The sequence below is a fragment of the Terrisporobacter mayombei genome (assembly GCF_020748465.1).
Classification (GTDB): Bacteria; Bacillota; Clostridia; order Peptostreptococcales; family Peptostreptococcaceae; genus Terrisporobacter; species Terrisporobacter mayombei.
Genome location: NZ_JAHZMP010000003.1, coordinates 115,343 through 346,028, shown reverse-complemented (window position 1 = coordinate 346,028; position 230,686 = coordinate 115,343). Strand labels below are relative to the sequence as shown.

At 28.6% G+C, this 230,686-nt stretch carries 226 protein-coding genes, 1 other RNA gene and 4 pseudogenes (2 of these 231 cut by a window edge); 195 read left to right on the top strand and 36 right to left on the bottom strand.

All coding sequences use genetic code 11. The features are described from left to right. The 10 genes and pseudogenes from K0039_RS12340 to pyk all read left to right on the top strand — a co-directional run. A protein-coding gene (locus K0039_RS12340) for an NAD(P)/FAD-dependent oxidoreductase (RefSeq protein WP_228105376.1) crosses the window boundary here: on the top strand, positions 1 to 269 show its 3' end. 1,204 nt of this gene lie to the left of the window's left edge; only the last 269 of its 1,473 coding nucleotides appear in the window; its start codon lies beyond the left edge, outside the window; the stop codon is at positions 267 to 269. Then, positions 256 to 1,527: an NAD(P)/FAD-dependent oxidoreductase gene (locus K0039_RS12335; RefSeq protein WP_334302538.1), complete on the top strand. Its 1,272-nt coding sequence runs from the start codon at positions 256 to 258 to the stop codon at positions 1,525 to 1,527. Before K0039_RS12340 ends, K0039_RS12335 begins: the two co-directional genes overlap by 14 nt. A gap of 2 nt (positions 1,528 to 1,529) precedes the next feature. Further along, a complete protein-coding gene (locus tag K0039_RS12330) occupies positions 1,530 to 1,928 on the top strand; it encodes a DUF1667 domain-containing protein (protein ID WP_228105374.1) in 399 nt (132 codons plus the stop codon). Between the two features lie 379 nt (positions 1,929 to 2,307). Continuing rightward, the gene (locus K0039_RS12325; RefSeq protein ID WP_228105373.1) at positions 2,308 to 3,339 is read left to right on the top strand and encodes a sugar-binding transcriptional regulator; all 1,032 of its coding nucleotides are present in this window, start codon (positions 2,308 to 2,310) and stop codon (positions 3,337 to 3,339) included. Between the two features lie 52 nt (positions 3,340 to 3,391). Then, a complete protein-coding gene (gene gap / locus K0039_RS12320) occupies positions 3,392 to 4,399 on the top strand; it encodes a type I glyceraldehyde-3-phosphate dehydrogenase (RefSeq protein ID WP_228105372.1) in 1,008 nt (335 codons plus the stop codon). Positions 4,400 to 4,624: 225 nt separating this feature from the next. After that, positions 4,625 to 5,827, top strand: a complete 1,203-nt coding sequence (locus tag K0039_RS12315) for a phosphoglycerate kinase (RefSeq protein ID WP_228105371.1) — start codon at positions 4,625 to 4,627, stop codon at positions 5,825 to 5,827. 22 nt (positions 5,828 to 5,849) lie between these two features. Next, positions 5,850 to 6,605 carry a triose-phosphate isomerase gene (tpiA, locus tag K0039_RS12310; RefSeq protein ID WP_228105370.1) on the top strand — a complete coding sequence of 252 codons (756 nt, stop codon included), beginning with the start codon at positions 5,850 to 5,852 and terminating at the stop codon, positions 6,603 to 6,605. A gap of 3 nt (positions 6,606 to 6,608) precedes the next feature. Further along, positions 6,609 to 8,138: a 2,3-bisphosphoglycerate-independent phosphoglycerate mutase gene (gene gpmI, locus K0039_RS12305; RefSeq protein WP_228105369.1), complete on the top strand. Its 1,530-nt coding sequence runs from the start codon at positions 6,609 to 6,611 to the stop codon at positions 8,136 to 8,138. Between the two features lie 258 nt (positions 8,139 to 8,396). Continuing rightward, a complete protein-coding gene (gene eno / locus K0039_RS12300) occupies positions 8,397 to 9,689 on the top strand; it encodes a phosphopyruvate hydratase (protein ID WP_228105368.1) in 1,293 nt (430 codons plus the stop codon). A gap of 152 nt (positions 9,690 to 9,841) precedes the next feature. Then, positions 9,842 to 11,263, top strand: a pseudogene (pyk, locus tag K0039_RS12295) (pyruvate kinase); the annotation flags it as partial. 56 nt (positions 11,264 to 11,319) lie between these two features. On the opposite strand, the gene K0039_RS12290 reads toward pyk, so the two are convergent. Together K0039_RS12290 and K0039_RS12285 are read right to left on the bottom strand one after the other, a co-directional pair. Further along, complete coding sequence (locus K0039_RS12290) at positions 11,320 to 11,739, bottom strand: YjdF family protein (protein WP_228105367.1); 420 nt, start codon at positions 11,737 to 11,739, stop codon at positions 11,320 to 11,322. 170 nt (positions 11,740 to 11,909) lie between these two features. Next, entirely contained in the window at positions 11,910 to 12,632 is a 723-nt protein-coding gene (locus tag K0039_RS12285; RefSeq protein WP_228105366.1) for an HAD family hydrolase, read from the bottom strand. A gap of 210 nt (positions 12,633 to 12,842) precedes the next feature. Here K0039_RS12285 and msrA point away from each other — a divergent pair, with 210 nt between their 5' ends. The 4 genes from msrA (at position 12,843) to K0039_RS12265 (ending at position 15,391) form a co-directional block, all read left to right on the top strand. Continuing rightward, positions 12,843 to 13,766: a peptide-methionine (S)-S-oxide reductase MsrA gene (gene msrA, locus K0039_RS12280; RefSeq protein WP_228105365.1), complete on the top strand. Its 924-nt coding sequence runs from the start codon at positions 12,843 to 12,845 to the stop codon at positions 13,764 to 13,766. A gap of 30 nt (positions 13,767 to 13,796) precedes the next feature. After that, positions 13,797 to 14,474 (top strand): DUF975 family protein, encoded by a 678-nt coding sequence (locus tag K0039_RS12275; protein ID WP_228105364.1) that lies wholly within the window; start codon positions 13,797 to 13,799, stop codon positions 14,472 to 14,474. Between the two features lie 166 nt (positions 14,475 to 14,640). Beyond that, entirely contained in the window at positions 14,641 to 14,874 is a 234-nt protein-coding gene (secG, locus tag K0039_RS12270; protein WP_018591737.1) for a preprotein translocase subunit SecG, read from the top strand. A gap of 145 nt (positions 14,875 to 15,019) precedes the next feature. Next, complete coding sequence (locus tag K0039_RS12265; RefSeq protein WP_228105363.1) at positions 15,020 to 15,391, top strand: PH domain-containing protein; 372 nt, start codon at positions 15,020 to 15,022, stop codon at positions 15,389 to 15,391. Positions 15,392 to 15,465: 74 nt separating this feature from the next. Here the strand turns inward: K0039_RS12265 and K0039_RS12260 are convergent, their stop codons facing one another. Next, positions 15,466 to 16,404 carry an AEC family transporter gene (locus K0039_RS12260; RefSeq protein ID WP_228105362.1) on the bottom strand — a complete coding sequence of 313 codons (939 nt, stop codon included), beginning with the start codon at positions 16,402 to 16,404 and terminating at the stop codon, positions 15,466 to 15,468. A gap of 220 nt (positions 16,405 to 16,624) precedes the next feature. Here K0039_RS12260 and rnr point away from each other — a divergent pair, with 220 nt between their 5' ends. From rnr to K0039_RS12190, 14 genes are all read left to right on the top strand, one after another. After that, positions 16,625 to 18,784, top strand: a complete 2,160-nt coding sequence (gene rnr / locus K0039_RS12255) for a ribonuclease R (protein ID WP_228105361.1) — start codon at positions 16,625 to 16,627, stop codon at positions 18,782 to 18,784. 151 nt (positions 18,785 to 18,935) lie between these two features. Continuing rightward, positions 18,936 to 19,886 (top strand): biotin synthase BioB, encoded by a 951-nt coding sequence (gene bioB / locus K0039_RS12250; RefSeq protein WP_331476750.1) that lies wholly within the window; start codon positions 18,936 to 18,938, stop codon positions 19,884 to 19,886. Positions 19,887 to 19,928: 42 nt separating this feature from the next. Beyond that, the gene (gene bioD / locus K0039_RS12245; protein WP_228105359.1) at positions 19,929 to 20,603 is read left to right on the top strand and encodes a dethiobiotin synthase; all 675 of its coding nucleotides are present in this window, start codon (positions 19,929 to 19,931) and stop codon (positions 20,601 to 20,603) included. Positions 20,604 to 20,616: 13 nt separating this feature from the next. Further along, a complete protein-coding gene (gene bioA / locus K0039_RS12240) occupies positions 20,617 to 21,987 on the top strand; it encodes an adenosylmethionine--8-amino-7-oxononanoate transaminase (protein WP_228105358.1) in 1,371 nt (456 codons plus the stop codon). Next, positions 21,980 to 22,495, top strand: coding sequence for a hypothetical protein (locus tag K0039_RS12235; protein WP_228105357.1), 516 nt, complete (start codon positions 21,980 to 21,982; stop codon positions 22,493 to 22,495). Before bioA ends, K0039_RS12235 begins: the two co-directional genes overlap by 8 nt. A 4-nt stretch (positions 22,496 to 22,499) precedes the next feature. Then, positions 22,500 to 23,279, top strand: a complete 780-nt coding sequence (locus tag K0039_RS12230) for a 6-carboxyhexanoate--CoA ligase (RefSeq protein ID WP_228105356.1) — start codon at positions 22,500 to 22,502, stop codon at positions 23,277 to 23,279. A gap of 13 nt (positions 23,280 to 23,292) precedes the next feature. Continuing rightward, on the top strand, positions 23,293 to 24,453 hold the full coding sequence (bioF, locus tag K0039_RS12225; RefSeq protein ID WP_228105355.1) for an 8-amino-7-oxononanoate synthase: 1,161 nt from the start codon (positions 23,293 to 23,295) through the stop codon (positions 24,451 to 24,453). 148 nt (positions 24,454 to 24,601) lie between these two features. Next, positions 24,602 to 24,997: a hypothetical protein gene (locus K0039_RS12220; RefSeq protein WP_228105354.1), complete on the top strand. Its 396-nt coding sequence runs from the start codon at positions 24,602 to 24,604 to the stop codon at positions 24,995 to 24,997. A 143-nt stretch (positions 24,998 to 25,140) separates the two neighbouring features. After that, on the top strand, positions 25,141 to 26,514 hold the full coding sequence (locus tag K0039_RS12215) for a hypothetical protein (RefSeq protein WP_228105353.1): 1,374 nt from the start codon (positions 25,141 to 25,143) through the stop codon (positions 26,512 to 26,514). Then, on the top strand, positions 26,501 to 27,007 hold the full coding sequence (locus tag K0039_RS12210; RefSeq protein ID WP_228105352.1) for a hypothetical protein: 507 nt from the start codon (positions 26,501 to 26,503) through the stop codon (positions 27,005 to 27,007). The genes K0039_RS12215 and K0039_RS12210 overlap by 14 nt, the downstream gene beginning before the upstream one ends. Positions 27,008 to 27,152: 145 nt before the next feature. Next, positions 27,153 to 27,848, top strand: coding sequence for a M15 family metallopeptidase (locus K0039_RS12205; protein ID WP_228105351.1), 696 nt, complete (start codon positions 27,153 to 27,155; stop codon positions 27,846 to 27,848). A gap of 24 nt (positions 27,849 to 27,872) precedes the next feature. Beyond that, a complete protein-coding gene (locus tag K0039_RS12200; RefSeq protein WP_228105350.1) occupies positions 27,873 to 28,562 on the top strand; it encodes a response regulator transcription factor in 690 nt (229 codons plus the stop codon). Then, the gene (locus K0039_RS12195) at positions 28,552 to 29,688 is read left to right on the top strand and encodes a sensor histidine kinase (RefSeq protein WP_228105349.1); all 1,137 of its coding nucleotides are present in this window, start codon (positions 28,552 to 28,554) and stop codon (positions 29,686 to 29,688) included. Before K0039_RS12200 ends, K0039_RS12195 begins: the two co-directional genes overlap by 11 nt. A 117-nt stretch (positions 29,689 to 29,805) precedes the next feature. Then, positions 29,806 to 31,302: a protein adenylyltransferase SelO gene (locus K0039_RS12190; protein ID WP_228105348.1), complete on the top strand. Its 1,497-nt coding sequence runs from the start codon at positions 29,806 to 29,808 to the stop codon at positions 31,300 to 31,302. A 66-nt stretch (positions 31,303 to 31,368) separates the two neighbouring features. On the opposite strand, the gene K0039_RS12185 is transcribed toward K0039_RS12190, so the two are convergent. Further along, positions 31,369 to 33,585: an SH3 domain-containing protein gene (locus tag K0039_RS12185; protein ID WP_228105347.1), complete on the bottom strand. Its 2,217-nt coding sequence runs from the start codon at positions 33,583 to 33,585 to the stop codon at positions 31,369 to 31,371. Between the two features lie 301 nt (positions 33,586 to 33,886). Here K0039_RS12185 and K0039_RS12180 point away from each other — a divergent pair, with 301 nt between their 5' ends. The 4 genes from K0039_RS12180 to K0039_RS12165 all read left to right on the top strand — a co-directional run bounded on the left by K0039_RS12180 (position 33,887) and on the right by K0039_RS12165 (position 38,482). Continuing rightward, complete coding sequence (locus K0039_RS12180; RefSeq protein ID WP_228105346.1) at positions 33,887 to 34,654, top strand: ABC transporter ATP-binding protein; 768 nt, start codon at positions 33,887 to 33,889, stop codon at positions 34,652 to 34,654. Beyond that, entirely contained in the window at positions 34,644 to 36,665 is a 2,022-nt protein-coding gene (locus tag K0039_RS12175; protein ID WP_228105345.1) for an FtsX-like permease family protein, read from the top strand. Before K0039_RS12180 ends, K0039_RS12175 begins: the two co-directional genes overlap by 11 nt. Positions 36,666 to 36,800: 135 nt before the next feature. Then, positions 36,801 to 37,472 carry a response regulator transcription factor gene (locus K0039_RS12170; protein ID WP_228105344.1) on the top strand — a complete coding sequence of 224 codons (672 nt, stop codon included), beginning with the start codon at positions 36,801 to 36,803 and terminating at the stop codon, positions 37,470 to 37,472. A gap of 206 nt (positions 37,473 to 37,678) precedes the next feature. After that, positions 37,679 to 38,482, top strand: coding sequence for a sensor histidine kinase (locus K0039_RS12165; protein WP_331476749.1), 804 nt, complete (start codon positions 37,679 to 37,681; stop codon positions 38,480 to 38,482). 69 nt (positions 38,483 to 38,551) lie between these two features. Here K0039_RS12165 and ytaF read toward each other — a convergent pair whose 3' ends face one another. After that, positions 38,552 to 39,202: a sporulation membrane protein YtaF gene (gene ytaF / locus K0039_RS12160; RefSeq protein WP_228105342.1), complete on the bottom strand. Its 651-nt coding sequence runs from the start codon at positions 39,200 to 39,202 to the stop codon at positions 38,552 to 38,554. A 166-nt stretch (positions 39,203 to 39,368) separates the two neighbouring features. Here ytaF and K0039_RS12155 point away from each other — a divergent pair, with 166 nt between their 5' ends. The 4 genes from K0039_RS12155 (at position 39,369) to ssrA (ending at position 42,095) form a co-directional block, all read left to right on the top strand. Then, entirely contained in the window at positions 39,369 to 40,265 is an 897-nt protein-coding gene (locus tag K0039_RS12155; RefSeq protein WP_228105341.1) for a potassium channel family protein, read from the top strand. Positions 40,266 to 40,309: 44 nt separating this feature from the next. Next, positions 40,310 to 40,963, top strand: coding sequence for a DUF998 domain-containing protein (locus K0039_RS12150; RefSeq protein ID WP_228105340.1), 654 nt, complete (start codon positions 40,310 to 40,312; stop codon positions 40,961 to 40,963). A gap of 88 nt (positions 40,964 to 41,051) precedes the next feature. Continuing rightward, positions 41,052 to 41,513 carry an SsrA-binding protein SmpB gene (gene smpB, locus K0039_RS12145; protein ID WP_074919497.1) on the top strand — a complete coding sequence of 154 codons (462 nt, stop codon included), beginning with the start codon at positions 41,052 to 41,054 and terminating at the stop codon, positions 41,511 to 41,513. 232 nt (positions 41,514 to 41,745) lie between these two features. Beyond that, positions 41,746 to 42,095: a transfer-messenger RNA gene (gene ssrA, locus K0039_RS12140) on the top strand. Between the two features lie 340 nt (positions 42,096 to 42,435). Here the strand turns inward: ssrA and K0039_RS12135 are convergent. Continuing rightward, entirely contained in the window at positions 42,436 to 43,251 is an 816-nt protein-coding gene (locus K0039_RS12135; protein WP_228105339.1) for a MerR family transcriptional regulator, read from the bottom strand. Positions 43,252 to 43,365: 114 nt separating this feature from the next. Here K0039_RS12135 and K0039_RS12130 point away from each other — a divergent pair, with 114 nt between their 5' ends. Continuing rightward, on the top strand, positions 43,366 to 43,944 hold the full coding sequence (locus tag K0039_RS12130; RefSeq protein WP_228105338.1) for a pentapeptide repeat-containing protein: 579 nt from the start codon (positions 43,366 to 43,368) through the stop codon (positions 43,942 to 43,944). A 29-nt stretch (positions 43,945 to 43,973) separates the two neighbouring features. Further along, positions 43,974 to 44,609, top strand: coding sequence for a CatA-like O-acetyltransferase (locus K0039_RS12125; protein ID WP_228105337.1), 636 nt, complete (start codon positions 43,974 to 43,976; stop codon positions 44,607 to 44,609). 423 nt (positions 44,610 to 45,032) lie between these two features. Here the strand turns inward: K0039_RS12125 and K0039_RS12120 are convergent, their stop codons facing one another. Both K0039_RS12120 and K0039_RS12115 read right to left on the bottom strand, forming a co-directional pair. After that, on the bottom strand, positions 45,033 to 46,208 hold the full coding sequence (locus K0039_RS12120; protein WP_228105336.1) for a tyrosine-type recombinase/integrase: 1,176 nt from the start codon (positions 46,206 to 46,208) through the stop codon (positions 45,033 to 45,035). 8 nt (positions 46,209 to 46,216) lie between these two features. Further along, the gene (locus K0039_RS12115) at positions 46,217 to 46,810 is read right to left on the bottom strand and encodes a helix-turn-helix transcriptional regulator (protein WP_228105335.1); all 594 of its coding nucleotides are present in this window, start codon (positions 46,808 to 46,810) and stop codon (positions 46,217 to 46,219) included. Between the two features lie 138 nt (positions 46,811 to 46,948). On the opposite strand from K0039_RS12115, the gene K0039_RS12110 reads away from it, so the two are divergent. The 19 genes from K0039_RS12110 to K0039_RS12020 all read left to right on the top strand — a co-directional run bounded on the left by K0039_RS12110 (position 46,949) and on the right by K0039_RS12020 (position 67,181). Beyond that, a complete protein-coding gene (locus K0039_RS12110) occupies positions 46,949 to 47,143 on the top strand; it encodes a helix-turn-helix domain-containing protein (protein ID WP_228105334.1) in 195 nt (64 codons plus the stop codon). 123 nt (positions 47,144 to 47,266) lie between these two features. Then, the gene (locus K0039_RS12105) at positions 47,267 to 47,458 is read left to right on the top strand and encodes a helix-turn-helix domain-containing protein (protein WP_228105333.1); all 192 of its coding nucleotides are present in this window, start codon (positions 47,267 to 47,269) and stop codon (positions 47,456 to 47,458) included. A gap of 114 nt (positions 47,459 to 47,572) precedes the next feature. Further along, the gene (locus K0039_RS12100; protein ID WP_228105332.1) at positions 47,573 to 48,214 is read left to right on the top strand and encodes an LvrA C-terminal domain-related protein; all 642 of its coding nucleotides are present in this window, start codon (positions 47,573 to 47,575) and stop codon (positions 48,212 to 48,214) included. Positions 48,215 to 48,231: 17 nt separating this feature from the next. Continuing rightward, positions 48,232 to 49,581, top strand: a complete 1,350-nt coding sequence (locus tag K0039_RS12095; protein ID WP_228105331.1) for a DnaB-like helicase N-terminal domain-containing protein — start codon at positions 48,232 to 48,234, stop codon at positions 49,579 to 49,581. A 13-nt stretch (positions 49,582 to 49,594) separates the two neighbouring features. Continuing rightward, complete coding sequence (locus K0039_RS12090) at positions 49,595 to 49,807, top strand: hypothetical protein (protein WP_228105330.1); 213 nt, start codon at positions 49,595 to 49,597, stop codon at positions 49,805 to 49,807. Between the two features lie 71 nt (positions 49,808 to 49,878). Continuing rightward, entirely contained in the window at positions 49,879 to 50,097 is a 219-nt protein-coding gene (locus tag K0039_RS12085; RefSeq protein ID WP_228105329.1) for a hypothetical protein, read from the top strand. Positions 50,098 to 50,105: 8 nt separating this feature from the next. Next, positions 50,106 to 50,372, top strand: coding sequence for a hypothetical protein (locus K0039_RS12080; protein WP_228105328.1), 267 nt, complete (start codon positions 50,106 to 50,108; stop codon positions 50,370 to 50,372). 22 nt (positions 50,373 to 50,394) lie between these two features. Then, positions 50,395 to 50,616 (top strand): hypothetical protein, encoded by a 222-nt coding sequence (locus K0039_RS12075; RefSeq protein WP_228105327.1) that lies wholly within the window; start codon positions 50,395 to 50,397, stop codon positions 50,614 to 50,616. A 112-nt stretch (positions 50,617 to 50,728) separates the two neighbouring features. Then, positions 50,729 to 51,352, top strand: coding sequence for a hypothetical protein (locus K0039_RS12070; protein WP_228105326.1), 624 nt, complete (start codon positions 50,729 to 50,731; stop codon positions 51,350 to 51,352). 94 nt (positions 51,353 to 51,446) lie between these two features. After that, positions 51,447 to 52,157: a sigma-70 family RNA polymerase sigma factor gene (locus K0039_RS12065; protein ID WP_228105325.1), complete on the top strand. Its 711-nt coding sequence runs from the start codon at positions 51,447 to 51,449 to the stop codon at positions 52,155 to 52,157. A gap of 1 nt (position 52,158) precedes the next feature. Then, positions 52,159 to 52,536, top strand: a complete 378-nt coding sequence (locus K0039_RS12060; protein ID WP_228105324.1) for a DUF1492 domain-containing protein — start codon at positions 52,159 to 52,161, stop codon at positions 52,534 to 52,536. 279 nt (positions 52,537 to 52,815) lie between these two features. After that, on the top strand, positions 52,816 to 53,334 hold the full coding sequence (locus tag K0039_RS12055; RefSeq protein ID WP_228105323.1) for a hypothetical protein: 519 nt from the start codon (positions 52,816 to 52,818) through the stop codon (positions 53,332 to 53,334). A 798-nt stretch (positions 53,335 to 54,132) separates the two neighbouring features. Beyond that, complete coding sequence (locus K0039_RS12050; RefSeq protein WP_228105322.1) at positions 54,133 to 55,050, top strand: Abi family protein; 918 nt, start codon at positions 54,133 to 54,135, stop codon at positions 55,048 to 55,050. A 636-nt stretch (positions 55,051 to 55,686) separates the two neighbouring features. Then, complete coding sequence (locus K0039_RS23885; protein WP_369123852.1) at positions 55,687 to 55,776, top strand: polymorphic toxin type 8 domain-containing protein; 90 nt, start codon at positions 55,687 to 55,689, stop codon at positions 55,774 to 55,776. Positions 55,777 to 56,232: 456 nt separating this feature from the next. Continuing rightward, positions 56,233 to 56,562, top strand: a complete 330-nt coding sequence (locus tag K0039_RS12040) for a DUF2750 domain-containing protein (protein WP_228105320.1) — start codon at positions 56,233 to 56,235, stop codon at positions 56,560 to 56,562. A gap of 771 nt (positions 56,563 to 57,333) precedes the next feature. Next, entirely contained in the window at positions 57,334 to 64,383 is a 7,050-nt protein-coding gene (locus K0039_RS12035; RefSeq protein ID WP_228105319.1) for a DNRLRE domain-containing protein, read from the top strand. Positions 64,384 to 64,431: 48 nt separating this feature from the next. Next, positions 64,432 to 64,851 (top strand): hypothetical protein, encoded by a 420-nt coding sequence (locus tag K0039_RS12030; RefSeq protein WP_228105318.1) that lies wholly within the window; start codon positions 64,432 to 64,434, stop codon positions 64,849 to 64,851. A gap of 194 nt (positions 64,852 to 65,045) precedes the next feature. After that, on the top strand, positions 65,046 to 66,761 hold the full coding sequence (locus K0039_RS12025) for a polymorphic toxin-type HINT domain-containing protein (protein ID WP_228105317.1): 1,716 nt from the start codon (positions 65,046 to 65,048) through the stop codon (positions 66,759 to 66,761). A 15-nt stretch (positions 66,762 to 66,776) separates the two neighbouring features. Continuing rightward, on the top strand, positions 66,777 to 67,181 hold the full coding sequence (locus K0039_RS12020; protein ID WP_228105316.1) for a DUF6258 family protein: 405 nt from the start codon (positions 66,777 to 66,779) through the stop codon (positions 67,179 to 67,181). A gap of 305 nt (positions 67,182 to 67,486) precedes the next feature. Here the strand turns inward: K0039_RS12020 and K0039_RS12015 are convergent, their stop codons facing one another. Together K0039_RS12015 and K0039_RS24425 are read right to left on the bottom strand one after the other, a co-directional pair. Next, positions 67,487 to 67,609: a CatA-like O-acetyltransferase gene (locus tag K0039_RS12015; protein ID WP_228105315.1), complete on the bottom strand. Its 123-nt coding sequence runs from the start codon at positions 67,607 to 67,609 to the stop codon at positions 67,487 to 67,489. 9 nt (positions 67,610 to 67,618) lie between these two features. Then, positions 67,619 to 67,804, bottom strand: a complete 186-nt coding sequence (locus tag K0039_RS24425; RefSeq protein WP_228105617.1) for a CatA-like O-acetyltransferase — start codon at positions 67,802 to 67,804, stop codon at positions 67,619 to 67,621. Positions 67,805 to 67,911: 107 nt separating this feature from the next. On the opposite strand from K0039_RS24425, the gene K0039_RS12005 reads away from it, so the two are divergent. From K0039_RS12005 to K0039_RS11990, 4 genes are read left to right on the top strand one after another with little or no spacing between them, the layout of a single operon-like run. Further along, positions 67,912 to 68,262 (top strand): GIY-YIG nuclease family protein, encoded by a 351-nt coding sequence (locus K0039_RS12005; protein WP_228105314.1) that lies wholly within the window; start codon positions 67,912 to 67,914, stop codon positions 68,260 to 68,262. A 2-nt stretch (positions 68,263 to 68,264) separates the two neighbouring features. After that, complete coding sequence (locus K0039_RS12000; protein WP_228105313.1) at positions 68,265 to 68,711, top strand: DUF6530 family protein; 447 nt, start codon at positions 68,265 to 68,267, stop codon at positions 68,709 to 68,711. Positions 68,712 to 68,730: 19 nt separating this feature from the next. Beyond that, complete coding sequence (locus K0039_RS11995) at positions 68,731 to 70,377, top strand: AAA family ATPase (protein WP_228105312.1); 1,647 nt, start codon at positions 68,731 to 68,733, stop codon at positions 70,375 to 70,377. Between the two features lie 5 nt (positions 70,378 to 70,382). After that, a complete protein-coding gene (locus K0039_RS11990; RefSeq protein WP_228105311.1) occupies positions 70,383 to 72,482 on the top strand; it encodes a vWA domain-containing protein in 2,100 nt (699 codons plus the stop codon). Positions 72,483 to 72,675: 193 nt separating this feature from the next. On the opposite strand, the gene K0039_RS11985 is transcribed toward K0039_RS11990, so the two are convergent. After that, positions 72,676 to 73,866, bottom strand: a complete 1,191-nt coding sequence (locus tag K0039_RS11985) for a coenzyme F420-0:L-glutamate ligase (RefSeq protein ID WP_228105310.1) — start codon at positions 73,864 to 73,866, stop codon at positions 72,676 to 72,678. Positions 73,867 to 73,984: 118 nt separating this feature from the next. On the opposite strand from K0039_RS11985, the gene K0039_RS11980 reads away from it, so the two are divergent. The 9 genes from K0039_RS11980 to K0039_RS11940 all read left to right on the top strand — a co-directional run bounded on the left by K0039_RS11980 (position 73,985) and on the right by K0039_RS11940 (position 82,961). Beyond that, positions 73,985 to 74,893, top strand: a complete 909-nt coding sequence (locus K0039_RS11980) for a LysR family transcriptional regulator (RefSeq protein ID WP_228105309.1) — start codon at positions 73,985 to 73,987, stop codon at positions 74,891 to 74,893. A gap of 212 nt (positions 74,894 to 75,105) precedes the next feature. Next, positions 75,106 to 75,882, top strand: coding sequence for a 4,5-DOPA-extradiol-dioxygenase (gene ygiD / locus K0039_RS11975; RefSeq protein WP_228105308.1), 777 nt, complete (start codon positions 75,106 to 75,108; stop codon positions 75,880 to 75,882). A gap of 141 nt (positions 75,883 to 76,023) precedes the next feature. Continuing rightward, the gene (locus K0039_RS11970) at positions 76,024 to 77,130 is read left to right on the top strand and encodes a glycoside hydrolase family 10-like protein (RefSeq protein WP_228105307.1); all 1,107 of its coding nucleotides are present in this window, start codon (positions 76,024 to 76,026) and stop codon (positions 77,128 to 77,130) included. A 197-nt stretch (positions 77,131 to 77,327) separates the two neighbouring features. Continuing rightward, positions 77,328 to 77,477, top strand: coding sequence for a hypothetical protein (locus K0039_RS11965; protein WP_228105306.1), 150 nt, complete (start codon positions 77,328 to 77,330; stop codon positions 77,475 to 77,477). Positions 77,478 to 77,490: 13 nt separating this feature from the next. Beyond that, complete coding sequence (locus tag K0039_RS11960; protein WP_228105305.1) at positions 77,491 to 77,943, top strand: GNAT family N-acetyltransferase; 453 nt, start codon at positions 77,491 to 77,493, stop codon at positions 77,941 to 77,943. A 649-nt stretch (positions 77,944 to 78,592) separates the two neighbouring features. After that, positions 78,593 to 79,132, top strand: coding sequence for a hypothetical protein (locus tag K0039_RS11955; protein WP_228105304.1), 540 nt, complete (start codon positions 78,593 to 78,595; stop codon positions 79,130 to 79,132). 379 nt (positions 79,133 to 79,511) lie between these two features. Continuing rightward, positions 79,512 to 79,712 (top strand): hypothetical protein, encoded by a 201-nt coding sequence (locus K0039_RS11950; protein WP_228105303.1) that lies wholly within the window; start codon positions 79,512 to 79,514, stop codon positions 79,710 to 79,712. A gap of 629 nt (positions 79,713 to 80,341) precedes the next feature. Next, positions 80,342 to 81,238: a 4Fe-4S binding protein gene (locus K0039_RS11945; protein WP_228105302.1), complete on the top strand. Its 897-nt coding sequence runs from the start codon at positions 80,342 to 80,344 to the stop codon at positions 81,236 to 81,238. A gap of 517 nt (positions 81,239 to 81,755) precedes the next feature. Beyond that, positions 81,756 to 82,961, top strand: coding sequence for a COG4705 family protein (locus K0039_RS11940; RefSeq protein ID WP_228105301.1), 1,206 nt, complete (start codon positions 81,756 to 81,758; stop codon positions 82,959 to 82,961). A 64-nt stretch (positions 82,962 to 83,025) separates the two neighbouring features. Here K0039_RS11940 and K0039_RS11935 read toward each other — a convergent pair whose 3' ends face one another. After that, positions 83,026 to 83,658, bottom strand: a complete 633-nt coding sequence (locus K0039_RS11935; protein ID WP_228105300.1) for a GNAT family N-acetyltransferase — start codon at positions 83,656 to 83,658, stop codon at positions 83,026 to 83,028. A 636-nt stretch (positions 83,659 to 84,294) separates the two neighbouring features. On the opposite strand from K0039_RS11935, the gene K0039_RS11930 reads away from it, so the two are divergent. The 8 genes from K0039_RS11930 to K0039_RS11895 all read left to right on the top strand — a co-directional run bounded on the left by K0039_RS11930 (position 84,295) and on the right by K0039_RS11895 (position 94,989). Then, positions 84,295 to 84,537, top strand: a complete 243-nt coding sequence (locus K0039_RS11930; protein ID WP_228105299.1) for a hypothetical protein — start codon at positions 84,295 to 84,297, stop codon at positions 84,535 to 84,537. Then, a complete protein-coding gene (locus tag K0039_RS11925; RefSeq protein ID WP_228105298.1) occupies positions 84,530 to 85,780 on the top strand; it encodes a chloride channel protein in 1,251 nt (416 codons plus the stop codon). Before K0039_RS11930 ends, K0039_RS11925 begins: the two co-directional genes overlap by 8 nt. A 200-nt stretch (positions 85,781 to 85,980) precedes the next feature. Further along, positions 85,981 to 88,491, top strand: a complete 2,511-nt coding sequence (locus tag K0039_RS11920) for a GH39 family glycosyl hydrolase (protein WP_228105297.1) — start codon at positions 85,981 to 85,983, stop codon at positions 88,489 to 88,491. 207 nt (positions 88,492 to 88,698) lie between these two features. Next, on the top strand, positions 88,699 to 90,948 hold the full coding sequence (locus K0039_RS11915; RefSeq protein WP_228105296.1) for a beta-glucosidase: 2,250 nt from the start codon (positions 88,699 to 88,701) through the stop codon (positions 90,946 to 90,948). A gap of 78 nt (positions 90,949 to 91,026) precedes the next feature. Beyond that, the gene (locus K0039_RS11910) at positions 91,027 to 92,133 is read left to right on the top strand and encodes an alpha/beta hydrolase (RefSeq protein WP_228105295.1); all 1,107 of its coding nucleotides are present in this window, start codon (positions 91,027 to 91,029) and stop codon (positions 92,131 to 92,133) included. Positions 92,134 to 92,144: 11 nt separating this feature from the next. Continuing rightward, positions 92,145 to 92,987 carry a phosphatase PAP2 family protein gene (locus K0039_RS21995; RefSeq protein WP_228105294.1) on the top strand — a complete coding sequence of 281 codons (843 nt, stop codon included), beginning with the start codon at positions 92,145 to 92,147 and terminating at the stop codon, positions 92,985 to 92,987. A 227-nt stretch (positions 92,988 to 93,214) separates the two neighbouring features. Then, a complete protein-coding gene (locus K0039_RS11900; RefSeq protein WP_228105293.1) occupies positions 93,215 to 94,027 on the top strand; it encodes an alpha/beta fold hydrolase in 813 nt (270 codons plus the stop codon). A gap of 434 nt (positions 94,028 to 94,461) precedes the next feature. Beyond that, positions 94,462 to 94,989, top strand: coding sequence for a hypothetical protein (locus K0039_RS11895; RefSeq protein WP_228105292.1), 528 nt, complete (start codon positions 94,462 to 94,464; stop codon positions 94,987 to 94,989). A 161-nt stretch (positions 94,990 to 95,150) separates the two neighbouring features. Here the strand turns inward: K0039_RS11895 and K0039_RS11890 are convergent, their stop codons facing one another. Next, a complete protein-coding gene (locus K0039_RS11890; protein WP_228105291.1) occupies positions 95,151 to 95,825 on the bottom strand; it encodes a beta/alpha barrel domain-containing protein in 675 nt (224 codons plus the stop codon). A gap of 534 nt (positions 95,826 to 96,359) precedes the next feature. Here K0039_RS11890 and K0039_RS11885 point away from each other — a divergent pair. Both K0039_RS11885 and K0039_RS11880 read left to right on the top strand, forming a co-directional pair. Further along, positions 96,360 to 96,629, top strand: coding sequence for a CD3324 family protein (locus K0039_RS11885; RefSeq protein ID WP_228105290.1), 270 nt, complete (start codon positions 96,360 to 96,362; stop codon positions 96,627 to 96,629). Positions 96,630 to 96,772: 143 nt separating this feature from the next. Then, positions 96,773 to 97,204 (top strand): N-acetyltransferase, encoded by a 432-nt coding sequence (locus K0039_RS11880; protein WP_228105289.1) that lies wholly within the window; start codon positions 96,773 to 96,775, stop codon positions 97,202 to 97,204. Positions 97,205 to 97,390: 186 nt separating this feature from the next. Here K0039_RS11880 and K0039_RS23880 read toward each other — a convergent pair. Both K0039_RS23880 and K0039_RS11875 read right to left on the bottom strand, forming a co-directional pair. Then, positions 97,391 to 97,687: pseudogene (locus K0039_RS23880) on the bottom strand (DUF6143 family protein); the annotation flags it as partial. A gap of 144 nt (positions 97,688 to 97,831) precedes the next feature. Next, positions 97,832 to 98,188 carry a hypothetical protein gene (locus K0039_RS11875; protein ID WP_228105288.1) on the bottom strand — a complete coding sequence of 119 codons (357 nt, stop codon included), beginning with the start codon at positions 98,186 to 98,188 and terminating at the stop codon, positions 97,832 to 97,834. 267 nt (positions 98,189 to 98,455) lie between these two features. Between K0039_RS11875 and K0039_RS11870 the strand changes: the two genes are divergently transcribed. Further along, positions 98,456 to 99,385 (top strand): DUF362 domain-containing protein, encoded by a 930-nt coding sequence (locus K0039_RS11870; protein ID WP_228105287.1) that lies wholly within the window; start codon positions 98,456 to 98,458, stop codon positions 99,383 to 99,385. 281 nt (positions 99,386 to 99,666) lie between these two features. Here K0039_RS11870 and K0039_RS11865 read toward each other — a convergent pair whose 3' ends face one another. Further along, positions 99,667 to 100,011, bottom strand: a complete 345-nt coding sequence (locus K0039_RS11865; RefSeq protein WP_228105286.1) for a hypothetical protein — start codon at positions 100,009 to 100,011, stop codon at positions 99,667 to 99,669. A gap of 178 nt (positions 100,012 to 100,189) precedes the next feature. Here K0039_RS11865 and K0039_RS11860 point away from each other — a divergent pair, with 178 nt between their 5' ends. The 27 genes from K0039_RS11860 (at position 100,190) to K0039_RS11730 (ending at position 126,975) form a co-directional block, all read left to right on the top strand. Further along, positions 100,190 to 100,573, top strand: coding sequence for a VOC family protein (locus K0039_RS11860; RefSeq protein WP_228105285.1), 384 nt, complete (start codon positions 100,190 to 100,192; stop codon positions 100,571 to 100,573). Between the two features lie 25 nt (positions 100,574 to 100,598). Continuing rightward, on the top strand, positions 100,599 to 101,057 hold the full coding sequence (locus K0039_RS11855; protein WP_228105284.1) for a YdeI/OmpD-associated family protein: 459 nt from the start codon (positions 100,599 to 100,601) through the stop codon (positions 101,055 to 101,057). Between the two features lie 248 nt (positions 101,058 to 101,305). After that, positions 101,306 to 101,968 carry a hypothetical protein gene (locus K0039_RS11850; protein ID WP_228105283.1) on the top strand — a complete coding sequence of 221 codons (663 nt, stop codon included), beginning with the start codon at positions 101,306 to 101,308 and terminating at the stop codon, positions 101,966 to 101,968. Positions 101,969 to 102,320: 352 nt separating this feature from the next. After that, positions 102,321 to 104,159, top strand: a complete 1,839-nt coding sequence (gene asnB, locus K0039_RS11845; RefSeq protein ID WP_228105282.1) for an asparagine synthase (glutamine-hydrolyzing) — start codon at positions 102,321 to 102,323, stop codon at positions 104,157 to 104,159. Positions 104,160 to 104,525: 366 nt separating this feature from the next. Beyond that, entirely contained in the window at positions 104,526 to 106,373 is a 1,848-nt protein-coding gene (locus K0039_RS11840; protein WP_228105281.1) for a sensor histidine kinase, read from the top strand. 140 nt (positions 106,374 to 106,513) lie between these two features. Further along, entirely contained in the window at positions 106,514 to 107,944 is a 1,431-nt protein-coding gene (locus K0039_RS11835) for an MFS transporter (RefSeq protein ID WP_228105280.1), read from the top strand. Positions 107,945 to 108,081: 137 nt separating this feature from the next. Beyond that, entirely contained in the window at positions 108,082 to 108,438 is a 357-nt protein-coding gene (locus K0039_RS11830; RefSeq protein ID WP_228105279.1) for an ArsR/SmtB family transcription factor, read from the top strand. Between the two features lie 342 nt (positions 108,439 to 108,780). After that, entirely contained in the window at positions 108,781 to 109,002 is a 222-nt protein-coding gene (locus tag K0039_RS24420) for a cation transporter (RefSeq protein ID WP_228105278.1), read from the top strand. Positions 109,003 to 109,095: 93 nt separating this feature from the next. Next, the gene (locus K0039_RS11820; RefSeq protein ID WP_228105277.1) at positions 109,096 to 110,940 is read left to right on the top strand and encodes a heavy metal translocating P-type ATPase; all 1,845 of its coding nucleotides are present in this window, start codon (positions 109,096 to 109,098) and stop codon (positions 110,938 to 110,940) included. Positions 110,941 to 111,186: 246 nt separating this feature from the next. Then, positions 111,187 to 113,169 carry a hypothetical protein gene (locus tag K0039_RS11815; protein ID WP_228105276.1) on the top strand — a complete coding sequence of 661 codons (1,983 nt, stop codon included), beginning with the start codon at positions 111,187 to 111,189 and terminating at the stop codon, positions 113,167 to 113,169. 182 nt (positions 113,170 to 113,351) lie between these two features. Further along, complete coding sequence (locus K0039_RS11810; RefSeq protein WP_228105275.1) at positions 113,352 to 113,552, top strand: gamma-glutamylcyclotransferase family protein; 201 nt, start codon at positions 113,352 to 113,354, stop codon at positions 113,550 to 113,552. Between the two features lie 167 nt (positions 113,553 to 113,719). Continuing rightward, complete coding sequence (locus K0039_RS11805) at positions 113,720 to 114,151, top strand: MarR family winged helix-turn-helix transcriptional regulator (RefSeq protein WP_228105274.1); 432 nt, start codon at positions 113,720 to 113,722, stop codon at positions 114,149 to 114,151. 112 nt (positions 114,152 to 114,263) lie between these two features. After that, entirely contained in the window at positions 114,264 to 114,740 is a 477-nt protein-coding gene (locus K0039_RS11800) for a glutathione peroxidase (RefSeq protein WP_228105273.1), read from the top strand. 15 nt (positions 114,741 to 114,755) lie between these two features. Then, positions 114,756 to 115,628 carry an NAD(P)/FAD-dependent oxidoreductase gene (locus tag K0039_RS11795; protein ID WP_228105272.1) on the top strand — a complete coding sequence of 291 codons (873 nt, stop codon included), beginning with the start codon at positions 114,756 to 114,758 and terminating at the stop codon, positions 115,626 to 115,628. 19 nt (positions 115,629 to 115,647) lie between these two features. Then, entirely contained in the window at positions 115,648 to 115,962 is a 315-nt protein-coding gene (trxA, locus tag K0039_RS11790) for a thioredoxin (RefSeq protein ID WP_228105271.1), read from the top strand. Positions 115,963 to 116,149: 187 nt separating this feature from the next. Then, positions 116,150 to 116,497, top strand: a complete 348-nt coding sequence (locus K0039_RS11785) for a hypothetical protein (RefSeq protein ID WP_228105270.1) — start codon at positions 116,150 to 116,152, stop codon at positions 116,495 to 116,497. Positions 116,498 to 116,816: 319 nt separating this feature from the next. Continuing rightward, positions 116,817 to 117,827 (top strand): hypothetical protein, encoded by a 1,011-nt coding sequence (locus tag K0039_RS11780; RefSeq protein WP_228105269.1) that lies wholly within the window; start codon positions 116,817 to 116,819, stop codon positions 117,825 to 117,827. Between the two features lie 12 nt (positions 117,828 to 117,839). Further along, positions 117,840 to 118,727, top strand: a complete 888-nt coding sequence (locus K0039_RS11775) for an ABC transporter ATP-binding protein (RefSeq protein WP_228105268.1) — start codon at positions 117,840 to 117,842, stop codon at positions 118,725 to 118,727. A gap of 2 nt (positions 118,728 to 118,729) precedes the next feature. Next, positions 118,730 to 119,488 carry a hypothetical protein gene (locus tag K0039_RS11770; RefSeq protein ID WP_228105267.1) on the top strand — a complete coding sequence of 253 codons (759 nt, stop codon included), beginning with the start codon at positions 118,730 to 118,732 and terminating at the stop codon, positions 119,486 to 119,488. A 73-nt stretch (positions 119,489 to 119,561) separates the two neighbouring features. Further along, positions 119,562 to 120,281 carry a response regulator transcription factor gene (locus tag K0039_RS11765; RefSeq protein ID WP_228105266.1) on the top strand — a complete coding sequence of 240 codons (720 nt, stop codon included), beginning with the start codon at positions 119,562 to 119,564 and terminating at the stop codon, positions 120,279 to 120,281. A 2-nt stretch (positions 120,282 to 120,283) separates the two neighbouring features. Continuing rightward, positions 120,284 to 121,681, top strand: a complete 1,398-nt coding sequence (locus K0039_RS11760; protein ID WP_228105265.1) for a HAMP domain-containing sensor histidine kinase — start codon at positions 120,284 to 120,286, stop codon at positions 121,679 to 121,681. 200 nt (positions 121,682 to 121,881) lie between these two features. After that, positions 121,882 to 122,703 (top strand): MetQ/NlpA family ABC transporter substrate-binding protein, encoded by an 822-nt coding sequence (locus tag K0039_RS11755; protein ID WP_228105264.1) that lies wholly within the window; start codon positions 121,882 to 121,884, stop codon positions 122,701 to 122,703. A 72-nt stretch (positions 122,704 to 122,775) separates the two neighbouring features. Next, complete coding sequence (locus tag K0039_RS11750; protein WP_228105263.1) at positions 122,776 to 123,738, top strand: methionine ABC transporter ATP-binding protein; 963 nt, start codon at positions 122,776 to 122,778, stop codon at positions 123,736 to 123,738. A gap of 12 nt (positions 123,739 to 123,750) precedes the next feature. Next, positions 123,751 to 124,431 (top strand): methionine ABC transporter permease, encoded by a 681-nt coding sequence (locus K0039_RS11745; RefSeq protein ID WP_228105262.1) that lies wholly within the window; start codon positions 123,751 to 123,753, stop codon positions 124,429 to 124,431. A gap of 4 nt (positions 124,432 to 124,435) precedes the next feature. Continuing rightward, the gene (locus K0039_RS11740; protein WP_228105261.1) at positions 124,436 to 125,479 is read left to right on the top strand and encodes a uroporphyrinogen decarboxylase family protein; all 1,044 of its coding nucleotides are present in this window, start codon (positions 124,436 to 124,438) and stop codon (positions 125,477 to 125,479) included. 151 nt (positions 125,480 to 125,630) lie between these two features. Continuing rightward, complete coding sequence (locus K0039_RS11735) at positions 125,631 to 126,668, top strand: helveticin J family class III bacteriocin (protein ID WP_228105260.1); 1,038 nt, start codon at positions 125,631 to 125,633, stop codon at positions 126,666 to 126,668. A gap of 106 nt (positions 126,669 to 126,774) precedes the next feature. Then, positions 126,775 to 126,975: a hypothetical protein gene (locus K0039_RS11730; RefSeq protein WP_228105259.1), complete on the top strand. Its 201-nt coding sequence runs from the start codon at positions 126,775 to 126,777 to the stop codon at positions 126,973 to 126,975. Between the two features lie 139 nt (positions 126,976 to 127,114). Here the strand turns inward: K0039_RS11730 and K0039_RS11725 are convergent, their stop codons facing one another. Together K0039_RS11725 and K0039_RS11720 are read right to left on the bottom strand one after the other, a co-directional pair. After that, positions 127,115 to 127,624 carry a hypothetical protein gene (locus K0039_RS11725; RefSeq protein WP_228105258.1) on the bottom strand — a complete coding sequence of 170 codons (510 nt, stop codon included), beginning with the start codon at positions 127,622 to 127,624 and terminating at the stop codon, positions 127,115 to 127,117. Positions 127,625 to 127,860: 236 nt separating this feature from the next. Next, positions 127,861 to 128,043, bottom strand: coding sequence for a PucR family transcriptional regulator ligand-binding domain-containing protein (locus tag K0039_RS11720; RefSeq protein WP_228105257.1), 183 nt, complete (start codon positions 128,041 to 128,043; stop codon positions 127,861 to 127,863). A gap of 219 nt (positions 128,044 to 128,262) precedes the next feature. Here K0039_RS11720 and K0039_RS11715 point away from each other — a divergent pair, with 219 nt between their 5' ends. Then, entirely contained in the window at positions 128,263 to 128,568 is a 306-nt protein-coding gene (locus tag K0039_RS11715; RefSeq protein WP_228105256.1) for a DUF1540 domain-containing protein, read from the top strand. Between the two features lie 107 nt (positions 128,569 to 128,675). Here K0039_RS11715 and K0039_RS11710 read toward each other — a convergent pair whose 3' ends face one another. Further along, the gene (locus K0039_RS11710) at positions 128,676 to 129,356 is read right to left on the bottom strand and encodes a Crp/Fnr family transcriptional regulator (protein WP_228105255.1); all 681 of its coding nucleotides are present in this window, start codon (positions 129,354 to 129,356) and stop codon (positions 128,676 to 128,678) included. A gap of 287 nt (positions 129,357 to 129,643) precedes the next feature. On the opposite strand from K0039_RS11710, the gene K0039_RS11705 reads away from it, so the two are divergent. From K0039_RS11705 to K0039_RS11625, 17 genes are all read left to right on the top strand, one after another. Then, on the top strand, positions 129,644 to 130,423 hold the full coding sequence (locus tag K0039_RS11705; RefSeq protein WP_228105254.1) for a class I SAM-dependent methyltransferase: 780 nt from the start codon (positions 129,644 to 129,646) through the stop codon (positions 130,421 to 130,423). Between the two features lie 11 nt (positions 130,424 to 130,434). Beyond that, positions 130,435 to 130,959: an FmdE family protein gene (locus tag K0039_RS11700; protein WP_228105253.1), complete on the top strand. Its 525-nt coding sequence runs from the start codon at positions 130,435 to 130,437 to the stop codon at positions 130,957 to 130,959. Positions 130,960 to 131,003: 44 nt separating this feature from the next. After that, positions 131,004 to 132,101 (top strand): iron ABC transporter substrate-binding protein, encoded by a 1,098-nt coding sequence (locus K0039_RS11695; RefSeq protein ID WP_228105252.1) that lies wholly within the window; start codon positions 131,004 to 131,006, stop codon positions 132,099 to 132,101. A 4-nt stretch (positions 132,102 to 132,105) separates the two neighbouring features. Next, positions 132,106 to 133,176, top strand: coding sequence for a FecCD family ABC transporter permease (locus K0039_RS11690; protein WP_228105251.1), 1,071 nt, complete (start codon positions 132,106 to 132,108; stop codon positions 133,174 to 133,176). Then, a complete protein-coding gene (locus tag K0039_RS11685) occupies positions 133,176 to 133,931 on the top strand; it encodes an ABC transporter ATP-binding protein (protein WP_228105250.1) in 756 nt (251 codons plus the stop codon). Before K0039_RS11690 ends, K0039_RS11685 begins: the two co-directional genes overlap by 1 nt. A gap of 790 nt (positions 133,932 to 134,721) precedes the next feature. Then, entirely contained in the window at positions 134,722 to 135,105 is a 384-nt protein-coding gene (gene acpS / locus K0039_RS11680; protein ID WP_228105249.1) for a holo-ACP synthase, read from the top strand. 181 nt (positions 135,106 to 135,286) lie between these two features. Further along, positions 135,287 to 136,264, top strand: coding sequence for a beta-ketoacyl-ACP synthase III (locus K0039_RS11675; RefSeq protein WP_228105248.1), 978 nt, complete (start codon positions 135,287 to 135,289; stop codon positions 136,262 to 136,264). Positions 136,265 to 136,406: 142 nt separating this feature from the next. Beyond that, the gene (locus K0039_RS11670; RefSeq protein WP_074919422.1) at positions 136,407 to 136,628 is read left to right on the top strand and encodes an acyl carrier protein; all 222 of its coding nucleotides are present in this window, start codon (positions 136,407 to 136,409) and stop codon (positions 136,626 to 136,628) included. A 24-nt stretch (positions 136,629 to 136,652) separates the two neighbouring features. Then, complete coding sequence (fabK, locus tag K0039_RS11665) at positions 136,653 to 137,591, top strand: enoyl-[acyl-carrier-protein] reductase FabK (protein WP_228105246.1); 939 nt, start codon at positions 136,653 to 136,655, stop codon at positions 137,589 to 137,591. Continuing rightward, positions 137,581 to 138,531, top strand: a complete 951-nt coding sequence (fabD, locus tag K0039_RS11660; protein ID WP_228105245.1) for an ACP S-malonyltransferase — start codon at positions 137,581 to 137,583, stop codon at positions 138,529 to 138,531. The genes fabK and fabD overlap by 11 nt, the downstream gene beginning before the upstream one ends. Before the next feature lie 25 nt (positions 138,532 to 138,556). After that, positions 138,557 to 139,297, top strand: a complete 741-nt coding sequence (fabG, locus tag K0039_RS11655) for a 3-oxoacyl-[acyl-carrier-protein] reductase (protein WP_228105244.1) — start codon at positions 138,557 to 138,559, stop codon at positions 139,295 to 139,297. A 9-nt stretch (positions 139,298 to 139,306) separates the two neighbouring features. Then, positions 139,307 to 140,542, top strand: a complete 1,236-nt coding sequence (fabF, locus tag K0039_RS11650; protein ID WP_228105243.1) for a beta-ketoacyl-ACP synthase II — start codon at positions 139,307 to 139,309, stop codon at positions 140,540 to 140,542. Between the two features lie 13 nt (positions 140,543 to 140,555). Further along, positions 140,556 to 141,056 (top strand): acetyl-CoA carboxylase biotin carboxyl carrier protein, encoded by a 501-nt coding sequence (gene accB, locus K0039_RS11645; protein ID WP_228105242.1) that lies wholly within the window; start codon positions 140,556 to 140,558, stop codon positions 141,054 to 141,056. Then, positions 141,057 to 141,479: a 3-hydroxyacyl-ACP dehydratase FabZ gene (fabZ, locus tag K0039_RS11640; RefSeq protein WP_228105241.1), complete on the top strand. Its 423-nt coding sequence runs from the start codon at positions 141,057 to 141,059 to the stop codon at positions 141,477 to 141,479. Positions 141,480 to 141,487: 8 nt separating this feature from the next. Continuing rightward, positions 141,488 to 142,840, top strand: a complete 1,353-nt coding sequence (locus tag K0039_RS11635) for an acetyl-CoA carboxylase biotin carboxylase subunit (RefSeq protein ID WP_228105240.1) — start codon at positions 141,488 to 141,490, stop codon at positions 142,838 to 142,840. Then, entirely contained in the window at positions 142,833 to 143,705 is an 873-nt protein-coding gene (accD, locus tag K0039_RS11630; RefSeq protein ID WP_228105239.1) for an acetyl-CoA carboxylase, carboxyltransferase subunit beta, read from the top strand. The genes K0039_RS11635 and accD overlap by 8 nt, the downstream gene beginning before the upstream one ends. After that, positions 143,695 to 144,522, top strand: a complete 828-nt coding sequence (locus K0039_RS11625; RefSeq protein ID WP_228105238.1) for an acetyl-CoA carboxylase carboxyltransferase subunit alpha — start codon at positions 143,695 to 143,697, stop codon at positions 144,520 to 144,522. Before accD ends, K0039_RS11625 begins: the two co-directional genes overlap by 11 nt. Before the next feature lie 119 nt (positions 144,523 to 144,641). Here K0039_RS11625 and K0039_RS11620 read toward each other — a convergent pair whose 3' ends face one another. Further along, entirely contained in the window at positions 144,642 to 145,697 is a 1,056-nt protein-coding gene (locus tag K0039_RS11620; protein ID WP_228105237.1) for an NAD(P)H-dependent flavin oxidoreductase, read from the bottom strand. A 172-nt stretch (positions 145,698 to 145,869) separates the two neighbouring features. On the opposite strand from K0039_RS11620, the gene K0039_RS11615 reads away from it, so the two are divergent. From K0039_RS11615 to glyA, 9 genes are all read left to right on the top strand, one after another. Then, positions 145,870 to 146,292 (top strand): DUF1284 domain-containing protein, encoded by a 423-nt coding sequence (locus K0039_RS11615; RefSeq protein WP_228105236.1) that lies wholly within the window; start codon positions 145,870 to 145,872, stop codon positions 146,290 to 146,292. 220 nt (positions 146,293 to 146,512) lie between these two features. Then, positions 146,513 to 146,812: a hypothetical protein gene (locus K0039_RS11610; RefSeq protein WP_228105235.1), complete on the top strand. Its 300-nt coding sequence runs from the start codon at positions 146,513 to 146,515 to the stop codon at positions 146,810 to 146,812. Between the two features lie 147 nt (positions 146,813 to 146,959). Next, the gene (locus K0039_RS11605) at positions 146,960 to 148,099 is read left to right on the top strand and encodes a DUF362 domain-containing protein (protein ID WP_228105234.1); all 1,140 of its coding nucleotides are present in this window, start codon (positions 146,960 to 146,962) and stop codon (positions 148,097 to 148,099) included. Between the two features lie 179 nt (positions 148,100 to 148,278). Further along, a complete protein-coding gene (locus K0039_RS11600; protein WP_228105233.1) occupies positions 148,279 to 149,406 on the top strand; it encodes a DUF5808 domain-containing protein in 1,128 nt (375 codons plus the stop codon). Between the two features lie 144 nt (positions 149,407 to 149,550). Continuing rightward, on the top strand, positions 149,551 to 149,673 hold the full coding sequence (locus K0039_RS21990; protein ID WP_265589471.1) for a hypothetical protein: 123 nt from the start codon (positions 149,551 to 149,553) through the stop codon (positions 149,671 to 149,673). Between the two features lie 296 nt (positions 149,674 to 149,969). Next, entirely contained in the window at positions 149,970 to 151,418 is a 1,449-nt protein-coding gene (locus tag K0039_RS11595) for a PTS transporter subunit EIIC (RefSeq protein WP_228105232.1), read from the top strand. Positions 151,419 to 151,445: 27 nt separating this feature from the next. Next, the gene (locus K0039_RS11590; RefSeq protein WP_228105231.1) at positions 151,446 to 152,855 is read left to right on the top strand and encodes a glycoside hydrolase family 1 protein; all 1,410 of its coding nucleotides are present in this window, start codon (positions 151,446 to 151,448) and stop codon (positions 152,853 to 152,855) included. 38 nt (positions 152,856 to 152,893) lie between these two features. Next, positions 152,894 to 153,376 (top strand): PTS sugar transporter subunit IIA, encoded by a 483-nt coding sequence (locus K0039_RS11585; RefSeq protein WP_228105230.1) that lies wholly within the window; start codon positions 152,894 to 152,896, stop codon positions 153,374 to 153,376. Between the two features lie 477 nt (positions 153,377 to 153,853). Then, complete coding sequence (glyA, locus tag K0039_RS11580; RefSeq protein ID WP_228105229.1) at positions 153,854 to 155,095, top strand: serine hydroxymethyltransferase; 1,242 nt, start codon at positions 153,854 to 153,856, stop codon at positions 155,093 to 155,095. An 80-nt stretch (positions 155,096 to 155,175) separates the two neighbouring features. Here the strand turns inward: glyA and K0039_RS11575 are convergent, their stop codons facing one another. Continuing rightward, positions 155,176 to 155,862: a lysoplasmalogenase gene (locus K0039_RS11575; protein WP_228105228.1), complete on the bottom strand. Its 687-nt coding sequence runs from the start codon at positions 155,860 to 155,862 to the stop codon at positions 155,176 to 155,178. A 66-nt stretch (positions 155,863 to 155,928) separates the two neighbouring features. After that, positions 155,929 to 156,546 carry a GNAT family N-acetyltransferase gene (locus K0039_RS11570; RefSeq protein ID WP_228105227.1) on the bottom strand — a complete coding sequence of 206 codons (618 nt, stop codon included), beginning with the start codon at positions 156,544 to 156,546 and terminating at the stop codon, positions 155,929 to 155,931. A gap of 231 nt (positions 156,547 to 156,777) precedes the next feature. Here K0039_RS11570 and K0039_RS11565 point away from each other — a divergent pair, with 231 nt between their 5' ends. Genes K0039_RS11565 through K0039_RS11555 form a run of 3 tightly spaced genes read left to right on the top strand, consistent with a single transcriptional unit; the run spans position 156,778 to position 160,139 of the window. Further along, a complete protein-coding gene (locus K0039_RS11565) occupies positions 156,778 to 157,593 on the top strand; it encodes a hypothetical protein (protein WP_228105226.1) in 816 nt (271 codons plus the stop codon). Between the two features lie 12 nt (positions 157,594 to 157,605). Then, positions 157,606 to 158,733, top strand: coding sequence for an ATP-binding protein (locus K0039_RS11560; protein ID WP_228105225.1), 1,128 nt, complete (start codon positions 157,606 to 157,608; stop codon positions 158,731 to 158,733). Positions 158,734 to 158,735: 2 nt separating this feature from the next. Then, on the top strand, positions 158,736 to 160,139 hold the full coding sequence (locus K0039_RS11555; protein WP_228105224.1) for a vWA domain-containing protein: 1,404 nt from the start codon (positions 158,736 to 158,738) through the stop codon (positions 160,137 to 160,139). 64 nt (positions 160,140 to 160,203) lie between these two features. On the opposite strand, the gene K0039_RS11550 is transcribed toward K0039_RS11555, so the two are convergent. Continuing rightward, the gene (locus K0039_RS11550; RefSeq protein ID WP_228105223.1) at positions 160,204 to 161,418 is read right to left on the bottom strand and encodes an MFS transporter; all 1,215 of its coding nucleotides are present in this window, start codon (positions 161,416 to 161,418) and stop codon (positions 160,204 to 160,206) included. 140 nt (positions 161,419 to 161,558) lie between these two features. Here K0039_RS11550 and K0039_RS11545 point away from each other — a divergent pair, with 140 nt between their 5' ends. The 6 genes from K0039_RS11545 to K0039_RS11520 all read left to right on the top strand — a co-directional run bounded on the left by K0039_RS11545 (position 161,559) and on the right by K0039_RS11520 (position 165,385). Then, positions 161,559 to 162,209, top strand: coding sequence for an ABC transporter permease (locus tag K0039_RS11545; RefSeq protein ID WP_309164847.1), 651 nt, complete (start codon positions 161,559 to 161,561; stop codon positions 162,207 to 162,209). Between the two features lie 30 nt (positions 162,210 to 162,239). After that, positions 162,240 to 163,157: a glycine betaine ABC transporter substrate-binding protein gene (locus tag K0039_RS11540; RefSeq protein ID WP_228105222.1), complete on the top strand. Its 918-nt coding sequence runs from the start codon at positions 162,240 to 162,242 to the stop codon at positions 163,155 to 163,157. A gap of 13 nt (positions 163,158 to 163,170) precedes the next feature. Next, entirely contained in the window at positions 163,171 to 163,902 is a 732-nt protein-coding gene (locus K0039_RS11535; RefSeq protein WP_228105221.1) for an ATP-binding cassette domain-containing protein, read from the top strand. A 166-nt stretch (positions 163,903 to 164,068) separates the two neighbouring features. Beyond that, positions 164,069 to 164,269 (top strand): helix-turn-helix transcriptional regulator, encoded by a 201-nt coding sequence (locus K0039_RS11530; protein ID WP_228105220.1) that lies wholly within the window; start codon positions 164,069 to 164,071, stop codon positions 164,267 to 164,269. A gap of 29 nt (positions 164,270 to 164,298) precedes the next feature. Then, positions 164,299 to 164,730, top strand: a complete 432-nt coding sequence (locus K0039_RS11525) for a hypothetical protein (RefSeq protein ID WP_228105219.1) — start codon at positions 164,299 to 164,301, stop codon at positions 164,728 to 164,730. A gap of 220 nt (positions 164,731 to 164,950) precedes the next feature. Then, on the top strand, positions 164,951 to 165,385 hold the full coding sequence (locus tag K0039_RS11520) for a globin domain-containing protein (protein ID WP_228105218.1): 435 nt from the start codon (positions 164,951 to 164,953) through the stop codon (positions 165,383 to 165,385). 57 nt (positions 165,386 to 165,442) lie between these two features. Here K0039_RS11520 and K0039_RS11515 read toward each other — a convergent pair whose 3' ends face one another. Continuing rightward, on the bottom strand, positions 165,443 to 165,838 hold the full coding sequence (locus tag K0039_RS11515; protein ID WP_228105217.1) for an RrF2 family transcriptional regulator: 396 nt from the start codon (positions 165,836 to 165,838) through the stop codon (positions 165,443 to 165,445). A 206-nt stretch (positions 165,839 to 166,044) separates the two neighbouring features. Between K0039_RS11515 and K0039_RS11510 the strand changes: the two genes are divergently transcribed. The 7 genes from K0039_RS11510 (at position 166,045) to K0039_RS11480 (ending at position 171,888) form a co-directional block, all read left to right on the top strand. Continuing rightward, entirely contained in the window at positions 166,045 to 166,452 is a 408-nt protein-coding gene (locus K0039_RS11510; protein WP_228105216.1) for a secondary thiamine-phosphate synthase enzyme YjbQ, read from the top strand. 128 nt (positions 166,453 to 166,580) lie between these two features. Further along, positions 166,581 to 167,132: an NADH peroxidase gene (locus K0039_RS11505; protein WP_228105215.1), complete on the top strand. Its 552-nt coding sequence runs from the start codon at positions 166,581 to 166,583 to the stop codon at positions 167,130 to 167,132. A 234-nt stretch (positions 167,133 to 167,366) separates the two neighbouring features. Beyond that, positions 167,367 to 167,822, top strand: coding sequence for a LytTR family DNA-binding domain-containing protein (locus tag K0039_RS11500; protein ID WP_228105214.1), 456 nt, complete (start codon positions 167,367 to 167,369; stop codon positions 167,820 to 167,822). 1 nt (position 167,823) lies between these two features. Further along, the gene (locus K0039_RS11495) at positions 167,824 to 168,528 is read left to right on the top strand and encodes a LiaF transmembrane domain-containing protein (protein WP_228105213.1); all 705 of its coding nucleotides are present in this window, start codon (positions 167,824 to 167,826) and stop codon (positions 168,526 to 168,528) included. A gap of 140 nt (positions 168,529 to 168,668) precedes the next feature. Further along, positions 168,669 to 170,042: an MATE family efflux transporter gene (locus K0039_RS11490; RefSeq protein WP_228105212.1), complete on the top strand. Its 1,374-nt coding sequence runs from the start codon at positions 168,669 to 168,671 to the stop codon at positions 170,040 to 170,042. Positions 170,043 to 170,154: 112 nt separating this feature from the next. Beyond that, positions 170,155 to 170,802: a PAQR family membrane homeostasis protein TrhA gene (trhA, locus tag K0039_RS11485; RefSeq protein WP_074919393.1), complete on the top strand. Its 648-nt coding sequence runs from the start codon at positions 170,155 to 170,157 to the stop codon at positions 170,800 to 170,802. 153 nt (positions 170,803 to 170,955) lie between these two features. Further along, a complete protein-coding gene (locus K0039_RS11480) occupies positions 170,956 to 171,888 on the top strand; it encodes a hypothetical protein (RefSeq protein WP_228105211.1) in 933 nt (310 codons plus the stop codon). 59 nt (positions 171,889 to 171,947) lie between these two features. Here K0039_RS11480 and K0039_RS11475 read toward each other — a convergent pair whose 3' ends face one another. Both K0039_RS11475 and K0039_RS11470 read right to left on the bottom strand, forming a co-directional pair. Continuing rightward, positions 171,948 to 172,364, bottom strand: coding sequence for a DUF2871 domain-containing protein (locus tag K0039_RS11475; RefSeq protein WP_228105210.1), 417 nt, complete (start codon positions 172,362 to 172,364; stop codon positions 171,948 to 171,950). Positions 172,365 to 172,505: 141 nt separating this feature from the next. After that, positions 172,506 to 173,738: an aminotransferase class I/II-fold pyridoxal phosphate-dependent enzyme gene (locus K0039_RS11470; RefSeq protein WP_228105209.1), complete on the bottom strand. Its 1,233-nt coding sequence runs from the start codon at positions 173,736 to 173,738 to the stop codon at positions 172,506 to 172,508. Between the two features lie 218 nt (positions 173,739 to 173,956). Here K0039_RS11470 and K0039_RS11465 point away from each other — a divergent pair, with 218 nt between their 5' ends. After that, positions 173,957 to 175,372 carry an FN3 associated domain-containing protein gene (locus K0039_RS11465; RefSeq protein ID WP_228105208.1) on the top strand — a complete coding sequence of 472 codons (1,416 nt, stop codon included), beginning with the start codon at positions 173,957 to 173,959 and terminating at the stop codon, positions 175,370 to 175,372. 92 nt (positions 175,373 to 175,464) lie between these two features. Here the strand turns inward: K0039_RS11465 and K0039_RS11460 are convergent, their stop codons facing one another. Next, positions 175,465 to 175,926, bottom strand: a complete 462-nt coding sequence (locus K0039_RS11460; RefSeq protein WP_228105207.1) for an NADH-quinone oxidoreductase subunit NuoE family protein — start codon at positions 175,924 to 175,926, stop codon at positions 175,465 to 175,467. Positions 175,927 to 176,126: 200 nt separating this feature from the next. Here K0039_RS11460 and K0039_RS11455 point away from each other — a divergent pair, with 200 nt between their 5' ends. From K0039_RS11455 to K0039_RS11445, 3 genes are all read left to right on the top strand, one after another. Beyond that, the gene (locus K0039_RS11455) at positions 176,127 to 176,687 is read left to right on the top strand and encodes a CDP-alcohol phosphatidyltransferase family protein (protein ID WP_228105206.1); all 561 of its coding nucleotides are present in this window, start codon (positions 176,127 to 176,129) and stop codon (positions 176,685 to 176,687) included. Between the two features lie 71 nt (positions 176,688 to 176,758). Further along, on the top strand, positions 176,759 to 177,238 hold the full coding sequence (locus tag K0039_RS11450; RefSeq protein WP_228105205.1) for a permease: 480 nt from the start codon (positions 176,759 to 176,761) through the stop codon (positions 177,236 to 177,238). A 134-nt stretch (positions 177,239 to 177,372) separates the two neighbouring features. Then, a complete protein-coding gene (locus tag K0039_RS11445) occupies positions 177,373 to 177,789 on the top strand; it encodes a permease (RefSeq protein WP_331476748.1) in 417 nt (138 codons plus the stop codon). A gap of 73 nt (positions 177,790 to 177,862) precedes the next feature. Here K0039_RS11445 and K0039_RS11440 read toward each other — a convergent pair whose 3' ends face one another. Next, positions 177,863 to 179,638 carry a MutS-related protein gene (locus K0039_RS11440; RefSeq protein WP_228105203.1) on the bottom strand — a complete coding sequence of 592 codons (1,776 nt, stop codon included), beginning with the start codon at positions 179,636 to 179,638 and terminating at the stop codon, positions 177,863 to 177,865. 218 nt (positions 179,639 to 179,856) lie between these two features. Between K0039_RS11440 and K0039_RS11435 the strand changes: the two genes are divergently transcribed. Beyond that, complete coding sequence (locus K0039_RS11435) at positions 179,857 to 180,588, top strand: MerR family transcriptional regulator (protein WP_228105202.1); 732 nt, start codon at positions 179,857 to 179,859, stop codon at positions 180,586 to 180,588. Between the two features lie 74 nt (positions 180,589 to 180,662). Here K0039_RS11435 and K0039_RS11430 read toward each other — a convergent pair whose 3' ends face one another. Then, a complete protein-coding gene (locus tag K0039_RS11430; protein WP_228105201.1) occupies positions 180,663 to 181,184 on the bottom strand; it encodes a cob(I)yrinic acid a,c-diamide adenosyltransferase in 522 nt (173 codons plus the stop codon). 198 nt (positions 181,185 to 181,382) lie between these two features. Between K0039_RS11430 and K0039_RS11425 the strand changes: the two genes are divergently transcribed. From K0039_RS11425 to K0039_RS11360, 14 genes and pseudogenes are all read left to right on the top strand, one after another. Next, positions 181,383 to 182,207 carry an Mrp/NBP35 family ATP-binding protein gene (locus K0039_RS11425; RefSeq protein ID WP_228105200.1) on the top strand — a complete coding sequence of 275 codons (825 nt, stop codon included), beginning with the start codon at positions 181,383 to 181,385 and terminating at the stop codon, positions 182,205 to 182,207. A 280-nt stretch (positions 182,208 to 182,487) separates the two neighbouring features. Beyond that, on the top strand, positions 182,488 to 182,943 hold the full coding sequence (gene bcp / locus K0039_RS11420; protein ID WP_228105199.1) for a thioredoxin-dependent thiol peroxidase: 456 nt from the start codon (positions 182,488 to 182,490) through the stop codon (positions 182,941 to 182,943). A gap of 580 nt (positions 182,944 to 183,523) precedes the next feature. After that, a complete protein-coding gene (locus K0039_RS11415) occupies positions 183,524 to 184,360 on the top strand; it encodes a PRD domain-containing protein (protein WP_228105198.1) in 837 nt (278 codons plus the stop codon). 156 nt (positions 184,361 to 184,516) lie between these two features. Then, positions 184,517 to 186,082 carry a PTS transporter subunit EIIC gene (locus K0039_RS11410; protein ID WP_228105197.1) on the top strand — a complete coding sequence of 522 codons (1,566 nt, stop codon included), beginning with the start codon at positions 184,517 to 184,519 and terminating at the stop codon, positions 186,080 to 186,082. Positions 186,083 to 186,125: 43 nt separating this feature from the next. Further along, on the top strand, positions 186,126 to 187,301 hold the full coding sequence (locus K0039_RS11405) for a MalY/PatB family protein (RefSeq protein WP_228105196.1): 1,176 nt from the start codon (positions 186,126 to 186,128) through the stop codon (positions 187,299 to 187,301). A gap of 13 nt (positions 187,302 to 187,314) precedes the next feature. Then, positions 187,315 to 187,908, top strand: coding sequence for a KpsF/GutQ family sugar-phosphate isomerase (locus K0039_RS11400; RefSeq protein WP_228105195.1), 594 nt, complete (start codon positions 187,315 to 187,317; stop codon positions 187,906 to 187,908). Positions 187,909 to 187,935: 27 nt separating this feature from the next. Continuing rightward, entirely contained in the window at positions 187,936 to 188,415 is a 480-nt protein-coding gene (locus K0039_RS11395) for a PTS sugar transporter subunit IIA (protein ID WP_228105194.1), read from the top strand. 197 nt (positions 188,416 to 188,612) lie between these two features. After that, complete coding sequence (locus K0039_RS11390; RefSeq protein WP_228105193.1) at positions 188,613 to 189,428, top strand: transketolase; 816 nt, start codon at positions 188,613 to 188,615, stop codon at positions 189,426 to 189,428. Positions 189,429 to 189,434: 6 nt separating this feature from the next. Continuing rightward, complete coding sequence (locus K0039_RS11385) at positions 189,435 to 190,361, top strand: transketolase family protein (RefSeq protein WP_228105192.1); 927 nt, start codon at positions 189,435 to 189,437, stop codon at positions 190,359 to 190,361. Between the two features lie 46 nt (positions 190,362 to 190,407). Then, positions 190,408 to 191,940, top strand: coding sequence for a phosphohexomutase domain-containing protein (locus tag K0039_RS11380; RefSeq protein ID WP_438948076.1), 1,533 nt, complete (start codon positions 190,408 to 190,410; stop codon positions 191,938 to 191,940). A 301-nt stretch (positions 191,941 to 192,241) separates the two neighbouring features. Beyond that, positions 192,242 to 193,138, top strand: a complete 897-nt coding sequence (locus tag K0039_RS11375) for an FUSC family protein (RefSeq protein ID WP_228105190.1) — start codon at positions 192,242 to 192,244, stop codon at positions 193,136 to 193,138. 126 nt (positions 193,139 to 193,264) lie between these two features. Further along, positions 193,265 to 194,350: a putative NPN-dependent ornithine cyclodeaminase gene (locus K0039_RS11370; RefSeq protein WP_228105189.1), complete on the top strand. Its 1,086-nt coding sequence runs from the start codon at positions 193,265 to 193,267 to the stop codon at positions 194,348 to 194,350. Positions 194,351 to 194,493: 143 nt separating this feature from the next. Continuing rightward, a pseudogene (locus K0039_RS22810) lies at positions 194,494 to 195,659 on the top strand (PFL family protein); the annotation flags it as partial. A 268-nt stretch (positions 195,660 to 195,927) separates the two neighbouring features. After that, positions 195,928 to 199,110: a ligand-binding sensor domain-containing protein gene (locus tag K0039_RS11360; protein WP_228105188.1), complete on the top strand. Its 3,183-nt coding sequence runs from the start codon at positions 195,928 to 195,930 to the stop codon at positions 199,108 to 199,110. A 9-nt stretch (positions 199,111 to 199,119) separates the two neighbouring features. Here the strand turns inward: K0039_RS11360 and K0039_RS11355 are convergent, their stop codons facing one another. After that, a complete protein-coding gene (locus tag K0039_RS11355) occupies positions 199,120 to 199,575 on the bottom strand; it encodes a threonine/serine exporter family protein (RefSeq protein ID WP_228105187.1) in 456 nt (151 codons plus the stop codon). Continuing rightward, positions 199,575 to 200,363 carry a threonine/serine exporter family protein gene (locus K0039_RS11350; RefSeq protein WP_228105186.1) on the bottom strand — a complete coding sequence of 263 codons (789 nt, stop codon included), beginning with the start codon at positions 200,361 to 200,363 and terminating at the stop codon, positions 199,575 to 199,577. Before K0039_RS11350 ends, K0039_RS11355 begins: the two co-directional genes overlap by 1 nt. 181 nt (positions 200,364 to 200,544) lie before the next feature. On the opposite strand from K0039_RS11350, the gene K0039_RS11345 reads away from it, so the two are divergent. Beyond that, complete coding sequence (locus K0039_RS11345; RefSeq protein ID WP_228105185.1) at positions 200,545 to 201,114, top strand: hypothetical protein; 570 nt, start codon at positions 200,545 to 200,547, stop codon at positions 201,112 to 201,114. A 37-nt stretch (positions 201,115 to 201,151) separates the two neighbouring features. Here K0039_RS11345 and K0039_RS24415 read toward each other — a convergent pair. Beyond that, positions 201,152 to 201,415, bottom strand: a pseudogene (locus tag K0039_RS24415) (glycoside hydrolase family 113); the annotation flags it as partial. A 143-nt stretch (positions 201,416 to 201,558) separates the two neighbouring features. Between K0039_RS24415 and K0039_RS11340 the strand changes: the two are divergent. Continuing rightward, on the top strand, positions 201,559 to 202,629 hold the full coding sequence (locus K0039_RS11340) for a YkvI family membrane protein (protein ID WP_228105184.1): 1,071 nt from the start codon (positions 201,559 to 201,561) through the stop codon (positions 202,627 to 202,629). Between the two features lie 45 nt (positions 202,630 to 202,674). On the opposite strand, the gene K0039_RS11335 is transcribed toward K0039_RS11340, so the two are convergent. After that, the gene (locus K0039_RS11335) at positions 202,675 to 203,586 is read right to left on the bottom strand and encodes a LysR family transcriptional regulator (RefSeq protein WP_228105183.1); all 912 of its coding nucleotides are present in this window, start codon (positions 203,584 to 203,586) and stop codon (positions 202,675 to 202,677) included. Between the two features lie 187 nt (positions 203,587 to 203,773). On the opposite strand from K0039_RS11335, the gene K0039_RS11330 reads away from it, so the two are divergent. Together K0039_RS11330 and K0039_RS11325 are read left to right on the top strand one after the other, a co-directional pair. Beyond that, complete coding sequence (locus K0039_RS11330) at positions 203,774 to 205,408, top strand: FAD-dependent oxidoreductase (protein ID WP_228105182.1); 1,635 nt, start codon at positions 203,774 to 203,776, stop codon at positions 205,406 to 205,408. Positions 205,409 to 205,443: 35 nt separating this feature from the next. Then, complete coding sequence (locus K0039_RS11325; protein WP_228105181.1) at positions 205,444 to 206,397, top strand: ferredoxin-like domain-containing protein; 954 nt, start codon at positions 205,444 to 205,446, stop codon at positions 206,395 to 206,397. 276 nt (positions 206,398 to 206,673) lie between these two features. On the opposite strand, the gene K0039_RS11320 is transcribed toward K0039_RS11325, so the two are convergent. Continuing rightward, the gene (locus tag K0039_RS11320; RefSeq protein ID WP_228105180.1) at positions 206,674 to 207,552 is read right to left on the bottom strand and encodes a LysR family transcriptional regulator; all 879 of its coding nucleotides are present in this window, start codon (positions 207,550 to 207,552) and stop codon (positions 206,674 to 206,676) included. A 157-nt stretch (positions 207,553 to 207,709) separates the two neighbouring features. On the opposite strand from K0039_RS11320, the gene K0039_RS11315 reads away from it, so the two are divergent. From K0039_RS11315 to K0039_RS11255, 13 genes are all read left to right on the top strand, one after another. Continuing rightward, positions 207,710 to 209,086: an aspartate-alanine antiporter-like transporter gene (locus K0039_RS11315; protein ID WP_228105179.1), complete on the top strand. Its 1,377-nt coding sequence runs from the start codon at positions 207,710 to 207,712 to the stop codon at positions 209,084 to 209,086. A gap of 34 nt (positions 209,087 to 209,120) precedes the next feature. Continuing rightward, positions 209,121 to 210,632: a succinyl-CoA:acetate CoA-transferase ScpC gene (scpC, locus tag K0039_RS11310; RefSeq protein WP_228105178.1), complete on the top strand. Its 1,512-nt coding sequence runs from the start codon at positions 209,121 to 209,123 to the stop codon at positions 210,630 to 210,632. A gap of 132 nt (positions 210,633 to 210,764) precedes the next feature. Beyond that, entirely contained in the window at positions 210,765 to 212,429 is a 1,665-nt protein-coding gene (locus tag K0039_RS11305; protein ID WP_228105177.1) for an acyl-CoA mutase large subunit family protein, read from the top strand. A gap of 42 nt (positions 212,430 to 212,471) precedes the next feature. Beyond that, positions 212,472 to 212,882 carry a cobalamin B12-binding domain-containing protein gene (locus tag K0039_RS11300; protein WP_228105176.1) on the top strand — a complete coding sequence of 137 codons (411 nt, stop codon included), beginning with the start codon at positions 212,472 to 212,474 and terminating at the stop codon, positions 212,880 to 212,882. An 11-nt stretch (positions 212,883 to 212,893) separates the two neighbouring features. Further along, a complete protein-coding gene (gene meaB, locus K0039_RS11295; protein ID WP_228105175.1) occupies positions 212,894 to 213,829 on the top strand; it encodes a methylmalonyl Co-A mutase-associated GTPase MeaB in 936 nt (311 codons plus the stop codon). A 13-nt stretch (positions 213,830 to 213,842) separates the two neighbouring features. Next, a complete protein-coding gene (gene mce / locus K0039_RS11290; protein ID WP_074919355.1) occupies positions 213,843 to 214,253 on the top strand; it encodes a methylmalonyl-CoA epimerase in 411 nt (136 codons plus the stop codon). A gap of 17 nt (positions 214,254 to 214,270) precedes the next feature. Beyond that, entirely contained in the window at positions 214,271 to 215,818 is a 1,548-nt protein-coding gene (mmdA, locus tag K0039_RS11285; protein ID WP_228105174.1) for a methylmalonyl-CoA decarboxylase subunit alpha, read from the top strand. Positions 215,819 to 215,832: 14 nt separating this feature from the next. Beyond that, complete coding sequence (locus tag K0039_RS11280; protein WP_228105173.1) at positions 215,833 to 216,207, top strand: OadG family protein; 375 nt, start codon at positions 215,833 to 215,835, stop codon at positions 216,205 to 216,207. Between the two features lie 17 nt (positions 216,208 to 216,224). Beyond that, positions 216,225 to 216,608, top strand: coding sequence for a biotin/lipoyl-containing protein (locus K0039_RS11275; protein ID WP_265589470.1), 384 nt, complete (start codon positions 216,225 to 216,227; stop codon positions 216,606 to 216,608). Positions 216,609 to 216,672: 64 nt separating this feature from the next. Beyond that, positions 216,673 to 217,839, top strand: coding sequence for a sodium ion-translocating decarboxylase subunit beta (locus K0039_RS11270; protein WP_265589477.1), 1,167 nt, complete (start codon positions 216,673 to 216,675; stop codon positions 217,837 to 217,839). A 194-nt stretch (positions 217,840 to 218,033) separates the two neighbouring features. Next, the gene (locus K0039_RS11265; RefSeq protein WP_228105171.1) at positions 218,034 to 218,807 is read left to right on the top strand and encodes an ABC transporter ATP-binding protein; all 774 of its coding nucleotides are present in this window, start codon (positions 218,034 to 218,036) and stop codon (positions 218,805 to 218,807) included. A gap of 9 nt (positions 218,808 to 218,816) precedes the next feature. Next, a complete protein-coding gene (locus K0039_RS11260) occupies positions 218,817 to 220,442 on the top strand; it encodes an ABC transporter permease (RefSeq protein WP_228105170.1) in 1,626 nt (541 codons plus the stop codon). Between the two features lie 117 nt (positions 220,443 to 220,559). Further along, the gene (locus tag K0039_RS11255; protein WP_228105169.1) at positions 220,560 to 221,687 is read left to right on the top strand and encodes a DUF3810 domain-containing protein; all 1,128 of its coding nucleotides are present in this window, start codon (positions 220,560 to 220,562) and stop codon (positions 221,685 to 221,687) included. 70 nt (positions 221,688 to 221,757) lie between these two features. Here the strand turns inward: K0039_RS11255 and K0039_RS11250 are convergent, their stop codons facing one another. Further along, positions 221,758 to 222,729 (bottom strand): AraC family transcriptional regulator, encoded by a 972-nt coding sequence (locus K0039_RS11250; RefSeq protein ID WP_228105168.1) that lies wholly within the window; start codon positions 222,727 to 222,729, stop codon positions 221,758 to 221,760. 222 nt (positions 222,730 to 222,951) lie between these two features. Between K0039_RS11250 and K0039_RS11245 the strand changes: the two genes are divergently transcribed. From K0039_RS11245 to K0039_RS11225, 5 genes are read left to right on the top strand one after another with little or no spacing between them, the layout of a single operon-like run. After that, positions 222,952 to 223,986 (top strand): TIM barrel protein, encoded by a 1,035-nt coding sequence (locus K0039_RS11245; protein WP_228105167.1) that lies wholly within the window; start codon positions 222,952 to 222,954, stop codon positions 223,984 to 223,986. 5 nt (positions 223,987 to 223,991) lie between these two features. After that, positions 223,992 to 225,137: a carbohydrate kinase family protein gene (locus tag K0039_RS11240; RefSeq protein WP_228105166.1), complete on the top strand. Its 1,146-nt coding sequence runs from the start codon at positions 223,992 to 223,994 to the stop codon at positions 225,135 to 225,137. A 2-nt stretch (positions 225,138 to 225,139) separates the two neighbouring features. Then, positions 225,140 to 226,000, top strand: coding sequence for a class II fructose-bisphosphate aldolase (locus K0039_RS11235; RefSeq protein WP_228105165.1), 861 nt, complete (start codon positions 225,140 to 225,142; stop codon positions 225,998 to 226,000). Between the two features lie 13 nt (positions 226,001 to 226,013). Further along, positions 226,014 to 227,159, top strand: a complete 1,146-nt coding sequence (locus K0039_RS11230; protein WP_228105164.1) for a Gfo/Idh/MocA family protein — start codon at positions 226,014 to 226,016, stop codon at positions 227,157 to 227,159. A gap of 25 nt (positions 227,160 to 227,184) precedes the next feature. Beyond that, positions 227,185 to 228,174 (top strand): sugar phosphate isomerase/epimerase family protein, encoded by a 990-nt coding sequence (locus K0039_RS11225; RefSeq protein WP_228105163.1) that lies wholly within the window; start codon positions 227,185 to 227,187, stop codon positions 228,172 to 228,174. Between the two features lie 65 nt (positions 228,175 to 228,239). On the opposite strand, the gene K0039_RS11220 is transcribed toward K0039_RS11225, so the two are convergent. Then, positions 228,240 to 228,497 (bottom strand): hypothetical protein, encoded by a 258-nt coding sequence (locus K0039_RS11220; RefSeq protein ID WP_228105162.1) that lies wholly within the window; start codon positions 228,495 to 228,497, stop codon positions 228,240 to 228,242. Between the two features lie 185 nt (positions 228,498 to 228,682). Here K0039_RS11220 and K0039_RS11215 point away from each other — a divergent pair, with 185 nt between their 5' ends. From K0039_RS11215 to K0039_RS11205, 3 genes are all read left to right on the top strand, one after another. Next, positions 228,683 to 229,357 (top strand): response regulator transcription factor, encoded by a 675-nt coding sequence (locus tag K0039_RS11215; RefSeq protein ID WP_228105161.1) that lies wholly within the window; start codon positions 228,683 to 228,685, stop codon positions 229,355 to 229,357. After that, a complete protein-coding gene (locus K0039_RS11210) occupies positions 229,354 to 230,364 on the top strand; it encodes a sensor histidine kinase (protein WP_228105160.1) in 1,011 nt (336 codons plus the stop codon). Before K0039_RS11215 ends, K0039_RS11210 begins: the two co-directional genes overlap by 4 nt. Before the next feature lie 102 nt (positions 230,365 to 230,466). After that, on the top strand, positions 230,467 to 230,686 hold the start of the coding sequence (locus tag K0039_RS11205; protein WP_228105159.1) for an ABC transporter ATP-binding protein. The gene runs 536 nt beyond the window's last position; 220 of the gene's 756 nt are visible here — the first part of the coding sequence; the start codon lies at positions 230,467 to 230,469; the stop codon falls past the right edge of the window.

Genomic DNA, 230,686 nt, shown 5'->3' with positions numbered 1-230,686 from the left:
CTATAATCTGTAGATGTGAAAATATTACAGAAGGAGAAATAGTTGACGCTATAAATAGACCTTGTGGAGCAAGAACTGTAGATGGTGTAAAAAGAAGAGTTAGACCTGGTATGGGAAGATGTCAAGGAGGATTCTGTGGACCAAAGGTTGTGGAAATTATAGCAAGAGAATTAAATATTGCACCAGAAGAAGTTCTAAAAGACTATGAAAATTCAAAGATGTTAGTTGGAAAAGTAAAGGAAGTAAGAGGTGAGACTGTTGAAATATAATGTGGTAGTAATTGGAGGCGGTCCTGCAGGACTTGGAGCAGCTGTTGAAGCAAAGAAAAACGGAGCAGAAAAAGTATTAATAGTAGAAAGAGATAGAGAGCTTGGTGGGATATTAAATCAATGTATCCATAATGGATTTGGATTACATGAGTTTAAAGAAGAATTAACAGGGCCAGAGTACGCAGACCGATTTATTCAAATGGTAGCAGAAAATAATATAGATTATGTGTTGAATACAATGGTTCTTAGTATAGATGATGATGGAGAAAACAAAGTAGTAAGAACTTTAGGAGAAAACGGTTTAGAAGAAATAAAATCAGATGCGGTAGTCCTTGCTATGGGATGTAGAGAAAGAACTAGAGGAGCAATAGATATTCCAGGATATAGACCAGCAGGAGTTTACAATGCAGGAGCAGCCCAAAGATATATGAACATGGAAGGCTATATGGTAGGTAAAAAAGTAGTTATCTACGGTTCAGGAGATATAGGGTTAATAATGGCAAGACGTATGACCTTGGAAGGTGCTGAAGTTAAATGTGTTGTGGAAATAAATCCTCATTCTAGTGGACTGACTAGAAATATAGTTCAATGTTTAGATGATTTTAGTATTCCTTTAAAACTACAAACATGTATAAACTACATACATGGAAAAGACAGAGTAGAAGGTGTAACTTTAGCTAAACTAGATGAAAACAGAGACGTTGTACAAGGAAGCGAAGAATTTATAGAATGTGACACTTTACTTATTTCTGTAGGATTAATCCCTGAAAATGAGCTTTCTACCAATGTGGGAGTAGAACTAGACAGAAAAACTAGTGGGCCAATTGTGGATAGTAGCATGTCTACTAATATAGAAGGAATTTTCGCCTGTGGAAATGTAGTTCATGTTCATGACTTGGTGGACTTTGTTACAAAGGAAAGTAGAATAGCAGGAAGAGAAGCTGCTTTATATGTAAAAAACAAGAATGAAAGATTAAGCAAATTAGATCATAAAAAAATAAACACTGTGGCAGGAGATGGAATATCTTATATTGTGCCACAAAGTTTAAACCTAGACTCAAAAGAAGATATAAATTTATTTATGAGAGTAAGAAATATTTGCAATAATAAGAAGCTAGTTGTTAGAAGTGGAGATAAAGTTATATTAGAAAAGAAAAGACCTCATATGATACCGTCAGAAATGGAAACTTTAAAAATAGACAAAGAAAAGCTATCTAATATAAAAGAAGATATAAGTATTTACGTGGAGGAGGTTTAATTATGAAAAGAGAAATAACTTGTATTGTATGTCCTAAGGGGTGTCAAATGATAGTTAATAATATAGATGGACAATATATAGTAGAAGGAAATAGTTGCATTAGAGGGGCAAAATATGGCGTGGATGAAGTTACCAACCCCAAAAGAATGATAACTTCTACAGTAAGACTAGAAGAAGCCTATTTAAATATGCTTCCAATAAAAACATCTTCATCTGTACAAAAAAATTTAGTTTTTGAAATAATGAACATATTATCAACAATAAAAATCACTGCTCCGGTAAAAGTTGGAGATATAATTGTAAAGAATGTATTAAATACAGGGGTAGATATAGTAAGCACTAAAACAATAGATAATATATGTGAGCCTTATGAAAAAGAAGAATTAAGAAAGATTTTATAGAAAAACTGAAAAATTATTAATATAAGCCTATGGATTTCAGATAAAAATAATAAAAATTTCTGAAATTTATAGGCTATTTTTATTTTATTTTTATAAAAATTTTATTGTTAATAAATAAACTTAGATATAATAAAAAAATTGTAAAAAAGCAAAATACACATATTTATAAAAAAGGATAAAATGCTTTTTAAAAGGACAAAATAAATTACATGAATCAAAGTGTTTCTTTGTCAAAAATTAAAATAAATTTACTTCAAAAAATACAAAAAATCACTTGAAAAATGGTTTTCATTAGAGTACAATAAAAATATCTTGTGGGACACAAAATAAGTATAAGGGACATAAAAAGTCCCGATTATTAAATCAAGAGGATGTAATAATGAAAAATTTATTAAAAATTCAGCAAAAGTTAATTCCTGAAGTTATTGACATCATGACAAAGAGATATTTAATTTTAAGAGAAATATCTTTAAGCGAACCAATAGGAAGACGAGCTTTAGCAACAAATCTCCAAAGTGGAGAGAGAATCATAAGATCAGAAACAGAACTTTTAAAAAAACAAGGTCTTATAGATGTAAATTTAAAAGGTATGACTATTACCGAAGAAGGTAAAGAAATATTAAGTGCTCTAAAAGAGAGTATGAATGATGTAATAGGACTTAATTCTCTTCAAGAAGAGCTAAGACAGGTTCTAGGAATCAAAAAAGTCTTGCTAATACCTGGTAGCTATGAAAAAAATAACAGTTTACTAAAGGATATTGGGAAACAAGCTTCAAAATATTTTTTAAGTGTACTTAAAGATGATGACATAGTTTCAATTGCTGGTGGAAGTACAATGCTTGAATTTGCTAAATCAATTAAATGTGATAAAAAATTTAGCTCTACAGTAGTAGTTCCAGCAAGAGGTAGTGTTGGTCTCGATGTTGAGACACAATCAAACAATGTAGTAGCAGAGGTAAGTAAGAATATACATTCAACTTACAAATTACTAAACATACCAGATGAGCTTGGTGAAGAGTCAATAAAAACTCTTACACAAGAACCAGAAATAAATAAAACGTTGAAATTAATACAAAATTCCAATGTGCTTGTATTTAGTATTGGTAGAGCTGATGAAATGGTAAAAAGAAGAAAATTATCAGATGAAAAAGCAAAAGAGATAATGGACAAAGAAGCTATAGGTGAAGCCTTTGGCCATTACTTTAATAAAAAAGGTGAAATTGTTTATAAGTTAAATACAGTTGGGATTGATATGGAATCTTTCAAAAATAAAAGAGAAACTATAGCTGTATTTGCGGGGAGAAAAAAAGCAGAAGCTTTTATTCCAATTTCCAAACTAAACAAGAATATAGTTCTTGTTACAGATGAAGATAGTGCAAGAAGAATTCTTGAACTTACTGTAAATAACTAGTTTGACTAGTAAAAAATATAATGAAAATTACACCACGTAGGAGGTATATGAAATGGTTAAAGTAGCAATCAATGGATTTGGTAGAATAGGTAGATTAGCATTAAGAAAATTAATGGAGCAAACAGAAGAGTTTGAAGTAGTTGCAATAAACGACTTAACAGACGCTAAAACGTTAGCTCATTTATTCAAATATGATACAGCTCAAGGTAGATTCAACGGTGAAATAGTTGTTGAAGACGGTGCTTTCGTAGTAAACGGACACAAAATAAAAGTTACAGCTGAAAGAAATCCAGCTGACTTACCATGGGCAGAACTTGGAGTAGATATAGTATTAGAGTGTACTGGATTCTTTACTTCTCAAGAAAAAGCTGGTCTTCATTTAGAAGCAGGAGCTAAAAAAGTTGTTGTATCTGCACCAGCAACTGGTGATGTTAAAACTGTAGTTTTCAACACTAACCAAGATATATTAGATGGATCTGAAACAGTTATATCAGGAGCTTCTTGTACAACTAACTGTTTAGCACCAATGGCTAAAACTTTAAATGACAAATTCGGTATAGAAAAAGGTCTTATGACTACTATACATGCATATACAAATGACCAAAATACTTTAGATGGCCCTCATCCAAAGGGTGACTTAAGAAGAGCTAGAGCTGCAGCAGGAAACATAGTTCCTAACACTACAGGAGCTGCAAAAGCTATAGGTTTAGTTATACCAGAATTAAAAGGTAAATTAGACGGAGCTGCTCAAAGGGTTCCAGTTGTAACTGGTTCATTAACTGAATTAGTTTGTACATTAAAGAAAAACGTAACAGTTGAAGAAATAAATGCTGCAATGAAAGAAGCTGCTAACGAGTCATTCGGATACACTGAAGAATACTTAGTATCTTCTGATATAATAGGAATAAGCTACGGTTCATTATTCGATGCAACTCAAACAAGAGTTGTGGAAGTTGACGGAAAACAATTAGTTAAGACTGTTTCTTGGTATGACAACGAAATGTCTTACACTTCTCAATTAATAAGAACATTAGGATACTTTGCTAAATTAGCTAAATAGTATGACATAAAGTCCGGGTTTGTAGTTTTATGCTACGGGCTCCGGACTTTTTTTAACAGTGAATAGTATAAAAAATAAAGAATAAATTTTAACATGTAAAATGATATACCGAATAGGGGAATAGTATAACATAATATATGCGAAAATACATATATAGTATATACAAATCAGTGGGGAAAGATATATAATAGATACGGAGTAATAATAACGAAAGGAGATTGTATTATGTCAATGTTAAACAAAAAAACAATCGAAGATATAAATGTAAACGGAAAAAAAGTATTAGTAAGATGTGATTTCAATGTTCCATTACAAGACGGAAAAATAACTGATGAAAATAGATTAAATGGAGCTCTTCCAACTATAAAATACTTAATAGAAAATGGAGCTAAGGTTATACTTTGCTCACACATGGGAAAACCAAAAGGAGAACCTAAACCAGAATTATCTTTGGCGCCGGTAGCTGCTAGATTATCTGAAATGTTAGGGAAAGAAGTAGTATTTGCTGCAGATGACAATGTTGTTGGGGAAAACGCAAGGGCGGCTGTAGAAAAAATGGAAAATGGTGATGTAGTATTATTACAAAACACTAGATATAGAAAAGAAGAAACTAAAAACGAAGAAAACTTCTCTAAAGAATTAGCTTCATTAGCAGAAATATTCGTAAATGATGCTTTCGGTACTGCTCATAGAGCTCACTGTTCAACAGTAGGTGCTGGAGAATTCTTAGAGGAAAGAGCTTGTGGATACTTAATCCAAAAAGAATTAAAATTCTTAGGGGAAGCAGTAGCAAATCCAGTAAGACCTTTCACAGCTATACTTGGAGGGTCAAAAGTATCTGATAAAATAGCAGTTATAAATCAATTATTAGACAAAGTTGATAACATAATAATTGGTGGAGGAATGGCTTACACATTCTTAAAAGCTCAAGGATACGAAATAGGAACTTCTTTATGTGAAGAAGATAAAGTAGATTACGCAAAAGAAATGCTAGAAAAAGCTAAAGAAAAAGGCGTTAACTTCCTATTACCAGTTGACTCAAGAGCAGCTGCTAAATTTGCTGCAGATGCAGAAGTTGTTGTAACAGAAGATCAAAACATACCTGTAGGTCACATGGGACTTGATATAGGACCTAAATCAGAAGCTAAATTTGTAGACGTTGTAAATAACTCTAAAACAATAGTATGGAATGGACCAATGGGAGTATTCGAATTTGAAGCTTTCGCAAAAGGTACTTTAGCAATAGCAAAAGCTATGGCTAACTTAGAAGATGCTACTACTGTAATAGGTGGTGGAGATAGTGCTGCTGCTGTTAACCAATTAGGATTCGGAGAAAAAATGACTCACGTTTCAACTGGTGGTGGAGCATCATTAGAGTTCTTAGAAGGAAAAGAATTACCAGGAATAGTTGCTTTAGATAACAAATAATATTGAAAGTGGAGGAATAACCATGAGAAAACCTATTATTGCAGGAAATTGGAAAATGAATAAAACAATAGCAGAAGCTGTTGAATTTGTTAATGATATAAAGGGTAAATTAAATGATGAAAGTGTAGATGCTGTAATATGTGCTCCTTTCACTATGTTAAAAGACTTAAAAGAAGCTACAAAAGGTACTAATGTAAAAATTGGTGCTCAAAACATGCACTTTGCAGACAATGGAGCATTCACAGGAGAAGTATCTCCAGCAATGCTTAAAGAATTAGATATGGATTATGTTGTAATAGGTCACTCAGAAAGAAGAGAATACTTCAACGAAACTGATGAAACTTGTAATAAAAAAGTACTAAAAGCTTTAGAAGTTGGAATAGATCCAATACTTTGCTGTGGAGAAACATTAGAAGAAAGAGAAACTGACAAAACTAAAGACGTTGTTAAAACTCAAGTAGTTGCAGGTCTTACTAATGTTAAAGCAGAAGATTTAGCTAAAGTTGTTGTAGCTTACGAGCCAATCTGGGCTATAGGAACTGGAAAAACTGCTACTGCAGAGCAAGCTAACGATGTTATAGTTTATATAAGGGAAGTAATAGCTTCTTTATATGGAGAATTAGCTAATGAAGTCAGAATACAATATGGTGGAAGTGTTAAACCAGGAAATGTAGTAGAAATAATGGGACAAAGCGACATAGACGGTGCATTAGTTGGTGGAGCTTCTTTACAACCAGCTGATTATATGGCGCTTGTTAATTATCAAGGAGTGAAATAGTTAATGAAAAAACCAGTAGCTTTAATCATCATGGATGGATTTGGACACACTACTAAAGTAGAGGGTAGTGCTGTAGACAAAGCTAATACACCTAATATAAAAAAATTAGTAGACGAATATCCAAATACATTAATAAATGCTAGTGGTCTTGATGTTGGACTTCCAAATGGACAAATGGGTAACTCAGAAGTTGGGCATACTAACATTGGTGCAGGAAGAATAGTATATCAAGATTTAACTAGAATAACAAAAGCAATAGAAGGTGGCGATTTCTTCAAAAATGAAGTATTAAGCCAAGCTATGGAAAATGGAAAAGAAAAAGCACTTCACATTATGGGATTATTATCTGATGGTGGAGTACATTCACATATAGATCATCTAAAAGCTTTATTAAAAATGGCAGATGATAAAGGTGTAAAAAAAGTCTATGTTCATGCATTTACTGACGGTAGAGACACAGATCCTCAAAGTGCTATACATTATGTAAGAGAAATAGAAGATTACATGGATGAGATAGAATGCGGTGAGTTTGCTACTGTAAACGGTAGATACTACGCAATGGACAGAGATAAGAGATGGGAAAGAGTTGAAAAAGCATATAATGCTATGACTTTAGGAGAAGGAGAAACTGCTTCTTCTGCAAGTGAAGCTGTTGCAAACTCTTACAAAGCAGGAAATAATGATGAATTCATATTACCAACTGTTATAACTAAAAATAATGAACCAGTTGGAAAAATAAGTGACGGAGATTCTGTTATATTCTTCAACTTTAGACCTGATAGAGCTAGAGAAATAACTAGAGCTATAGTAAGTGATGAATTTAGCGGATTTGAAAAATCTCCTATAAAATGTTTCTTCGTATGCTTAACAGAATACGATGTAACTATACCAAATGTTCACATAGCATTTTGTCCAGCACCATTAAGTAATACTTTAGGTGAGTACTTAGCTAAAAATAAAAAGACTCAACTTAGAGCTGCTGAAACAGAAAAATATGCTCATGTTACATTCTTCTTCAACGGTGGTGTAGAACAACCAAATGAAGGTGAAGATAGATTATTAATACCTTCTCCAAAGGTTGCAACTTATGATTTACAACCAGAAATGTCTGCATCAGAATTAGTTGAAAAAGTTATGGCAAAAATAGATGAAGATAAATACGACTTTATAGTAGTTAACTTCGCAAATGCTGATATGGTTGGTCATACAGGAATTATGGAAGCAGCTATTAAAGCTGTGGAAGCTGTGGATGATTGTGTTGGTAAATTAGTGGATAAGTTGAACTCAGTAGGTGGTAATTCAATAATAACTGCAGACCATGGTAATGCTGAAGTTATGATAGACTTAGAAACTAAAAAAGTTATAACAGCACACTCAACTAACCCTGTTCCATTTATAGTAACAGGTGAAGAATTTAAAAATGTAAAATTATTAAGTGGTGGTAGACTATCAGATATAGCTCCAACTATCCTTGATATGATGCATTTAGAGAAGCCAGAAGAAATGACTGGTCATTCATTAATAAGTAAATAATTTTCAAAGATTAGGTGTGTATCACCTAATCTTGAGAATTTATATAATAATAAATTAACCTAATTTGTTAAAAAATAAAAAGATTATAAAGAAGTTGTTAATTTAGGAAAAAATTATATTTATAATAAAAATTTAGAAAAATAATAAAGAAATTTATAAGCTTACCCATCAATAAGTATAATAAATTTTAAATTATACACTTTAAATTTTAAATTATAAGTTAGCAAATAAATTATTTAAATTGAAGGGAGAAATACCATGTCAGTAATAGAATCAGTATATGCAAGAGAAGTCCTAGACTCAAGAGGAAACCCAACTGTAGAAGTTGAAGTAGTTTTAGAATCAGGTGCAGAAGGTAGAGCTATAGTTCCATCTGGAGCATCTACAGGAGCTTTCGAAGCTGTTGAATTAAGAGACGGTGACAAAGGAAGATACTTAGGAAAAGGAACTCAAAACGCTGTTGATAACGTGAACAATATAATAGCTGAAGAATTAGAAGGAATGGAATCTACTGATCAACCAGGTGTTGATGCATTATTAATAGAATTAGATGGAACTCACAACAAAGGTAAATTAGGAGCTAATGCAATACTTGGAGTTTCTATGGCTGTTGCTAGAGCATCTGCTGAAGAATTAGGATTACCATTATTCCAATATATAGGTGGAGTTAATGCTAAGCAATTACCAGTTCCAATGATGAACATAATAAACGGTGGAGAACATGCTGATAACAATGTTGACGTTCAAGAATTCATGATATTACCAGTTGGTGCTCCAACATTCAAAGAAGGTTTAAGAATGGGTGCAGAAGTATTCCATTCACTAAAGAAAGTTCTTGGAGAAAAAGGATTGGCTTGTGGTGTAGGTGACGAAGGTGGATTCGCTCCAAACTTAGGATCAAACAGAGAAGCATTAGAATTAATAGTTGATGCTATAGCTAAAGCTGGATACGAGCCAGGAAAAGACGTTATGTTAGGATTAGACGTTGCTGCTACAGAAATGTACAACAAAGAAACTAAAAAATATGTTTTAGCTGGAGAAGGAAAAGAATTAACAGCTGAGCAAATGGTTGAATTATACGAAGATTGGTCAAACAACTTCCCAATAATAACTATAGAAGACGGTCTTGATGAAGAAGATTGGGATGGATGGAAAGTTCTTACTGAAAGATTAGGAAACAAATTACAATTAGTAGGAGACGACTTATTCGTTACTAACACAGAAAGATTAGAAAGAGGTATAGAAGCTGGTGTTGCTAACTCTATATTAGTTAAAGTTAACCAAATAGGAACAATAACTGAAACTTTAGATGCTATAGAAATGGCTAAGAGAGCTGGATATACTGCAGTAATATCTCATAGATCAGGAGAAACTGAAGATACTACTATAGCTGATTTAGCTGTAGCTGTAAATGCAGGACAAATAAAAACTGGTGCTCCATCAAGAACTGATAGAGTTGCTAAGTACAACCAATTATTAAGAATAGAAGAAATGGTTGGAGACTGCGCTAGATACTGTGGATTAAACTCTTTCTACAACTTAAAGAAATAGGCTATAAAATAAAGAGATTAATATAAATAAAAATCCTAGCCATTTGCAGTACAAATTACTGTATGGCTGGGATTTTTTTAACCTAATATAATAAAAAAACTGCACATTGTATACAAATTATGTGTATAACAGAATATATATGGAGAGGGACTATGATGAATAACATAAAAAGAACTAAAATCGTTTGTACATTAGGACCAGCTAGTGAAACTGAAGAAATATTAAGAAACCTTATAAATAACGGATTAAATGTATGTAGAATGAACTTTTCTCATGGTTCTCATGAAGAGCATAAAGTGAGAATGGATTTAGTTAAAAAAGTTAGAGAAGAGTTAGGACAACCTACTGCCATACTTTTAGATACTAAAGGACCAGAAATAAGAACAGGAAACTTTGAATTACCAGAAGTTCTTCTTGAAGAAGGACAAACTTTCACAATAACAATGAAAGATGTTATGGGTAACAAAGAAATGTGTACAGTAAGTTACAAAGGATTAGTTCAGGATGTTAAACCAGGAGACACTATATTAATAGATGATGGTCTAGTAGGACTTACTGTTAAAGAAATAAAAGGTGACGATATAGTTTGTGAAGTACAAAACTCAGGAATAGTTAAAAACCACAAAGGTGTTAATGTACCAGGAGTTAAAGTAAATTTACCAGCTATAACTGAAAAGGATAGAAGTGATATAGAGTTTGGTATAGAACAAGGAATAGATTTTATAGCAGCATCTTTCGTAAGAAAAGTTTCTGATGTTCTTGCAATAAGAGAAATATTAGAAGAAAACAATGCAACTGATATAAAAATAATATCTAAAATAGAAAACCAAGAAGGCGTTGATAATCTAGATGAAATAATAGCTATATCTGATGGAATAATGGTAGCTAGAGGAGATTTAGGTGTTGAAATACCAACAGAAGAAATACCCGTTGTTCAAAAATTAATGATCAAAAAATGTAATGATGCTGGAAAACCAGTTATAACTGCAACTCAAATGCTTGATTCTATGATAAGAAATCCAAGACCAACTAGAGCAGAAGTTACAGACGTTGCCAATGCTATCTACGATGGAACTGATGCAATCATGTTGTCAGGAGAAACTGCTGCAGGTAAATATCCAGTAGAAGCAGTAAAAACAATGGCTCAAATAGCTAAAAGGACAGAAGAAACTGTAAACTACGATAAATCTCTAATAAATAAATCTAATAGAGCTAAAAATGTTACAGATGCCATAAGTTATGCAACTTGTACAACAGCTGTTGACCTAAATGCAAAAGCAATACTTAGTTCAACATCTTCAGGTCATACAGCAAGGATGGTATCTAAATTTAGACCAAACTGCCCAATAATAGCTACAACTAGCAATGATAGAGTACTAAGACAATTATCATTGACATGGGGAGTATTACCACTTAAGAGAAGCAAATCAAAAAGTACAGATGAGGTTATTACAAACTCAATAGAAGCTGGAAAAGTTGCAAATTACTTAAATAGTGAAGATTTAGTAGTTGTAACTGCTGGTGTTACATGTGGTGTAAGTGGAACAACTAATTTAATAAAAGTAGAAACAGTTTAATTATATACAAAAAGAGCCTTAGATATTTCTAAGGCTCTTTTGTCATTATAAAACTAATGACCTTTATGTTTTTCTTTTTTCTTTTTTTGTTTCAAAGAAAATATTAATTCTTTTTCTTGCTCTTTTCTTAATTTTTCTTGTTTTTTCTTTTCTGTTTTATGGTACTCATGTTGTAACTTAATAGTATTTTGTGCCTTAGTACCTATAGTTTCTTTACACTGATCTTTTTTTATCTTTCTCTGCATTCTTTTGTAGCTTACTTCTTTTTGATTTGAAACTTTTTCTAAAGCTGTTTTTCCAAAGGGCATAGAAAAATAGTTTTTTAGTATAAATTCATATAGTTGAACCTCTGTAGGCTCTGGACCAAATACTATCTTTGCTACTTCGTAGTTTTTTCCACTCTCGCTTTCAAATACACCAATCCAAAATGGATTTTCAAATAATAGAGTGAAACTTCCACTAACTTTGTCCATAATTTATTCCTCCTGTTTGTTTATTACAAGAGAATGGACAACCCCAGGAGGGCAGGTTACTTCTATTTATACTAATAGGTCCGGACTACCAACCGGAACTGTGTTTTTATCTCTTACTTATATTATATCAATATTAAAAAATATGAGTACCTTAATAAATATGTGAACTGCTAATCGTTTAAAATTTTATTAATAATATCGAAGATATCAGTAGTTAAATAAGCAGTGAAATCTGGTTTGACATTCCAATCCCTTGGAGTGTTTCCACTGTAGCTAGCTGAAATACAGATTACTTTAGTGTTATATCCTTGTGATTTATAGAATTCTTCTGCATTTTTGCCAAAAATAGTATCTTCTTGATGATTGCCAATATATACCAAAGTACTGTCGCCTAATGGAATATCTAGCTTTTCAACACATTTTAAAAATCCCATTGGATTTGGTTTTTGCTCAGTATTTGATATATCTTCGTATCCTATAATACTATGAAAGTATTTTTCAACATTATAATATTTTAAGGTATTATAAATATTTTTAGAACAATTTTGTGAGCAGATACCCTGCTTAATATTAGATAATTTCTTTACAACCTGATCCATTTTATCAAACATATCAGGTAGTGTAGTGTCTTTTAATTGATAAGGGCTCCACAATTTGCCTGCATCATCTATTTGCTCGTCTGTTAATCCATAAGCAAACTTATATAATTCTCTCCAATTTTTATATTTATAATTTGCTTCTTCATAATTTTCAACAGATGTTAGAGCTTTTGGAAGATTATTATTCAAATCAGGTATGAAGTTTTTTAAAACCTCTTTAGTTACTTCTATATTCTTTTTTACAGAATTCACTAGGGTTCCATCGTAATCCCATAGTATGGCTGAAATTTTCATAGTTAATACTCCTATTTTACTTATATTTTATTAATTAAAATGAATATGAATTTGCTAATAACTAAAATAATTGTAAATGAAGTAATTGATAAGTGCATCATAATTTTTACTTATCTATAAATATTTATAAATGAAAATTTGTAGATTATAGCAAACTATTTAGGGAATAAAAATAATAAAGATAAAATCCATATGGAAAGGAGAATTATTATGAAGAAGTTAGCAACATTTGCAGGAGGATGTTTTTGGTGTATGGTAAAACCTTTTGATGAATACGAAGGTGTAGAATCTGTAATTTCAGGTTATACTGGTGGATATACAGAAAATCCAACTTATGAAGATGTATGTACTGATTTAACAGGACATATTGAAGCTATACAAATTACATTTGATGATGAAATAATAAGTTATAAAGAACTATTAGATATATATTGGAGTGTTATAGATCCTACTCAAGTGGGAGGACAATTTGCTGATAGGGGACATCATTATAAGACAGTGATTTTTTATCATGATGAAAATCAAAGAGAAGAAGCAGAAAAATCCAAAGAGGAATTAGGACAAAGTGGATTATACAATAAGCCAATAGCAACAGAAATTAGAAAAGCAGAAACTTTTTATCCAGCAGAAGATTATCATCAATATTATTACAAGAAAAATCCACAACATTATAATAGATACTACAAAGGTTCAGGAAGGGCAAAACATATTAAAAAAATGTGGGCAAAGAAAAATCTTACACCACTTCAATATGAAGTAACTCAAAATTCTGCCACAGAACCACCTTTTGACAATGAATATTATGATAATTTTGAAGAAGGAATTTATGTGGATATAATAAGTGGAGAGCCTTTATTTGCATCAAAGGATAAGTTTGAATCAGGTTGTGGATGGCCTAGTTTTGCAAAACCACTGGGAAAAGGAATACTAAGTTTTTATGAAGATTATTCTCACAACATGGAAAGAGTAGAAGTAAAGGGAGATAAAAGTGAATCTCATATGGGACACGTATTTGAAGACGGTCCAGAAGAAATGGGAGGACTTAGATTTTGCATTAATTCTGCATCTTTAAGGTTTATTCCAAAAGAAAAAATGAAAGAAGAAGGATATGAAGAATATTTAAGATATTTATAGATAAAACTATCATAGTAGGAGGGTTGCACTATGATGAGTAGAAAACAAATAAAAGAAATTTCTAGATTACAACTAAATAGAAATGGAAATTGGCTAATTCCAGTAATACTTACAGGAAGTATACTTCTATTATCTGGATTTACACAAAATAATATGTTAATAGAAAATAGCTTTCTTTTATCATTAACATCAGGATTAGTAATAAGTTTATTAAATATATTTCTATCAAAATGCTGTTTACAGATTGCTAGAAGTGAAGAACAGGATAGTATAGGATGGGCAAATATTTTAGTTACAACTTCAACATTTGTAAAATGTATTTTATATTCAATATTAATCTCTGTAATAGGGATAGCCATCACTTATTTATTAATATTAATAGGAGGGCTATTTATAGAAACTATTTCTATAGTGGGTATAATAATTTGTATTTCTTCAATGTTTTTGGGAGTAATAATATCAATATATTCTGCATTTTCAATTTTTATAATACTTGATAAAGGATCAAATATATTTGAAGCATGGTCTCTTAGCTACAATCTCATAAGAGGACATTTTTGGGACATTATACTTATTGGTCTTAGTTTTATATTGTGGTATATATTTGGCATTTTAACTTTTGGGATAGGTATGTTTTGGGTTACACCTTATGTAATGGTAACTTATATTAATTATTATCTATATTTAAGTAATGAGAAATATAATTAAAATTTAAGAAACTGTTTCAGTAAAATTGGAATAGTTTTTATTTAAGGTAATAAATAGAAGTCAAGGATATATGTATAAAAGATAGGTCAATTCGTTGTAAAATACACCACATTATGATAAACTAAAGGTTGAATATTTATTAATATCATAAATAGGAGGTTACATTATGATAAATAATGTATTAATGGGGATACAACTTGTTTTAGCCGTATTCTTAATGTTAGTTATCATGCCGCAAGAAGGTAAAGATAACTTTAAATCAGATTTTAGCGGTTCAGAAGAAGGCTCACAAGCTTACTTCAAACCAAAAGGAAAGCAAGCATTTCTTTTAAAATCAACTAAGATAGTATCAATACTATTTTTTATAAACGCAATAGCATTACTAGTAGTAAACAAATAATATTAAATAAATGGCCAAATTTAATATTCAAAAAGTTAAAGATTAAATTTAATTTTTAAATTAAGAAGATGATTATGCGAAAGTATAATCATTTTTTTTGTTATAATATAAATATAATATAAAATTATAACAAGTGAGGTAAAAAATGGGTGAAATAGATAATATTTTAGAATGGGTCTTTATTTCAAAATGTAAAATACCAGAAGATATAGTAGATGTATTGGCGCCAGGGGAAGTGGCAGTTATAGCTTATAGAACTTTAAGGGACAGTGCAACTTTCACAGACAAGAGAATAATAATAAGAGATGTTCAAGGGCTAACAGGTAAAAAAGTGGAGATTTATTCCATACCATATTCATCAATAAACATGTGGTCAACGGAGACTGCAGGAATGTTATTTGATTTAAGCGCAGAAGTAGAACTTTGGACTAGGGCAGGTCATATAAAAATCACACTGCAAAAAGGTGTTGATGTGAGAGAATTTGATAGACTTATTGCTCACTGCGTTTTAAGATAGAGAAATTTTAAGCTGATAAGTTAATTTCAATTTATCAGCTTTTTTAGTAAGTAAAGTCATATACTTATACTGAATTAAATTAAGGCCATCTCTTTTAAAATAAAAATCCAGCAAAAAACTGTTACTATAGAAAATGCAGAAGTAAATACAACTATCTGGCTAGCCAAGTCGCTGTCACCATCCATTTGTATTGCCATTTGAAAACTAGATATGGCAGTGGGTGAAGCAAACATAATCATAAGAGATAAAAGGGCTACTCCCCTAAATCCACAGTAATAGGAAATTGTAATAAATATAAGTGGAGTAATAATTAACTTTCCTGTAACAACTATGATTGTTTCTCTTAAATATTTTCTTATATTAGAGAAAGAAAAAGACGCACCGAGTAATGTTAAAGACAAAGGTGTTGCCATTCTTGAAATATCTTTAATAGTACTTACAATAAATACAGGGAGTTTAATATTAAGAATTAACAATAGTAAACCTAAGCAAGCACCTATAATAAGAGGATTTGTAACTATACCATGAATGATTTTTTTTACATTAATATTTCCACCACGAAAAGTTTCCAAACAAACTACAGCTAAGAAGTTAAAAAGAGGAACTACAATTCCTATTAGAAGGGCAGTTGTTCCTACTTCTCCTTCTCCAACTAAGGAAGTAGCAACAGGTATTCCAAATAGTACAAAGTTACTACGGAATATACCCTGAATCATAACACCTCTTTTGCTGTTATCTTTTTCAACTATGGGTATAAATAAAAATAAAACTCCAAACAAAACTATAATAGACATGGTAGCGAAGATCATTAATTTGGGATCAAAAACACTACCTAAATCTGTTGTATAAATATTATAAAATAATAAAGTTGGTAAAAATACTTTAAAGGTAGCATTGTTCATGACTTTAACTGAATTATTATCAAGAATTTTTATATATTTAAGAAAATAACCAAGGGCCATTACTAAACACAATGGTGCTACTACATTAAAGGATAAAATTAGATTTTCCATACATGTCACTCCCTTTTCTAGAATAATAAAAGTATAGAGAAACAGTGGTAAAAAAGCAAATATTACAAAAATTAGACAAACTAGAAAATTTTAGTTAAAATGAGTAGACGGCAATTTTTCACATAGTTATTTTAATTAAAAAAACATAATAAATTTAATATGGAATTAATAATAGAAATATAATAAAAATGGATATAATAATTATAATAGGAGGGATTATATGACTGATAAATTAAGAGAATCATTACTAGGGCTAATTAATGATAACCATTACAATCCTCTAAAAAAGGAAGAATTAGCGCTAATTTTTAATATACACTCAGCAGAAATGCCGATGTTCTATAACTTTTTAGATGAATTGGAAGAAGACGGATACATAGTCAGAACAAAAAAAGGAAGAGTCATGTCTCCAAATCAAATGGGATTATTTGTGGGAAAATTCGTTTCTCACAGAAAGGGATTCGGATTTGTTGAATCTGATGAAGAATATACACAAGATTTATTTATTCCAAAAGACGATATAAATGGAGCACTTCACAATGATAGAGTTATGGCAGAAGTTGTAACACCTGCCACAGAAGACAGAAGAGCTGAAGGGAAAGTTATTAAAATAATAAAAAGAGAAGTAACTAGAGTCGTTGGTTTATTCCAAGAAAACAAAAGCTTTGGTTTTGTTGTGCCTGATGACAAGAAATTTAACCAAGATATATTTATACCAAAGAGATTTTTCTCTGGGGCTAAAAACGACGACAAAGTAGTTTGTGAAATAACAATTTGGCCACAAGAAAACAGAAAACCAGAAGGTAAAATAATAGAAGTACTTGGTCAAAAAGGTGAAAGAGGAGTAGAAATTGACTCAATAATTAGAGCTCATGGACTTCCAGAAGAATTCCCTAAAAAAGTCATAGATGAAGCTAATCATGTTGCAGAACAAGATTTAGGCGATGAAATAGCAAGAAGAGTTGATTTAAGAGATCTTAACATATTCACAATAGATGGTGAAGATGCTAAGGACTTGGATGATGCCATTTCCATAGAAATATTGCCAAATGGTAACTATAAACTGGGAGTACATATTGCCGATGTTACTCACTATGTAAAAGAAAAGAATAAGTTAGACAAAGAAGCTTTAAAAAGAGCAACATCTGTTTACTTAGTAGATAAAGTAATACCAATGTTACCAAAACAGTTATCAAACGGCGTTTGTTCACTAAATCCATTTGAAGATAAGTTAACTTTATCTTGTTTTATGGAAATTGATAGTCATGGTAAAGTTGTTAATTCTGAAATTGCAGAAACTGTTATTAACTCAAAGGCTAGAATGACTTACACAGAAGTGTCAGACATATTAGAAAAAGATGATGAAAAATTAAAGAAAACATTCGCTGCTCAAGTTGATGATTTTATAAAAGCTGAGAAATTAGCTAGAATATTAATGGAAAGAAGAAGAATAAGAGGAGCAATAGACTTTGACTTCCCAGAAGCTAAAATAATATTAAATGGTGATGGTGAAGTTGTTGATATAAAACACTATGAAAGAAGAATATCAAACAAAATGATAGAAGAGTTCATGCTTATAGCTAATGAAACTGTAGCAGAGCATTTCTATTGGTTACAGCTACCTTTTGTTTATAGAATACATGAGACTCCATCAGCAGAAAAAATGGAAGATCTAAAGAAATTCATCGCTACATTTGGATACACTATAAAAGGCGATTTGGAAAATGTTCATCCAAAAGAAATCCAAGGAATAGTGGAAAAAATAAAAGGTACCAAAGAAGAAGAATCTATAAGTACAATAGCTCTACGTTCTATGAAACAAGCTAAATATTCACCACAATGTATAGGTCACTTTGGATTGGCAGCAAAATACTACTGTCACTTTACTTCTCCAATAAGAAGATATCCAGACTTACAAATTCATAGAATAATAAAAGAGCAATTAAATAACAAAATTAACAACAAGAGACAAGAACAATTAGCTCATATAGTTGAATATGCATCTACTCAATCATCAGAAAGAGAAAGAGCAGCAGAACTTGCTGAAAGAGATGTGCACGATTTCTACAAAGCATGTTATATGGCAGACAAAGTTGGTCAAGAATTCGACGGTGTTGTATCAAGTGTAACTTCATTTGGTATGTTTATAGAATTAGAAAATACAGTTGAAGGTCTTATAAGACTGGCTAATCTAAGAGATGATTATTATATTTATGACCAAGAAACTTACACAATCATGGGTGAGAGAACTCACAAAACATTTAAAATCGGTGATACTGTAAGAATAAAAGTTGACAATGTAAATGTGGACTTTAGAGAAATAGATTTTGCATTGGTAAATAAGTTGGAAGATAGTCATGTGGAAGAAGATTTGAAATAAGAAAAATAATAGATTGATGAAGAGAGGATATTTGCCCTCTCTTTTTTATACAACAAAGGTTAACCTAAAAAAAATAAAGGTTGACCTAAAAAAGATAATGACATATTATTATCATATGAAAATATTTAAACCAATTTTAAGGAGAATGAAGATGATATATAAATTAAAAGAAAAAATAAAAAATGGATACTTAATAAATAAAGAAGAAGCTAAAAGCTTATTAACATATGATTTAAAAACATTGGCAGCTTGTGCAGATGAGTTGAGAAAATATTTTTTAGGTAATAAGTTTGATCTATGCTCTATAGTAAACGGAAAAAGTGGTAAATGTAGTGAAGATTGCAAGTTCTGTGCTCAATCATCATTCCATAAAACTAACACAGAGGTTTACCCATTACTTGATACACAGGATTTAATAAAAGATGCGAAATATCACAAAGACAAACAAGTAAGAAGATATTCTATAGTAACATCAGGAAGAAAACTAAGTGATAAAGAAATTGATAAAGTTTGTGAATCATTTGAAGAGATAATAGATAAAGTTGGAGTAGAAACATGTGCATCTCATGGATTACTAGGGGAAGAAGCTTTAACAAAGCTTGTAAAATCAGGTGTGAGAAGATATCACAATAACTTAGAAACATCTAGAAATTACTTTGATAAAATCTGTACAACACACACATACGACGAAAAAATTGAGACTATAAAAGCTGCACAAAAAGCAGGGCTAATAGTATGTAGTGGTGGGATAATGGGTTTAGGTGAAAGCGAAGAAGATAGAATCGATATGGCTTTTGAACTTAGAGAATTAAATGTAAAATCCATACCACTTAATCTGCTAAATTACATAGAAGGAACTGCCATAGAAAGAAAAAATCCTATAACAGAAGAAGATTTCTTAAAAATGGTTGCCATATATAGATTTATAAATCCAACAGCTGAAATAAGGTTGGCAGGAGGAAGAAATCTGCTAAGTGAATATGGTAAAAAGGCATTCTATGGAGGTGCCAATGCCACTATAACAGGAGATATGTTAACTACTTGTGGTAATCAAATAGACGATGATGTAAAAATGATAACTGAATTAGGATATGAAATATAAATAGTTTTATAAAATACTTTTAAGTTAAATTGGAGGCACACTATGAGAAAAGGAATATTCATAATTGGAACAGATACAGATGCAGGAAAAACTTTTGTAACAGCAGGTTTAACATATGCACTAAAACAAAATAAAAAAGATGTTATACCTTATAAACCTGTACAAAGTGGAGGTAATGGAGATACTAGGTTCTACAAAGAAATAGCGGACTTAGATTACAGTATAGAAGAGATGAACACATATACACTGAAAGAGGCTGTATCCCCTCATTTAGCTTGCAAATTAGAGAATAAGAAAATAAATAAAGAGCTTATATTAAATCATTATAAAAAACTTATAAACAGTCATGACTATGTAATTGTGGAAGGAGCCGGAGGAATAGTAGTTCCTCTTGTGGATAAGGAATATTATATATACGACTTAATTAAAGATTTGAATTTAGAAGTTGTAATAGTTGCTAGAGCTGGTGTTGGAACTATAAATCATACAGTACTTACTAATGAATTTTTAAAAACGCAGGGCATAAAAGCTAAAGGAATAATAATAAATCAATACAATAATAAGTTCTATGAAGATGACAATATAAAACAAATAAAAGAACTTACTAATTTAGAAATAATTCATAAATTCAACAAGTTAGAAGATTTTTCAAAGGAATCAATAGAAGAAGAATATAAAAAAATAGATGAAAATAAATTGATTGAATTAATATTTTAAGGGGAGTACTAATATGAAAAATTTCCAAGAAAAAGATTTAAAGTATATATGGCATCCATGTTCACAAATGAAGGACTATGAAAAATTTCCACCAATAGTAATAAAAAATGGTAAAGGTGTATTTTTAGAAGATATGAACGGGGGAAAATATTTAGATGCAGTGTCTTCATGGTGGGTTAACTTATTTGGACATGCTAACGAACGAATAAATAAAGCTTTATATAATCAGTCAAATTCATTAGAGCATGTTATATTTGCAAACTTTACTCACAGACCAGCGATAGAACTTAGTGAGAGAATAATAAATTTAACACCAGATAGATTACAAAAAGTTTTCTTTGGTGATAATGGTTCATCAGCAATAGAAATAGCTTTAAAATTGAGTTTTCAATATCATCAACAAATTGGTAAAACAAGAAAAACTAAATTTGTAAATATATCAGATGCATATCATGGTGAAACAATAGGTGCTTTATCAATAAGTGATGTTGATTTATATAACCAAATTTACAAACCAATATTACTTGAAACAACAACAGTTAAAGGTCCGGATTGTTTTAGATGTGAGTTTAATAAAAATAGAGAAACTTGTGATGGTGAATGTTTCGTTCATATGGAAAATAATATAGCAGAAATTCACCAAGAAGTAAGTGCAATAGTTATAGAGCCAATGGTGCAATGTGCAGCAGGAATGAAAATATACTCACCAAAATATTTAGTAAAACTAAGAGAGCTATGTGATAAATACGATATAAATTTAATTGCAGACGAAATAGCAGTAGGATTTGGGAGAACTGGCAAGATGTTTGCTTGTGAGCATGCCAATATATCTCCTGACATAATGTGTTTATCAAAAGGATTAACAGCAGGATATATGCCACTATCACTAGTTCTTATGAGTAACAAAATTTATGATGCATTTTATGATGAAGATAATACAATGAAGGCGTTTTTACACAGTCACAGTTATTCAGGTAACCCTTTAGGATGTAGCGTGGGAGTGGAAACTTTAAATATATTTGAAGAAGATGATGTTATAAACGCTAACAAAGAAAAAAGTGAATATCTAAGAGAGAAAGTTGAAAGTGTGCTAAAAGATATTCCTTATGTGGGAGAATATCGTCAAATAGGAATGATTGGTGCTATTGAATTAGTGAAAGATAAAAAAACTAAGGAGCCATTCGAAAGTAAAAAAAGAGTAGGTTACAATATTTATCAAATAGCTCTGAAAAAGGGTGTTTTACTTAGAGCATTAGGAAATATAGTTTATTTCATGCCGCCTTTCGTAATAAGTGAAGAAGAAATAGATTTCATGGTAGAAACAGCTAGAGATAGTATAAATGAGTACTTTAATGATGAAAAAGGAATATCAATAAATGAATAGTAAAACGAAAGAATTAACATTAATATCCTTGCTAGCAGTGATAATTGCCATATCAGGAAGTTTTAAAATACCAGGTATTATAACAGGAACAGAATTTCAACTATCAGCCCCAATAGCCATAGGCATATGTGCAGCATTTGGGTTCAAAAGGTATATAGCAGCAGGGGTTATAGCCAGTACTATAAACTTAATCATGGGTACACATACGATTTTAAATGTAATTGTTGCTATGGCTTTCAGAATCGTGGGTGGAGGTATAATAGGCATCTTAGGACCGAGTTTATTAGTGGTATCTATTGCAGGCTCCATAGGAACCATAGCAGGTAGGGTAGTAATGTCAAACATAGTTGGAACGCCATTTAAAGTATTAATAGTGGCAGCAGTTCCAGGAATGATATATACACTAATATCTTCATACTTAATTTATAGATTAATAGAAAATATAATGAAAAAAACTCCTTATAAAAGTTTTATAAAAACTAAAGAAAAAATAATAAAAGTAGGGTGAAAAAATGGCACTACACAGCATAAAAATGAGATCGTCTAAAGACAACAAACATATATCGGGAGCTGAAAATATAATAGACGAAGAAAATTTAGAAATAGCAGTGAGTCAACTTATAAAAAGAGCGTTAACACATTCTAAAGGTAAGGCTGAAAATATAAATATAAAAATTGAAAAACTTGATGAAGATAAAATAACTTATTTAGAGCCACTGAAAGTAACTACAGTTGAAGTGGAAAATCATATTGAAGGATTTGAATGTGTGAAGCACTTACTAAATAAATTAGGAATAGATGATAGAAAATCAGATAAAGTACTGAAAATATTTAAGGAAGCCCCTAATATGAGAGGCTCAATTTTGTTGGATATTAACACCCTTGAAAGATTAGAACCAGATAAAGAAAGAGGAATTAGAGTTACTTATATGGATTTTGAAAACTTTAATACAAATAGATTAACAAAAGAGTCTGGACATAATACTCATTTTATAGAGGCATTGGCACTTGCTACGAAAGTTATAAATTGTCCATGTATAATAGGAGAAATCTGTTACTCAGATGATCCAAATTATACAGCAGGATATATATCATCTAAAAAATATGGATATGTTAGATTTCCTCACTTGAAACAGCTTGGAGATGAAAGTGGTGGCAGGATATTTTTATATGATTCATCATTAGACAATGTAAAAGATTGCCTAGAGTATATAGAAAAATCTAAAACCATAATAAGAAATAACATATCTCAGCAGGGATACATGACATATGAAGAATCTTTGAATCTATAGGGAGCAATCTTATATGAATGATATAAAAGAAAAATTACAGACAATAAAAGAAAAAAATTTATATAGAGAAATGAGATATTTGAGCAAACCACAAGATAAGTACACTGTGATTGACAAAAGACAAGTGTTATTAATGTCTTCTAATAATTACTTAGGTCTTGCCAATAATGAAGAAGTAAAAAAATCAGCTATCGATGGTATAAATGAATTTGGGTTAGGTTCTGGTGGATCAAGACTTACTACGGGAAGCTATGATTTACACAAAAAACTAGAAGAAAAAATAGCTAAGTTTAAAAATTGTGAAGCAGCTCTTATATTTAACACTGGATATATGGCTAATGTTGGTGTTATTTCATCTATATGCGATGAAAATTATTATATATTCAGTGATGAGTTAAATCATGCCAGCATAATAGATGGTTGTAAGCTATCAAAAGGAAAAACAATAGTGTACAAACATAATGACATGAAGGATTTATATAATAAAATATCTACCATAAATCCAGCTAAAGGGATTATAGTAACGGACAGTGTATTTAGTATGGATGGAGATATAGCAAATATACATGACATTGTGAAAATAGCAAAAGAGTTTAATCTTCTTACTGTAGTTGATGATGCTCATGCCACTGGTGTAGTAGATAAAAATGGCAGAGGGAGTAGTGAGTATTTTAATTGCAAAGTAGATATAACTATAGGGACTTTAAGTAAAGCTGTAGCAAGTGAAGGTGGATTTGTATGTGCAGATGAATATATAATCGACTATCTTAAAAACAAAGCTAGAAGTTTTATATCCTCAACAGCACTATCACCAGGGATAATAAATGGAGCTATTAAAAGTTTTGAATTAATAGAAAGTACAGATAGAGTGAAAAAACTAAATAATAATATAAAATACATAAATAAAAAATTAAATGAAATAGGCATAGAAGCAGATGAAAATGGAGATTCACCAATAATACCAATATTTATAGGTGATGAAGATTTGGCTATGGATATTAGTAAAAGTTTATTGGAGAAGGGCATTTATATACCTGCAATCAGATATCCAACAGTACCCCTTAATAAATCCATACTTAGAATGACTATAATGTCTACCCATAATAAAGAAGATTTAGATCTAGTAATAAATGAACTAAAACAAATTTTAATTGAAAACAAAGTAATAAAATAAGCTAAGGTTTTATAATCTTAGTTTATTTTATTATAAAAACTAAGTTAAAATTATACTATTTAACTTTTATGTAACATATTATGTAGTGATTTAATATACAATTATCTTAAGATATTTCAAAATTTAAAATAATTGGAGTGTTGTTGTTATGCTTAAAGTTATTAATTCTATTGAAAGTAATATTGAAAATAGTGATGGAAGAAGTGCAAGCAGGTGTAATAAAACAGCAGGAGCAGAAAAGGTCTATGAAAGAAAAGAGTATATTATTTTAAAAGTTAAAAAAGGCTACATAGTATATAACACAAAAAAAGTATTTGAAAATGGTCATACCCATCTTCAAAGTTTTGAAATGTCCAAGACGATTATTGACAATAGCATAAGAAAGAAAAGACCAAAAACTAATAATATTTATTTAATAGAAAGTCATATTAGAGTTACTAATGACAGTAAATATAAGAAAACATTAGAAGAGTTAATAGAAGCTAAAAAAGATAAAACTAAAGATAACAAATATCATAATAGAAGTTATTGTAATGCTTGTTAAATAACAAAGAACCATCTATATAAAATTATAGATGGTTTTTTTACATATATGTTAAATTTAAAATAAATATAGATAATATGGAAATATATTCTATCTTACCTTATTATGGTAATAGGGCTTTTGATGAATAGAGGAGGGAGCATATGAGGGAAAGATACATAGAAATAGTAAATGGTATAACAGATTATTATAAAGGATCAGTAAATTTATTAGCTAAAGAAGAAAAAAGTAAGGTAATTACAATTACCTTAGCAAATTTTGGACTTATAAGAGTAGTTTTAAGAAATATAAATAAGGAAAAAATTTATTCTGATTCAGAAAATTATGAGCCTATAGAAAATGGTCCAGTTCAAATTAGGAAAATAGAAAATGGGTATTTAGTTGCATCAATAGGTGAGCGCAATAATGAACAAGTAGTTTTTACATATGAGTGTGATGAGGTAGATTTTGAGTTAGATTCTTACAATTATAGCAATGTAAAGATAAATAAAAAGTATATTAAGGACGATTATAGAGTTAAGCTAGGAAATAAAATAGCCCATAATTTATTGATGAAGCATGCTACTTTAGGTGATGAATTTTTAAATGAAAAAGAAAAAAATATTTTGCCTGTGGCAATGTGGATAGCTATTTTAGACTCAAGTCAAAATTTTATAAAATTACCTGATTGCAATAAAATTTTTGATTTGTTTATACAATATAATGGAAGATATGAAAAAGAAGAGTTTTTACAAAAAGCCATACAAATAGAAAAAGATTATGAACACATAAATGAAGTAAGAGAAGTATGCAAGATAATGAAGGATTGCCTCGATGAATTACAAACATGTAAAGATAGAGGCATTTATTTTAAAATGGAAGAAAAGTTGATTGATTATTTATGTTATTGGAATTATTTAGATCCAGAATATGAAGTATACGTTAATTTTACCAATTATATGAAAGATGCTTGTGGAAACTTTGAAATTAATGATTCAAAAGAAAATACAGAAATAAAAAATTATATAAAAAATAAAGTAGGAAGTAAACTTGTTAAAGCTGGATTTGAAGAAGAATATCCTTTTTATAGAATAAAAACAGAGGATAAAGTCTATGTGCTAGAGTTTGAGGTTATTGATAATCAAAAAGTAAATATAAAAATGCTTCAAGAAATTGTGGATGAAAGTGATAAATTAATGGAATTGTTGGAAAAGATGGATTACAAATATTTAAAGCCAGAAGACATAAACGGATGGGATGAGGAGATTTGTAAAAGTAAAAAGGATATAGATGAAGAATTAGAAACAATACTAGATTGTTTATTAGTTGATAAAACTCTATCTAAACAAAATGGTAAATTGGGAATAATAGGCGGAATAATTGTTGCTATAATTTCCTATTTATTATGGAAGCCATCTATTTTAATCTGTGGAGTAATTGGGATTGTTACGTGTATAATTTTAGTTAATATTGAGAAATATGCAAGAATATTTATGACACTTTGGAATGAGGGGGACGAAGAAAATGAAAATGAGTAAAAAAGATTATGTAAAACCAAATAAGATATTTTTTGATCCAGATTGGGAATTATCTAAAGTGTATGAAATGCAAGAAGAATTTTTTGAAAAAGGTGAGTTTGCTCTTGGTTGTCTAGTTATGGCAAATAATAAACTTTTTAAAAGAGGGCTTTTAGATTTGCCAGGATATATAATATACACTTTTGATGGATATTATGAAGAAAATATTGAAGAATTTGAAGAACTTGCAAATGAAGTTTATGATCTAGGTGGAACAAAACAAGAAGATAAAGCTTTAAAAAAAATAGCTTATTTATTGGAAGAAATGATGGATAATGCTTTTGGCATAAGATTACCTCTAGAGATGACAGGTGGAAGAGAAGTTTTCTTCTCATCGATAATGTTTAATAGAAAGTACTTACTAGGTAAAAAATTAATAGGACGCGTATACCCAATACATATCTTAAGAGGTAGAAAACCAGATGCAATGTTAATACCACATTGGTATTGGTAGAAAATATAGTAATTTACTATAAAAGAATAATCATTATGATTATTCTTTTTTTATTTGAATGTAAATCTTAATAAAAGTTAAGAATTACTTATAAATTCCTTAATGTTTCTTTTTTATTATGTAATAGAAAAGGAGATGATATATTATGAAATTAAAAAATAAAATAGTAGGAATTGTAGTTGTTTTAGCTACCATTATATTTGTAGGAGGGGTTAAACCTTTAGTAGGATTATCAAATCACAAAGATGCTTATATAAGTAAAACAAGTGCAAATACAAATACAAAGAGCAGTAAATATCTTATGTTAGTAAACAAAAAAAATCCATTGGCACTTGATTATGAGCCTGAAAATTTAGTTAAACCTAATGTGGAATTTTTAAGTAGTACTAGTGAAAAATCTAGACAAATGGATGAAACAGCGGCAAAAGCTTTAGAAGAATTATTCCAAGGAGCTAAAGAAGAAAATATAATACTTTTAGGATCTTCAGCTTACAGATCTTACAGAAGTCAAGTTAGAGTACTTCAGGATGAAATTAGCTCAAATGGAGTAGACTATGCTAACCAATATGTGGCTAAACCAGGGAAAAGTGAGCATCAAAGTGGATTAGCAATAGATGTAACAAATGAAGCTAGATGCTTTGATAAAACTAGCCCAGAAGCTAAGTGGTTAGAAAATAATGCTTACAGATTTGGATTTATATTACGTTACCTAGAGGGAAAAGAAGATATTACAGGATATAATTATGAGCCATGGCATATTAGATATGTGGGCAAAGATGTAGCAAAAGATATTTATGAAAGGAATATAACTTTAGAGGAGTATTTAAATGATATGGTATAATAAGGTAAACGTAAGGAGGGAGTTATGGCTAGCAAAATTCTTGTAGTAGATGATGAAAAAGAAATTAGAAATTTAATTGAAATATATTTAAAAAATGAAGGTTATACTGTTATAAAAGCAAGCAATGGAGAGGAAGCCCTTGAAATATTGAAAAAAGAGGAAGTTCAGTTGATAGTACTTGATATAATGATGCCAAAGATGGATGGTATGGAAGTATGCAGAAGAGTTCGAGAACATTTAAATATTCCTATTCTTATGCTTAGCGCAAAATCTGAAGATATGGACAAGATTGCAGGCATTATGACTGGAGCAGACGATTATTTAACAAAACCTTTTAATCCATTGGAATTATCAGTTAGAGTGAAAGCACTTCTTAGAAGAGCTTATTATTTCAACAATATGAACAAAGAAGAAGATATTATAAATATTGAAACTTTGACTATAGATAAAAATAATAGGACAGTTAAAGTTGGAAACACTGAAATACCTTTTACAGCTAGGGAGTTTGATATTTTATATTTACTAGGTAGTAATAGGGGAAGAGTTTATAGTTCAGAAGAGATATTTACTAAGGTATGGAAAGAAGATTACTTTGGCTCGAACAACACGGTTATGGTTCACATGAGTAGAATAAGAGAAAAGTTGGAAAAATATATAGAAGGAAATAAAATAATTCAAACTGTATGGGGAGTTGGTTATAAAATTGAAAAATAAAAGAAGAATTTTTAAATATATAATAATCAGCGCTTTAGAATTTGTAATAAGTGTAATATTGAGCTTAGCTGTTTTTTGGACGTTATATAAAGTAACTTATAATTTATATGTTAATTATCGAACTCCAATATTAAATGTAGTAATTAGAGCTTTGTTTAATTTGAACGATAATTTTTTTGCAGGAAATATCTACGGTATTATAGGAATTTTAATTTTTCTTTCAATATATTCTCTTATTACTTATAAGAAGTATAAAAATGTGTCCTTGTTAGTGGATAATGTGGAAGAAATGTCAAAAGGAAATTTGGACAAGAAGATAGAAGTAAAATCAAGGGGAGATATTGATCAAGTAGCAGAGAATATTAATAGTATAGTTGAGCAGTTGAAAGATATAACTGTGGAAGAAAGAAAAGCTCAACAAACTAAGACAGATTTGATTACAAATGTGTCTCACGATTTAAGAACACCTTTAACTTCCGTTATAGGATATTTAAATCTTATTGAAGAAGGAAGATACAAAGATGAAGTGGAGCTTATGTACTATGTGGATATAGCTTACGAAAAGTCTTTAAACTTGAACGTATTGATTAACGATTTATTTGAACTTACTAAAATGCAGAACAGAGTTGTTAATTTTAATAAGGCTGAGCTGAATTTAGTAGAGCTAATAGGACAGTTAATTTCTCAGTTTGAAATACAATTTAGACAAGAAAATATGAGTTGTAGAATAGACTTTTCTGTGGACAAACTTATAATAAATGCCGACCCAATTAAGCTGGTTAGAGCATTTGAAAATCTTATTACAAATGCCATGAGATATGGAAGCGATGGATATTATGTGGATATAAAAGTATTTACAGAAGGTAAAATGGCAGTAGTTCAGGTTATAAATTATGGAGAGACTATTCCAGTAGTTGATTTGCCTCATATATTTGATAGATTTTATAGAGTAGAAAAATCAAGAAATACATTCCAAGGTGGCTCAGGTTTAGGACTTGCTATTACAAAAAATATTATAGAAGCACATGATGGAAGTATCTGCGCTATTAGTAATAACGAAAGTACTATTTTTGAAGTTAAAATACCATATATAGATGAAGATAAACTCTCTAAGTTAACAGAATAATCTGTGGTTTGGAGAGTTTTTTATTTTATTTAGGGTATAAATAATTTATAGCAAATTACACAATCTAAAGAGAAGTTAGATTTTACATAGTAAATATAAATAAAAAGAGGTGGAAAAATGGCACAGGAAAATCAAAGTAAGAATATGGGCTGGAATTTTGATAATAGTTATAAAAATTTACCTCAATCTTTTTATAGTGATATAAATTTAAATCCAGTGAGAAAACCAGAACTAGTTATTTTTAACGAACCTTTGGCAAAAGCTTTGGAATTAAATGCAGATTCATTGAAAAGTGAAGAAGGTTTACAAGTTCTAACCGGCAATAAAAAAGTTGAAGGCGGTGCATATATTGCACAGGCTTATAGCGGTCACCAGTTTGGTAATTTTACAATGTTAGGTGATGGAAGGGCAGTATTAATTGGTGAACAAAAATTACAAAACCCAAACTCAGTAACAGGTTTTGATGTTAATAGATATGATATTCAGCTAAAGGGAAGTGGAAGAACTCCTTATTCTCGTGGTGGTGATGGAAGAGCAGTACTTGGTCCTATGCTTCGTGAATATATAATTAGTGAAGCAATGTATAACTTAGGAATACCAACCACTCGCAGTTTAGCAGTGATAAAAACAGGAGAAAAAATTTATAGGGAATATGTGAAAGAAGGAGCTATACTCACTAGAGTTGCCTCAAGCCATATTAGATTTGGAACTTTTGAATATGCTTCCAATTACTTGGGAAAAGAAGAAGTGAAAAAACTAGCTGACTATGCCATAGAGAGACATTATCCTTATGTGAGAAGTGATGAAAATAAATATTTAAGTTTTTTAAAAGAAGTAATAAAAGCTCATGCAAATTTAACTGCTAAATGGTTATGTGTTGGATTTATTCATGGAGTAATGAATACGGATAATATGACTATTAGCGGAGAAACAATTGATTATGGACCTTGTGCTTTTATAGATGTTTATAATCCAAATACTGTATTTAGCTCTATTGATTTTCATGGAAGATATGCTTATAAAAATCAGCCTAATATGGCATCTTGGAATATTTGTAGATTTGCAGAAACTCTTATTCCTTTAATAAATGAAGATGCAGATGCTGCCATAGATTTGGCACAAAAGGCCATATTTGAGTTTTCTGATTTACATTTCGAATATTGGTTCTCCCAAATGAGAAATAAGCTAGGTCTATTCAATGAAGAAGTTATGGATAAGGCTATAATAGAAGATTTATTAAATATGATGGAAAAATATAAAGAAGATTACACAAATACTTTTCTATCATTAACTTATAGAAAAAACATGAATAGAGGGATGTTCCTTACAGCTGAATTTACAAACTGGTATAAAAATTGGCAAGAAAGACTGGAAAGACAAGAAGAGTCTATTGAGGAAGCTTATGAGCTTATGAAAGAGTCAAATCCAGTAGTTATACCAAGAAATCACAGAGTAGAAGAAGCATTGGATGCAGCAGATAATGGAGACTTCACAGTAATGGAAGATTTACTTTCTGTTATTAGTAATCCTTATGAATATAAAGTAGAGTGTGAAAAATATTTTGATTTGCCACAACCTTCAGATTTACCTTATAGAACTTATTGTGGAACATAAGAATAACCCTATATAAGTGAACTCATATTTGCGCACTTATATAGGGTATTTATATATTTAATGTAATTATATTTTTATATAACTTCCGACCACATATCCAGTATAGCTCTTGTACTTAACTTTATACCATCCAGATGATAGCTTATCAACAATCTCAATAGTAGTGTTTTTAGGAATAGTAGTTATAATGCTAGAAGAAGTAGATGTACTTTTTCTAAGGTTAAGGTTAGCAGAAGTAACACCTTTATTTGAAGAAGATGTATTAGAATTACTGCCATTTAATTTAACATAATCTTTAGAAACATATCCCGTATTGCCTTTGTATTTAACCTTATACCAACCAGAAGTAGATTTAGATTTATCAACAATCTCAATAGTAGTGTTTTTAGGAATAGTAGCTATAATACTAGAAGAAGTAGAAGCACTCTTTCTAAAGTTAACATTAGCAGAAGTAACCCCTTTGTCAGAAGAAGGCGTACTAGGAGTTTCATTACTACCACTACCGCTATTTAATTTAACATAATCTTTAGAAACATATCCCGTATTACCTTTATATTTAACCTTATACCAACCAGAAGTAGATTTATCAACAATCTCAATAGTAGTATTCTTAGGAATAGTAACTATGATACTAGAAGAAGTAGAAGTACTTTTTCTAAAGTTAACATTGGCAGAAGTGACCCCTTTATCAGTAGAAGGAGTACTAGTGTCATTATCGCTGCCACTACCATTTAATTTAACATAATCTTTAGAAACATATCCCGTATTACCTTTATATTTAATCTTATACCAACCAGAAGTAGATTTATCAACAATCTCAACAGTAGTATTTTTAGGAATAGTAGTTATAATACTAGAAGAAGTAGAAGCACTTTTTCTAAAGTTAACATTGGCAGAAGTAATCCCTTTTTCAGAAGAAGAAGTATTATCGTCGCTGCCACTACTATTTAATTTAACATAATCTTTAGAAACATATCCCATATTACCTTTGTATTTAACTTTATACCAACCAGAAGTAGATTTATCAATAATCTCAATCTTAGTATTTTTAGGAATAGTAGCTATAATACTAGAAGAAGTAGAAGCACTCTTTCTAAAGTTTACATTTTCAGTAGTAACACCTTGCTCTCCAGAAGGTGTATTTGGCTCCTCATTACTTGAACCACCGCTAAAAGTTTTTAAGCAAGTGTAATTCATATCAACATAACCACTTATGCCAGGTACAGAACCTTTTTCTGAGTATTGCCACATGGAATATGGCTTTCCAAAAGTATTAGTGGAAGAATATTGAGCCACCCATAAATTATTAGAATTAATAAGATCATTAGTGAAGTATGAACTACTGAAATCTTTATTAGTATATATACCTGAAGTATATCCTTTGGATTCAACTTTATTAAGAAATGAATTAGCCATTCTTGTAGCCAAGTCCTTTGTTACTTTTACGCCATTGTTATTTGCATATCTAACACTATCATACTCAAAATCGAAGAAGACAGGGTATGTAATGCTACTTTTATAAGGTGATATAGCATTTAAGCAGGCTTGAGCCTCAATAGCAGCATTTTCAGGACTAGTGGCATAACTAAACCAATATACACCTATTTTAAGTCCAACACTTTTTGCACCTTCAATGTAAGTTTTGAATTTTGGGTCTATAGTAGATGTTCCATATCCAGCTCTTATAATAACGTAGTCAACACCAGAATTTTTTACACTTCTCCAATCTATATTTCCGTTCCATTTACTTACATCTATACCTTTTTCAATTGGATTTAATTTTAAATAAGATGCTTGCACATATCCTTGTTTACCCTTGAAATCAACTTTGTACCAATCACTGCTTTTACCTAGTATCTCAACAGTTTCATTAATTTTTAATGTACCAATTACACCATTTGAAGTAGATGGGCCACTTCTTACACTTAAAGTACTTGCTGTTACACTTCCACTACCTATAGCCTTTGAGTTAGATAAAGTTGCCTTTTGAGGAGAAAGAGCAACTCTATTAGACATAAAAGCTCTAGAATTGCTTTCCCCCATACTACCCATACTATAAGTTTTGTTTTCCTCAGGGTCCGGTTGATATTTAGGTGATTCTTTGGAGTCCTTGTTTTGAGAATTTGTACCTACTTTTATTTCGAAATCATTATCTGATAAAATAGTAACGTCGCTATCTGACTTTGATTTAATTGAATCTGCATTTGCTATGACCATTAGATTTTGAGAAGTTATAGCAATACCTAAAGACACAGCCAAAAAAGATTTATCTTTTTTGTTCATATTATTCCTCCTGCCAATTAGAATAAATTGTATTAAATAGAAAATATATATAAATTATACAATAAATGTATATAGTTTTGTCTAAATAATTCAATAACTAACTTTTTATTTTTGGTTCTATTTTATTTTACGGACGTTTAAGGTATTATTTTAGCGAATGGCTATAATTTCGCAATTGTATACATTGTATTTTCAACATTACAAAAACGTAATGATAATGAAATATACATACATATTTAAAAATTTAAAAGGTGTATATAATAAAAGACATGAAAGATAAATTGAGGAGGATTAATTAAGGATGAAAAATATATTAAGTGTTGAAAAAATAGAAAAATACTATGGAAATAAAGATAATGTTACAAAAGCCATAGATAATATTAGTTTTAAAGTTGGTGAGGGAGAATTTGTTGGTATAATGGGGCCTAGTGGAAGTGGAAAAACAACGCTTCTTAACTGTATTTCAACAATAGATACTGTTACAACTGGAAGCATAATAATAAATGATAAAGATATTACAAGATTAAAGTCTAAAAACTTAGATAAATTTAGACAAAATGAGCTGGGATTCATATTCCAAGATTTTAACTTACTAGATACATTAACTGCTTATGAAAATATAGCATTAGCATTAACAATAAAGGGTGAAAAAGCTTCTGAAGTAGATGGAAAAATAAAAGAAGTAGCAAAATATCTAGAAATTGAAACAGTATTAAATAAATACCCTTACCAAATGTCTGGTGGACAAAAACAAAGGGTAGCATCAGCAAGAGCCATAGTTACAGATCCATCATTAATACTTGCCGATGAGCCAACGGGAGCGCTTGATTCAAAATCTGCAAGATTATTACTAGAAAGAATGGAGAGCCTTAACCAAGAGTTAAATGCAACCATATTAATGGTTACTCATGATGCTTTTACAGCAAGTTACGCTCACAGAATTTTATTTATAAAGGACGGAAAAATCTTCACAGAATTAGTAAGAGGTAAAGATTCTAGAAAAGAGTTCTTTAATAGAATAATGGAAGTTATTACTCTAATAGGAGGGGATGACAACAATGTATTCTAAGATAGCATTTAAAAATGTTAGAAAAAGTTTTAAAGATTATACCATATACTTTTTAACTTTAACATTAGCAGTTTGTATATTCTATAGTTTTAACTCTATTGAATCACAAAAAGCCATGATGGAAGTGAATTCTTCAAGTGCAACATATGTAGAGGCTCTTTCCAGCATAATATCTTATGTATCAGTATTTGTAGCATTTATTTTAGGAAGTTTAATTCTTTATGCTAACAACTTTTTAATTAAAAAGAGAAATAAAGAGCTGGGAATTTATATGACTCTTGGTATGTCAAAAAATAAGATTTCTAGAATTTTAATTTTAGAAACAGTAATTGTAGGTATATTTTCACTTATAAGTGGATTGATTATAGGTCTTATAGCATCACAAGGATTATCAGTACTTGTTGCAAAATTATTTGACTTTAAAATGTCTGGATATACTTTTATAATTTCTACTCAAGCCATAATCAAAACAATTATGTACTTTGGAATAATGTTTATACTTGTTATGATATTTAACTCTTTTGTAATTTCAAAATATAAAATAATTGATTTATTAACAGTGGGAAGAAAAACACAAGAAATAAAATTTAAAAATCCATTTGTATATTTAATTGCATTTATTTTATGTGTTATTTCTTTAGGAGTTGCGTATAAACTAGTTTTAGATGTGGGATTAAATATAACAGACTCTAGATTCTCTATGTCTATAGGACTTGGAGTAGTAGGAACAGTGTTATTCTTCTTCTCTTTGACAGGATTTATCTTATATGTGGTTAAAAAGAACAAGAAGGTTTATTTCAAAGGTCTAAATATATTTGTTGTAAAACAAATAAACAGTAAAGTTAATACAAACTTTGTTTCAATGTCAGTAATTTGTCTAATGTTATTTTTAACAATAGGTGTATTATCAACTGGATTTAGTTTTAAAAATGCTTTAGAAGCAGGAGTTGAAGAGTCTACTCCATTTGATGCAAGTGCATATATGTATGTGAATAAAGGTGACAAAGTGAGAGATATAAAAAAATCTCTTGATTATATGGGAGTTAAATTTGGAGAAAATGACAAAGTAGTTTACTACAATGAATATAATTCTGGGAAGAAATTTTCAGATATTATACCATTAAATGATAATGTTAAAAAATCGGTAAGTGATAATGTTAAAGAAATGGACTTCGAAATATCATATATAAAAATTTCAGAATACAATAAAATTAGAGGCTTAAATAATGAAGAGCCAATAAATTTAAAGGAAGATGAAATATTAATAACATCAAATTTCTCAAAACTATTACCATCAATAGAAGAATATATGACGAATAATAGTACGGCTAAGATTGACGGTAAAACATACACTATAAAAAATGAAGAAGTAATAAAGCATAATTTAAAAACAGATTTCATGCCAAATAATATGCTTACACTTGTAGTTAGTGATAATCTTTGCAATGAGAAAAATTTATCTTCAAGTAGTGTAAATATTAATTTTGATAAAAATAATAAGGCAAAAAGTGAACAGAATTTTATTAAAACACTTGATAAATATCAAGATTCAAATACAGACTATGATAAAGTAGGATTTGTAATGGGAAATACAAGAGATTCAATTTATGAAGGAAATAAAGGGATTACAACTACTATATTATTTATAGGAATTTATATAGGAATAGTATTCCTAATAAGTAGTATGGCAATTCTTGCACTTCAGCAATTAAGTGAAGCAAGTGATAGTATAGAAAGATATGTAGCATTAAAGAGATTGGGAGCAAGTAGAAAAAGTATAAATAAAACAATATTTACACAAACTCTAGTTTACTTTAGCATACCTGTTATATTGGCTTTAGTTCACTCAGTTGTAGGCATAAAAGTTGTGAATGACTTTATATCAATGTTTAATCAACCAGACATAGGAGGATCATCTCTCGTTACAGCAGGAATATTCTTGTTTATATATGTGATTTACTTCTATATAACTTATAGTGGATACAAAAATATAGTAAAAAATAACATATAAATCTTAAAAAAAATCTATTTGAAGTAAAAAATCTACTTCGAATAGATTTTTTGGTATAATTATACAGATACTAATTAATAAGTAATTTATATATTTGTATAAAATAAGCATATAAAACAAGGAGGGATAAAACCTATGGAAAAAATAATAATTATTGAAGATGAAGAGATAATTAGAGAAGAACTGAAAAATTTCTTAGGAAGATATGGATATGAAGTAGTAGCACCCACATCTTTTGACAATGTAGTGGAATTTATTATACAGGAAGATGCCAACTTAGTTTTACTAGATATAAATCTACCAGTTTTCGATGGATATTACATATGCAGAGAAGTGAGAAGAGAATCAGATGTACCAATAATAATCGTAACAAGTAGAGACAGCGATATGGACGAGCTTATGAGTATGAACTTGGGCGCAGACGATTTTGTTACAAAGCCTTATAATACACAAATACTACTGGCAAGAATAGCAGCACTACTAAAAAGAAGTGGAACAACTATAGCTAATAGTAGTATTTTAACTTATGAAAATTTTCAACTAAATTTATCAAATGCAACTATTACCTACAATGATAAAGAAATTGAGCTAACTAAAAATGAAGTAAAAATACTTTCATATTTAATAAACCACAAGGGAGAAATAGTATCCAGAGAATTACTAATGGAGTACTTATGGAGTACAGATTATTTTGTGGATGATAGTACTTTAACTGTGAATATAACAAGACTTCGTAAAAAACTAGAAGAAATAGGTATAGAAAATGTAATAGAAACAAGAAGAGGATTGGGGTACATAATGCCATGAAAATGATTGATTACATAAAAGATAAAGGTCTTTTTTTATCTATAAACTTGATGTTTTTTATAATAATTTCATCATTTATGCGTTTTGCTAAGGCTGCTCCAGTTATAATTTTTCTTTTATTTTGCATATGGTTTTTCCCATTGTTAAGTTATATGTTGATTGAGTATATAAAATATAAAAAATACTTTAATAATGTGGAAAATATTTTGGAGAATTTAGATAGAAAGTATTTATTGCCTGAAGTTATAGATGACGCAAACTTTATGGTAGGAGAAGAAATAAATGATATTTTAAAGGTATTAAGTAGAGATATGCACGAGAATGTTAAGTACTACAAAAACATTCAAAAAGAATACAGAGAATACATAGAAATGTGGGTTCATGAAATTAAAACACCAATAGCATCTTCAAAACTATTAATAGAAAACAATAATAATGAAATAACAAGAAAAATTAATATACAAATGGATAGAATAGAAAACTTTGTGGAGCAAGTGCTATATTACTCAAGAAGTGATGAAGTAGGCAAGGACTATATTATAAAGAAAATAGAATTATATCAAGTTGTAAAAAAAGTTATTAAGAAAAATCAAAGGGATTTTATAAGCAAAAGAATAAGCTTGCAGATAGACGATATTGATGAAATTATTTATTCTGATACAAAATGGGTTGAATTTATATTAAATCAAATAGTAGGAAATGCTATTAAGTATTCCAAAGGAAAAGAAGACAAAATAACAATTAAAGCTAAAAAAATTGGAAATGCAGTAGTGTTAACAGTGCAAGACAATGGTGTAGGCATTTCTGAACAAGATATAAATCGAGTGTTTGAAAAAGGATTTACAGGAGAAAATGGTAGGAAGTTTGGAAAAAGTACAGGTATAGGTCTGTACTTATGTAAAAAACTATGTGTAAAGCTTGGGCTAGGTTTACAAATAGACTCTGATATAAATGAAGGAACAAAGGTAAGCATAATTTTCCCAAGAACAGAAAACATAGCAGAAAGTTAGAGAAGATGTATCTTTTAGGATACATCTCTTTTTTTATCTATAACTTTTAAAATAAAGCAAAGTTAATTTTTATTTTAATTTCAAAAAAGCTAGCAAAATAAGAGTTACTCCGCTTAACCATGAAAGATTAAGTTCACTTTTCTGTGCAACTTTATTACCTATTGCGCAGCCCAATAATACAGCAACCATATTTATTACAAGTGAAAATAATATAATTTCAACATAATTTGTTACCATAAGCCCTGTACTAAAACCAGCTGCCAGACCATCAAGAGAAAGAGCCACTGCCAAAGAGAAAGATTCCTTAGGAGAAAGTTCATAAGAATGATCTACATCTGCTTCTGTGCCATCTAAGCAAACTCTAAGAAAAAAATTAAAATCAAATAGTTTAAACGATAAATCGCGACTTAGAGTGCCACTTTTAATTAGGATGGCTTTCAAAGTACTATCAAATAATTTAGCCATGCCTAACATTAATAACACTGCAACACAGATACTAGTGGTAAAAACGCTAGGAATATACTTACTTATTACACTACCCATAAAAAGAGCAATAGCTAAGATAGTAGAGCAGACTAAGTTAATTGTCATAGCTGATTTAAAGGGAATTTTTATTTTACTTGTTCCATAAGCAAAACTAGCCACAAATGCGTCTATTGAAAGGGCAGAAACAAGTAAAAGTGCATCTAGTGTGGATAAGGAATTTAGTGCATGAAACATAGATGACCCCCTGTTTTTACATATTAAAAAATTACATAGTAATCCTCGACCAAAGCAAACTTTTACTTTGTATTAACAATATATTGTAAAAGGATAACTTATGTTACAATCTAAGATAGAAAATAAAAATGAAAATTAGTATCACAGATGGTTAATGGAGGAAGAAATGGTCAGAATAGCTTTTTTACTTAGTACTTTATTGGCAATAATAGTTGTAACATATAAAAGAATAAGTCAAAAACAGTTTCAAAGTGGAAAGAAACTAATTAAAGATATAAATAATCAATATAAACAGTTATTTAAAGAAAGAACCTCATCGTTTAAGATAGGACAATCAATAATAATACTGCTGCCACAAGGATTTTTAGTATTTGCCATAGTAATAGGAGTTTTTAGATTACTACCTGAAGATATGGGCAATAGCTACAACATTATTTTAAAAAGCTTATCTATAATCATGGCTTTTGTATTTATGTATTTTGTTGTAGGATACTTGCTATTATCTATTTCAAGAGTATACAAATATCTATATAAAATTGAAGATAAAAACACAAAAACAGATTTATTAATAAGCTATTTCATAATAAGTATGTATATGACAATTTTAATAATATTTCCCGAGCAATTTGGCGAAAACTATAAAATAGGATTGATAGGAGTAGGAATAAGTTATTTATTAACACTAAAAGTTTTGCTAAACATAATAAGAAGTCCTAAAATTTTAAAATATTATGAGCATCACACAGAAGAGGATTATATGGACGAGAATGAACGCCATAGAAATATTACCACAATTTCAGGAATAATTTTGATTATGGTGATTTTAAGTTTGGGATTGGCTGTATGTTTTGTTAGCAACAGCAGTGTTGGAGCTTATAGTAACAACCCAAGTTATTTTGATTTATTTTATTACACAGTAGTTACTTTTGCCACAATAGGTTATGGAGATATAAGCCCTGTCTCAACTGGAGCGAAACTAATGGCAGTAATTATTTCAATAACAAGTATATTATGTCTTACAATATTTTTATCTTCAGTAATGTCTTATAAAAACGAAGAATAGATTTTATATAAGTGAATGTTATTTATGAAAAAGGGGGATTTTTCATGGAAGATAATAAAAGTTTGAGTATTAGGGAGAAAATAGAAAAATATATTGTGCCGTTGGGTATGATTGGTGTCGTATTTTATATGGTTCATACTATTTTGGGGAATATATTATGGCCAGAATACAACCCTATAAGCATGGATATTAGCTCCTTAACTGCAGATGGTGCTCCAAATCAAGATCTACTTAGAATTTTCACAACTATTTATGGAGTGTGCATGATTTTATTTATCATTGGAATGATTGTTAAGTCAAATAGGAAATATCACTTGGCAACACGTACAGGATATGTGATTCTTTTGGGTATGGAAGTAATATCTTTGTTTGGATACGCAGCCTTTCCGCTTGTGGGAGACAAAAGAGTAATGAACTTCCAAAATATAATGCATTTGGCAGTTACTGTTGCTGTAGTTGCAACTACCATAACATCAGCATTTACTTTAGCTTATGGTTATCTTACACAAGAGAAAATAAAAGAACTGGGTAATTTTATTTTAATAATGGCAATAATAATAACGTTATGTGGAATAATGAACCCAATTTCCATAAAAATAGGACTGAGTATACTAGGACTAACAGAAAGATTAGTTATCTATTCATTGCAAATATTAATCTTTGTCTTATCTTTTTATTACACAAAATGTGATAAATAGAAAGAATTAGCAATAATATTGAGATTTTTTTCATCATATGATATACTAGTGCTTATTAAAATGAAATAATAATAAAGAAGGTGAGAGTATGGCAGTAGGAGAAAAAACATTAGCTACAAACAAAAAAGCTAGACATGAATATTTCATAGAAGACACTTATGAATGTGGAATAGAATTAAAGGGAACAGAAGTTAAATCAATTAGAGCAGGAAAAGTTAACTTAAAAGAAGGCTTCGCATCTGTAGACAACTCTGAAGTTTTCCTAAAACAAGTTCATATAAGTCCATACGACCAAGGGAACTCTTTTTACAAAGCAGACCCTCTTAGAGTTAGAAAATTATTACTTCATAAATATGAAATCAGAAAGCTAATAGGGGCTACTACTATAAAAGGTTATTCTTTAGTTCCTCTGAGAATGTATCTGAAAAATGGTAAGGTAAAACTTGAGCTAGGTTTAGCAAAAGGTAAAAAACTTTACGACAAACGTCAAGACCTTGCTAAGAAAGATGCACAAAGAAGAATAGAAAGAGAGATGACTGGTAAATACTAAGAAAATCAGTAAATTAATTCTAGTTGATTTTTATCTTAAAAAGATATATATTATATATACAGCACAGCTAGTTAATAGCAGATGCTACTAAAGGGGGTAACAAAAATGTTACTACCTTGTAGAAATTGTAAATAAGGGCATCACAATTTTGTGTACCACTTTATATAAAATTAAATATTGAATTGGTGAAAAGTTTGCAAATTGAGCAGTCTCAATGACTTTAAACTCCTATGGGGGTGTAAAGGTTTCGACGTGGGTTCGGAACTTGGGGCAGCGTGTCGTGTTACTCTGGGTCACGTAAAAACTGGGGAACTTAAAACAAACGCAAACGATAATTACGCTTTAGCAGCTTAATGCTGCTTGTCCCGCCTGAGCCCTCCTGCCGGCTAGGCCTGGACATCATTTATGCAGGGAACTACTATTAGGGTGTCTCGACTATTAGTGGATTAATTGGGATTGGCCAAAGCTAGAGTTTGTCACTGGACGCTAGCTGAGGTGAGATACTAAAACAGCTGACTACACACGTAGACGCAACGAGGAAAAAGCTTACGGACAGGGGTTCGACTCCCCTCATCTCCACCAATACATAAACGTGGAAACGCAGAACAATTGGAATTACTAGACTTTATCGTTTGGTAGTTCCTTTTATTTTGTCTTTTAGCACACATTTAGCACACAATCAGAAAAATAGGCTAAATAAATAAGATAAATGATTATAATGTTTAGAATAAATAGTAGTGAACCATATCATAAGTAAATGAGGTTTTTAGTCCTAACCATTTAAGTTATTTGGTTAGGACTATTTTAAAATATGTTATATCTATTTAAGCGATGAGACAAAATATTTTTTTGTATCATAAATATGATATTTCTTACCAATGTATTTTATTTGAATCTATTGTGTAGAGGAATTACGAGGGTATCAAATATCTTCTACCATAACTTCAATTTTTACACAGTAGAGTTTTTCATCTTTAGTAGCAAATTCATTTAGAGGATATTCCTCAAAGGCATCACTACAAATACGTAAATTATTCTCTTTAATATATTCAAATAATTTTTCGTAAAAATCAGTGGATTCTCCATAAGCACATCTACCATAGAATACTACATATTTACCTTCAGGCTTATATGAGCTTTGCTCATCTCTCATTTTAAAATAGTAGTGGTTTACTAATAAAGATCTATCAGATTCAAAGCTTTCTATATTAATAATAGCACCACTTGGATAACCTATTACATCAATTCCATTTTCAGTAGCGAAATTATAAAATGAAATAATAGAATCATTTATAGGGTCATTTGTAGGATTATTAGTAACTATAGGGCTTAGAAAGATAGGCTCTTTTTTTTTATATTCAATATTTATACTGTTTTCTTTATATTTAACAGCATCCTTTGTAATATCAACATATAATTGCATGATTTCAATAATCCGAGTAAGTTTTTTTATTTCCGTCAAAATATGTTCCCTTTGTGCGCCAAACAAAGAAAATAGTTGCTCAGGAGTACGGATATCTATATATTTCTTAATTTCGTCTATACTAATGCCAATTTTTCTAAGAGAAATGATTAAATATGATGTAGTAAGCTGATTCCTAGTATAATAACGATAACCATTTTCGCCACGATGTTCTGGAGAGAACAATCCAACTTGATCATAGTATCTCAAGGTTTGACTCTTAATACCAGTGAGATTGGAAAATTCTTTTATTGTCATATAATATTTATCTTTCATAATAACCTCCAAACTTTAAACAAGTTATTGACCTTAAAGTCACTGTAATGTTTATAATATCACTAAAGAAAAATTTTTACAAAATTACTTATTATATTAGTTAGGAGAATTATTATGGATTATTTTGAAGATGAGAAATTTAAAGGTTTGAGGTTTAGAAGTGAAATTATAAGTAATAGAGAATATGTTAATTGTGAATTTTATGATTGCAATTTTGTGGATGTGGAAATTAATAAATGTATATTTAAAGAATGTACATTTTATAATTGTAGGATGAATAATGTTATATTTAAATTTTCCACTATGAAGAATGCAATACTACATGAATCGGAATTTATAGGTATAAACTGGAATACTTTAATGGGTGATTCTTTTAGCGCAGGACCAATAAATAAGGTTAGAGAATGTTTCTTTAAATATAATAACTTTATATCAATGAGGTTAAATAGTTTTAACTTTTCTGGCTCAAAATTTAAAGAAAGTCTTTTTGAAGAGTGTGATTTAATAGATTCAAATTTTAAAGATGTAAGTTTTGAATCCACACAATTTACAAAATGTAATATGGCAAGAGCAGATTTTAGAGGGTCATATGGATATATTATTGATATTCAAAGTAACAAATTGAAGAAGGCAAAGTTTTCATTTCCAGAGGTAACAAATTTGTTAAACTCAATAGATATAGTGATAGATTAATTATAAATTTTAATTTGGAGGGATATGATATGAAATCATACAAAATAATAGATATGAAAGAATTTGATAGGTCAGACTATTTTCAATACTTTATGAGTGTAGGCAATACTATTGAATTTACGATAAAAATAGATGTAACAACTGCTGTGCAAAAATGTAAGCAAGAATTAATTAGTTTTCATGCGTACACACTATTTAAAATCTATAAAGCAATGAACTCAATTCAAAATTTTAGATATGATATTCTTGATGGAAATGTTATTGAATGGGAAAAAATTATTCCAACATTCACTAGTTTTAGCGAAAAAACTAAACTATTTTTTACATTGTGTGAAGAACCGATGGAAGGTTATCTTGAATTTGATAAGCAATATAAAGATTTAACTACAAAATATGCTGATTCAAACGAAATTGTTCCGCAAAAGGATTTACCACTAAATGTATTCAATGTTTCTTGCATACCTTGGATGCATTTTGAACACTTTTCTTCTAATTCAAAAACACAGGAAAATAAGATTACCAAGATGATTACTTTTGGAAAATATGAAGAAATCAATTCAAAACTAGTGATGCCAATTACAATACAAATCTCACATGCAATTGCAGACGGTTATCATGTATCGCTATTTTTTAAAAACTTACAGGATGAAATAAATCAAAAATAGTGTTTCTATTTTATGAGATATATATTATTTTATTAAATAATTATACCGATACGGAGAACCATATCACAAGCTAATATAGTTTGGGCATTATTAAAAATATAGAAAAAATAGTGTGTTTAAAACAATATGTTTATTATTCCTAAAATATTAATAATTTAATTATTAAAAATTATCATCATTTAATTTATATTTTTCTGAGGAATGCATAATTGCATTTCTAGATTTAAAATACGTGATATATAAGTTTAGAAACAGATGTATGTATTTTTTATAAATTGCCACAGTTAACTTTAAAATTAAAGTCATACATGTATTTGAATTACTAAGGTTAATGTTAGTAATTTCTTTTATCTTGTCTATAAGGACATAATTGAAGAATGACAATATTAATTAAATAAAAAAGAGCTATATTTTATATAGCTCTTATGCAAATATACTGTTTATTTTATCAACAGCTTCAAGCTTCTGCTCTTTCATCACATGGGTGTAAATATTCATAGTAGTTTCTATATCAGAATGACCCATTAAATGCTGGACTGTTTTAGGTGGTATACCAGCTTCAAATAATCTAGTTGCATAAGTATGTCTTAATGCATGGAATTTAATAGGCTCAATGCCTATAGATGTTAGTATTGTCTTTAAGTTCCGTCCTGGTCGTTTATCTTCTATTGGTCTACCTAATTTATTACAAAACACATAATTTTTATTATTGTATTCTTCTTGTAATAATAGTATAAGCTCATTTTGTTCATTTTTATGAGTTCGAAGCTTTTTAATTATATTTTGAGGTACTGGTATAGTTCTCAATGAATTTTTAGTTTTAGGAGTAGTTTCTTGAACTTCATACCTTACTATTTTATCATCTTCATATATAGCTGCTTTCTGTAAACTTCTATTAACATGAAGCTCATTATTTTTAAAATCTATATCAGACCATTTTAAACCTAATATTTCGCCAATCCTTAAACCAGTTCCAAGAGCAACTATGTATAATAATTCAAGCTCATGTCCTTTAATAGCTTCCAGGAACTTTTCTTGTTCTTCTTTAGTAAATACTTTAACCTCTTTATTATCTTCCTTCTTAGGCAGAGTAACAAGTTTACACCAGTTCTTTTGTATATATCCTTGCCTTTCAGCTTCATTTAAACAAGTTTTTAAATTAGTATTAATTTGCCTAATTGTTGTAGGAGTAATCCCATTATCTAATAACTTTTTATAGTGCCTTTGTAGGTGTGTTGTTCTTAGATCATTAAGCTTTATATTTCCAAAGTCAGTATTTTCTATATAGTTTTTATAAATTCCATGATACCTTTGAAAGCTTTTAGGCTTTAAATCTTGTTTCCTATAGTCAAATAACCATGAATAGAACCAATCTGAAACAGTTAATTTATCCTCATTTAGCACACCCATAAGCATTTGTTTTTTATACTCTTGAAGTTTATTTTTAACATCTTGTTGAGTTTTACCAGTAAATTGTTTACGTACTAGTTTTCCTTTGTCGTCAGTTCCTATGGTGATAGAAGCCCTCCAGCCTATTTGTATTCCATTTCTCATATTCTTAACAATAGAGCCTTCGCCGTTACTTCTTCTTTTGGCCATATCATCACCTACTTATTATTTTTATCATAATATTTAAGTCTATCAACAGAGCTTTGTATTCCATGAGTTATTTCATTAAAGAATAATTCAGCTTCTTCTAAAGTATTAAATATCTTTGTATATCCGTCTTTATGGTCAAATAATTTAATTTTTGTGACTCCATTATCATCTAGCAAAGATAATTCAATTTGTAATGCAATTAAAATATGTTCAAAAGGGCTAACTGTATTTTTGTGTTTAATCCAGTTCTTGTTATTATATTCAGCTTCCAATCGTTTCATTTCTTGTTCATATTCTGGAGTGACCTCGTATTCTTTGTATTGTCTATCCGTTTCGATTAAATTTAATTCATTATCTATATATTCCTTTAAATCATCCATATTCTCACATACATGAATAGAGTCGCCTTCGCCTCCCAAAAGCCTTTCTAGTGATACATTTAAAGCAATGGCTATTTTGTTTAACATATCTATGTTTGGAGTTCTTTTATTGTTTTCATAATTATAAATGGCGTTTTTAGATAAATTTGACTTTATGGCTAGTTCAGTTTGAGTTAAACCTTTTTCTTTCCTATATTTTTTTATGCTTTCCCCTATGTTCATATAATCACCTCTTACAATAAATTATAACCTAATTCCTACAAATGTAAAACTTTTTTGTGGAAATATAAAAATAACTATTGATTTCACACAAATGTATGACTATAATTAAATCATACAAACGTGGGAAGAGGTGATGGAATGAACTTGAAAATTGAAAGGATTAAAAGGAAATGGAACCAATCAGAATTAGCAGAAAGGTCAAATGTTGGATTGAATACCATAGTAAAAATTGAAAAAGGCAACGTTGATAATGTGAGCGTGTCAATATTAAAGAAACTTTCAAAAGCTTTAGGTGTGCCCGTAGCAGAATTATTTTTCAGTGAAGAAGAATAGAAGGGGGAAATAGCATGAGTATAAAAATGACTGGGGAACAGTTGAAGCTATTAAGTAGCATTTTTCCAAATATGACTATTCTTGAATTTTTAAATCTAATTAACAGATAAGGAGATGAATATTATGAGTGAATACAATAAAAAAACAATGACGGTGAAGGAGCTATCGGAATATTTAGGAATCGGGTATGTAAAAGCCTATGAGTTAACAAGGTCTAAAGATTTCCCTATGTTTAAAGTTGGTAAAAAAATTCTTGTCATTACTAGTAAGGTTGATGAATGGATAGAAAATACAGCTATAGGTAAAACGTTTTAAGAAGGTGATACTTTGCATCAAGGTTACATAAAGCTCCATAGAAAAATAAAAGATAGTCCATTATGGCAATCATGTAAGCCGGAAAGAAAAGTGATACTTATAACAATATTGTTAATGGCTAATCACAAAGAAAAGACAATTATACTAGATTCTACAAGGGAAAAGATAACACTCTTACCTGGTCAATTTGTGACATCAAGGAGTAAGTTAGCAAAGGAATGTGGAAAAGGTATATCAGAACAAATGGTAAGAAGTGCCTTGGTTGATTTTCAAAAACATAATTTTTTAACCAAAGAATCAACAAGCGAATCAACCAAGGGGTACACACTTATAACCATTAAAAACTGGGAATTGTATCAAATAGACAGTGCGAATCAACCAAGTAAGCAACCTAAAAAACAACCAAGCATCAACCAAGCACCAACCACGAACAAGAATGATAAGAATGTAAAGAATAATATATATACATCACAATGTGATGAATTATGGAAACTTTATCCTAATAAAAAAGGAAAAAAAGATGCTTATAAGAAATTACCAAAACTTCTAGAAGAATATTTATTAGAAGAATTAAAAAGAAGTGTAGAAAGATATTCGAAAGAAGTAGAAGGTAAAAATAAACAGTACATACAGCATGGAAGTACATTCTTTAATGGTGGATATGTGGATTATTTAGATGAAAATTTCAAAGAAACATCACATGATTCAGTAAAAGAAAAACCTAAACTAGATCAATATGGTTATGAGATTATTTAAAAATAGGAGGTATCAAAATGGAAAGTAACAAAAAGATACCTCCACACAACGTGGAGGCAGAGCAAACAGTGTTAGGAGCTATACTGTTAAATCCAAGCCTTATAAGTATAGCTTCTAAGAGAATTGATGTAGATACCTTTTACAAAGAAGTACATCAAAAGATATTTAAAAATATGTTAAGTATTCATATACAAGGTAAACCTATTGATTTAATTATATTGATAGAGGAACTCAAAGGCAATGATGAATTGGAAGAGGTAGGAGGGGTTGAATATATTACAAGTTTGCAGACTATAGTTCCTAACTATTCTAATATAGGTTATTATTTAGATTTGCTTATAGATAAAAACAACAGAAGGGTAGCTATAGGCCTTTTGAATATATTAAACGACAAATTATACAATGATAAAATAGAAACCGTCAAAACTGACATAGAATCGATTAAAAGTATATTTAGCAACAATAAGAGTATTGAACAATTATATATAGAAGCTTCAGATATAAAAAGAGGTAAGAATAATAATTTCTATATACCAACTGGTTTTAGTCCTTTGGATAATATGCTAGGTGGTGGATTTAGAGGAACATCATTAAATATATTAACTGGAGTACCTGGAAGTGGTAAGAGTACAATAATAAATCAAATACTAGCCGGAGTTATATTGGAAGGAAATAAAGCTTTTTTATATAGTGGTGAGCTACCAGAGGAAGATTTAATGTTTTGGTTTAATAGAACAGTAGCAAATGACTATCACATAGAAGAAAAAACAAGTAAAAAGGGAAAGAAATACATAGATATAACTGATTATAGCTGGAATTTAATAAGCAAATGGCTAAAAGGTAAGTTTAAAATATATGGAAGTAATTCAAAGGCAAATAAAGAAAATATATTAAGTGTTATTGAATACCTATCTATAAACCAAGATGTTAAATTCTTTGTTTTGGATAACCTAATGACTTTTGATATAGGGGAAAGTGATAAACAGTATCAACAACAGAAGCAACTATGTTTATCATTAAAGCAATTGGCTAAAAAGTACAAGTTAGTAATATTATTAGTTGCACATCCTAAAAAACCAGCTAAGGGAGAAAAGCCAAATATGTATGATATATCTGGAGCAAGTGAAATAGTTGGTTCAGCTGATACAGTTTTACGGATAGAGAGAAATAAGAATGATGGAGATGAAGAAACAAAGATTATAGTATTAAAAAATAGATGGGGAGGTATAACCAATAGAGCCTTCAATATATACTTTAATGAATATAGAAAAAGATTTTATACAAATCAAGAAGAGTTGACCGTGGATTATGGTTATGATCTAAACAAAAAGTTTACTCAAGTAGCTTGTAACGAATTGCCATTTTAAAGGGGTGATATAGATGTATGAGGAATACCCAAAAGAAGTAATTGACAAAATTAAAGAGCTGGGATTATACGGAAAGGATTTAAGGGAGATAATGCTTATTTCTGTAAATGCTTGTACTGAAATGATAAGGGATGCTGGAGTAGCACCAACTAAATTTAAAAGGGATATTGAAGCACTACAAACAAACCAGATACATTTAATCTATAAGATGGATAAATTGAAATAATATTCTAGGGAGGTAATAAGAGACTATAATTCTTTACAAATCAAAATACAGCACACGGAGACAAAAGACTTATGAAAAATGATGTAATAGAGGTTACGAAGGCTTATTATCAATATTTACTAGAAAGATTAGATAATGCAGAAAAGTATTTTAATGGACTATCTAAAGAAGAAAAAAGGGACATATATAAAACAAAAGAATACATGGCACTAGAGCAAATTATAAAGGAACTATCAGAAATAGAATCTATTGTAAGTAATTATAGTATTTTGGATGGTGTTGAGTTATAGGTGCAAAAATGACAGTAAGAAAAGTTATAGCCTTAATAAAAAGGCATGAGAATGTAAAGGTAATAGTAAATTCTAGAGTTAAAATATCAGATGATTATAAAAGAACAGTACACGATCTAGAAGATATATTAATAAATGATGAAGATATTGTAGAAGTAAAATTAAATGACAAAGTAATTGAGATTTCAGTAAAAGAATTGAAATTTGACTCTGGACCAATGGCAACAGTACTTTATAAAAGTAATTGTGTAATAGTTTTTACATATGGAGATTAACAACTATAGGGGGAATCTAATAATGAAAATACTAGAATCTAGGAATATGACAGTTGGTGAAGCTACAGTAAAGGTATATAAAACTTTGGAGTCACTTGGTTATGAATTTGATTTAGAGGAGCAAAAGGAATTGAAGGAATATGTTTTAGAGCATATAGACAGAGATGGAGGTTCTGGAATAGTTAAAAATATATTTACATTTGTTTTTGATAATTATAATGACTTAAAGAACTTAATAAATTAACTAGAAAAGTAGTTACTGGAATTAAGCTTCTAGTAACTACTTTAATTACTAAATATAGTGGCAAATAAAATAATAAAAAAGAAAATCACAACACTATAAAGGAGTATTTCAAATGTTTTGCAAAATAAGAAAAGGTAAATGGGGATATAGTATTTATGCTTGTGATAGAAAGAGGGTAAATGGGAAAGTAGTGTCAAATGATATAAAAATAGATACATATGCATGGCACTCACTTTATGAAGATAACGAAGAAATAAATGGCTTAATATATGATATACCAGTTATTTTAATGAGGAGTATAACAGCTCAATATATAAGAAATAAAGATGTAAACTTAGAGTTTGATGATGTAGTGGAAAAATTAATCAAAGTTAAAAAAGAGTATTACCCTACATATAAAGCCATGATGTTGAAAGTGATAGATGATATTAAAAAAGAAGAAGAAAATAAGCTTCTTGAGTATGAAAACTTTAAAAATAAATATAGCTCATTACACTATAAGGAGATTATGGAAAAGTACCAGGAAGGATATGACCGAGGATTATTGGATGGAATAAAAGTAGAGGATAAATTTTTTAATAGGAATAGTGACAAAAAACTTGAAGTGAATGATAGTGAAAAGAAACTACTAAAAGAAGCTTTTAAGTTATTATCATTTAAGCACCATCCAGATAGGGGTGGCAGTACAGAAAAAATGGCAAGTATAAATAACTTGAAGGAAAAGATATTAAAATAGATGGCAAATTAAACATTGTATTAAGTAGTTACTATAATTACATATTCAGTAGCTACTTATATTTTTATAACATTGAAATGTGTAGGGGGTATTAATGACAGATAAAGAGTACTTACAATATAGTCCAATGCTTATTAAAATAGCTAATAGATTTAAAAATAATCCCTATGGAATTGATATAGAAGATATTATGCAGATAGGTAGCATAGGAATGATTAGAGCCTTTGATACTTACCAGGAGGATAAGGAAATTAAATTTAGTACGTATGTTTATAATTGTATTAGCTGGAGTATAAGAAGAGAGTTTGATAATTTAAAACGGATTATGAAGCAATATACATTTACATCTTTAGATCATGAGATAGATGAAGAAAATAGTATGTATGAGATTATACCAAATAGTAGTGTAAATGTAGAATATGAAGTAATAGAAGATATGACACTACAAGAATACATACAAGAGTTTAGAAACATATTGACGCTAACAAAAGCTAACATTTTTATTGATAGATATGTAAATGAGCTTCAAATAAAAGATATAGCTGCTAAGTATAATAAAAAAGAAAGTACAATTAATAGCGTGATAAGACAATCAAAGCATGAGTTAATAAGAAAATCATTTAGAATAAGAAATGAATATGAAAGATATATAAACCAAAAGAAGAAAAGCGAAGATATATATATTAATCCATCTAACATAGAAGCTGGTAATGGTTATTATAATTCTAGGTTAGAATTTATTAAGAGATTAGAAGAAGAGCAAATACAAAGAGATAGAGAGTTTATGAGTTACTATAGGGGATAATATGAATAAGGATAAATATTACAAAATGACCGAGCAAATATTAAAAGAATATAATTATATGTTGCATGTAATAAAGCTTATTAATTTGGAATTAGAAGAGGAAACAAATACGGATTATGTAAGTAAATTAAAATATATTAAAAATAAGCATGAGATAATTATTAAAAAAATAGATATAGCTATTAATAATATGAGCGATGAAGAATACTGTCTATTTGATAGTTGGTATATAAATAAAGAAAGGCCAATGAATATAATGTGCAAAATGAATATATCTAAAAGTACATATTATGATATGAAAGAGAAGCTAATATTTAAAGTTAGTGAGATAATATATCCTAAGTTTATAAGGGATATGTATGAGAACCATTTATTTTAGTGTAGAAGCTATCCAAGTTGAAGAAGAAAAATTAAATTTAAGATAATATTATTACAAATCCTTAACAATGTGGGAAATTATAGAAACAAAATTGGAAATCATATAATATATTCTTAAATATGTGTAAGGGGGAAAGATATAGTAAATAAGCAGGTAAAAATATATGCCAACAAATTGAGTTTACTCATAAACATGGTGTTTATTCTAAAAGATGAAGTACAAGGGCCCATATATCATTAAGAATAGCATCTCAAACAAATTAGTGAAAAGGATAATAATATGAAAGCTAAAAAATACATAAATATTTATATTTTATTAATCATGATTCTTTTAAGTGGATGTAAATCAAATAATTTACAAGGATATGTTGATGAAGGCGTTTATAAAAATGATTATTTTGGATTTACTGTATTAGAAAAACTTACATATGAGTTTGAAGATATTAAACAAAATGAGATAAATTTAAATTCATTCACAGCAATACCTTTATTTAAACTACTTGATCAAGATAGTAAAGATACGATAGAAGCCTACTGCTTTAGTGAAAAAGAGTCAATTGAAAGCTTTGTAGAAGATTATGTTTCTAAGGAACTAAATAAAGATAATGTAAAAGAAATACCTTGTAAAGATAAAGAAGCTGGATACATTGCAAGAGAGTTTAAAGATGATGAAAAATTCTATAAATTATATTTTAAAGAGAGTAAGGGACATTACATAATGTTTAAGACTACATATAAAAAAGAACGAGAAAAGGATATAAGAACACATTATGTAACTACTATTTATATTGAAAATTAGTTTGTAAGAAATATATATGAAAGTCATTTATTTTAGTGTAGAAGCTATTTTAAATGGCTTTTTAATATTTTATAATACTTTAAAATCTTTGGGAAACTTGTGTGTTAAAGTAATACTAATATGTTCAAAAAAAGTAAAAATTGACAAAAATCATTACAAGAATTGAGTTGGTGTTATAATATAAGAAAGGTATAAGAAAGGTCGCAATTGTATAGTATTATAAAGTTAAATATTAAGGAGTTTTAAATAATAGATTTAAGGGATAAAGCTAAGAACTCTTAAAATTAGACATACCTGTGGTATACATTGCTTTAAAAAGAAATGAATATAGTGATAGAGTTAGAATAAAAAGGGGGAGTTATGATGAATCCAGTAGTAGCTATAAACTGGGAACTATTATTACAAGTTATTGTTACTATAGCTTTGTTATTATATATATTAATTAAAATAGTAAAGCACATATTAAGATAGTAAATTTATAGAACAAATTTGATTTACTATTTTAATCTATTACGAACTAGAAGGGTAGGAGCAGAGCTTCTACTTTTTTATTAAAAACTAATAAGATTGCTAGTCTACTATAGGGTCCTTTTTTTAATGTAATCATTATATTTATAGTATGTCAAATTATGTCAAATTATGTACATTTTAATAACAATTTTATATACTAATAAGTATAGAACTCGTAAAGCCTCTGTTTTCAAGCTCAAATGTACGAGATAAATTCTTTTTTGAACTGACCCATCAAGCTTATGCTATTGGCTCAAATAGATGGGTATGCTAATTATCCACTAAGCTTTGCTTAGTGGTTTTTTTATAAGTTACTTGGAGGAAATTGCATGGGGGGAACCAATTGAGATAAAAGAAGCTAAAACTTTTGATGAACAAATAGATTTGTTAGAAAAAAGGGATATGATTGTAGAAGACAGAGATATTGCAAAATTTATATTAGGAAACGTAAACTATTATAGATTTAGTGCTTATTGGCTTAATTTTAAAAATATTGATGATACATATAAAGAAAATATATTTTTTAATAATATATATTCAATCTATATGTTTGATAAAAAATTAAGAATTCTTTTAATGGATTTAATCGAAAATATAGAAATATCATTTAGAACTTACATTGCATACTCACTAGGGATTAATCATGGTACTATGGGTTGTAAGGATTCTAATAATTTTATAGATTCAGTGAAGCATAAAAAATTTATAGAACATTTGAATACACAAAAGAATAAAAACTCTAACAAAGAGTTTATAAGGCATCATACTATCAAATATCAAGGGAAACTTCCTATTTGGGTAGCGGTAGAAATAGTTACCTTTGGAGCTCTTGCAGACTTGTATTCAATTTTAATGCCAAATGAGAAAACTTTTATAAAAAAGGAATTATGCCCGGTAAACCCTAAACTAATCAAAGTATGGTTGCCTGGTTTAGCTATGCTTAGGAATCGCTGTGCTCACTTTGGTAGATTATATAATACTAATTTTAGTATGATAAAAATAAAGAGTAGTGATAAAGAAGGTCAAAACATAAAAAATAATAAAGTATTTGCCTATATTTTAGCTATGAAACACTTAACAGCAGACAAGGATATATGGAATAAGTTTTTCATAGATTTACAAAATTTAATTCAAGAATATAACAAGATTATTGATTTGGATTTACTTGGATTTCCAGAAGATTGGGTCAATATACTTTCTAAGTAAACTTAATACACAGGGATAATATCTATTTACTTTTTAGATATTATCCCTTTTTAATTTGAGCAAATAAATATTTACAAACATTGAAAATACTTTTTCTAAAAGGACTTATTGTTAATAGACTTAGCTGACATGAATATACTAGGCTGGTAACTATAGGGTATACATAATTTTTTATCTTATAGAAGATAAAAAAGCCCGTAAAATTAATACCTTACGGGCTTTTTTATTGACTAAATTTTTGAATACATAGTTTGGGGATATCTAAATTAATTTTATTATTACCAGTTTTGAGGGTCTATAAAAAAGAAAATTGTGTTATTAGAACACATAACCTATGGAGCTAAGATACACTTGAAACCCAATAAAACTCAACATTTAAAAACTATATTGACGAAAAGCTAAGTAATGCTAAGGTTAAAACCTCACTATTATACAAGGTGTAAAGTTTTTAACGCCCTAATAAACCCTAACAAATACTATATGACTATAAAGTAATATATAATTATAACATATGCAAAAGGCTCTAAGTATTGGAGGTAATTATGAAAATAAATAAGGAAATGTATTTTCTTAACATTACGAAAATATGTGTAGCAATTAAAAATAAAAATATACTTACAGAAATCGATAAAGTAAATAAAACGAAAGAAAAGAAAAAATATAAGAGTACCAAAAGGGAATCAAATGGTTCATAAAAGAGGATATGAGGCAAGAAAAGGCTATTGATACGAATATAGTGATTTAAATACTATAAGTGATCATAAGCGACAATATAAATTTGATGTCAATGGTAATAAGAGATAATGAAATAAAAGGAGTATTAAATTCAAGTGAAGATAAGCAATATGAATACTTTATAAAAAGTTGTAGATTATGAGGAAATTTGGGGTTTGTATTTTGAACAATGGCTTACAATTAAAGAGGGTAATATGATAATAATTCCTTTATGGCCCAAAGAAGAATTTATTCAAGAAAATATAAAAAAAGTAGACATCAATATAAATCAAAGTCTATAGTCATATATGATTTTATTGACTTGTGGATTCCTAAAATCATAGAAACAGAAACCTCTATTGCATTATTTTGAGATGGAGAGAAGTATTTAAATGTTAATACTGAAAAACTTATAAAGGATTTAGAGGAAGAAATAGATAATTATTAAATTAGAGAGGAAAATAACATATGAAAGAAATTTTAAACTTTAAAATAAATTCAGATAAGAGATATAAACAATTTATTGATGACATTATTGAAAATAAAACTGTATGGGGATTAAAATTAAAGGATGAAGATGGATGGGCAGTTGCTATATCTAATGAATATAAAGACACAGAGGTTATGACTTTCTGGTCAAATGAAGTTTATGCAAAAGCATGTATAAAAGAAGAGTGGGATAATTATGAAGCATGTTCAATTTCATTAGAAAATTTTTTAGACAATTGGCTTACAGGATTGAATGATGATGAATTAATGGCAGGTGTAAATTGGGATATGAATTTAATAGGGTTATAAGTAGAACCACTGGATTTATTAGATGATATTTTAAAAGTGAAAAATAAATAATTAATTATTTAAACATAACAAAGGAAAATTACTAAAAGCATATGATTTCTATATATGAGATATATATACAAAAAGTGTAATATTAAATTGAAATGTCATTAAAATCAATAGATTTGATAGAAAGTTTAATGTTTTTTATTAAGTCCATTATATTGAAGTTTTACATGGAGTATTATATAAAATTATAGTATTATATGTATTGGAGAAGTATTAGCACACAATTACAATTAAGTTTGAATAAAAATAAAAAAGCTAAATAAAAAATACAATTGATGTAATTAAGTAATATACACAAATAAATGATATGGTAAAAAATAAAAATCACTAAAAAAATATATGTTAGAGTATCTCCTCATCTCCATCATTCAAACCGTCGAAAAAGATATTGATTTAATTAATATCTTTTTTGTTATATATAATAAATATGGTAGCTAGTTTCTATATAAAATCTATTTAAATCTGGAGTAGAATATTTTAAATAAAATTTGATTATAATGCACGTAGAAGAAATTATTCTATGTGTATTTTTATATTTATTTTTTTTTATATTTAAATGCTAGAGATGAAATGGTAATATATGTAAATGTAAATATTATTTGAGGGAGTAATATTATAGTTTAAATAATTTTAATATAACATTAATAAACTTTTTAGCAAAAATTGCAATATAGGGACATTAATGATTATATATATTAATAAAAAGAGGGGAAAAATTAAATTATGAGTCAGAAACGAAGGTATAAACTTATTTCAGTTGGATTAGCCATATCCATATTAATCACATCTATGCCGATGTTTGCATTTGCAGAAGAAGCAAAAAGAATATCACAAAAAATTCAAAGTTTAAATCAAGAAGTAGAAACAAATTATGAAGAAAAAATAATTGAAAAAACAGAGAATTCAACAATTTATCAATTAAAAGATGGAAAGAAAAAAGAAGTTATTCATAACAGTAATATAAGATTTGAGGAAAATGGTAAATTAGTTGACTATGATCCATCTTTAGTAAAGATTGATAGTAGCAAAACCGATAATAATGCAGATATCTCTGAGTACGCATACGAAAATAAAAAGGGTGATAATAAAAATTACTTGCCTAAAACAATTTCTGAAGAAACTCCAATCATTTTAGAAAATGATAATTACCAAATATCAATATATCCAATAGACAAAGAAACAAATAAAGTTAAGCTAGTTGATGAAAAAGTAATGGATATATATGATAAAGAAGTAAAGATTCCAGTTAAAGCAATTTATGATGTGAATGAAGAAAATACATCTTTAGAATATGTATCACAAGATAATGGTATAAAAGAAAATATAGTTTTAAATGAAAAGCCAGAATCTAATGTAATTGAATATGAAATAGAATTAAAAGGTGTAAAGCCTAAAAAATCTTTATTTGAAGAAAGTATAGCACTTATAGACGAAAAATCAAACGATGTTATAGGAATTATAGATACTCCATTTATGAATGATGCTACTAATAAAGCATATAGCGAAGATATTACATATGATATAAAAGAAAATGATGAAAAAAAAGATACATATATTTTAACTATGACAATAGATAATAACTATCTTGAGAGTGATGAAAGAAAATATCCTATTACTGTAGATCCGACAATCACTTGGACAGGAGATAGCAACATATCAGATACATATATTGCCAATGGGGCTAATTATGTAGATACAAACTTTTATAATACAGATACAACAGTTTTACGTATGGGAAGAAGTGTTGCAGGAGCAAATAGATCTTTAATAAAGGCAAAAAATTTATTTTCTACTGTAGACGGAAAGTATGTTGAAAAAGCAACATTAACTTTATATGAGACAAGTGAAAATGAACCTTCAAACTTAATAAGAGCATATAGAATTATCGATGATTGGGACGTAAAGAAAGTTACGTGGAATACTAAGCCTAGATATAATACTAGTGATGGTCATTACGGAGAAACTACAACAATAGGACCTCAATATAAGGCAAGAGTTATGGATATAACAGAATATGCACAAAAAGTTGCAAGTGGTCAAATAAAAGATTATGGGCTTATGCTTAAATCAGAAGATGAAACAACAGCAACTGGAAAATATGCAAAATTCTATAATTCAAGACAATCAGGTACAAAAATAAGGCCGAAGTTTACCGTTGAATATTATGATGGTCCAACTATTCCAACGAGTTTATCTCTATCGAATAATTATTTGAAAAAAGGAGAAGCAGCGAAAGCTACATGGTCTGGAATAAATTCCAAATCATTAGATAGAGTAGAATATAGAATTGCATACTATGATGATGAAAGCAAAGTAACTTCTACTGAAAGTGCAGTACCGTATACTAAAATAAGTACTAAATCAAGTGGTAGTATAGATATTAATACTATTAAAAGCTTAGAAGAAGGATGTTATAGAATTCTTGTAAGGGGAGTAGATAAAGGCGGGATAAAAGGCCCTGCAAAAGGGTCAGCTTTCCATGTTGACTCTACAAAACCAATATTAGGAACTGTTTCTATATCGCCAAGTAGTTCACAGACAAGTCCTGCAGATAATTTTACACCTACGATTACTTGGTCAAATGCAAAAGATACTCATTTTAAACATATAGAATATAGTATTAATGATGGAAGCTATACTGTTGCAAAAACTACTACTTCTGGCTCTGTAACAATACCAAAGTCAAAATTTCCAATGTCAGGTACTTATACAATTAAAGTAAGAGCAGTAGACAAGGCGGGTAACATCAGTGCTTCAAAAACATTAACATATTATTTAGAAGGAAAAAATAAAGTACTAGAAGAGTATTTACCTAAAGATATATCTACAACAAATTACTATGGTAAAACTTTAATATCATGGAATGAAATAAAAGACCTACCTGGAGATATTTCATATAAGATATATAGAGGTGAAACTAGCGATTTTGTACCTTCAAAATCTAATTTAGTTGCTACAAATGTAGATGACTCATATTTCTATGATATGTTAGTAGGAGATGGAAAAATATATTATTACAAATTTGAGGTAATAAAAACTAATGCCAATGGAAAAGAAGAAGGTGGAATATTTACATCTTCGACTAAATCATCTCCAAGTGATGAAGAAGAATGGAGTAAGCGAATAGGAAGTAGGGATTATTTAGGATACCTTACCTATGAAACGCCTAATGGTAGCGGAACTATAGAAAAGAGTGGAGGAAACTTAACTTATTCTCAAACAGATATAGAGCTTCCATCAGGTCAAGTCAACTTTAATTTAGAAAGAAATTATAATAGTCAATCTAAAATAAAAAATATGTTTGGGGTAGGTTGGAGTGATTCATTCCATAAGGAATTATATAAAAGTGGTGAATATATTATCTTTAGAGATAATGATGGCTCAATGTTCAAGTTTAAGGAAGATATAGATGGAAACTATATTTGTAATGAAACTGAGGATTATGAACTTACAGAAACAGATAAAATAGAAAAGTATGAAACAAGAAACAAAAAAGAAGGCGAAGAAGAATACGAAACAGAAACACATGAAGTCAGGGATTACTATGAGATAGTAACTAAAGATAATACCATATACAGATTTAATAAAAGTGGTCAGTTAATAGCTATTACAAATCCAGTGAAACAAGAAGATACAAGTAATAATAATCAAGAAACTGAAGAGGAACAAGGTAATAAAGAGAAGCCTTATAACAACTTTTTATTATACTACTATGATATTAAAGGTAGACTATCTGAAGTAGTTAGTAATAGTAATTTGAATCTTAAGTTAAACTATAAATCAGAAACAGGAGAAAATTCTTATTTATTAGACAACATAATATTACCAGATAAAACTACTTTATCATACAACTACAATAATGATGGCTACCTAACAGAATTTAAACATTCTTCTGGTTTACAAAGTGCTAGTTATAAATTTAGTTATGATACAAATAAATATTTAAGTGGAATAAACGATGCCATGGGTAATTTATACTCTATTGGATATATTGGTGAAAAAGCAAATAAGGTTACATATCCTAATGGTGAAGCTTATAACTTAGAATATATTGATACAAAAAACACTAAGATGACTAAGAAAAATGAAAAGAATGTAGAAATCTATAGTGATAGCGTAACATTTTATTATCCTAGTGGAAGAATTAGAAAAGAAATTTCTCCATCAGGTGATATAAAAGAGATTTTCTATGATGATGATAATATGTACTTAGTTGCTTCAACAAAAGAAGCTGTTAAATATCAAGAACTTGATGCAAATAATATTGTAAGATTTAAAACTAAAGAAGTTTCTACAGGTACAGAGTATGATGATAATGAAAATGTATTGGAAGAAACTGATGAAGAAGGCAATATTACTACATACACTTATGGAGATTCTGATAATCATAATCAGCCAACTTTGATAGAATCAAAAGCTAATGATGGTAGTCTTATATCTAAAGAAAAATATGTATATGATAGTATTGGTAATACATCTAAAGAAACTGACTTAATAAATAAAACAAAGACAGAATATGAATATGACAAATACGGAAATAATATAGAAACTACTGAAAAAATTAATGCTGTTGGTACAGAATCAGGAGAACAAATAATATCTTCTGAATCACAGACTACTTATGATGAATATGGAAATGAAGCTGAACAAAGTGAAAATAGTGCTAATTTAAGTAGTAATATAATAAATAAATATGATGAAATGGGGCGAGTTATAGAAACAATAGAGCCTATTGACTTAAAAACTAATAAAATTACAAAATATACTTATGATTTTTTAGGAAGAGTAATAGAAACTTCAACAACTATATCTAATCAAGCCGAGACTGAAACTGAAACTGAAACAAAATCATATGATAAAAATGGAACAGTAATAAGTGAGACAGATACAGAAGGTATAAAAAAAGAATACTCATTTGATAAATTGAATAGACTACTAAGCACTACCATGACAAAAGGTTCTAATAAACTTATTACTAAAAATGAATATACTTATGGTAATGTAGAAAAGTATATGGGTAAATCAGATAATACTATACCAAATGTATATATAGAAAAAACATATGCAAATGATAAATTATCCAGTGAAAAATATATAGATAAATCAGGAAATACAATAAGAGAAAAATCAAACGGTATATACACAGATTATGCTTATGACAATAGAGGAAATGCTATAAAGACATTTGTCATAGGAGTTAACCTGTCTGACTTGTCAAAAGGTAAACTATCTCTATCTTTATATGATGAAAATGGAAGAAATACAGATAATATAGAAAATCCATTAGTTCAAAATAGTGAATATAAAGTAAGCGATAAATCTATAGTAACAAAGACTAAATATGATGCAACAGGCAATGAATCAGAAGTTGTAGATGCTAAAGGAATAAGAACTAAATACAACTATGATGATTCTTCAAGAGTAACTAAGGTTACATTGGACTACAAAGAGAATGCTACTAATCAAAATAAGACTGAAATCCAATATGATATATTTAATAATGATGAAACTATTTCAACTAAAGTCACAGATGCAAATGGAAATGTTAGTTTTGATATAGTAAATGTAGCAGGACTACAAGTGGAAGTACAAGATATAGGTAAATCAAATAATATAACGACTCAGTTTAAATATGATTCGAATGGAAATAAAACCAAAGAAACATTTACAAACGGAGATTATAAAGAATACAAATATAATGCTAAAGATCTTTTAATACAAACTACTTATTATGAAGATAAAAAGGCCACCCTAACTACAGATTATAATTATGATAATAACGACAAATTAATCTCAATGGTAGATAATAAACTTGATGGAAATGATGAAAAACCATATCATTACACATATTATGAATATGATGATTTTGGAAGGTTAATTGGATATTCAGAAATTAACTCATCAGCTCAGCCAAGTCCTTCAGTTATTAGTAAAAATAAGATAGTATACACTTATGATGTAAATGATAGAGTAACTGATATTAATTATCCAGAATCGGATGATGAAGTAAAAGGACTAAAATTTGAGTACAATAATGACGGTTGGTTAACAAACATAAAAGCTAAGATAAAAAGAAACTTCTTAATAGGAGAAGCTAGCTATAGAGAATATACTTATGATGCACATGGAAAAGTAAAAAATATAAAAGAATATAGAAACTTTGATTCTGAAAATGACTATATTTTAAAAACTTATGATTATGATACATTTGATAGAGTAACATCTATGAAATATGTGGATAGTAGTAATCTAGATAAGATTATGGAGTCTTATTTATATACTTATGATAAAAACAACAATATAATATCGAAAACTACAATAAATAACTATCCTAAAAAAGATTCGGATAAAATAAATGAAACTAAAGAGTATGTCTATGATAGTTTAGGTAGGCTTACAAAAACAGACATAACTAATAAATCTACTAACCCAAAAAGTACTGTAACATATGAATATGATTTAGTTGGTAATAGAATATCAATGACAAAAGATGGGACAACCACTAGCTATACATATAATGATTTAAATCAGTTAAAAAAATCAACAGAGAGTAAAGGTGGAAAAGAAACATCAAATAAGGCTTACTCTTATGACAAAAACGGAAATCAAACTATGGAAAAAGACAGTGTAACAAATATAACAGTAGAAAATACTTATGATGTTGATAATAGACTATCTACTTCTATTACTACAAATGGAGAAAAAGAAGTTGTAAATCAAGAAAATCTATACAATGGAAACGGTAAACGTATACAAAAGAAAGAAGGAAATAATGTAGTAAATTACTTCTATCAAAATGGAGTAGTTTTATATACATCAGATAAGGATGGAAATAAGACAAGCCAAAACTTTGTAGGTACAGATGGAAATGTTATAGGTACTACAAGATATAGCAGTGACGGATTTAAGTATTATACTTATAACAAGGATATTCAAGGAAGTACAACAAGTTTAGTAGGTCAAGATGGAACTTCATCAATTGCTTATGATTATGACGATTTTGGGGTTACAAAGACTATAGGTGATAGTAATTTTTTTAATGAAGTTTGCTATACAGGAGCTATTAATGATATAAGTACAGGTTTATATTATTTAAATGCTAGATATTATGATCCTAGTAATGGTAGATTTATTACCCAAGATACTTATAGAGGTGAAAGAAATGAACCAGATACATTACATTTATATGCTTATTGTACTAATAATCCTATTAATTATGCAGATCCAAGCGGGAATAGTCCTTTTGGATTTTTAAAACTATATGACTATTATGCAATGCATAAGTTAGTCCAAATTGCATATAAAAATAAATTAAAAAGTCTAGGAAGAAAAGTGGTGACAGAGAGATATATTAGAAAGTATCATGATCCAAAAAGAAGAGGATATTTGGATATTTATGACGTAGGAAAACATAGTTTTTATGAAGTGAAAACTGAAAAAACATATAAACAAAGATATTCTACAGTTAAAGCACAGATAGAAAGTTATAGATTTGGAAGTGTTGCAACAGTTAGAAAATATGGATCGTATGGACCTTGGGTTGACTTTAAAAAGTATCCTAAATATGGACAAATATCATATAATGGAAAAATTAAATATGGTTATTTTGATGTTAAATATAGATATAGATCAAAAGGCGTTATTACTTATGCACCAAAACTAAATAGACAAAGGGCAAAAGCTGCTTTTATGAGTGCGGCAATAATATCTGCATTATTATTAGCTCCTGAAACTGGTGGTGCATCAATGGCTATATTAGGTGCAGCTTTATAGTTTTAAAATTTTACATTGAAGATTAATTTTATTAAGGAAGGGCAAATTATGAAAAAAATAGTTATTAAAGATAAATATTCTGGAATAGAAAAAATATTTGAAGTATTGGCAGAATTTGTTTTTAAGAGTTCAGACAGTTTTGACCAAATAGAATTTGCACGTTATGAAAAAAGGGAAGATGATACATCAAAATATATATATAGTTATCTTACAGAAGGAGTTCCAACAAAATTACCTTGTTTTTCTACATTAGAAATGGTAAAGGTAATAGAAGAAATATTTAAAGTATCGTATAAAAACTATGATATGACAAGTATTATATTGTGGCTAAAAGAACGTGTATTGGATGAAGAAGCAAATAAAAAAGTTATTGGTTATAAAATAACAAGAGAGAATAAGATAACAAAAAAAAATATAATAAAACTTTATGAACAAGAAGAAGATGATGAGTATGATCTTCTTTTATAGAAAACAAACATAGATATTGGTGTTAAAATAAAGGCCTAGTAAAATTTTTATTGCTAGGCTTTTATTGTTTACTGTTTAGATTGCTGTTTAAATAAAATAAGATTTATACTTATGATTTAAATGCAAATCAGCTAAGAGAATCAGATAGCATAACAAATGAAGTAAAATGTTACACTTACGATGCAGCAAACCGCATGGATAATGCCATGTTTACAAAGTCTGGTATAGTAACATTAAATCAAGTAAATACTTACAACGGAAATGGACAAAGAGTTAAAAAATCAGAAAATGGTCAATTAACTAAGTACTATTACCAAAATGACTCAGTACTTTACACAACTGGAAAAGCTGATAATTCAACAGAATTAGAAGAGCCAGAGAATGTTGAAAAACTTACTGGTGTTACTAGCCTTAACTTAATGGGAGCTAGTGGAAATTCCATTGCGACAGTTAGAGATATTTCAAGTGCCGAAGGTGAAAAATACTACTTCTACAATAAAGACATGCGTGAAAGTACAACAAACCTAGTAAATGTAGAAGGAAAAAGTGAAGTAGCTTATGAATACACTGACTTTGGTGAAACTGAAATAAATGGTGACGAAAACTTCTACAATGAAATCTGCTACACAGGTGGAATTTACGATAATAAAACAGGACTGTATTATTTGAATGCTAGATACTACAATCCTGAAGATGGAAGATTCTTAACAGAAGATACTTATCGAGGAGAATTCACAGACCCAAGTAGTTTACATCTATATGCATATTGTACAAACAGCCTAATATCATATACAGATCCGAGTGGTCATTTCCCAATTTTGCTCGCATTTGATGCTGCATGGGGGGCATATGATGGATATCAATATGCTAAGAAGAAGAATCTGAAGGGTTGGAAAAAAGCAGGTGCCATAGTTGGAGGAGCAATACTTGGAACTATAAATCCATTTAAAGCATTAAAAGTAGGTAAAGTTTTTAAAAGAGTTGCTAAAATAGCGAAAAAGAGTAAGGTCACAAAGGCTATAGCTAAGAGAGTTTATAAAGTTGCAAGGAAAACTAAATCAGTTACAAAAAAAGTAGCTAGTAAAGCAAGTAAAAAGGTTACTAAGACATATCGTAGGGTTAGATGTAAAATAACTAAAAAAGGTTGTTTTACAGCAGGAACGTTAATATCAACAAAAGATGGGGATGTTCCAATAGAAGATATTGAAGAAGGCGACCTGATATGGGCACAAGATTCAGAAACAGGAGAAATAGCCCTTAAAGAAGTAGCACAAACTTTTGTAAAAGAAACAGATACAATACTTTATATTAAGGTAGCTGGAGAAGTCATCGAAGCTACTGAACAGCATGTGTTCTATATAGATAACGTAGGCTGGATACCAGCAAGTATGATTGAAGAAGGAGATGTAGTAGTTCTTCAGTCAGGTGATAAGTCTAAAGTTGAGAAGATAGATAAAGTAGTTCACAATGAACTGATAAGAGTATATAACTTTGAGGTTGAAGATTTCCATACTTATTTTGTATCTGATGCAAGTGTGCCTGTACATAATGATTATTCAGGAGTAAGAAGAAAAAAGGTCAAAGCATCTAAAACTATAGATAGAAATACTGGAGAGGAAGTAGGTAGGTTTATTGCGGATGATAAAGGTAATATAATTATTAAACTTAAAGATGGAAGAACAGTAAAAGCAGGTAGAGGTGGAGTAGACACAAATACTTTATATTCTAATGGTTCAAATTATCAAAGATATAATCCAAAGGGACATCCTCCTAATTCGGGTAAACCGCATGGACATGGCCATTTAAAAGGAAAAGGGCGTGGAAGGAATGGACAAGATCCATCGATTGATACAAAAGGGAATGTAGTTCCTTGGAATAGTTCAGCTGCACACTGGAAAATAAAAGAATAGAGAGAAGGTTAATAAATGAATACTATTGATTTTTTAAAGACATTATATTTTGGCGACAGATATTGTGTAGACTTTAATATAGATAATAAAAAGAAAGAAGTTAGAATTATAGTAAATTGTATTTCGCGTATAAGAAGTGAATCAGGTGAATGGGATTATTATTGTGATGAAGATATTGAAATGGGTACGGTAGTGATACATGGAGTGAATGAAGTTATATTAGATAAAACAGGATTAACACCAAATGAAGATATTTATGATATTTATGCAACAAAAATAGAAAATGAACTTTATAAGTTTACAATTGAAGCAAGTTATATTGATGAAGAAGCGGAGACTACAGACTTAATGTTTACAGTGATTGGTGAAGGCGTGTATCTATTAGATCCAAGTAAGCCAAATATTAAAATAACTAGTTAGAAGTTTTTCATATACCTCATAATATAAAATGCTAGATACTACAATCCTGAAGATGGAAGATTAGTTATAGATATATATGTTTGAGAGGTATTAGCACACATTTAGCACACAATTACAATTAAGTTTGAAGAAAAATAAAAAAGCTAAATGAAAAATAAAGCTAGTATAGTTAAGCAATATACACAAATAAATGATGTGATAAAAAATAAAAATCACTAAAAAAATATATATTAGAGTATCCCCTCATCTCCACCATTTAAAACCACGAAAAGGTATTGATTTTTAATCAATACCTTTTTATTTTATTATAATACATTTATTAGATCCATCTTTTCAGGAAAATTAAAATACTCTTGGAACTTTTCTAAAAATAATCCAACGTGATATCCATCTGCGATAGCATGATGGACTGTAATAGAAAGAGGCATTATTTTTTATCATTTTTTCAAAAACTTTCCTGCTTGGATAATTGGTAAAAAACTATTCATCGATGCATATGGTATGAGAGTATAACTAGAAAATTCTATCCACATATTTGATATAGTTTTATAATCATTATGAAAAACAGAATATGATGGATGTAATACTTCGTAATAACCAAGTTCATTATCTAAATTTACAATTCCAAATTCTTGTTAGCAAAAGCTCCGTAGAGTACAACTCTACGGAGCGTTTATTGTTTATTGGGATCAAATAATATAAATTAATAAAGAGAGGTAGGTAAGTAACTATGGATAGAGCAAGAAAAAAAGAATTATTACAACAGTTTAAAGAAATGAAACCGGAGATGGGTGTATATATGTTTAAATCGATAAATACAAATACTGTTTACTTAGGTTGGGATAAAAATATAAAGGCAACTATAAATGGTGATAGATTTAAATTAAACTCAAAAAATCATAGATGCAAAAAATTGCAAAAAGATTGGAATGAAAATAGAGAAGAAAACTTTGAAATAAAGGTAGTAGAGGTACTTCCTTATGATAAAGATGAGAACAAAGTGGATTACAGTGAAGATTTAAAAATATTATTACAAGTGTGTAAAGATAAATTTACACAAGAAAATGTGGAGGAAATATAGAAATGGAATTTAAAACAGTTATAACATGTGATAATTACAAAAAAATAGATGGATATAGAGCATCTAACTCAGATATAGAAAAAATAGATATGGGAGTTAAGAAAAACATAGATAACAACAGACTTGAAATAATAACAAGACTTTTAAAATCAGAGGGTGGATTTGATGAAATACCTGTAAATAGAATTTTAGATATGGCTATTTTATTATGTGAAGCTAGTTTATATTTTAAAGAAGCTTATAGAATGTCTAAATTTTATGATGAGAATAATTTAACTATTAGTCGTGTTGGGCTTCAAGGCGATGCTATGAATATTAAAATATGTGAAGATAATAAAAACTTAGATAAAGATATAATTACATTAGCAGATGAACTTAGTAATCAGGGAGAATTACTGGGAGAAAGATTTAAAGTGCTTGCAGAAATATTAGAAGAGTTAGGATATTAAATAAAAAAGGAGAATATTTATGAGAAAAATAAGCAGCATATCTTCTATTTGGGGAAGAGATTATAAGCTTGAAGAAAAACCATTTGATACTTTAAACAGTAAAAATGTGAACACTTCAAGTAAGTATTCTCCGGATGGAGGCTTTGGAAAAGGACAATCAATACTAATAGATTCTATAATAGAAGCAACACATAGATATATAGAGTTACTTGGTGATAAAAATGATATAGGAACTATTGGAATAATCGAGGATAGTATATGTGCAGAATTACAGAGTAAAAAGGAAGATATAAGACAAATTTTATTTTACAATAAAGTCACTGGAAGATGTCTAGCATGTAATTATGATATTAAAAATAATATATGCAATGAATATAAATTAAGAAATCCTAGAAATTCTAAAGGAGAAAAAGGAAGTATATTATTTTTTGCTATGATGCCGGAAATATTAGAAGATAATGAAGCGTTAAGTGTATTTAATGAGTACAAACTTCATAGAGAAGAGACAGAAGGCTTAGATGAATTATCAATAAAATTAATGGCAACTTTCTGCGATAATATATATTGCAGAATATTGAAAGATGATTTAAAGATACTTGTACCAGATGGAGCTCCTTTACAAAAAATAAACCTGGGAGATATAGAAAGTAAAAAAATAGCATATACAAAATTATTAAATGGTAAGTTTAAAATAGTTAAAGAAATAAAAGAAAAGAAAAAACAAATAGAAAATTTAACAATAGATCCGGGAGAATTTACATTAAATTTATCCAGGGAATTAACTGAGTATGAAAAAAATCAAATTATAAAATTACCAAATTGCCACAGAGTATCGAAAATTGAAAGAAGGATATGTAAAGAAATCAGACGCAATTGGGAGAAGGGTGATATGAAAATATCAAATATCCTTCTTGAAGGTGATGCTGGTTCTGGGAAAACTCAAATGGCAAAGGCATTATCTAATAATTTGGGATTACCTTATACTAAAATAACTTGTTTTTCAGATATGGATAAATCAGATGTATTAGGTTCTATACTTCCTGTTGCGGATGATGAAAAGAATGACTCTAATAAAGATATTGAGTATAAGTACTTCCCTTCAGAAATAGTAAAAGCATTTACAGAAGGTTATTTATTAGAAATACAAGAGCCTACTGTAATTCGTGATGCAGCTGTATTAATGATGCTGAACTCGGCATTAGAGCCAGATGGTACTATAAATTTACCAACAGGGGTTGTCCATAGGCACCCAGATTTCGTGGCAGTAATTACAACTAATAGAAATTATATTGGATGTAGACCTCTAAATGAAGCTTTAAGAGATAGAATTCAGCATTCAGAGAAAATGGATTTACCAGAAAGAGAAGTTATGATAGAAAGAGCCATAGCAAAGACAGGATTTGATAATGTGCAATTAGTTTCTAAACTAGTTGATACTATTATAGCTTTAGATGAATGCGTAACAGCAAACGCTATACATGGAGTGGCAGGAATGCGTTCGTTATTCTTCTGGGTAGATGCAATAAAAAATGGAGAAGATATACGAGAATCTATGTACTATAAAGTATTATATAAAATAACTACAAACCCTGATGAAATAAGAATCTTGGAGGAAGCCGTTGAAAATAATACTTCTTTATTTATTGAAACTCAAAGCAGGAGGTAATTTCTATGGATTTGGATAGTATTATAAAATCAGTAAGAGAAAATAAGCTTGATTTAGAAGATAAGAGTGTTTTAAAATCTGAAGAGTTTGAAGACTATATAAAGAGCACATCGAATAAATTGTACGAAAAATATAAATTAAATCAAGATAAACTAAAATTCTTATTTGATAAAAATATTGATGATGTATCTTATATAAAGAAAGATACTATTTATATAAATTTAGGTTCAAAGGATATAGGAGAAGGTAATAAACTTAAATTGATATTAGGATATTATGCTCATGAGATAGGGCATAGATTATTCACGGATTTTACAATAAGAGATATTTATGAGAAGTCTATTTTAAGTGGAGGTTTGTGTGTAGATTCATTAGAATTTGATAATGAAGAGTCAAATAAAAATATGATGAAAATGCAAAACTATATAAATAATCCTAAGAAATCAGGAAAGTTATGCCCTTTATTACTTTTTCTATACGATATTATAGAGGATAGTCGTGTTGAGGAGTCTATATATAAATATTTATCTAATTATGGTCGATTAATTGATGGACTTAATGAATTGAGAGATGCTCAGTATAAGAGTATTAAAGAATTTGAAGTAGATTTGGCTGAGAATAATAGATTTAGTTCTTTAATAAATCAAATAATTTGCTATATTAAATTTAGAAAATTTAAAGGTATATCAGATTATCATATAAAAAATATTGAAAAAATTAAAAAAGAAATAGACGAATCTATTTATGAAGAAGATGGAATTAAAGTAATAGATAAAGTTAATAAAATAAGTATTTTTCTATGGGATGGAATAGAAGAATACTTAGAAGAGTTTGATGATGCATATAAAGAAGAACTGGATAATATAAAACCAATGGCATCAATGGAAATAGAAGAAAATCTTAATGAAAATAGCCAAGCAACATCAACTATAGGTATGACTTATACAAAGGGTGAAATAGGTAAAACTATAAAAAATAGCAACGATATAAAAGAGCCAATTAAAAAGGATTTAGTTAAATCAGAAAATGAAGATATTATGGAGATTAATTCTGATAAAAATAGTACCTATAAAAGTACTATGGCAAGAGATAAAGATGCATTGAAACTAAGAAAATCTAGCAATAAAGATAGTACAAGTGACGAATCGATAAATAAAGAAAATGAAGAATTATTTGATGGAGTATCTAATAATAAAAATTCCATTGGCAAAGGAATAATGAAATTAAGAAATATAAAAGAAAGTAACTATGAACAAAAAAATGATTCAAAGTTATCTTCATATGGAGATATTCATAGAAATATTAGAATAAAAATCTATAGACCTGAATTTACTTATGAAGATAAATTAAATTATAAACAAGACAATAATAAATATATTAAAGCAGCTAATGAGCTAGCTAATCAAGTATTGCCATTTCTTAAAAATGAAGTCTCTAGCGAATATAGTAGAAATAGATATTATGGAACTAAATTCGAGGTTTCAAATGTAGCGAAAAGAGACTATAAATATTTTAGTAAAAAAAATCCACCAAATGAATCACCTTCAATGGCAGTAGCTCTTAGAATAGATGAATCAGGTTCAATGAAAGCGAATAATCGTATTAGAATGGCCAGTGCAACGGCTATTTTAATTTGGGAATTTTGTAAAAAATGTGATATACCAATAGGTGTTTATGGTGATACGGCAGATTTAAGTAATACAGAAGATGTATCAATATATTCCTATTCTGATTTTGATAATCAAGATAAAGATGATTGCTATAGAATGATGCAAATAAGCCCGAAGAGCAATAATAGAGATGGAGTACCTATAAAATATGTAGCAGAAAAGCTATTAAAAGTTGATGCTGATATTAAAGTATTATTTATCATAAGTGACGGAAAGCCACTTGCGAAGCCAAACTACAAAGATGAATTAGCTAAACGAGATTTAAAAAATGTCGTATCAGAATACTCAAGAAAAGGAATAAATTTCTTTGTGGCTGCTATTGGAAATGATAGAGATGTGATAAAAGAGATTTATGGAGATAATAGATTTCTAGATATATCTAATATAAATACATTACCTAATAGGATTTCTATGATATTAAAGAATTTATTATAGTTAATAGTAGAATAATTATGTCTGAGGAATAATAATTTTATACATGAAATAATGGTGGATATGATTCCTATGATTCATCTCCAACATTAAAAAAATTAACAGTTGCATTAACTGCTGATTATTTGAATAACTAAAAAAGAGCTACCACTAACAGATTTTTAATCTGCTGAAGTGGCAGCCATTTTTTTAGTTATTACTTTGTGTAATTATCGAAATAACCTTGGATGAATATAATAGGAGTTCCCTTATCTCCACTTCCTGAAGTTAAGTCAGATAATGATCCTATAAGGTCAGTAAGTCTTCTTGGAGTAGTACCTTGTGATTCCATAGTTCCAACTAAATCTGATTCCTTATTTTTAATATATTCTGATATTGCTTTCTTAAGTTCTTCACCCTTTAAATCAGCGAAGTTATTATCAGCAAGATACTTTAATTTTATTTCATTTGGAGTACCATTTAAGCCTGATGTATAAGCTGGTGAAACAACTGGGTCAGCAAGTTCCCAAATCTTACCCACTGGATCCTTGAAAGCTCCATCTCCATAAATCATGACCTCAACATCTTTTCCTGTTTTCTCTTTAAGAATAGCTTGTATATTATCAACTATAGGTTGACAGTTACGAGGGAAAAGTTTAACAGTTTCTTCTGTTGATTTGTTTGAACCTAGTAATCCATAAGTTTCATTACATCCACTTCCATCAATAGATTCACATAATATATCATCAAGGCTATAGATCTTTTCTACACCATTTGCTTTTAAAATTTTCATAGTTCTAAATCTTGTATGAATATCACAAGTAAGAACGCTCTTTGTATAATTTAAGATAGTTTTAGGATTGTTTGAGAATATTACTTCACACTCAACACCATATTCTTGGATTAAAGATTTATAATAATCAATGTAATCAACACCTGTGAAAGTATGTTTATTATACCCAAACAGATTACGGAATTCTTGCTCTGTTAAAACATCTGTCCAAGGATTAACTCCCTTATCATCTAACATATCTAAGTCAACTAGATGATTTCCAACTTCATCAGATGGATAGCTTAACATTAATACTATTTTCTTAGCTTCCTTTGCTATACCACGAAGGCAGATTGCAAAACGGTTACGACTTAAGATAGGGAATATTACACCAATAGTATCGTCACCAAATTTAGATTTAACATCTTTAGCTATATTATCTATAGAAGCATAATTTCCTTGAGCACGTGCAACTACTGATTCAGTTACAGTAACTATGTCCTTATCATTTATAGTAAAGCCTTCTACTTCTGAAGCTTTAAGTACACTTTCTACAACTATATCTTCGATTTTATCGCCTTCTTTAATGATTGGGCAACGAAGTCCTCTAACAACTGTACCAATAACTCTTTCCAAAATAATCTCTCCCAACAATTTAAATTTAATTTCAAATATTTCGTACTATTGTAATATACACCAATAAATGATATAAGTAAAATAAATAGAATGAATACATAATATAAGGGGTGCTTATATGGTTACTAAATTAGATTTATATAAGGTGTTTTGTAAGGTAGGAAAAAGTAAAAGCTTTTCAAAGGCATCAAAGGAGCTTTACATGACACAGCCAGCAGTGAGCCAAGCTATAATGCAATTAGAAGGAGAACTAGATATTAGACTTTTCAATAGAACACCTAGGGGGGTATCCTTAACTAATGAAGGGAGCCTTTTATTTGAATATGTAAATTCAGCAATTAATTTAATCAATGCTGGAGAAGAAAAAATATTAGAATTTAAAGATTTAACTGTGGGAGAGTTAAAGATTGGGGTAGGAGATACTATATCTAAGTATTTTCTAATTCCATATTTAGAGTTTTTTCATAATAGATATCCTAATATTAAGTTTAAGATTATAAATGGCACTACCTTAGAACTTTGCGACTTAATTAAGTCAGGAGAAATTAATATTGCAATTTGTAATTTTCCAATTGATGATCACTCATTAGAATTAAGGCCTTGTAGAGATGTTAAAGATATTTTTGTTTGTGGAGACAAGTATAAGGATTTATCAACGGAGAAAATTTCATTAGAAGAAATGGTAAAATATCCTTTAATATTCCTAGAGCCTAATTCAAATTCAAGAAAGTATGTAGAGAAGTTCATGACTTCAAAAGGTATAAAAATTTCTCCAGAGTTTGAACTTGGATCTTTTGATTTATTGTTGGAGTTTGCAAAGATAAATTTAGGGATTGCTTGTGTAGTAAAGGAGTTTTCAAGGGATTATTTAGAAAAGGGATTATTGTATGAGGTTAATATTTTAGAAGAAATACCAAGTAGAAGTATTGGCGTTTGTTATTTAAAGGGTGTTCCACTTTCATTAGCTTCTGCAAAATTTGTTGAGATATTATCATCCGCTAACTTTTCATTGAATGATAGTATATAACACAGGCACTGATTTGAAGTGTTATTGCAATTGATTTTGCTAGAGTGCTTGTTGGATACTTTGTTATAATACTTACATTTACGGACATAAATTTAGCCTAGAGGTAAGTAAGATTTTTTATATGGAATTTGGGTAAGAATAAAATAAGATAAGATATAGTGGAACCTATATAAGTTCCATTTTATCAAATTAATAAGTGGCGGTGGTTATATATGGTTAAAAAGCAACCAGTCTTATTTATAGGACATGGAAGCCCTATGAATGCGATAATAGAAAATTCATATACTAAAAGGTTAAGTAAATTAGGTGAAGAATTAGATAAGCCTAATGCCATAATGGTTATATCAGCACATTGGGTAACTAATGGGACTTATATAACTGAACAAGATTCGCCTAAAGAAATATATGATTTTTATGGATTCCCTGAAGAATTATATAAGGTGAAATATTCAACTAGTGGAGCAAAACCTTATATAAATAAGGTATTTGAGGAATTAAAGGATTATGATGTAAAGCTAACTGATACTTGGGGAATAGACCATGGTGCATGGTGTATATTAAAACATATATATCCAAAATCAGATATACCCGTATTGCAATTAAGTTTAAATGCGTTAGAAAATGAAGAGTATCACTATAACCTAGGTAAAAAACTATCTAAGCTTAGAGAAGAAGGTATATTAATTCTGGGTAGTGGTAATATAGTTCATAATTTAAGAGAAATGAAAGAAGATAAAGATATCAGTCCTTATACTTGGGCATCTGAATTTGATGAATTCGTAGCTAATGCTGTTATCAAAGGTGATCATGATAAATTAATCAATTACAAAGCCATTGGGAGAGAAGCTTTACTTTCTGCTCCAACTGCTGAACACTATCTACCTTTATTATATATTTCTGCATTGATGGAAGAAGGAGATAAGGTTGAGTTTATATTCAAGGGAATAGAACATGGTTCTCTTTCTATGAGATCTATAAAAATAGGTTAGTTTCCATGTTAAATAGATTGTACTCTAAGGAATAAACCGTATCGCATACTTGTGATACGGTTTTTAATATATCATAAAATATCTAAGTATTATTATTACTTTACAATAAACCATCATACTATTTTATAGGAGTGTGAGTATATGAGAAATAATTGTAAAAAAGTAGAACTTAGGGGAGTATGGATAACAACTGTATATGATATTGATTGGCCTAAAACGCAAAATAATCCTAAAGCACAAATGAAAGAATTCATAGATATATTAGAAACTTTAAAATCATTAAATTTCAATGCTGTATTTGTTCAAATAAGACCAGTATCAGATGCATTATATAAATCAGGTATAAATCCATGGTCAGAATATCTTACAGGAAAGCAAGGTGTTAATCCAGGATATGATCCGTTAAAATTTATGATTGAAGAAACTCACAAAAGAAATATGGAGTTTCATGCTTGGCTAAATCCATATAGAGTAACTACACAAGGGACTGATTTGGATAAATTAGCAAACAATAATGTAGCAAAATTAAGACCAGATTGGGTGTTACCTTTTGAAAATGCATTATTTTATAACCCAGAGAATCCAGAAGTTGTAAACTATATTGCTGTTACAGTTTATGAAATAATAAAAAACTATTGTGTAGACGGAATTCATTTTGATGATTATTTTTATCCGTATAATTATCCTCTACCAGAAGGCGAAGATAGAGAAGGAGAAATTGCAAATAAAAGACGTGAGGCCGTAACCCAAATGATTAGATTAGTATATAACGTCATAAAATCAATAAGACCATCTGTTCAATTTGGTATAAGTCCATTTGGTGTTTGGAAAAATAAAAGTAGCGATATTAAGGGATCGGAGAGTAAAAACTTAGAGAGCTATTATGATGCATATATGGATACTGTAACTTGGGTAGAAGAAGGTATTATAGACTATATAGCTCCTCAAATTTATTGGACTATAGACAACAAAAATAGTCCTTATGAAACTTTAGTAAAATGGTGGTCAGATTTAGTAGAGGGTACAGATGTTAGTTTATATATAGGTCAAAATATAAATAATGTAGATATAGCAAAAGAAATAGCTCAAGAGATAACTATAAATAGAACTTACTGTGAGGCTGAAGGAAGTATATTTTTTAGTATGAGAAATATAGAAGAAAACACAGGAAATGTAGTAGAACAATTTAAACAAGTATATAGTTGTAAGGCTATTACACCTGTACAATGGGCTAACATGTATATGTAATTAAAAGAAATCTAATAAAATATGAACTTAGATTAAATATGTTAAAAATAAAGGAGCCTATGTTATAGAAAATATATGCAATTTAGATAAGGTGGCTCAGAATTTAAATCAAGTTTAAAATGGATTGAATTGGAAGGAGCTACAGCAATAAAAGTTGAGATTGAAACTTTATAAATTTACTATTAAAAAGTAAGTTTTTGGTAGTTACAAATTCGGCCACGAAATTAATTACATGGAGAAAAGACAAATATGAGCTTGATGAAGGAAGCACAGCAAGTGTAGTAGAACAATATAGATATGTTCCAATAGATGATATAGGAAGAAGAAGATGTAAGTATATCCATTAAAGGAGAAAATGCAATGAATAAAAATTATATTTATATACAAAAGGCTCAAAAAGAAGAATATGATGACCTACGAAAGATTTTTTTAAACACAAGACAAGAAGATTTCAATTGGATGGAATATGATAGCATAAAATTAGATGATTTTGATATTAGTACAGAAGGAGAATTAATATTAACAGCAAAAATAAACAATGAGATTGCTGGGTTTGTTTCAATTTGGGAAGAAGATAAATTTATTCACAATTTATTTGTTTCATCAAATTTTAAAAGGTGTGGAGTAGGAAAAGCATTGATTAATCAATCTGCAAAAGTAGTCGGATTACCATTAGTATTGAAATGTGTAAAGGCAAATGAAAATGCTTTGAATTTTTATTTATCTCAAGGGTGGACAATCGAGGAGGAAGTTACAGAAAAGGAATCTTATTACTTAATGAAATATGAGGGTATAAATGTATTAGAAAAATAATCATGACCAGTAGTTGTATTAAGTCGTAATTTTCAAAATGTGAATTAAGGAAACTTTTTAACGAGTTACCTTAAAATATATCATATTATCAACACTGTTCTTTAACAAAACCTTAATTTTAAATAAGTAAAACTTATTTAATAAATAAAAAATACTCCAAATATATCTACCATTATAATTGGAGTATTTTATTAACAACAGAAAATGCCATTGCCACAATTATAGATATTTCAAGCTCCGGAGGTGAAAAATACTACTTCTACAATGAAATCTGTTACACAGGTGGAATTTACGATAATAAGGCAGGATTATATTATTTGAATGCTAGATACCGAAACCCTGAAGATGGAAGATTCGTTATAGATATATATTGGATAGGTATTAGCACACAATACAATTAAGTTTAAAGAAAAATAAAAAAGCTAAATAAAATATTGAACTGATATAATTAAGCAATATACACAAATAAATGATATGATAAAAAATAAAAATTACTAAAAAAATATATGTTAGAGTATCCCCTCATCTCCAATATTTGAGAACATGAAAAGGTATTGATTTTAAAATCAATGCCTTTTTTAATTGTATAAAATAAGTAACATAATTGGAAATGCAGAATATATTGTATTATGGAAGGAGGTGTTTTAATATGTCAGATAATTGGGATTATAATTATGAAGAACCACAATATAAATCATTAATATTCAATGCTGGAAACATTAATGATGCTAATACCACTGGACCTGACACTGAACAACTTGGAGGTTCTGGACTTTTTATATTAGGATGGCTTATACCTGTAGGTGATACAGATGAGTATTCATTAACTTTTAGTGTACCAAAAGATGCTGTAAGAAGATGCCAAAATGCTAAAGTATTTGTTCATTTAATAAGTGATAATACAAATACACCAGGAGATAGATTTTCAATTAGATTTTCATCATTATTTACTAGAGCTAATGGAGTAATAGATATAGATGATTTAAATACTGTTAATAGAAACAATATTCCAGTTAAAAATTCACCAGGTAGTCAGCAATATAATCATTATGTTTTAGAGTTTAAGTTAGAAGATATTATCAGAGCAGAAGATTTTGCATTATTGAGCATTGCTCGTATTCCAGCTACTAATGACTTCCAGGGTGCTGTAGCTTTAACTAGTATAGAATTTAGGTATTTAGGTTGTTAATTATACAAAGTATTACTAGATTTAAATAATTCAATTAAAAAAAAATTTAATATAAATATTGAATGTCGGAGATGATTATTGTAAATCATCTCCAACATTCAGAACCACCAAAATAAGATGAAGAGCTACTAAGTTTATTGTTTAGTAGTTTTTTATATTTAAATATATAGTAAATAAGTATGTGTATAAATAATGAATGTATTAAATATTTTATAGAAGTGAAAAATAATAATTGTAAATCTTTTGAGTTATGATAAGAAAAAATAATACCAGGATATAAAAGAGTTACTAAGTTATATTTACTAACTGGATTGATAAAACTTATAATAAAAGTTAAACTAAAGTATACTTACATAAAAAATAAAAAAGAGGTGTAAAAATGACTAAAGAAGAGAGAATTGCCAATATAGTAGCAGACTTAGAAGGATGGGAAGTCAAATCAGATGATAGTGGGTCATATCTAGAAGTAGAGTGTGGAGAATTTTTATTAGAAATGGACTTATGTGATATACCAAGTCTTGAAACTTTAACAAAGGAAGAGCTGGCAACAATAATATTTGATAAATATTTAGAACAATAAATAGATTTATATTAGAATGTAGACGAGCCTATAATAATGAAGCCAAAAAAATTAAAAATTGGACTGCGATGGTTCTTGGACAACGGTTTTGGGCGCCATATGTATATGAGTTTTAAAATGAAGTGTAAAAAATAAACACACTTTCATTCTTAAGAGTTATAAATAATGAAAGTGTGATTTCTATGTATAAATGAATTATTCTTTATTAGGATCACTCTTATTGCTAGTAAGAGTGATTTTTTATTTATCATAAATAAAAGCTCCAATTATGCTAATTAATATAGCATTAGATTTATTTAATAATTTCCACCATTCAAACCCTCGAAAAAGAGGATAAGGACTACTAAGTTTATAGCTTAGTAGTTCTTTATTATATATAATAAATTTATATAAGATAAATATAAGATAAAACGATGTGTAAAGGAAAGATAACAGAGATGTACAGATAAAAATATACCAAGCTTAAGTAAAGGATAAAATATAACTACTATTTGAAAGGAGATATAACTATGACATTAAATTATTATAAAAAGGCTCTTGAAATGGCAAATAAAGAAAATGAAAAATTAAAGCATTATACTTTTTAAAGCAAGATACAGTGGACCATATTACAAATAGGGAGTGATAGTATGTATAGCTTATTTATTGAAAAATTTAAAGTTCCAGAAGGTGCTATTGACTATTTAGATGTATTTTTTAAACCTTCAGAAATTGAATTTGTAGAAAAAATAGATAAAGATATTTTCGATGAAAATGACATTGCAAGTATAACTAGTGATGAAGAATTTATTAAAAATAGTTATCGTAATGGTTTAATTAATATTGTGGATAATGAACAGGGGTTGTATTGTTTAAATGATTTTTATGAGAAGTTAAATGTTTTCTGTATTTTAGATCAAGAGTTGTATAGAAGTATTGATGAAGAAGCTAGAAGAAAAATAGAAAAATGGTTTTTTAACTCATTTTATAATAAACTTTCTAAAGATGAAGAATTGCCTACTAAAGACAGAGTTTATTTATTAGAAGAATTACTTGAACTTATTGAAAATGATAATAGACCAGTTTATTTAAACTATTGTGATTGTCGCTCTATGAAGGGAGATTGTAACTTACCTGGAAGAACATGTATTACATATGAAAATGGCATTAATACACGTACAGATAGAGGTATTAGCGAAGAAATAAATAAAGAAAAAGCAAAACAAATTGTAATAGAAGCACATAAAGCAGGGTTAATGCATACAGCTAATCCGAATGGAATATGTAGTTGTTGTGGTGATTGTTGTTATGTATTTAGATCACAACAAAGAAGAAAGAGTATAGGAATTTGGCCACCTAGTAAATATATTGTTGACTTTGGCGAGAATAAATGTGTTGGTTGTGGTAAATGTGCAAAAAGATGTCATTTTGGAGTATTTGAAGTTAAAGAATGTAAAGTTACAATAGATGAAAGTAAGTGTATTGGATGTGGAATTTGTAATAGTACTTGTAAGGCAAAGGCTTTAACTATGAAAGAAAGAAAATAATATACATATAAGAAATACATGTTTATATGAGATTGTTAAATCTAAATCAGTTCAATATGATACTATCAATGTAATTAAAAATGGTAAAGGATATCATTTGATTCATCTATAATAAATTAGTATTTATAGTGAATTCACAAATTTATTATAATAAAAACAAAGAGATTATGTTTTGGCAAAATATTAAAACATAATCTCTTTGTTTTTTATATTTAACAGTCAAATAGTTTAACATAGCCTTTTATTTAATAGCGAAGTGTACTAAAAATATATCATAAAAGTATAATTTATTTTCCAAATATATGAAAATTTAATTAAAATTATGTAGAAAAAATTAATTTGCTCTTAATGTTATTTTAAGTTCATTTTAACATTTTGAATTTAAAATTATAACAAGGTAAACTTTTATATATTAAATATTATGAGGAGAGATTTATGATTATTTAAAAATATATATTAAAATTAAAAATTGTTAAATAAATAGTGGGAACCCACCTTAAGGAAAGGAATAAAAAATATGAGTTTAGAAAAACAAAATAAAACAAAATTTTTACTTAGCAAGGTGCCAGAAGTAACTATTTTTTTCTGGATAATTAAGGTTTTATGCACAACTGTAGGTGAAACATTTTCAGATTTCTTAAATGTTAATGTTGGATTAGGATTAATTAACACTACAATTATAATGGGAATAGTTTTTATAATTGTAGCGTATCTTCAATTTAGAGCAACTAGATATATACCAGGAATTTATTGGGTAACGGTTGTAGTTATAAGCGTATTTGGAACATTGGTAACCGATAACTTAACAGACGGACTCGGAGTACCTCTTGAGATTAGCACAATAGTTTTTGCTGTGCTATTAGGATTAACCTTCCTTTTCTGGTATCTTAGTGAAAAGACACTTTCAATACACTCAATTTATACAAGTAAAAGAGAAGCTTTCTATTGGCTTACTATTCTTTTTACCTTTGCACTTGGAACAGCAGTAGGTGACTTATATTCTGAACAGTTAGGCCTTGGATATCTTGGTACAGGAATAGCAATAGCTATTATTATAGGTTGTGTTTTCTTAGCATATAAATTCTTAAAACTTGATTCAGTATTAAGTTTTTGGGTTGCCTATATTTTTACTAGACCACTTGGAGCTTGCTTGGGGGATTACCTATCTCAGCCTAAAAAATATGGTGGTTTAGGATTGGGTACAGTAGTTACTAGCTTAATTTTTCTTATAGCTATATTAGCAATAATAGTTTATCTAAGTGTTACAAAATGTGATACAACGCCTAAGGCAGAAAAAATATCATCAAAGGAAATTAATAGAAAGAATAAGGGTGTTTTAGCGCAAATAATTGGGGTGTTATGTATTTTCTTAGTTGTTGGGACTGGTAGTTATTTTTGGTTAAATAATAATATAGGGGGCTCTGAGGCTACGCAGGTTACATTAACAGGACAATTAACAGATTTCATCAATACAGAAACTGATATCTTAAATTCTGTAGACTCTAAGGACTTTACTATAGCTAAAACAAAAGCTAATGATTTGGAGAGTGCTTGGGATAATTCAGCAGCTCAATTAAAGAAAATTGATAAAACAACATGGAATAAGATTGATGGAACAATAGACGAAGTATTATCTACAGTTCGTTCAAGAAATGCTGATAAAAATAAATGTATAACGGCAATTAATAATTCTCTTGATGTATTAAATGAATCAAATAAATAAAAATAAAAATAAAACCGTATCACAAGTAAGTGATACGGTCTTATTTTTATAAACAACATAAAATTTAATTAAAATCATAACTGTATAAGAATACATCAAGCTTTGATTGTAATGAATCAAAATATATTTCCTTTTCATTTAAGCGTCTAAAGTTTTGACTATCGTAAAATCCGTAGTTACATCTATTATCTGTATATAAGTACAGAGATTTCACATCCATGCTTTTCATATAATCAAATACATGATGAACTAAGGTTTTTCCAACGCCAAGGCCTCTAGATTCATCAGACACGATAAATAAATTTATAGCGCCTTGAAAATTCTTATTTTTTCCTTCAATAATTTCATTATATGTTTTGTGTACTTTTGAAAACTCTTTAAATATTTTTCTATTTTCCTTATTACACATAATTAATTTAAATCCGGAAGATGCATAACTTAAAATATTATGGAATTTTACTAATCGATTTTTATCACCTTCTGCTTTACCTAAAATAATACCGATAATTTTGTTATCTTTTTCAGCCACTTTGCTATAAGAACTAGATAAGATGCAACTTTGTAGGTAAGCAGTCGATATTGTATCTAAATACTTTCTGTCTTGAATAAACTCATCAAATCCAAAAGCTTTATAAATTAATTCTTTAATACGTTCATAATCTTCTTTACATAAATCTCTATATATTACATTATCCATATTTACATACCATCCTTTCACATAAATAACTTGCAATTACTATTTTATTGTAATTAGATTATAATAATAGTAATGTATCCCCTAAGAGGATAGTCAATGATAAGTTATCTAAAGATATAAAGGGTGTGATTTTAATGGAAAAATTATTTTCTATTGGAGAAGTTGCTAAAATCAAAGGAATTACAATAAAAGCATTAAGATATTATAAGAGAGTGTAGAGTTATAGGAACTAGTATACTAGAACTTCAAGAAATTTTTAAGAAATGTAGTACTGATGAGTTATTGGAGTTTTTACAAATAAAAAAGTATGAAGCACAAGAAAATATAAATAAGATGAAAGAAGTTATTAAAAATATTACCTGAAGGAAAGTACTTAACCTTAGCTTATAGCAAAGAAAAAGAAAATGAAAGTAAAAATAAAATATTAAATTATATAAATAAAAATGATTTAAAGGTTAAAACTTGTATTGAAGTAGAGTTATTAAATGATTTTTTCGACACAGAATCTTATAGCTGCCAGGTTCAAATGTTAATAGAATAGTGTTAAAATAGAAATTGTTAAATAAAGAATTGGTCTTCGGTGGTTTTTGGAGAGTGTTTAGGGCATCATATGCATAGAAAAGGAGATTAAAAACTATGCTAAGTAATAATTCAAAATATTCCAATCAAGTAAGAGAAGATACAGCAAAATATATAATTGAAAGTGGAAAATCTTCTACAAGTATTTCGGAAGGAATAGGTATTGATGAAAATACAGTTTGTAGAGGAGTGAGGTATTACAGAAGAAAATGCAATCTCCCAACTTATGCAGAAGAAAAAGAAAAGGTAGAAATATTAAATTTACTCAAGAGCAACTTAAGGAGGAAATGCATTGGATAAAAAAATTGTAAAATTAGATTTACCATTAATGATTAATAGCGCACTTATGGGTGCATTTGTAGGTCTTTTAACATGGACATTTTTAGGAATTGTAAATATAGGTACACATTTTATATGGCACACTTTAAAAGATTTTTTTCATATAAAATATTGGACTTTAATAGTTGCAAGTATAGGTGGTATTTTAGTCGGGATCACTCAAAAATATTTTGGAGGGTACCCAAAATATATGGACCAAACGCTAGAAGAGTTTAAGAAAAATAAAAGAGTAGAGTATAAATCGTTAAAATATTCCATTATAGATTCTTTAACAATACTATTCTTTGGTGCAAGTGTTGGACCAGAGGCTGCACTATCAGGTATTGTAGGAGGAATGATTACCTTTATTGGGGATAAAATGAAAGAACGATTTAAGAAAAAGAATGTTGTTAACCAGCATTCAGATGAGCTAATAGAATGTAGTATGCAAGTTAGTGCAGGACTTATATTTAGAACACCTTTATTTGGACTATATACATTAAGCGAAAAAAGTTCAGAAAATACACATATAATAAAGGACATAAAAGTAATTGTTTATACTGTAACAACAATAGCTGGTTTTTTAGTATTTATGTTATTATCAGAATTTGATAATAGACCTTCATTTATAGTTAAATTTGGACAAAGTAATATTGGGTCTAAAGAGATTATCTGGTTTGTACCATTAATTATTATAGCTATGTTACTTGCATATATATACAAAATTTATGCTTTAGTACTAAATAGAATATTAAAGCCTATTGAAAATAAAAAAATACTAAAAGGAATAATTGGAGGATTAGGAATAGGTATACTAGGAACTATTTTTCCTTGGACATTATTTTCTGGAGAACATGAATTAAGAGCATTAGTTGTTGAGTGGAATAATATGTCTGTTTATATGCTGATTTTATTATCATTAGTAAAGCTTTTATTGACAGAAATATGTTTATCAACAGGGCATAGAGGTGGACATATATTTCCTTTGATATTTTCTGGAAGTTGTCTAGCTTATGGATTGTCTAAGTTATTTTCTATAGATCCAGTTTTTTGCTTGTCTGTAATAGTTACAGGCCTTGCAAGTAAGGCTATAGGAAATATGTTTGTAGCTATATTTTTATTAATATTTTTCTTTCCAATTAACACTATAATACCAATGGTATTAGCTGCAGCTATAGGTAAAATGATTAATGATATGGAAATGAAAGTAGCACATAAAAATTAAAGTATTAAGAAATAAATCGTGGGTTTTATTCCTGCGATTTATTTCCAGGAAAAGCTCATACTGGCAAAGTGTGAGTTTTCTTTTTATATATTTATTCAGCTACACTATAGTAGAATATTTTGAATTTAAAAGTAAAAATGGTAAGATTATATTAATAAGAATACTATTTAAAACGGGTCATAATAAAAGTAGGTGAGAAGATGAGTTATATATACGAAGTAATAAAATTTAATGATGCATTGCCTGTCAAAATATTTATTCATCAAATAAATAATGTTCAAAGCCATTGGCATGAAAGTATAGAAATTTTATTTGTAACAAAAGGAAGCGTGGAGTTAGTATTAAGTGGTAAGTTATTTAATTTAAAAGAAGATGACTTAATTATTATAAATTCTAAAGAAATTCACTCTGTTAAATCTAATGAAGAAAATACTGCAATTGCACTTCAAATAGATTTAAATAAATTAGATTTTTTATATGAAGGCATAGATAAAATTAACTTTGATTGCAAATCATTTGAATATAAAAAAGAAGATGATAGATTTAATTTAATTAGAAGTATATTAGCTCAAATAATATATTTTTATATGAAAGAAAATAATGGATACAAATTAAAGATTAATTCTCTTTTAAATGAGCTTATATATATTATTGTAAATAGATTTAAATCTAATGTTGAAGATGTATATGATAAAAAGAGTTATAAACATCTAGAAAGATTAGATAGAGTAATTACATATTTAAAAGAAAATTACAATAAAGAGATAACCCTTAGTAATATCGCAAAAATGGAGTATTTAAGCCCACAGTATTTTAGTAAGTTTTTTGAAAAACACATGGGAGTAAATTTTTTAACTTATTTAAATTCATTGAGATTAGATCATGCGGTTAAGGACTTAATAAGTACAGATTACAATATAATTGATATAGCATCAAATAATGGTTTTGCGAATGTTAAATCTTTTACTCATTTATTTAAGATCTCTTATAATGATACTCCAAGTAATTATAGAAAAAAGTTATATAATGCAAATAAATTAGTAAATAAAAATGAAAATAAAGGTATTAATTATTTTGAATTTAATGCTAATAAACATATGGACTTTATTTTAAAATATATAAATAATGAGAATAAATCAGATTTAAAAAATACAAACATGGTAAATAAAATAGATAATAGTATAAGTGTAGACTTAGATAGAAGTACAAAAAAATTAAATCATAGTTGGAAAAGTTTAATAACAATAGGAAAAGCAAAAGAAGGGCTTTTTAATGAAGTTCAAAAACAGTTAATAGAAATACAAAATAAAATAGGATTTAAGTATATTAGATTTCATGGTATTTTTGATGATGATATGATGGTATATGATGAAGATGAAAACGGAAATTTAATTTTTAATTATACATATATAGATAGGTTGTTTGACTTTCTACTTAGTATAAAATTAAAACCTTTTTTAGAGTTAGGATTTATGCCATCTAAATTAGCTTTAGATAAAAATAAAAAAATGTTTTATACTAATAGCATAATAAGTAAGCCTAAAAAAATAAGTTTATGGAATGAATTGGTAGAAAAACTTATAGAGCATTGTATAAATAGATATGGAATGGCTGAAGTTTTGACCTGGCATTTTGAGGTATGGAATGAGCCTGATATAGAAAGTGCTTTTGGTTTTGAAGAAAATTATTATTATGAATTTTTCAAAGAAACTTATAAAACGATAAAAAATATAAATGATAAATTAAAAGTAGGAGGACCTTCGATTTTAGGATATACAATACTTAAGAATAATTGGATGGATGAATATATAAAGTATTGCATAGATAATAAATGTAGACCAGATTTTATAAGTTTTCACAGTTACCCTATAGGGTGTTATCAAATGAATGAATTATTAAATCAAAGTATGGATAGTCCATATAAAGGAAGTCTTTTTATAGATAGTAATGAAGGCTATTTAAAGGAGCTTATTATTAAATTAAAAAAGAAATTAAAAAAATATGAATTAGATAAAATTGAAATTTATATGACAGAGTGGAATTCTACAGCTTCACATAGAGATTTGACTAATGATACTTTATATAAGTCTAGTTATGTATGTAAAAACATACTGGAAAATATTGATACTATAGATGGATTTGGATACTGGGTAGCTAGTGATTTAATAGAAGAATCCATTGTTGAAAATGACATTTTTCATGGTGGATTAGGTATGATAACTACTAATGGAATAAAAAAGCCAGCTTATTATGCTTATGAATTATTAAGCAGATTAGGTAATGAATTAATAGAACAAGGTGATGGATATTTTATAACTAAAAATTTTGATGAATATGAAATTATGATTTATAATTACTGTCATTTCGATAATATTTATTTAAATGGAGATACTTCTCATATAAATAAGTATAATAGATATGAGGTTTTTCGTAAATGTGAAAAATGCATCAGTATAGAGTTAAATAATTTAAAAAGTAGTAATTATCTTATAAGAGAATACACTATTTCAAAAGATTATGGATCAGCATATGATACCTGGATTAAGATGAATCATCCTAATTATATTGATGAGGAAGATGTAACTTATATAAATAATAATTCCACACCAAAAATAAAAAAATATAATGAATATATAAAGAAAAAATATTGTATTAGAAGTATTTTAGAATCTCATGAAGTTAAAATTTATACTATAAAACCAATATATTAATGAAGTTCACCATGATAGGTTGATTTTTAACCTAATTATGGTGAATTTTTAATTAAAAGAAGAAAAGACATACTTATGTATAAAATATATATTTAAAAATTCATTAATATTTAGCCATAAATTAGTTAAAAATCAAAATGAAAAAATTTAAAATAAGTTGTAAAATTAAAATTAAGAAAACGATACCAAATAGGGAGGGTGGATTTTATGGATATAAAAGATTTAATAAAAAAAATGACAGTAGAAGAAAAAGCATCTTTATGTTCTGGATTAAACTTTTGGAATACTAAAGCTATAGAAAGATTAAATATACCATCAATAATGATGACAGATGGACCACATGGCCTTAGAAAGCAAGCTGGTAGTGCTGACCACTTAGGAATAAACGAAAGTGTCAAATCAACTTGTTTCCCAACTGCATCTGCACTTGCATGTTCATGGAATAAAGATTTAGTAAAAAATTTAGGTATAGCACTTGGTGAGGAATGTCAAGCTGAGGATGTTTCTATAATACTAGGGCCAGGAGCTAATATAAAAAGATCACCATTATGTGGAAGAAATTTTGAATATTATTCAGAAGACCCATATTTATCAAGTCAATTATCTAAAAATCAAATAATAGGAACTCAAAGTCAAGGTGTAGGAACATCTTTAAAACACTTTGCAGCTAATAATCAAGAATGTAGAAGAATGACTATAGATACATTAGTAGATGAAAGAACTTTAAGAGAAATATATTTAGCTAGTTTTGAAACTGCTGTAAAGGAAGCTCAACCTTGGACTGTTATGTGTGCCTATAATAAATTAAATGGAGAATTCTGTTCTCAAAATAATAGATTATTAAATGAAATATTAAGAGATGAATGGAACTTTGAAGGATTTGTAGTTTCTGACTGGGGTGCTGTAGTTGATAGAGATAAGGCACTTAGTGCAGGGCTTGAACTTCAAATGCCAGCTGATAATGGAAAAGGAGATTCTATAATAGTTGAAGCTATTAAGAATGAAACTTTAAGTGAAGAAGCTTTAGATAGATCAGTAGAAAGACTTTTAAATATAATATTAATAGCATTAGAAAATAAAAAAGAAAATGTTACTTACGATAAAGAAGAACATCATAATTTAGCAAAATCTATAGCAGAGGAATGTATAGTGCTTTTAAAAAATGAAGAAAACATACTTCCATTAAATAAAAATGAAAAAATAGCAGTAATAGGAGAATTATCTAAAAAAGCTAGATACCAAGGTGGAGGAAGTTCTCATATAAGTCCAACAAGGCTAGATAATGCTTATGATGAAATATTAAAAATAGCAAAAGAAGAAAACGTATTATACTCAAGAGGATATGATTTAAGTATTGATGATATAAATGAAGAATTAGTAAATGAAGCTAAAGAACTAGCTACTAAAGCAGATAAAGTAGTTTTATTTATAGGTCTTCCAGAAAGGTATGAATCAGAAGGATTTGATAGAGAGCATTTAAGAATGCCTATAAACCAAGAAAGTTTAGTAAAAGAATTACAGTCAGTTAATGAAAATATAGTTGTAGTATTAAGCAATGGTTCTCCTATTGAAATGGATTTTGTAAATGAAGTGAAGGGCTTAGTAGAAGGATATTTAACAGGTCAAGCTGGGGGAAGTGCTATGGCAAACATATTATATGGAGAAGTTAACCCATCGGCTAAGTTGGCAGAAACATTCCCAGTAAAACTTGCTCATAATCCATCTCATTTAAACTTCCCAGGGGAAATAGACAAAGTGGGATATAAAGAAGGAATATTTGTGGGATATAGATATTATGACAAAAAGGAAATGGATGTATTATTCCCATTCGGACATGGTTTAAGTTATACAAACTTTGAATACAGCGATTTAAAATTAAGCAGCAAAGAAATAAATGATACTGATAAATTAACTGTAACTGTAAAGGTTAAGAATACTGGTGATGTTTATGGTAAAGAAATAGTTCAACTTTATGTATTTGATGTTGTAAGTAATGTTCAAAGACCAATGAAAGAGTTAAAAGGATTTGAAAAAGTAGGTTTAAATCCAGGGGAAGAAAAAGAAATTTCATTTGAATTGGATAAGAGAAGTTTTGCATACTATAATGTTGATATAAAAGATTGGCATGTGGAAAGTGGAGCGTTTGAAATATTAATAGGTAAATCTTCTAGAGATATAGTATTAAAAGAAACTATAAAAGTTAACTCAACGATAGAGATTAAGAAAGCAGTCACTAAAAATACTGCTATTGGAGATATAATAGATCATCCAGCGGTTAAACCAATGATTGATGCTATGATGAAAATGTTTGGAGAAGGAAGTGATGGATTAGGAGAAGGGGATATGTTTGCTCAAATGATGAAGTATATGCCTTTGAGAGCATTAGCTACATTTAATCCTATGCTAGAAGATACAATAAATAATTTAATAAAAGAAATAAACTCAGAAAATAAATAAAGTATGTGTTTGTTTTTACACCCTAGGAAAATGATTTGAAACATTGGGTGGATGTATAAGTAAAAGGGGGAAGTAAAAATGAGTAGAAAATATTCACAAGAATTACTAGATAAGATTGTAGAAAGACAAGAAGTAATTAATATAAAGGGAGCAAATGTTTTAGTTAAAAAATTACCTGATAGTGATGAAATAGGAGCAATGGACCCTCGACTTTATAATGATATGAAAAAGCAACTTACAATGATGAGATTTATGCCTAAAAGTATGATGAAGATGGATGATTCTCCAAAATCTGTTGAAAAACTAAGAAAAATGTTTGGAGAAGTTAAGAGTGTACCTATAGTAGAAAAGAAGATTGAAATTGAAACTAAACATGTAGAAGCTAATGATGGATATAGAATACCGGTACGCATTTATAAGTCTGAAACTATGAATGAAAATGCTCCAATTCTTTACTTTATACATGGTGGAGGATTCTTTGGAGGTTCTCCTGATGTAGTTGAGGAATTAGTAAAATTGATTGTTGAAAAAACAGATGTACTTGCCTTCTCTGTTGACTACCGTTTAGCACCAGAAAATCCATATCCCACAGGTCATGAGGATTGCTACTCTGTATTGAAATGGATTTACAATAATGCAGATGTTTTAGGGGCAGATAAGAAAAATATATTTGTAGCAGGGGATAGTGCTGGAGGAAATTTAACACAATACTGTACTACAAGGGACCTTGAAGCTAACTCAGGTATAGTTAAAGGACAATTATTACTTTATCCTACTGTAAACATGGCTAATGTAGAAGATGAATTCTACAAATGGAGTAAAGATGAATATGAAATGGCTCCAAAACATAGAAAAGGTTTAGAAATGATGCTAGATATGTTTAGTGGATTAACAGGAGGGTTAGAAAGTATTTTAGGGACGGATGATACTATAAATGAATATCTAACTCCATATATTAGAGATGCAAAAGACCTACCACCTACATTTATTACAGTAGGAGAGCATGACTTCTTAAAGGTAGAATGTCTAGCTTATGCTTCTAAGCTAACTAAAGCGGGAGTTGACACAACAACTGTATTATATAAAGGTTTTGGTCATGCATATGGAGATAACATAGGGGTGTATCCACAAAGTGAAGATTGTGCAATTGAAATGGGTAATTTTATTTTAAAATACAGCAATTAAAGGGGTATAAAGTGAAAAAGGAATACAAAATTGGGTTGTCTATTATTGGATTATTATTATTAGTATTTACATTTACAGATATGAACATATCTAATGCTGTATACAATCCTGAGAGTAAATTTGGATTAATATTTGAAGCAATTGGGGAGTTTCCTTCTGCAATTATTGCAACATTTTGTACAGTTAGTTTAATGTTAACTAGAGAGAAAGATAAATCAATAAAATACAACTTAGGTACAGTTGGCTATATTGTATTACTGATTTTCTTCTCATTAATGGCTTCTATGATACCAGTGAAATATTTACATGGTCCGAAGGCTCTAATACCTATACTTATGGCTATTTATATTACAGTATCGTATGTTATAGCTAAGAAATGTGCAACTACACATAAAGAAGAATTACGAAGAGCGGCAATTGTAGGTATATTAACATTTATATTTGTAATAATCGCATTTAATTCAATCAAATTCCTATGGGGAAGAGAGCGTTATAGACATATGATAGAGGTAGGATCTTTTGCTGGACATTCAATGTGGTTTATCCCACAAGGTTTTGCATCAGGAAATGAATTTATGTCATTCCCTTCAGGTCATAGTGCAAACGCAGCAATTATGGCTTGGATTACTTTAATACCAACATTTGTTACTAGTTTAAAGGATAAGAAAAGTTGGTTTATACGATTTGCAATATTATGGACATTATTAGTTCCAGTTAGTAGGATTGTTGTAGGTGCACATTTTGCATCAGATGTTACTATGGGTGTAACTATAACATTAGTAATATTTACTTTATTAAAAAACAAATATATAAATAATTTAGAGGAGAAAGATGCAATTCATATGTTTATATAAACATATGAATTGCTATAACAAGTAGATCTTTAACCAACTCCTAACACAAGATCACTACCTTCTGAATTACAATGTAAACCTTAATATGAGTATTGCTGAAAGAGTTTAGCCTGCTAATTTGCACTCTTTGAAAACTAAAATAGGGTATAAAAATAAAAAGACAACTCACATATTTCTATGAATAAGAATAACCTACTAATAAAGTATTTTTATATGGAGGTATGTGTATGGGGTATTATGTTAAAGTAGAACCGAATGTGAAAGTTTACGTAGAGGATCTTAACCCAGATGGCAATAAAACAATAGTGTTTCTACACGGGTGGCCTGGGAATCATAATCTGTTTGAATATCAGTTTAATCAGCTTCCAAAACTAGGCTACAGATGTATCGGTATAGACCAGAGAGGATTTGGTAAGTCGGATAAGCCTTATGGAGGTTACGACTATGATAGATTGTCAGACGATGTTAGATGTGTGGTTAATGGCTTAAAATTACATGATTTCATACTTGCAGGACATTCAACTGGAGGAGCTATAGCTATTCGATACATGTCTCGCCATAAGGGATACGGAGTATCCAAACTTGCTCTTTTTGCAGCAGCAGCTCCTAGTCTTATCAAACGTCCAGATTTTCCATATGGTTTAGAAGAAGAGGACGTGATTAAAATTATTGAGGGAACATACAATGATCGACCTAAAATGCTAAGTGATTTTGGTGATATTTTTTTCTTTCAGCATATAACTGAGCCATTCTCTGATTGGTTTTTACAATTAGGTTTACAAGCAGCGGGATGGTCAACTGCAGCAATTGCAAATACTTGGATAAATGAAGTACTATTTTCTGATTTAGGAGAAATAAATGTTCCAACCTTAATTATTCATGGAATTCATGACAAGGTTGTTCCATTTCCACTAGGTAAAGTGCAAAATCAAAGTATTAGAAATTCTAGGCTTCTGCCATTTGAATTCAGCGGGCACGCATCATTCTATGATCAGCGAGATAGATTTAATGAAGAATTGGTGAAGTTTATTGAGGAATAAAGTTTTATAACTATCTACGAAAAAGATATTGGCTAAAAGTCAATATCTTTTTTATGATGTAGATAAAGATTGAGGTGGTTATGTACAAGTAATAGAATCTTTAGAAGAATTAAAATCATTAAAAGAGGGTATATTACAAGGTTTAGTAGAAGGATATAGTGATGAAATATGTACCACTGATGTATGGATACTACCTAGTTTATTAAAGTAATAGTAAAAAAGAATTAAAGTTACTTTCAATTAGCATATACGTTATAAAGCTTGACACAAATAAAAAATGAGAATATTAAGCTTATAATAGAGAACTCAATCATTCCATAATTTAATCCTTTTCTTTAATTCTATTTATTTAACCCACACAAATAAGAACCATTACCCAATATTTACATATGATATATAGAACAATATTTATATCACAAAAAGGAGAATCAACAATGGACAGAAATTACTGGAAAGAATATTGGGACAATTATTACAAGTTTATGGCTGTATATCTTAGAGAGGTACAAGAAGCATATCCTGATGTGGATATTAGAAGTGAATACACAGAAGTTGCTAGCTTATTTGAGCCTGCTATGCCTCTAGAAGAATACGAGACTTATGAGCCATATAACAATGAAGGTGGTGGCAACAATTCAGAAGCAGATGACGATCCACCTTTTTTATTACCTGGTGGTGGGCCATCTGCTACGCCTTTTGTATTTCCTGGTGGAGGATCATCTCCTCAGCCTTTCATATCACCTGGTGGTGGCCAATTCACTATAAATAACTGTAGGAGAATGGCAATAGTTAGGATAGTAATGAGGAGAGGCTTTACTCCTTCTGAATTCTTTATGGCAGTAGATAGAGCTGATAATAGAAGTATTCAAGGATTTAGAATAGCTTGCGAAGGTGGTAGAGTTAGATTTGTACCAATGGCTGTAGAATATAGAAATATCAACTTTATTGAATGCGCATTTTAGATTAAACAACTTATGCTGAAGAAAAAGGATTTAAATGTATTGTGGAGACATATGGGGGAGACAAGTGAAGATATAAATTTAAAAAATAAAAGGGATACTATGTATGAAAAATATAGTATCCCTTTTTGGGTTCATATTAATTTTTATATCAGAATGACACACTAGTGTGCATCTAAATTTTCTCTATAAGAGCTCATTACATCCTTAAACAATTGAGCAACAGAAGGTGGTGTCCAAGTGATTGCATTTGCACCAGCAGCTATAGTTCTTTTTATACTTTCCTCAGTAGGCCCACCTGTAGCTATTATTGGAAAATCAGGATAAGCCTGTCTAATTTTTGCAACTATCTTAGGTGTATCAAGAGAAGCAGAAACATTAAAAATAGTGGCACCAGCATCTATTCTTGCTTGAATATCTGTATCATCGTTCACAATAGTAACAACAACTGGTATGTCTAGTGAGTCAGATAAAGCTTTGACTACACCGTTTGATGTTGGAGCATTAACAACTACACCAATAGCACCCTGTAATTCAGCATTGGTTCCTAATACAACTGAACGAATTCCCTTCGTAAGACCTCCACCAACTCCTGCAAAAACTGGAATATCAGAAGCCATAATAATAGATTGTGTAATTATTGGCTGAGGTGTAAATGGATATACAGCTATTACTGCGTCTGCATTTACGTTTCTTATAATGGCTAAGTCAGTTGAAAAAACAAGGGATTTAATTCGTCTTCCGAAAATATTTATACCGCTGCATTCTCTAATGACTTCAGGAACACGTAAGAATGATTTTCTAAGTGTACCATCTATTGATTTTGGTCTTTGCTTCATAGATAAAAGCCTCCTTAAAAATTTTATATTCATAATATTTGTACATTTAATTTTAAAGTTTATTTAAAACATTTTTATATTTAATTATAAATCAGAAGTCTTAAATTTCCTATATTTTATTGATAAATATTATTTTTATTTTCTAATTTTAGACAAGTTTTTTTATTTTAGACTAATATGTTGTAAATAAGCGTTTTATCTAATTATGAGTCCACATTAATTATAAACAGAAAAGGAACTATACAAACCAAAAACAAAAAATATGATGAGCCAATAAATTTGAAGGCTAATGAGATGATTTTGTGTAAATATAGTATATAATAGATTTACATAAACTAAACATCATTGAAAAATAAATATATATAGAGGTGAAAATGTAATGAAAAACACTGTTCAATTTGAAAATGTAAAAGGCTCCGAGCAAAGTCTATAAGAAAAAATTGTTTGGAGCCGTATTAAAGTAGATGCGGCTAAAATAGCCATAATAGATTTTGCTCAACTATATACAACTAAAAGTAGATAGGAGCAAATATTATGAAATACGAAAATGCAAATGACATATTGCCGTTACATATTATAGAGATGCTACAAGAATATGTAGATGGTAAATATTTATATATACCAAGAAAAGAGAATAATAAAAAATCTTGGGGAGAAGAAAGCGGATTTAGACAAGAACTAAACAATAGAAATAGAAAAATAATTGAGGAATATAATAACGGGAAAACAGTAAAAGAAATATCCCAAAATTATTATCTTACAGAACATAGTATCAGAAGGATTATTAGAGACAATAATAAATAAAATAAAAAGTGTCTTAAAGCAGTTAATAAATTACTTAAGGCACTTTTTTAGTACAAAAACAAAGTAGAACTGTATATGTACTTACTACTATTTTATAGTAAGTGATAAAATTGATTATATCGTGATAATAAGGAGGAGTTTATATGATAAGAAATATAGAAAACAAAGACATAGATAAAATAATGGATATCTGGTTAAAAAGTACTATTAAAGCTCATGATTTTATAGACGAAGAATACTGGAATAAGAACTATGATACTGTAAAAGATGTATATATACCAATGTCAGATACATTTGTGTATGAAGATAAAGAAAACATAAAAGGTTTTATAAGTATAGTAAATAATGAATTTATAGGGGCATTATTTGTTGATACGGACTGTCAAGGCAGTGGAATAGGTAAAAAATTAATAAATTACGCAATGGATAAGTATAAAAAACTAAATTTAGCAGTATATAAGGACAATAAAAAATCAGTAGATTTTTATATGAATAGAGGATTTAAGATAGCAAAAGAACAGAAAAATGAAGATTCAGGATATACAGAATATATAATGGAAATGCATTATGAGTAAAACTTATACCTCATAAATTTGGAAATTAGCAAGAGTGACTTTCATTGTGTAAAAAACCGCCTGCTATACAGGTGGTTTACATAAAAATGCTACTTATAACAGCAACGAGGTTCACAGCAAGATTTATTTATTCTTTCTTTCTTCCCACTAGCCAAAAGCAACAATAGCGCTATCAAATTCTACTGGTTAAAATCCACCAAGATAAACAAGAATACATGAATTTGGAGGTATAATTATTTGACCGCCATCTATTACTGTTGTCGAAAATGCAGGAGCTATTCTAGAGAATATCGGTACACCATTAGCTGGAACTATATTATTAAATTGTATTTCTCCATTTCGTTTAGGAGGAATAATAGTAACATTAGTGCAGCTAACATAAGGGCTAGGTTCGCTTTTAAGAGGAGTAGATCTAAGATAAATGTCTGCAGAAAGGCTTTTATCAGAAATATTTGTTACAGTTATAGCATTTAGATAAATATTTACATTTGACTTTTTTCAGATTGAAATAAATGATATTCAATAAATATTTCTTTATTTCAATTTGTATCCTTTGATAACATAATGATCAGAAGTAACAAATTTTTTAGTTACAATTCAACATTTTCTCAAACTCTCTAAGCTTAACTAAAATCCTATTTTGAGTATTATTCTTATCACAAAACCAATAGTAAAAATAAAACCTATAACAGTAGCAAAATTAATATAAAAACTACTTTTAAAACTTCCTGAAATAGAAGAAGTAGACTCATCTCCAAGGATTCCTCCCTCAAAAGGAAATACATCTAAAACAGACTTATAATGAGAATAAGTTCCAGGTGTGGTATTGGTATATAACATAAATTTAACTTTATTATTAATTCTTCTACATAATAAGTTTGTTTTCGTAGAGCTATCTGCATATGCAACTTTTAATTTGTCTAGCTCAGTAATTAACTTATCCTTAGAGCAATTAAAATTAAACACATAACTATTTTTAAACATAAGTTTACCCCCATAATATTCCGGCCTTGATGGTATTTAAATCTTCTTATGAAATAAACCTTTTTAGAATATTTAAAATTATTATATCAATTCAAATTTAAACCTTATTTTTCCTTCTCATAATTTGTTATTTTTAAATTTTAAGTTCAGTGCAGAATTTATTTTGTAGATAGTTTTAAATCTTGAATTTCCATCGTTATTTAATAGTTTTTATATTTTAGAATAACAAAATTATAAATGCAAACACTTATATAAAGAGGTGAAAATATGAGAGAAAATCGTAAAATAAAAGAGCCTATAGTTGCCATAACAAAGGCGCTAACAGAAGGAGAATCCTTAGAAAAAGCCTTGGATTTACTACCTATAGATAAAATCATTCAAAAAGGAGACAAGGTAATAATCACACCAAACTGGGTAAAAGACAAATCAGCAAAAGATGGAGCTGTAGTTGGTCCAAAAACCTTACAAAGACTTATACAATATGTAAAAACAAAAGAACCATCAACTATATGCATAGCAACGGGATCTGGTGGAACAGAAACGACTGATGTTATGACAAGTGTGGGATATGATAAAGTAATAGAAGAGGAAGTTGTTGAATATATAGATATGAATTATGGGCCATTTATTGAACTAAAATTAGATCACGACATAATCAAAACCACACCAATAAATAAAATAGTAGATGAGGCAGATGTAATAATATCATTTACTCAGCTAAAATATCACGAAGAAGCCACTGTTACAGCTAGTATTAAAAATATTGCTATGGGTTATCCTCCTGCAAGTGTTCATGGATTTCCAAAGAAACAAACAGGAATACATGAAGACTTACATGGGTTTATAAGAAGTTTTGCAAAGAAAGTTCCCATAGATTTAGCAATAATAAGTTTGGATAAGGCTATGATAGGCACAGGGCCAATATTTGGTCAGGCAGTAGATACACCAGGACTTATAATAGCAGGTACAGATCCTGTTGCAGCAGACAGTGTAGGAGCTAGACTACTTGGATTTTTACCACAGGGAGTAGCTTATTTGTATGGACTTTACAAGGATGGACTGGGAGAAGCTAATCCTATGAATATGACTATAAAAGGCCTTGATTTAGTAGAAGCAGAAAAAATATTTAGTAAAGCAGCTTATGGAAATAAGGAAAGTATAGTGGATAGAGAAAAACTAAAGGACATTCACGGATAATAAACAAACTCAGATTTATTAGGGAGTGCAAAAAAGAACTATCAGTTTATAAAATCCTAGAGTTAAGAAATAGTAAGATTACTAAAGAACAAGCTGATACACTTATAGAATCAGCTGTATACGAAATAAAGAAACTTATTAATACAGATAACTAACACTATCTTAAACTTAAAATAAATAGTAATCTTTATTAGAAAAATATAAGAAGAGTATATCCTACTATTTTTAATGAGATATACTCTTCTTATGTTTAATATAAAATTATTTTGCATTATGCTTATTTAGTTTTTTGAAAAAATAATGGCAATAAAATATGCTAAAGCAAAAATTAATACATATGAAATCATTGACTTTGAATATCCTGTTGTTACTCTAAAATTACTAGAGCTATTTATATAAGATAAAGACATGCTTTGTAGCATAAAACTACCTTGTCCAGTTGATTTAGATGGAGAAATGTCAACTGTAGAAGTCTCTGAAACATCTACTTTATCATCAAATTCACTAATAGGAATCATAAGCGTTGAAAGAGGTGTAATATTTGAATACATTGTCTCTGCATCTACAAATAAATTATATTCATCGAAAATCGTAGAATTAAAGTTATTATGATTAGATTCATCCATTTTAATATTTTATAACCTAAAAATATGTTTTGACCACCTTTTGAATGTCCAACAAGAGTAAAATATAATAGTAATTTAAAAAAAACTATTATATAGTAGATAATGACAAGAAAATCATAGAATATTTAGATGAGTACTGTAAAAAGATAAGAATAAGTAAAATTTTAGGAGGTAAATAATGATAAACAAAATAGGAAAAATAACAATATACGTAAACGACCAAAAAGAGGCCAAAGAGTTTTGGACTAAAAAAATGAATTTCGTTATAAAATTAGAACAACCAATGGGTCCGAATATGACATGGTTAGAAGTTGGACCTAGCGAAGATGAATTTACTTCTTTTGTAATATATGAAAGACAATTAATGTTAGCTCAAAAACCAGATGCTAATGTATCTCATCCAAGTATAATATTAAGTACTGATGACATAGAAACTACCTACAACGAATTAAAATCAAAGGGTATTAATGTTGGAAAACTAATGATAATGCCATATGGAAAGATGTTTAATTTTGCAGATCAAGACAAAAATGAGTACTTAGTTAGAGAAGATAAATATTAAAAAATTATAGTTAGAGGACCAAAAAATGAGTTATAAATTTGAAACTATAATAAAAAAAGTGCCAGATAAAGATGCAGCCTTTATTGAAATTCCATTTGACATGGAAAAAGAATTTGGAGCAAAGAGAGTTAAGGTAAAAGTTAAGTTTGATGACATCGGTTATAGAGGTTCTATTGTAAGTATGGGACAAGGATGCTATATGATAGGTATTACTAAAGCCATAAGAAATCAAATGGGAAAAGGTGCTGGAGATAGCATATTTGTTGAGGTGGAAAAAGATGAGGAAGTTCGTGAGATTGAACTACCAGCAGATTTTAAAAATGAATTAGAGCAAAATGAAGAAGCTTTAAAATTTTATAATAACTTATCATATTCAGCAAAGAGAAAATATTATCAATGGATAACAAGCGCTAAAAAAGAAGAGACAAAACACAAAAGAATTATTGAAGCAGTTTTAAAGTTAGAATCAAATATTAAATTGTAAGTATTATTACAACCAATTACCCTTACAATTCAATCCCACAGAAAAGTATTATCATATCATTATGGTAATACTTTTTTTATACTGATATTTCAAAAATGTAACCTAAATGTAATGAAAATAAATGTCTATAAATCTCACTATCTTATAAAATAGAATCAAATAATGAATTTAGTAAGTATATAATTCATACATTGCATTTTATGCTACTAATTACTAGTTTTAAGATTAAATAATAAAGGAGATTGATAATGAAATTATCAAAAAGTAAATTAATAGGATTAGTTATAGCTGCAGGGATATCAATTATAGGTGGAAAGTTTGTATATGACAATTTTTTAAGTGATAAGGATGATTTCCCATATAGATTAACTTATATATCTATGGAAGGAAATAATGAAGAAAAAGAGCAAGAAGAGGCTATTAAAAATTGTCTAAAAGATACAGAAGTAAATGAAGTAGATTTTAGCATTCTTCAATTAGATAAAAGGGAAAATATGGTAATTAAAGAATCGGTTTATAATAAATTAGCAAAAAAATTGGATGTTAAAGAAGTTAAACTTAATGATGATGAGGCTATGATTATACCAAGTTATGATGGAATTAAAAATATTAAATACTTAAAAGAGCAAAAATCTATAAAAAGTTATAAATTGAAAGATAAAGATTTAAAAATAGTAGGAGTACTTGAAAAAAAAATATTAGTATCGGGCATAGATAAACATCAATTTGTAATAAGTGATAAATTATACGATGAGTTTTCTAAAGATAGTAAGACTGTAAATATAAAAGGATATGACTTTAAAGATAATAATGAAATACAAGAATCAGTATCTAATCTATTTACAAGCAAGCTATTTGATATAAATAATAACGATTTGTTTTATTTAATAGGTAAGGATAATACTAAGTAGAAAAATAATTTGGAGGCAAAGCATGAAAAGAATAAAAATAATATTAATACCCGCTCTTTTATGTATGGTAGGGGTTATAGGATATTTAAGTAAAAGAAATAAATTATAAAATTATAAAGAAAAATGTAATATATCAACACTCATATTCATCGGATATGAGTGTTTTTTATGGAACAAAAATAATATCAATGACTTTGAGTTTAAGGCATTTGTTGTAAGAGATAATAAAGGATGAAAGTAGTTCAATTAAAATAAAATTTAATTTGGATTAATAAGAATAAAACAACTACTTATAGAAAAAATATTAGATATTAGGATTATACAAGAAGTGATTTGACAAGGAGGAAGTTTTATGTGCGGTCATGTATCCATATATTACAAAAAAACAAACATTGATAAGAAAATTGACATTGAAAAGATAGTTGACTTAATAGATCATAGGGGGCCAGACCATACAGGTTTTTATAAACATGAAAAAATAGAATTTGGTTTTAAACGCCTTAGCATTATAGACTTAGGCAATGGATCTCAACCCATGGAAAAGGATAATAAAGTAATAGTTTTTAATGGAGAAATATACAACCATAAGGAATTAAAAAATAAACTACAAGAAAAAGGATATAAGTTTAATACTAATTGTGATACAGAAGTATTATTATCTTTATATTCAGATAAAGGTAAAGAATGTTTAAAAGATTTAACAGGGATGTTTTCATTTATAGTATTTGACAAAGATAATGAAAGTGTTTTTGGTGCTAGAGATCATTTTGGAATAAAACCTTTATATTATATAGAAGAAGATGATTTTATAGCATTTTCATCAGAATACAAAGCTTTGTTAAGTCTTATAGAGGAAATAAAAATAAAGTATAAAAGTTTACAAAGCTATATGTCTTTTCAATATGTACTTCCAAATGATACGATGATTGATAAAATAAAAGTAGTTCCTGCAGGAAGTTTTTTTACTATTAAAGATAACAAACTAGCATTTCAAAAATATCATTACTTTGATTTAAGTGTATCTAAATCAGTAACTAATGAGGATGTTAAAAATGTAGTCATAGATTCAATAAAAAAACATATGATTGCCAATGTGGAAGTAGGTACATTTTTATCTGGAGGGATTGATTCTACCATAGTTGCAGCCATAGCAGGAAAATTAAATCCACAAATAAAAACTTTTTCTGTTGGATTTGGAGTAGATGGATATAATGAACTTGATGTTGCGAAAGAAACTGCTAGTAAGTTAAATTTAGAAAACATTCAAATCACTGTAAACCAAGAAGAATATATTAAATCATTACCAAAGATCATGTATTATTTAGATGATCCAGTTGCAGACCCATCTATTATTGGTATATACTTTCTTTCAAAAGAAGCAAGAAAGCATGTAAAGGTTGTTTTATCAGGTGAAGGTTCTGATGAATTATTTGGTGGATATAATATTTACAATGAATATAGCAGTATAAAGCATATTTTAAATATGCCAGATTTTATGAAGGATACAATAAATAAAATATCATTAAACATGCCTGAGATTAAAGGGAAGAGTTTTTTATACAGAGCAACAACTCCATTATGTAAAAGATACATAGGCAATGCTAAAATATTTGACAATGATGAAGCTAAATTAATACTTAAGAATTACGATGAAGAATATAGATATGATAATTTATTAGGAAAAATATACGAAGAAGCTCAAAATATGAAATATGATCATGTAACAACTATGCAACATGTGGATTTATGCACTTGGTTACAAGGTGATATACTACAAAAAGCTGATAAAATGTCCATGGCTGCTTCAATAGAATTAAGAGTGCCATTTTTAGATAAAGAAGTTTTAGAAGTGGCTAGTAATTTATCACTAAATCAAAAAATCAAGAAAGGTGGTACAAAAGTTCTTCTAAGAGAAGCGTTTAAAGACACAGTGCCAGATCATATTGTAAATAAAAGAAAATTAGGTTTTCCAACACCAATTAGAGTATGGTTAAAAGAAGATTTGGGCTTAGTAGTAAAAGAAACAATTGAAAAAGCAAATGTGGATCATTTAATAAATAAAAGCTATGCTTATAAATTATTGGATGAGCATATACAAAATAAAAAAGATAATTCAAGAAAAATATGGGCTATTTTCTCTTTTTGTTTGTGGTATGAAATTTTTATAGAGAAAAAGGAAATTATATACTAAAGCTAGGATATAATGAGCTTAATGCAAATAATGGAGTTACAGCATTTGAGATATTAACAAATGAATAAATTGCAATCATAAAAGGAATAACTTTATCAGATAAGGCTTATTTAAAATCCATTTTTGTTAAATATAGTCATATGAGAGTATTTTTCTTTTATATTTCAAAAAGTTGGACTAAAATAAAGGTAAGGAAATATTGTGAAAAATCTAATAAAGTACTTTAATTATTAAGATATTTAAATTTAAAGTAATAGCCTAAATTAATTTGGGTTATTACTTTTATTTGGTATAAATTAAAAATACTAACGCATTAACCGTAATATTAGGAGAGGAAATATATAAATTTATAGTATGGAGGAGTATATGGTGGAGGAAATATATAGGGATATAATCGAAGATAGTCAAGATGCATATGTTTGTTTTGAAGTTGAAAATAATAATGGAATATTAGACAAGATAAAAATTATAGACATGAATAAATCTTACAAAAAATTATCAGAACAATATGAATTTTATATATTAGACATATTACCAGAGGAATATAGGTCAAGTATAGGTTCTAGTTTAAATAAAAAATATTCATATGAGCACTATATTGACAAAGATGAATTATGCTTATATATAGATTTATATAGTGGGGAAAATTATATATTTTATTTAAAAATTAAGGTAATAAAGACATTAAGTATGGGAGAAGTAAGAATATATGATATCATTAGAAACGCGCCATTTTTTGCATGGATAAAAGATAAAGATGGTAATTATGTTAACGCTAATAATAAATTTATAGAATTGACTAAACTGGAATATAAACAAGTAATAGGAAAATGCGATTATGATATCTGGCCCAAGGATACGGCATATATATTTGTAAAGGAAGACAAAAAGGTTATTGAAGCAGAGCATAAGTGTGATTTTGAGAAACAAGTTAAATTAACAGGAGGTAGCATGCAATATCTTCAGACAGTGGTATGGCCTATTACAGATATCAATGGTGAAATTAAAGGGACAATTGGTTTGGGACTAGATGTAAATGAAAAAGTGCAACTAAGAAATGATATAAAAAGGAACGAGAAATTTTTCCAAGAAATATCAAATAACATAGATGACGTAATAATAATAAGAAATAAAGACAAGTGTATTTATGTAAGCAAATCTTTTGAAAAAGTATTTGGATTTAATCCAGAACGTTTATATGAAGATATAAAATTATGGCATGAAGAGTGGGAGAATATTGAATTAATAGATGGAAGTATAGATTACAACAGTTTAGAAGTTACTTCAAATATATCAAGAGTTAGAAATGGAAAATTTGATAAATGGATACAAAGTAGATTTGTACCTGTATTAGGAGGCAATGGGCAAATAATTGAAAAAATAGGCATAATAAGTGACATAACGGCACGTAAGAAGCTAGAGGAAAAATTAGAATCTTTAAGAATGGATTTTTTTGCTAATGTATCACATGAAATAAGAACACCAGTTACTTTAATATTAAGCTGTTTACAGCTATTATCACCAAGAATTGATATGTTAGGAAGTGAAGATAAACAATATTTTGATAGACATACACAAATTATGAAACAAAATAGCTATAGGCTATTAAAACTAGTAAATAATTTAATAGACACAACCAAAATTGATGGTGGAAATTTTACATATAATCCACAAAATCACGATATTATTAGCTTTGTGGAGAACATATGCATGTCTGTGTCACAATTTGTGAATATGAATAATATGAATATAATTTTTGATACAGATATGGAAGAAAAAATAATTAGTTTTGACTTAGACAATATGGAAAGAATCATATTAAATTTACTATCTAATGCTATTAAATATAACAAAGTTAATGGAAATATTGAAGTAAATATAAGTTGTAAAGATAATATAAAAATAAGTATAAAAGACAATGGAATAGGAATACCTAAAGCAAAACAGGATAGAGTATTTGAAAGGTTTGGCCAAGTAAAAAATAAAATGAAGACAGAACATGAGGGAAGTGGTATAGGCCTTTTCTTAGTAAAATCTCTAGTGGAGTTAAATGGTGGAGAAATAATACTTAATAGTGAGTTAAGTAAAGGAAGTGAGTTTGTAGTCATCCTGCCGGATATAGTGCAAAATGACGAGGTAGTTGCTACAAAAATAGGATTTACTCGAGCTAAAATAGACAGAATGAATATTGAATTTTCAGATATATATGTATAAATAATTTGTAATATTTTTAACGAACATTTTTAAAAAATTTTTAATATAAATATAGAAGATAATTAAACCTTTGCGTCCATATGAACGTAAAGGTGATTTATTTTTTTAAGCATTGCTTAAAAAATAGGAGGTTGGAGAAATTGAAAAACGATAATTATAAGTGGATAGCACTTTCATGCACCTCAATGGGTGCATTAGTTTCTGTAATGAGTGCTAGTACATTAATGATTGCATTACCAGACATAATGAAGAGTCTTAATGCTAGTATGGGAACTCTTACATGGATATTAATGGGATACATGCTTGTATTAACAATACTTGTTCCTTCTATAGGAAGAGTTGCAGATATGTTTGGTAGAAAAAAGCTTTATGTTGGTGGGTTTACAGTTTTCACAATAGCATCTCTTTTATGTTCTTTCTCAAATTCTGGATTACAACTTTTGATTTATAGGCTTATTCAAGGTGTGGGAGCATCTTTTATGGTGGCAAATAGTACGGCAATTGTAACAGATGCTTTTCCAAAAAATGAATTAGGTAAAGCACTAGGAATTAATAGTATGTTTATAAGTATAGGAAGTGTAATAGGTCCTATTTTAGGGGGATTTCTGGCTGATATAGGTTGGAGATATATTTTTTATATAAATATACCTATCGGAATTATAGGAACTATATGGTCAGCTGCTCAACTTAAGGAAATTAACACTTATGATAAAAATGAAAGATTTGACTGGTTAGGCACTATAACATTTACAATAAGCATGCTTTCATTACTTATTGCTTTGACATTGGGCGGATTTAATGGATGGAGTGATAAAGAGGTAATTGCTTTATTCATAGTTTCATTTATTTCTATGATAGCTTTCTTTAATATGGAAAATAAAATTGAAGCACATTTAATGGATATGGGATTATTTAAAAATAGAATTCTTGCGTTTGCGTATGCTAGTAATTTATTTAATGGAATAGCAAGAGGAGCAGTAACATTTTTAATGGTATTTTATTTTCAAGGTATAAAAGGAATTGATCCAATGATGTCTGGAATTTTACTAACTCCATTTGCGGTGGCAATGCTTATTATTGCTCCTATAAGTGGTATGTTGTCTGATAAATATGACTCAAGAATATTAAGTTCACTAGGATTATTAATATCAGCAGTAGGACTAATAGGTCTTATAAAAATTAATGCAAATACATCTATTACACAGTTAATAATATGGATGTTTATCATGGGAGTTGGATCAGGATTTTTCTTTTCACCAAATACAAACTCAATCATGGGAGCTGTACCAGTGTACAAAAGAGGTATTGCATCTGGCGTGAGAACAATGGTAACAAATGCAGGAAATGTATTAAGTATAGCTATTTCAATGGCAATACTAAGTACAAGTATATCACCTAAAGTAATGTCTGGTTTGTTTCTAGGAACTCAAATAGGATCTAAAGGAATTGAAGTAAGTGGCTTTGTATCAGGACTGAGTATAGTGTTTACAATTTCATTTATTTTCAGTATTATTGCAGCAATAATGTCCTATATGAGAGGGCCAGCTCTTAAGTGGAAAGAGAATAATTAAAATATGAATTTGTTACAATAATTGAAATTCAAGAAAGGTTCATATATAATTAGTCGTAAGTTTATAATTTTATTTATACAGTATAAACCAAATGTATATAATATAGATATTCTTCATAAAAATATAGGAGTAATTTGATGAGTGAGAAAATAAAATTATGTGATTGTAATGTAATACATGAAGAAGTTGTAAATTATGTAAAAGAAAAAATGCCTGCTGTAGAAGCTATGAATAATTTAACAAATTTATTTAAAATTATGGGCGATAGTACTAGAATGCATACGCTATACGCTTTAGTGCATAGTGAAATGTGTGTATGCGATTTAGCAGTAGTAGTCAATGTTACCAAGTCTGCTATGTCACATCAACTAAGAACATTAAAAAATGCTCATTTAATCAAATCTAGAAGAGAAGGTAAGAACGTATTTTACTCTTTAGATGATGAACATGTAAAGTCTATAATAAAAATGGCAATGGAACATACAGAAGAATAAGAGATTTAATAAAATGCTATAGGTAATTTAACCTATAGCATTTTATTTTTGGAGCAAGATCGTTGTCTGAAAGGGTAGTAAAATGATTGGCTAAAACCTTGCTCAAAATGTACTTTTTTGCTAATTCAAACACATTGATATTACTTAATTCCATAGATCATCAACAAGTTTTGAATGGGCATAATGCCCTTCTAAGTAAAAAACAATTGACAATTGAATATATGTTCAACTATTATATAAATATAAAGTTGAATGGTAACTCAACTATAAAAGAAAGGAGGATAGTGTATTAATATTTTGAATTAAACATTTATTAGTATGATTATATAGGAGGAAGAGAAAATGATTAAAAAATTTAGATTAGAAGGATTAGATTGTGCAAACTGTGCATCAAAAATAGAAAATGCAATAAGAAAGGTAGAAATAATAGACAGTGTAACTGTAGACTTTATGGCAGCAAAATTAGTAATAGAAGCAGAAGAAAGTGAGATAGAAGAAGCAATAGAAATATCGAAAGGCATAATAAAAAAACTAGAGCCAGAGATAGTTGTAAAAAAGAGATAGATTAATTAATTATAATCAAATAGTTGAATAGTAATTCAACTATTTGATTATAAGAAGATATAACTATTTAAATCATAAATAAAGGAGAAGGTAATGAAAAGTAAAAAAAGACTTAAAAGGATTATAGCAGGAGGACTATTATTTGCAATTGCCTCACTTGTTGATGATAGATTCAAGTTAATTCTATATATACTAAGTTATATATCAGCAGGGGGAGATGTAGTATTAAAGGCATTTAAAAATATATTAAGAGGAAAGGTATTTGATGAGAACTTTTTAATGACTATTGCAACTTTTGGAGCATTTTTAATTGGAGAATATCCAGAGGGGATAGCTGTAATTTTATTTTATCAAGTAGGTGAATACTTCCAAGATTATGCAGTTAATCAATCTAGAAAATCAATATCAAGTTTAATGGATATACGTCCAGACTATACAAATGTTAAACGAGGAAAAGAAGTAATTAAAGTTGAACCAGATGAAGTAAAAATAGGAGATATTATAGTAATAAAAGCGGGAGAAAGAATTCCTTTAGATGGTAAGGTTATAGATGGAAATTCTATGGTAGATACATCAGCACTAACAGGTGAGTCACTTCCAAGAGAATGTAGTATAGACTCAGAAGTATTAAGTGGATGTATAAATGTAAATGGTGTATTAGCAGTTCAAGTAACCAAAGAATATGAAGATTCTACAGTAAGCAAAATATTGGATTTAGTAGAAAATGCAAGCAGTAAAAAGTCTAATTCAGAAAATTTTATAACAAAATTTGCGAAATATTATACACCTATTGTAGTAATAGTGGCTGCAATAATAGCAATTATACCACCTATGGTAATTGACGGAGCACAGTTTAGTGATTGGGTATACAGAGCATTAACATTTTTAGTAATTTCTTGTCCTTGTGCTTTAGTAATTTCTGTTCCACTTAGTTTTTTTGGAGGAATAGGAGGAGCTTCTAAGGCAGGTATATTAATAAAAGGAAGTAATTATCTAGAATTACTATCACAATCAGAAATTGTTGTATTTGATAAAACTGGTACTTTGACAAAAGGTGTATTTAAGGTACAGGAAATTAATCCAAAAGGTATGTCAAAAAGTAGTTTATTAGAACTTACTACTTATGCAGAAAACTATTCAAACCACCCAATATCAATATCATTAAAAGAAGCATATGGAAAAGAAATTGATGGTTCTAAGGTTACAGAATCTGAAGAAATAGCAGGTCATGGAGTAAGAGCTGTTATAAATGGTAATATAGTATATGCAGGAAATTATAAGCTTATGGATAAAATAGGTGTGAAGTATTTTAAAGGTGATGTAATAGGAACAGTAGTACATGTTGCAGTAAATGATAAATATGCTGGATATATACTTATATCAGATGAGATAAAATCAGATTCAAAAGATGCTATTAGAAAATTAAAAAAATCTAATATTAAGAAGACAGTTATGTTAACAGGAGATGCAAAAAGAGTAGGAGAGCAAGTTGCAAATGAACTTGCAATGGACTTAGTATATACTGAGTTACTTCCAGTGGATAAGGTTGAAAAAGTAGAGGCTTTACTTAAATCAAAGTCTGATAAAGGTAAATTAGCATTTGTTGGTGATGGAATCAACGATGCACCAGTTTTAGCTAGATCAGATATAGGTATAGCTATGGGAGGATTAGGTTCAGATGCGGCAATTGAAGCAGCAGATATTGTTATCATGACAGATGAGCCATCAAAAATAGCAACAGCTATGAATATTTCAAAGCGTACATTAAAGATAGTAAAACAAAATATTATATTTGCTTTGGGAGTAAAGTTAATTGTTTTAATATTAGGAGCAGCGGGTGTAGCTACTATGTGGCAAGCAGTTTTTGCTGATGTAGGAGTATCTGTTATAGCCATATTAAATGCTATGAGAGCATTAAATATAAAAAATATAAATTAATAAATAAAAAATGAACTACTAAGATTATAGCTTGGTAGTTCATTTTTTACAATAAATATCAAATAATACATAAAAAAAAAATTAAACAACGGAATTCGACATTAGAATACAATAGAAAATGCTATATTGAAAGAAGAAGGAAAAATATTAGAATACAAACAGTAAAAAATATAAATCAATATAAATTGATAATAAGGACTCTAGTACAAGATAAATAAATTGTATTAAGATGAAGGAGTTATCAGCATGAATAATAAAAAAAATATTATAGAAACAATTAGTTACTCATGGATAATAGGTGCATTTGTTTTTTGTACTATAAATCATTTATTTGAATTTAATATAGTAAACAAATTTTTTATAAACTCTTCTATGTTAAGAGTATTAATAGTTATGACCATAATACCAGGAATTATTTTATTAGAAAAAATAGTTAAAGAAGAGCTAGATAAGAGGCAAGAAAAAAATAATATGAAATTAAAAATTGGAATTGTAATTATAGTAATATCTTTAATTAGTTTTATCTTTATATCTACATCATATTATGAATGGAGCCATGGAGGCTCAGGTGTTACAGCTAGTGGAATGAATTTTATGGGACTAATATGTGTAACTGCCTTTACTATAGGGATAATCTTAATTAAATCACCAATTAAAAAAATAAATAGAAAGTTAAAACCAATAATATTAAAAGAACAAGAACAAGCTAAATCTGAGGAAAATCAAGCTTCTTGGTATGGTGTAGAGAAATTAAAAAACTATTGTCAAATGGAAATAGATAATATAACAAAAAGTAGATGTTTAGTTTCAAATATGTACAATGATATGATAAAAACTACTCATGATACAAAAAAGAAATATTGGGCACTTATGGGTGGAATAGCAGAAGGTATTGTAGGAACTGGAGCAGGTGCAGATGTGACATCAAATGCTTTTGTAAATAATCAAAGGAAATCTATGAAACGAGAAGAAAACAAACAAAGTTTAAATAATACTAAAATAAATGCAAGTTCAGATTTAATTAAAAAGGAAAATAGTCTTAGAAAATTACATAGTGAGTTATCAAAAGCTGTAATTTCCAATGCTATGTCAAAGGAGGAAATTTTTAGAAATATAAAAATAATGCAAACCAGCTTAGAGATTAGTGAAACAGGAGCTATAGAAATAACTGTAAAAGTAAAAAATAATACAATGTATCATATAGATGGAAGTATAAAGGCTATTTTCTATGATGAAAATAATGAAAAAATAGGAGTTGCCAATTTGGTGCTACCAGCTTTAGGGATAGTAGATGAAGGAAACTTAAAAGGTATTTGCATAGATACTAATATAAATAATGAATATAGTGTTGAATATGAGGTAAATAATTTATGGATAGTTGAGTCATTGCCTAATGTTGATAATGAAAACTTAATGGAAGTTTTAAGTAAGTTAAAAAGTAAAAAGATAGGTCTATCATGGGCTAAGATTAGAGATACTAAAAATCTTAAAAACATTGTAAATAAAGATACAAATATATATTATGATAATATAGTTGATTTAGGAAATGTGGAATATTCAAATGATTTAATTAAGATATTTAAGAATATAGAATTAGTTGATTTAGACAGTAATTTTAAGATGAAAAAGGAGATAGCAAATGCATTAGATATTAACCATATTAACTTTTCAACTGCATATAACCAATTAAAAAAATCTGGAGCTATTAAAATTGAAAATGAGTTTATAAAAGTAGTTAAATCTGATATAGAAATGACTGAGGAAGATTTTTATAAACTAAAAAGTAAAATAAAATCTATGAGTTATGGAAAATTAGCAAAATCAAACAATAAGATGAAAAATTTACGTGACCAAACATGTTCAAAATACAAATCAGGTAGGCGGAAGTATGATCTGATCAGGTTTAATTATATTGGAAAGAAAATACAGTTATCAGATAAATATGGAGAGCCAAATAAAAATGGTGTCTATGAAATAAATCAAAAAGCTAGTTTAGCCAATTATTTAAATAAAGATATTACTGATAGTGACAGCCTTTACTTCTTTTTAGAAAGAATAAAGTCAAACGGTACTGGAGTTAGATTAACACCAGAAGTAGTTAAATTAAGAAAGGAAATTATTAAAGGCTCAATGTCGACAGATGAAGAACAAAGTAAAATAGGTGAAATAATGATGAAGTTTAGATTTAAATATATGTCAAAAGTGAATGAAAATAATGACAGTCAGTGAACTGTATTTATATGTAATTATCCATGAAAAGGGCTGGAGCACAATTTGTTAAAAAATTATTGTGCACAGCCTTCTTAGTTTTGAAAATTTTATTTATCCACATATAAACAATGCTTCTATTGAAATTTCAATATTTTTTAGAAGCGCATTTATTAATTTAAATAGTAAAAATTCGAAATAAGATGGAAGGTTTCTTAGAAGCTGAAAATCCAGATAATGAATATCATAAAGTGATTCTAGAAGTAGAAAATATTTATACTAAAGAAAAAGAAAAATGCTTTGTGTATTTTTATAATAAAGATAAGGATGATTTATTTGATAAAGAAGCATTATATATAGAATCTGGAAACTGGAAAGAATATATGTTAGGCCAGGACTTATAATAAAACAAATAAAAACCCTATGAGGATTTGATCCATAGGGTTTTTATACAAAATAATAAAGTATAAAAAAATTAATAAAGAACCTTGACACACAGAAAATATGAATATATAATAAAAATATAAATTGATTGAGTTAAATTAAATTGATATAAATTGGAGTTGATGATTTGGATAAATATGAAGCGATAAAATTAGATAATCAACTATGTTTTTCTCTATATGCATTATCAAGAGAAGTTATAAAACGATATAAACCATTACTTGATAAGCATGGACTAACTTATACACAATATGTGGCAATGTTAGTAATGTGGGAAGAAGAAAAGATAGGCTTCAAAGAATTAGGCAAGAGATTACATCTAGATTCTGGTACACTTACACCTGTAGTAAAAAAATTAGAATCTATGGATTTAGTAATAAAATATAGAAATAAAGAAGATGATAGAGTAGTCACAGTAGAGTTAACAGAAAAAGGAATATCAATGAAAGAAGAAATACTTGATGTTCCAGAACAAATATATAATCTATGTTGTGGGAAAGAGGTAGACTTATCTTGTGTAAAAACACAGATAGATAAATTGTTAAATATGTTAGACTAAAATTGCTAAAAATAATAGTGGGTTAAATTCAGAAAAGAATTTAACTCTAAAATATAAAATAATTGATTGGACTAAATTAAATTTGGGTAAATTACAAATAGGAGAAGTTAATATGAAATTTTACGATTTTAAAGCAAATAAAATGAATGGGCAAGAAGTAAGTATGAGTGATTATAAAGGAAAGGTCGTATTAGTTGTAAATACAGCAAGTAAATGCGGGTTAACTCCACAGTTTGAAGGTTTAGAAGCATTATACAAAGAGTATAAGAATCAAGGATTAGAAATTTTAGGATTTCCTTGTAATCAATTTGCAAATCAAGAAAAAGGAAGTAATGAAGAAATACACGAATTTTGTCAATTAAATTATGGAGTAAGTTTTACAATGTTTGAAAAAATAGATGTAAATGGTAATAATGCACATCCTTTATATAAATACTTAAAAAATGAAGCAAAAGGACTTCTAAGTAAAGAAATAAAATGGAATTTTACTAAGTTCTTAATAGACTCAGAAGGAAATGTAGTAAAAAGATATGCACCAACAGTAGAACCATTAAAGATCAAAGATGATATAGAAAACTTATTAAAATAATCAGGAGGTACAAAAATGAGCGATAGAATAGATATAGCAATAATAGGAAGTGGACCAGCAGGAGTATCTGCAGCATTGAATGCAAGTATAAGAAAAAAAACATTTAAAATATTTGGTAGCAAAGAAATAAGTCAAAAATTAGTAAAGGCTCATAAAGTTAATAACTACCTAGGATTTTATGGTAAAAGTGGATTAGAAATAAGAGATGAGTTTGCTAAACACTTAGAATCAATGGACATAGATATAACAGAAGATAAAATAAATAACATATATTCAATGGGCGATTATTTTGCTCTAATGGGAACAAACAATAACTACGAAGCAAATACAGTAATACTAGCAACAGGTGTAAATTTTGGTAAGCCTCTAAAAGGAGAGGAAGAGTTTTTAGGTAGAGGTGTGGGATACTGTGCAACATGTGATGCTCCTTTATATAAAGACAAAGTAGTTACTATAATTGCTTATAACAAACATGAAGAGTCAGAAGCAAACTTTATAGCCCAAGTAGCCTCAAAGGTATACTACATACCTATGTATAAAGAAGAAGTAGAGGTAGATTCTTCAATAGAAATAATAAAAGATACTCCAGTAGAAATAGTAGGAGATAAGTTAGTAGAAAAGCTAGTATTAAAGGATAGAGAAATAGAAACTGATGGGATATTTATACTTAGAGATAGTATATCTCCAGGTCAATTAGTACCAGGTTTACAATTAGACGGAAATCATATAGACGTAGATAGAAAAATGAGTACAAATTTAAAAGGGTGTTTTGCAGCAGGAGATATAGTTGGAACACCATATCAATATATAAAAGCAGCAGGAGAAGGTAATATAGCAGCACTTTCTGCAGTATCTTACCTAGATGAACAAAGAAGAAATAATAAATAATAAATGGGAGAGATGTAAAATGGCTAAAATAGTTAATTCAAACGAATTTAAAGAAGCAATAAAAGAAGAAGGAGTAGTAGTGGTAGATTTCTTTGCAACTTGGTGTGGACCTTGTAAAATGCTAGCTCCAATATTTGAAGAATTATCAAATGAAATGGAAGAAAAAACACAATTTATAAAAGTTGATGTTGACCAAAGTGTAGATATTGCAAGAGAATATGGAGTTCAATCAATACCAACAATGGCTATCATAAAAAATGGACAGCCAGTAGAAACAATGGTTGGTTTCTTACCTAAAGACGTAATCAAATCAAATATAGAAAATTATCTATAAAATTAAAATATGCCCCCAAAAGATTTTAACCCCCTTTTTAAAATCTTAATATATATATAAGAACTACTAAGTTATTAACTTAGTAGTTCTTTTTAGGTATTAGGAATTTTAAGGATTAATAAAGGTTTATTTAAGGACTTTAAATTGAGAAAATATATATAATCAATTCATCATAAATTTAAAGGAGATGAAACATTTATTTAGGTTATTTGTTGCTTCAAATTCAATGTCACTTGGAAACTACTTTTTACAAGGATATTTACCAACAGACAGATTTATGTTAATGAATAACATATTCTTCACTATGATTGTGGTATGTTGGATAATTCACTTTACGGATAAAACTATAGAAAGTTTTAAGTCTAAACAGATATTGAAAGGTATATTATATGTAGTTGGAATTGTAATTCCATTTGGAAGTATGCCTATAATGTTTTTAACTATGCCACTTTTAGGACCATTAAGCTTAACAATTATACTAAATACACTAATTTGTGAAGGTGAAATAGGATTTGTATTTTTATTAGGTAGATAGAATTTCCAATGGATGATGATATTTGCCGGTATTTTCATATTACTATATAACGAAGAAAAAGGTAAATGATATAAAAACTTTTTCTATATATTTTATCCAAACTATATTTATATACTTTATATAATATGATGGATATTAGCAGAGGGAAAATAGAAAATTAAGAAATAAATAATATAAAGGCTAAATTCTAATATAAAAGAATTAAGTCTTTTTTTATTAATTAAAAATAAGTTTAAGGTTTATTTAAGGTTAATTTTAATATTAGTTAAACTTACGAAGATATAATAATCTCATAACAAAGGAAGAGAGGAAATTATATATGCTAAAGTGGGAAATCAAAAAAATACTAAAAGATAAATCTAGCATAATAACATTATTATTAATGATATTGTTATTTATTCAAATAAGTTTTATGAAACCCATGTTGGAAACACAGCATGAGTATGTAAACGAAAAGACCAACGAGTATGTGGTTGACAATCGTAGCAAAGATGTGATTGCAAATGAAAACTTAAAACAAAAAGTTAACTCAATTAAATTAATGTCAGATTTGTCATATAATAACAATAAATCTTTAATAGACATATCAAAGGAAAAGCTTAGTTTAGATAAGGGTAGTAAATATGAAAAAGTTGACTTTTACAAGGTATGGATATATAGGTTAGATTTTTCTTTGTCTATTATGATTATGCTAATAATTATAGTAATGCTAGTATCTAACTCTTACACAGATGAGGTAGTATCAAATACTTCACCTATAATTTTATCATCAAAAGAAAAAAACAAGGTACTGTATTCAAAGATAGGGCTATCCATTCTAATACCAGTATTAATGTATGGTCTATATATAGGTGGAACTTGGTTAATAACATATATGCAATATGGAGCTCCACTAAATGAGAATTTACAGGCCTACAGAATATGTGACGTCGCAGTTTTAGCTAAAGCTATTACCATAAACCAATTTGCCTTAATAAAGATTTTAACTACATCGCTTATGTTAATAGGCATATCTACAGTATCCATGTTAATTTCATTCTTAAGTGATAATTCAGTGAAATCAATAGGTTTAACAGTTGGATTCGTAGTTCTTGGAAAGGTACTAACAGTATTTAAGTTTTTACCTAAGTTTGTAATTGGGCTTTTATCAGCAAATTATATAGATGTAATTACGGGGATGTGTCAAATAAGTGGTGTTTACAATGGAAATATATATATTTTATCTAAATCAGTAGATGTTTCAAATTTAAGTATTTCTATGTATGGGTTAATAGTAGTATTTGGAATACTAGGATCTACTTATACTATAAAAAAAGTTTTGACTAAATAGGAGGAGATTATTATGAATAAATTAGAAATAAAAAATGTAACAAAAAAATATAAACACAAAAATGCCAATGAAAATATAAATTTAGTATTAGAAAGTGGAGTATATGGTCTTCTTGGACCTAATGGTGCAGGTAAATCTACTTTAATGAAGCAAATAGTTACTGTAACTACTCCTACAAGTGGAAAAATTTTATACAATAATAAAGATGTGAGAACTTTAGATGCTGAGTATAGAGAAGTAGTAGGATATTTACCTCAAGATTTTGGTGCTTATAAAAACTTCAAAGCAAAAGAGTTTTTGATGTATATGGCAGCTCTTAAAGGTATGGATAAAGCAACTAGCAAAAAAAGAGTTGATGAATTATTAAAATTAGTAGGTCTTTCAGACGTGTCAAATAAATTAGTTTCAAAGTTTTCTGGAGGGATGAAAAGAAGGGTAGGTATCGCACAAGCTCTTCTAAATAATCCTAAAGTGCTTATATTAGATGAGCCAACAGCAGGTCTTGATCCACAAGAAAGAACTAGATTTAGAAATCTTTTATCTCAAATAGGTAGAGACACTATAGTAATACTTTCAACACATATAATATCGGATATAGAATCTGTGGCAAAGGAAACTATAATGATTAAAGATGGTAAAGTGTTACTTCAAGGGACACACAAAGAAATATTAAAAGATATGGAAGGTAAAGTATATACAATAAGTACAGAAGATGAAAACTTAGTATATGAAATACAAAATAAATTTAAGGTAGTAAATATAAATCGTGGTATGGACAATATAAATCTAAGATTTATAAGTGAAAGTAAACCAGGTTATAAAGGAGCAAAATCCATAGAACCAAAGTTTGAAGATGTGTATATGTTTTACTTTGACTTAGAGGATGCTAGGGAGGTGTAAATATGTTTTCTGTAATAAAGTGGGAAATTAAAAAGAATTTTAAACCAAGTATACTGGCAGTTTGGGTATTTGGATTATTGCTAGCTTTTGTATGTATTAATACTAGCTTTACAATAAATGATTCTTATGCAGACTTGTTTAGTAAATACTATGGACTAGCTCCTATAATGGGAATCATAATGTTTAGCATGTTTTCTGGCAATTTTGTACTTGAATATAACTCCAATGTAGACGGATTAATTAAAGCGAGTAAAAATGGCAAAAAACAATTAGTTTTATCTAAGTTTATTGCAAATGGCATATGCGCAAGTATAGTTAATTTATCCATACTAATGTTGATGGCAGGAAAAATTTTAGTAGCTTTTAAATTTAATGGACTAGATTTTCAACTAAAAAGTTTATGGTATTTTGGTAATAGTGGTTCTTCCATCACTGTGTTACAAATGCTGTTGATACTTAGCTTAACTGTTATACTAGGATCATTCCTATTTGCAGCTATAGGTTTATATTTATCATCTATAAGTAAAAGAGCGACTATGCCATTTATAGTTGGTGGTCTTATTATGGGAATACCATATTTAATAGAAGCTTGGGCGCCAAAAAATTTATTAATTAACATGCCTATATTTGGTATGTACTCTCAGCAACTTATAAGATTAAAAGCTCCAATGATATCCTGGATAGTCTTTTTAGGAATTACATTTGTATTCACTGTAGTACTTTATAATTTAACTAAAAAAAGATTTTTAAATGAAATATAATTATAGAAGAGAAAAGTTTTTGCTTTTCTCTTTTTTGGTATACTAAATATAATAAAAAACTGTGGAGGGAACAATGGATACAAATATAAAAAATAGCAAAATACTTGTAGTGGATGATGAAGTTGAAATATTAAACTTACTAAAAATGGTCTTACTAAAAGAAGGTTTTGAAAAAATATATACTGCAGGAAATGGTAAAACAGCTATAAATCTTTATGAAGATATTAATCCAGATTTAGCGATACTAGATGTTATGTTACCAGATATGGAAGGTTACGATATTTGCAAAACAATAAGAAAGACATCAAATATACCCATATTATTTTTATCTGCAAAGGGAGAAGAATTGGATAGAATAATGGGTCTTGCCATAGGTGCAGATGATTATATTACTAAGCCATTTAGTCCAAAAGAGGTAGCTCTTAGAGTAAAAATTCAGCTTACAAAGAACATGATGATAAATAATAGCAAGCCTAAGGAGTATGAAAAAATAACTGAATATCCTTTTGAAATAGATGAAGAAAAAATGGAAGTAAAGAAAAATGGAGAGCAAGTAGATTTAAAACCTAAAGAATATAAAATGTTTTTATATATGATAAAACACAAGAACCAAATAATAAGTAAAGAAAGATTTTGTGATGAAGTGTGGGGAGAAGATTTTATAGGATTTGATAATACAATTATGGTCCACATAAGAAAACTTAGAGAAAAGTTAGAAGAAAATCCATCTAATCCAGAATATATTCTAAATGTAAAAGGATTAGGTTACAAACTTCAAATAAAGGATAAATAACTATGAAAATAAAATTAACTTTTAGATATGTTTTAAGTATAGTAATAGTTGCAATTTCAGTAGTTTTGATTAATATTATTGTACTTCTTACATTATTATTTAATAAAAATATTAGTACACAAAGTAATTATGATATATCAGAATTTGTTAGGAATTTTCAGCAATATATTGAGATAGATGATAATAGTCATCCACATATAAGTAATAAGGGGGAAGAATTATTAAATAGTAAAGATGCTTGGATACAAATATTAAATGAGAATAATAAGGAAGTATACAATTATGACAAGCCTGAAGAGATAAAAGATAAATATACTACTATAGAAGTAATAAATGGATACAAGTATGCTGGTGGTTTAGGAGATCAGTCACAAATATTAGCTGGATCTAAAAACATAAATAATACTACATATACATATTTAATAGGATTTCCTATGAAAAACATTCAGAAATATATCTTAATAGCAGAAACAGATACCATGGTACATTATATAAAATATGCAACTGTAGCAGTATTAGTCGTGGACCTTATAATGGCAATAATTTTTGGATATATCTTTAGTAAATCACTTACTAAGCCAGTAAAAAATATTATTGATGCAGTAGATGACTTGCATAAAAGTAATTACGAAGTTTACTACTCTGAAAAAGGGTTGTATTCCAATGTATTTAAAAAACTAAATAGTTTATCGGATAAATTAAATGAAAACGAATTTGAAAGAAAGAAAATAGATAAAATGAGAGAAGATTGGATAGCAAATATTTCTCATGATATAAAAACACCTCTTTCATCAATAAAAGGATATGCAGAGTTTTTAGAAGAAGATTATGATTTTTCCAGTGAAGATATAAAATCTTATGTTGGTATTATAAACAATAAAGCAGAATATATAAAAGAGCTGGTAGATGACTTAAATTTAAATATAAAGCTAAAAAATAGTAAATCAATATTAAAAAAAGAAGATGTAAATATAGTGAGCTTAGTTAAAAGCTTAGTTATAGATATATTAAATGACTCTAAATACAGTGAAAGATACATTGAGTTTGAAAGTAAATATGAAACAATAATCATGAATCTGGATAAATTACTTATGCAAAGGGTAATAAACAACCTATTATACAATGCGTTAGTTCATAATGATGAAGATGTTAAAATTTTGGTTAAAATTTTCAAAGAAGATAAAACTCATATAGTAATCAGCGATAATGGTAAGGGAATAAGTGAAAAAGACTTAGAACATATTTTTGAGAGATATTATAGGGGAACAAATACTGGAGAAAATCACAAGGGCTCAGGTTTAGGAATGGCCATCGCCAAAGAAGTAATAAATGCACATGATGGTGAGATTACAATTAATAGTAGCTTAGAAAAAGGAATGGATATAGAGATTATAATATAACTTATTTATTTACAAAATAAGTATTCAAAAATGTTACATTTAAATTAATAATAAATATTTGTATATATTGTGAATCTTATATAGGAAATATCTATATAAACCTTCCAAATATGGAAATTATTAATTAGACATACCTAAAGTCTGATGATACAATTTGTTTTAGATTTACATTTTAAAGTTAATTTAAAGCGGGGGAGATTATGTTGAAAAAAAGAATTTTAGGTATTTTATTAGTAATATTTATGGTTGGAGTTTTTTCTGTTGGATGTGCAAACGATAACCAACAAAAAAGCAGCGATGATAAAAAAACAATTAAAATCGGAACAAGCTCTGTATCAAAAGATTTAGCTGAATCTGGTAAGAATTCTCTTGAAAAAATGGGATATGAAGTAGAGATAATAGTTTTTGATGATTATGTATTGCCTAACGATGCTTTAGTAGAAGGAACACTAGATGCTAATCTTTATCAACATGAGCCATACATGGAAAATTATAATGAGTCTAAGGGTGCTAAAATTGTTATGTTAGAACCTAAATTATATGACTATTATACAGGTTTATATTCAGTAAATGCAGATAGTTTAGATTCGCTACCAGATGGAGGAGCTATTGGTATCGCAGAAGATGCTTCAAATATGAGCTTACAGTTAGAACAGTTACAAGAAGCAGGTGTCATTAAATTAAATAAAAAACCTTCTGATGGAGAATTCTTTACAGTGGCAGATATAAAAGAAAATCCTCATAATTATGAGTTTGCTCAAGGAGATCACATGAAATACAAAAACATGGATGATTATGCTATTGTTATAGGTACATCTAATACAATGGCTGAAGCAGGGGTAGATCCAACAAAAAATATTTTAAAGAAATTTGTTGATAGCAAATATACAGAAGGTATTTGTGTAACTGAAGAAAATGCAAATACACAATGGGCAAAGGATATAATAGCTGCTTATACATCAAATGAAGCAGTAGAAAAAGTACCTGCATCATCTGGATTTGACTATGCAGTAAAAAAATAAGATTACTGATAAATAAAAATGCAACAAATGTAATTTGTTGCATTTTTTTATGAAAGGAATAGAGATAGATAAATGATAGAAATTAGAAATTTACAAAAATCATTTGGATCGTTAAATGTTTTTGAAAATATCAACTTAACAATTGAAGATGGAGAGATATATGGCTTAGTTGGCAAAAGTGGTGCTGGAAAATCAACTTTATTAAGATGTATAAATGGGCTAGAATTCTATTCTTCTGGAAGTATTTTAGTAGATGGATTAGAAGTCAATTCTTTAGATAAAAATGATTTACAAAAGTTTAGAAAAGATATTGCTATGATATTTCAACATTTTCCTATGATGGGTAGAAAAACTGTTTATGATAATATAGCATTTCCAATGAAATGTTGGAAATATGACAAAAAGGAGATTGATGAAAGAGTAAAGGAGCTAGCTGAGATTGTAGGTATTTCTCATAAATTAAATAAGAAACCTAGAGTATTGTCTGGTGGTGAAAAACAAAGAGTTGCCATAGCAAGAGCATTAACAATGAAGCCTAAAATATTATTGTGTGATGAAGCCACTTCTGCACTAGATCCTACAACTACACAATCAATATTAGAATTACTAAAAGAAATCAATGAAAAATTAAATATTACTATTATTGTGGTGACTCATCAAATGGAAGTAATCAGACATATATGTGAAAAAGTATCATTAATGGAAAATGGGCGTATTGTAACGCATGGAGAAGTAGATAAGATTTTTCTAAATCAAAGTGAAGAAGTTAAAAGCTTTTTAGGGCATGATGAAACTTTTGATACATCTGAAGGCACTAATTTAAAAATTATGTTACTAGAAAATGATGATTCAAAAAGAATTCTTAGTAAAATGGCTCGAAAGCTAGATGTTGATTTTTCCATATTGGGAGGTAAAATGGAAAAATATAGAGATAAACATTTATGCGATTTAATTATTAATTTTAATGATAATGACATTGAAAAAGTTAAAAAGTACTTAGATGAAGAAGAAATAATATGGCATTTATATAAATAGGGAGGTGATAATATGCTTAATTTTTTGCCAGAAGGCCAACGTAGTTTTTGGGAAATGATAATGATTCCTGCTCTTAGGTCAACTATGCAAATACTTATAATTGCAACAATTTTAGCAACAATACTAGGTCTTTTGATTGCAGTTATTCTTATTGTAACTTGCAAAGATGGAATTCGTCCTAACAAAGTCATATATGGAATTGTTGATTTTGTAGTAAATGTTATTCGTTCATTTCCATTTATTATTTTAATGGTTTTTTTATTGCCATTTACAAAGAGTATCGTAGGAACATCCTTTGGTGTGAAGGCTGCACTTGTTCCGATTACAGTTTCTGCAACAGCTTTTATAGCTAAACTTATTGAAGGTGCTATGAAAGAGGTTGATCCACAGTTAGTAGAAGCCATGAGATCCTTTGGTATATCTGATTTTCATCTGATATTTGGTGTAATGCTTTCGGAAGCTCTTCCAGCTATTATTTCAGGAGTAATCATTGCAACAATTGCAATACTTGGTTCTACAGCTATGGCAGGAACTATGGGAGCAGGAGGAATAGGATCAGTTGCTGTAACATATGGATACCAAAGTTTTAATAAGAAAGTAATGTTTACAACAACAATAATACTTATATTTATGGTTCAAAGTATTCAGTTAATAGGTAATTGTGTGTATAAAAAAATGAAAAAGGATGTGTAATAAAATGCATATAATTGATTATTTGTATCAGTATGAACGACGAATAGTTAGTCCAATATGTGAAAGGAAAAAGCATTTTGATTTTTTATGCTTAGGATACTTAGAAATTGCTGAATCACTAGGTTTTTCAACTTATCAAGCTACTCCTAAATTAAGAATGGTTGAAGAAAATACAATTGTAACGGATGAGGATTTAGAATCTTGGATTAGTAGCTATTCCTTTGATTATTTTTATTTTTATAAAGAAGTCGAAAAACTAATTGAAATGAAGGCTAATAATCTATCACTAACTGGAGGAGGATGCTTTGGTCCATTAACGGTAGCATCTTCAATTTTAGGAACGGAAAGACTGTTAAAGTATATTGTTAAGAAACCAGATTTTGTTAAAAAGTTTGTAGATATTATTACAAAACATATAATAGAATTGGCAAATTTAGAAAGAGAGCAAATTGATTTCTTCTGGGTGGCAGAGCCTATTGCATCTCTGTTGTCACCAAAGCGTTTTTGGGAGTTTTCAGGTGTTTATTTAAAGAAGATTTTTAATAGCGCTTTAGTTCCAGGTATTTTACATGTATGTGGAAAAACTTTATATCATACAAAATATTTGGCTATGACAGGCGCTGAAGTTTTAAGCATAGATTATTTAACAGATATGTTATCTTGTTTGCGAATGGTTGAGGAAAAAACTGTGATAATGGGTAATATAAGTCCAATCAATTCAAAAGAGGGAACTTATGAAGAAGTTAAATCTGAAATATTAGGATTAAATGAAGAATGTAAAAATTATAAGAATGTTATAATTAGTACAGGCTGCTCTGTTATTGAAGGAACTCCAGAAGAAAATTTCCAAGGTATTTTTGAGATAACTCATGATTATCCGTGTAGAAGCAATGAAGAGTTTTATATTATTAGACAAATGATTGATTTTCTAGACAAGGATATGAATGGAGAACTATTGAAGTTTATTGAGGAAAATTCTATATCAGGTGATTTAATTTCCACAGCAAAATATGAAAGTAAATGCAGAAAAGAACTACTAAATTTATAATTTAGTAGTTCTTTTTTTATCAGATTGTTTATGGTTCAAGTTATAATTTCACATTAAGAATAAATAATTAAATCATAAATAGAGCAAAATACATATAAATCAAAATTTGATGATTTATATGTATTTTAAAATCTGAATTTAGAGGTGAATTATGGCAAAATTAAAAAATAATACTTATACTACAATAATAGTCATTGTAGGATTTTTTATATATTTTATCATGCTCACTAATAGTATATATTCTCATACAGTTGATAATAAAACTGTAGATATAATATTTGAATTTTCGGGATTAGTAAGCAAAAAAGCTATACAAAACTTTGATTTTGGAAATAAAAATGAAGTATTTGTAACCCAAAGGAAAAAGCAGCATACATATCTTTCTAGATGCATTATATCTGGAGATAAAGCATATATGAAGGATTATATAATTTTAGAAAATTACGGGCATGGCGAATCTATTGAAGTAATAAAAGAAAATAATAAAACTTACATATGGATAGGTGATACTGTAAATAGAAGACCAAGTTCAAATGGAAAAGTTTATTACTGGTCCAAGGATATATCAAGGATTGAATACATAGTAGATTCTAGTTGCTCGACAGGAGCAAGAGCAGGCGAAATTAAAACTATAACAAATATTGAGAATATGTTAACTAGACCAAAAGGAAAAGCATTTAGAAGTGCAGTGGCAATAGCGAATGAAAGTAATAGCATTTGTTTTAGAACGCAGGTAGATGATTCAAATGAAAGTACTTATTATGGTGTATATAAGCTTGATGAAGTTAATCATAAATTAAATTCAACATTAGACACTAAAATAGATATAAATAATTTTAAATCATCACAAGTAACTTACTTTACCAATTTAAAATGTCCCAATGGATCTTTTCAAGGATTTGATATTACAGGAGCGGGGTCAGGCAACAAATATATATATATTTATGGTGGTGCAGAGGGCAAAACACCTACCATTTATAAATACTCATATACTAATGGTGGAAAATATACACATAAAAAAACTATAGAAATAAAAGGCAGTTATGTTGGAAAGCTTGAAGCAGAGGGAATAAAGGTTAAAAATAATCCTAATACAAATGAAAAAAATATATTTATAAGTTTTAAACCACCAAAAGATAATAATGGAAAGCTTAAGCCTTTTGGATTATATTTATTTAAAGAAATGTGAATTTATAAATAAAACTTGATAGTATGTTTAACTTATATAAATTTTCAAAGAATAAAAAGTTTTAAACATTACAATAGTACTTACTGTATTATTAACCATCTTATAATTGGGAATTAATTTATATAATGAAAAAATAGATTTTATAGGAACCTATGATGTAGAAGGAGAAGAAGGGAGTCATACATTACCTGAGGATGGTAAATTAGGTCTTAGTGGCAATAATAATGTGATTATTGAAGGCCATTTCAATAAAGATATTCCGATTAATAAACAATTGATTATGAAAATTGACAATATGAGGGTATAAATTTTATTTATGCACACAAATACATAATTTTATCATTAATATTGTGGATAAGTAAAAAATAGAAAGAAATGCTTTGTGGATAACGTTATCCTAGGTGGATATGCAAAATAAAAAAGTACTAAGTTTATAAACTTAGTACTTATTTTTTATTCAGCTGATTTTCGACCCATAATAACATATAATCGCCAAGAGATTTATTTGTGTAATAATATTGTAAAGCTTTACTTTCAGCAGAAGAATCAGTAGCTTCTATAACTGATAATAAGTATGAAAGTGACATGCTATAAAAATTTAGTGAATTTAAAAGTGCAAGCGATATAGGATTTTTTTCTATATCTCCACTTTCTGTTTTATGATATTCTGATAAATCTAACCTTAATTCTTTAATCTGAGATTTTATAAAAGATGCATCTTTTATAAGGGGAGTTTTGTCTTCATTATTAGTTATTTTGTCTAATGTATTTGAAGCAAGTATATCTAATTGGTTAGATATACTTTGTAGTTGAGCTAAATATTTTTTCTCTTTATCAGATGGCTGTAGGCTATTAGATTCAAGTATAAGATTTTGACCATAAATTTTACTAAAGTTGAATCCTATACTTGTAAAAGTTATAGAAAAAATAAGCATGCATATAATTGCTTTTCTCATCATTAATCCTCCATAATAAAAAGTCTATTATTAATATTATTCATAATAATAGACTTTTTAATCATGTATAAATTTACCTCTTAGCTTAGATTTATCTAATTATACGTAAATTCCTTTTCGTCACATAAATTGATTATATGAGGAGGAATATCTTTTATAAATTCACTACTTGTTAAAATTACTAATCCAGAGATTGATTTTTCTCTACATTTATATATTAAATTAATTAGTTTATCCTAATTTAAATCCATACCCATTCCAGTTAAGAAAAGTAGTTCTCCACCATTTATCCATTTATAAAAATCCATAGATTGGCAGATATATGGCCAAGTTACTGTTTTGTATAAGCCATTTTTACCTGCTAACAATTTTATGTTTTTAATATTTCTAAATTTAATAAATCCATGACAACTAATCATAAGGATTATAATTCCTTTCTTGTTAAATATATTATAACAAAAACTGTTTATTAAATAGAGATTATGTATACTCATGCTATCATAATAATAAGTTTTTAGTCATTGTACTCAAGATGCAATTTACTTGTTTTTTATGTACTTAGAGTATTAAATTTAAATTAGCATTTTCTTTTATTTTTTTGGAGATAATAAAAGTAACATTTCTAAGGAGGTAAAAAAATGCAAAGTGGAGATTTAAGTTGTAATGTAACAAACTGTGCACATAATTTTGGATATGAATGCAAAGCAGGTGCAATAAATATAGGTGGTGGTGGTGCTGTGGAGAACATAGAGACTACTTGTACAACTTTTGTAGACAAAGCCAAAAGTAGCTTTGTGAATAGCATAGACGCTTTAAACACGGATGTATGTAATATAAAATGTGAAGCTTCTAATTGTGTACATAATGAAAATAAAGGCTGTCATGCAGATAATGTCCAAATAGATGTTCAAAATGCATGTTGTAATACATTTGAATGTGAGTAATATTTAAAAAAGTATTATCAATAATAAAATTGATAATACTTTTATTTTGCTACTATAAGTTTATAATATATTTAATGTTGATTTATTAAAAAATAATAGACAAGTAACTATTTTAAAATAGTAAAAGTTTTATTATTCAACTCAATTAAGCCATCATTTTTCATATTAGATAATACTCTCATCAAGGCAGATCTATTTACACCCAAATAATCAGCAAATTTTGATTTACTAAATGGTATTTGAACTTTGTTAGAATTACACTTTTCTGATTCATTAATTAAAAATGTCATTATTTTCTCACGGATATTTTTCTTGGATAAAACTTCAAGTTTATTTATAAATAATAGATTATTTTCTGCAATTTGGTTAAGTAAATTTTCTCTAAACAATAACCTACAATCGCAAGTATTTTTACAATTATTAGTGCTATATTTTTTATGGAAAGGAAGGCATAGAATTTTACACTTTGTAGAACATTTATAAGTATATGGACTTATGGAAGGTGTGTCTAGAATCATTTGCTCACCAAAGAAATTTCCTGAATAAAAATCTAACATATATGTATTATTTCCAAATATATCTATTTTTTCTATGGAAATACTTCCTGATATTATTATGCATAGAAAATTTATATCATCTCCTTGAAAATAAATAATTTCATTTTTTTCATATGATTTATAATATGCACCACAACAGTTTAAAAGATGTTCTAAATGATCTAGAGGGAATTTTGAAAATATACTAAACTTAGTAAGCAAATTTATATCCCTAGATAAATCAATCATCATATTCACCACCTATTCGTTTAAATGCCTTACTAATTTAAATCTTATATTAATTTTCATTAAAAAACATCAATTTTTTTGAAAAAATCATAAAAGTGTTACATTTGCAACACATAAACTTAAATAGCTTAATTACTATTAATATTGAATAATGTTATTTAAACAGATAATCTAAAAATTTAATAATGAAATAATATCTAGCCTGAAGGCTAAAAAAATTGTTATGAAGACGCTAATTTAATGGCGTCTTTTTTATATTTAAGGGATTACAAATTATATGGAGGGGTTAGATGGAAATAAATAATATTTGTAATAAATGGAAAAATAGCAATTTTAATAAAAAAGCAAGTATGGATTTATGGGACTCTATGGCGGAAAGTTTTAATAAGTTTACAGTGCCTACAGCAGAAGATAGCCAATTTTTAAAGATTGTATGGGAGAATAATATGATAGATTCTAACTTTCAAGTTTTAGATGTGGGTTGTGGCAGTGGAAGGTATTCAATTGCTTTATCTAATTTGTGTGAAAATATTACAGGAATTGATTTATCACCAAAGATGATTGAAAATGCAAACAATAACAAAGAAGCATATAAAGCAAGTAATGCGGAGTTTTACTGTGAAGACTGGAGTGATTTTGATTTAGTTTTTGCTCATATGACACCAGCTGTTAACAATGCAGAAACCTTTGAAAAACTGTCAAAGGCTAGCAGAAAATATTGTGTACTGTGTAAGCCTACAAGAAGAACTGACCCAGTATCTGACAAAGTAAAAGAACTTGTAGGTATAAGTAAAAACAAAGAAAGTTGTGACATGGACATTGCCTATGCATTTGAAATGTTATGGCTACAAGGATATGAACCAAAGGTAGAATATGAAAAACAAGTGTGGCATATGGAAAAAACACTTGAAGAAGCTTTTGGATTATATATAAACAGAGTTAAATCATATAAGGAAATTACATTAGAGGAAGAAGCAATTATAAAAAAATATTTAGAGTCAATATGTAAAGATAAAATAGTTAGTGAAGAAGTAAATACAACTATAGCAACTATATATTGGCAAGTATAGGAGGATATGAGATGAGAAAAGAATTATGGGAAAAAGCAGTAGGTTTTCATGGACATGAGTGCCCAGGTCTTGCAATAGGAGTAAGGGCTTGTGAGGCAGCAATAGAAAAATTGGGGATTGGAACTTCAAAAGATGAAGAAATAGTTTGTATTACCGAAAATGATGCTTGTGGAGTAGATGCAATTCAATCCTTATTAGGGTGTTCCATAGGAAAAGGAAACTTGATTTATAGAGGAACAGGAAAACAAGCATTTTCATTTTTTAATAGAAGAAATGGTGAAAAATTACGTCTTTATTTTAAAGGTGTAAGTCATATAGATGATAGAGATGCTAAGCAAAAATTTATTTTAGAAGGACCTATAGATGAAGTATTTGATTTTTCTGTACCTAAATTTGATTTACCAGAGCAAGCACGTATTTTTACTAGTGTAGAATGTGAATGTTGTAGGGAAAAGGCACCAGAGCATAAAATGCATTTACAAGGTGGTAAAACTGTATGCGAAGATTGCTTTAATCCATATAACAGAGGATGGTAAAAGTTAAAATATACAAATAGAGGATATAAAAAGAGGGGGAAAAAATGAAGATTATTAAACGTATTTTACCGATGCTACTTATATTAATGTTGTCTATTACAGGATGCAGTCAAACTTCCGATGAAAAAGAAAAAGATGAATCTAAAACGAAAAAAGTAACTGATGTTTTAGGAAGAGAAGTAGAAATACCTAGTGAATCAGATTCTATTGTAGCCTTAGGTGCTGGAGCATTAAGAATGGTATGTTATATGCAAGGAACTGATAAGGTAGTAGGGGTGGAAAATCTGGAAAGTGAAATAGCTATTTCTAGACCTTATAGTTATGTTTATCCAGACCTTGCTAAACTACCTGTAGTAGGTGAAGGGGGAAGTAATGGTAGCACTGCCTATCAAGAAGAAATAATAAAAGCAGAACCAGATGTTATCATAACGGCCTATGATAAAGATATGGCAGAAGATCTTACTGAAAAAACTGGAATACCTGTAGTTACAGTTTCTTATAATGGTATATTTGATAAAAATATGGATAAATCATTTGAATTAATAGGTGAAGTTATTGGGAAACAAGATAGAGCTAAAGAATTAATTACATATATGGATGAATTAGAAAAAGATTTAGATGATAGAACTAAGGATATAGATGATAAAGATAAACCAACAGTATATACTGGAGCAGTGAGTTTCAGAGGAGAGCATGGATTTGAAGGAACTTACGGAAAATATCCTCCTTTTGAGGCAATAAATGCAAAAAATGTAGTTGATCAAACTAAGAAAGAGGGAGCTTTATTGGTGGATTTAGAAAAAGTATCTACATGGGATCCAGATATAATATTCTTAAATCCTCAAAATATGAAATTAGTAAATAAAGATTATAAGAAAAATCCTGATTTTTATAATTCTTTAAGTGCTGTAAAAAATAAGAAAGTTTATTCGCAACCATCTTATAACTGGTATACAACTAATGTGGAAATTGCCATATCAGATGCTTACTATGCAGGTTCTATAATATACCCAGAGCAATTTAAAGATGTAAATGTTGAAGAAAAAGCTGATGAAATCTACCAAAAGTTCTTAGGTAAAAAGTTATATAGTGATTTTGAAAAAGAAGGATTAGGATTTGGGTCTATTACTATTGGAGAGTGATTAGATGTTAGCAATTAAACAACATCGAGTATTAAGTAATTATAATCAGTATGTTTACAAAAAAAGGTTAATATTATTTATTATATTTTTACTTACAGTTGGAATGGGGCTATATGCAATCAGTGTTGGATCATCTAATTTGTCTGTAATAGAAGTAATTAAAACTCTTATAGGACAAGGCAGCAAACAGAGTAATATGCTTTTATATAATATAAGATTACCACGAGTTGCTATGGCAATAGTATCTGGAGTAGGATTGGCTATTACAGGATGTGTCATGCAAAGTATTTTGAAAAATCCTTTAGCATCAGCATCAACATTAGGAGTATCTCAAGGGGCAGCCTTTGGAGCTGCCATGGCTATTGTATATTTTGGAGCAGGTTCCATACAAAGTAATACAGCAGATGCTGTAGCAATAAGTAATCCTTATATGACAAGTATATGTGCTTTTACTGGATCTATGGGAGCCACAGTGGTTATTTTATTACTTTCTAAGTTTAAAAAAGTAACTCCTGAAACAATGGTCCTTGCTGGAGTTGCCATAAGTTCATTATTTTCTGGAGCTACAGCTTTAATTCAGTATTTCGCCAATGATGTTCAAGTTGCAGCCATAGTTTTTTGGACATTCGGAGATTTAGGTAGGGCTTCTTGGAGAGAAATATTAATTGTAACAGTAGTATCTGGACTGGCACTTATATATTTTATATATAATCGATGGAACTATAATGCATTAGAAAGTGGAGAACAAACAGCAAAAGGGTTAGGGGTAAATGTATCAACTATGAGAATTGTAGGTATGGTAATAAGCTCTTTGACAGCATCAGTTATTGTATCTTTTGTTGGAATAATTAATTTTATAGGTTTAATAGCTCCTCATATAATGAGAAAATTTGTAGGAAATGACTATAGATATTTAATACCTGCATCAGCAATATTGGGAACCTTCTTGTTGTTATTTAGTGATACTATAGCTAGGATGGTTATATCTCCAATTATTTTACCAATAGGAACTATAACATCTTTCATGGGAGCTCCACTATTTTTATATATTCTATTTAAAGGAGTTGAGAAATAATGATAAAAATAGATTCCTTAAAATTTTCATATAAACATAATGCTAAAATTTTAGATGGTATAAAATTTGATGTGGAAAATGGAGAGTGCATAGCTATACTTGGCAACAATGGTGCAGGAAAAAGTACCATGCTAAAATGTTTAAATAGAATTATCTCCCCACAACATGGAAGTGTTTATGTGGAAGGAGAAGATGTACTTCAGCTCAAACAAGGAGATATTGCGAAAAAGATAGCTTATGTAGCTCAGAAAAACGAGGCCACTAAATTCACTGTATTTGATGCTATATTATTGGGAAGAAAACCATATATAAAAGTTAGTGAAACGAGAGAAGATATAGAAATAGTTGAAGATATAATAAAAAGAATGGGATTAGAAGATTTTTCATTAAGGTATTTAGACGAACTTAGTGGAGGAGAGTTACAAAAGGTAATGTTGGCTAGAGCTTTGGCACAACAACCGAAGGTTTTATTACTAGATGAGCCAACAAGTAACTTAGATTTAAAAAATCAGCTTGAGGTATTAAAAACTGTTAATGAGATTTCCCATGAAAACAATATTTCTGTAATTATTGTAATACACGATTTAAATTTAGCATTAAGATATTGTGATAAATTCATCTTTCTGAAAGATAGAAAAATATATAATTATGGCGGAATAGAGATAATGTCCCCTGAAAATATTGAAGAGGTATATAAGGTACCTGTAGAAGTAAAAACTTATAATAATAAAAGTATAGTTATACCTTTAATATAAAAGTAAAAGCTGTAACTTGATAATTTTATTAAATTACAGTTTTTATAAGTTACGTAATCTTGGCAATGTTAGTTTATTTTATAGGGAAGATAGTAAATAGAAAGTAGTCAATTAACAAGCTGGGGGTATTATACCTTTAGCTTATTTTTCTTAAAAAATATATATTTGTTAATACTACAATATAAAAATTATCTATGAATATTGTATTTAAAGCAATTTATATATGAGATAAAGATTTATATTACTATGTAGGCTCATTAGAGGGAGTACTTTTAGATAAATAACATTGGTGATATTAAAAATAAATATGGTTATGATAATTTTGGAGATGAAGCAGAAATAATAACAAATAATTTAAATTAATAGATATTGATCATATTTTTACAAATAGATGGGATTTGTATTATATTATTAGAGGATTAAAAGAAAAATAGTATCTTATGATTTACATAACAATAATAGTGATAAAGATAGACATTATTCAATAAGTTATGTAAGGTTAAGTATAGAAAATTTTATTGAAATATATATAAAATACACTGATAAAGCAGATTTAGTCTTAGAGTATAGAGAAAAGGTTAATATTTTAATTGAAGATATAGATTATATAAAATCTAAAATTTAATAATAAATGAGAAGGCATTGTTAAACAGCAATGTCTTTTTAGTATGAAATGAACTTGGTAGAAGATATTTAATAACTTTACAGTTTATGTGAAATTAGTGCTAAAATGTATAAATAATATAATTATAATCAAAAATAGATAGCACATTTATTAATGGAGGAAATTATGAATATTTTGGATATAGGAATAGATATTGTGGAAATTGGAAGAATAAAACAATATATGAACAAAAATGAAAACTTCTTAAAAAAATTATTTACAGAAAATGAAATAGAACTATTTAAATCAAAAGGATATGCTTCGCAGACGGTAGCTGGAAATTTTGCGGCTAAAGAAGCTATAAGTAAATCTTTAGGGCTAGGCATAAGGGGTTATAACTTAAAAGATATAGAAATTTTAAGAGATGAATTAGGAAAGCCTATAGTAATAACACATAATAACTTAGAAGAAATATGTAGAAATTACAATGTCCTAGAAATAAAAGTATCAATATCTCATGGTCAAGACTATGCTATCGCCAACGCTATGACTATAATAAGAGAAAAATAACAATTAATTACAAGAGAAAAAATTATGCAAAAGAGGTTGACTTATTCCTTTGGATGTAATATAGTTTGAATATCAAAATGAAAGCTGGATTATTAATTTATTAATAACTTTAGGTTATTTTGAATATTATATTTTGACAATCAAGATATTTTAAAGTCAAAGATAAAAGAAGGAGAAATCTATGAAAGAGGTAATTATAGAAGGTTTAGGAAAATATACACCTTCCCATTTAGTTACTAATGATCAGTTAAGTGAAATCATTGATACTAGTGACGAATGGATTTATTCACGAACTGGCATAAAAAGTAGATATATTTCTAAAGGTGAAGATACATCTTATATGGCAGCAAAAGCTGGTGAAAAAGCTTTGGAAAATGCAAATATAAGTCCATTGGATGTGGATTTATTAATAGTTGCAACTTGTACACCAGATATGTTTACTCCATCTACTGCATGCATAGTTCAAAGTATTATAGGTGCAGATAATGCCCTTGCCTTTGATATAAGTGCTGCTTGTTCTGGATTTATATATGGATTAGATGTGGCTAAAGCTATGATGACATCAAATAATTATAAACATGCCCTAGTTATAGGTGCTGAAAATCTTTCAAAGTCACTTGACTGGGAAGACAGATCCACATGTGTATTATTTGGTGATGGTGCAGGAGCAGCTGTTTTGTCAAAAAGTGATAACTTAGGACTTATGAGCTCTTTTTGCAAATCAGTAGGAGAAAAATATAAATGCTTAACAATTGGAGGTAATGATGTAGATAGTCCATTTGTAGAAAGCAAAACCATTAGAGATTCTAAATTAAGAATGGATGGTGGTGAAATATTTAAGTTTGCTACCTCTGTTATAGTAAATTCAATTAATAAAATACTAGAAGAAAATAATTTAGATATTAATGATATTGATTATATAATTCCACATCAAGCAAATGTAAGAATTATTCAATATGCTGCTAAAAAGTTAAAAGTGGATATGGATAAGTTTTATATGAATATGGAGGAGTATGGAAATACTTCAGGAGCATCTATACCAATTGCAATTAGTGATATGAGTGAAAAAGGATTATTAAAAAAAGATAGTAAAATTATTTTAGTCGGATTTGGTGCAGGTCTTACTTACGGAGCAACTTTAATAAATTGGGCTATTTAATTTGAAATAAATAAAAATTTAGGAAATTTAAAATTAACAAGATTAACTAAGATTAAAGAACTAACTAAGATAACTAAAGTAAGAAAGTAAATTAAGATTACAAAAATAATAAAAATTATTAGAATTTATGGAGGATAAAAAAATGATATTTGAAAAATTACAAGGGATAATGGAAGAAAACTTATCAATAGAGAGAGATGAAATAAAATTAGATAGCACTTTTGCATCTTTAGGAATAGACTCACTAGATACATTCCAATTAATAATAGAGATAGAAGAAGAATTTGGAATAGAAGTAGAAGCACCAGAAAGTATGAAAACTATAAAGGACGTAGTTAACTATATAGAAGAAAAGACAAAATAATAAGATATGGTTACAGGAGGAAATATGAAAACTTCAAGGATAGCAGAATTACTTAATATAGAATATCCAATAATTCAAGGCGGTATGGCTTGGATATCAGATGCTACTTTAGCAGCAGCAGTTAGTGAAGCAGGAGGCTTGGGAATTATAAGTGGAGTAGGCGATACAGAAGATGTTAGAACTGAAATCAGAAAAACTAAATCACTTACTAAAAAGCCTTTTGGCATAAATATAATGCTTATGAGAGATAATATTGATGAAATTGCAAAGTTAGTATGTGATGAACAAGTTGCTGTAGTAACTACTGGAGCAGGAAGTCCTGGTAAATACATTGAAGATTGGAAAAAACACAATGTGAAAGTAATACCTGTTGTCCCTTCTGTAGCAATTGCAAAAAGAATGGAGAAATTCGGTGCAGATGCAGTTATAGTAGAAGGGATGGAAGCAGGAGGTCATATTGGCCAATTGACAACTATGAGTTTAGTACCACAAGTTGTGGATGCAGTGGATATCCCTGTAATAGCAGCAGGAGGTATAGGTGATGGAAGAGGTATAGCAGCATCGTTTATGCTTGGAGCTTGTGGAGTTCAAATGGGGACTAGATTTTTAGTATCGAAAGAATGCAAGGTACATGAAAATTATAAAGATAGAGTTTTAAACGCAAAAGATATAGATACTGAAGTTACAGGAACAAGTACATCTCATCCAGTTAGAGTTTTAAGAAATAAACTTACTAGAGAATATATAAGACTTGAAAAAACTAATGCAGACCCAGAAGAAATAGAGGCTTTAGGAAAAGGAGCTTTAAGAAAAGCTGTAGTAGATGGTGATGTTAATAATGGTAGTGTTATGGCAGGTCAGATAGCAGGACTTGTTAGTAAAAAACAAAGTTGTAAAGAAATCATAAATGAATTAATGAGTGAATTAGATTCAGTATTTGGGAGGGTTTCCAATGAGCAATAAAATAGCATTTCTTTTTCCAGGTCAAGGGTCACAATATATAAATATGGGGAAAGACTTATATGAAAATATAGAAAGTTGCAAAGACATATTTGATAAAGGTGAAGAAATTCTAAATATGCCTATGAAGGATTTAATTTTCAATGGATCTAATGAAGAACTAACTAGAACTAAAAATAGCCAGCCTGCAATAATGTTAACATCTTTAGCATGTGAAAAAGCTTTAGAGGAGGCAGGAGTTGAAGCTGACTATGCTTTAGGATTATCTTTAGGAGAATATGGAGCTTTAGTATATGGTGGAATGCTTTCTTTTGAAGATGGAATGAAGCTTATAAAGACAAGAGCTCAGATCATGGACTCTGAGGTAAGCCCAGAGGAAGGTACTATGGCAGCTGTATTAAAGCTTGATAATGACAAAGTTGAAGAGCTTATAAAAAGAGCTAGTGAGTTCGGACTTGTGGAAGGTGCAAATTATAACTGTCCTGGTCAAGTTGTAATATCAGGGGAACACAAGGCAATAAAAGCAAGTATGAAAATAGGAAAAGAACTAAAAGGAATGGTAGTTCCTTTAAAAGTAAGTGGACCTTTCCATAGTTCTATATATGAAAAGGCTAGTTACAAATTTTATGAAGAGTTAAAAAAAGCAAATATAAATAAATTTGAAAAAACAGTTTACTCTAATGTAAAAGGAAGTCCTTATGAAGAAAGTGATGATGTGAAGGAATTATTAAGACAACAAATAATGTCATCAGTACTTTTTGAAAAGAGTATAAGAGATCTAATTAATAAAGGAGTAAATACTTTTGTAGAATTAGGTCCAGGTAAAACTTTAAGTGGATTTGTAAAGAAAATAAATAAAGATGTAAAAATCTATAATGTAGAAGATTTAAAATCTTTAAAAGAAACAGTTGAAAGTTTAAAGCTTGAAAAAATTGATGCTTAAGCTTTGAATAACGGGAGGAAAGTTAATGTTACAAGGAAAATGTGCAGTAATTACAGGTGCTTCTAGAGGTATAGGTAGAGAAATTGCTCTAAAATATGCCAAAGAAGGCGCTAATATAGTGCTTAATTATAGAAATAGTGAAACAGAAGCTCTTCAGTTAAAAGAAGAATTAGATAAATTAGGATCTGATACTTTGATTTTCAAAGCAAACGTAAGTAATTTTGAAGAAGCTGAGAAATTAATAAAAGAAGCTAAAGAAGCTTTTGGTAGAGTAGATATATTAGTTAATAATGCTGGTATAACAAAAGATAATTTAATAATTAGAATGAAAGAAGAAGATTTTGATAGTGTTATAGATGTTAATTTAAAAGGAGCATTTAACTGTTTAAAAGCAGTAACTCCAATAATGATAAGACAAAAATCTGGAAAAATAATAAACATGTCTTCAGTTGTTGGTGTTATAGGTAATGCAGGACAAGTTAATTACTGCGCATCAAAAGCAGGTCTTATTGGAATGACAAAATCTTTAGCACGTGAAATTGGAGGCAAAAATATAAATGTAAATGCTATTGCTCCAGGATTTATAGATACTGATATGACAAAAGTACTAAGTGAAGACCAAAAGAAAAATATAATGTCTCAAGTGCCTCTTAAAAGATTAGGTCAGGCAGAGGATATTGCTAATTTAGCATTATTTTTAGGTAGTGATCAATCTAATTATATAACAGGTCAAGTCATCCATGTGGATGGCGGCATGGCAATGTAGGAGGTTTTTATGAATAGAAGAGTAGTTATAACAGGAGTTGGTGCTATTACACCAATTGGAAATAGCGCTGAAGAATTTTGGACTAATGCTAAAAATGGAAAATTAGGAATCGACTTTATTAAGTCAATGGACGTTGAAAATCTAGACGTAAAAATAGCTGGAGAAGTCAAAGGCTTAAAGATAGAAGATTATTTAGATAAAAAAGAATGTAGAAGACTTGATAAGTTTACACAATATGCACTTATAGCTAGTGAAGAAGCTATAAAACAGTCAGGTATAAATGTGGATGAAATAGATAAAAATAGAGTTGGTGTAATGGTAGGTTCAGGTATAGGAGGTTTCCATACTCATGAAAATGAATTTAGAAATTTATACCAAAAAGGACCTAAAAGAATATCTCCAATGTATATTCCTATGACTATAATTAATGCAGGAGCTGCTAATATTGCCATTAAATATGGTGCGAGAGGAACTTGTACATCAGCTGTAACGGCTTGTGCTACAGGAACTAATAATATAGGTGATGCATTTAGACATATAAAACATGGATATGCGGATGTAATGATAAGTGGAGGATGTGAAGCATCTATTACAACCATAGCTATAGCTGGGTTTAGTAATATGAAAGCTTTAAATTCTAAAAATACACCTGAAAGAGCATCTATACCATTTGACAAAGATAGAAGTGGATTTGTTATGGGTGAAGGTGCAGGTATATTAGTTATGGAAAGTTTGGACCATGCATTAGAAAGAGGAGCAAATATACTATGCGAAATAGTAGGATATGGATCAACTTGTGATGCATATCATATAACTTCTCCAGATCCAGAGGGGATAAGTGCATCAAAAGCAATGAAAGATGCTATTGACGAAGCTGGTATCAACCCAAGTGAGGTTTCTTATATAAATGCTCATGGTACATCAACACCATATAATGATTTATTTGAAACTAGAGCAATTAAAAAAGTATTTGAAGAAGATGCAAAAAACATTCCTATTTCTTCAACTAAATCTATGACAGGTCACTTGTTAGGAGCAGCTGGAGCAATAGAATCCATAGCGTGCATAAAGTCTTTACAAGAAGGATTTATACATCCAACTATAGGTTATAGTGAAAGTGAAGAGGAATTGGATTTAGACTATGTTCCTAATGTAGGAAGAGAAAAGGAGCTTAAATATGCTCTAAGTAACTCCCTAGGATTTGGCGGTCACAATGCCACACTTTTATTCAAAAAGTGGGACTAAATAGGAGGTAAATATGAGATTTGATGAAGTAAAAGAACTTATTGAACTTATTAACAACTCCAATTTATCTTATTTTGAAATGAGAGATGAAAAAGAGTTTATAAAAATGGATAAATCAATTACAAGAAATTATGTATCTAACAGCAATGATTTATGTGACAATAATTCAAATAAATTAGCCATTACTGATTTAAGTAATGATGATGATATAAAAACAGAAGTTAAAGAAAATATTGAAGAAAATCATGTTTCACAAAATAATGATGATGCTGATATGGAAGTAATAGTTTCACCAATAGTGGGAACATTTTATGAAGCTATGTCACCAGATGATGACCCTTTTGCGAGTATAGGTCAAAAAATAAGCAAAGGTGAAGTAGTTTGTATTGTGGAAGCCATGAAACTTATGAATGAAATAAGTGCGGAATTTGATTGTGAAATAGTTAGTGTATTAAGTGAAAATGGAAAAATGGTTCAATACGGAGAACCATTATTCAAAGTAAGGAGAGTATAAATGTTAACTGTTAAAGAAATAAAAGATATTTTACCTCATAGATATCCATTTTTAATGATAGATAGAGTTGAAGAAGTATTAGAAGGAAAAAGTGCAAAAGGATATAAAAATGTAACTATAAATGAGAACTTTTTCAATGGACATTTTCCAGAGTATCCTGTAATGCCAGGAGTATTAATTTTAGAAGCTTTAGCTCAAATGGGAGCAATATGTATACTGTCACAGGATGAATTTAAAGGAAAAATAGGATTCTTAGTTGGGGCAGACAAAGTAAGATGGAAAAAGCAAGTAATGCCAGGAGACAAATTGAATTTAGAAATAGAAATAGTAAAGCTAAGAGGAAATATTGGTGTTGGAAAAGGTAAAGCTACTGTGGATGGAAATTTAGTTTGTGAAGGCGAGATAATGTTTGCTATTGGGTAGGTGATATTATGTTAAAAAAAATTCTTATAGCTAACAGAGGTGAAATCGCAGTAAGAATAATTAGAGCTTGTAGAGAGCTTAATATAAGAACTGTGGCTATTTATTCTGAGCAGGATAAAGATGCACTTCACACTCAAATGGCAGATGAAGCTGTTTGTGTGGGAGGACCTCTTAGTAAAGATAGTTATTTAAATATGACAAATATTTTAAGTGCATGTGTTTTGACGGGGTGTGAAGGTATACATCCCGGTTTTGGATTTTTATCAGAAAATCCTAAGTTTGCGAAAATGTGCAGAGAATGCAATATAAAATTCATTGGTCCAGATTATGAAACTATTGAGCTAATGGGAGACAAAGCAAGAGCTAGAGAAATAATGAAAAAAGCAAATGTTCCTGTTGTACCAGGATATGAAGGTGAAATACTTTCATATGATCATGCTTTAGATTTAGCTAAAAATATAGGATTTCCACTGATGATAAAAGCAGCTGCCGGTGGTGGAGGCAAGGGAATAAGAATAGTAAGAGATATTAAGGAATTCAAACATAATTTTGAAGCTGCCAAATTAGAGGCAAAAGCTTGTTTTGGCGAAGATAAGGTTTATATTGAAAAATTTATAGAAAATCCAAGACATATAGAATTTCAGATATTGGCTGATGAATATAACAAGGTAGTTCATTTAGGTGAAAGAGAATGCTCAATGCAAAGAAATAACCAAAAAGTGCTAGAAGAAGCTCCATCTATTTTTCTAAATGATAATTTAAGAGAAAAAATGGGGAAAGTTGCAGTTAAAGCAGCAGAGGCTGTTGATTATAAAAATGCAGGGACTATAGAATTTCTAGTGGATGATAGTGGTGAGTTTTACTTTATGGAAATGAATACAAGAATTCAAGTTGAGCATCCTATTACAGAAATGGTTACTAATATAGATATAGTAAAAGAACAGTTAAAGATAGCTTCAGGTATGAAGATGGAAATTAACCAAGAAGATATTAAAATATCTGGTCATGCTATAGAGTGCAGAATAAATGCAGAAGATCCAAAAAATAATTTTAGACCATGTCCAGGAGTAATAACAGAATTGTATACTCCATCAGGTTTAGGAGTTAGGGTTGATAGTGCTATTTATTGTGGTTATGAAATTCCACCATATTATGATTCTATGATAGGAAAGCTTATAACTTTCGGAGATGACAGAGAAAACGCCATAATTAAAATGAAAAGAGCCTTAGACGAATTTGCCATAGGTGGAGTTACAACAAATATAGATTTTCAATATGAAATACTGGAACATGAGGATTTTATAAATGGAAATTATAATACTTCTTTTATAGAGAATAAGTTGGTGAATAATAATGCTTAAAAATTTATTTAGAAAAAGAGAATATGTTACAGTAAGCACTAGAAATTTAGAGGATAGTTCACATACTCCCAATATACCTAATGGAAAATGGACTAATTGCCCTAAATGTAAAAACATACTTTATAAAGAAGATTTAGAGAGAAATTACAAGGTATGTATAGGATGTGGTCATCATTTTAGTATTTCTGCAAAGAATAGAATAGACCAAATATTTGATAAAAATACATTTGTGGAACTATTTAAAGAGGTAGAAACTAAAAATCCTTTAAATTTTGAAGGATATGAAGATAAATTAGAATTAAATCAAGCCAAATCTGGTTTAAAGGAAGCTGTCATAACAGGAACTGGTGAAATCGATTCTCTTAAGGTAGCAACTGCAATTATGGATAGTAACTTTATGATGGGAAGTATGGGATGTGCTGTAGGTGAAAAAATAACACGTATTGTGGAGTATGCAACGAAGAATAGACTTCCTCTTATTATTTTTACAGCATCTGGTGGAGCTAGAATGCAAGAAGGTATATTTTCACTTATGCAAATGGCTAAAACTTCTCTATCAATATCAAGACATAATGAGGCGGGGCTTCTATATATTAGTGTAATAACTCATCCTACAACAGGTGGTGTTACAGCCAGCTTTGCCATGGAAGGTGACATAATAATAAGTGAGCCAAATGCAGTAATCGGATTTGCAGGAAGAAGAGTAATAGAAAATACCATAAATGAAAAATTACCAGAAGATTTCCAAAGTGCAGAGTTTGCTTTGGAAAAAGGATTTATAGATTCTATCGTTAAAAGAAGGGATTTAAGAAACTATTTATATAAAGTTTTAAGATTACATGGGGTGAGAGAAAATGCAAAATAATGAAAATATAATATGGGATAAGGTTAATCTTGCAAGACATAAAGATAGACCAAATGCTAAATTTTATATAGAGAACATATTTGATGAATTTATTGAACTTCATGGTGATAGATCTTTTAGGGATGATAAAGCTATAATTGGTGGAATTGGTAGTATAAATAATATAAATGTAACAGTTATTGGAATCAACAAAGGAAAAAACACAAAAGAAAATATAGATATGAATTTTGGCATGGTTCATCCAGAAGGATATAAAAAATCTTTAAGGTTAATGAAGCAAGCAGAAAAATTTAAAAGACCTATAATTTGTTTTATAGATACTCCTGGAGCATTTTGTGGTATAGGAGCGGAAGAAAGAGGGCAAGGTTATGCCATAGCTCAAAACTTACTAGAAATGAGTAGCTTGAAAACTCCTGTAATATCTATAATCATAGGAGAAGGAGGCAGCGGTGGAGCACTAGCCCTTGCCTTAGGTGATAAAGTATATATGATGGAAAACTCTATTTATTCTATTTTATCTCCAGAAGGATTTGCATCTATACTATGGAAAGATGTAAGCAAGGCAAAAAAGGCAGCTTTAGCAATGAAGATAACTTCCCATGATTTAAAAGATTTTGGCATAATAGATGATATTATTATGGAGCCAGAAAATGGTGCTCATACAAACCCACTTCAAGCAGCTGAAAATATAAAAGAATATATATTGAAGGATCTAAACAATTTAATTCATATAAATTCTGATGAACTATTAAAGAATAGATATGATAAATTTAGAAAAATGGGTAGTTTTGAGTGCGATGAAACTATAGAAAAATAGAATTTTAAGAACAAAAAATGATTAACTCTAATGGAAGTAGATTATGAAAAATAAAATATTAAATATTATAAAAAACTGGCTAATTCCAACGGAGTTAGCCAGTTTTCTTAATTTATAAATTATATCTCACAAGTTAATTCATCCATAACTTCTTTTACTGATTTTAATTCCTTTATTTTATATGCATCTGCCCCACAGAATAATAGAGCATCGTCCACATTACCTTTTACTGCATTTATTAAAGCAGTTGAAATACAATAAGGTGTGTCCTTAGGATTACAAGGAACTAAACAATTATAGCACTTAGTAATTTTAGGTCTTGAGCATAATACCTTATCAATAAATTTATTTTTTATTGCTCTTCCAGGAAGTCCAACAGGACTTTTAACTATTTTAATATCTTCTTCCTTGGCATTAATATAAGTTTGTTTAAAGTTATCATGGGCATCACATTCATGAGTAGCAACAAATCTAGTACCTACTTGAACACCACTAGCACCTAAATTTAAATATTTTTTTACATCAAGTCCAGAAGATATTCCGCCAGCAGCAATTACTGGTATTTTTTTATTGTATTTTTCTTCGTACTTCTTTGTTATGTCTAGAATCTTAATAAATTCATCGTCATAATTAATTGATTTTATATCGTCTAACTCATCATTACTAAAACCTAAGTGACCACCAGCCTTGGGACCTTCCACAATTATTAAATCAGCAGTTGTCTTGTCCTTTTTATCCCACATTTTTAGGATAACTTGTGCTGCCTTAGATGATGATACAATAGGAGCTATTTTAGTTGTACTATTTTTCACTAATTTAGGCAAATGCAAAGGTAGCCCAGCTCCAGAGATTATTAAGTCACAGCCAGATTCTATTGCTGTTTTAACATGTTCTTCGTAATAATTCATGGCTACCATTAAATTAACACCAATTATACCATTATTGGATTTTTCTTTAGCTATTTTAAGATGCTTTTTTAAAGCTCTTAAATTTGCTTCTAAAGTGCTATTTTCAAAATCATCTTCATCATATCCAATGTTAACACCAGATATAATCCCGATTCCACCAGCATTACTAACGGCAGATGCCAAAGATGATCTAGATATACCTATACCCATACCACCTTGTATTACAGGCACTTTTGCAATTAAATTTCCTATTACTAATTCTTTCATAAATTTCCTCCTATATAATGGGGAAATTTAAAATTAAAACTAACTAAGATTAATTAATATTATACTATAAAACACAGCGTTTTCATACTATAATAATCTTATGAATATATGGAAAATTCAAGGTTTTGGATATATAAATTAAAATTTTAAAAGGAGGACTAAAAGTAAGTAAATGTTAAGAATAAGACCGCATCATGTACTTTGTATGAGAGCTTATAGTGGAAATGGATACAGTGAAGAATTTAAAGCTAAAATGAAAAATATTATAAATGAAATTAAAGCTTATAATAAATTTCTTCAAGTAGATAATTTAAAAAAAGAAATGAATGAAGTGGAGTTAGTTTTTCATACAGATAGTATTTGTGAAAAATGTCCTAATAAATTAGATGAAAATCTTTGCTCGTCTCAAGACAAAGTAAAATTACTTGATTTAAAAGTAGCTAAGCATTTTAATTTAAAAGAGGGATTTTATAATTATAGTGAATTAGAAGACTTAGTATATAACAATATAACAGAAGATATATTTGATGATATTTGTAAAGAATGTGAGTGGTATGGAGTTACCAATTGTAAGGATTATATAATTACTAAATAATGTTGAAAATACAGATAAAATGTCGTTTAAAATAGATTGTCTGTACTGTGAAAATCACATATAATGTATTTAATGCTAAGGTGAAAAATTTAAAAATAATAAAATCTAATATCAATGTATATAAATCATGAAGATTTATATTAATTAAAATAATTAATGTAGCTTCATGTTTTTTGTTTAATTGGGACTAATCTTTTAAGCTTTTATTTTTATAATTTTATTGAAAAACTATATTATTATGGAAGTTGGTGCGCCTATGGAAGAAATAAAGATGATAAGTAATGTAGGGTATGATATTGGGGAAAAAGCTGAGTTACATGAATTAGAAATATTAAGATTACTGGAAATGATTAAATATGATCAGTATCATGATTTTTATAATAGAATTTTGGTTATTGCTAAATCTGTACAAGTTACTTTACCAGATGCGTTATTTAAGCATGATTATGATACCTTTGAGATTCACATAAATGCATTATGGGAAGGAATAATGAAAAGTTGTCCTACTTTTAAAAATTAAAATATACTAAATTAGATATTAAAAAACTCCTAAGAAATAAAAATGCTTTTATTTCTTAGGAGTTTTTTTAATTTCCAACCTCTTATTATGAAATGATATAATTAATTGAGTAATTAAAAATGGAATATTATAAAAAGGAGATATAACATGAAAAAAGTGTCACTAAGAAGTTGTGATAGTTATAAATATGAAGAAGTGAAGTCCCAATTTAAAAAATTGTTACAGGATCTAGGTGGACTTGAAAAGTATGTAAAGAAAAACAGTACAGTATTTATAAAACTGAATCTTGTTGCAAAAAAACTACCAGAAGAAATGGCAACTACTCATCCTATGATTTTGAAAATTATGGCTGAACAACTTTTGGAGCTTGGATGCAGGGTAATAGTTGGCGATAGTCCAGGTGGACCTTACACAAAATCATCTTTAAAAGGTGTATACAAAGCTTGCGGAATAGAAAAAGTATGCGAAGAACTTAATATTGAACTAAATTATGACACTTCAGAAATAAAAGTAGAAAATACACATGGTAAAATACTAAAATATATGACAGTAATAAAGCCTATAGTTGAAGTAGATCATGTTATAAATATTTGTAAATTAAAAACTCATGCCATGGCAACCTTTACAGGAGGGATAAAAAATTTATTTGGAGTAATACCTGGGGTGAAAAAGGCTGAGTACCATTTTAAAATGCCCGAAGTTAAGGATTTTACAGAGGCATTAGTTGATATATGTGCCTTTGTATCACCAGCCCTTACTATTATGGATGGTGTAGTAGGTATGGAAGGTGAAGGTCCAACTGCAGGTGTACCTAGAAAAATAGGTATGTTACTAGCTTCTCCTAGTCCTTATGCTATAGATATTATTGCTTGCAAACTAATAAATTTAGATCCACTTAAGGTTCCAACAGTACAAAGGTGTGTTGAAAGAAACTTAATAGAAAAAGACTTTTCGGATGTTTGTTTATTAGGAGAGGAATTAGAAAATAAAGTAATTAAGGATTTTAAAATACCTTCAAATAAAAGTATTAGCTTTTTAAGAGGTAAAGTACCTAAAAATATTGAGATTTTTATAAATAAAAAACTGGCAGGAAAACCAGTAATAAATTATAAAGAATGTGTGAAGTGTGGAGTATGTAGCAGAGTTTGCCCACCAAAAGTTATAGATATGAATGAGAATGGTCCTAATATAAATTTGGACAATTGTATAAGATGTTTTTGCTGTCATGAATTATGTCCTAAAAAGGCTGTGGATTTGAAAAGACCTTTTATTTTTAGGTTTTTATAAAAATATTTAAATGTAACTTACGCATAAAAAACTATACTTCAGGAAAAGTAATTGATATTTTATTTTAAGTTCATATAATATAAAACATATAAATAGAAATTTAAAATCTTTATATCCTATTTATATAAAAATTTCAGGGACAGTAAATTATAATTAGCATAAAGACGGAGGGGGAGCTTATGTTTTTTCTAAACTATATAGTATTTATACTGACAATTTTATTTACACATTTAATAGCTTTAAGCACACAATCATTAAGTAGTAGGAAATACTTTTTTGGAGTATACATAAACGAAATAATTATAGAAGAAGATTTGAAAATTAAAATAAATAAAGATTTTAAAAGAAAATTAAATATATCACTGCTTTTAAGTATTATGATCTATTTAATGTTAAAAAGTATATTTGATTTAAATATAGGCGCTAATATTATAATTTGCACTACCATATATCTTACTTTATTCTTTTTAATTTTAACAATTGAATATAAAAAAGTTAAATATATTAAAGATACTTATTTAGCTAATTTACAATCATGTAATAATGAAAATAAAGAACGAGCACCTGTACGAGTAATTATAAAAGAGGATGAAATTCTTGCAGAAGAAAAGAAAAAATTAATAAAAAAATTTAAAATACTATTTGGAATATGTATAGTATTATCTCTGGCATCATTTGTATATGTTTTGTTAAGCTATAAAAATATGCCAGACACTATAATCACACACTGGGGAGCATATGGAAAACCAGATGGATACTCTGAAAAAAATATACTAAACGTGTTCTTTACTAGTTTTATAGATATATCTATGGTACTATTATTTTCTGTAATAGGTGTAGGAAGTATAGCTGGAAATACTTATATAGATGATAAAAATTTAGAAGTAAATAGGAAGAAAGCTCTAAAATATTTAAATGGCATAGGATATTCTTTTCTTGCCTTAACTCTTAGTATTCAATCTATTACATCTACAATACCAATATTTATGGTACAAGAAAAAAATATGCCAATGTGGCTAACTTTAGGATCATGTATAGTACCAATTTTTATAGTAGTGCCTGTAATTTACTTTTATCTTATGTTAAGTAATATAAAACCTAAGAGTAGAAATATATATACTGTTGAAAATGATGATGAAAAGTGGATTTATGGTTTTATCTATTACAACAAAGAAGATCCAAAGCTTATGGTGGAAAAAAGACTAGGTATGGGGTGGGGCATGAATATGGCTCATACTTTAGGAAAAGTCATTACAATTATCCTAGTGTTAATAACAGTTGGAAGTTTATTAATATGTTTTATATAGGAGAATTCAATATTCATATGAATGATTTTATCAATCATGATCATAATAAAAGGATTGGAAGAGGGAATTGAAATAAATAATTCTCAAAACTCAAATAAAAAATAATAAAAAGTCTTATTTAAAAATAGATTCTCTAAACAATATGTGAATAGAGAAAATAATAGAGTGGATATAATTATAGATCTAGAAATAAAGAATGACAAAGAAACTGTAAAGAAAATTTTGAGAGATTATTTAGAAAATTCTTGGGAATTTGTAATTAAATAGAAAATCATTGATAGTAATATAGATAAGGTTTGTATTCGTAATGATGAGAGAATATATGAGAATAGAAGATGAAGTATGCTTAAGTTAAGTATAATATTTTTATAATAAATAATAATTAGATAACAAGTAGTTACTAGGTAAATAAATTTAGTAACTACTTGTTATTTTTATATGATTATATGAGAAAAAAGTCGAAATAATCTACAAAGTTTGAAGAATTGATTATTTAATACTATATGTGGGTAATAAGGAAATAGCAGCTTAAAAGGCTAAAAATACAAATTAGGAGGATATCTATGAATTTCAATAAAATGGCTAAGGAAATCTTAGATAATGTTGGTAATGTAAAAAATATAAAAGAAGTTATACATTGCTATACTAGACTAAGGTTCACACTAATAGATAAAAATAAAATAAATAAGGAGAATCTTCAAAAAATTGAGGGTGTTTTAACTGTACAAGAAAGTATGGATCAATTACAAATAGTAATTGGAAGTACTGTAGACAAAGTTCACAAGGAGCTAGTAGTATTAATGGAAAATGAAAAAAAATCATCAGACATAAAAGCCTCTAAAAATGAAAAAGAAGCTTCAAAGGAGAAAGAAGATACTTCAAGAAATAAAATAGGTGATTTATTTAATAAGGTACTTTCAGCTATGTCAAAAATCTTTGCACCTGTAGTACCTGCTTTAGCTGGATCAGGAATGATAAAAGGTATACTTGCCGTTTTATCTATGTACTATATGAATAAACATGGTATTGATATTAAGACTAACGATACCTATATAATATTTAGTGCTGCATCAGATGCAGTATTTTATTTCTTCCCAATAATACTTGCTTACACTGCAGCAAAGGTATTTAAAGCTAGCGAAATAATATCGATGGTAATTGGAGCAACGCTTTGCTATCCAGCCATAGTAGCTTTAATGGGAGAAGAAAGAGTAATATCATTATTTGGGATTGCTGTTACAAAAGCAAGCTATACATCATCAGTAATACCAATAATAATTGCAGTATGGGTATTATCATATGTGGAAAAATTCTTAAATAAAGTAGTTCCAGAAGTAATCAAAACTATAATGGTTCCAACATTTATATTATTAATAATGGTTCCCGCTACACTTCTATTATTTGGACCGATTGGAATTTATATAGGTAATGGTGTGAACTTTGCATATCACCAATTAATGAGCTTTAGTCCAATTCTTTGTGGTGCATTTATAGGGGGGCTTTGGTGCGTTCTAGTTATATTTGGAGCACATAAAGCAATTATACCAATAGCTATAAATGATGTGGCTGTAACTGGGCGTCAAAATTTATTAGCATTTGCAGGGGCTGCAAACTTTTCGCAAGCAGGAGCAGCTTTAGGAGTATTTTTAAAATCAAAAAATCAATTTTTAAAAACAGTAGCTTTATCAGGAAGTATAACAGCTTTATTTGGAATAACAGAGCCAGCTATTTATGGAGTAAACTTAAGACTTAAAAAACCTATGATATGTGCAGTAATCTGTGGTGCCATAGGTGGTGGAATTATGGGGTATGGAGGAGCTTATGGTATAGCATTTGCCAACCAAGGTCTACTTACAATTCCAGTATATGCACAGGCAGGTGTTATGGGATTTGCTTCTTATTTAATAGGTATATCTATAGCATTCTTCGGGTCAGCAGTACTTACATATATAGTTGGATTTGAAGATATAAAAGAAGAAGAGTCTCATTTAGAAGTCGAAGTATCAGCATAATTATAATTGACATTAGGAGGAGAAAATATGACAAATATATTTCCAAAGAATTTCTTATGGGGAGCTTCATCATCAGCTTTTCAAATAGAAGGTGGATGGGATGAAGATGGAAAAGGAAAAACAGTTGCTGATTTTAATTCATTTAAAAAGTCAGCAATGCAAGCCGATAGTAAAGTAGCTAGTGATTTTTATCATCATTGGAAAGAAGATATAGATTTAATGAAAGAACTAGGTTTAAAAACTTATAGATTCTCATTATCATGGGCAAGGATTATTCCAGATGGTGATGGAGAAATAAATCGAACTGGGATAGATTTTTATAATAAGGTTATAGACTATCTTATAGAATGCAACATAACTCCATTTGTAACTCTATATCACTTTGATTTACCTTATGCATTAGTAGAAAAATACAATGGGTGGGAAAGCAGAGACTGTGCTTTTGCTTTTGAAAGATATGCAAAAGTATGCTTTGAGAACTTCGGTGACAGAGTAAAGTATTGGCAACCACATAATGAGCAAAATTTAATGATGCGTGTAAAAGAACGTATGAATATATATGTGGATGATGCTTATGAAGTGGAAAAAATGAGAGCAACAATGGACTATCATATGTGCTTAGCTCATGCACTTGCAACTAATGCTTGTCATGGAATGATAGAAGATGGGAAAATAGGGCCATCAATATCAGCTACAGTAACTTACCCATACTCAAACAAACCAGAAGATGTATGGGCAGCTAAATTAAATGACAACTTTAAAACTAATTATCTATTAGATATGCATTTTAATGGAGAATATCCAGCATACTATATGAATTATTTAAGGGGATTAGGGATAGTACCTCATATGCCTGAGGAAGATAAAGAAGTTTTAAAGAATGCTAAAATGGACTTTATAGCATTTAACTACTATCGTACATTATGTGCTAGACATATTGAAGCTACTGATGAAAATCAAAGAGGTAGTCGTGGTGAAAATGAAATAGATTACGATTTATATGGATATTTCAAGATAGAAAAAAATCCTAATTTAAAAGCCACTGAATACGGAGCACAAATAGATCCAATAGGTATGAGAATAGCATTAAATGACTACTACAGAAGATATCATCTTCCACTAATAATCACAGAAAACGGTCTGGGAACAGCAGATGTTTTAACAGAAGATGAAAGAGTTCATGATGATTATAGAATTAATTACTTAAGAGACCATATAGATGCTTGTAGAAAAGGAATAGAGGACGGTGTTGAATTAATGGGGTATTGCCCATGGTCAGTAATAGACTTATTAAGTTCTCACCAGGGTTTTAAAAAGCGTTATGGATTTGTTTATATAAATAGAGAAGATCATGATTTTAAAGATTTAAGAAGAATCAAAAAGGACAGTTTCTTCTGGTATCAAAATATTATAAAATCTAACGGACAAGATTTATAATATATGCAATAAATTGAGCAATAAACAAGGAGAATTATATGTTTTCAATATTTAAAAAGAAAAAGAAACAAAAGATGGTTACCTCTTGTGTATCTGGAAGAATTGTACCTATTGAAAAAGTGAATGACGGTGTTTTTTCAGCAAAAATTCTAGGTGAAGGTATTGGAATTTATCCTAGTGAAGATGTGATAATATCTCCCTGTGATGGTGAGATTATTTCAGTAATGGAAGAGACAAAACATGCACTTGGAATAAAAATGTCTAATAATATGGAAGTATTAATACATGTGGGAATAAATACTGTATCAATGAAGGGCCAAGGCTTTGAAAATTTTGTAAAAAAAGGAGACAAAGTCAACACAGGTGATAAGCTAATAACCTTTAATAGAGAATTAATAAAAGAAAATAATCTTGATGATGTGATTATTATAGTTGTTACTAATTCAGATCAGTTTGAAAATTTAAACTTCCAAACGGATAAGGATGAGGTATCAAAAGATACTGTTATTCTAAATATATAGTAAATAAAAATAAGATAAATATAAAAAGTAGTTACTAGGTATTTGAACATAGTAACTACTTTTTAATGATTAAAGAAATTCATTATATGTAAGCTTATTTTTAAATGACTAATAAATAATCTTATTATCTAAGTGATTTCCAAATTCATAATCATATACGTTAAAAAGTTCAGACATTACATCTATTCTAATCTTATCTAAATAATTTTAATAAAGTCTATTTGTCTCATCTATGTAAAGTTCATTAAATAATAAACGCATGATACCCTACTAAAAGTTTGGAGTGTAAGTCCAAGAAATTTTCTCGACTAAATGATAACTTAATAGTATAAATCTAATCAGTTTAGAATAAAAAGTATATCAATAATATATTCAATTTATATGTTACATTATGCTAAAAAAATGCTATATTTATAGTAGGGAACTTACAGATTTATGATTTGTCAACAGTAGGTTATAAATGAAAGGATGAAGAGAATGTTTGAAAATTTAAAACAAGCTGACATGGAAGTTTATAACAGTATGAAAAGAGAACTATTTAGACAACAAAGAAATATAGAGTTGATAGCATCAGAAAACATAGTATCAATGCCAGTTATGGAAACTATGGGTAGTCATTTGACTAACAAATATGCAGAGGGATACTCCGGAAACAGATATTATGGAGGATGTGTACATATTGACGAAGTTGAGACTTTGGCAATAGAAAGAGTTAAGAAAATTTTTGGTGCAGAACATGCCAATGTACAACCTCACTCTGGGGCAAATGCAAATATAGCAGTTTACTTTGCTATATTAAAACCAGGAGATAAAGTAATGGGAATGAATTTATCTCAAGGAGGGCATTTAACTCATGGTTCTCCAGCAAATATATCTGGACAATATTTTGAGTTCCATGAATATGGAGTGACTAAAGATGGATTTATTGATTATGATAATGTGAGAAAAGTTGCTCATGAAGTGAAACCTAAGCTAATAGTGGCAGGGGCAAGTGCTTATCCTAGAGCAATTGATTTTAAAAAGTTTAGAGAAATAGCTGACGAAGTTGGAGCATTGTTAATGGTAGATATGGCTCATATTGCAGGTTTAGTAGCAGCAGGGCTTCATCAAAATCCTTGTGAAGTGGCAGATTTTGTAACAAGTACAACTCATAAAACTTTAAGAGGACCTCGTGGAGGAGTAATTCTTTGTAAAGAAAAATATGCAAAAGTTATAGATAAAGCTATATTCCCAGGAACTCAAGGAGGTCCATTAGAACACATAATTGCCTCCAAGGCTGTTTGCTTTAAAGAAGCTTTAAGTGATGAGTTCAAAGAATATCAAGGTCAAGTTGTGAAAAATTGCAAGAAATTAGCTGAAGAACTAATGAAAAGAGATTTTAAATTATTAACTGGAGGCACAGATAATCATTTAATATTACTTGATTTGACTAATAAAAAAATAACAGGAAAAGAAGCTGAAAAGAGATTAGACGAAGCTTACATTACTACAAATAAAAATTCAATTCCTTTTGATCCAAATGGAGCAAATGTAACTAGTGGAATAAGAGTAGGTACTGCAGCAGTTACAACAAGAGGAATGAAAGAAGAGGACATGGCAGTTATAGCAGAGGCTATAGACTTATGTTTAACTTATGATTTAGAAGAGAAGGCTAGAAATCTAGTTATTGGGCTTACAGAAAAATATCCTTTATATGAGGAATATAATTTGATGGACTAATAATATTTAGAGTAATATTGCAAGTTACAATATGGAAGGGGCATATCAAGAAGGATATGTCCCTTATTATGTTCAAAATATTAAAAGAACAACAAAGTTGAAGCAATGAGAAATTGACCAGTATAATAAGTAATTAAGTTTACTGCAGACAAAAACTTTTTATGGTGTTTATCAAATAATATAAAAGATAAGACTATATCTGAGAATATGAATAATAAGGCACCAACTAAAAGTAAACATGTTCCCATGTCAAATTTTAATAAAAATACTAATTTTATAGATTCAAAGGTCATCAAGCAAATGATAAAAGAGTAAATACTTGCCGGTAGTAGCATATCTTTAAAATCTATATTTTTATTGGATTTTAATATTGAAATAGCAACAAAGGCTGAAACCGCAGCTACTAGTAAGTCAATAATATTAAAGAAACCTAAATGAACAAAAGCCAAAATATACATTACATGAGTTAGTGAAAAGCTAATAACTCCATAGAGGAAGTATTTATTTAAAGAACCATCCTTATGATTTATTTTAAGTGCAAGGAACATATCTCCAAATAAAGAAAAAATCAGGCCGATTATTATTAATAAAAAATAATAATTATCTCCTGGTGATTTCATATGACATATTATCCCTGTTGAGATAAATAAAATACTAGTAATAGTTTTAAAAATAAATGCGTAATTCTTCTTTGGTTTATATGCGAAGTAAATTAGTGTAAATAATGATATGAAAAATAATATTAAATTTATATAATAAGTTAACATGATACTTATTCCCCCTTTAATATTATTATAATATGATTTGCTATGATAAATACTTTTTTAATTGTATTAATAAAATCCTTTTACTAATTTAGGCAAATATTCTTTCTTCAATTGCAAATAATCTGATTTTGTTAGTTCAAATCTATGAGATACTTGGAGGTTTCTTTTAGGTTTGTATGTCTTAACATATTTAAATCCTAAGTTATCTAGGGAGTTTGGTGTATATTTATTTTCTGAATATGTTAATGCTACCAATTTATCTAAATCTAAAAGTTCAAAGCCAGTAATAAGAGTTATTACTGTCAATTCTGTAGAATAATCATTACCCCAATATTTAGGGTTTATACAAATGCCTACTTCACCTTCTTTTGATTTAGTTCTTATATTGTTAATTCCTATGTTTCCAATTACTTTTTTATCATTTTTATGATAAATAACATAATTACCTACTTTACCCTGTTTGTAATTATTAATAAAAAATACCTGAACGAATTTTTTAGTATCATTAATAGTTTTATGTGAATTAAAAGGTAGATATTGTACTACTTTTTCTTGGCTAAGATATTCATAAATATCAGGTACGTCCTGTAATGTTGCTGGTCTAAGTATAAATCTAGGTGTTTCAATAATTTTCATCTGTGGGTACTGAGAATCTGAAACTTTATAACCAAATATATTATTCATAATTTTAACCTCTTGATTTTAGATTTAATATAGATTATGAATTATGGTATAAATATGTTAAATTTACAAAGTTTATAATTATAAAAAATTAAAATTTTGAAATTAGTTACTTTTTCTATTTATTTCCATAATTATACTGTTTAAATTGACACAAAAAGTATATAAATTATAATAAAAAGTAATTATAATTTTAAATAACTAAAAAAATAATAATAGATAGGGAGGTAGCATATGGAAGAATCAAGACTTATTGAAATGATAAAGATAAATCCTTCTATTATAACGACTATAAATGATCCAACAGATGAAATGAAATTATTAGCCTTAGGAAGAAACGGCCTTTTATTAAAAAGTATAAAAAATCCAACAGACGAGATGAAAGAACTTGCTCTAGAAAATAATGTAAGGTCAATTCAATATATAGATGATCCAAGTGAGAAAATGATGATAAAGGCTGTAAATGAAGGATGGAGTATTTTAGATTATATAAAGAATCCAACAGATAAAGTAATAAGATTAGCTATAGATAAGTCAGGATGGGCAATCCAGTATATAAAAAATCCAAGTGAAGAATTACAACTATTTGCAGTAAGAAAAAATTATGATTCAATAAAATATATACAAAATCCAAGTGAAGAAGTGCAAGAAGAATCTGTAAAAATTAGTTATGATGCACTAAGACATATTAAATCACCAAGCTTTAATACTCAGTTATTAGCTGTGAAAAGTAATGAGTCATCAGTAAGACTTATACATGATATGAATAAAGATAAAGCTATTGAATTTTTAAAAATAAATATTTTAGTGATTAAACATATACCAAGGGATATACAAAAAAAAATAAACTTAGAAGAGTTACAAGAAATACTAAAAGAAGTATTAAGTAATGAAAATGTAGAAGAAAAATATGTGAGAGATTTATTAAACTGTACAGCTATAGACAGAAGTAGTGAGACTTTTGCAATGGACAAGATTTTGTTTATTTATAAATATGGAAGTAAGAAAGCAAAAAAAATAGCTGTAGATGAAAAGCTAAAGATAATGTAGGAGAGAGAGACTATGAATTTTATAGATACATTAAAAAGTGTTGAGTTAGTATTATCTACTGAAGAAGTTCCTTTAGTAGTAGGTGAAAGTGGAATAGGAAAAACAGCTTTAGCTAAAAAGCTTGCAAAGGATAACAACTGGACTTTAGTTACTATTGATGGAAACCTTCTTAAAGAAGGTGAAATAGGTGGACTTCCAACAGTTGAGTCTTATGAAAGCAAAGATGATAATGGAAGTAGAATTGAAAAGAAAACTACTATTTATGCTGTTCACAATAAATTAAGGGAAATTGATGAAGATATAAATAAGGGAAAAAGTGTACTTTTATTTATAGATGAAATAAACCGTTGTGAACATACAGTTCAGCAAGAACTTATGAATTTAATTTTAAATAGAGAAATAAACGGATATAAATTACCTAAAAATGTGAAGATACTAGCAGCGATGAACCCATCAAGTAAATATGGCTCAGATTTTGATTATCAAGTTGTAGATATGGATGCTGCACAAGAAAATAGATTTGTTTGGTTAAATATGGAGTCTGATTATAATGGATGGATAAAATGGGCTATAGGTGCAGGGTTAGAGACTAAGGTTATAGAATTTATTTCCACATTCCCGGAGTATTTACACAAAATAAACGATGAGGACGTTAGAGCAACTCCAAGAAGTTATGAGAGAGTATCTAAAACTTATAAAATGTACAAAGAACAGCAAGATACTATACCAAGATCAGTATTTGTAAATGTTATAAAAGGTAATGTGGGAAAAGTTATTGCAGAAGAGTTTGTAAGTTTTGTGGAGTCTAATTACAGTCCATTAATATCTTTCGACGATGTTTTTTATAAAGAAAATTTAGATGGAAATTTAATAGAAAGAATAAAAAATGAAAGTCATACAAGACTTTATATAAGTGCTATGAACATATTAAAAACACTGGAAAATAGAATAAGAGAAGATGAAAATAATACATTCCTTGTAAATAGATTTGTTGAATTTTTAGGACAATATCCAATAGATTTAATGGTGGGGATTATGAAGGATATGAAAATTAGTTATAACGAGGTATACAAAAAAGCTATAGAAAATGAAAATTTTGTGGACGTGTATTTTCAAGCGTATAATTCAATAAGGAGCTAATTATGGAAACTTATTTTGAAAAAGAAAGAAAATACCTTTATGAAAAAGCTATGGAAGTAGTTAATGCAGGCGAAATGTTGAAAGCCTATCGTAAAGGTGAAAAATATGAAGTAACAATGGAAGAAGAATATAATAGGGAATTTTTTGATCTTGTTGAAAAGGTAAATTTAAGTTTAATGGAAGATAAAGATAATTTTTATGGTTACTTTTTATTCCAAATGGAAAAAGTCATAAGATTTGATATGACAAGTGCAACTTCCGTTAGTTTTAAAGGTGCAAAATATGTGATTTACTTTAATCCGATTATTTTCTTGGAACTTAACATAAAGCAAATGGAGACTACTATAAAGCATGAAATTCTTCATATAGTATCTCAACACTTAGTTAGAGGGAAGGATTTAAAAGATAAATACACTACTTTAGCAATTAATATGGCAATGGATGTAGTTGTAAATCAATATTTGAATTACTTGCCACCCTATGCAATTACATTAGAGTATATAAATGTGAAATACGACTTAAAACTAGAGCCTTATAAAACTTTTGAGTATTATTTGGAAAAAATTCAAACGGAACTAGAGTTACAAGAAGAAGATGATGAAGGTGAAGAAATAGATAGTAATGAAAATGTGGCTGTAGAGTTTGATATAGAAAAAACCCACGATTCTTGGGATGAGTCTGATGAAATAGATGAAAAAACTTTAAAAGAATTCACAGAAAAAATAGCTGATAATTCACAAAAAGGAAGTATTCCCAATTACTTAGAAGGAATGATAAAATCTTTAAAAAGTATCAAAGGAGAACTTCCTTGGAATTTGTACGTAAAAAAACTAATGGGAACCGTGGAAGCTAATAAAAAGAAGACTATAACAAGAAGAAACAGAAGACAACCTAATAGACTAGACCTTAGAGGAGAGCTTAGAGGTCATAAGGCAGAAATTGCTGTAGCCATTGATATCAGTGGAAGTATAAGTGATGAAGAATTCAAACAGGCAATTAAAGAAGTTCTTAGCATTGTTAAAAATTACAATCAAGAAATTACCATAATAGAATGCGACAAGGAAATTAGAAGAACATACAAAGTAAAATCAGTGAAAGATGTGAAAGACAGAATTGCCACAGGTGGAGGAACAGAATTTTCACCAGTTTTTCAATATGCAAATAATAAAAAGTTAAACTTATTAGTATACTTTACTGATGGAAAAGGCGAAGAAAGACTTAAAGTAGTACCAAGAGGGTATAATATTTTATGGGTTATATCTGGAAGAGGAGATAAGCTTTCTGTACTTAAACCTTATGGAGCTGTAAAAAAATTAAGTAAAGTGGAAGTAAAAGAAGAAATTATAGATATGAGTGATACTAGAATTGATGGATACTCTATGAATAATCAACAACCAATGTTATAAGTAATAAGTAGGATATTTTAAAATACTGAATAGTTTTAAAACATCCTATTTTTTATTGTAGTTTTTAAATATTTGCCTTTTTATGAAAGATAAAATAAATTAGAGAAATTAGAAGTGATGCTCCTAGTAAACTTAAAAATAGAAAAGAATGATTTATATTATAAATGTAAGCAGATACTAAAGGTCCAACAGCGTACCCAAAAGATTCGCATCCTCCGACAAAGCCAGAAACAATTCCTTTTATTTTAGGAGAATTGCCAAATTCACTTAGAGAACTTTGAAGTGCTGCATTTAAAAAAGTAGCGCCTAAAAAATATAAAATAATTACTACAGTAAAAGTAGGTACATTTCTAATAAAACTAAGACATAATAAAGTTATATCCATAACAAAGAATGATAAGATAAGTTGTTTATTATTACCTATTTTATCTGCAATAAAACCAGCTATTGGTGCACCAATACCAAAAACCATTAAATAGATTGAAATAATAGCAGAAGAGTAAGCTGTGGAGGTATTAAGTATACTCTTTGCATAAAAATGAATTAATGCTACAACACATCCATAAATATAGTCACCTAAAAAAGCTATGCTACCAAGGACTAAAATTTTATGGAATAATTTATATTTTTTGATTTCATAAAGCATGTCTTTAAATTTCACCTTATTTGTAGCATTTTTATTTTTATTCTTAAAACATCTTTGATTATCACCTTTAATTTTAAAAATTATATAAAGCACAGTTAAAAATATTCCAATAGATGATAAGTAAAAGGCTAAATTATAATTATTCAATTTAGTAACGATTAAACCACCAATGGCACTACCAATACCTCCTCCCAATGTAAAAACAGCAGCTGCTAGGCCTGTACACTCACCTCTTTTTTTCTCATCAAGAGAGCGTGATAATATGGAATAAGTAGCAGGCGCAGCCATGCCAAGTATACCACCTTGAATTATATAAAGGTAGCTTGCAGCTTGTCCAGTTTTGAAGAGAGTATAAGAAAAAGGGATTACAGCCATTAAAAGAATAGCTAACACTAAGGTAAGTTTATCTCCAAATTTATCAGAAATTATACCAAAAGGCATTTGAATTAATGTTTTTGCTACCCCATAAAAAGACAGAATAGTTCCTACCATAACAGTAGCAATTCCAAATGAGTTTAAGTAAAGTGGGATAATAGGAATCATAACAGAGTAAAATATCCCAAATAATAATCTATATGTACAAAAAACTCTCAATTCTTTCTTAGTAAAAAGAACACTTTTATCGAATATCATAAGTTTCTCCTATAAAAAATAATAAGTATAAACTACCATTACACATAGTTTTTCAACTAAATATCAAGTCTATTCATCATATCTATATGAAAAAACTCATAGGATTATGTATGAGAAGATGTTAAATACAAAGGTTGGTGGTGATAAAGATATTAAAAGAAGTGTTTCAATTATATATAGATAGAAGTGATTTTTTTTTAGAAATTCTTTTACAACATATGGCGATTTGTGGAATAGCTATTGTGATAGCCTCAATTATAGGAATTTTACTTGGAATAATTATTAGTGAATTCAAAAAAACTACCTCTCCAGTTCTTTCTTTAGTAAATTTTATTTATACTATCCCATCTATAGCCTTATTAGGATTTTTTATACCAATATCAGGTATAGGAGATAAAACCGCTATTATAGCTTTAGCAATATATGCCTTACTTCCTATGGTTAGAAGCACATATACAGGGATTGAGACTATAGATCCTGCTGTAATAGAATCAGCAAAAGGGATGGGAAGTACAGATTATCAAATTTTATATAAGATAAAACTTCCTCTAGCAACAACAGTTATATTGTCTGGTCTTAGAAATATGGTTGTTATGACAATTGCTCTGGGAGGGATTGCATCATTTATTGGTGCAGGAGGACTAGGAGTAGCCATATATAGAGGGATTACAACCAATAATGCAGCCTTAACTGTGGCAGGGAGCTTATTAATTGCAGTATTAGCACTAGTAGTTGATTTAATTATTGGAACAATAGAAAAATTCATTAAAAGAAAATGGAAATTAAATTAATGAGAGATAAATTTAAGTTGGGAGGGTAAGATGAAAATTAAGAAATATTTCAAAAAAATTTATATGGTCTTAATGATTTTGGTCATAAGTATTACTACAGGTATATCATGCTCTAAAAAAGAAAAATCTGAAGGAACTATAAAAATAGCAACCAAGCCAATGACAGAGCAGTTTATTTTAAGTGAGATGATAGGTTTATTAATAGAAGAAAATACAGATTTGAAAGTTGAAATTACTAAAGGTATTGGTGGAGGAACAAGTAATATTCAGCCAGCTATGGAAAAGGGAGAATTTGATTTGTATCCAGAATACACTGGAACAGGATGGAGTTTTGTACTTAAAGAAAAAGAAATTCCAGATGATGAAGTTTTGCTTAAAGAGTTGCAAAAAAAATACAAAGAAAAATACAATTTTAAGTGGGTTGGCTTATATGGATTTAATAATACTTTTGGATTGGTAATAAGAAAAGATTTAGCGGAAAAATATGATATTAAAACTTACTCCGATTTAGCTAAATATGCTCCAAAACTTACCTTTGGAGCGGAATATGATTTTTATGAAAGAGACGATGGATATGATGCTTTGTGTGAAACTTACGGATTAAGATTTAAAGATACCAAAGACATAGATATAGGATTAAAATATGATGCAATAAATTCAAAAGAAATAGATGTAATGAATATGTTCACAACAGACGGTCAACTATCAGTTTCAGATGTGGTAGTTTTAGACGATGATAAACACTTTTACAATACTTATTATTGCTCTACTGTTGTAAGAGAAGAAACTCTAGAAAAATATCATGGATTAGAAAAAGTGTTAATTAAAATGGATAATATTATTGATGAGAGTGAAATGGCTAAATTAAATTATGAAGTAGAGGGCAAAAATAGAGACGAAAAAGAAGTAGCCAAGGAGTTCTTACAAGAAAAAGGACTTATAGAATAGGCGGTGAAGTCGCATGGAAGATAATATTATAAAATTTGAAAATGTAAGTAAAAGATATAAAGATAAGGTTGTATTAGAAAACTTTAATTTAGATATAAAAAAAGGAGAATTTTTAACAATAATAGGTAGCTCAGGGTGTGGAAAAACTACAGTCCTTAAATTAATAAATGGCCTTATATATGCTGAAAAAGGAAATATAATTGTCAATGGTGATGACATTTTGCAGACCAATCAGATTCAGCTAAGAAGAAATATTGGATATGTAATTCAAGATATAGGGCTTTTTCCTCATATGAATGTAGAAAAAAATATATCATATGTATTGAATTTATCAAAAATAAAAAACAAGAAATTAATCAAAGAGAAGGTAAATGCAATAATAAAACTAGTTGGTATGGATTATGATATATTAAAACGATACCCAAGTGAATTATCAGGAGGTCAAAAACAAAGAGTAGGCATAGCCAGAGCGCTAGTTTCAAGTCCCCGAATTTTGTTAATGGATGAACCTTTTTGTTCAGTAGATGAGATTACTAGAAGAATATTACAAGAGGCAATAATTGATATTTATAAAAATTTAGGTGTTACAATAATTTTTATTACTCATGACATAAAAGAAGCCTTAAAATTGGGAACGAAAGTAGCAGTAATGAATGAAGGCAAAATAATTCAATATTCATCTCCTTGTCATATCAAAGAAAAGCCACAAAACGATTTTGTGAAAGATTTGGTAAGGGGTTATTAATTTGTATAATAATTAAAGTGTAGTTACTAAGTTTATGAGCTTGGTAGCTACATTTTTATAGGTGAAATTATAAAAATGTAAAGTGTACTTGACATAAAATTATAATCTGATACTATTTAAATATGTAAAGCATACTTAACATAGACTAATAAGGAGTGCACTATTTATGAACAATAGATTAGAAGAAATTAGAAAACAAAGAGAAATAACACAAGAGGAGCTAGCTACAGCACTGGAGGTTTCAAGACAAACTATTAGTTCTTTGGAAAAGGGAAGATATAATCCTTCTATTATTCTTGCTTTTAAAATTGCACGATATTTTAATATGCAAATTGAAGAGATATTTATTTATGAAGAGAAAAAATAATTTTTATATTTAGTAAGGAGGTATAGATAATGAAAAAGAGTTTGGTTGATTATAGTTTTACTATATTAGGTATACTGTTACTTGGGTCAGGATTATTTCTTATAAAATCCATATCAAATCCACAAGGTATTATGCAAACTCTACCATATATTTGTGTGGGGTTAGGATGTGGGATTTTTGGTCATGGCATGGGTAATATATTAGGTGAAAGGGCTATGAAAAATAATCCTGATATAAAAAAACAATTGGAAATAGAACAAAATGATGAAAGAAACATTTCAATTGGCAATGCTGCAAAAGCCAAGGCATATGAAATGATGATTTATGTATTTGGAGCATTAATCGTTTCTTTTGGTCTTATGGGAGTAGATATGGTGGTTCTGATATTACTAGTATTTGCCTATTTATTTGTAGTATTTTATGGGATATATTACAGATCCAAATATAATAAAGAAATGTAAGTAATAAACAATAGAAAATATATAGTAGTATTTTACAATATAAATAATATAATGAAGAAAAATTAAACCATGTAAAGTAAACAATTGCAACTGTTTATTTATACATGGGTATTTTTTCGTTTAATTTTCATAAAAAATGTTTAAAGATGAAAAAAGAAGGTATTAGTATATTGTAAAAAATGTGCATATTAAATACACATTAAAAATGGAGGATAAAAATATGTTAAGTCAAAAAACAATAGATATAGTAAAGAGTACGGTACCAACATTAAAAGAGAATGGAGTAGAGATAACAAAAACTTTCTACAAAACAATGTTTGAAAACAATCCAGAAGTAAAAGAAATGTTTAACATGGATAAGCAAGAATCAGGAGAACAGCCAAAAGCTTTAGCTATGACAGTCTTAGCAGCTGCTCAAAATATTGATAATCTAGAAGTACTATTACCAGCAGTAAAGAAAATAGGGCAAGTACATGTTAATACAAATGTAAAACCAGAGCACTACCCAATAGTAGGTAAAAACTTATTAATAGCAATAAAGGAAGTTTTAGGAGATACTGCAACGGATGAGGTTCTAAATGCATGGGGTGAAGCTTATCATGTTATAGCAAAAGTATTTATTGATGCAGAAAAAGATATGTATGCAGAAAAATAAATTTTAATCATAAATTAGCCAGATAAAGGATGGATAGCCAATAGGTAATCCATCCTTTTAAAGTATGTCTTCTAAAGTATATTCACTTAAAGTAAGTTTAAATGAATTCAAAGCATCATTTATAATAGGTTTTAGTTTACAAGAATTATTTATAGAGCAAGTATTATTCTCAAGAGAAAAACATTCAAGAATATTTAAGTTATCTTCAGTTATTTCAAGAAGCTTGCCCAAATTTATATCCTTAGGCTCCATACCCAATTTTATACCACCATTTCTTCCTTTTGATGATGATATATAATTATTTTTGGATAATTTATATACTATTTTTTTTATATGATGAGTTGATAAACCTAAAATGGATGATAATTCATCAACAGTAGAAAGATTATCTGGATGATTACCTAAATACATTAGTATTCGAAAGCTATAGTCTGTAAATTTTGATAAATACATTATAATCTCCTTTGATAAGATAGTTTATATATGTATTATTATATAAATTCCTAAGTATTAAACACAAGATAAATAATAAATTTTCAGATTTAAAGTTTAAATTAATTGAAAAAGTATTTATTGTTAAAAGAATGATATACTTTTTGTTTAAAACAAAAAGTCATTATTAACTAATATATAAATATGCGATTGAAGGAGGAAATAATTTGAGCAATTTATTTGAACATTCATTACAAATTGAAAAAACTCAAAATATGGTAGATATAACACATATCATAAAAGAAGATATTAAAAGAAGTAAAATAGAAGAAGGTGTAGCTATAGTATTTTGCCCACACACAACAGCAGGAATAACAATAAATGAAAATGCAGACCCAGATGTGGTAAGAGATTTAATTTACGGATTTGAAAAAGTATATCCAACTCAAGATAATAATTACAAACACTTTGAAGGAAATTCTCATGCCCATATGAAATCATCAACTATGGGAGCATCACAAACACTTATTATACATAAGGGAGATATTATATTAGGATGTTGGCAAGATGTTTATTTTTGTGAATTTGATGGCCCACGAAATAGAAAATTTTATGTTAAAATTATAGAAGGTTAAAAATAATAAAAAAATTTAAAAAAACTGTTTAAGGTTAAAAATACGTGGTATTAATATAGCATAATAAAAAATTAAAATTAAACAGTATATAATATTTAGTTTATATAAAAATTAGGGAGGAATATAAGATGAAAAAATTTGTTTGTACAGTATGTGGTTATATATATGAAGGAGAAGCTGCTCCAGAAGTATGTCCAGTGTGTAAAGTAGGAGCTGAAAAGTTCGAAGAAATGAAAGGTGAAATGAATTGGGCTGATGAGCATAGAATAGGTGTAGCTCAAGGAGTTGACGAAGAAATAGTTGAAGGATTAAGAGCTAACTTCGTTGGAGAATGTACAGAAGTAGGAATGTACTTAGCTATGTCAAGACAAGCTGATAGAGAAGGACATCCAGAAGTTGCAGAAGCTTACAAAAGAATAGCTTTTGAAGAAGCAGAACATGCTTCTAAATTCGCTGAATTATTAGGTGAAGTAGTTGTTGCTGATACTAAGAAAAACTTAGAAGCTAGAGTTGAAGCTGAATATGGAGCTACTGAAGGAAAGTTAAAAATAGCTAAGAGAGCTAAAGAATTAGGACTAGATGCTATACATGATACAGTTCATGAAATGTGTAAAGATGAAGCTAGACATGGTAAAGCATTCTTAGGATTATTAGAAAGATACTTTGGGAAACAAGCTTAATTAACATAAAAATAATAATTTAAAAAAGCTGTATTACACTTAATAAAAGGTGTAATACAGCTTTTTATTTTTAAAATAGACAATTTAAAATATCAGAAATAGAAATACCTGAACAAAGTGTTTGTAACTAAGAATTAAAAACCTACCTCTTACAAAGATAAATTAACCACTTACTCTAAATTCGTTTACAAAGAAATTCTAATGACTATAATTGATAATGTGGAGAGTGAAGATATGAAAATACGAATTGAAGTTGATGAAAGAATTGAAGAAGATGAAGTAATAGTTAGGTGCAGTCAATTAAATGAAGAAGTGAGTAATATTCAAAAAGCTATAACTGAAATAATATCACAGAAAACACAAATTACTTTTTATAAAGATAATGTGGAGTACTATATATCTTTGGCAAAGATTTTGTTCTTTGAAACAGAAGATGCTAATATTAGTGCTCATACAGGTGACAATATTTATCAGGTTAAGTACAAGCTTTATGAATTGGAAGAGATTTTACCAAATAATTTTATGAGAATATCAAAATCTACTATATTAAATATAAATCACATTTACTCCATAACACGAAACCTAACATCATCAAGTATCGTTGAATTCCAAGATACACATAAACAAGTGTATGTTTCAAGACATTATTATAAACCACTAAAATTTAAGTTATTAGAAAAGAGGAGATAGAATGAAAAAAGAAAGAATTTTCTGGGGTCTTTTGCTTGTATTAGGAAGTGTTGCCTTAATAGTTAACAAACTTGGTTACTTTGCCAACATAAATGTATTTAGTGTATTATTAACAGTATTTCTTTTGGGAATTATGGTAAAAAGTATATTTAGGAGAAGCTTTCCAGGAATATTATTCCCAATAGCTTTTATTTGTATCATATTTGATGATCAACTAGGTATCACAGCAATTACACCATGGACTGTGTTAATAGCAGCTGCTCTTGGTAGTTTCGGCCTATCAATGATTTTTTACAAAGGATCAAGATGGCATCATTATAAACATAAATATGATTGGAAATATGATGAGTATGAAACTATTAATATTGAAGATGAGGGTCATATAAAATTAGATACTAGTTTTGGTGGAAGTATCAAATATATTAATTCAGATAAATTTGAGCAAGCAGATTTGGACTGTAGTTTTGGTTCAATGAAGGTATATTTTGATAATACTAAGCTATATAATGGGCGTGGAGTAGTTAGAATAGATGCATCATTTTCTGGAGTAGAATTATATATACCTAAGACTTGGACTGTAGAAAATAGGGTTAACACATCTTTTGCAGGTGTAGATGAGAAAAATAGAAATATGGGAAATTCAGATAATATTTTAACTATAATAGGAAGAGCTAGTTTTGCAGGTGTAGAAATAGTATATATATAAAAATTATAAACAAACTAAGGGTATTTCAATAATGAAATACCCTTTTTATATGGTCAAAATATTAAAAAAATATGATATTATTAAGAAGTATATGTAAAAATATAAGAGTATTAAGTAAGAAAGAAAAATGAGGTGAAACTTTGCAATACATATTTAAATTAGACAAAGAAAACAAAATATTTTATAAGACCTTGCTTACCTTATGTACTCCAATAATAATTCAGAACTTATTATCAACTTTAATAAATATGGTGGATACAATTATGGTTGGAGGGCTGGGAGAAGTATCTGTGGCAGCTATCGGCATAGCTAATCAATACTTCTTTCTATACAATATGGCTTTATCAGGAATTATAGGAGGAGCAGGTTTATTTATTGCCCAATTTTTTGGGAAAAATGATAAAGCAAATATAAGAAAAATTACAGCTTTGGGAGCATTATCTGCTTTAATTTTAGGAATAATATTTGCCACAATGGCAATTTTTTCTCCAAAGTTTATAATTCATTTCTTTTCTCTTGATGAAAGTGTAGTTGAAATTTCCGTAAGCTATTTTTTAATAATAGGATTTTGTTATCCTATTATTGCAATTAGTAATGTATTTAGTATGGGCTCAAGAAGTATTAGAAATCCTAAGCTTGGAATGATTTGCAGTTCCATATCATTAGGATTAAATATAATTCTAAACTATATATTTATATTTGGGAAATTTGGAATGCCAGCTTTGGGTGCTAGTGGTGCAGCCTTTGCAACAGTTATATCAAGAATAGTTGAGTTAATCTTGTTAGTTAGTTATGTTTATTTTATTAAAAATGATTATGAATTAAGATTTACTCTTAAAGATATAAAATTAATCAATAAAGATTTATTTAAGGCATTTATATCTAAAACAATACCTGTATTTTTTAATGATACTTTGTGGGCATTTGGAACAGTGCTATATGCAGTGGCTTACTCAAAAGCAGGAACGTCAGCTATTGCAGCCAGTCAAATTGCATCTAGTACAGGAAATTTCTTTATAATGACATCAGTATGTATAGCTATTGGATCATCTATTATGATAGGAAATGAATTAGGCGCGGATCATATAGAAAAGGCAGTTAGCTATTCAAAGAAGTTTGCCAGACTAGTATCTTTAGCAGGGGTAGTTTTTGGTGGATTGCTAATTTTATCAATTCCAGCACTTCTAAAAGTGTTTAGTGTAAGCCCAGGTCTTGCACCAGATATAAAAAAGATATTTATTGTAATGGGAGTACTAATGGCATTAAAGACATTTAATACCTTTATAATAATAGGCGTGCTTAGAAGTGGTGGAGATACTAAATATGCTTTAACTTTAGAAATGGGATGTATGTGGTTTGTATCATTACCTTTAACATTCTTAGCTGCTTACAAAGGTGTTCCTATTTATATTTTAGTTGCGCTAACTTATACAGAGGAAGTAGCTAAGTTTATATTTGGAGTACCAAGAGCCTTATCTAAGAAATGGGCAAATAATATTGTAAAAGATATATAAAATGGCTAACAGAATGTTAAAACTTATTTACGTAAGTTGACTTTTATTGTTATTAGAGTTACAATAAAATTATTATCGGTCGATTGACCGACAAGAAATAAGGAGGTATTTAATGGGAACATATATTAGGGAACCTATTAATGGATTTACTCATTTAGGTGGAGCAATTCTTTCTTTTGTAGGTCTCTTAGCATTAGTAATAAAAACTACATTAACAAGTGCATCTGCTATAGATCTAACTGCAGTAATCATATTTGGAATAAGTATGATTTTACTTTATGCAGCATCAGCCACATATCATTTAGTAATGGCACCAGACAAGGTAATTGCATTTTTAAGAAAATTAGATCATTCTATGATTTTTATACTTATAGCAGGATCATATACTCCATTTTGCTTAATTGCATTAAAAGAACACAAAGGTTGGATTTTATTTACAGTTGTTGCTACAATAGCAGTTTGTGGCGTTCTATTTAAAATGATTTGGTTTAATTGCCCTAGATGGATATCTACTTGTATATATATAGGCATGGGGTGGATATCAGTATTTATGATAAAACCACTTTATAGCTCTATACCATTTGGAGGAATACTTCTATTACTTATGGGAGGTATATTTTATACCATAGGAGCAGTAATATATGGACTTAAGCCTCCTGCACTTAAATTTAGAAATTTAGGATTTCATGAGATATTTCATATATTTATACTCTTAGGGAGTTTATGTCACTTTATCTCAGTGTTTGAATATGTAATATAAAATTATAGTCACCCAATCTATTTATTAGAATGGGTGATTTTTATTTTAATAATTTTATAAATTAAGATGACTCATTATTAGAAAAAATAATAAAAAGGCTGTATAGTTAAAAAATGGTATATAATATAGTCAATATATTTTAGGGGGCATATTATGTTAAAAGATATAAATATAAAAATAAATCAAATAAAAGAACAGGTTGCAGAGAAAAAAGTATTAGAAGAAAAGCTCAATAATTTGGAGAAAGAGTTTTCTATGTATGAGTGTGAACTGAGAAATCTGGAAGAAATATTAAATAAAGAGTTACACGATGTTGAAAAATTAAAGAAGATATCCCTATCAAGTATTATATGCACGATTATGAGAAATAAAGAAAAAAAGATAGAGAAAGAAGAAAAGGAATATTTAATAGCAAAACTTAAATATGATAATTGCTCTTCTAGAATTACTTCATTGAAAAACAGCAAGTTAAGAATAGAGGATAGATTAAGCTCATTAGAAGATTGTGAAAAAAGGTATGCTGAGTTATTAGATACAAAATTATCGTTGATAAATATATATGGAGATACAAATCAGAAAAATAGAATTTTAAGCATGGAAAAAGAACTGGATAGTTATTTTAAAGAGCTTAAGGAAGTTGAAGAATCTATAGGATCTGGAAATACTTTATATGAAGAGATTTCATACACAAAAGAAATATTACAGTCTGCAAAAAACTGGGGAACTATTGATTTATTTGGCGGAGACTTTATTTCATCAATGGCAAAGCATGAAAAAGTTGATCAAGCTCAAAATCAATTTATAAGAATATCAAATTTATTATCTAATTTTAATAAGGAATTAAAAGATATTAATATAGATAGCTTAAATTTTTCTACTACAATGAAAACTTTTGATATATTTTTTGATAATATATTTACAGATATATCTGTGAATAGCCAGATAAGTAATTCTTATGATGATATTTGTAAATTACAAAGAGATGTTGATATGATTCTAAAAAAATTAAAAGATAGCAAGGAAAGCTTATATGAAATTATTGATGATAAGAAAAATGAATATGATAAATTTATAAATAGTCTTTAATATAAAAAGGTATTATATGATGAAAATTAAAAACTTCCATCTCATAATACCTTAATTTTTTATGAAATTTTATTATCATAATTTTTTATAGCTTTATTTACTATAACAACAAACCAGACTAAAGATATACCTAAAATAGCATGTCCAAGACCTGATATATGACTAAGACCAGCAAAGTCACTATTATTAACTTGTAATATTCCTCTATAGACTAATGTAGAAATTAAATATAGAAGACCTATATTGTAAGTTATAATCCATGATTTAAAACCTTTTATATTAGAAATATTAAAGTTTTTTTCTAGTAATAATACAATTATAAAAAATATAAATCCAAGTATTAACGTATGTGTATGAGTTACACTCAAAGAGGTTACTCCTGTGAAATTATTTATTTTTGTAAACTCTCTATAAAAAACTCCTAGTGCCAATCCTAAAATTAGATAAAATGTTGAAATCTTAAAATATTTTTGCATATCCTACCTCCGCTAAATAATTAATAATAATATATATACCTAAAAAAGTTTGCATTAAAACAAAATGAAGTAGTATTAATTTATTAAATAAAAAATAAGGTGTAACAACATAATTTTAATGTTTACACCTTATTTTTTCATTTAAAATTTTAAATCAAGGGCAGTTAGTCTATTGTAAATTTCTTTCATAAAGATCATTTCCGCTTCTTCACTATAAGCTTCGTAAGTAACGGAAAGTCTTAAATAAGCACCACAATCATCCCAAGGAACAGTGGATATCATGGCATTATCTAAAATATAAGCAAAAGCATCTTCTGCATTATTAAAGGCTACATCACCAGCTCCCTTAGGAATAGGAACATAAAGATAAAATCCACCTTTAGGCTTTTCCACTTTAAATCCAACTTTTCTAAGAACATCAATTAGTAAATCAAAACGTCTAGAATATCTTTCTATATTTTCTGAAATGAATTTTTCATAGTTATCAAGAGCAAATGAAGCGGCTTTTTGTATAGGAATAAATTGTCCAGAGTCAGTGTGACCTTTAATAGTTGAATAAAGTTTAATAGTTTTAGGAGAGCCGACTACAAAAGCCATTCTAAAACCAGTCATATTAAAGCTTTTAGATAAAGAGTGGATTTCCAAACAAAGATCCATAGCACCGTCAACGCTTAAAATGCTAAGAGGCTTATGATCGTCATAAGTCAAAGTACCATAAGCCATATCAGAGATTATAAATATCTTATTTTTTCTACAAAAATCAACTAAATATTCATAATATTTTTTAGTAGCAATTTGTCCAGTTGGATTGTTCGGATAATTAATATAAAGAAGCTTAGATCTTTTTAAAATATCTTCAGGAATATTTTCTAAGTCAGGGTAGAAGTTGCTTTTTTCACAAAGAGGTAGATTGTAGATTTCTCCCCCTAGAAATTTAGTATAAGTACCCATAATTGGATAGCCAGGAACAGTCATTAAGCAAACATCACCTGGATTTATAAAACCTATAGGAATCATGGCTAAAATAGATTTTGAGCCTATACCATGCATAACATTTTCGTAAGTTAAATTGTCTATATGATATGCATTTTTCATAAATCTACAAGCTGCTTCCTGAAACTCTAATATGCCATTGTCTGCATAAAATCTATTTTCATTCTTATGTGATTCTCTACATAAAACATCAACAATTGAAGAGTCAGCAATTTTATCAGGCTCACCAACTCCCATATTAATAAGTGGTATATTAGGATTATTTATTTTAGCATCATTAGTCATTTTTTTTAGTTTCTCAAATTTGTATAATCGTGTAGCTGTATTGAAGAAAGATAAATCGCCCAGTCTTTCTGAAATCATGCTGTCTATAAAATCCATTTTTAATCCTCCAAAAGTGTCGAGATACTTTATATTATGAAAAATTATTAAAAATGGGACGACTTTATTCTTTTTTGTTAATTTTTAAAAATTAACCTCTAATAAAATTACCTAAATGGAAAATATATTATGTTAATATAAATGATACCAAATATAATTATTTATATGTATAATGTAAAAGCATTATAAAATTCATGACCTTTAAGTGAGGGTTAACGATGGAAAAAAAGAATAAATGTAAATTATTTATAATACTGGCAGTTGCTATAGTATTAGGCTTGATCATGTACAGTGGACTATTTTCATCTAAAATTTATGACAAGCATATGGGTAGAGGGTTAAATTATTTAACAAATGAGAAATATGAAGATGCAATATTATCTTTCCAAAAAGCAATAAAAATTAAGAAAAATAGTACTTATGCAAGAATTTATTTAGGAGAGACATACATATTAAATAATGAAATAGAAGAAGCAACTACCATATTAAAAGAAGCGCAGAGTTTAGATATAGCTAATGAAAAACTACTTATGGAAATATTAGAAATTCTAACTTATATAGATGGAGATTTAGCATATGAATTTTTGGATACATTCGTACAAGTTGTACAAAAATCTAATATATCACCTAAAATACAAGAAATAATTAATTCAGCAAACAAGGCATTACTAAATCCAGAAGTAAATATAGAGCCAGGAAAATATGTAGATTCATTACAGCTAAAAATGTTAGATGAGATAATGACAGTTGGCCATAGTTACTACTATACAATGGATGGAAGCATCCCAAATAAAAACTCATCTAAATATACTGGAAAGATAGACATATCAAAAAGCACAAATATAAAAATAATAGGGTACAATAAAAATGGAGACTGTACAGATGTTGAAACTTTTAAATATATAATTGATAAAGATATAATAGAGCAGATTAAAAAAAGTATTTCTGAAGGCGAATCACTAATCAATAATACTACTGTGGGAAGTGAAATTGGAAATATATCTAAAGAAGATAAAGAGAAACTTCAAAATATATTAAATAAAGGAAAAGACTTATTAAATGATTACTTTATTAATTATAAAGATGCAAGCAATATAAAAACAGATATAGAAAGTGGGATTAGCTTATTTAATGATAATATAATTAAACCGATAGATAAGTCAAAACTAGAATCGGCTATTTCACAAGCTAATTCATTATACAATAATTCTATAGAAGGTAGTAATGTAGGTGAATACAAATCAGGGACAAAATCAGTTTTTATAAGTACAATAAATTATGCCAAAAAAATTTATAACAACTCATCCTCTAATCAAACAGAAATAGACTCAGCTCTAACTAATTTAAATAGTGCTATAGGTAAATTTAAAAAGAATAAAATTACAACAAATGATCGAAATTCAGATGGAAGTTATACTAGAGAATATGTAGAATCATATATTAAAAAAGAATATGTAGGTTATGGTATATTTGTAATGGATGCTACATATGATGAGTTTTATAATAATGAAAAATGTTACTTAATATCAGGCTCTTCAAATGAAACAAATGCTTCGGGATTTACACATCCAATAGAGTTTTTTATAGGTTCTAAAAAACTTAATAAGTATTCTTATAGTGATGTTGCATGGTAAATAATATTTTTAAATAAATTAAAATATATAATTTGATAAATTAAAAATAACAAATATAATTCAAAAGGCTGCAATAAAGCAGCCTTTAATTATTAATTACAATTTTCTAAGATTGAAGGAATATCTTCAATTGTTACACTTTCATAAACTCGTCCGTTTACAGTTACAATAGGTGTTCTACGACAAACTCCTACACATCCACCTGACTCTAAACTAAACTTCATATCTTTGGTAGTTTCGCCAGATTTAATTCCTATTAATTTTTCAAACTCATGAAGAATACTAGAGCTATTATCCTTGCTACAAGCATTACCAAAACAAATTTTTATCTTGTATTTACCTTTAAGATCAGTAACAAAGTAACTATAAAAATTAACAACACTTTCCACTTTGCTAAGAGGAAGATTTAACTTTTTGGAAATGTAAATCTGTACATCTTTTGGTAGATATCCGAATATACTTTGAGCATGATGTAAAGTATCCGTCAGCATTTTTTCATTATTATCAATTGAATTTATAAATAAATCTTTATTTTTAGAGAGAAAATCACACATATTAATCTCCTTTATTTTTTAAATATTGACTTTCTTTTTATACCCTATGGGTAATGAATATAAACTTTCTAAGGATTATATGATATATCATAATCATTAATAATATAAACCTATATAAAGTAAATGTAAGGCAAGTATGATATGAATATGTGTTATTATTTATAATATATTTGAAAATAAATGAAAGAAGGTGTTTAAGGATGAAAATTTCAAAAAAAGAAGTATTTTCAATACCTAATATAATGGGGTATTTTAGGATAATTTTAATACCTGTATTTTTATATGTTTATTATAATGCAACATCAGTGGAGGATTATTATATTGTAGCAGGTATAGTATGCGTTTCTGGAATAACAGACTTTTTAGATGGTTTTATAGCCAGAAGGTTTAATATGATTACTGAATGGGGAAAGTTTATAGATCCTTTGGCAGATAAGTTAACTCAAGCAGCTCTTGTATTCGCTTTATCATTTAAATATAAATTAATGTGGTATTTAGTTGGGTTGTTTATAATAAAAGAAGGCTTTATGGCAATTATGGGAATTATAATGCTTAGAAAAGGCAAGAAACTAGATGGGGCAAAGTGGTTTGGAAAGCTTTGTACGGCAATATTATACATAGTAATGTTTATGTTAATGTTATTCCAGAGAATGAATAATGATAGAGCAAACTTCTTAATATTAGTGTGTGGAATATTTATGTCAATGTCTTTTATACTATACATACCTGTTTTTTATAAAATGCATAAGTCAAATAAATAAGATATTTTTTGGAGAGTATTAAAACATTTATTCATATAGTTATATATAAGCATAAAATTAGGAGGGATTATATGACAACATATATTCTATACACATTGGCAGCTATAATGTGCTTTATATCCTACTTGAAAAATAAAGAAAGAACAAAAAATGCTTTAATCAAAGGTTGCAAATCTATTGAAAATATCATGCCTCAATTCTTATACATAATAGTAATTGTAGGATTAATGTTAGCCTTTATTGATACTAATACAATTTCAAAATTAATAGGAAATGAATCAGGATTTTTAGGAGTTTTATTTTCCGCAGCAGTAGGATCTATTGTAATGGTTCCGACTTTTGTAGCATTTTCAACTGCAAATACATTATTAAATAGTGGGGCGGGTTATGCTCAAGTAGCAGCATTAGTATCAACTTTAACTTTTGTAGGCATAATGACTTTTACGCTGGAAGCTAAATATATTGGCAAAAAGGCTGCTTTTTATAGAAATTTTTTTGCATTTCTATTTTCAGTTGTAGTTGCCTTCTTTATGGGAGTGATTTTAGGGTGAAGAAGAAAATTTATTACTTGGTAAAGAGATATAAACTTTTTCTTATTGTTTTTATTATTCTTATTTTAGTTATTATATTTGAAAAAAATACTGGTCTGAGGGCATTTAATAGTGTAAAAGATAGCTTTTTTCAGATGTTATCAGTACTACCACCTATTATGATTATTCTAGGATTAATGGATGAGTGGATATCTAGAGAATCCATGATGAAGTACATGGGCGATGATTCTGGAATTATGGGAATTGCTATCGCCATAACTTTCGCAGCTTTTGCTGCAGGACCAATGTATGCCGCATTTCCATTTACAGCTGTTTTATTAAAAAAAGGTGTAAAGTTTACTAATGTGATTATTTTTATGAACGCTTGGTGCGTTATAAAAATTTCTACTCTTCTATTTGAAATAAGTTCATTAGGGTATAAATTTACTTTTTATAGATTGTTAATCGATTTTGTTGGGGTTATTGCTATGGGATATTTGGTTAATTATTTTGTTATGAAAGTAGGAAAAGAAGATAAAATTTTAAGTAGCTATATGAAAGAAGATGTCTAAAAGTAAAAACGTAAGGCATGAATTATATTTGCATAATTCATGCCTTATTTATATAAAAATAAAAGTATTTAATTTAGGAAAGAATACCAACTTTTTTCAATAAGAATTCTGCATTTGTAGTAAGAGATCTTCCCTTTTTAAGTTTGTAATCAAAGTAAATTTCATTATCTATGTAATGTTCATTAAAACTATAGTTTATAATATTAGGATTTTCATTTTCTAAATTACAAACATCCAAATCATGAGTTGTAATCATCCCTGAAACATGATATTTACACAATTCTCTTAGGACACCTTCAGCACCTTTAAGTCTATCTATGGAATTTGTACCTCTAAAAATCTCATCTATTAAAAATAGTGTATTAGAGTTAACATGAGATTGGTCAATTATTTTTTTTATTCTTTTTAGCTCAGCATAGAATGTTGAAATTCCTTCGTTTAAATCATCTCTTATACGCATAGATGTAATTATATCCATTTTAGATGATAACATGCTACTGGCACATACATAACTTCCAGAGCAAGCAAGAACCGCATTAATGCCAACAGTCCTCATAAAAGTAGTTTTACCAGACATATTAGAACCAGAAATAATGTAAATATTATTATCTAGATTAAAATTGTTGCAAATACGTTTATCATTGGCGATTAAAGGATGACCCATATTTGTAGCTTCAATGATGTTGTTTTCCTCAGTAAAATTAGGAAGACACATATTGTTACAAATTCTAGGAAGATTGGCAAAGCTAATTAAACTTTCCAGTTCTCCTAAAGTATGAAACCAATTTTCTACTGAATCAGAATATTCTTGCTTCCAATTATCTAAATCTATAGCGTTTTTGTAGTCCCAAAGTAATAGTGAGTTTAAAATAATGCACATAACACCATTATTACGCTGATTTATACTTGAAGCAATTTTTGATAGTTTGTTAACTCCAACTTTAGCTTTTTCTATATTCTTTTCAATTTCATTTAATTTATCAGAAGCAAATTTTACTTTTGTAATATTATTAATAACATCGTCGTAGCGACTAATTTTAGGTGCTAACTTTTTAAGTGTTCCAACATAACTATTTGATTTTAAATAACCAATAACCCATAGTAATAGTTGAAATATAATTAAACAGTTAAGAACAATAAAAGCATCAGTATTTTTAGTTACTAGAGCATAAAGCAAAGCAAGACAAGTTACGATACTAGATACTTTAAATAATAATTTTAAAAATTTACTTTCAATAAATCTTTTTTTATCTTGAAGTTGTGAAATTAAATTGGCAAAATCCTCATCGACACCTATAAGAGAAAAATCATACTCTGTCTCAACAGAAAAATCATAATTCTTGCTTAACTCAGCAATAGCCTCATGACGATTTTGAATTTCTTTATCTGAAAAATTAGGACTTAGCAAGTCTTTTACAAATCTTCTTCTTCCATAATAAGTACCAGTACTATTAATCATTTGGAATAAAGAATTTTTACCTACTATATCCAAGTCCGTTGCATAAGGGTGATCATAATTTATAAATTCTTCACCAATATCTGTAAAGTCAGACCATTCACCAGAAATTCTCTTCATATTAGCCTCATTAATTTTTATAACTCCTTCAGCTTTATGTATTTGCTCATAAATAGTTTTATGAAATAAAGATGCAATAATAAAGATAACTATTTCCACAATTAAAAGTAAAATTAATTTTAAAGGATAATGATTTACATATATTTTGTATATGTTATAGCATATTAAAATAAACAATGCCATTTTGAATACAGATATTATATTAGTAGTTTTGTTATGTTCTAATATACTTGCTTTTCTTTTTTCTATATCATCATTAAATTTTGATTCCATAAGTTTTACCTCCAAATTTATCCTGTAACTTTTATGATAACCAATATTTATAGAAAATCCAACTAATTTGCTTTATTTAATATTTAAATTAAATTTTTAATATTAATTTCCTTGTTTTTCATGATTAAAATAAATATTAAAAGTTGTATTGACTCTGACGCTACGTTATAGAATATAGTTATAAGTGTAATAGGGAATTGAAGAAAGGAGGTTGAAGAATGAAGATAAGTGAAGTAGCAAAATTGACAGGTATAACAGTTAGGACTTTGCATTATTATGATGAAATAGGACTGCTAAAGCCTAGTGAAATTACAGAATCAGGATATAGATTGTACTCTAAAGATTCTCTTGAAACTTTGCAGCAAATATTGTTTTTTAGAGAATTAGATTTTCCTTTAAATGAAATAAAAGAAATAATGACAAATCCCAGTTATGATAAAATGGAAGCTTTAAACAAGCAAAAAGAATTGCTAGTAAAAAAACGCCAACGAATAGATAATTTGATTGGACTAATAAATAATACTATAGAAGGAGAGGATAATATGAGTTTTAAAGAATTTGATATGAAAGATATAGAAGAAAGTAAAAATAAATATGCTAAAGAGGTAAAAGAGCGTTGGGGAAATACAGAGGCATACAAAGAATGTGAGGAAAAAACAAATAGCTACAGTGAAAATCAATGGGGAGTTATTAATAAAGAAAGTAGTGAAATTTTAAAAGCTTTTGGAGAGCATATAGGTTGTGATCCAGGAAGTGCAGAAGTACAAGATTTAGTAGAAAAATGGAAAAACCATATTTCGTCTAGTTTTTATAATTGCACAAAAGAAATCTTATCAGGCTTAGGTTTAATGTATATAAATGATGAGAGATTTCAAAAAAATATTGATCAAAATGGGGAAGGAACAGCTGAATTAATGTCAAAAGCCATTGAAATTTACTGTTCTAAATAACTAAAGATTATTTTACAAAGTAAAAAATTAAAAAAGCCTCTTAATTTTATAAAGTTAAAATTAAGAGGCTTTTTTTAATATTTAATATATATTAATTCAGATTCATTATATCTAGCAATAGCGTAAATTAAATCGGAAAGTCTGTTTACATATTTCAATAACTGTGGATTGACAGTTTCAACTTTACTAAGAGAAAAAATTCTTCTTTCAGCCTTTCTACAAATTGTTCTAGCTATATGTAAATTAGCAGAAATTAAGCTAGTTCCAGGAACTATAAAAGCATTCATTTTATCAATTTTTGAAATATAAGAATCTATAATTTTTTCCAATGACCTTACATCATCATCAGTTATAGGTGTTTTATATTTTCCCTCTTCCTTAGTTGCTAATTCAGCAGATACAGCAAATAATTTTATTTGTATGCTTCTTAAAATTTCTTTATCTTCATCTTTAGCATAATTTGTGCAAAGACCTATGTAAGAATTTAATTCGTCTAAAGTTCCGTAAGATTCAACTCGCATATCATCTTTATCAACTCTACTTCCGTCATATAGAGAGGTTTTACCTTTATCACCTGTCTTAGTATATATTTTCATAATTGTCCTCCTTATATATTTTTATTAATAATATACCCATAGATAACTAGTACATATTTAAATATTTATTAAAGATGACACATTAGAATACGAAATTGTGGGTATATACTAATTATAAAACGAATTTATCAAAATTGTTGATGATATAAAAATTAATAAATAATAAACTAATAATTATAATCTACGGAGGAAAATAAAATGGCAAATTGTAATTCATGTCCATCAAAAAATAATTGTAATAAACAAGATACTTGTACAATAGAAAATAATCCAAACAATAAAATAAAAAATATAATAGGTGTTATGAGTGGAAAAGGTGGAGTAGGAAAATCTACGATAACATCACTAATAGCGAAAAAACTTAGTAAGGAAGGATACAAAGTAGGAATATTAGATGCAGATATAACAGGACCAAGTATTCCAAGACTTATGGGAGTACAACATGAAAGAGCATTTTCAAACAATGGAAAAGATATTTATCCGATAATAACTAAAGAAAATATAAAGACCATGTCAGTAAACTTTATGGTAAATGATGAAAGTCAGCCAGTAGTATTTAAAGGGCCATTAGTAAGTAATACAATAAAACAGTTTTACAAAGATGTAATATGGGAAGAGTTAGATTATTTATTAATAGATATGCCTCCTGGAACAGGAGATGTGGCTCTTACAGTTATGCAATCTTTACCTTTAACTGGAATGATTATGGTATCTGTTCCTCAAGATATGATATCCATGATAGTTGCAAAAGGTGTAAATATGGCAAATACACTAAATATAAATATATTAGGTGTGGTAGAAAATATGAGTTATATTGAATGTCCAGATTGTAATAAAAAGATTAAGTTATTTGATGGAGAAGAAACAGAAACATTCTTGGAAGAAATGAATTTGGATCTTTTAGGAGAATTACCAATGACTAGAGAAATTGTGGAAATTACTCATAAGGGATCAGAAGAAATAAGTGAAGAATTAGAAAATATTTTAAGCAATATAGTAGAAAAAATAAATAAAAAATTATAAAAAAGCTGAATTATATAAAATTATATCAAAATGGGCTTGTTAAAATTATTAAAAGTACTATAAATAGTGATACATTTATTTCTAGAGCAAGAGGAGACTTTAAAGGTTATGACTGTATTTGGTATTAGACTAGAGGCTATAAAAATGGTTCCTCTAGTGAAGTAATTAGAATCTAGGGAAGAAAAAGATAGTATATTATTATACTATCTTTTTATGTTTTAAATAAAATTATATTGGTATAATATGTAATATAAATATATATAAGTAGGAGTTGAAAAAAATGTTAGAAGTAGGAGTAAAAGCGCCTGAATTTAAATTACAAGATAAGGAAGGAAATGAAGTAAGTTTATCTGATTTTAAAAATAAAAAAGTAGTATTGTATTTTTACCCAAGAGATAATACGCCTGGATGTACTAAGCAAGCATGTGCTTTCAGAGATAGTTATGAAGAATTCACATTAAAGGATATAGTAGTAATAGGAATAAGCAAAGATAGTGTAAAATCACACAGTAATTTTGCTACAAAGCATGAACTACCGTTTATATTACTATCAGATCCTGAACTTGAAGCAATAAAGGCTTACGATGTATGGCAGGAGAAGAAGTTATATGGAAAAGTTAGTATGGGTGTGGTAAGAACAACATATATTATAGACGAAAATGGAATTATAGAAAAAGTGTACAACAAAGTTAAAACTGACAAAAATGCAGGAGAAATATTAGAGTACTTAGGTTAGGGTAGATATAAGTAAACCAAATTTGCAGGTTATATATATCTAAGTGTGTCTTATAACAAGTTACTGTAGCTGTATGTATTGATTATATTATTGAGTTTTGGGAAAGTGTATATTTAAGTTAAATTAAATAAAAATATATTTTATTATCGACATGATAAAGCGAATGTAGAAATAAAAAGTATTGACATTAAAAAAGAAATGATATAATATCTAAATATAATAATATTAATAAACGACAAGATAACGTTTTTTACTTTATGAATTGTTAATGTTTGTTTAAAATAATTAAATATATATTAATAATTTAATTATTCATGAAAATAAAATAATAGTAAAATCTTTTAGGATTGTAACTGATAAGCAGGCAAAACCTAAATCACTAAATACAGTTTATATATTTTTGATATATAAATTGTATTTAGTGATTTAGGTTTTTTAATATTTAAAATAATTTGCTAATAATTATGTTAAATATTAAAAAATTAGGAGTTAATAATAATCACAACAGCTTTTATAATTTATAAAAAAGTAATAATTTTTATGTTTTATTTATATAAATATTTTTTAGGAGGAGTAACTAGTGTATATTAAAAAAATATTTAATAACAATGTGGTCTTGACGATATTAGATAATAATACAGAAGCTATAATTACAGGAGCTGGGGTTGGTTTTAAAAAAAAGCCAGGGGATTTCATAGATGAAAATTTAATATCAAAGAGTTATATAATACAAGACAATCAAAGATATAGATATAATCAAATATTAAATGATACTTCTATTGAGTACTTTAGAATATCAGAGGAAATAATAGAAAAAGCAAACGATATGTTGGAAAATTATGTTGATGATTCTATAATAATATCTTTGACAAGCCATATTAAGTTTGCAGTTGAGAGAGAACAACAGGGAATAAAACTTCCTAATTTAATTTTGAATGAAACTAAGTATTTATATAAAGAAGAGTTTAAAATAGGATTATGGGCAATTGACCATATTTATAATGTAATAGGAATAAAACTTCCAGTTGATGAAGCAGGGTATATAGCTATTCATATAATTAATGGATTAGTAAATACTAAAGAAAATGAGGGAATTAGTATTTTAGAATTTTCAAAAGAGGTAGTTGATATAATTGAAAATATTTATGAATGTAAATTAGATCAAGAATCAATGGGTTATATGAGACTTATGACTCATTTGAAATTTTTTGTACAACGAATTTTAAAAAAAGAGAGTTATGAAGATAGTAGAATGGATAGTATGTATAAAATAATCAATAAGAGATTTATTAACTCTAAAAAATGCATTGATGAAATATCTAAACTAGTATTAGAAAAATTTGAATACGATATAAGTAGTTCTGAGGAATTATATTTGATGATACATATAAATAAAATAACTACCAATGAATTTTAGGATTGTAACTGCTAGGCAGGCAAAACCTAAATCATTGAACTAAATATATTATATATATATTTAATTCAGTGGTTTAGGTTTTTTTGTATCTAGAATGTTTATATGCGAACTGATTCGCTGATAATAATTTTTTAAAATTAAAAAGGAGATAAAATTATGAGCAAAGGTAAAAAAACAAATTTTTGGAATTTCTTCCAAATGCTGGGGAAAACATTTATGTTCCCAATAGCATTACTTAGTATTTCGGGTATGATGTTAGGTATAGGAGCAGGATTTACAGATCCTAATATGATTGGAATGATTCCTTTTTTAGGAAATAAATATGTTAACTTATTCCTTCAATTAATGACATCATTAGGCTTATTTGCATTTAGCAACTTGGGAGCACTATTTGCAATGGCAATACCACTAGGGCTACTTAAGAAAGAAAAAGAAATAGGAGCATTTAGTGCTTTAGTAGGTTTTATAGCAATGCACTTAGGAACAAACTTCTATTTAAATCAAGCAGGGTTATTAGTACCAGCTGAAGATATGGCCATAAATGGTCAAGCAATGATCATGGGGATACAATCATATAATACAAGTGTTTTAGGTGGTATCATAACAGGTTTAATAATATATGCAATACATGATAAAGTTACTAATTTTAAAATGCCAGAGTCATTAGGGTTTTATAGTGGGGCTAGATTAGTTCCAATAGTATCATTATTACTAATGGGAGCTGTTGGATTAATAGTTCCCATAGTATGGCCACCAGTACTACATGGATTCCAAACAGTAGGTTCTTGGATTTCATCGTCAGGACCGATAGGATACTTTGCATACGCAGCAGCTGAGAGAATTACAATACCATTTGGTTTAAATCACTTAGTAACATCTACATTCCGTTTCACTCCAATAGGAGGAAGTGCAGTTATAGGTGGACAAGAATATTTTGGAACATTAAATATGTTTATGGCTTATGTAGAGAACAATCAAATTATACCTTTAGATTTAGCTGGTAAGATGGAACAAGGTAAGTTGATGATACAATATGGATTAGCAGGTGCAGCATTAGCAATATATCGTACAGCAAAACCAGAAAAGAGAAAAGCTATAAAAGGCCTTTTAATTTCAGGTGTACTAACAGTTATAATTGGTGGAATAAGTGAACCGATAGAATTCTTATTCTTATTCATATCTCCTGCATTATTTGCATTCCATACTGTAATGAATGGTCTTGGAAATATGATACTACCATATCTTGGAGTACATATGGGGTTCACTGGAGACTTAATACAGTTTTTAACATTTGGAGTTTTAAGAGGAACAGAGACAGGCTGGCCAATGGCAGTAGCTGTAGCAGCTCTATACTTCGTAATATACTATTCTGTTTTCAAGTGGGCTATTGTTAAATTTAATATAAAAACTCCAGGTAGAGAAGATGAAGATATTGAAATAGGAAATAACGGAGGTTCAGATTTCAACGGACTATCAACTTATAAAGGACAACAGATGATAGCTGCATTAGGTGGAAGAGATAATATAGTTTCTCTAGACAATTGTGTAACTAGACTTCGTTTAGGTTTAAAAGACGTATCTAAAATAAATGAATCAGCAATTAAACAAGCTGGAGGAATTGCAGTAGTAAAGTTAAATGATAATGCAATTCAAGTAATAGTAGGAACAAAAGTATATGCACTTAGAAAGCAAATGGACAAAGTACTTGATGGGGCAATATAAGAATCAGTAATGGCTTAAAACTTAAGTGCATGGAGGAATATAAATGATTGATTTTAACAAAGAAGTAGATAGATTGGGTACATATTGTACCCAATGGGATTATGTAGAAGATAGATTTGGTAAGAAAAATTTACTTCCATTTACTATTTCAGATATGGACTTAGAATATCCAGATGAAGTTGCACAAGTACTTCAACAAAGGTTAGATCATAGGGTTCTGGGATATAGTAGATGGAAACATGATGACTTTAGAAATTCAATAAAAAATTGGTACTCAAAAAGATTTAATTGTAATATTGATTCAGAGTGGATTTATTATAGTCCAAGTGTAATGTATTCAATTAGTAAATTAATTGAAATATTTAGTAAAGATGGAGATGGCGTACTTCTAAATACACCAGCATATAATGCATTCTATGATGTATTAAGAACTAATAATCGTAAGGTTATTAAATCTCCTCTAAAAAATGAGAATGGACATTATTCAATAGATTTTGAGGATTTCAAAGAAAAATGTAAGGAATCAAAGTTATTTATACTATGCAATCCACACAATCCTACAGGTAGAGTATGGACAGAAGAAGAATTAATAAAAATGATAAATATCTGTAAAGAGTATGATGTAAAAATTATTTCTGATGATATACATATGGACATAGTGTATGGATCGAGAATGACACCTATACTAAAGGTAGCTGAGGATTATTTAGATTCAATATATATATGTACATCACCATCAAAATCTTTTAATATACCAGCATTAACGGGCTCTTATGTAATTATACCAGAGGCTAAAACAAGGGATAGATTTGAAAATATAGTAAGATATAGAGACTTTGTAAATTCGCCTGCAATTCTATCTGTATTAGCAACAATGACTTGTTACAACGATTGTGAATACTGGATTGAAGAATTATTGAATCATCTTGAAAATAATTTGAAATACACAATTTCATATTTAGAAGAATATTTACCACAATTAAAATTAAAAATGCCACAAGGATGCTACTTTGCTTGGATAGATTTCTCAGAATTAAATATACCTGGAGAACAATTTCAAAAAATGTTGATTGATATTGGAGAAGTGGCGATAATGAATGGTCATGTTTATGGAGAAGAGTGCGAGTTTTACTTGAGATTAAATGTAGCATGTTCTAGAGACAAGCTTATAGATGGATTAGATAGATTAAAAAAGACTATAGATTATATAAAATTGTAAGAGGAGAAGTATTATGAAATATTTAGAAATAGTTATAGATGTAATGAATAAAGAGATGCAAGCTATAAAATCATTAATTGAATATGTGAATGAAGATTATGAAATTATAATAGATGAAATATTAAACTGTAAAGGAAAAGTAATCTTTCTAGGCGTAGGTAAATCAGGGCATATAGGAAAAAAATTAGCGGCAACTTTTGCTAGTACGGGAACACCAAGTTTCTTTGTACATGGTACAGAGTCTGTTCATGGTGACTTAGGAATGATAGAAAAAGATGATATTGTAATTTTAATTTCAAATAGTGGGAATACAATGGAAGTAGTAAACTGTATACCTTTTATAAAGAATATAGGAGCTAAAACAATTGCAATTACTTCAGGTAAAGAGTCAAAATTAGGTCAAGGATGTGATTATGCATTAATATATCCAAAAGAAGTAGAGTCAGATCACTTAAATTTAGCACCTACTTCATCATCTACAATGACTTTGGTTCTGGGAGATGCAATAGCATGTACAGTATCTAAGCTTAAAAACTTTACTTCATCAGATTTTTACAAATATCATCCAGGTGGGAGCTTAGGTGAAAAATTAAAAACAGTTAACTAGGCAAGTCAAGAGAGGAGAATCAAGTATATGTTTAAGCTTTTAAAGAAAGAGAATAAAAAAATATTAAAATCACCTACAGAAGGAAAAATTATAGATTTATCAGAAGTTGAAGATAATGTTTTTTCTCAAAAAATAATGGGAGAAGGAGTTGCAATAGATACGATAGGCGACATAATATCTTCACCTATTAAAGGAAATCTAGCTTTAATAACTGAGACTAAACATGCATTTGTTATAGAATCAGAAAATGGAATGGAAGTTTTGGTTCATATAGGTATAGATACAGTTAATTTAAAAGGAGAAGGTTTTGAAATTTTAGCTGAAGCAGGAACAGAAGTTAAGGTAGGGCAACCTATTATAAAAGTAGATAGAGAATTTATTAAATCTAAAGGTTATTCTTTAGTTACTCCAGTTATAGTGACTAATCACTCTGATTATAATGTTAGTACATGCAATATTGGTGAATTAGCTCAAAGTGCAGTAACTGATATAATAAAATACAAATAGAAAATTATTAAGGGTTTCATATGAAGAAATATGAAACCTTTATTACATATTGAAAATATTGCAAGCTTAAGGAGATTAATAGGCAAATTTAAAATTTTGAAGAAAATTAACGTTCAAAATAGAGCCATTAATAAAAATATAATTTATATACCGTTTTATATAAATTTATACATCATGTAAAGAGAAAGGAAATTATTATGTTAGATTTAACAGTAATATCTAATAATATTAGAAAGAATATAGTAGAAATGATTTATGAAGCAAATTCAGGTCATCCAGGAGGATCATTATCAGCAGTAGAAATATTGACGTATTTATATTTCAAAGAAATGAACGTAGAAGCCAATAATCCGAAGAAACAAGATAGAGATAGATTTGTGTTAAGTAAAGGCCATGCAGCACCTGTACTTTATGCTACATTAGCAGAAAAATGTTTTTTTGATAAAAAATTATTAAAAAGCTTAAGAAAGCTAAACTCCCCACTGCAAGGTCATCCAGATAGTAAAAAATTATCTGGTATAGATATTTCAACGGGATCTTTAGGACAAGGTATATCTAATGCGGTAGGACTAGGGATAGGAATGAAAATGGATGCTAGTAACTCAAGAGTATATTGTTTATTAGGGGATGGAGAAGTACAAGAAGGACTTGTTTGGGAAGCCTTTATGGCAGCAGCTCACTATAAACTAGATAATTTAGTTGTAATAATAGATAACAATGGACTTCAGATAGATGGAAAAAATGAAGATGTTTTAAATATAAATAACTTAAAGAAAAAACTAGAAGCATTTAACTTTAATACTATAGAAATAGATGGACATTCATTTTTTGAAATAGAAAAAGCATTAAATGTTGCTAGGGAAACAAAGGGGTTTCCTACTGCGATAATAGCTAAAACAGTAAAAGGAAAAGGTGTTTCATTTATGGAAAATGAAGCAGGGTGGCATGGGAATGCTCCAAGTCTAGAACAAAGAAATAAAGCATTAAAAGAGTTAGAGAATAAGGAGGTATAAATACATATGGGAATAGCAACTAGAGAAGCATACGGAAAAGCATTAGTTTCACTTGGAAGAGAGAATAAAGATATAGTTGTTTTAGATGCAGACCTTTCAAAGTCAACTAAAACAGCAGATTTTGCCAAAGAAAATAAAGATAGATTTATAAATGTAGGAATAGCAGAGCAAAATTTAATGGGGATGGCTGCAGGGCTTGCATCATATGGGAAAATACCATTTGCTAGTACATTTGCAGTATTTGCTAGCGGAAGAGCTTTTGAAATAATAAGAAATTCAATATGTTATCAAAACTTAAATGTAAATATAGCAGCAACACATGCAGGAATAACTGTAGGAGAAGACGGTGGCTCACACCAATCAGTAGAAGATATTGCAATAATGTCATCACTACCAAATATGACAGTAATAGTTCCAGCGGATGAAACTGAGACTATGCAAGTTATAGAAAAAGCTACAAAAATAAATGGACCTGTATATATAAGACTAGGGAGGCTTGCAGCTGAAGACATATTCGATGAAACTTATAAGTTTGAAATTGGAAAAGGAACACAAGTAAAAGATGGTAAAGATATAACAATCATTGCAACGGGGATTACTACTAATCTAGCAATGCAAGCAGCTAAAGAATTAGAAGAAGATATAAATGTAAGAGTAATACATATGCCAACTATAAAGCCGATAGATGAAGAAATAATAATAAAAGCAGGATGTGAAACTAAGGCTATAATAACAGTAGAGGAACATTCGGTAATAGGAGGACTTGGAGATAGGGTTTGTGCTGTGACGGCTGAAAAATCTCCAACAAAAGTTATAAAAATAGGAATAAAAGATATGTTTGGACAATCAGGAAAGCCAGATGAATTATTAGAGTATTATGGTTTAACGACTAAAAATATAAAGCAAGTTATAAAAGAGGAATTTAACAAATAGTATCTATTAAAATTGCTATAAATTAAATATGAGGTATTATAATATGATTGGAAAGCTAAAAAAGCTACAAAATGGTGCGGATATTAGAGGAATTGCACTTGAAAATAATGATAAAGAAGTAAATTTGACAGCTCAAGAAATTTATTATATTGGACAAGGATTCATAAAATGGATAAAAGAAGAACAAAATAATAGTAATCAATTGAAAATAGCAATAGGTATGGATTCGAGAATATCTGGTCCAAAATTAAAGAAGACTTTAATAGAGTCAATATCAAAAACAGGTTGTTTTGTATATGACTGTGATATTAGTACTACTCCAGCGATGTTCATGGCGACAGTATTAGAAAACTATGAGTGTGATGGTGCGGTCATGATAACAGCAAGTCATCTACCTTATTACTATAATGGATTAAAATTTTTTACTAAAAAAGGTGGATGCGAAAACGAAGATATAAAAAGAATAATAGAGTTAGCTACGTATAAACAAACTAATGAATTTATAAGGAGTGGAAAGGTAGAAAAAGCTAATTTAATAGATGATTACTCAAATTACTTAGTTAAGTTCATAAGGAGGGATGTAAATTCAAAAACAAATTATTGTAAGCCTTTAAAAGGATTAAAAATAATAGTAGATGCAGGTAATGGATCTGGTGGATTTTTTGTAGATAAAGTACTTAAGCAATTAGGGGCATGTACAGATGGAAGTCAATTTCTTAATCCAGATGGATTATTCCCTAATCATATACCAAATCCGGAAAATAAAGAAGCTATGAAATCTATAAGAGAAGCTGTTATAAAAAATAATGCAGATTTAGGAATTATATTTGATACAGATGTAGATAGATCTGCTATTGTAGGAGATGATGGTCTAGAAATAAACAGGAACTCATTAATAGCATTAATATCTGCAATAATTTTAGAGGATCATCCAAATAGCACAATTGTAACTGATTCAATAACATCAACAGGATTAAAAGAATTCATAGAATCTAAAGGTGGTGTGCATCATAGATTCAAAAGAGGTTATAAAAATGTAATAAATGAATCAAAAAGATTAAATTATGAAGGTATTGAATCTCACTTAGCTATAGAAACATCAGGACATGCTGCAGTTAAAGAAAATTATTTTTTAGATGATGGAGCATATTTAATATCTAAAATATTAGTGAAAATGGCACAATTTCATGAAGAAGGAAGGAAAGTAACAGACCTGATATCTTCATTAAAAAAAGCAAAAGAAAGTAAAGAAGTTAGAATAGGAATAAATAAAAATGACTTTAAAACATATGGAGAAACTGTAATAAGTGAATTAGAGGCATATGTAAATGAAGTCGAAGGATGGTATTTATCAGAAAATAACTATGAAGGAATAAAAGTATTCTGTAAAGAAAATAGAGGAAATGGATGGTTCTTATTAAGGATATCACTACATGAACCATTATTACCATTAAATATAGAATCGAATGAAATAGGCGGAATAGACAAGATAATATCTAATTTACTTCCATATTTAGGTAAATATACAGACTTAAATATAGATAAATTAAAATTAAATAAAATAGATACTAATAATTAGATTACAAGTAGTAGAAGAGATAGACAATCGGATTCTTAGAAGCTGTAGTATACTTATATTTATGATATAAATGAAAACCAGATAAGAGAATTAGACAGTGTAACAAACGAAGTAAAATGCTGCATTTATGATGCAGCAAATCGCATGGATAATGCTATGTTCACAAAATCTTGAACAGTAATATTGAAACACCAAACATTTATAACCAAATATGGTAAGAGGTCTGTAAAGAGATGTTAGATAAAAACTAACATCTCTACTTTTTTATGGTATTATAAGAAGAAGACAGGAGTGAGACATTTTGAAATTACAAAAACCAGGAATGAGAAATATAAAAACAGGTATAGGAGTTATGATATGCGTACTAATTGGGAAAATGAATGTAATAGATAGTACTTTTTATGCAGCAATAGCTTGTATTGTTTCCATGCAAACAACTGTTAAAAGCTCGTTAACAGTAGGTTTAAATAGATTAAAAGGGACATTTATTGGTGGTTTAATAGGATTTCTATTTGTACTTATTCATCCAGGTGATCCAATAATATCTTGTTTAGGAATAATCACAACTATCTATATTTGTAATATTTTAAAAATAAATAAATCTATAACTATTGCTTGCGTTGTATATTGTGCAATCAACTTAAATATAGGTGATGCAAACCCAATAGTGTACTCTTTATTTAGAATTTTAGACACATCTATAGGAGTAATTGTAGGAGTGGCTGTAAATTATTTTATATTTAGACCAGACTATTTAGAAAGTATATATAAAGAAATTAGAATTATTGAGGAAACATCAATTAAACTACTAAAGAGTGAAATAGAAAAAGGTGAACACGCAGATATTTCATCTTTAAAAAATGAAATTACAAGATTAGAAGGATTGTACAAAAACTTTTTAGAAGAATTAGAGTATAGTAATGAAGAAGTTGAGAATAATGAAATTAACAATACTATAAAAAGATGCAAACAGATTTACTTACATCTTCAAGTTCTAGAGCAAATGAAGGATAAATGTTATCTAAATAAGGAAAACTATATTAAATCTAAAAGTATATATGATACTTTATCTAAAGATATTGAAATAAAAAATAATACAAGTGCTGTTTATAACTATCACATTAGTTCCATAATTGACAATATAAATGAAATACATGAAATTGATGAAAATCATAATAATAATGAAAGTGATTTATAGATAAGGGTTTAATATATATAAAAAAAATTAAAAAACGCTTAAAATAAAGATAACTCATAATATTTTTTTTTTAGTGTTATAATTACTTTGTCAGCATAATCAATATTTAGACAGGGGGAAGAAATTATGAATTTCGAAATGCCAAAATATACTCATCCAAATTTTCAAAAAGAAAAATTTGAAAATGCGCCAGATGCAAAATATGTATTAGTGGAAAAAGATAGAGTTGCACCTGACAACTACCATGCAATGTCTATTTTTCCGGAGTACTTTAAAGTTGAGGGTGAATGGAAATTAGCTAAAGAATCAAGAATGGACTGTGTTGCAAGACTAACAGAGGATAAAGAAATAGAGGTAGTAGAATTTAGACATTTAAAAGTTGGAGATAAAATTATTGTTGGAAGAACTGAAGATGGTAGTGAGGGAATATATTTACACACAACAGGTTTTGAAGAAGAAAAAGTTGAAGAAGAAGCTTTTGCTTTTAGAGGAAGTAGATCAAGAGAAACTTCTCAAACTATGGACTACGATCAACTAATTGAACTTTTAAAACATGAAAAAGAAAATGGATATGTAGTTTGGGTAATGGGACCAGCAGCAGTATTTTCTAAGGGCGCTAGAGATTCATTAACAAAATTAATAAATAATGGATATGTAGATGCTTTCTTAGGTGGAAATGCAGTTGCAACTCATGACTTAGAAGCAGGAGTATATAATACAGCATTAGGACAAGATATATATACTCAATGTTCTATAAAAGATGGTCATTATCATCACCTAGATTTATTAAATAAAGCAAGAAAATATGGTACAATAGAAAAACTTATAGAAGAAGAAAATATAACATCAGGATTAATTTACTCTTGTGTAAAGAATAATGTGCCTATTGTACTTGGAGGGTCTATAAGAGATGATGGTCCACTCCCTATAGTAATAGCAGATGTATATGAAGCTCAAGAGCAAATGAGAAATCAAGTAAGAAAAGCTACAACTGTAATTTGTATGGCAACTCAATTACACACAATTGCTACAGGAAACATGACACCATCATATAGAGTTGTTAATGATGAAGTAAGACCAACATACTTCTATACAGTAGATACTTCAGAATTTGCTGTTAACAAGTTAAAAGATAGAGGAAGCTTAAGCGTTAGAACAATGATATCAAATGCACAAGATTTCTTACAAAGATTAGCTGATAATTTAGAATAGATTAAAAAACTGCTTTAATTTTTTAAAGCAGTTTTTTTATTATTTCAAAAAATATGGCGAAGGCCTCTCATATTGTATACAATTCTATTAATATAAAAAGAAAAGAAATATTTAACTCAATGCACATAGTTTGGTAGGTTTTTATGAATATAAATAATATATTAGAAACCATAAGAATGATTGAAGAAGAAAAATTAGATATAAGAACTATTACTATGGGTATATCATTGCTAGACTGTATAGACTCTGATGGAGAAAAGTGCAGAGCTAATATTTATAGAAAAATAATGAGCTGTGCAAAGGATTTAGTTAAAGTAGGAAAAGAAATTGAAAATGAGTTTGGCATACCTATTGTAAATAAAAGAGTATCAGTAACACCAATCTCAATAATAGCAGGAGCTACAAATGATGAAGATTATGTAGAATTTGCTAAAACGTTAGATAAAGCAACGGAAAATTTGGGAATTGATTTTATAGGAGGATTTTCAGCATTAGTTGAAAAGGGTTGTACAAAGGGAGATGAAATTTTAATTAAATCTATTCCTAAGGCATTAGCTTATACTAACAAAGTTTGTTCATCTGTAAATGTTGGATCAACTAGAGGTGGATTAAACATGAATGCAATAAAAAATATGGGAAAAATCATAAGAGAAATGGCTGAACCTACAAAAGATGCAAAGGGATTTGGATGTGCCAAGTTAGTTGTATTTTGTAACTCAGTAGGAGACAATCCATTTATGGCTGGAGCTTATCATGGTATAGGTGAAGCTGATGTAGTTATAAATGTGGGTGTAAGCGGACCTGGTTACAAAGAGCTTTGGAAAAAGTAAGAGTAGAATCTTTTGATGTGGTGGCACATACTATAAAAAATACAGCATTTAAAGTAACAAAAATGGGTTAATTAGTTGGCCAAGAAGCATCAAAAAGATTAGGAGTACCTTTTGGAATAGTGGATTTATCTCTAGCTCCAACACCTGCAATCGGTGATTCAGTAGCAAATATTTTAGAATAAATGGGACTTGAAACTGTAGGAACCCACGGTACTACAGCAGCACTTGCTCTTTTAAATGATGCAGTAAAAAAAGGTGTAGTAATGGCATGTTCTAGAGTTGGTGGCCTTAGTGGAGCGCTTATACCAGTATCTGAAGATGCAGGAATGATTGATGGAGTAATAAAAGGATCTTTAAATTTAGAAAAGTTAGAAGCAATGACTGCAGTATGTTCAGTAGGATTAGATATGATAGCAGGTGAGGCTGCCATAGGAATGATGAATAATAAAAAAACTGCAGTAAGAATAATTCCAGCCCCAATACATTCTTTTAAAAACTAATAGGCAATTAGCCTATTAGTTTTTTTGTTATTAATAAAATATTTTGCTTTATATTATATAAAAAAAATTGAACATGTAATTTTTTTGATTTGTTGTTATTATGTTAATAAAAAAGGTACAATAAGTATGGAGTATGATGTAAGGCTTTAATAAAAAATAATTTTTAATGTATAATTAAAATGATATTGAAAATTTTTTCTTATATATTATACTTATTATGTGAATTAGACAATAAAGGAGACTTATAGTGAATAAATTAAAATATACATTAATTCTTTTAACAATTTTAATATGTATATTGCCTAAAAATATATATGCATCTAAAATGATGAATTTTGAAAATCTAACAATAGAAAATGGATTATCTCAAGCAACAGCAGAAACCATAATTCAAGATAGTAAAGGGTATATATGGATAGGTACAAATGATGGGTTGAACAGATATAATGGAACAGATATAAAAGTTTTTAAGTATGATGAGGATGTTAAGAATAGTATTATAAGTAGTTATATAACATCTCTTGGAGAAGATAAAAATGGAAATCTGTGGGTAGGAACAGATGAAGGTTTGAGTAAAATAAATTTATCTGATTACTCTATAAAAAATTATCGCTATTATAAAAATAATAAAGATAAGCCTTACTATGCTATTTTAACTATTTATGTAGATGATAAAGGTAAGGTTTATATGGGAAATAATGATGGGGTATATCTTTATGATGAAAAAGAAGATAACTTCGACAAGATTCTAGGTTTAAATGACAATCTTAGTGATAAAAATATTTACTCAATAAATAAAGATTCACAAGGTAACTTATGGATAGGTACTGACCAAGGAATAAACAAAGTAGATGACAAAACAAATAAAGTATCACAATATACTGTTGGAAATATAAAAACTACTCAATGGGGAAAAATTTCGTCTATAGTTTTTGATAATAAGGATAATATGTGGGTTGGAACTTCGGAACAGGGCCTAAAAAAGATAGATTTGAAAAATAATAAAGCTAAATCTTTTAATATGGATGAAAAAGATACTAACAAATTGCAATCCAATGCTATAAGAAAAATACTACAAGATAGTAGTGGAAACATATGGATAGCAACTGAAAAAGGCTTAAGTAAATATATAGAAGAAGATACATTTGTTACCTATCAGAATAAAGACTATGATAATAGCACTTTAGCTAATAATATTGTATTTACACTTATGGAAGATGACAGTGGATTAATTTGGGCAGGAACTTATACAGGAGTAAGTATCTTTGATTCAAGAAATAAAATACAAATATACAAAAGTGACCCTACAGATGAAAATTCTTTAGACAATAATGTTGTAATGGGTGTTTATGAAGATGATGAAGGATTATTATGGATAGGTACTAGAGATAAAGGTTTAAATATAATTGATAAAGAAAAAGATAACATAACACATATTTATGAAGGAAATACTAAATATGATTTAAGTACAAATGCCATAAGTGTTATTAAGGGAAAAGGAAATATTATTTGGGTAGGAACTAGGAATGGCGTAAACAAAATAGATAAACGAAATATGATTATTGAAAAGTACACTACAGAGGATGGATTAGTAGACAATAATATTAAGTCTCTATTTATAGATAGCAAAAATAATTTATGGATAGGAACACCAAAAGGGCTTAGTATTTTAAATATAGAATCTGAAGAAGTTTTTGGAATGACAGATAAATTAATAAAAGCTGGAATATCAGATCCATATATTCAAGAAATTTATGAGGATAAAGAAGGAATTTTTTGGATTGGAGGGTATACTTCTGGTGGTCTTATTAAACTTGATCCAAGAAAAAATACAATTGAAACCTTTAATAATTATAAAAAAGAAGATGGTGATGAAGCCGTTGTAAACGCCATAAGAAATATAGTAGAAGATGATAATCATAATCTTTGGATAGGAACTAATGATGGATTATTAAAATTCAACAAAGATAAAAATACATTCAAAGCTTATACGGAGAAAGATGGTTTAGCTAATAATATAGTTTATCAAATATTAGTAGATGAGGACAAAAATCTTTGGATGAGTACTAATAATGGTATTTCAAAATTTGATATTAACAATAATCGATTTACTAATTTAAGGAGTACAGATGGCCTTCAAAGTAACGAGTTTAATGGAAACTCAGCATATAAATGTAAAAATGGTGATTTTGTATTTGGTGGAATTAAAGGATTAAATATTTTTAATCCAAAGGAAGTTTTACAAACGGATTATAAAGGAAGAGTTAATTTTGATAGCTTTGAAGTGGAAGGTGAAGACTATACAAATATAGACGGTAAAGTTTTTAAATATGATGAAAATTTTATAAGAATTAAATATTTTCTTACTGATTATAGAAAAAATAATAATATTCAATATTATTATAAGTTAGAAGGAGCTAATGATGATTGGGTTCTTGTAAAAAATAATGAAGCCATATTTGGAGACTTAAAACCTGGAAAATATAAATTTAGAATAAAATGCAGAAATAACAGTGGGGAAATGAGTGAAGAAAATAGTGTTAGCTTTACAATAAAGCCTCCTATTTGGAAAAGTAATATGGCTATGATTTTATACGTTATTATAATCATATTTTTATTATATAATAATAGGAATAAAATGAAAAAGCTTGATAAGCTAGTAAATAAAAGAACGAGACAGTTAAATGATGAGATGAATAAAAACAAAGTTTTATTTGATAAGGTTATACAAGCTGAAAGAAGTAAAAATAATTATTTTATAAATTTATCACATGAACTTAGAACACCATTAAATGTAATAAACTCTATTGAACAATTAATAAGAAGTATTTGTAACTCAGAAAAAGAGTTAACAAAATCAAAATTAGAAAGTTATATGGATATTATGAAAAGTAATACAGATAGGCTACTAAATTTAATAAACAATATAATAGATACATCTAAAATTGAAAATGGAAAATACAAGCTTAACAAAGCAGAGAAAGATATAGTTTATATTGTGGAAGAAGCAACTTTAAGTTTAAAAGAAAGTATAGAATCTAGTGGTATAGAGCTAATATTTGATACTGAAGTTGAGGAAAAAATAATTAACTGTGATAAATATGATATAGAAAGATGTATAGTTAACTTAGTTAGTAATGCTCAAAAATTCACACCAAAAGGTGGAAGCATAAGAGTTAATATAGAAGATTTAAAAGATTTTGTTAAGATTACTGTGGAAGATACAGGAATTGGAATAGAAAAAAAATATCATAATATAATCTTTGATAGGTTTAATCAAATTGTAGATGAACATGGTGAGAATAAAGGCGGAAGTGGATTAGGCCTTACAATTACAAAGCATATAATTGATTTACATGGGGGTAGAATAAAAGTTGAAAGTGAAAAAAATAAAGGTACAAAATTTACAATAATTTTACCTGTAAAATAAAAAAAGCTGCTATTTAGCAGCTTTTTTTATGGATAACATATGTAAGGTTTTAACTAGAGATGTTACAACTAGAATTCCCAAAGAAATGGCACCACCGACAAATAGAACATCGGCACCTTTCGCAATTGCATTGTTATAGTCATGTTGTACTAAATAAAGCATAGTATTATACATTCCAAGACCTGGAACTAAAGGAATAATACCTGGTATTACAAAAATTATTGCTGGTTGTTTTAATTTTCTAGCTAAAATTTCACTAATATAAGAAACTAGTAAAGCAGCTATAAAGTTTGCTAATATATCATTTCCACTTAATTTTACTAAATAATAAAATAAAGACCATCCAAGCCCACCCACAAGTCCACTAGATATAAGCGTAGATTTAGGTGCATTTAGAAAAATAGCAAAACCAACAGTAGCAATAAATGAATATATAAAATGTAAATATAAGGGCATATCTGTCATTATAAACTTCCTCCTAATCTAAGCCAAATATCTAAAATAATACCCACACCACATGCTATACTTACAGCTGTAACACCAGCATCAAAAGCACGAGCAACTCCAGAAATTAAGTCACCAGCAATTAAGTCTCTAATTCCTTTTATAAAAGATACTCCTGGAAGTAGAGGCATAATAGAACCAACTATTAATAAAGCAGGTGTGGGAAGAATGTTTATTTGAGATAAAACAACTCCAACAAGAGCTATAAAAGTTGACGATATTAGTGAAGAAAATGCAGGAATAGTACTGATTTTCATTGTTTTTTTATAAATCATGACTGCCAATATGGATGTAATAAAAGTTGAAATAAAAGTAGGAATATTGTTTCCTTTCAATAAAGTTGCAAAGAAAGCAGATCCTATTCCAGTAGAAAAACTTAAAACTAATGGAGAATAAGATGTAGTATTTATAATTTCTTTTAGCTCCTCCATAGCATCTTGTACAGTTAATTCAGTGTTAGTAACATATTTTCTCGAAAAATTATTTAACATGGAAATTTTATTCAAATCTATGGACCTAGATTTTATTGTCCTCATAAATGAATATCCATCAAACCTATAATCGGATATAATTATAGCAGTTGGAGAAGTAAATACATTTACATGATTATAGTTTCTAGATTTACATATTCTAATGATAGTATCTTCTACACGATATGTTTCTGCACCGTTAGTAAGCATAAGTTCACCAATAAATAATGCTAATCGTAGTACATTTTTTTTGTTGTCAGCTTTAAACTCATTTTCCATGAAATTACCTCCTTAAGATGTCATGGTAAATAATAAAGTTAGTTATATCTATATTATGTAAAAGAGGAATATTCTAAACATGGAAAAGCTAATAATAAAAAGTAAAATATACAAGAATAAAAATTAAAAAACTTATATACATATAAGATAGAAAGGTGTTTAAAAGAAAGGATGAAAAATTATGTCACAAATATATTATGTATCTGATTATCATTTTTTTCATGAGTTAGCATTAAAAAGAAGTAGAAGCGAATATTTTAATAATGTTAATGAGATGAATGAAGAAATTATAAAAAAACATAATAATAAAGTTAAAGTTGATGATCATGTCTACATATTAGGAGATATTATAGTATGCGAGGAACAAGACTTAGAAGAGAAACTTAAGATTACAGTAGGAAGACTTAATGGGCACTTACATCTGATTTTAGGAAATCATGATTATAAGTTTCGTAATAATCATGTATTTTTAGATTATTTCGAAACAGTGGAAGAAAGTAAGCTAATAAGAGACCATAATAAATGGGTTCAGCTTTGTCATTATCCAATACTTTTATGGTATAGAAAGAATAAAGGATCATATCATGTTTTTGGTCATATGCATGATGATTCTTTTACTAAAGAATTTCACATTATTAAAAAAGAAAAAAATTTATTTAATGCATGTGTAGAAATTAATAATTTTGAACCATGCACAATAGAGGAGTTAATTAGTAATAATGATAGATTTTATAAGAAAACACTAAGCTAAACAAAGTTCAATTTTGCTTAGTTTAGTGTTTGATCTATTAATACCATTTAGAGATAAGATCTATACTTTCTGAAGAAGGATAAAAGTTCTTATCATTGTATTTTTGTCCTAGAGCAAAAACTGAAAATCCTTTTATATAACCTTTATTTTCGAAAACATTCCTATAAGCTTTAAAGCATCTTCCTTGTTCAGCATTATTATAAGTATTTGAAACTTGACTATCCCAAGGATGAAAAGCAGCATAATCTTTTCGTGGAAATCCTAGTTCCCCAAAGAAAATTTCTTTTGATATATTTCTATAATTATCTTTATAAAGAAATAATAAATTACTAAGATTATGAGATTTTAAAACCGTTTATTCACTTTATAAGGAGTCATACAAAGTTTATATATACATATATTTAGTACTAGCCCTTAAATATTTATCATAGGGAGGTATTATATATGAGGCAAAAAATCAACAAATTAAATGTGATGAAATTTGCAGGTGCTTTTATAGCTTTTATTATTGGGTCTGGATTTGCAACAGGACAGGAGATTATGCAGTTTTTTACTTCTAATGGTTTAAATAGTTTAGTATCAATAGTTATAAGCTTGATTTTATTTACATATTTCGGAAGTACTGTTATGGAAGCTGGATACGATTACGGAGGTTATAAAAAATACAGACCATACAAATATTTTTGTGGAAATAAGGTAGGACTGTTTTATGAATATTTTGTACCAGTGTTATTGTTTATAAGCGTTATAGTTATGATATCAGGGGCTGGGGCAACACTACAAGAATATTACGGATTAAACTATTATGTTGGTTGCGCTATGATGACGATATTAGTACTTATTGCTTTTATTTGTGGTTTAGATAGTCTTATTAATATAATTGCTTTTATTGGTCCTGTTATAGTTATTTTTTCTTTGGTTGTAGGATTTACTGTTTTGATTCAAAACTTAGATGGATTAAATAATATTTCACAAGTAGTGGAGGATGTTAATCTTAAAAAAGCAGGAGGAAACTGTGTCAAGAGTGGTATATTATATGCATCATATAACATGGTAAGTGGATTATTTTTCTTTACTTCTCTTGGAAACAGTGCAGATACTAGAAGGGAAGCTAAGTATGGAGCTATTGTTGGAAGCCTATTATTGATGATAGTTATTTTAGTTATGAATTTTGCATTGCTATCAAAAATAAAGGATATTTATAAATTATCTATACCAACTTTATATTTTGCAAAATCCATATCACCTATATTTGGTAAAGTTTTTTCTATTGTCTTATTATGTGGTATTTTTTCAACAGCCGCACCAAATTTTTGGACGGTATGTGACAAAGTTTCAAAGGAAGGAAAGTACAATGCAAATATTATCGCTGTTGTTATTTCTGTTTTAGCATTTTTCTTTGGTTTATTTCCATTTGAAAAATTAGTGGGAAATGTATATCCATTTACGGGCATATTGGGAGTTGTATTATTTATATGCATATGTCTAAAGCAGATTAGCAAGAGAATTATATAATACATACATAAAAAAATAAGTATAACTTAAGTTAATAAGTTATACTTATTTTTTTATGTACAAATCTTTCATAAAATCAGATGTTTTATATTTTTTCAAAATTTCCTTTAATGTTATTATTGATGGAGTCATGATTTTATCCTTATGATGAACAAGTTTAAAGGATCTTTTTAATGTATTTAAATCAGTTTTTATAATATGGATTTTACCACATATGATATCTTCTTCAAAAGTATGTATAGATAAAAGTGATAAACAATCATCATCTAAAATAGCCCTTCTAATTGTATCTGTTGAACTAGCCTCATAGACTAGTTGTATCTGAACTTTATACTTTTGTAAAATTTGTTCAAAAAACTCTCTTGTACCGCTGCCATCTTCTCGCATAGCAAATCTTTGATTTTCTAAATCATACAATGTTATTTTTTCTTTTTTTGAAAGAGGATGATTATTATTACATAAAAGAACAAGATAATCATCTATTACAGGAGTAGTGACTAAATCTTGAGAATGGATTTCTCCTTCTACAATAGCGATATCTAAGTCAGATTCTAATAATTTTTTTTCAACCATAGTAGTATTATTAACATAAGCATAAGTGTTTACTCTAGGGGCAACGCTATGAAATTCTTTTATTATTTTAGATAGAAGACAAGTTCCAACAGTTACAGAAGCACCTATTCGTAAATTTTCTATATGAAGATTGTCATTCATTGTTTTCTCTAAATTATCAAATTGTTCAACTACTTGAGTAGCGTATGATAAAAGTTCTTTTCCAAATGATGTTATATATAACTTCTTTGATAACCTTTCGAAAAGCTTTTGACCGTAGTGATCCTCTAATTCACGAATAGTTTGGCTCACTGTAGGTTGAGATATGAATAATCTTTGTGCAGCTAAGCTCATTTTACCTGTCCTTGCTACTTCAATAAAAATTCGCAAGTGCCTGATTGTCATAGAATACCCCCTTTTTTATTAATAAATATGGTTAAATGATACTGATTATCTATAGGTTTTACCTATGATTTTCATAAGATAATATCACTTTTAATAGTATATCACAAGTGCTACAATAAAATTAAATTATATGAAAAAAATGTAAATTTTATATTTGAATATACAAATAAAAAAGGGGTTGATAAGTATGAAAGTGCTTATTATTGGAGGTGTTGCAGCAGGAACAAAGGTTGCAGCAAAATTAAAACGTGAAGATAGAAGTTTAGACGTAACTATTCTTACTAAGGATAATGATATTTCATATGCGGGATGCGGTCTTCCTTATTATGTGGGAAATGTTATAAGAGAAAAAGAACAGCTAATTGTAAATACACCAGAAAAATTTGAGAAGTTAACGGGTGTAAATGTACTAACAGAAATGGAAGTTATAAAAGTTAATCCTAAAGAAAAAGCTGTAGGAGTATTAAATTTACAAAGTAATGAAAGATATGATTATGGATATGATAAATTAGTAATTGCCAGTGGCGCATCTCCTATAAAACCACCAGTTGAAGGTCTAGATTTAAAGGGCGTTTTCTTTATGAGAACACCTGAAGATGCTATTAGATTAAGAAAATCAATAGAAAAAAATGAAATTAAAAGAGCTGTAGTTGTAGGAGCTGGATTTATAGGTCTAGAAGTTGCAGAAAATATGGCTAAACAAGGAGTGAAAGTATCTGTTATAGATATGGCAGAGCATGTACTTCCAGGATTTGATGAAGAGATGAGCGAATATATAGAAAATCATTTAGCTGAAAATGGAATAATGACTGCTACAGGAGTAAAAATGGAGGGAATTGTAGGGACTGATAGAGTTGAAAAAGTTAAAACTTCTAGACGTGCCATGAAGGCAGATGCAGTAGTTTTATCTATTGGTATTCGTGCAAATACATCTTTTTTACAAGATAGTGGAGTAGAACTTATGCCAAATAAAACTATAAAGGTAAATGAATATTTACAAACAAACATTGAAGATGTGTATGCCATTGGAGATTGTGCATGCGTAGTAAATAAAATTACAAAATCACCTCAATGGTCGCCAATGGGATCTTCTGCAAATATAGAAGGACGACTTACTGCTAAAAATATATTAGGCAAAAATAAGTCTTATGAAGGAGTTCTTGGTACTGCAGTTTGTAAATTGCCAAACCTAAATACAGGAAGAACAGGGCTTACTGAAGTTGCTGCTAAGGAAACTGGATACAATCCAATTAGCGTTATAAGTGTTGTAGATGATAAGGCTCATTATTATCCAGGTGCAGGCAGTTTCATTGTAAAAATGATAGCTGATAAAGATACAAAAAAATTACTGGGATTACAAGTACTAGGAAGTGGGGATGTAGACAAAATGATTGATATAGCAGTTACTGCCATATCATTAAATGCATCAATAGATGATTTAGAAAACTTGGATTTTGCTTATGCACCACCATTTTCTACAGCAATACATCCTTTTGCTCATACACTGAATATATTACAAAATAAAATGAATAAAGAATTTGATACTATTACTCCGCTGGAGTTTAAAGAAGGAAAAGCTAAAGATTATAAAATAATTGATGCATCTATATCACCAACTTTAAAAGCTGCTCCATATATAGATTTAACAAAGGTTGAAGGCGTGCTTCCAGAATATGATATTGATGAAAAGTTACTATTAATATGTGCAAAAGGAAAACGTGCATATATGTTACAAAATCGTTTGAAATTCTATGGATATAATAATACGAAAGTTCTTGAAGGTGGATTGACTTTTAATGAGATAGATGAGGAGGAAGAATAATTATAAATAAGTGTTACTGAAAAGGGGGAAAAATAATGGCGACATTAACAATTAGTAAGGAAGATGAAAAAAGAGTAAAAGCTTTAGGTTTTTTGAGTAATAAAGGTACTGATAATTTTTCGGGGAGAATAATAACTGTAAATGGAAAAATAACAGCAGCACAGCAAAAATGTATAGGAGAAGCAGCACAGTTATTTGGAAATGGAATAGTAACATTTACAACTCGACTTACAGTAGAAGTGCAAGGAATACCATATGAAAAAATTGAAGATTTTAGAGTGTATATAGCTAAAGAAGGTCTTGAAACAGGAGGAACAGGCTCAAAATTACGTCCAGTTGTATCATGTAAGGGAACTACTTGTCAATATGGATTAATAGATACATTTGAATTATCAGAAGAAATTCATGAGAGATTTTATAAAGGTTATGCAAAAGTAAAGTTACCTCATAAATTTAAAATAGCTACAGGGGGATGTCCTAATAACTGTGTAAAACCGGATTTAAATGACTTAGGAATAATAGGACAATATATACCAAAATTCGATGAGCACTTATGTAACGGATGTAAAAAATGCGCTATAGAAAAACTATGTCCAATAAATGCTTGTAAAGTTGTTGATGGAATATTAGAAATAGATGAAGAGGGATGCAATCACTGTGGTCGTTGCATTGGCAAATGTCCATTTGATGCAATAGAAGATGGGACTTACGGTTACAAAATTTATATCGGTGGAAGATGGGGCAAAAAAATAAATCATGGATTGGATCTAAATAAGGTATTTACTAGCAAGGAAGAAGCTTTAAATGTGATAGAAAAAGTAATATTATTATATAGAGAACAAGGAAAAACAGGTGAGCGTTTTGCTTCAACTATAGAGCGTTTAGGTTTTGAAAATGTAGAAAAACAATTATTATCAAATGATTTGTTTGAGAGAAAAGAAGAAATAATAAATTCAGAACTTCATTTAGTTGGAGGAGCTACTTGTTAATATAATAGAAATAAAAAGAGTTGTCTTAAAATGATTTTGAAAAATTAAAAATAGACAACTCTTTTTTATGAAAATATTAAATAATTGATAAAATATTTTAATAATTAAAAATTAATAAAATAGTTTGATAATTATAAACTTAATTAATTTATTGTAAAATAAAAATTAATAAATTTGTTGAACTTATAAGAATATATGTAATGATAATAATAAGCTAGATGTATTTTTTAATAATTAAATAAATAACATAAATAGTTAAGTAAATAACATAAAATATTACATTTGTATACTTTTAAAATGATTAATAATAAAATTTTTGAATATTTGAACATTTTTTGGCGGGTTATCTATACATTTTGAATAAAGATATATTGATCGATTACAAAAAGGTTTTTTTATATGTAAGAATTTAATTCCATTATAATTATCAAGCTTCCATGAAATTTCGGGAATAAATGCAACACCTTGACCAAATACAATTAGATCTCTTATAAATGAATTATTAGTGCTTTCAAAAGTTATATTCGGCTTAAATCCAGCTGTTTTACAAAAATCATAAATTAAATTTCTTAGATGACCCTGTCCGAGTGCTATAAAATTTTCATTTTTAGCTTCATATAAACTGATAGTGCCTTTATTTGCTAAAGGATGTTTAGGTGATACTCCTAGTAAAATCTCTTCTTCAAGCAAACATAAGGAATTTTTATAAGTATTAGGCTTATTAGTACAGTACAAACATAAATCATAACTATCAAAGTTATTATCTAAATTACTCAATGATTGAGTTAATTCTAATTGAATATCTGGATAAACAGACTTAAAATCGATTAGTATGTCTGAAATAATTGATGAGGCACAAAGGGATAAGAACCTTACTTTTTTGTTTTTTTCAATTAAATCAAATTCTTTTACCTCATTGACTGTGCCATCGAGAATTACTAATGCTTCTTCTACTTTTTCACAAAAGTATTTTCCAGCATCGTTTAAAATAATAGATTTTCCTCTTCTATCAAAGAGATTTACTTCCAATTCTTTCTCCAAATTACGAATAATTTTACTAAGAGCTGGTTGTGCAATTCGAAGTTCGTTAGCAGACTTAGTCATATGTTCAGTTTTTGCAACTGTTAAAAAATATTTTAAGTGCAATAACTCCATTAAATCAACTCCCTCAAACCTTTATACCCAAAAGTATATAAGATATATATATATATATATATTATACAAGTCTTGATAAAAAACCTACAATATAATTAAAAAAAATGATTTATATAAATCGAAAAATTAATAAAAAATATTGTTGAGGGGGAAATGTATGAGATTTGATTTTGCGAGTGTTTTTTTAAGCCCATACATACTGATGTTCTTAGCTATTATTACGGGGCTTCTTTTTGGAAAAATAAAGTTTGGAAAGTTTAGTTTTGGTATATCAGGAGCTTTATTCACAGGGTTGTTTATTGGATGGGTAGCATTTAAATATGCATCAAGTATACCAGGAAATGGTGGAGCATATGAAGCAGCACAGAGTTTATTAGAGTCTGGGGTTATACCTAGCGAATTCTTTGACATATTTTTAATTCTATTTGTTGCGGCAGTGGGTTTACTTGCAGCTAAAGATATGGGGGTTGTATTAAGAAAGTATGGAGCAAAGTTTGTTATTTTAGGCCTTGTAATAACGTTTTCTAGTGCTGTTACAACTTATATGGCAACTTGGTTTAGTAAAGATTCAAATACGTATGAAGTATCAGGTGTTTATACTGGTGCATTAACAAGTTCTCCAGGGCTTGCAGCAGCAATAGAAACAGCAAGAGGGCATGCGACTGAAAAGACTTTAAATTATGAAAGTATGACAGATGAAGAAAAAGTTAAGTTTTTAGAAATGGCTGGTGTGGATGAAAAAGATATACCGAAAGACGTAAATGCTTTTCAATTAACAGATGAAATAAAACAACAGTTTATTACAAATGCAGAAGCAAGTATAGGTGCAGGTCACGCTATAGGATATCCATTTGGTGTATTTATAGTAATACTAGCTGTTAACTTCTTGCCATCTATATTTAAAATTGATGTTGAAAAAGAAAGACTGCAATATAGAAAAGAATTAGAAGATGCTAGAAAAACTTCTAAAGGTAAAGAAATTCCAGAAACAAAATTTGATATGTTAGGTTTTACTATAGCATGTATATTTGGATATTTAATAGGAAATATAAATATTTATCTACCATTTGTAGGATATTTTAGTCTAGGTTCTACAGGAGGAGTTTTAATTGGATCATTAATAGTAGGTTATATAGGTAAATTTGGCAAAATTAGTTTTAGAATGGATGGAAAAATATTAGGTGTAATTAGAGATGTATCTTTAGTTTTCTTCCTTGCAATAGTAGGACTTAGATATGGATACAAAGCAATAGATGCCTTAGTTGGATCTGGAGCATTTTTAGCAATAATATCTTTAGTAATTGGAATAGTAGGTATGATGATAGGATTTTTACTAGGAAGATATGTATTTAAAATTAATTGGTTAATGTTATCTGGAGCAATATGTGGAGGTATGACTTCTACACCAGGTCTTGGAGCTGCAATAGAAGCAGCCGGAAGTGATGAGCCAGCTGCAGGATATGGTGCAACATACCCATTTGCTTTATTAGGAATGGTTATATTTACAATAATACTGCACAAACTGCCTATGTAGTATTTATATATAAATAATATTTAGGGGGGCAATTATGGAAAGATTAAGATGTGAAAAATTAAAAGATAAAGTAATGACTCCAAAAGAAGCGGCAATGTTATTTGAAGATAATATGATTGTGGGCACCAGTGGATTTACTCCTGCTGGATACCCAAAAGCAATTCCACTTGAAATTGCAAAAAGGGCAGATGCGGGGGACAAAATAGATTTGACAATAATAACTGGAGCATCAGTTGGACCAGAATTGGATGAAGCTTTGACAAAATCAAAAGTGGTAAAAAGAAGATATCCATATCAAACTACTGGAGCAATGAGAAATGCAATAAATGATGATAGTGTTCAATATTGTGATATGCATTTAAGTCATACACCGCAATATGTTAAGTATGGATTTTTAGGAAAAATGGATATAGCTTTAATAGAGGCGGTTAGTATTACGGAGGAAGGTTATATAATACCATCTACATCAATTGGAAATTCAAATGTATTTGCTGAAGTAGCAGATAAAGTAATAATAGAGATTAATATTTCTCAACCAATTGAATTAGAAGGAATACACGATGTTTATGACTTGAAAAATCCTCCAGAAAGAGAACCAATACCTTTAATTCATCCAGAAGATAGAATTGGTGAACCTTATATAAAATGCAATTTAGATAAGATTGCAGCAATAGTTTTTACTGATTTAAAAGATAGAACTAGATTAGTATCGCCTGTTGACGAAGTTTCAAATAAAATGGCTCAAAATATGATTGCTTTTTTAGAAAATGAAGTAAAAGAAAATAGATTGCCAAAGAATTTACTTCCATTGCAATCAGGTGTTGGAAGTGTTGCAAATGCTGTTTTAGCTGGATTAGAAAATTCTAAATTTAAAGACTTAGTAGTTTATTCAGAAGTAATACAAGACTCAGTAATTGACTTAATTAAATCAGGAAAGGTTAAATTTGCATCAGGAACATCACTTACAATATCACCAGATAGATTAGATGATTTTTATGAACACTTTAATGAATATAAAAATCAAATAATTCTTAGACCGCAAGAAATAAGCAATAATCCGGAAGTTGCAAGAAGATTGGGAGTTATAGCTATAAATACAGCTATAGAAGTAGATATATATGGAAATGTAAATTCTACTAATATTATGGGAAGTAGAATGATGAATGGTATAGGAGGTTCTGGTGACTTTGCTAGAAATGGATATTTAACTATATTTACTACTGAATCTATAGCAAAAGGAGGAGATATTTCAAGCATAGTTCCAATGGTAAGTCATCATGATCACACGGAACATGATGTAATGGTTATAGTAACAGAACAAGGAGTAGCCGATTTAAGAGGTTTATCACCAAAAGAAAGAGCAAAATGTATAATTGAAAATTGTGCACATCCGGATTATAAAGATGCTTTATGGAATTACTTTAATAAAGCTCAAGAAGGCAAATTTAAACACACACCTCACATATTAGAAGAAGCACTTTCTTGGCATGAAAGATTTTTAAAAACAGGTACTATGAAGAAATTTGCTTTGGAGGACGCAGATTAAAAACAGAAGGATATTATAATTGAGATGAGAATAAAACTCTTTATATTATAATAATGATAATTAAATGATAATTTGGATAGAAATACTAAAATATATCTAATAAATGAAGATTACTAAATAGGGGGAAGTTCTATGGAAAATAAAAATATTAAGGAATCCTTTGAAAAATGGGAAGAAGGGAAAGTAAAGAAAAGTTTAGCTAGATTCCCGGAAAGAAAAGAAGAATTTAAATTTGATACAGGAGAAGTAGTACAAAGATTATATTCTCCTCTTGATGCAGAAGTAAATTATGAAAAAGATTTAGGATATCCAGGACAATTTCCATATACAAGAGGTGTTCAACCAACTATGTATAGAGGAAAGCTATGGACAATGAGAATGTATGCAGGTTTTGCAACAGCAGAAGAATCTAATCAAAGATATAAATTTTTAATAGATCAAGGATCTATGGGATTATCAGTTGCATTTGATTTACCAACTCAAATGGGATATGACTCAGATGATGCAGTAGCAGAAGGTGAAGTAGGAAAAGTTGGAGTTGCTATAGATTCTTTAGCAGATATGGAAATCTTATTTGAGGGGATACCATTAGATAAAGTATCAACATCAATGACTATAAATGCACCGGCTTCTGTTTTATTAGCTATGTATATAGCAGTTGCTAAAAAACAAGGTGTAACACCAGATAAATTAAGAGGAACAATTCAAAATGACATATTAAAAGAGTATGTAGCAAGGGGAACATATATATTCCCAGTTAAGCCATCAATGAGACTTATAACTGATATATTTGATTATTGTTCAAAAAATGTACCTAAATGGAACACTATAAGTATTTCAGGTTATCACATAAGAGAAGCTGGAGCAAATGCAGTAGAAGAAGTTGCATTTACTTTAGCTGATGGTATCGCATATGTAAATGCAGCCCTTGAAGCAGGACTTCATATTGATGATTTTGCACCAAGATTATCATTCTTCTTTAATTCACATAACAATCTATTTGAAGAAGTTGCTAAGTTTAGAGCAGCAAGAAGAATATGGGCTAATATAATGAAAAATAGATTTAAGGCTGAAAACCCAAAATCTTGGGCACTTAAATTCCATACTCAAACAGCTGGTTGTACTTTGACAGCGCAACAACCAGAAAATAATATAGTAAGAGTTGCAATACAAACTTTAGCAGCTGTACTTGGTGGGACACAATCTCTTCATACTAATTCTAAGGATGAAGCTTTAGCTTTACCGACAGAAGATTCTGTTAGAGTAGCTCTTAGAACTCAACAAATAGTTGGATATGAGAGTGGAGCAGCTGATACTATAGATCCACTTGCAGGATCTTATTACGTTGAAAGTTTGACAAATAAGATAGAAAAAGAAGCAATAGAGTTAATAGAAAAAATAGATGAATTAGGTGGAGCACCATCAGCAATAGAAAAAGGATTCATACAACAAGAAATAATGGATAGTGCTTATAAATATCAAAAAGAAATAGAAGAAAATCAAAAAATAATAGTAGGAGTAAATAAATTTCAAGTAGAAGAAGAATCTCCAAAAGGTTTATTGAGAGTTGATCCTGAAGTAGGTTCAAGACAAAAAGGAAAAATAGAAGCTCTTAAAGAAAAAAGAGATAATGAAAAAGTAAAAGAAAGCTTAGAAGCATTAAGAAAAGCATGCGATGGCAATGAAAATATAATGCCATTTATATTAGATGCAGTAGAAAGTTATGCTACATTGGGAGAAATATGTGGGGTTATGAGAGAAGAATTTGGTGAGTATAAACAAACTGTAATGATATAAAAATTAAAGAAATTAAAATAGATGTTTTGAGGGGGAAATATAATGAAACCTATTAGAGTATTAGTTGCAAAGCCAGGTCTTGATGGACATGATAGAGGTGCTAAAGTTATAGCTAGAGCACTTAGAGATGCGGGAATGGAAGTTATATATACAGGTCTTAGACAAACACCAGAACAAATAGTTCAAGCGGCTATACAAGAAGATGTCGATGTAGTAGCTATGAGTATTTTATCTGGAGCTCACAATCATTTGCTTCCAAAAGTTGTTGATTTATTAAAAGAAGAAGGCGCTTATGATGAAGTATTAGTTATAGGTGGAGGTGTTATACCAGAAGAAGATATACCATATTTAAAAGAAAAAGGAGTAGCAGAAATATTTACTCCTGGAACTTCAACATCTGTAACTATTGATTTTATAAAAGAAAACTTAAAAAAATTAGCACTAAATGATTAGGAGAGAGTGTTATGGAAAATCTCGTAGAAGAACTTCTTAAAGGTAATAAAAGAGCATGTGCAAGGCTTATTACTATGATTGAAAATGAGGTTGTTGGATATGAAGATTTCCTAAAACAAATATATAAATATACTGGGAAGGCCTATGTTATTGGCGTAACAGGTCCTCCCGGTGCAGGGAAATCTACATTTACTGATAAGGTAGTTAAATTATTAAGAGAAAAAGACAAAAAGGTTGGCGTAATTGCCATAGATCCAACAAGCCCTTTTACTAAAGGTGCCATACTTGGAGATAGAATCAGAATGAATGACTTAAATACAGATAAAGGCGTATTTATACGCTCTATGGGAACTAGGGGTAGTTTAGGTGGACTATCAAATGCCACTCAAGCAGCTATAAAAGTACTTGATGCATATGGATGTGATTATATATTTATAGAAACTGTAGGCGTTGGTCAGTCTGAAGTTGATATAGTTAAAACTGCAGATACAACTATAATGGTTATGGTTCCAGGTCTTGGTGATGATATACAGGCTATAAAAGCCGGAGTAATGGAAATTGCAGATGTATTTGTAGTGAATAAGGCTGATAAAGATGGAGCGAAGAAAACATCTATAGAAATCGAAATGATGCTTGATTTTAAACATGATTGGGATTTTAGACCTCCAGTAAGTTTAGTTATATCAGAAAATGGAGAAGGGGTAGAAACTGCATTTGAAAATATAACTAAACATAGAAAGTATCTTTATGAGAGTAAAGAAATTTATAATCGAAGATTAAATCGAAATAAATTAGAAGTTAAAGAAATTGTTCATAGAAGAATTGAAAAGAAAGTTAATGAAATAGAGTCAACTAAAGATGTAGATACATTGTTATCTAAGACAATAACTAAGGAAGTAGATCCATATACAATTGGAGAAAAAATCTTTGAAAGTATTATAAAATAAGGGGGATTTAAAAATGAATGTAAAAAATGTTGATCATATAGGTATTGCTGTAGTTAATTTAGAGGAAGCTTTGAAATTCTTTGAAGATGTACTTGGTTTAGAGTGTCAAGGAACTGAGATTGTTGAAGATCAACAAGTAAAAGTTGGATTTTTACCAATAGGTGAAGCAGAGTTGGAATTCTTAGAATCTACAACTGAAGATGGTCCTATAGCAAAGTTTATTCAAAAAAATGGTGGAAGAGGCGGAATACAACATGTGGCTTTAAGAGTGGATAATATAGAAGAAGCTATAGCAGAAATTAAAGAAAAAGGATATCGAATGATTGACGAAAAGCCAAGATATGGTGCAGGAAATGCTAGTATAGCATTTTGCCATCCTAAAAGTACAAGTGGAATGTTATTAGAACTAAGTGAAAGAAAATAAGTCTTGGAGGGATACAGATGTCTGTTGAAAAATTAAACTTGCTTAAGAAAACTAGAGAAACTATAGAGCTTGGTGGCGGAGAAAAAAGAATTGAAAAACAACATAAATCAGGTAAATTAACAGCAAGAGAAAGATTAAATTTATTATTCGATGAAAATACTTTCGTTGAAGTTGATGCTTTTGTAAAACATAGATGTACAAATTTTGGAATGGAAAAACAAAGTGCTCCTGGTGAAGGTGTAGTATGTGGCTATGGAAAAGTTAATGGAAGATTAGTTTATGCATATGCTCAAGATTTTACAGTTCTTGGTGGTTCACTGGGAGAAATGCATGCTAAGAAAATAGTAAAAGTAATGGATTTAGCAATAAAAATGGGAGCGCCAGTAGTAGGACTAAATGATTCAGGTGGAGCAAGAATACAAGAAGCTGTAGATGCTCTTGCAGGATATGGTGGAATATTCCTTAAAAATACAATTGCTTCGGGAGTTATTCCTCAGATATCTGCAATAATGGGACCTTGTGCAGGTGGAGCAGTTTATTCTCCAGCTCTAACAGATTTTATATATATGGTAGATCAAACAAGTCAAATGTTTATCACAGGTCCACAAGTTATAAAAACAGTTACAGGAGAAGAAGTAAGTGCAGAAGAATTAGGTGGAGCATCAACTCATAATACAACTTCAGGTGTAGCTCACTTTATAGCTCAAAATGATGAAGATTGTATAAATCAAATCAAAGAATTATTAAGTTTCTTGCCGTCTAATAATACTGAAAAGACACCATTAGTTGAAACAAATGACTCCCCAAATGCAATATTAGATAAATTAAATACTATAATTCCTGATGGTTCAAATAAAGCTTACGATATGAAAGATATTATATACGAAATAATCGATGAGAATTATTTCTACGAAGTTCAACCTTTCTTTGCAAAAAATATAATAACTGGATTTGCAAGAATAAATGGTGAAAGTATAGGTATAATAGCAAATCAGCCAAATGCCATGGCTGGTAGTTTAGATATAAATGCATCAGATAAAGCAGCAAGATTCATAAGAACTTGTGATGCTTTCAATATTCCAATAATTAGTTTAGTAGATGTACCAGGATTTTTGCCAGGTACAGAACAAGAATATGGAGGAATAATTAGACATGGAGCTAAGATGCTTTATGCATATAGTGAAGCAACAGTACCAAAAATTACATTGATAACAAGAAAAGCTTATGGAGGATCTTATTTAGCAATGTGCTCTAAGGACTTAGGATCAGACATAGTATTAGCATGGCCAACTGCAGAAGTTGCAGTTATGGGACCAAGTGGTGCAGCCAATATAGTATTTAAGAAAGAGATAAAAGATGCAGAAGATCCAGCAAAAATGAGAGCAGAAAAAATTGAAGAATACACAAATGAGTTTGCAACACCATATAAAGCTGCTGAAAGAGGTTATATAGATGATGTTATAGAGCCAGAAGTTAGTAGAATAAGAATATCTGATGCTCTAGATATGTTGGCATCGAAGAGAGAAAGCAGACCATTTAAGAAACATGGAAATATACCTCTATAGGAAGGTGATAAATAATGAGTATAAGTCAATTACTAGAGGCATTGAAAGTAGATGCTGCATCAATGCCAATGGGTGAACGTCTTTTAGGCGGGTGTGCTACAGCACTATTATCTATGGGAACAGTATTTATAGTATTAGTTTTAATAGCGTTAATTATAAGAATAGTAAATGTAGCTCCAAATGATAAGAAAGATAAAGTGGCAGAAATAAAATTTAATGAAAATCAAGAAAGTTTAGAAGAGTCAATGACAGAAAATGATGATCATTTAATTGCCATAATAACGGCAGCAATTGTTGCTTCTGGGAATAAAAATATAGTTGTAAAAAGAATAAGCAGAACAAATAACATTCAAAGTAACTGGGAAAAAACACATAATATAGAGGTATAAAATAGGGGGTACTGATAATGATAAAAAACTATAATATAGTGGTAAATGGAAATGCTTATGAAGTTCAAGTTGAGGAATTAGGGGCAAGTGCGGAGAGTATTGCAAGACTACAAGCGCAAGTAGCTTCTCAACCTACTACAAAAAAAGCGGTAGCTCCAAAGAAAGTTGCATCAGCGCCTGAAGGAGGAAGCGGAAGTGTATTGGCACCAATGCCAGGAACAATAAGTAATGTTAATGTAAGTGTAGGTCAAAGCGTTTCTAAAGGTGATATTTTATTAATACTAGAAGCTATGAAGATGGAAAATGAAATACTGGCGCCATCTGATGGTACAGTAAAAGAAGTAAAAGCTACTAAAGGTTCTTCTGTTAGCTCAGGAGATCTATTAGTTACAATAGGATAATTTTAAATATATATAAAAGGGGGAAAAACCCGTGGGAGAGGTTATAATAGATTTTATACAAACAATGGGGATTGTCAATATAACTTGGCAACAAATAGTAATGATAGTGGTATCGTGTATATTACTATACTTAGCTATTGCTAAAGGATTTGAACCATTATTATTAATTCCAATAGCATTTGGGATGTTACTATCAAACCTTCCATTATCAGGAGTTATGAATGAAGCAGTTTCTAAAATACAGCTTATATCACCAGAAGGAGTAGAAGCATTAAAGGAAGGTACCTCAGCATATATAAATACAGAAACAACAGGTGGATTATTAAAATATCTATTTTTAGGTGATGAACTAGGAATATTTCCACCATTAATTTTCTTAGGAGTAGGAGCAATGACAGATTTTGCACCTCTAATTGCAAATCCTAAGAGTATATTATTAGGTGCAGCAGCACAATTTGGTATATTTACAACTTTTTTAGGCGCTTTAGTATTAGGATTTGGAGCACAAGCAGCAGCATCAATAGGTATAATAGGGGGCGCAGATGGACCTACGGCAATATATTTAACTACTAAATTAGCACCACACTTATTAGCACCAATAGCTGTTGCAGCATATTCTTATATGGCATTAGTTCCAATCATTCAACCACCAATAATGAGAGCTTTAACTACTAAAGAAGAAAGATGTATAGTTATGACTCAATCGAAGCAAGTTTCTAAAAAAGCAAAAATAATATTTCCAATAGCAGTTACAATTGTCGTATCATTATTGCTACCATCAGCTGCTACATTAATAGGTATGCTTATGTTTGGTAATTTACTTAAAGAGTCTGGTGCTACGGATAGATTATCTGATACAGCTTCAAATGCATTAATGAACATAGTTACAATATTTTTAGGAGTATCAGTGGGTGCATCTGCAGAAGCAAGTATATTCTTAAGTACTCAAACTCTTATGATATTTGGCCTTGGTGTATTGGCATTTGGTGTAGGAACAGCAGCAGGTGTATTATTTGCTAAATTAATGAACTTAATATGTAAGGAGAAAGTAAATCCATTAATCGGTTCAGCTGGTGTATCAGCAGTTCCAATGGCAGCTAGGGTATCTCAAAAAGTTGCTCAAGAAGAATGCCCAGGGAACTTTATATTAATGCATGCTATGGGACCAAATGTTGCTGGAGTTATAGGTTCAGCAGTAGCAGCAGGTATTTTACTAAGTTTATTTGGATAAGCATAAAGATTAAAAAAGTATCTTACAATTGCGTAAGATACTTTTTTAATCTTTATATATTATAGACTAGGTTTAATAAGTCTTATAAAATAATTAGTAATTACAAAACATTAATATTTGTTAGTTAATATATAATAATTTTTATGATCTTATAAAAAGTTTTGAATCTATACATAAAAAAAGGGGATTGAGATATGTATGAAATAATATTAGAATTAAGAAATTTAAAAAAGCAATTTGGAGGAAAAGAAGTATTAAAAGGTGTTGACCTCCAAGTAAAGAGAGGAGAAATTATTGGATATATAGGGGCTAATGGTGCAGGTAAGAGTACAACTGTAAAAATTATGCTTGGAATTGTAGATGGATATGAAGGGGATGTAATAATATTTGATAAAAATATTAAAAATACAAAAGGCGAATATAAAAAGAAGATAGGTTATGTGCCAGAAGTATCAGACGTATATGAAAGTTTAACTGCAATGGAATATTTAAATTTTATTGGTCAATTGTATGATTTAGACCTGGATACATCAACAATAAAAGCAAAAGAACTTATGAGTTTATTTGGAATAGAAGATTATTTGAATGCAAGGATATCAACATTCTCCAAAGGAATGAGACAAAAATTAATACTCATTTCTAGTATTATTCATAATCCAGATATATTATTTTTAGATGAGCCATTAAGTGGACTAGATGCTAATTCTGTAATGATTGTTAAGGAACTTCTTGAAATTTTTGCAAAGGAAGGAAAGACTATTTTTTATTCATCTCATATTATGGATGTGGTAGAGAAAATAAGTCATAGAATTGTTCTTCTTAATAATGGGAAAATAGTTGCTGACGGAAGCTTTAAAGAACTTAAAGAAAACTCTCATGAAGGATCACTGGAAGAAATATTTAATGAAATGACTGGATTTAACAATCACAAAGAAATTGCAGATAAAATTGCAATGGCAATTAAGTAGGTGAGTAATATGAAAGAATATAAATTTTTAAATATTTTAGATAAATTTAAGAGCATATATACTAAAATGGGTGTAGATTATGAAAGTATGAGACTAATTTTAAGTATGAAATTGACTCTTGATAGTAGAAGAACATCTACAGTAATGCAAAACTCTAGTAGTGAAGGTGACAAAGAGGATAAAAACTCATTTAATAAAGCATTAATCATGTATGCAATTATGGGAATTTTTATTGGTATAATAACAATGTTTCCATTTAATAGTATGTATACCTATACTATAGTTTTTGGTATGTTTATGTTTTTTATATTAACAATTTTTATTTCGGACTTTTCAAGTGTTCTTTTAGATGTGAGAGATAAGAATATAATAGGAACTAAAGGTATTGATAATAAGACAATTAACGCAGCAAAGTTAACACATATATGTTATTATATTTTTCTAACTTCATTGGCGCTGTCTTGGCTTGCAATCATAGGTTCATTTAAATCAGGTATTTTAATAGGTATTATTTTTATATTAGAACTAATGATAATAGATATATTTATGGTTGTAATAACTGCACTATTATATCTTTTGATTTTAAGATTTTTTGATGGTGAAAAAGTTAAAGATATAATAAATTTTGTCCAAATAGGGCTAACAATAATAATGACTATAGGTTATCAATTCTTAGGTAGAATGTTCGATATAGTTGATATAAACATAGTATACAAAAGTAACATATGGAATTTGTTTTTACCACCAATGTGGTTTGCATCACCTTTATATGTAATTGATAGAGGAGAAATTAATAAAATAATAATTATTTTAATTGTATTAGCATTTATTGTACCAATAATAGCTATTAGTTTATACATAAAGAATACATCTAAGTTTGAAGATTCTCTTTCAAAATTAAACATTGCAAAAGATAATGAAAAAGAAAAGAAAAATAGACTATTTTATAAAATTGGAAAATGGACATGCAGAAATAATGAAGAAAAAGCAGTTTATGATCTTTCTACTTCTATAATAAAGCGAGAAAGAGAGTTTAAATTGATGACATATCCTGGCTTAGGATTTGATATTGTATTTCCACTATTATTCATATTTATGTATTCAATGGATTCCATAAGTGAAATAAAAAATATATCTTTACATATGTCATTAAATATTTATTGGTTTATTTTTATGGTTCCAACATTATTAATGACATTACAATATTCTAATGATTATAAAGCGGCATGGATCTATGAAACAGCCTATATAAGTGATAAATCTAATATATACAAAGGTGCATATAAAGCATTATTATCCAATATACTATTACCATTATATTTATTTGAAAGTATAATTTTTATAGTGATTTTTGGGATTAAAGTATTGCCAATTTTAATTATTGCTTTTGCATTTTTATTAGTATTCATAGTTATTGAACATATGTTAGGAAAAAATACATTACCTTTTACAATAAAATTTGGAGAAGTGAATAAAAGTCAAAACTTAATTAATACTTTATTAGGAATGGTTATTTTAGGAGTAGGAGTAGGAATAAATTATTTGGCATTATTTAATGTATATGCATTAATAGTATATAGCATAATTTTAATAGTTACTGCATTTGTCCTGTGGAGTAAATGTATTAAAGCTTAGAATTTATTTTATAAAGAAGCAATGAATTAGTATTGTACTATTTTCTATTGCTTCTTTATTTTTTGCAAATGTTTCAAAAATTAACTTATAATATAACTATTAGGGATAAAGGTGGTGATGGTAATAAAAAAGTTTAGAATTGTATCGATTTCTTTGTTAATACCAGGCATTTTACTTAATGTAATCACAAAAAATGTGCCAAACTTGGTGGAAAAATATTATTCAAATGGAATTAACATATACATTGGAAAATTCATGAGTAAGATTTTTAGTGTTTTTCCTTTTTCTTTATTTGAAATATTAATTTATATTGCAGTATTATCTATGTTAATATTTTTGATTTACTCAATTTATTTTATTGTTAAAAATCCTAGAAAGACTTTTGTTTACTTAAAAAATTCAATATTAAATATAATATCAATAGTAGGCATAGTTTATTTCCTTTTCGTTGTATTATGGGGAATAAATTACAATCGTATGGATTTAAAAGATTCTTTAATTGCAGATTATAATATAAGTCATAATGAAAATATTAAAGAAGTTAATTACGATGAAGATGATTTAGTAAATTTATATAAGTTTTTAGTTGAAAAATGTAATGATACAAGGGCTAAAGTTTTGGAAGATGATAAAAATGTAATGAAATGTAATACAAATCGCAAAGAAGTTTTAAAAAGAGCTAACAATGGATATGAAAATGTTAGTATTTTAAATTTAAATAAAAGAGGAAGTTATGCTCATGCAAAAGCAATATTGAATTCAAATTTATTATGTTACACAGGAATAACAGGAATTTACTCACCTTTTACAGGAGAAGCAAATGTAAATATCGCTGCACCAGATATTTATATTCCTTTTACCACACTACATGAAATGGCTCACCAAAGGGGTTATGGAAGTGAAGATGAGTGTAACTTTTTAGCCTATATAGCTTGTATAAATAATGAGGACTTTGATTTTCAATACTCAGGATATATTTTAGCTCTTAAATACACGGCATCAGCTCTTGCAAAAGTAGACTATGATAAATTTAAAGATTTAAGTAGTAATTTATCTCAATCAGTAAAAAATGACTTAAATAATAGTAGTGAGTTTTGGAGTCAATATGAAGGAAAAGTAAATGAAGTATCAGACAAAATGAATAATAATTACTTAAAAGCCAATGGAGTAAAAGAAGGTACAGCAAGTTATGGAAAAGTAGTAAATTTATTTTTAATATACTACAGCTTATATGGATTTAATTAAAAGATAGCTATAAATTAGTTAATAAAAAACTAATTTATAGCTATTTTGAATTGTATTTATAAATTTATGATTACACTAATGAATTAATGCAGTCATCTATGATAAAATCATTATTTACTTTATACTTATCTAAAATATTCAAAGCATTTTTTCTTGTATAAAAATTTTCACAGGATTCATCAGAATGAGTTTTCATCTCATGAGGAATTTGACTGTATAATTTGGTATATTCTTTTGGGGTACAATCATAATTTTCCTTAAATATTTTATAAAGATAACGATAATCAGAAAATCCACATTCCATACAAATGTCTATTAATTTCATACCTGTAGTAAGAAGAAGCTTTTTAGCTTGATTAAATCTATGGTTGTTTATATATTCTTGAAATGATTGATTTAAATTATCTTTAATAAAATGAGACAAATAAGATACAGATAAATTCTCTTCTTGTGCTATATGAGATAATTTAAGCTTATACATGTAGTTCTCATCAATATAGTTTAAGATTCTATTTAAACGTTCTATTTTTATTTGGTTAGATCTTTTTTCTTCATCGGAAATAATATGATAAGGTAAGATATTTAAAAAGATACTAAACAGCTGATTTATAATACTCATACAAGAAAACTCATATCCATTTCTTTTTTCATAATATAAGTGTCCTAATTTTAGAGCAAGTGATTGAATATATTTATAAGTTTTATTAGAAGCATTTTGCTTAATGTTGAAAGAGTCAAAAATTAGATTTGACATGTTAGGAAAATAATCACTACAAAACTTTGGTGAGACTTGGACGCAAAGAATCAAAGAACTATTACTGGTAGATTTAATTTCATGAGGTTGATTAGGATTAAAAATAACGGAACAACCAGATGAAAGATTGTAACTTTCTTGTTTTGATTTGATTGCAATTTTACCATCAAGAACTAAAATTAATTCAAATTCTCTATGTAAATGAGGACTACGATAATTCATATTAACTAAGAAAACATTTAAATATCTAATATGAGAATGTTCTACGATTTCAAATTCATTTTTCATTTTACTTACCCCTTATTTTTCAGATTGAAAAGTTTATATATAGCTAAATTTGATAATAAAATTATCCCCTTAATATACTTATATACTTTTATTTCATACTTTGCAATTGTTTTGTAAAAAGCTAAATAGTCTGATATTTATAGCAAATTATGACAGAGATAAACTAGGCATTTCATATAGAATTAAGTTAGAAAAAAAAATTATAAATAGGGGGAAATAAAAATGTCTAGATTTAAGTTTTCAGTTGGGCCATGGAATATACATGATGGAGCAGATTCTTATGGACCTGCAACAAGAAATGAAGTTGATTTTGAGGCGAAAGTTAAAAAATTTGCAGAAATAGGATTTAGTGCAGTTCAATTTCATGACGATGATGCAGTTCCTAATATGAATGAATTAAGTGAAGAAGAAATTAAAATAGAAGCGAGAAAAGTAAAAGCTATTTTAGATAAATATAACTTATCAGCAGAGTTTGTTGCACCAAGATTATGGATGGATCCCCATACAATTGATGGTGGATTTATGTCAACTTGTAAGGAAGATAGAGAATTTGCCATGTGGAGGACATATCGTTCTATTGATATAGCAAATGAATTAGGCTGTGACAAAATTGTGCTGTGGTTGGCAAGAGAAGGAACACTTTGTGCAGAAAGTAAAAGTCCAGTTTGGGCAACTAAGCAATTAATAGATGCTATAAATAAAATGCTTGAGTACGATGAAAAAATAAAAATCTTAATTGAGCCAAAGCCAAATGAGCCAATAGATAGAAGTATATGTGGAACTATTGGACATGTAATGGGAGTTTCTGCTGCAACGATTGACCCACCTAGAGTAGGTGGTTTACTTGAATCAGCTCATGCCATATTGGCAGGATTAGATCCTTCTCATGAAATTGGATTTGGACTTGCAATGGGGAAACTTTGGGGAGTTCATTTAAATGACCAAAATGGAATTAAATTTGATCAAGACAAGACTTTTGGTGTGGAAAATCTCAGACAAGCATTTAATCAAATAAAAGTATTAATGGAAAATAATTATGGTTCAAATGGTGAATATATAGGTCTTGATGTTAAAGCTATGAGAACAACAAAAAATGAAGATAGATATAAACATTTGGAAAATAGTTTGAAAATAACTAAAGCTTTAGAAGAAAAAGCTTCAAGATTTGATTATGACTTCCAAAGAAAATGTGTTGAAAATAGAGATTTTGAAGGTCTAGAAATGTACGTTATGAACCTTTTAATGGGAATTGAGTAAAGAACATGTTGAAAAATAATAAAAAAGTAATCGTAGCAGGCCATATTTGTTTGGATATCACTCCTATTTTCCCTTCAAATCAAAGAAAAGAACTTAAAGATATATTAACACCAGGTAAGTTAACTAATGTGGATGAAGCAGATGTTCATACAGGGGGGGCTGTTGCTAACACTGGACTAGCAATGAAAATTCTCGGAGCAGATGTGAAGTTAGTTGGGAAAATAGGGAAGGACTCTTTTGGACAATTAATTATGAATATATTAGATAAATATAATGTATCAGAAAAAATGATTTCTTCGCCAAATACTAGCACATCCTACTCCATAGTCATTTCGCCACCAGGAGTAGATAGAATTTTTTTACATAATTCAGGGGCAAATGATGATTTTGCAGCTGAGGATATAAGTGAAGATATGTTAAAAGATGTATCCTTATTTCACTTTGGATATCCTCCTTTGATGAAGAATATTTATAAAAATCAAGGAGAAGAATTATTAAAAATATTCAAAAACATGAAAGAACACAATATAACTACTTCCCTTGATATGGCAGCTATTGATCCTTTATCAGAAGCTGGAAGTATAGATTGGAATTCTATACTGGAAAGAGTACTTCCTTATGTGGATTTCTTTGTTCCAAGTGTGGAGGAATTGGCATTTATTATTGATAGAGAAAAATATGATGAGTGGATTATAAAGGCCAGTGGAAAAGATATTACAAGTATTTTATCTATTAATGATGTGAAGGCTTTAGCAGATAAGCTTATAAATATGGGTGCAAAAGTTATCTTAATAAAATGTGGAGCACCAGGAATTTATTATAAAACAGGAGATAAAGATAAATTATATTCAATAAGTTCAAATATAAAATTAAATTTGAACTCATGGTCAGATAGGGAGGGATTTGAAAAAAGTTATGAGCCTCAAAAAGTAGTATCAGGCACAGGAGCTGGAGATACTAGCATAGCAGCTTTTCTTACAGCTATGTTAAGAGGAGATTCTTTTGAAAAATGTATGCAGTTAGCTACAGCTACAGGCGCATCTTGTGTAAGCACTTATGATGCTTTAAGTGGAATTAAATCATTGAATGAACTGGAAAAAATTATAAATAGAGGTTGGAAAAAGCAAGATTTAATTAGAGAAAGGGATTAAATATGTTAGTAAATCTTAATGAAGTTTTATTACCAGCAAAAAAGAATAAATATGCTGTTGGATTATTTAATGCAGTAAATTTAGAACTTGCTAGGGGGATTATACAAGGGGCAGAAGAAACTGGCTCACCAGTTATTATGGGAACGGCAGAAGTATTGTTACCTTATGGACCATTGGAGGAATTATCTTATTTTCTTGTTCCTATGGCTAAAAAAGCAAAAGTACCAGTAGTTATTCATTATGACCATGGTTTAACCTTTGAAAAATGTGTTAAAGCTCTTGAGTTAGGATTTTCATCTGTCATGTATGATTGCTCAACTGATACTTATGAAGAAAACATAAGGAAAGTAAAAGAACTTACATATATTGCACATCAATTTGGGGCAACTGTAGAAGCAGAGCTAGGTCATGTGGGTGATAATGATAATTCTGCAGAAGGTGATTCATTTTTGGTTAATCCGGGAGATTTTTATACAGATCCACAGCAGGCAAAAGAATATGTAGAAGAAACGAAAATAGACGCTTTAGCCATTGCTGTAGGCACTGCTCATGGTGCTTATAAGTTTAAGCCAAAACTGGATTTTGAAAGAATATCAACTATTTCAAATACAATTGATATACCTTTAGTACTTCATGGAGGATCTGGTTTGTCAGATGAGGATTTTAAAAAATCAATAGAAAGAGGAATAAGTAAGGTGAATATTTTTACAGATATAAATGAAGCTGCAGCTATTGGCGCTAAGTGTGCATTTGATGATGGAAAGAAATGTGTAACGGATATGATACCTTATGAAGTTGAAATGATAAAACAATCTGTTATTAATAAAATGAAACTATTTAATTCTATTGGAAATATATATTAAGGAGGCCATAGATATGAAAAAAGTTTTAAATTATGGTATGGTTGGTGGAGGACCAGACGGATTTATTGGTGATGCACATAGACGTGCCATCAACTTAGATGGAAAAGCTAAAATTGTTGCAGGATGTTTTTCTAGAACAAAAGAAAAAAATGAACTTATGGGTAAGGAACTGGGAATTTGCCAAGGAAGATGTTATGAAAGTGCATTTGAAATGGCCGAAAGTGAATCTAGTAAAGAGGATGGCATTGATTTTGTTGTTATAGTTACACCAAATAATTCACACTATGAAATATGCAAAGCTTTTTTAGAATCTGGAATTAATGTATCTTGTGACAAACCAGTAACTGTCACATCAAAAGAAGCAATGGAATTAGAATCATTGGCAAAAGAAAAGAATTTATTATTTATGGTTACTTATACTTATATGGGTCATGTGATATCAAAACATATAAAAGAGATAATAAAAAATGGAGAAATCGGAGAAGTAAGAACGGTTATGGCCGAATATCCTCAAGGCTGGCTTGCACATGAAAATGATTGTGGTGGAAAACAAGGAGAGTGGAGATGCGATCCACAACAATCAGGTAAGGTTAACTGTTTAGGTGATTTAGGTACTCATGTTGAAAATGCAGTAGCTACTATGACTGGACTTAAGATAAAGAAGGTGTTAGCAAAGATGGATACAGTAGTTCCTGGACGTAAATTAGATGACAATGATATGGTGCTTGTTGAATATGAAAATGGTGCCACAGGAATGTATTGGACCTCTCAAATTGCCATAGGACATGACAACAGTTTAAGAGTACGCATATATGGTAGTAAAGGAAGCATTCAATGGTTTCAGGAAACTCCAGAAAAAGTAGCAATAATTAAAGAAGATGGAAGTATTAATGAAGTTCATAGAGGATATGGGGTTATTGGTGAAAGTGCGGCTAAATATGAAAGACTTCCAAGCGGTCATTCAGAAGGATGGCTTGAATCTATGGCAAATTTATATTTAAGTTTTATGGAGTGTATTAAAGCAAAAAAAGATAATACTTTTGAAGAACGCATGATTGATTATCCAACAATTATTGATGGATTGGAAGGAATTTTATTTGTAGAAGCATGTCTGAAAAGTAGTGAGAATGGGAATGTATGGATTGATTTAAAAAATTAGAAATAATTTTTAGGGGGAATTAATTATGAAAAGACCAGTTACATTATTTACAGGACAGTGGGCTGATTTTAACTTGGAAGAAATCTGCGAATTAGCAAGTAAAATGGGATATGAAGGATTGGAAATAGCAACATGGGGACAATTAAATATAAGAAAAGCAGCAACAGATCCAGAGTATGTAAAAGAAATTAAATTAACACTTGATAAATATAACTTAGGATGCTGGGCAATAGGAGCTCATTTAACAGGACAATGTGTGGGAGATATATGGGATGAAAGACTGGATGGATTTGCACCATCTGAACTTGCAGGAAAATCAGATAAAATTAGAGAATGGGCAATAGAAGAAATGAAATACACAGCAAAAGCAGCAAAAGCAATAGGTGTTGATGTTGTAACAGGATTTATGGGCTCTCCAATTTGGAAAATGTGGTATTCTTTCCCACAAACTACAGAAGAAATAGTAGATAAGGGATATAAAAAAATTAAAGAGCTTTGGTCACCAATATTTGATGTTTTTGATGAATGTAATGTAAAATTTGCTTTGGAAGTTCATCCTACAGAAATAGCTTTTGATTATTATACTACTAAAAAATTATTGGAAGTATTTGATTATAGAAAAACTCTAGGCATAAACTTTGATCCAAGTCATTTAATTTGGCAAGGGGTAAATCCAGGTATATTCTTATATGATTATGCTGAGTATGTATATCATGTACATATAAAAGACACAAAATTAAACTTAAATGGACGAAATGGTATACTTGGTTCTCATATTACTTTTGGTAACTACTGTAGAGGATGGAACTTCGTATCTCCTGGTCATGGAGATGTGGATTTTGATGAGATAATTAGAATCTTAAATGAAAAAGGATATAATGGACCATTATCAATTGAATGGGAAGATAGTGGAATGGAAAGAGTATTTGGAGCAACAGAGGCCTGTGAATTTACAAATAAAATTAACTTTTCACCATCAGACGTGGCATTTGACGATGCTTTGAAAACAGATTAAAAATAAAATAATTTAATAGTATAAAATATCAATATAAAGAGCTCATATTTTATGAGCTCTTTATATTATTTAATAGAAGTAATTTTTATTAAATCTGGAGCATTTGAAGAATTTACAATAAATTCTCCTTTAATTTCAATATCGTAATTGCATAGTGGATTTTTACAAATTAAATAAGTTAAAAATTCATAGGAATTTTCAACAGACCTTTTTTTATTAGTAGATTTTTTCGAATCTTCAAATTTAAAGTCATATGAATATGTATGATTACATTTAGGGCACTTAATATTACAATTGTGATTTATGGTATTTTTATAATCCAAAAAATACACCTCCAATTATTTTAAATAGTTCTATTTATTATTTACATAAAAATAATAAAATAAGCTAAATATTATCCAAAATCAAATCTTAAGGATATACAATTTGAAAGAAAAACAATAGAATGGATTATAATTAATATATAATAATATTGATTTTAAAATAAAAAATAAAGAGGGATATAATAATGGATATTTTTATAATAGAAGATGATAAAGCTTTAAGCAGAGAAATTAGCTTAACTTTGAGTAAGTGGGGATACAGCGCTTGTGAAGTGAATGATTTTGAAAATATAACAAATGAGGTTTTACAATGTAATCCAAAATTAATTTTAATGGATGTTAACCTACCTTGTTATGATGGATTTTATTGGTGTTCACAAATTAGAAATTTTATGAAAGTACCAATAATATTTATTTCTTCTAGAGATAATGATATGGATATAATAATGTCCATAAATATGGGGGGAGATGACTATATTACTAAACCTTTTTCGCCACAAATTTTAGTTGCAAAAATTCAAGCCATACTTAGGAGAACTTACTCTTATAACAATGATTTAAAAAGTGAAATAATAAAATTTAAAGATATAACACTGAACATAGTAGATGGAAAGATATACTTTAAGGATGAAAATACTGAACTTACTAAAAATGAGTTAAAAATAATGAAAATATTAATGGAAAACCAAGAAAAAATCGTAAGTAGAGATGAAATAATAGAAGAACTTTGGGATACAGATGAATTTATAAGCGAAAATACTTTAACAGTAAATGTTAATAGGTTGAGAAAGAAGCTAGATTCAATAGGAATAAATGACTTTATAGAAACTAAAAAAGGACAAGGATATATAATAAGATGAGTTTACTAACGTATTTAAGAGAAGTAAAAGTATTTTTGATTTTAATAATTTTTATAATGTTAATAGTTGATGTTACTATGCTACTAGATCCTAATTTAAGTAATAGTGTTGATACTTTAATTTATATTAATATTTTATCAATTTTATCTGTTGTCATTTTTATTTTTATTGGATATGGCAATTATAAGAAAAAAATAAAAAAAATTATAAATTCAATCCATAATATAAGAGAAGAACATGATGATTTGGAAAGGGATTATATTTATAAGAATGTAAAACATTTGATTGAAGAGAATGAGAAAGAAGTAGATAGTTTAAGAAATGAATTAGAAGATATAAACGATTACATGACAAACTGGATTCATGAAGTGAAGATTCCAATTTCAGTTCTCCAAATAATAGGAAAAAGAGTAAATGAAATTGATGATAGCAGGGAATTATCTAAGCAAATTAACAGTGAAGTTAGTCGTATAGATAAACTAGTAGAACAAGCAATGTATTCAAGTCGAGCAGGAAACTATAATTCAGACTTTATAATAAATGAAGTAAAATTGGAACAAGCAGTAAAAGAAGTAATAAAGAAAAATAAATATCAATTTATATATAACAAAATTGATTTGAATGTTAATCAGTTAAATAAAACTGTTCTTACTGATAAAAAGTGGATTACTCATATAATTGAGCTAATAATTGATAATGCAATCAAGTATAGTCATATGGGTGGAAAAATAGAAATTTATTTGAAGGAAAATGAAAAAGGATGTGAACTTCATATAAAAGACTATGGTATGGGAATTGTGCCTCAAGATATAGAAAGAGTTTTTGACAAAGGATTTACTGGAGAAAATGGAAGAAAGAAAACAAAATCAACAGGTATGGGACTTTATATATCAAAGAAAATCTTAAATAAATTAAGTCATGATATAAATGTAATATCAACTCCAAATGAATTTTGTGATGTATATATTACCTTCTATAATTTATCAGATTACTTCAATGTGACATAAATGACACATATTATCTCCAAAGTGTTAGGTTAAGAGATGGAAGCAAATATCTGAAACTTATAAAATATAAGTATAATAAATATTAGAAATTTGGAGGGTAATATGTTAAAAACTATTAATTTGAAAAAAGATATTAAAAATAATAAAAATACATTTAAGATATTAAAAGATATTAATTTAGACGTAAAAGAAGGTGAATTTTTATCCATAATGGGACCTTCTGGAGCAGGAAAAACTACTTTGCTAAATATTTTATCAACAGTAGATAAACCTACATCAGGAAATGTATATTATGAAAATAAAGATATAAGTAAAATGAACA

What these genes read in the sequence shown, in the direction of transcription:
- K0039_RS12330 (WP_228105374.1), top strand. Translation starts at nt 1,530, where the DNA reads ATGAAAAGAGAAATAACTTGTATTGTATGTCCTAAGGGGTGTCAAATG.
- K0039_RS12325 (WP_228105373.1), top strand. Translation starts at nt 2,308, where the DNA reads ATGAAAAATTTATTAAAAATTCAGCAAAAGTTAATTCCTGAAGTTATT.
- gap (WP_228105372.1), top strand. Translation starts at nt 3,392, where the DNA reads ATGGTTAAAGTAGCAATCAATGGATTTGGTAGAATAGGTAGATTAGCA.
- K0039_RS12315 (WP_228105371.1), top strand. Translation starts at nt 4,625, where the DNA reads ATGTCAATGTTAAACAAAAAAACAATCGAAGATATAAATGTAAACGGA.
- tpiA (WP_228105370.1), top strand. Translation starts at nt 5,850, where the DNA reads ATGAGAAAACCTATTATTGCAGGAAATTGGAAAATGAATAAAACAATA.
- gpmI (WP_228105369.1), top strand. Translation starts at nt 6,609, where the DNA reads ATGAAAAAACCAGTAGCTTTAATCATCATGGATGGATTTGGACACACT.
- eno (WP_228105368.1), top strand. Translation starts at nt 8,397, where the DNA reads ATGTCAGTAATAGAATCAGTATATGCAAGAGAAGTCCTAGACTCAAGA.
- K0039_RS12290 (WP_228105367.1), bottom strand. Translation starts at nt 11,739, where the DNA reads ATGGACAAAGTTAGTGGAAGTTTCACTCTATTATTTGAAAATCCATTT.
- K0039_RS12285 (WP_228105366.1), bottom strand. Translation starts at nt 12,632, where the DNA reads ATGAAAATTTCAGCCATACTATGGGATTACGATGGAACCCTAGTGAAT.
- msrA (WP_228105365.1), top strand. Translation starts at nt 12,843, where the DNA reads ATGAAGAAGTTAGCAACATTTGCAGGAGGATGTTTTTGGTGTATGGTA.
- K0039_RS12275 (WP_228105364.1), top strand. Translation starts at nt 13,797, where the DNA reads ATGATGAGTAGAAAACAAATAAAAGAAATTTCTAGATTACAACTAAAT.
- secG (WP_018591737.1), top strand. Translation starts at nt 14,641, where the DNA reads ATGATAAATAATGTATTAATGGGGATACAACTTGTTTTAGCCGTATTC.
- K0039_RS12265 (WP_228105363.1), top strand. Translation starts at nt 15,020, where the DNA reads ATGGGTGAAATAGATAATATTTTAGAATGGGTCTTTATTTCAAAATGT.
- K0039_RS12260 (WP_228105362.1), bottom strand. Translation starts at nt 16,404, where the DNA reads ATGGAAAATCTAATTTTATCCTTTAATGTAGTAGCACCATTGTGTTTA.
- rnr (WP_228105361.1), top strand. Translation starts at nt 16,625, where the DNA reads ATGACTGATAAATTAAGAGAATCATTACTAGGGCTAATTAATGATAAC.
- bioB (WP_331476750.1), top strand. Translation starts at nt 18,936, where the DNA reads ATGATATATAAATTAAAAGAAAAAATAAAAAATGGATACTTAATAAAT.
- bioD (WP_228105359.1), top strand. Translation starts at nt 19,929, where the DNA reads ATGAGAAAAGGAATATTCATAATTGGAACAGATACAGATGCAGGAAAA.
- bioA (WP_228105358.1), top strand. Translation starts at nt 20,617, where the DNA reads ATGAAAAATTTCCAAGAAAAAGATTTAAAGTATATATGGCATCCATGT.
- K0039_RS12235 (WP_228105357.1), top strand. Translation starts at nt 21,980, where the DNA reads ATGAATAGTAAAACGAAAGAATTAACATTAATATCCTTGCTAGCAGTG.
- K0039_RS12230 (WP_228105356.1), top strand. Translation starts at nt 22,500, where the DNA reads ATGGCACTACACAGCATAAAAATGAGATCGTCTAAAGACAACAAACAT.
- bioF (WP_228105355.1), top strand. Translation starts at nt 23,293, where the DNA reads ATGAATGATATAAAAGAAAAATTACAGACAATAAAAGAAAAAAATTTA.
- K0039_RS12220 (WP_228105354.1), top strand. Translation starts at nt 24,602, where the DNA reads ATGCTTAAAGTTATTAATTCTATTGAAAGTAATATTGAAAATAGTGAT.
- K0039_RS12215 (WP_228105353.1), top strand. Translation starts at nt 25,141, where the DNA reads ATGAGGGAAAGATACATAGAAATAGTAAATGGTATAACAGATTATTAT.
- K0039_RS12210 (WP_228105352.1), top strand. Translation starts at nt 26,501, where the DNA reads ATGAAAATGAGTAAAAAAGATTATGTAAAACCAAATAAGATATTTTTT.
- K0039_RS12205 (WP_228105351.1), top strand. Translation starts at nt 27,153, where the DNA reads ATGAAATTAAAAAATAAAATAGTAGGAATTGTAGTTGTTTTAGCTACC.
- K0039_RS12200 (WP_228105350.1), top strand. Translation starts at nt 27,873, where the DNA reads ATGGCTAGCAAAATTCTTGTAGTAGATGATGAAAAAGAAATTAGAAAT.
- K0039_RS12190 (WP_228105348.1), top strand. Translation starts at nt 29,806, where the DNA reads ATGGCACAGGAAAATCAAAGTAAGAATATGGGCTGGAATTTTGATAAT.
- K0039_RS12185 (WP_228105347.1), bottom strand. Translation starts at nt 33,585, where the DNA reads ATGAACAAAAAAGATAAATCTTTTTTGGCTGTGTCTTTAGGTATTGCT.
- K0039_RS12180 (WP_228105346.1), top strand. Translation starts at nt 33,887, where the DNA reads ATGAAAAATATATTAAGTGTTGAAAAAATAGAAAAATACTATGGAAAT.
- K0039_RS12175 (WP_228105345.1), top strand. Translation starts at nt 34,644, where the DNA reads ATGTATTCTAAGATAGCATTTAAAAATGTTAGAAAAAGTTTTAAAGAT.
- K0039_RS12170 (WP_228105344.1), top strand. Translation starts at nt 36,801, where the DNA reads ATGGAAAAAATAATAATTATTGAAGATGAAGAGATAATTAGAGAAGAA.
- ytaF (WP_228105342.1), bottom strand. Translation starts at nt 39,202, where the DNA reads ATGTTTCATGCACTAAATTCCTTATCCACACTAGATGCACTTTTACTT.
- K0039_RS12155 (WP_228105341.1), top strand. Translation starts at nt 39,369, where the DNA reads ATGGTCAGAATAGCTTTTTTACTTAGTACTTTATTGGCAATAATAGTT.
- K0039_RS12150 (WP_228105340.1), top strand. Translation starts at nt 40,310, where the DNA reads ATGGAAGATAATAAAAGTTTGAGTATTAGGGAGAAAATAGAAAAATAT.
- smpB (WP_074919497.1), top strand. Translation starts at nt 41,052, where the DNA reads ATGGCAGTAGGAGAAAAAACATTAGCTACAAACAAAAAAGCTAGACAT.
- K0039_RS12135 (WP_228105339.1), bottom strand. Translation starts at nt 43,251, where the DNA reads ATGAAAGATAAATATTATATGACAATAAAAGAATTTTCCAATCTCACT.
- K0039_RS12130 (WP_228105338.1), top strand. Translation starts at nt 43,366, where the DNA reads ATGGATTATTTTGAAGATGAGAAATTTAAAGGTTTGAGGTTTAGAAGT.
- K0039_RS12125 (WP_228105337.1), top strand. Translation starts at nt 43,974, where the DNA reads ATGAAATCATACAAAATAATAGATATGAAAGAATTTGATAGGTCAGAC.
- K0039_RS12120 (WP_228105336.1), bottom strand. Translation starts at nt 46,208, where the DNA reads ATGGCCAAAAGAAGAAGTAACGGCGAAGGCTCTATTGTTAAGAATATG.
- K0039_RS12115 (WP_228105335.1), bottom strand. Translation starts at nt 46,810, where the DNA reads ATGAACATAGGGGAAAGCATAAAAAAATATAGGAAAGAAAAAGGTTTA.
- K0039_RS12110 (WP_228105334.1), top strand. Translation starts at nt 46,949, where the DNA reads ATGAACTTGAAAATTGAAAGGATTAAAAGGAAATGGAACCAATCAGAA.
- K0039_RS12105 (WP_228105333.1), top strand. Translation starts at nt 47,267, where the DNA reads ATGAGTGAATACAATAAAAAAACAATGACGGTGAAGGAGCTATCGGAA.
- K0039_RS12100 (WP_228105332.1), top strand. Translation starts at nt 47,573, where the DNA reads ATGGCTAATCACAAAGAAAAGACAATTATACTAGATTCTACAAGGGAA.
- K0039_RS12095 (WP_228105331.1), top strand. Translation starts at nt 48,232, where the DNA reads ATGGAAAGTAACAAAAAGATACCTCCACACAACGTGGAGGCAGAGCAA.
- K0039_RS12090 (WP_228105330.1), top strand. Translation starts at nt 49,595, where the DNA reads ATGTATGAGGAATACCCAAAAGAAGTAATTGACAAAATTAAAGAGCTG.
- K0039_RS12085 (WP_228105329.1), top strand. Translation starts at nt 49,879, where the DNA reads ATGAAAAATGATGTAATAGAGGTTACGAAGGCTTATTATCAATATTTA.
- K0039_RS12080 (WP_228105328.1), top strand. Translation starts at nt 50,106, where the DNA reads ATGACAGTAAGAAAAGTTATAGCCTTAATAAAAAGGCATGAGAATGTA.
- K0039_RS12075 (WP_228105327.1), top strand. Translation starts at nt 50,395, where the DNA reads ATGAAAATACTAGAATCTAGGAATATGACAGTTGGTGAAGCTACAGTA.
- K0039_RS12070 (WP_228105326.1), top strand. Translation starts at nt 50,729, where the DNA reads ATGTTTTGCAAAATAAGAAAAGGTAAATGGGGATATAGTATTTATGCT.
- K0039_RS12065 (WP_228105325.1), top strand. Translation starts at nt 51,447, where the DNA reads ATGACAGATAAAGAGTACTTACAATATAGTCCAATGCTTATTAAAATA.
- K0039_RS12060 (WP_228105324.1), top strand. Translation starts at nt 52,159, where the DNA reads ATGAATAAGGATAAATATTACAAAATGACCGAGCAAATATTAAAAGAA.
- K0039_RS12055 (WP_228105323.1), top strand. Translation starts at nt 52,816, where the DNA reads ATGAAAGCTAAAAAATACATAAATATTTATATTTTATTAATCATGATT.
- K0039_RS12040 (WP_228105320.1), top strand. Translation starts at nt 56,233, where the DNA reads ATGAAAGAAATTTTAAACTTTAAAATAAATTCAGATAAGAGATATAAA.
- K0039_RS12035 (WP_228105319.1), top strand. Translation starts at nt 57,334, where the DNA reads ATGAGTCAGAAACGAAGGTATAAACTTATTTCAGTTGGATTAGCCATA.
- K0039_RS12030 (WP_228105318.1), top strand. Translation starts at nt 64,432, where the DNA reads ATGAAAAAAATAGTTATTAAAGATAAATATTCTGGAATAGAAAAAATA.
- K0039_RS12025 (WP_228105317.1), top strand. Translation starts at nt 65,046, where the DNA reads ATGGATAATGCCATGTTTACAAAGTCTGGTATAGTAACATTAAATCAA.
- K0039_RS12020 (WP_228105316.1), top strand. Translation starts at nt 66,777, where the DNA reads ATGAATACTATTGATTTTTTAAAGACATTATATTTTGGCGACAGATAT.
- K0039_RS12015 (WP_228105315.1), bottom strand. Translation starts at nt 67,609, where the DNA reads ATGCCTCTTTCTATTACAGTCCATCATGCTATCGCAGATGGATATCAC.
- K0039_RS12005 (WP_228105314.1), top strand. Translation starts at nt 67,912, where the DNA reads ATGGATAGAGCAAGAAAAAAAGAATTATTACAACAGTTTAAAGAAATG.
- K0039_RS12000 (WP_228105313.1), top strand. Translation starts at nt 68,265, where the DNA reads ATGGAATTTAAAACAGTTATAACATGTGATAATTACAAAAAAATAGAT.
- K0039_RS11995 (WP_228105312.1), top strand. Translation starts at nt 68,731, where the DNA reads ATGAGAAAAATAAGCAGCATATCTTCTATTTGGGGAAGAGATTATAAG.
- K0039_RS11990 (WP_228105311.1), top strand. Translation starts at nt 70,383, where the DNA reads ATGGATTTGGATAGTATTATAAAATCAGTAAGAGAAAATAAGCTTGAT.
- K0039_RS11980 (WP_228105309.1), top strand. Translation starts at nt 73,985, where the DNA reads ATGGTTACTAAATTAGATTTATATAAGGTGTTTTGTAAGGTAGGAAAA.
- ygiD (WP_228105308.1), top strand. Translation starts at nt 75,106, where the DNA reads ATGGTTAAAAAGCAACCAGTCTTATTTATAGGACATGGAAGCCCTATG.
- K0039_RS11970 (WP_228105307.1), top strand. Translation starts at nt 76,024, where the DNA reads ATGAGAAATAATTGTAAAAAAGTAGAACTTAGGGGAGTATGGATAACA.
- K0039_RS11960 (WP_228105305.1), top strand. Translation starts at nt 77,491, where the DNA reads ATGAATAAAAATTATATTTATATACAAAAGGCTCAAAAAGAAGAATAT.
- K0039_RS11955 (WP_228105304.1), top strand. Translation starts at nt 78,593, where the DNA reads ATGTCAGATAATTGGGATTATAATTATGAAGAACCACAATATAAATCA.
- K0039_RS11950 (WP_228105303.1), top strand. Translation starts at nt 79,512, where the DNA reads ATGACTAAAGAAGAGAGAATTGCCAATATAGTAGCAGACTTAGAAGGA.
- K0039_RS11945 (WP_228105302.1), top strand. Translation starts at nt 80,342, where the DNA reads ATGTATAGCTTATTTATTGAAAAATTTAAAGTTCCAGAAGGTGCTATT.
- K0039_RS11940 (WP_228105301.1), top strand. Translation starts at nt 81,756, where the DNA reads ATGAGTTTAGAAAAACAAAATAAAACAAAATTTTTACTTAGCAAGGTG.
- K0039_RS11935 (WP_228105300.1), bottom strand. Translation starts at nt 83,658, where the DNA reads ATGGATAATGTAATATATAGAGATTTATGTAAAGAAGATTATGAACGT.
- K0039_RS11930 (WP_228105299.1), top strand. Translation starts at nt 84,295, where the DNA reads ATGCTAAGTAATAATTCAAAATATTCCAATCAAGTAAGAGAAGATACA.
- K0039_RS11920 (WP_228105297.1), top strand. Translation starts at nt 85,981, where the DNA reads ATGAGTTATATATACGAAGTAATAAAATTTAATGATGCATTGCCTGTC.
- K0039_RS11915 (WP_228105296.1), top strand. Translation starts at nt 88,699, where the DNA reads ATGGATATAAAAGATTTAATAAAAAAAATGACAGTAGAAGAAAAAGCA.
- K0039_RS11910 (WP_228105295.1), top strand. Translation starts at nt 91,027, where the DNA reads ATGAGTAGAAAATATTCACAAGAATTACTAGATAAGATTGTAGAAAGA.
- K0039_RS11900 (WP_228105293.1), top strand. Translation starts at nt 93,215, where the DNA reads ATGGGGTATTATGTTAAAGTAGAACCGAATGTGAAAGTTTACGTAGAG.
- K0039_RS11895 (WP_228105292.1), top strand. Translation starts at nt 94,462, where the DNA reads ATGGACAGAAATTACTGGAAAGAATATTGGGACAATTATTACAAGTTT.
- K0039_RS11890 (WP_228105291.1), bottom strand. Translation starts at nt 95,825, where the DNA reads ATGAAGCAAAGACCAAAATCAATAGATGGTACACTTAGAAAATCATTC.
- K0039_RS11885 (WP_228105290.1), top strand. Translation starts at nt 96,360, where the DNA reads ATGAAATACGAAAATGCAAATGACATATTGCCGTTACATATTATAGAG.
- K0039_RS11880 (WP_228105289.1), top strand. Translation starts at nt 96,773, where the DNA reads ATGATAAGAAATATAGAAAACAAAGACATAGATAAAATAATGGATATC.
- K0039_RS11875 (WP_228105288.1), bottom strand. Translation starts at nt 98,188, where the DNA reads ATGTTTAAAAATAGTTATGTGTTTAATTTTAATTGCTCTAAGGATAAG.
- K0039_RS11870 (WP_228105287.1), top strand. Translation starts at nt 98,456, where the DNA reads ATGAGAGAAAATCGTAAAATAAAAGAGCCTATAGTTGCCATAACAAAG.
- K0039_RS11865 (WP_228105286.1), bottom strand. Translation starts at nt 100,011, where the DNA reads ATGGATGAATCTAATCATAATAACTTTAATTCTACGATTTTCGATGAA.
- K0039_RS11860 (WP_228105285.1), top strand. Translation starts at nt 100,190, where the DNA reads ATGATAAACAAAATAGGAAAAATAACAATATACGTAAACGACCAAAAA.
- K0039_RS11855 (WP_228105284.1), top strand. Translation starts at nt 100,599, where the DNA reads ATGAGTTATAAATTTGAAACTATAATAAAAAAAGTGCCAGATAAAGAT.
- K0039_RS11850 (WP_228105283.1), top strand. Translation starts at nt 101,306, where the DNA reads ATGAAATTATCAAAAAGTAAATTAATAGGATTAGTTATAGCTGCAGGG.
- asnB (WP_228105282.1), top strand. Translation starts at nt 102,321, where the DNA reads ATGTGCGGTCATGTATCCATATATTACAAAAAAACAAACATTGATAAG.
- K0039_RS11840 (WP_228105281.1), top strand. Translation starts at nt 104,526, where the DNA reads ATGGTGGAGGAAATATATAGGGATATAATCGAAGATAGTCAAGATGCA.
- K0039_RS11830 (WP_228105279.1), top strand. Translation starts at nt 108,082, where the DNA reads ATGAGTGAGAAAATAAAATTATGTGATTGTAATGTAATACATGAAGAA.
- K0039_RS24420 (WP_228105278.1), top strand. Translation starts at nt 108,781, where the DNA reads ATGATTAAAAAATTTAGATTAGAAGGATTAGATTGTGCAAACTGTGCA.
- K0039_RS11820 (WP_228105277.1), top strand. Translation starts at nt 109,096, where the DNA reads ATGAAAAGTAAAAAAAGACTTAAAAGGATTATAGCAGGAGGACTATTA.
- K0039_RS11815 (WP_228105276.1), top strand. Translation starts at nt 111,187, where the DNA reads ATGAATAATAAAAAAAATATTATAGAAACAATTAGTTACTCATGGATA.
- K0039_RS11810 (WP_228105275.1), top strand. Translation starts at nt 113,352, where the DNA reads ATGGAAGGTTTCTTAGAAGCTGAAAATCCAGATAATGAATATCATAAA.
- K0039_RS11800 (WP_228105273.1), top strand. Translation starts at nt 114,264, where the DNA reads ATGAAATTTTACGATTTTAAAGCAAATAAAATGAATGGGCAAGAAGTA.
- K0039_RS11795 (WP_228105272.1), top strand. Translation starts at nt 114,756, where the DNA reads ATGAGCGATAGAATAGATATAGCAATAATAGGAAGTGGACCAGCAGGA.
- trxA (WP_228105271.1), top strand. Translation starts at nt 115,648, where the DNA reads ATGGCTAAAATAGTTAATTCAAACGAATTTAAAGAAGCAATAAAAGAA.
- K0039_RS11785 (WP_228105270.1), top strand. Translation starts at nt 116,150, where the DNA reads ATGAAACATTTATTTAGGTTATTTGTTGCTTCAAATTCAATGTCACTT.
- K0039_RS11780 (WP_228105269.1), top strand. Translation starts at nt 116,817, where the DNA reads ATGCTAAAGTGGGAAATCAAAAAAATACTAAAAGATAAATCTAGCATA.
- K0039_RS11775 (WP_228105268.1), top strand. Translation starts at nt 117,840, where the DNA reads ATGAATAAATTAGAAATAAAAAATGTAACAAAAAAATATAAACACAAA.
- K0039_RS11770 (WP_228105267.1), top strand. Translation starts at nt 118,730, where the DNA reads ATGTTTTCTGTAATAAAGTGGGAAATTAAAAAGAATTTTAAACCAAGT.
- K0039_RS11765 (WP_228105266.1), top strand. Translation starts at nt 119,562, where the DNA reads ATGGATACAAATATAAAAAATAGCAAAATACTTGTAGTGGATGATGAA.
- K0039_RS11760 (WP_228105265.1), top strand. Translation starts at nt 120,284, where the DNA reads ATGAAAATAAAATTAACTTTTAGATATGTTTTAAGTATAGTAATAGTT.
- K0039_RS11755 (WP_228105264.1), top strand. Translation starts at nt 121,882, where the DNA reads ATGTTGAAAAAAAGAATTTTAGGTATTTTATTAGTAATATTTATGGTT.
- K0039_RS11750 (WP_228105263.1), top strand. Translation starts at nt 122,776, where the DNA reads ATGATAGAAATTAGAAATTTACAAAAATCATTTGGATCGTTAAATGTT.
- K0039_RS11745 (WP_228105262.1), top strand. Translation starts at nt 123,751, where the DNA reads ATGCTTAATTTTTTGCCAGAAGGCCAACGTAGTTTTTGGGAAATGATA.
- K0039_RS11740 (WP_228105261.1), top strand. Translation starts at nt 124,436, where the DNA reads ATGCATATAATTGATTATTTGTATCAGTATGAACGACGAATAGTTAGT.
- K0039_RS11735 (WP_228105260.1), top strand. Translation starts at nt 125,631, where the DNA reads ATGGCAAAATTAAAAAATAATACTTATACTACAATAATAGTCATTGTA.
- K0039_RS11725 (WP_228105258.1), bottom strand. Translation starts at nt 127,624, where the DNA reads ATGAGAAAAGCAATTATATGCATGCTTATTTTTTCTATAACTTTTACA.
- K0039_RS11720 (WP_228105257.1), bottom strand. Translation starts at nt 128,043, where the DNA reads ATGATTAGTTGTCATGGATTTATTAAATTTAGAAATATTAAAAACATA.
- K0039_RS11715 (WP_228105256.1), top strand. Translation starts at nt 128,263, where the DNA reads ATGCAAAGTGGAGATTTAAGTTGTAATGTAACAAACTGTGCACATAAT.
- K0039_RS11710 (WP_228105255.1), bottom strand. Translation starts at nt 129,356, where the DNA reads ATGATGATTGATTTATCTAGGGATATAAATTTGCTTACTAAGTTTAGT.
- K0039_RS11705 (WP_228105254.1), top strand. Translation starts at nt 129,644, where the DNA reads ATGGAAATAAATAATATTTGTAATAAATGGAAAAATAGCAATTTTAAT.
- K0039_RS11700 (WP_228105253.1), top strand. Translation starts at nt 130,435, where the DNA reads ATGAGAAAAGAATTATGGGAAAAAGCAGTAGGTTTTCATGGACATGAG.
- K0039_RS11695 (WP_228105252.1), top strand. Translation starts at nt 131,004, where the DNA reads ATGAAGATTATTAAACGTATTTTACCGATGCTACTTATATTAATGTTG.
- K0039_RS11690 (WP_228105251.1), top strand. Translation starts at nt 132,106, where the DNA reads ATGTTAGCAATTAAACAACATCGAGTATTAAGTAATTATAATCAGTAT.
- K0039_RS11685 (WP_228105250.1), top strand. Translation starts at nt 133,176, where the DNA reads ATGATAAAAATAGATTCCTTAAAATTTTCATATAAACATAATGCTAAA.
- acpS (WP_228105249.1), top strand. Translation starts at nt 134,722, where the DNA reads ATGAATATTTTGGATATAGGAATAGATATTGTGGAAATTGGAAGAATA.
- K0039_RS11675 (WP_228105248.1), top strand. Translation starts at nt 135,287, where the DNA reads ATGAAAGAGGTAATTATAGAAGGTTTAGGAAAATATACACCTTCCCAT.
- K0039_RS11670 (WP_074919422.1), top strand. Translation starts at nt 136,407, where the DNA reads ATGATATTTGAAAAATTACAAGGGATAATGGAAGAAAACTTATCAATA.
- fabK (WP_228105246.1), top strand. Translation starts at nt 136,653, where the DNA reads ATGAAAACTTCAAGGATAGCAGAATTACTTAATATAGAATATCCAATA.
- fabD (WP_228105245.1), top strand. Translation starts at nt 137,581, where the DNA reads ATGAGCAATAAAATAGCATTTCTTTTTCCAGGTCAAGGGTCACAATAT.
- fabG (WP_228105244.1), top strand. Translation starts at nt 138,557, where the DNA reads ATGTTACAAGGAAAATGTGCAGTAATTACAGGTGCTTCTAGAGGTATA.
- fabF (WP_228105243.1), top strand. Translation starts at nt 139,307, where the DNA reads ATGAATAGAAGAGTAGTTATAACAGGAGTTGGTGCTATTACACCAATT.
- accB (WP_228105242.1), top strand. Translation starts at nt 140,556, where the DNA reads ATGAGATTTGATGAAGTAAAAGAACTTATTGAACTTATTAACAACTCC.
- fabZ (WP_228105241.1), top strand. Translation starts at nt 141,057, where the DNA reads ATGTTAACTGTTAAAGAAATAAAAGATATTTTACCTCATAGATATCCA.
- K0039_RS11635 (WP_228105240.1), top strand. Translation starts at nt 141,488, where the DNA reads ATGTTAAAAAAAATTCTTATAGCTAACAGAGGTGAAATCGCAGTAAGA.
- accD (WP_228105239.1), top strand. Translation starts at nt 142,833, where the DNA reads ATGCTTAAAAATTTATTTAGAAAAAGAGAATATGTTACAGTAAGCACT.
- K0039_RS11625 (WP_228105238.1), top strand. Translation starts at nt 143,695, where the DNA reads ATGCAAAATAATGAAAATATAATATGGGATAAGGTTAATCTTGCAAGA.
- K0039_RS11620 (WP_228105237.1), bottom strand. Translation starts at nt 145,697, where the DNA reads ATGAAAGAATTAGTAATAGGAAATTTAATTGCAAAAGTGCCTGTAATA.
- K0039_RS11615 (WP_228105236.1), top strand. Translation starts at nt 145,870, where the DNA reads ATGTTAAGAATAAGACCGCATCATGTACTTTGTATGAGAGCTTATAGT.
- K0039_RS11605 (WP_228105234.1), top strand. Translation starts at nt 146,960, where the DNA reads ATGAAAAAAGTGTCACTAAGAAGTTGTGATAGTTATAAATATGAAGAA.
- K0039_RS11600 (WP_228105233.1), top strand. Translation starts at nt 148,279, where the DNA reads ATGTTTTTTCTAAACTATATAGTATTTATACTGACAATTTTATTTACA.
- K0039_RS11595 (WP_228105232.1), top strand. Translation starts at nt 149,970, where the DNA reads ATGAATTTCAATAAAATGGCTAAGGAAATCTTAGATAATGTTGGTAAT.
- K0039_RS11590 (WP_228105231.1), top strand. Translation starts at nt 151,446, where the DNA reads ATGACAAATATATTTCCAAAGAATTTCTTATGGGGAGCTTCATCATCA.
- K0039_RS11585 (WP_228105230.1), top strand. Translation starts at nt 152,894, where the DNA reads ATGTTTTCAATATTTAAAAAGAAAAAGAAACAAAAGATGGTTACCTCT.
- glyA (WP_228105229.1), top strand. Translation starts at nt 153,854, where the DNA reads ATGTTTGAAAATTTAAAACAAGCTGACATGGAAGTTTATAACAGTATG.
- K0039_RS11575 (WP_228105228.1), bottom strand. Translation starts at nt 155,862, where the DNA reads ATGTTAACTTATTATATAAATTTAATATTATTTTTCATATCATTATTT.
- K0039_RS11570 (WP_228105227.1), bottom strand. Translation starts at nt 156,546, where the DNA reads ATGAATAATATATTTGGTTATAAAGTTTCAGATTCTCAGTACCCACAG.
- K0039_RS11565 (WP_228105226.1), top strand. Translation starts at nt 156,778, where the DNA reads ATGGAAGAATCAAGACTTATTGAAATGATAAAGATAAATCCTTCTATT.
- K0039_RS11560 (WP_228105225.1), top strand. Translation starts at nt 157,606, where the DNA reads ATGAATTTTATAGATACATTAAAAAGTGTTGAGTTAGTATTATCTACT.
- K0039_RS11555 (WP_228105224.1), top strand. Translation starts at nt 158,736, where the DNA reads ATGGAAACTTATTTTGAAAAAGAAAGAAAATACCTTTATGAAAAAGCT.
- K0039_RS11550 (WP_228105223.1), bottom strand. Translation starts at nt 161,418, where the DNA reads ATGATATTCGATAAAAGTGTTCTTTTTACTAAGAAAGAATTGAGAGTT.
- K0039_RS11540 (WP_228105222.1), top strand. Translation starts at nt 162,240, where the DNA reads ATGAAAATTAAGAAATATTTCAAAAAAATTTATATGGTCTTAATGATT.
- K0039_RS11535 (WP_228105221.1), top strand. Translation starts at nt 163,171, where the DNA reads ATGGAAGATAATATTATAAAATTTGAAAATGTAAGTAAAAGATATAAA.
- K0039_RS11530 (WP_228105220.1), top strand. Translation starts at nt 164,069, where the DNA reads ATGAACAATAGATTAGAAGAAATTAGAAAACAAAGAGAAATAACACAA.
- K0039_RS11525 (WP_228105219.1), top strand. Translation starts at nt 164,299, where the DNA reads ATGAAAAAGAGTTTGGTTGATTATAGTTTTACTATATTAGGTATACTG.
- K0039_RS11520 (WP_228105218.1), top strand. Translation starts at nt 164,951, where the DNA reads ATGTTAAGTCAAAAAACAATAGATATAGTAAAGAGTACGGTACCAACA.
- K0039_RS11515 (WP_228105217.1), bottom strand. Translation starts at nt 165,838, where the DNA reads ATGTATTTATCAAAATTTACAGACTATAGCTTTCGAATACTAATGTAT.
- K0039_RS11505 (WP_228105215.1), top strand. Translation starts at nt 166,581, where the DNA reads ATGAAAAAATTTGTTTGTACAGTATGTGGTTATATATATGAAGGAGAA.
- K0039_RS11500 (WP_228105214.1), top strand. Translation starts at nt 167,367, where the DNA reads ATGAAAATACGAATTGAAGTTGATGAAAGAATTGAAGAAGATGAAGTA.
- K0039_RS11495 (WP_228105213.1), top strand. Translation starts at nt 167,824, where the DNA reads ATGAAAAAAGAAAGAATTTTCTGGGGTCTTTTGCTTGTATTAGGAAGT.
- trhA (WP_074919393.1), top strand. Translation starts at nt 170,155, where the DNA reads ATGGGAACATATATTAGGGAACCTATTAATGGATTTACTCATTTAGGT.
- K0039_RS11480 (WP_228105211.1), top strand. Translation starts at nt 170,956, where the DNA reads ATGTTAAAAGATATAAATATAAAAATAAATCAAATAAAAGAACAGGTT.
- K0039_RS11475 (WP_228105210.1), bottom strand. Translation starts at nt 172,364, where the DNA reads ATGCAAAAATATTTTAAGATTTCAACATTTTATCTAATTTTAGGATTG.
- K0039_RS11470 (WP_228105209.1), bottom strand. Translation starts at nt 173,738, where the DNA reads ATGGATTTTATAGACAGCATGATTTCAGAAAGACTGGGCGATTTATCT.
- K0039_RS11465 (WP_228105208.1), top strand. Translation starts at nt 173,957, where the DNA reads ATGGAAAAAAAGAATAAATGTAAATTATTTATAATACTGGCAGTTGCT.
- K0039_RS11460 (WP_228105207.1), bottom strand. Translation starts at nt 175,926, where the DNA reads ATGTGTGATTTTCTCTCTAAAAATAAAGATTTATTTATAAATTCAATT.
- K0039_RS11455 (WP_228105206.1), top strand. Translation starts at nt 176,127, where the DNA reads ATGAAAATTTCAAAAAAAGAAGTATTTTCAATACCTAATATAATGGGG.
- K0039_RS11450 (WP_228105205.1), top strand. Translation starts at nt 176,759, where the DNA reads ATGACAACATATATTCTATACACATTGGCAGCTATAATGTGCTTTATA.
- K0039_RS11445 (WP_331476748.1), top strand. Translation starts at nt 177,373, where the DNA reads ATGTTATCAGTACTACCACCTATTATGATTATTCTAGGATTAATGGAT.
- K0039_RS11440 (WP_228105203.1), bottom strand. Translation starts at nt 179,638, where the DNA reads ATGGAATCAAAATTTAATGATGATATAGAAAAAAGAAAAGCAAGTATA.
- K0039_RS11435 (WP_228105202.1), top strand. Translation starts at nt 179,857, where the DNA reads ATGAAGATAAGTGAAGTAGCAAAATTGACAGGTATAACAGTTAGGACT.
- K0039_RS11430 (WP_228105201.1), bottom strand. Translation starts at nt 181,184, where the DNA reads ATGAAAATATATACTAAGACAGGTGATAAAGGTAAAACCTCTCTATAT.
- K0039_RS11425 (WP_228105200.1), top strand. Translation starts at nt 181,383, where the DNA reads ATGGCAAATTGTAATTCATGTCCATCAAAAAATAATTGTAATAAACAA.
- bcp (WP_228105199.1), top strand. Translation starts at nt 182,488, where the DNA reads ATGTTAGAAGTAGGAGTAAAAGCGCCTGAATTTAAATTACAAGATAAG.
- K0039_RS11410 (WP_228105197.1), top strand. Translation starts at nt 184,517, where the DNA reads ATGAGCAAAGGTAAAAAAACAAATTTTTGGAATTTCTTCCAAATGCTG.
- K0039_RS11405 (WP_228105196.1), top strand. Translation starts at nt 186,126, where the DNA reads ATGATTGATTTTAACAAAGAAGTAGATAGATTGGGTACATATTGTACC.
- K0039_RS11400 (WP_228105195.1), top strand. Translation starts at nt 187,315, where the DNA reads ATGAAATATTTAGAAATAGTTATAGATGTAATGAATAAAGAGATGCAA.
- K0039_RS11395 (WP_228105194.1), top strand. Translation starts at nt 187,936, where the DNA reads ATGTTTAAGCTTTTAAAGAAAGAGAATAAAAAAATATTAAAATCACCT.
- K0039_RS11390 (WP_228105193.1), top strand. Translation starts at nt 188,613, where the DNA reads ATGTTAGATTTAACAGTAATATCTAATAATATTAGAAAGAATATAGTA.
- K0039_RS11385 (WP_228105192.1), top strand. Translation starts at nt 189,435, where the DNA reads ATGGGAATAGCAACTAGAGAAGCATACGGAAAAGCATTAGTTTCACTT.
- K0039_RS11370 (WP_228105189.1), top strand. Translation starts at nt 193,265, where the DNA reads ATGAATTTCGAAATGCCAAAATATACTCATCCAAATTTTCAAAAAGAA.
- K0039_RS11355 (WP_228105187.1), bottom strand. Translation starts at nt 199,575, where the DNA reads ATGACAGATATGCCCTTATATTTACATTTTATATATTCATTTATTGCT.
- K0039_RS11350 (WP_228105186.1), bottom strand. Translation starts at nt 200,363, where the DNA reads ATGGAAAATGAGTTTAAAGCTGACAACAAAAAAAATGTACTACGATTA.
- K0039_RS11345 (WP_228105185.1), top strand. Translation starts at nt 200,545, where the DNA reads ATGTCACAAATATATTATGTATCTGATTATCATTTTTTTCATGAGTTA.
- K0039_RS11340 (WP_228105184.1), top strand. Translation starts at nt 201,559, where the DNA reads ATGAGGCAAAAAATCAACAAATTAAATGTGATGAAATTTGCAGGTGCT.
- K0039_RS11335 (WP_228105183.1), bottom strand. Translation starts at nt 203,586, where the DNA reads ATGACAATCAGGCACTTGCGAATTTTTATTGAAGTAGCAAGGACAGGT.
- K0039_RS11330 (WP_228105182.1), top strand. Translation starts at nt 203,774, where the DNA reads ATGAAAGTGCTTATTATTGGAGGTGTTGCAGCAGGAACAAAGGTTGCA.
- K0039_RS11325 (WP_228105181.1), top strand. Translation starts at nt 205,444, where the DNA reads ATGGCGACATTAACAATTAGTAAGGAAGATGAAAAAAGAGTAAAAGCT.
- K0039_RS11320 (WP_228105180.1), bottom strand. Translation starts at nt 207,552, where the DNA reads ATGGAGTTATTGCACTTAAAATATTTTTTAACAGTTGCAAAAACTGAA.
- K0039_RS11315 (WP_228105179.1), top strand. Translation starts at nt 207,710, where the DNA reads ATGAGATTTGATTTTGCGAGTGTTTTTTTAAGCCCATACATACTGATG.
- scpC (WP_228105178.1), top strand. Translation starts at nt 209,121, where the DNA reads ATGGAAAGATTAAGATGTGAAAAATTAAAAGATAAAGTAATGACTCCA.
- K0039_RS11305 (WP_228105177.1), top strand. Translation starts at nt 210,765, where the DNA reads ATGGAAAATAAAAATATTAAGGAATCCTTTGAAAAATGGGAAGAAGGG.
- K0039_RS11300 (WP_228105176.1), top strand. Translation starts at nt 212,472, where the DNA reads ATGAAACCTATTAGAGTATTAGTTGCAAAGCCAGGTCTTGATGGACAT.
- meaB (WP_228105175.1), top strand. Translation starts at nt 212,894, where the DNA reads ATGGAAAATCTCGTAGAAGAACTTCTTAAAGGTAATAAAAGAGCATGT.
- mce (WP_074919355.1), top strand. Translation starts at nt 213,843, where the DNA reads ATGAATGTAAAAAATGTTGATCATATAGGTATTGCTGTAGTTAATTTA.
- mmdA (WP_228105174.1), top strand. Translation starts at nt 214,271, where the DNA reads ATGTCTGTTGAAAAATTAAACTTGCTTAAGAAAACTAGAGAAACTATA.
- K0039_RS11280 (WP_228105173.1), top strand. Translation starts at nt 215,833, where the DNA reads ATGAGTATAAGTCAATTACTAGAGGCATTGAAAGTAGATGCTGCATCA.
- K0039_RS11275 (WP_265589470.1), top strand. Translation starts at nt 216,225, where the DNA reads ATGATAAAAAACTATAATATAGTGGTAAATGGAAATGCTTATGAAGTT.
- K0039_RS11270 (WP_265589477.1), top strand. Translation starts at nt 216,673, where the DNA reads ATGGGGATTGTCAATATAACTTGGCAACAAATAGTAATGATAGTGGTA.
- K0039_RS11265 (WP_228105171.1), top strand. Translation starts at nt 218,034, where the DNA reads ATGTATGAAATAATATTAGAATTAAGAAATTTAAAAAAGCAATTTGGA.
- K0039_RS11260 (WP_228105170.1), top strand. Translation starts at nt 218,817, where the DNA reads ATGAAAGAATATAAATTTTTAAATATTTTAGATAAATTTAAGAGCATA.
- K0039_RS11255 (WP_228105169.1), top strand. Translation starts at nt 220,560, where the DNA reads ATGGTAATAAAAAAGTTTAGAATTGTATCGATTTCTTTGTTAATACCA.
- K0039_RS11250 (WP_228105168.1), bottom strand. Translation starts at nt 222,729, where the DNA reads ATGAAAAATGAATTTGAAATCGTAGAACATTCTCATATTAGATATTTA.
- K0039_RS11245 (WP_228105167.1), top strand. Translation starts at nt 222,952, where the DNA reads ATGTCTAGATTTAAGTTTTCAGTTGGGCCATGGAATATACATGATGGA.
- K0039_RS11240 (WP_228105166.1), top strand. Translation starts at nt 223,992, where the DNA reads ATGTTGAAAAATAATAAAAAAGTAATCGTAGCAGGCCATATTTGTTTG.
- K0039_RS11235 (WP_228105165.1), top strand. Translation starts at nt 225,140, where the DNA reads ATGTTAGTAAATCTTAATGAAGTTTTATTACCAGCAAAAAAGAATAAA.
- K0039_RS11230 (WP_228105164.1), top strand. Translation starts at nt 226,014, where the DNA reads ATGAAAAAAGTTTTAAATTATGGTATGGTTGGTGGAGGACCAGACGGA.
- K0039_RS11225 (WP_228105163.1), top strand. Translation starts at nt 227,185, where the DNA reads ATGAAAAGACCAGTTACATTATTTACAGGACAGTGGGCTGATTTTAAC.
- K0039_RS11215 (WP_228105161.1), top strand. Translation starts at nt 228,683, where the DNA reads ATGGATATTTTTATAATAGAAGATGATAAAGCTTTAAGCAGAGAAATT.
- K0039_RS11210 (WP_228105160.1), top strand. Translation starts at nt 229,354, where the DNA reads ATGAGTTTACTAACGTATTTAAGAGAAGTAAAAGTATTTTTGATTTTA.